This is a genomic window from Rhizobacter sp., from assembly GCA_019635355.1.
GTDB lineage: Bacteria > Pseudomonadota > Gammaproteobacteria > Burkholderiales > Burkholderiaceae_C > Rhizobacter.
Window position 1 is genome coordinate 4,252,072 of record JAHBZQ010000001.1, and the last position, 230,686, is coordinate 4,482,757.

Below are 230,686 nucleotides of genomic sequence, written 5' to 3' on the forward strand. Positions count from 1 at the left end.
GCCACGCCGGTGGCGTGGCTGGTGGTGCCCCTTGAACGCTTCACGTGGCTGGGCGCGCCTCCCTCGACCTTCCGCTCGACGCCGCCCGTGCAGCGCAGCTTTTGCGCCCGCTGCGGCACGCCCATCGCCTACCAGCGCAACGACGCGCTGCATGAGATCGAGCTGACGACCGCCACGCTCGACGAGCCCGAGCGCTTCCCGCCGCGCTACGAGATCTGGCTCGAAGACAAGCTCGCCTGGGCCACGGCCAATCCGCAGCTGCCGCATCACCACCGCGATCCGCCGTGAAGTTCGCGGCGTTTCTGCGCAACGTCAACCTCGGGCGGCCGGGCGCACCCACCCGCGCGCAGCTCGAAGCGGCGATGGAAGCGGCCGGCGCCACCGAGCCGCAATCGTTCCAGACCAACGGCACCGTGGTGTTCAGCGCACGGTCGCACGCCGGTGCCGAGCGGGTGCTGCGCAAGGCGCTGAAGCTGCTGGCCAACGAGTGCGATCTGGCCGAGCCCGGCTGCGTGCGCTCGCTCGACGAGCTTGCGGCACTCGCATCGACGAGCGCCTTCGACGACTACGACCGCGACGAGGTCTACGAGTTCGTCTTTTCCTTCGCCTGCGAGCGCAGCACCACGCTGGAGGGCCCGCTGCCGCTCGACAACGCGGTGGGCAACGTGCGCATCCTCGCGCTCACCGATGGCAACGCGCTCGGCGTGAGCTGGAAGCTCGGTGCGAGCCCCGGCAGTCCCAATCTTTTCCTGGAGAAAACGACCGGCGCGCCGTGGACGAGCCGTGCCATCGGCACGGTGCAGCGCCTCGTGGTGAAGCACGCCAAGCGCTAGCGTCGGTCAGGTCACCGGCGCCGGGTTGAACAGCACCAGCGCGTTGTGCAGCTTCCACTGCTCGGCCCAGGTCTTCTGGCGCCCGCTCGCCACGTCGAGCATCAGCTGGAACAACTCCCAGCCCACGTCTTCGATGCTCGCCTCGCCATCGGCGATGCGCCCGGCGTTCACGTCCATCAGGTCGTGCCAGCGGCGGGCGAGGTCGGTGCGTGTGGCCACCTTGATGACCGGGCATTCGGCCAGGCCGTAGGGCGTGCCGCGGCCGGTGGTGAAGACGTGCAGGTTCATGCCAGCGGCGAGCTGCAGCGTACCGCAGATGAAATCGCTGGCGGGCGTGGCGGCGTAGACCAGGCCCTTCTGCTGCAGCTTCTCGCCGGGCGAGAGCACGCCGCTGATCGGCGCACTGCCGCTCTTGACGATGGAGCCCATCGCCTTCTCGACGATGTTGGACAGGCCGCCTGCCTTGTTGCCTGGTGTGGTGTTGGCGCTGCGGTCGACGCTGCCGCGCTTCAGGTACGCGTCGTACCAGGCCATCTCGCGGATCATCGCGTCGGCCACGTCGGGGGTGGTGGCGCGTGAGGTGAGCTGGGCGATGCCGTCGCGCACCTCGGTGTTCTCGCTGAACATCACCGTGGCACCGGCGCGCACGAGCAAGTCGGTGCAGAAACCGACGGCGGGGTTGGCGGTGACGCCGCTGAAGGCATCGCTGCCGCCGCATTGCACGCCGACCACGAGTTCGCTCGCGGGCACGGTCTCGCGCTTGCGAGCGTTGAGCTTCTGCAAGTGGCGCTCGGCCGTTGCCATGATGTCGTCGATCATCGACATGAAACCGATGTGCGCTTCGTCTTGCAGGCACACCACGTCGAGCGGCTCGGCCTCCGCGCGTTCGTCGACGATGGCGAAGGTGCCGGGCGGGAGCAATCGTTCGGGCTGCAGCTTCTCGCAGCCGAGACTGACGACCATCACCTCGCCGCCAAAGTTCGGGTTGCGGCTGATGTTGCGCAGCGTGCGGATGGGGATCACCGCATCGGGCGCGTCGATCGCCACGCCGCAGCCGTAGGTGTGCTCCAGGCCCACCACGTCATCGACGTGGGGGTACTTCGGCAGCAGTTCGCTCTTGATGCGCTTGACCGCAAAGTCGAGCACGCCGGCCACGCACTGCACGGTGGTGGTGATGGCGAGGATGTTGCGCGTGCCCACCGAGCCGTCGGCGTTGCGGTAGCCCTCGAAGGTGTAGCCGGTGAGCGGCTCGGTGGGTGCGGGCTTCACCGTCGCTTTCGGCAAACCGTCGAGCGAGCGCGCCTCGGGCATCTGCAGCAGGCGCTCGTGCACCCAGCTGCCGGCGGGGATGTCTTTTGCGGCGCGGCCGATGGGCACGTCGTAGCGGCGCACCTCGTCGCCGGCCTTCAGGTCGACGAGAGCCACCTTGTGGCCTTGCGGGACCTTGTCGACGAGCTTCAGGCCGGAGGGCAGCACGGTGCCCGCGGGCAGGCCGCCGTCGTTGGCGACGATGGCCACGTTGTCGTGGCCGTGCATCGAAATGAGGAGCGGCTTCATGAGGGTCTCAATCCAGCTTGACCTTGCCTTCCTTCGCGACGCGCGTCCATTTGGCGATTTCGGCCTTGCTGAACGCGGTGAACTCCGCGGGCGTGTTGGCCGTGTGCACGAGGCCCAGGCCGTCGAGCCGCGCCTTCACATCGGGCATCGAGAGGATCTTCTCGATCTCGCTGTTGAGCTTGTTGACGATGGCCGGCGGCGTGCCGGCGGGCGCGTAGAACGCCTGCCAGCTCGCCACGTCGAAACCGGCCACGCCCGCTTCCTGCAAGGTGGGCGTGTCGGGCAGCGCGGCGCTTCGTTTCGCCGAGGTCACGGCGAGCGCACGCACCTTGCCCGATTGGATGTGCGGCGCCGCCACCGTCACTGTCTCGAAGCTCATCGGCACCTGGCCGCCGATCACGTCTTGGATGGCCGGCGCGCTGCCCTTGTAGGGCACGTGCGTCACGTCAGCGCCCGCCAAGAGCTTGAAGAGCTCGCCCGACATGTGCTGCGAGCTGCCTTGGCCGGCCGAGGCGAAGCTCAGGCTGCCGGGTGACTTCTTCGCGGCGGCGATCACGTCGGCCACGGTCTTGTAGGGCTGCGTGGCACCGACCAGCAGCACGTTGGAGATGCTGCCGAGCAGGATGACCTGCGAGAAATCGCTCAGCGCGTTGTAGGGCATCTTGGGCTGCAGCGCCGGGTTGATGGCGTGGCTCGCGATGGTGCCCAGGAGCAGCGTGTAGCCGTCGGCGGGCGACTTGGCCACCGCGTCGGCGCCGATCACGCCGCCGGCGCCGGCCTTGTTTTCCACCAGCACGGTCTGCTTGAGCGAGGCCTGCAGCTTGTCGCCGATCAGGCGCGCGAGCACGTCGCTCGTGCCGCCGGCCGCGAAGGGCACGACGATGCGGATGGGCTTGGCGGGCCACGCGTCTTGCGCGAAGGCGAGCGGTGCGTGCAGCAGCGCGAGAGTCGAGGCGAGCAGCAGGTGGCGGCGGTGCATGAGAGTCTCCTTGCGAGTGTGGATCTGGGGCTTCGACAGGCTCAGCCCGAACGGTTTGAGTCCGTTCGCACTGAGCTTGTCGAAGTGCCGCATTACCAGGCCATGCGGATGCCCGCCTGGAAGACGCGGTTCTCGGCGATGTAGTCCTTCAGGTCACCCGTGGAGAACGATACGCCGGAGTAGAGGAACGTGCTCTTCGACAGGGTGTACCAGCCCATCAGCGCAGCCTTGCCCAGCGTGGCGTTGGCCCCGGCGGCGTTTTCGTATTTCACGCCCGAGTAGTTGGCACCGAAAGTGAATCGGTCGACCGGCACCTGCACGCCGATGCTGTAGCCGTTGATCTCGTCGGCGGTGAAGCTCGGGCCGGCGTAGGTGACGATCAGGTTGTTGCCGGTGAAGGCGCCGTTGCCGGCGCCGAGCGCCAGGTCCTGGTTCATCTGGATGCCGCCGAGCAGCTTCACCGGGCCGAAGTTGTAGTTGGCGCCGAAGGTGAAGGACTTGTTGGTGTCTTCGCCAGTCGTGCGCGACTTGTTCCACTCGTAGGAGGCGGCGATGTTGAACGGGCCGCTGCCGAAGCCGAGCTTCACGCCGTGGAAGCGGTCGGCCGTGCCTTCGCCCGGCGCCAGCTGCAGCGTGCCGGTGAAGCCGCCGAGGTTGGGTGTGGCGAGCTGGATCACGTTGTTGGCGCGCGGTGCGTTCAGCCAGAAGGGCAGGTTGCGGCCGGCGTTGGTGCTGGCGGTGCCCTGGTTGGCCACCGAGGCATTGCCATACGGGTTGGTGAGGCCCATCACCGAGTCGGAGAGGATGTACTGGCGGCCCATGCGCAGCTCGCCGAGCGAAGCCTGCGAGAGGCCGACGAACACCTGCCGGCCGAAGGCGAGGCCACCCTGGCCCAGCGTGCCGTTGTCGGCGCTGAGGCCGCTCTCCAGCACCGCGTTGGCCTTGAGTCCACCGCCCAGGTCTTCGCTCACCCGCACGCCCCAGCGTGAGCCGTTGAGGCCGTTGACGACGCCATCGTTCAACTTCCACACGTTGCCGGCGCCGGAGGCGCTGCCGGCCTTGTAGTGGTCGACGGCGAGGTCGACCAGGCCATAGAGCACGACGCTCGATTGCGCCTGCGCGCTGCCGCTGGCCAGCAGCGCCGCGGTGGCGAGCAGGCCGATCTTGAAGGTGGGTGTGTTCATCAGGAATCTCCTCGACATGGTGTTGTGAGCGGCCCGTGGGCATGTTTTTGGGCAAAGGTCTGCCCAGCCCGGGCGCTGGAGCCATCGCGCCCAGGGGGTGAAGAAAGCGAAGGGAGGGTGGCGCGGCGGTCAGCCGTGCCGGTTCAGCGCGCGTGCCGCTTGCGGTGCGAGTCGCGTGCGAGGGTGGTGCTTCACGGCCGTGACCTCAGGTGAACGACAGGGCTTCGACCCAGTTGGGGTTGCGGCCGGCGGCATGCTCGGCCGTGAGGGTGAGCGCGCCGGTCGCGGGGTCGATCCGGTACACGCTCAGGCGATGCGACACCTGGCCCGCCGCGATGAGGAAGCGGCCCGAAGGCGTGATGGCAAAACCGCGCGGCTGGGCCTGGGTGGTGGTGTGGCCGAGCAGCGTGAGGCCGCCGCTCGTGGCGTCGACCGCGAAAGCGGCGAGGGTGGATGAACGGCGCTCGCTGGTGAAGAGGAAACGCCCGTCGGGCGTGAAGCGCAGCTCGGCGGCCCAGGGCTCGCCGCTGAAGCCGGGCGGCAGCGTGCTGGCGGTGTGCAGCGGGTGGAGCGTGCCGCGCTCGCGGTCGAGCACCAGCACGTCGAGGCTCGCGTCGAGCTCGTTGAGCAGCATCACGAAGGGCGCGCGCGGGTGGAGCGCCAGATGGCGTGGGCCGGCCTCGGTGCGCATCGCAAGCGGGTAGGGCTCGTTGGGCGAGAGCGCGCCGGTGTCGGCATCGAAGCGGAACTGCAGGATGTGCCCGCCGCCGAGCGAGGTGGCGAGCACGTGGCGATTGCCCGGCAGCACGCGGATGCAGTGTGCCTTGGGAGCGGTGGGGATCTGCTGCGTGGACGGCCGCGGCTTGCCATCGGCACCGATCGGGCTCACCGCGACGATGTTGCCGCCATAGGAGGCGCTGAAGAGCCAGCGGCCGGTCTCGTCGGTCGACAGGTAGGCCATGCTGTCGGGCAGCGGCGCTTCGGCGAGTTTCGTGAGGCGACCGCTCTGGGGGTCGATGCCGAAGGCCACGGCCGCGAGCGGCTCGCTGCGCCGTGCAGCGTAGAGGAAGCGCTGGTCGGGGCTGATGGCGATGGGCATCACCATGCCGCTGACCTCAGCCGTCTGCAGCGTGGTCAGCGTGCCGGCGCTCTCATCGAGCGACAACACCGAGATGTCGCCGCTGTCGGCATTGCTCACATAGACGACGGTGCCCACATGCGCCTCACTTCAGGATCAGGTTGGGCAGCCACATCGCGAAGCCCGGCACGTAGGTCACGAGCATCAGCGCGAAGATCAGCGCGCCGTAGAAGGGCCAGATGGTCTTCATCACCGTGCCCACCGAGACCTCGCCGATGGTGCAGCCCACGAACTGCGTGGTGCCCACCGGCGGTGTGTTGAGGCCGAGCGCGCAGTTGATCAGCATCACGATGCCGAACTGCTCGGTCGTCATGCCGTACTGCTGGCAGATGGGCAGGAAGATCGGCGTGCAGATGAGGATCGTCGCCGCCATGTCGAGGAAGGTGCCCAGCACGAAGAGGATGATGTTCACCCACAGGAAGATCACCCAGGGCGAGCTCGTCATCGAGGCGAGTGCCTTGCCCGTCAGCTCGGCCACGCCGTAGAGGCCGATCAGGTAGCCGAACATCGAGCTGATGCCGATCAGCAGCAGCACGGTGCCGGTGGTCTTCACCGCTTTCGCGGCCGCCTTCAGGAACTGCTCGCGCGTGAGGCGCTTGTAGACGAGCGCCGCAAGGAAGAGCGCCCACACCACCGCGACCGACGCCGACTCGGTGGCGGTGAACGCGCCCGACAAGATGCCCGCGATGATGATCACGACCACCAGCAGGCCCGGCAGCGAGAGCGCGAACGACTGCCCGACGATGGCCCAGCCCGGGAACTTGCCCGCCGGGTAGCCGCGCTTCACGGCCACGAAGTAGGCCGCCGCGAGGTTGCAGACCGTGAGGATGATCGCCGGCACGATGCCCGCGAGGATGAGCGCGGCGATGCTCACCTTGCCGCTGGCCGCGAGCGTGAAGATGATGAGGTTGTGCGAGGTGGGCATCAGCGCGCCCACCAGCGACGCGTGCGTGGTCACGTTGACCGCGTAGTCGGCGTCGTAGCCTTCCTTCTTCATCTGCGGGATCAGCACTGCGCCCATCGCCGACACGTCGGCCACTGGCGAGCCCGACACGCCGCCGAAGAGCGTGCAGGCGAGCACGTTGCTCATGCCGAGGCCGCCACGCACGTGGCCCGCCACGGCTTTCGCGAAGTCGATGATCTTGTCGGCGATGCCGCCGTACATCATGATTTCGCCGGCGAAGATGAAGAACGGGATCGCGAGGAACGAGAACGGGTTCATCCCCGAGATCATTTGCTGGAAGCCGACCGCGAGCGGCAGGCCTTCGTACAGGATGGTCGCGAGCGACGAGAGCCCGATGGAGAACGCCACCGGCACGCCGAGCAGCAGCAGCACCAGGAAGCTCACGCAGAGGATGGTCAGTGCCATGACGGGACCACCTCTTCACCACGCACCAGCGCAATGATGTGCTCGACAGAGAACATCGCCACCAGCACACCCGCCACCGCGGGCGGGGCGTACTTGAAGGCTTCGGAGACACCGAGCGTCGGGATCTTGTAGCCCGACACGCTCTCGGCGAGCAGCCCGCAGTTCCAGGCCATCAAGAGCCCGAAGACCAACACCAGCACGTGGATCAGGAGTTCCATCTTGAGCCGCAGCCACTCGGGGGCGAGCGCGAGAAAACTCTCCAGCCCGATGTGCCCCGCGTCGCGCACACCCACCGCCATGCCGAGCATGGTCACGTAGAGCACCAGCAGCACGGCCGAGCTTTCGGCCCAGGTGGGGGTGTCGTTGAAGATGTAGCGGCCGATCACCTGGTAGAGCACGGCGATGATCAGCAGCACGAGGCCGGCCACGCCCAGGCGCAGGCACAGCCGCGCGATGGCGGCGCAGAGGCGGGTGTACATGGAGAGGGACTTCTTCTCGTCTCGGGTCGGGTCAGAGGGGTGTGGTGAGGCTTACTTGACCTCGCCGATGCGCTTGACCATCGCCTGCAGCTTCGGGTCGGTGAGGAACTTGTCGTACACCGGCTTCATGGCCGACTGGAACGAGGCCTTGTCCACTTCGATGATCTCGGCGCCACCGGCCTTCACCGTGGCGAGCGACTTGGCTTCGCGCTCGTCCCAGAGCTTGCGCATGTAGACCACCGACTCCTTGGCCGCGTCGCGGATGATCTTCTGCTCGTTGGGCGGCAGGGTGTCCCACACACGCTTGGAGAAGAGCAGGATCTCCGGGGCCATCGAGTGCTCGGTTTTGTTGAAGTACTTGGCGACTTCGAAGTGGCGGCTGCTCTCGTAGCTGGGGTAGTTGTTTTCCGCCGCGTCGACCAGGCCGGTCTTGAGCGCGGTGTAGACCTCGCCGAAAGGCATCGGCGTGGCGTTGGCGCCCATCGCGCCCATCAGCGCCACCCACAGGTCGCTCTGCTGCACGCGGATCTTCATGCCCTTGGTGTCGGCGATGCTCTTGACTGGCTTCTTCACCGAGTAGATCGAGCGCGAGCCCGAGTCGTAGAAGGCGAGGCCGATGAAGCCTTGTGCTTCGCAGTCCTTCAGGATCTCGTCGCCGATGGCGCCGTCGAGCACCTTGCGCATGTGCTCGGTGGAGCGGAAGAGGAAGGGCATGGTCGGCACCATGGTGGCCGGGCAGATGTTGTTCATCGGCGCGACGTTCACGCGCGTCATCGCGAGCGCGCCGAGCTTGGTCTGCTCGATGGTGTCTTTCTCGGCGCCGAGGGCCGACTTGGCGAACACCTTCACGCTGTGCTTGCCGTTCGTCGCCTTGGCGATGGTCTCGCCCATGTGGCGCACGGCCAGCACGGTGGGGTAGTCCTCGGGGTGGATGTCGGAGGAGCGGAATTCGGTGGCCTGTGTGGCAAATGGCGCTGTGCCGAGGGCGAGCAAGGCGGCGAGGGCAATCAGTTTTTTCATGTCGTGTCTCCTGGTGGAATGGGTGGGGCTTATTCGAATGGGCCGGTGCGCGTGAACGCGCCGCCCTGGTAGATGACGGCGGGGTCGTTCAAGTCGAGCGTCGGGTGGCGCGCTTCGACGGCGGCGCGGAATGGTTCGGAGCTGTCCTGCGGGCGGTAGCCGATGTGCCGGGCGAGCGTGTTGTCCCACCAGGTGGTGGCGTTGTCGCTCATGCCGTAGATGATGGAATGGCCCACCACCGGCGCGGTGAGGCTCGCCATCACCAGGCGCTCGAGGTCGTCGTAGCTCATCCAGGTGGCCAGCATGCGGCGGTCTTTCGGCTCGGGGAATGAGGAGCCAATGCGCAGGCACACGGTCTCGATGCCGAAGCGGTCCCAGTAGTAGCGCGAGAGGTTCTCGCCGTAGGCCTTCGAGATGCCGTAGTGGCCATCGGGGCGCAGCGGGGCATGGGCGTCGATCACCTCGTCTTGCCGGTAGAAGCCGGTGACGTGGTTGCTGCTCGCGAAGACGATGCGCTTCACGCCCTGCTTGCGCGCGGCTTCGTAGAGGTTGTAGGTGCCGACGATGTTGGCCTGCAGGATCGCATCGAACGGCTGCTCGGTCGACACGCCGCCGAGGTGCACCACCGCATCCACCCCCGCCAGCAGCGCCAGCATGGCCTCGCGGTCTTCGAGTCTGGCGGGGCGCAGCTCTTCGCCAGCGGCGGCGTGGCCGAGATCGGCGATGTCGGACAGGCGCAGCGTGTCGCAATAAGCCTTCAGCCGGCCGCGCAGCTCGCGGCCCAGGCCGCCGGCCGCGCCGGTCATCAACAAGCGGGAGAAGCGCAGGGGCGTGACGGCAGCAGGCATGGCAACGGGCTCAGTCGGGCGTCAGAGAGGGCAGGGAAGCATCGAGGGCAAGGCAGTCGGCAGAACGCCAGACACGCCTCGGGCCGGTGTTGTAGGTTGTCGTACAACAGAGCGATCGTCGTTGATGGCCGGGTGGGCTCATAGCGGGCTAACCCTGATTCTTCGGGATGCCCTGGAGCGCGCAGGGGTCACCTCTTGGCGGCGAGTCGTGATGAAACGCACACTCCGCCGCTCAGTCATACGATGACTGATGACTCAGATCAAACTTCACAGAGGAGACAACCCATGCAACGAAGGATGTTCGTGATGTCCAGCCTGGCGCCGGTGGCGCTGACCGCCTGCGGCGGAGGCGAGGACGCCACCCAGACCGTGGCCACGACCGACGGCGAGCGCGCCGCGGCCCTGCAGGCGCCGGCCACCCCCACGCCGCCGGCCACCGGCACACGCGCCGCGGCGCTCGACGCGATGAAACGCGCCGCGAAGTTCATGAACGAGACCGTGTCGTACCGCGGCGGCTACGTGTGGCAGTACCTGCCCGACTTCTCGACCATCTGGGGCGAGATGGAGGCCAAGCGCACGATGTGCTGGATCCAACCTCCCGGCACGCCGACCGCGGGCCACGCCTTCCTCGACGCCTACCACGCCACCGGCTCGGAGTATTTCTACGACGCGGCCCACCGCACCGCGAAGGCACTCGTCGAAGCGCAACACCCGGCGGGCGGCTGGAACTACATCTACGACTTCGCCGGCGAACGCTCGCTGCGCCAGTGGTACACGACCATCGGCGCCAACGGTTGGCGGCTCGAGGAGTTCCAGCACTACTACGGCAACGCCACCTTCGACGATGCGGGCACGGCGGTGTCGTCGCAGTTCCTGCTGCGCATGTATTTGGAAAAGCGCGACCCGCGTTTCCTCGTGCCGGTGCTCAAGGCGATCAGCTTCGTGCTCTCGGCGCAGTTCAAGGGGGGCGTGGCCGATGGTGGCTGGCCGCAGCGCTGGCCGGTGAACCCGAACGCGATCTCGTCGATGCCGCGGCCCAACCCGCAGCAGCTGCCCGAGGGCTCGTGGGCCGGCATGGAAGACGGCGACTACACCACGATGGTCACCTTCAACGACGACGTGGCCGGCGAGAACATCAAGTTCCTGCTGATGTGCGTGGTGGGCCTGGGCGCGACGCACCTGGTGCCTTACATCCACCGCGCGATGGAGTGCCTGCGCCGCCTGCAGCAGCCCGGCCCGCAAGCCGGCTGGGGCCTGCAGCACCTGGCGACCGACCGCAACGGCCGGCCGGCCGGCGCCCCCGCGGCGGCCCGCAGCTACGAGCCGCGCGGCCTGGCCACGCACACCACGCAGACCAACGTGCAGCAGCTCTTCAACTACTTCCGCCTCACCGGCGACCGCAAGTACCTGGCACGCGTGCCCGAAGCGCTCGACTGGCTGGAGACCTGCAAGCTCACGCCGCAGCAGATCGCCGACAACCCGCTGCTGGCCGGCCGCACGCACCCGACTTACATCGAGCTCGGCACCAACGTCGGCCGCTTCGTGCACCGCTACGGCTCCAACATCTGGAACGGCGCGTACTACTTCAACCACGACCACCGCAACACGCTGAGCCACTACTCGCAAGGCCGCAACATCAACATCACCGGCATGCGCGCGACCTACGAGCAGCTCAACTCGATGACCGATGCGCAAGTGGCCGAGCTGGTTGCACGTTCACCGCTCAACACGAAGAAGCCGCGCGCGCTGCCCAAGTACTTCTCCATCCGCGAGGTCGACTTCCCCGACCTCTACGAGGGCGCGGTCATGACCACCCCCACGGTGACCGAAGCGCAGGCGCAGGCGGTGGTCGACGACCTCGGCAGCAAGAACCACTGGCTCACACGGCTGCCGCAGGTCACCAACGCCTACAAGGGCAACGGCCCGGCCACGCCGCACCTCGGCAACGAGTACATGAGCAAGCACGTGGGCGACGTGTACGACACCTCGCCCTACGACGCGGCCGACCCGCCGCGCATCGACCCCTATGTGGTGAAAGAGCAGCCGCTGGGCATCTCCACCGCGAACTGGGTGTCGAACATGGGGCGGCTGATTGCCTTCGTGTCGCCGGTGACGGCCTCGGCGTGATGGCGTTCTGAGGGTCCGGCCCGGCACCACCGCGTGCCGGGCCGCGCTACATTTCTGTCGTCATACAACCAGCTCCGCCTTCCGAATGAACCTGCCCGCCGCGGCCAGCAAGCGATCCAAACCCCGCAACCTGGCGATGGATCTTGTCGACGCCTTGACCGAGCAGGTGCGCGCGGGTGCGCTCGAGATCGGCGCCAAGCTGCCGACCGAGGCGGCCATCATGGAAGCCTTCGGCGTGAGCCGCACCGTGGTGCGCGAGGCCTTGTCGAAGCTGCAGGCCTCGGGCGTGGTGCAGACCCGCCACGGCATCGGCACCTTCGTGGTCGGCCTCGGCGATGCGAGCGCCTTCCGCATCGGACCCGAGCAGCTCGCCACGCTGCGCGACGTGATCTCGGTGCTGGAGCTGCGCATCGGCGTGGAGACCGAAGCGGCGGCGCTCGCCGCCCAGCGCCGCACCGAAGAGAACCTCGTGGTCATGCGCCAGGCGCTCGACGAGTTCGGCGCCGCGGTGGAGGCGGGGCGCGATGCGGTCGCGGCCGACTTCACCTTCCACTCCGAGCTGGCGAAGGCGACGCAGAACCCGCGCTATGCCGACCTGATCGGCGCGCTCGGCATCACCGCCATCCCGCGCGTGCGCCTGCAGCCCGAACGCTCCGAAGAGGCCGAGCGGCTGGAATACCTGCGGCGCGTGCACCGCGAGCACGAGAGCATCTACGAGGCCATCGCCACGCAAGACGCCGAAGCGGCACGTGCCGCGATGCGCACCCACCTGACCAACAGCCGCGAGCGCCGCCGCCGCGCTGCGGCGATGGCCGCCAACGGCTGAAGCGCGCCGGCCCGGCGCGGGTCGGGCGATCTGCGCACGCCTGCCGGGCCTTGTGGGCACTACGCATTGCGACAAACCGACCCTAGTTGTACGATGACATACAACAAAGGCGGACTTGCCGCCCATCCGAAGGAGACGTCCATGCTCAAGCCCCTCTTGGCCGCCGCGTTGCTCGCGGCCTCGTCCGCTGGCGCACTCGCGCAGGCCTGGCCCGACAAGCCGCTGCGCATCGTGGTGCCCTACCCGCCCGGCGGCTCGTCCGACATCATTGCCCGCGCCATCAGCCAGCCGCTGTCGGACGCGCTCAAGCAGACGGTGATCGTGGAAAACAAGCCCGGCGCCAACGGCAACACCGGCACCGACTTCGTCGCCAAGAGCACCGATGGCCACACGCTGCTGCTGTGCGACGTGGGCGCGCTGGCGATCTCGCCCTCGGTCTACCTGAAGCTGCCCTTCGACCCGTCGAAAGACCTGAAGGGCGTGAGCATGCTGGCCTATTCGCCGCACCTGCTGGTGGTGAACCCGTCGGTGAAGGCGGGCAACCTCAAGGAGCTGGTTGCGCTGTCGCAGAAGGAGAAGATCGACTTCGCCGTCACCGCGATGGGCAGCGCCCCGCACCTCGCCGGCGTGGCCGTCGAGAAGGCGACCCAGGCCAAGTGGGAGTACATCCCGTACAAGGGCGGCTCGCAGGCCGTGGCCGACACCGTGGCCGGCCAGACGCACGTGGTGATGAACGGCATGCTGGCCACGCTGCCCTTCGTGCAGTCGGGCAAGCTGAAGGTGCTGGGCGTGTCGAAGAAGACGCGCGTGCCGCTGCTGCCCAACGTGCCGACGATTGCCGAGCAGGGCGTTGCGGGCTTCGAGTCGGGCACCTGGCAAGGCGTGCTGATGCCGGCGTCCACGCCACCCGCGGTGGTATCGCGCGTGGCCACCGAGTTGGCGCGCATCATCCAGTCGCCCGAGATCCAGCAGCGCCTCGCCTCGCAAGGCGCCGAAGTGGCGGTGATCGCCCCGGCCGACTTCGGCCCCTTCTTCGAGCGCGAGCGCGCCAAATGGGCCAAGGTGGTGGCCGAGGGCAAGGTCACGATCGACTGATCACCACGACGAACACAGAGACAACACAAGGACACCCATGAGAAAGAACCGCCTGCGCACGATGTGGAAGGCCGGTGAAGCGGCCGTCAACGGCTGGCTCGCCATCCCCAACAGCTTCTCCGCCGAGACCATGGCCCACCAGGGCTGGGACACGCTCACCATCGACCTGCAGCACGGCGTGGTCGACTACCAGGCGATGGTCGGCATGCTGCAAGCCATCTCCACCACGCCCACCGTGCCGGTGGTGCGCGTGCCCTGGCTGGAGCCGGGCATCCTGATGAAGACGCTCGATGCGGGCGCCTACGGCGTGATCTGCCCGATGGTGAGCACGCGCGAAGACGCGCAGAAGCTCGTGGCCTACACCAGCTATGCACCCAAGGGCACGCGCAGCTTCGGGCCGATCCGCGCGCTGCTGTACGGCGGCGCCGACTACCCGCAGCACGCCAACGACACCATCGTGCGCTTCGCGATGATCGAAACGGCTCAGGCGCTCGACAACCTCGACGACATCCTGAGCGTGGAAGGTCTCGACGCGATCTACATCGGCCCGTCGGACCTGTCGCTCGCGCTCGGCTGCAAGCCCACCTTCGACGAGGTCGACCCGAAGGCCGCGCAGGCCATCGACCACATCCTCGCGCGGGCCAAGCACCACGGCGTCGTCGCCGGCATCCACAACGGCGGGCCCGAGGCGGCGCTGGCGCGCATTGCCAAGGGTTTCCAGTTCGTGACGGTGGGCTCCGATGCACGGCTGATGGCGGCCGGCGCGCAAGCCGTGGTCGGCAAGATGAAGGCGGGCCGCACGGCTGGCGATGCCGGCTCGGGCTCCTACTGATTTCGATTCGAGGACATCACCATGAAGGTTGGATTCATCGGCCTGGGCATCATGGGCGCGCCCATGTGCGGCCACCTCATCGCGGCGGGCCACGAGCTTTTCGTGCACACGCGCAGCAAGGCGCCGGCCGGGATCGCCGAGAAAGCGATCAGCTGCCCCGATGCGGCGACCGTCGCGCAATCGGCCGAGGTCGTGATCCTGATGCTGCCCGACACGCCCGACGTGGCGAAGGTGCTCTTCGGTGAGAAGGGCGTGGCGGCGGGCCTGTCCAAGGGCAAGGTCGTGGTCGACATGAGTTCGATCTCGCCGATGGACACGAAGGAGTTCGCCAAGAAGATCGAAGCGCTCGGCTGCGACTACGTCGACGCGCCGGTCTCGGGAGGCGAAGTCGGCGCCAAGGCCGCCTCGCTCACCATCATGTGCGGCGGCAAGGAAAGCGCCTTCGAACGTGTGAAGCCGCTCTTCGAGAAGATGGGCAAGAACATCACGCTGGTGGGCGGCGTGGGCGACGGCCAGACCACCAAGGTCGCCAACCAGATCATCGTCGCGCTCAACATCGCGGCCGTGAGCGAAGCGCTCGTCTTCGCGAGCAAGGCCGGCGCCGACCCGGCCAAGGTGCGCCAGGCGCTGATGGGCGGCTTTGCCGCCAGCCGCATCCTCGAAGTGCATGGCGAGCGCATGATCAAGCGCACCTTCAACCCGGGCTTTCGCATCGGGCTGCACCTGAAGGATTTGAACCTCGCGCTGCAGGGTGCCCGCACGCTGGGCGTGTCGCTGCCGCAGACGGCCGGCGCCGCGCAGCTGATGCAGGCCGTGGCCGCCCACGGCGGCGGCGAGCTCGACCACTCGGCGCTCGTGAAGGCGCTGGAGCTGATGGCCGATCACCCGGTGATGCCCGACGCTTGATGAGGTTCAGAATCGCCGCATGAGCCTCGACCCCCGCGCGTTCCTCCGCTCGCTCTTCGACGCGGCCATCGCCGCGGCGCAGCCTGAGCGGGTGATCGCGTCGCACCTGCCGCCACCGCCGAAAGGCCGCACGGTGGTGATCGGGGCGGGCAAGGCGGGTGGTGCGATGGCCGCGGCGGTCGACGCGCTGTGGCCGGCTGACAAACCCATGTCGGGCCTCGTCGTCACCCGCTACGACCATGTGCCGCCGGCCTACAAGGCGCAGCCCGGGCGCATCGAGGTGGTCGAGGCCGCGCACCCGGTGCCCGATGAAGCAGGGGCGCAGGCGGCACGCCGCATCGCCGCGCTCACGCAGGGTCTCACGGCCGACGACCTGGTGCTGTGCCTCATCTCCGGCGGCGGCTCGGCGCTGCTCAGCATGCCGGCCGAGGGGCTGACGCTCGAAGACAAGCAGCGCATCAACCAGGCCCTGCTCAAGAGCGGCGCCAACATCACCGAGATGAACTGCGTGCGCAAGCACCTGTCGGCGATCAAGGGCGGGCGCCTCGCCGCCATGTGCGCGCCGGCGCAGGTGGTCACGCTGCTCATCTCCGACGTACCCGGCGACGACCCGAGCGTGATCGCGAGTGGCCCCACGGTGGCCGACCCCAGTACCTGCCGCGAGGCGCTCGGCATCCTGCAGCGATATCGCATTGACGTGCCGCCCGCGGCGGCGGCCGGCCTGCGCACCGGCGCGTTCGAAACCCCCAAGCCCGGCGATGAGCGGCTCGCGCGCAACACGCTGGCGATGATCGCCACGCCGCAGGCCAGCCTGCACGCCGCGGCGCAGGCTGCCCGCGCGGCCGGCGTTGCCGCGCATGTGCTGAGCGACGAGATCGAGGGCGAATCGCGCGAGGTCGGCAAGGTGCATGCCGCACTCGCCCGCGCGGTGGCGCGGCGAAACGAGCCCTTCGCCAAACCCTGCGTCATCCTGAGTGGCGGCGAGACCACCGTCACGGTGAGCAAGAACGCCCGCGGCCGGGGCGGCCGGGCCACCGAGTTCCTGCTCGGCTGCGCGGTTGCGCTGCAGGGCGAGCCCGGCGTGTGGGTGCTCGCGGGCGACACCGACGGCATCGATGGCGTGGAAAGCAATGCCGGCGCGATCGTCACGCCCGACACGCTGGCGCGGGCGATGGCGCTCGGCCGCAAGCCCGACGAATACCTCGCCTCGCACGATGCGTGGAGCTTCTTCTCCGGCCTGGACGACCTGGTGGTGACGGGCCCGACCTACACCAACGTCAACGACTTCCGCGCGCTGCTGATCCTCTAGTCGGCGCGTGTTTGCAATCGGTCACAAAACCGTTGTGCGCATGTCGATCTCAGTGAACCCAGGCCGCGTTGCGCACTCCATAGCGGGTAGGGTCTTGTGATCGTTGCCCGTGGCTGCCTCGTGGAATGAGTGTGGTCACTAGCGTTGGTCTCGCCGGTGTCGCGTGCGGCAAACGGCGTGCGCAGGCAATGACCCACACATGGCAGGGCATTTGATCGGATCGGTGCTGCCAAGGGCTGCGGCCCTCCCTACACTAGCCAGCGCAGGGAGGTTCACCTAAGAAGCATTTGGAACCTCATGAAAACCAGAGACGTCGTTATCTTTTCGGGCAAGCGCTTCAAAGTGCCCCAGGGCATTCAGCGCATCGATCACCGCGCCACCCACGGCTGGCAACTCCGCTACGGCGGCACCAAGCTCTTCTCAGACGGCACCACCGATGGCAGCGGCGCTGCGGCATCGCTGAAAGCGGCCACCGAGGAGTTGCTCAAGCGCATTGCCAAGCTGCCCGCCCCGTCGAGGCTGCAACGCAAACCGAGCGAAAACAAGACCACCGACCTGCCCGTGGGCATCTCCGGGCCCATCGTGCGGCAACGCCCCGGGGCCAAGGTGCGCGAGTGCAACCTGTCGGTGTCCTTGCCGCGCTACGGCATGGTGCCGCGTCGCAGCACGATCTACATCGGCAACGAGAACACCTACACCGTGCAGCGGTTCGAAGATGCGTTGGCGCGTGCGATCAAGCTGCGTGAAGACGCCGAAGCCACGTATCGCCGCGACGCCACGCGGGCCAAGCGGGCCGACGCCCAGCGGTTGGCGGAGAAGCAGCGCCCACGCCGTTCGGCCTGAGCGAGACCTTCGCAGCTCAGCCCGTGCCGGGCTGCTGCGAGTCTTCGAAACTGGCGCGATAGCCACCGAGCGGCGCGTGGTCGCTCAGGCGTGCCTTCATGGAGTCGATCCAGTCGGGCGGCGTCTGGGGTTCGTCGCGCGCGGCCACCCGCAGCGCCGCGAGGATGCCGGCCGCCGCCAGCAGGTACAGCACCAGCGCGGGCAGCAGCACCTCGGCCATCGAGCGGCTGTGGTTCCAGCTGCGCGCCACGCCGAGGAAGGCGCAGTACAGCCAGAGTGTGTTCGACAGGGCCACCGGCAGCGCCACGCTGAGGTGGTCGCGCCACGTCCAGACCGACACACGGTGCGGCCTGGCCAGGCGCGGGAAGGTGATGCGATGCAGCACGAAGGCATTCACGCACAGCAGCGCCACCAGCAGCATCTTGGCCTGCAGCTTCGGGTTGTCGAAATAGGTGGGTGAGGCCTGGAGGTTCAGCAGGATCGTGCCCGCCCCCGACACGCACAGCACGATGAGCGCGATGGCGATCACCTGCCGCTCGAAACGCCGCGGTGGCCGGATGATGCAGCGGTAGCGCGCCATCTTCGCGAGCAGGCGAAGGTCGGTCGTGAGGATGAGCCCGAGCGCCAGGCAGGTGGCCATCAGGTGTGCATAGCTGAGCAGCAGTTTGTCCATGTGCCTGAAAAGTGCATGCTTGTGCAGATTGGAGTATCCAGCGCACCGAGCTGGGGGTGGAGAGGGCTTACACGGTCTCTCCGGCGGAACGTCAAGCACATGTCATTCCTCTTGTGGCGGGCTCGCAGTTCGCATAGAAACGAGCGCTTTCGATAAAAAGCGAAAAGCAGGCAAGCGCGCATCGCGCGCAAATGCTTTCGTTTTGGCTGCGTTCCCACACTCATGCGCCGCAGAGGCCGTCCACCACAGGAGACATCCCGATGATTCATTCCCGCCGCCACCACCTCATCGCCCTGGCCAGCCTCGGCGCGCTCGGCCTGCCCGGCTGCGGCACGCTCGGCCCGGCCCCCGCGCCGACCTTCACTTTGCCGATGGCCGATGGCACGCCGCTCTTCGTGCGCCGCTGGCTGGCGGTGAGCGGCACGCCCAAGGGGGTGGTGCAGGTCATCCACGGTGCGGCCGAGCACAGTGCCCGCTACGACCGCTTCGCGAAGCACCTCAACCGCGAGGGCTGGCTGGTCTACGCCGACGACCACCGCGGCCATGCCAACACCCGCGTGCGCACCAAGGCGCTGGGCGACGCCGGCCCCGACGCGTGGAACAAGTTCGTCACCGACGAGAAGGCCCTTACCGACCACATCAAGCAGCAGCACCCGGGGCTGAAGGTCTTCCTGCTCGGCCACAGCATGGGCTCGTTCATCGCGCAGGACTACGTGCAGCGCTACGGCAACGCCGTGGCCGGCGTGGTGCTCTCGGGCAGCAACGGTGTGCTGGCGAACGCCGACCAGACGGTGGCCGCGGTGCGCGACTTGGCGAAGAAAGACCCGCTCGGCCCCTCGCCGGTGTTCGCCTCGGTGTTCGAGTCGTTCAACAAGCCCTTCACCGGCAAGGCCGGCTTCGAGTGGCTGAGCCGCGACGCGGCTGAGGTCAAGAAATACACCGACGACCCGACCTGCGGCTTCCCGTTCAGCAACGAGCTCGTCGCCGACTTCTTCACCGGCCTGCGTGACCTCTGGAACCCGGCCAACGAAGCGCGCATCCCGAAGGGCATGCCGATCTACGTGGTCTCGGGCGACCAGGACCCGGTCAGCGGCAACACCGCCGGCCTCAAGATCCTCCTGGCCAACTACCAGCGCTACGGCCTCACCGACGTGCAGCACAAGTTCTACCCCGGCGCGCGGCACGAGATCCTGAACGAGACCAACCGCGAGGAGGTCGAGCGCGACATCATCGCGTGGCTCAACGCCAAACGAGGCTGAGCCGCAAGGCTTGTGTATCGTCGGGCGCATGCAGGAAGACAGACGTTATGCGCCCCCCGCCGCCGCGCTGCGGGACGAGGAGGCCGAGCGCCTCGTGAGCGAACGCCCGGCGCAGGTGCGCTGGGCTTCGGTGCTGCTGTGGCTGAGCTTCACGCTCGGCTGCGCGCTCTCGGTCTACGAACTCGGCACGCGGGGCGACCCGTCGGAGCACGCGCCGGTGGTCGACGCGGTGGTGGCCGGCATCACCTTCGGCGCGCTGGCCCTGGGCGCCTTCCTCAACGTGATGATCTACCGCGGCCACAACTGGGCGCGCATCTTCTACCTCGTGCTCACCCTCGTGTCGCTGGTGCTGCTGCTCGTGCCGGCTGACGAAGGCGCGGTGCTCACGCTCACCGAGAAGATCGCCTATGCGGTGTCGTCGCTGCTCGACGTCAGCGCGATGGTGCTCGTCTTCACCCGGCCGGGCGCGCTCTGGTTCAAGCGAAAGCGCTGAAAGCGGCGGCCTAGAACGGCAGCAGCTTCAGGTTGCCCAGCCGCTCGACCAGCCACACCCCGGCGAGCAGCGCGATGAGCACCGAGCCGCCGAGGAAGATGAGCCGGCGATAGACCCAATGCCGGCGCAGCGCAAACGCCACCGGCAGGAAGAGCGCCACGATCGCGAGCTGCCCCACTTCGACGCCGAGGTTGAAGCCCACGAGGGCGAGCAGCAGCGCGTCGGCCGGCAGGCCGAGGTCCTGCAGCACGCTCGCAAAGCCGAAACCGTGGATGAGCCCGAAGCAGAAGGCCACCAGCCAGCGCCGGCCTTCGACCACCGGCCGCAGGTTGTTGAGCGCGGCCAGCACCACCGAGGCCGCGATCGCCGACTCGACCCAGCGCGAGGGCAGCGTGATCCAGCCGAGCGTGGCGAGCGACAGCGTGATCGAGTGCGCCACGGTGAAGGCGGTGACGATCTTGGCCACGTCCCAGAAGGCGACGCGGAAGCTCTTCGCCGGCTCCCAACGCGGCTTGCGCCACAGCAGCACCGCCGGCAGCAGCAGCGAGACGAGGAAGAGGATGTGGTCGAAGCCGATCCAGATGTGCCACACGCCTTCGCGTGCGTAGTCGATGAACTGCGACCAGCGGGTGATCTTCGCCAGCTCGAAGGTCTGTTGCGGCGCTTCGGGGCCGAACACGGCGCTGCGTGCACCCGCCGCGGTGTGGAGGTTGAGCAGGCCGCGGTGCTGCGGGTCGAGTTCGGCGAAGAGGCGGTAGTCGAGCGTCAGCGTGGTGGGCGACGCGACCGGGCAGCGGATGGCGAGCTGCAGCACACTGTAGGCGCCGTCGGTGTGGTGGTCGACCAATTGCTCCGGCACGTCGATCTGGCAGGGCTGGCCATCGGTCTGCAGCTTCAGGCGCGCCAGCGCATAGGCGGCGATCTCGGGGTGCCGGGCACGCGTTTCGCCCCAGGTGATGCGGCCGTCGCCATCGCCATCGAGGCCGATCGCGAAATCGAGGTCGCGCAGGGCGATGTCCCATTGGCCGCTGATGCTGCCGGGCTCCGCGCGGATCATGAGGTAGCTGTCGGAAGGCTTGTGCGCCTGCACGAGACCGGCAGCGGCCAGCAGGAGCAGGGCGCCGAGCCAGCGCAGGAGGTGCCTCATCGCATGCCCTTCAGCCGTGTGGCCAGCGAGTGCAGCGCGGCACTTTCGATGTGCGAGCTGGCCATCCACTGCAGCACCGGCTCGGCGGCGGCCGGCTCGCGCGCGGCGATGGCCGCTTCGAGCAGGGCGCGTGCGTCGGCCGGCTCGCGCTGCACGGCGTAGTTGCGGCGGGCGAGCTCGAGCGCGCGTTTCGCGTCACCAAGCACGGCCAGCACGAAGCGCGACTCTTCCTTCTCGTGCGTGGCGTCGCCGCGCAGCCGGGCCGCGTCGAAGCGGGCGGCGAGGTCGGCCTGCCACGCCTTGAGCGAGGGGTGTTGCAGCGCCTTGGCCGCCAGCACCAGGCGCAGCAGGAGCAGGTCGGAGCGGCCCTTGCCGTCGAGCAGGGTCAGCACCTCGGCCGGGCGCTTCTGGTCGAGCAGGAAGTCGGCGTAGGCGGCGAGCAGGTAGCCGTCGGTGAGCTGCAGCGCGAGCGCGCGGCGGTAGGCTGCTTCGGCTTCGGCGTGGCGCCCGCGGCGTTCCTCGGTTTCGGCCAGGCGGGTCAGCACCCACAGCTGCTCGTCGGCGGGCGCCGCGGGCTGCGCGGCAAGCGCGTCTTGCAGCGCGCGGGCGGCGGCGTCGGCGCGGCCGCTCAGCGAGTCGACGCTCGCCTTGCAGGCCACGCCGATCAGCGGGGTGACCAGGGCGGCGGCACGCTCGCACGCTGTGCGCGCCGCCGCGTAGTCGGCCCGCACGAGGTGGATGGCGGCCTGCCAGCCCCAGGCCTCGGCGAGGGTGGGGTCTTGGGCCGCGGCGGCCGAGAGGTCGGCCAGGGCGCCGTCGAAGTCGTGGTTGAACTGCCGCAGCACCGCACGCATCACGCGCACGGCGGGCGGCGGCGCGGGCTCCTTCCACCACGGCGCGAGCGCGGCCTGGGCGTAGCCGATGTAGCGAGGGTCGCCTTCGGCGGCCACTTCCTCGTAATAGCGGCGGGCGAGGCGCACGGCGAGCTCGGCGTCGGTCGGGTTGCGTGAAAGGCTGGCGCGCAGCTCACGCATCTCGCGCGCCCGTGGGGCGGTGGTGCGGGTGCTCAGGGTTTCCAGCAGGGTGTCGTCGGAGGCCGGCCGGTAGGGCGCGGCGATGGCCACACTTGCGCAAACCCCCACGAGAGGCGCCAGGAGCCAGGCAGCATGGCGGGCGGTGTCGATCAGTCGCATGGGGGCCACAGAAGGGAGCGCGGATGGTAGCAACCGCGTCACGATTGGTCGCAGAATGCGCGCCGGCCCTGTCAACGAAACCAGGCACCTCCCGTTGTGGCAGGTGTCAGCTTCATCCGGTTCATTGGCGTGGGGCTGATTCCGACACGGCGAGCCCTGGTCGCAGAGGGCCGTTGCGGAATGGCGAGCCAGTGTTCGTTTCAACCACCCAAGGAAATACCCATGAGCAAGCTTCTCTCTTCCCTGATCGTCGCCGCTTTTGCCCTGACCGCCGCGGGCGCCCAGGCCGCTTCCCACGCCGGTGCTGCCCCGATGAAGGCCAGCGAAGCCAAGCCCGCTGCCAGCGGCGCCAAGAAGGCCGAGAAGAAGGCTGAAAAGAAGGCCGAGAAGAAGGAAGAAGCCAAGAAGTAAATCGCTTCGGCTTCAAGCGAAAAGGGCAGGTACCGCACCTGCCCTTTTTTCTTGTCTAACGAAAAATCGGTGGGGCCTTCTCAGGCCTCCCAGCGCCACAGGGCGCGCAGCATGACGCCGATGGGCTGAGGCTTGGCCGGCATGGGGGCCGGCGCGGCCGGTGGCAACGGGGCGCCGCGGTGGACGAACCAAGCTGCGAAGCGCGCGAGCACCCACGCCATCGCCACGAAGAGCCCCATGCCCGCCACCGCAAACATCACCAGCAGCGCGCCGTGCACCCAGTTCTCGCCGAGCGCGCAGAACAGCACCGCCGCCAGCACCGCAATGCCCGCCGCGCGCCGGCTGCCGCGGGCCTCGAGCATGCCGCCCAGCGCCAGCGCGTAGCAGGCCACGAAGGCCCAGGCGCAGACCATCTGCAAGAGGCTCAGCTTGTTCAGCGAGACGGTGATGTCATCCATGGGCGAAAGCATAGACATCTCAGGCGTGTAACGGATGTCAGAAAAAGCCGTGTTGTGCGCTCTTCCACCGAGATGAGGGAGTGCACATGGGTGCTCTTGTGACAGTCGTGAGAAGGGCTGTCCGCCCTCCGTGCAAAACATCTCGTTCGGCTGGACGCAACGCCCGGCTTTGGTGCCGGTGCTAGATTGCCGCCCGACTTCAACCACCACGGGAGACACCCATGAGCACCGAGACTTCTACCGCCGTGCGCGCAACCCTGGGCGCGATCGGCATCGGCGTGCGCGACCTGCAGCGCTCGGCCGATTTCTACCAGCGTGTGCTCGGCATGAAGCAGCTGCAGACCTTCAAGCTGCCCTACATGGACGAGATCGTGCTGGGCCTGGAAGGCGGCCGCGGCTCGGCCATCGTGCTCATGCACTGGACCGACGGCTCCGAGCGCCACTACGGCAGCAACGGCATCAAGCTCGTCTTCTACGTGCCCGACCCCAAGGCCACCGCGCAGCGCTTTCGCGAAGAAGGCCTGGAGGTGGTGCGCGAGCCCGCGCCCGTGCCGGGACTGGGCAATGCGGTGGTCGGGTTCGCGAAAGACCCCGACGGCCACCTGATCGAGCTGCTGCAGGCCACCGGCCGCCCCGCCTGAGCTCGCGCATGGCGCGCCCCTCGGCCGCACCCGCGGCGCCCAAGCCTCGACTCACGGCGCAGGAGCGGCGCACGCAGATCATGGACAGCGCCACCGGCCTGATCCTCGGCCGTGGACTCGCGCACTGTTCGCTCGACGAAGTGGCGGTGGCGGCCGGCATCAGCAAGGCGCTCATCTACCGCCACTTCTCGAGCCGCGACGAGCTGCTCAAGGCGCTGCTCGAGCGCGAGTTCAGCGTGCTGCGCGGCCGCGGCCTCGGGGCCTTCGCGCCCGATGCGCCGTTCGAGCGTGTGCTGCGCCTGTCGACGCGCCAGGCCTTCGAGTACCTGCATGAGCGCGGCGCCATCCTGCGCGAGCTCTTCAGCGATCGTTCCGCGATCGAGCTGCTGCAGGAGCGCGACCGCAACGAGCGCATGGAGAGCACGAAGTTCTTCGTCGAGAAATCGATCCGCACCTACGACGTGCCGCCCGAGGTGGCGCAGGTGATCGCCATCATCACCATCAATGCGCCGGCCGCGGCGGCGCGCGGCTTGCGCCGCTTCGGCTTTGCGCCCGACTTGAGCGCAGATGTCTGGTCGGAGTTCGTGCTCGGGGGGTGGGCTGCGGTGGCACGCCGCTTTGGCAAGGGCAAAGCCGCCGCGAAAGGGAGAACGGGCAAACCCGCGTCGTTGTCCACAAGCGACAGCACCTCACGTGACAAGCCCCGGAAGAACCCGAAGAACGCCGCCGCCACAACGGCGAAGCGAAGCGCTTCTCCCAGGCGCTGAAGCAGCGTCTGCGCGCTTGTTCTGTTTGATGCACTGCAGTGGAGGGATTCCCCTCGCTTGAGCTGCCAGGTCGATTTGTAGACTATTTGTCTACTAAGGTGTCCGCCCAAGATGGCACCGAATGTCCGGGATCACAGAGTGTGGAACGCACCTGTCTTGCATCGCAAAACAGGGAACAAGGACTGGAGACAAAACGTGATGAAGCGATCGGTGGTGGGTCTGGCCGCAGTGGCGGCGTGTTCGAGTGCGATGGCGCAAGTGCCGCCCACGCCGGGCGTGGTGATCTACGGTGGTGTCGACGGCAACGTGACACGCGCCAGCGCCACCGGCAAGGAAGCCATCTGGCAGGTGCGGGACGGCGGCATGTACGTCACCAAGCTCGGCTTCACAGGCCGTGAAGACCTGGGCGGCGGCTACTTCGCGAGCTTCGTGATGGAGTCGCAGGCCAGCAGCGACACGGGCCTTGGCTCCAACACCAACACGACGAATACGCCCGCCGGTAACACTGCGGCCGGCGGCTTCAACTGGAACCGCAAGTCCACCGTGAGCCTGCATTCGCCCCTCGGCGAAGTGCGCTTCGGCCGCGACTACACCACGACCTTCGTGCCCACCACCTACATGGACCCGTTCTTCAGCGCCGGCGTGGCCAGCGCAGTGAACTTCCAGGTGTTCTACACGCAGACCGTGGCACCGCCCCCGCTCGTGCGGGCCAGCAACATGGTCGGCTACTACATTCCCGCAACCTGGGTGCCCGGCCTGTACGCCTACGCGCAGGTGGCCGCCGGTGAAGGCACCGGCGCACGCTTCACCGGCGTGGGCTCGGGCTATCGCCGCGGCCCGCTGCTTGTGAGCGGCGCGTGGGGCAAGACCAAGGGGCCGCTGCAAGGCAGTGCCGGCCTCTCGGCCTCGACGGTCGCCGGCGACAACAACCTCACCGTCTGGTCCGTCGGCGCGTCGTATGCGTTCGGTGGCTTCAAGCCGATGTTCTTCTACCAGCGCCAGGTGATGGACCGTTTCGGCCCCGCCGTCGGCACCACCGAACTCGACCGCACCGTCGACGACTGGCTGGTGGGTTTCTCCTGGGCCATTGGCGCCAACACCATCAAGGCGTCGTATCAAGAGAAGAACGACAAGGGCATTGCCAACGTCGACCCCACGCAGATCGGCCTGGGTTATTCGTATCACCTGTCCAAGCGCACCGCGGTGTATGCCAACGCGGTGCAGATCAAGAACAAGAACGGTGGCTCGTACAGCTTCCTCGCCGGTTACGCGCCGGTGGCCAACGGCACCAGCCGGGCGATCCAGGCGGGCCTGAGCCACAACTTCTGAGTGTTTTCTAGGCGGTGCCGGGGTGAGAGTCCGGCTGCATGCTTGCAATGGGGCTTCGGCCCCATTTTTTTTGCCAGGGTATGCCCCGATGAAGGGGGAGGGTGGTCGAGGCAAAGAATGAGTCTTCATCCGGAGTGACTCATCGCATGAACGCAGTTGTTTCCCCTGTCGACGCCGCCTTGCTGCAGCAAGCGTTGGCGGTGTCCATGACGCGTGGCATGTCGGTGGCCCTGTGGGCCAGGCTCTTGCCGAATGCACCCGCGATCGTGAGCGAGCACGGCTCGCGCAGCTTTGCCGAGCTCAACGCACGCTGCAACCAGCTCGTGCGCGCGCTGCGTGCGCGGGGCCTGCAGGCGGGCGACGGCATCGCGCTCCTGTGCAGCAACCGCGTCGAGTTTGCCGAGGTGTTCTGGGCCTCGCGCCGCGCGGGCCTGCGCATCACACCGGTCAACTGGCACCTCACGGCCGACGAGGCCGCCTACATCGTCAACGACTGCGATGCCAAGGCGCTCTTCTTCGATGCACGCTTCACCGACATCGCGCAGGAGCTGCGCGAGAAGACGCACTGCACACGCTTCGCGATGGGCGGCAGCGTGCCGGGGTATGACGACTACGAGGCCGCCTTGGCCGGCCAGGCCACCGACGACATCGCCGACCCGCAACTCGGCACCTCGATGCTCTATACCTCGGGCACGACCGGCCGCCCCAAGGGCGTGAACCGCGGCGCCGTGGCCGGCAGCCCCACCAGCGAAGCCGCCGCCTACGCCCCCGGTGAGAGCGTGCACCTGTGCACCGGGCCGCTCTATCACGCGGCGCCGCTCACCTTCTCGCTCGCCGTGCCCAACATGTTCGGTGCGGCGGTGGTGATGATGGACGGCTGGGACGCCGAGCGCGCGCTCGCGCTCATCGAGCAGCACCGCGTCACGCACACGCACATGGTGCCCACCATGTTCCACCGCCTGCTCGCGCTGCCCGAGGCCGTGCGCACTCGGCACGACCTGGGCTCGATGCGCTACGTGCTGCACGGTGCCGCGCCGTGCCCCGTCACGGTGAAGCGCCGCCTCATCGAATGGATCGGCCCCATCGTGCACGAGTACTACGCCGCCACCGAAGGCATGGGCTGCCTGGTGGACTCGCACACCTGGCTCGCCAAGCCCGGCACGGTGGGCCAGCCCGAGCCCGGGCACATCCGCATCCTCGGTGAAGACGGCCGCGAGATGCCGGCGGGCGACGTGGGCACCGTGTACCTGCGCGCGCCCGACGAAGGCCGTTTCAGCTACTACAAAGACCCGGCCAAGACCGCCAAGGCCTACGAGGGCTCGCACTACACGCTGGGCGACATGGGCTACCTCGACGACGACGGCTTCCTCTTCCTCACCGACCGCAGCGCCCACCTCATCATCTCGGGCGGCGTGAACATCTACCCCGCCGAGGTCGAGGCCGTGCTGCTCACCCACCCGGCCGTGGCCGACGTTGGCGTGATCGGCGTGCCCAACGAGGAGTGGGGCGAAGAGGTGAAGGCGGTGGCGATGCTGCACGCCGGCCACGCCCCCTCGCCCGCGCTGGCGCAGGCGCTCATCGAGCACTGCCGCAGCCAGCTCGCGCACTTCAAGTGCCCGAAGAGCGTCGATTTCGTCGACGACCTGCCGCGGCTCGACAACGGCAAGCTCTACAAGCAGAAGCTGCGGGAGGCCTACCGCGCCAAGGGCTGAGCGGGCCCGCCGCGTTCTGCCAGCCGGCACCGGCGGCGGGCGCTGAGGCCGCCGTCGCAGCTGGGCGTGCCAATCTCGTCACGCTTTGCGCGGCTTTGCGACCGATGCGGCGGCCATTCGACGTGGTGCCGCTCAAGGCCGCCGCCGGCCGACCCGATATCCCCGTTGAACTCCTACGCGCCCCGCGCCATGTTTCAACGCGTCCATGCCCACTGGCGGGCCCTGCCTGCCACCACCCGCCTCTACGTCACCGCTGCCAGCGTGGCCGGGGCGTTGCTGGCGGCGTTGGGTGGCGGCACCTGGTGGATGCTGGAGCGGGCCTACACCACCAGCGTGCAGCTCGCCTACAGCGAGGTCGATGCCGCCTCGCAGCGCCTGAGCGACCGGGTGCAGCGCCTCTTCGACCAGCTCAACCAGACCGCGTCGCTCGTCAAGCACTACCAGGAAAACAGCGGCGGCGCCGACCTGGTGGCGATGGAGAAGAACGGCCTCCTGGTGCCGGCCGGCCGCCTGTCGATGGCGCTTGCCGACCAGACCGGCCAGGTGCTCGGCATGACCGAATCGCAAGGCGCGGTGCCGGCCGGGGCCAAGCACGTGGCCGACCGCCAGCACTTCCAGGGCTCGTGGACGCGCACCGACCTCGCCATCGCCCAGCCGGTGTATTCCGAGGTGCTCAAGCGCTGGCTCGTGCCGGGCGGCAAGCAGCTGCAGCACCCCAACGGCAAGTTTGCCGGCGCCGTGCTGCTGGCCTTCGATGCCGCGCTGCTGACCGAAGGCTTCACCGTGAACGACAGCCCGGGCAACGCCGTGGGCGTGGTCGGGGCCGACGGCATCTTCCGCTCGCGCCGCAGCGACGACCGCCAGAGCGCCGGTGACCAGGTCGATGGCGACGAGATCGTGCGCGCCGTCAACCGCGCCGACCGCAGCATGGTGCCCACCGCCAGCACCATCGACGGCATCGTGCGCTTCAGGTCCGTCACGCCGATCCCGGGCCATGACCTCTACGCGGTCGTGGCCGTGCCGGCGTCGACGTCGATGGCGGGCTACTACGCGCTGCGAACCAAGACACTCGCCACGGCCGCATTCGGGGCGCTGCTGATCCTCTTCATGACCTGGGTGCTGTCGCGCCAGTCGCTGCGCCTGCGCCGCACCGTGATGCAGAAGGAGCAGGCCGAGCTGCGCGTGTACCACGAGAAGGAAATGCTCGAGGTGACGCTGCGCTCCATCGTCGACGGCGTGGCCACCACCAACCACTTGGGCCGCATCACCTACCTCAACCCCGCCGCCGAGGCGATGACGGGTTGGCCCGCCGCCCAGGCCATCGGCAAACCGGTGTCGGAGGTGATCTGCCTCACCCACACCCACACCCGCGAGCGGCTCGGCCTCGGCCTCAACGAATTCGCCCGCCCGGGCGCGCAGCCGCGCCCCGCGCGTGACTCGGTGCTGGTGCAGCGCGATGGCGCGCACCGCTCCATCGAGGACTCGGCTGCGCCCATCCTTAACCGCAACGGCATGGCGGTCGGCGCGGTGCTGGTGCTGCACGACGTGAGCCCGGCCAAGAAGCTCGCCGCCGAGATGTCGTACCAGGCGAGCCACGACCTGCTCACCGGCCTGCTCAACCGCGCCGCCTTCGAGGTGCGCCTCGACGCCGCCATCACCACCCAAGACCTCGATGAAACCGGCGTGGTCATGTTCCTCGACCTCGACCAGTTCAAGGTGGTGAACGACACCTGCGGCCACGTCGCGGGCGACCAGCTCCTGAAGCAGGTCACCGCCCTCTTGATGCAGGAGATCCGCAAGCAGGATACGCTCGCCCGCCTCGGCGGCGACGAGTTTGCCGTGCTGCTGGAAGCCTGCCCGATGGAGCCCGCGCTGCGCGTGGCCGAAGCCATGCGCCGGCGCATCAGCGAGCTGCAGTTCTCATGGGAAGGCCGCTCCTTCCAGCTCACGGTGAGCGTGGGCGTGGTGCCCTTCAAGGCCCACCAGTACACCCGCTCCGACCTGCTGCGCGTGGCCGACTCGTCGTGCTACGTGGCCAAGGAAGCCGGCCGCAACCGCGTGCACGTCTACGACGAAGCCGACACGGCGGTGGCCACCCGCAACGACGAGCTCGACTGGTACTCGCGCCTGCAGAAGGCGCTCACCGACGACCGCTTCGTGCTCTACGCGCAGCGCATCGCCTCCATCCAGGAAGGTGCCGGTGGCCACGAGAGCGTGGAGGTGCTGATCCGCTTGCGCGACGACGAAGGCAAGATCGTCGCCCCCATCGCCTTCATCCCCGCCGCTGAACGCTACGGCCTCATGCCGCAGATCGACCGCTGGGTGATCTCGAAGGCGTTGGCCATGCACGCCGGCTTCGCGCGCCACTACACGCTGCCGGCGCGTTTCTCGATCAACCTCTCGGGCGCTTCGATGGCCGACCCGACGCTCGTCGACTTCGTGCGCGAGCAGCTGGCCACCCACCGTGTCTCGCCCGAGCTGATCTGCTTCGAGATCACCGAGACCGCGGCCGTTGCCAGCTTCGACGTGGCGGTGCAGATGATCAACCGCCTGCGCGAGCTGGGCTGCCGCTTCGCGCTCGACGACTTCGGCGCGGGCATGTCCTCGTTCACCTACTTGAAGCGCCTGCCGGTCGACTACGTGAAGATCGACGGTGCCTTCGTGAAGGACATGGCCAAGGACGCCGTTGACTTCGCGATGGTCGAGGCCATCCACAACGTCGCCCACCGCATGGGCCTGCGCACGGTGGCCGAGTTCGTGCAGAACGACGTCACCATCGAGATGCTGCGCGGCCTGGGCGTCGACTATGTGCAGGGCTACGGCGTCGAGAAGCCGCGCCCGCTCGATGACGCCACGCGCAGTGAGCCGCCGCCGTCGTTCGTCAAGCCGATGGCGCTGCCCAAGCTGATGGCCGCGTGATCAGGGTCGCCTGATCGGCTGCCGCACCTCGGGTGCCGGCGACACCAGCGCGGCCTGCACCGCCGCATGCACCGCCGCGGTGGCCACCGGCTTCACCAGGTGCGCCACGAACCCCGCCTCGCTCGACTGCTTCATGTCGCCCTGCGTGCCATAGCCGCTGAGCGCGATCACCGGCAGCCGGCCGTGCAGCTGGCGGCCGATCTCGATGCCGCTGCCGTCGGGCAGGCCGAGGTCGGTCACCACCACGTCGAAGCCGTCCTGCGAGTTGGCCAGTGTCATCGCTTCATCGCAGCTGTAGGCGTGCGTCACCCGGTAGCCGAGGTCATGCAGCGACAGGCCGAGCGCATCGGCCGCGTCGCGGTTGTCTTCCACCAGCAGCACGTGCACCGAGGGCGGTGGCCGTGCACTGCCGTCGTGGGCCTCGGGCGCCTCGGCCTGCACGCTGCTCGCCTGCGTGGTGGGCAGGCGCAAGGTGAACACGGCGCCGCGGTCGCGCCCGTCGCTGTGCGCGCTCAATGAGCCGTGGTGCCGCGCCACCAGCCCGTGCGCGATCGCGAGACCGAGCCCCAGGCCACCGAAGCGGCGCGAGACGTCGGCGTCGGCCTGCTCGAACGCGAGGAAGATGCGTGGCAGCGCGTCGGCGTGGATGCCGATGCCGGTGTCGGTGCAGCTCACCTCCAGCTCGCTGCCGACGAGCCGCGAGCGCACCTCCACCCGCCCGCCGCTCGGGGTGAACTTCACCGCATTGCGCACGATGTTCCACAGCACCTGCTGGATGCGCGCCTCGTCGCCCTGCACCACGCTTTCGGGTGCGTCGAGGTGCAGGTCGAGTGTGAGGCCGCTGCGCTGCACGTCGCCTTCCAGCATCTCGGCCACCGCGTGGATCAGCTTGTGCACGTCGACCGGCTGCAGCCGCAGGTTGACCTTGCCGGCGCCGATGGCAGTGAGGTCGAGCAGGTCGTCGATCAGGCGCGCTTCCAGGGCCACGTTGCGCCGGATCATGGGCAAGAGGTGCGCGAGCTTGTCGGGCACGGTCGCGTTGCGCTCCAGCAGCTGCGCCGCCGCGGCAATCGGCGCGAGCGGCGTGCGCAGCTCGTGCGAGAGCACCGCGAGGAAACGGTCTTTCGCGCGGTTGGCGCGCTCGGCTTCCTCTTTCGCTTCGCGCAGCGCCTGCGCGTCGCGCCAGGCCGGCGTGGCGTCGTGCACCAGCATCGAGAAGCCGGTGTGATCGCCCTGCGTGTTGTAGAGCGCGGTGACCACGCCTTCGCCGCGCATGCGGCTGCCGTCGGCCCGCACCAGCCAGCGGTCGTTCTGCGCGTGGCCGAGCGCGAAGGCGGTTTCCAGCTCGCGGCGCCACACGCCGTGTTCGCGGTCTTCGGGGGTGAAGACGAGGTCGATCGAGCGGCCAAGCGTGTCTTCGCGGCGGTGGCCGAAGATGGCCTGCGCGGCGAGGTTCCACGAGCGCACGATGCCCGCGCCATCGAGCAGGATCACCGCGTAGTTGCGCAGCGAGTCCACCACGCGGGCGTAGAGGGCGTCGGCGTCGCGCAGCTGGGCCTCCACCGCTTCGCGCGCCTCGCGCAGGCGCACTTCTTCCAGTGCCCGGTCGATGGCCACCGGCAGGCGCGACAGGCGGTTCTTGATCACGTAGTCGGTCGCGCCGCGCTTGAGCATGTCGACCGCGTTGTCTTCGCCGATCACGCCCGAGACGAAGATGAAGGGGATGTGCGGATCCCGCTGCCGCACCAGATCGAGCGCCTCGCCGCCGGAATACCGCGGCAGCTGGTAGTCGGACAGGATCACGTCGTAGCGGTAGCGGTCGAGCGAGGCCACGAAGTTCGGCTCGTCGTCGACCCAGGTCACGCGCACGTGGGGGTAGGCGCGCTTGAGCCACTCCTGCAGGATCTCGGCGTCGAAGGCCGAGTCTTCCAGCAGCAGCACGCTCAGGCGGCGGTCGTGCGGCGCGGTGGGGTGAGGGTCACTCATTCCGGCGGCCCACCTTGAGCGAGCCTGGTGGCGGTTCATTGAGGACCGCCCAGAACACACCCAGGTCGGCGATGGCGGAGACGAACTGCTTGAACTCCACCGGCTTCACCACATACGCGTTCACACCCAGCTCGTAGCTGCGCAACACGTCGGACTCTTCATGCGAGGAGGTGAGCATCACCACCGGCACGCTGCGCAGTCCCTCGGTGGCGCGCACCGTCTTGAGCACTTCCAGGCCGTTCACCTTGGGCAGCTTGAGGTCGAGCAGGATCACCGCCGGGTTGCCTTCGGAGCGCTCGCGGTGGTGGCCTTCGCGGTTGAGGTAGTCGAGCGCCTCGGCGCCGTCGCGCACCACGATGACCTCGTTGGCCAGCTGGCTGCGTTCGAGGGCCACCAGGGTCAGTTCGAGGTCGCGTGGATCGTCTTCGACGAGGAGGATGGGCTTGAGCATGAAGACCTAACGGGCAGTGGAAGAGGAGAGCAGCACCTCGCGGCGCGGCAGGAGCAGGGTGAAGGTGGCGCCGCGGTCGGGTGCACCTTCGGCGCTGACGGTGCCTCCGTGGCGCTCGACGATGCGGCGCACGCTCGCGAGGCCGATGCCGGTGCCTTCGAACTCCTCGACCTGGTGCAGCCGCTGGAAGACGCCGAAGAGCTTGTTCACGTACTTCATGTCGAAGCCCACGCCGTTGTCGATGACCGCGAGGCCATCGCCTTCCGGGGTGCTCACGGCGCGCAGGGTGATCTCGGGCGCCTCGCGCGTGCGGCTGTACTTGACGGCGTTGCCAACCAGGTTGCGCACGGCCACCTGCATCAGCAGTGCGTCGCCCCAGAGCGTGGCGAAGGGGCCTTCGACGTGCCAGCGGATGCGCCCCGACTGCGGCGCGTCGAATTCGCGCACGAGGTCGCCGACCAGCGCGCCGAGGTTGATGTCGACCCGGCGCAGCGCCGAGCGGCCCATGCGCGAGAACTCGAGCAGCGCGTCGACCAGCTCGCCCGCGTAGGCCGCCGCATCCTTCACATGCGCCAGGTAGCGCTTGGAGCGGTCTCCGAGCTGTTCGCCGTCGAGCACCAGGTCGACGTAACCCGCGATGTGGCGCATCGGCGCGCGCAGGTCGTGCGACACGGTGTACGAGAACGCTTCGAGTTCCTTGTTGACGCGGCCGAGCTCGGTGGCCACTTCGGCCAGCTCTTCCGCTCGGCGCAGCACGATGCCGATCAGCGCCTGCCGCAGCTCGAGCGCGGCACCCAGCTCACCGGGCGTCCAGTCGAGCGAGCGGCCGCGCAGCTCTTCGCGCCAGGTGGCGAAGCTGCGGCGCGGGTGCAGGCGGCCGTCGCCATTCGGGTCGACGTTCTTGCGTGGGTCTCCGGCCCAGTGGATCTCCTGCACCACCTCGGGCCGGAACCACAGGATGTACTGCCGGTGCACCTGCGAGATCGAGAGGGCGAGCAGGCCGGAGGCGATGCGGGTGTGGCCCGCCATCGGCGGGCACAGCGCGGGCAGCCGCGCGGTGTGGAAGGCGTCGGTGGTGCGCGGCCCGAGCCATTCGACGAGCTGTTGCAGGCTGGCGTCGTCGGGCACGTCGCCCACCGTCCAGCACTCGTCGTTGAGCACCACCGCCGCACCGCTCGCGCGCGCGATGCGCAGCAGCAGGCCCGGGTGGTCGACCAGGCGCTGCAGCGTGGCGTCGCTGTCGGCCAGGTGTGCCACCAGCGCAAGCGTGAGCTGGCGCAACTCGGCCTCTTGCGAGATGCGGGCGTTGTCTTCCTTGGCCTCGATCTGCAGCGAGAGCAGCTGGCCCAGGTGCTCGCAGGCCATGCGGGTGGCGTAGTCGAGCTGGCGCGGGTTGTGGTCGTGCACCGAGATCAGCCCCCACAGCTCGCCGCGCACCATGATCGAGACCGAGCTCGACGCGAGCGTGCCCATGTTGCGCATGTATTCCAGGTGCACCGGCGAGACGCTGCGCAGCTGCAGCAGCGACATGTCGAGCGGCTTGTCGGCCCAGGCGGGTGAGACGACCCGCACCGGCACCGGGGTGTAGTTCGCGTCGGCGATGAGGCGGAAGCGGTTGACCTTGTACAGCTCGCGCGCCTGCGGCGGGATGTCGGAGCCGGGAAAGTGGTGGCCGAGGTAGGAGTCGTAGCCGGCGTCGCGCGCCTCGGCCAGCACGGCACCGTGGCCCTCGGCATCGAACGAGTAGACAAGGCAGCGGCCGAAGCCCGTGAGCTGCTTCATCGACATCGCGGCCAGCTGGCACAGCGCCTCGACCGTCTGCGCCTCCTGCATGCGCGGCAGCAGCTGGCGGGTGAGCACATAGATGGGCGCGCGTGCGCCCGGCTCGTCGGCCTGCGCTTCGAGTTCGACGTGGAGCAGGCCGTCGCGCAGATGGGCGCTCGCATGCAAATGGCGCCCGCCCACGCGCATGGAGCCGAGCGATGACGAGCCGTCATTGCGCGAGAGGTCGGCGAGCTCGACGTCCAGGTCGGCGAACACGTCTTCGATGCGGTGGGTGAGGTCGGGCGAGTCACCCAGCAGTTGTGTCCAGTTCTCGCTGTAGGCGACGAGGGCGCGGGAACGCGCATCGAGCGAAACCATCCAGCCGTGTGGCTGGATCGCCCCCGGCACGCGGATCGGCTCACGCGCGCAGTGCGCGAGGTCGAGCGAGGTGATGGACTCGCTCATGCCGGCAGCCCGTCGAACACCTCGCACAAGGCGGCGAAGGTGCGCTGCGCGCTGTGGCAGGCGCTGCGGGCCGCGGCGTCGTCGGCGCCGAGTTCGTGGGCGATGACCTCTCGGAACTCGCGCCACATCGCCGCGGTGGCCGGCCCGTGGCCGTGGAAATAGCGGGCGCCGTGGGAGGGCGTGAGGCCGAGGTGCTGCTTGAGCAGCGGGGTGATGACCTGCCCGCCGAGGGCGGAGCCTTCGATCACGTACATCGAGCCGAGCGCTCCGGCCACATCGGCCATCGGGATGCTGCGCACGGCACGCTCGGCGGCGTGGGCCAGGTGCGGGGTATGCGGCCCGCCGAGCTGGCGCAGGTCGTCGGCGGCAAAGCCACTGCGCTTGCGCTTGGCACACCAGTCGCGCAGATGGGCGGGCAGGGCGGCGGCCACACGCGGCTCCCAGCGCCAGAGGAATTCATGGAAGCCCGCCATGACGCCCGCATAACGGGCTGCGCTCATGGGGTGCGTGAGCCGCAGCACCGACTCGATGCGCGTGTGCTCGGTGCGGGTCTTCTCTCGCAACTCCTTCAACAGCCCTGCTTCAATGCCCAATGAGGCGGCTCCCAATCGAGAACAAAAGTGCGCTGATTCTGGAGGAGCAGCCATGCCCCTGCGCGGCAGTCCAGCTTGCAAAAATTACCGATGGGTAGGTGCTTTCCCACAGCGGAATCGGGTGTTGCAGACTGGCGCGCGCGCAGGCGGGCCTCTTAGCCTTGCGTGCATGGCAACCGCATCGCGATCACTGTGGAAAGGCGCCATCAGCTTCGGGCTGGTGCACATCCCCGTGAGCCTGCATTCGGCGTCCACCGAAAGCGGGGTCGACTTCGACTGGCTCGACAAACGCAGCATGGACCCGGTCGGCTACAAGCGCATCAACAAGCGCACCGGCCGTGAAATCACCAAGGAAAACATCGTCAAGGGCATCGAGTACGAGAACGAGAAGTACGTGCTGCTCAGCGACGAGGAAATCGAGGCGGTGTACCCGCGCTCCACCCAGGCCATCGAGATCGAGGCCTTCGTCTCGATGAGCGAGATCCCGTTCGTTTACCTCGACCGGCCCTATTACCTGGCGCCTGTGGCGAAGGGCCAGAAGGTCTATGCGCTGCTGCGCGAGGCGCTGGTGCGCAGCGAGCGCGTGGGCCTGGCGCGGGTGGTGATCCACACCAAGCAGCACCTGGCAGCGCTCGTGCCGGCCGGGCCGGCGCTGGTGCTCAACCTCTTGCGCTGGAGCGACGAGATCCGCACCTGGGAAGACCTGGCGTTGCCAAAGGAAGGCGCGAAGGCCAACCACCTCACCGAGCGTGAGCTCGAGATGGCCGGCCAGCTGATCGACGACATGACGGTGGCCTTCGACCCTTCGCAGTTCTCCGACCGCTTCAAGGAGCAGGTGATGGCGCTCGTGGAGCGCAAGGTCGAAGCCGGCGAGACGGAGACGGTGCTCGAGCCCGAGGAGCAACCCCTGCCGAAGGATGCCAAGGGCGCCGACGTGGTCGACCTCACGGCCCTGCTGCAGGAGAGCCTGAAGGGCCGTGGCGAGCACAAGCACAAGGCCGCTCCGAGAAAGAAGAAGGCCGCCTGAGGACGCACCATGGGCACCAGCAGCCTCGCCACCTACCAGCGCAAGCGCAACTTCGGCGCCACGCCGGAACCGGCAGGCGAAGTGGTGGCCTCGGGCGACGAGCTCAGCTTCGTCATCCAGAAGCACGCGGCACGACGGCTGCATTACGACTTCCGGCTCGAACTCGATGGCACGCTCAAAAGCTGGGCCGTGCCCAAGGGCCCGAGCCTCGACCCGCATGACAAGCGCATGGCGGTGCAGGTGGAAGACCACCCGCTGTCGTATGGCGGCTTCGAGGGCACGATCCCCGAAGGCCACTACGGCGCCGGCTCGGTGATCGTGTGGGACCGCGGCACCTGGGTGCCGCTTGGCGACCCGCGCAAGGGCTACCGCGAGGGCAAGCTCAAGTTCGAGCTCAAGGGCGAGAAGCTGCACGGTGGCTTCACGCTCGTGCGCATGAAGTCGCGTGAGAACGAGCGACAGGTGCCGTGGCTGCTCATCAAGGAGCACGACGACGAAGCGCGGTCGGCGAGCGAGTTCGACGTGATCGAGGCGCTGCCCGACAGCGTGCTGGCCGGCAGGAAGAAGCGCCCCGTCGCGGCCAAGGCACCGGCGAAGTCGCCCGCCAAAGCTCGGCGCAACGCGAAAGCCGAGCTGCCGCTCTCGCTCACGCCGCAGCTGGCCACGCTGGTCGACGACATCCCGCCCGGCGACGACTGGCTCTACGAGATCAAGTTCGACGGCTACCGCGTCGTCACGCGCATCGATGGCGACGACGTGCGCTGCTTCACCCGCAAAGGGCACGACTGGTCGCACCGATTGCCCACGCTCGTGAAGGCGATCCGTGCGCTTGGCATCGGCTGGGGGTGGCTCGACGGCGAGATCGTCGTCGCAGGCCCCAAGGGCACGCCCGATTTCCAGCTGCTGCAGAACGCGTTCGATGCGCAGCGCACGCAAGACATCCAGTACTACGTGTTCGACCTGCCATTCCACGACGGCGAAGACCTGCGCGAGCGGCCCTTGAGCGAGCGGCGCGAGCGCTTGCAATCGCTGCTGGCAGGACACACGGGCGGCACAGTGCAGTTCAGCGCGTCGTTCGACGCCGACCCGCGCGAGCTGCTCGCCTCGGCTCGCGACGCCGGCCTCGAAGGGCTGATCGGCAAGCGTGCGTCGGCCACCTATCACTCGCGCCGCTCGGCCGACTGGGTCAAGCTCAAGCTCGGCCAGCGGCAGGAGTTCGTGATCGGCGGCTTCACCGACCCCAAGGGTTCGCGCGCGGGCATCGGCGCGTTGCTGATCGGCGTGCACGATGCCGAGGGGAAGCTGCGCTACGCCGGCAACGTGGGCACCGGGTTCGACGACAAGACGCTGCTCGCGCTGCGCCAGCAGCTCGACGAGATCGAGACGACGACGAGCCCCTACACCGATGGGCCCGCACGCGTCGGCACGGTCAAGCTCGTGAAGCCGCATTGGGTGAAGCCCAAGCTCATCGCCGAGGTGGCGTTTGCCGAGTGGACGAAGAGCGGGCATGTGCGCCAGGCGGTCTTCCACGGCCTGCGCAGCGACAAGCCGCCGGAGCGCATCACGAAGGAAGTCGCCAGGCACATGGAGAAAGCACCTGCCAACAAGGCGCTGCCGAAAGACTTCCGCGTGACGCACCCGGAGCGTGTGGTCGACAAGCGCACCGGCGTCACCAAGGGCGAGCTCATCGCGTATTGCGCGCAAGTGGCCGAGCTGATGCTGCCGCACCTGAAGCAGCGGCCGGTCTCGCTGCTGCGCGCGCCCGATGGCGTGGACGGGCAGTTCTTCTTCCAGAAGCACGCCGAGAAGAAGAGCTTTCCGAACATCGAGGTCCTCGACCGGGCGTTGTACCCGTCGCACGACCCGTTGCTCGCGATCGGCACGCCGCTCGCGCTGCTGTCGGCCGCGCAGATGAACGTGCTGGAGTTCCACACCTGGAACGCCACCACGCGCGCAATGGACCGGCCCGACCGCATGGTGTTCGACCTCGACCCCGGCGAGGGCGTGGGCTGGCCGCAGGTGCTGGAAGCTGCGCAGCTGGTGCATGCGCTGCTGGAGGAGATCGGCCTCGTGGGCTTCCTGAAGACGAGCGGCGGCAAGGGCCTGCACGTGGTGGTGCCGCTCGCGCCCAAGTACGACTGGGACACGGTGAAAGACTTCTCGCAGGCCATCGTGGCGCACATGGCCTCGGTGATCCCCGATCGCTTCGTTGCGAAGAGCGGGCCGAAGAATCGCGTCGGCCGCATCTTCATCGACTACCTGCGCAACGGGCTCGGCGCGACCACGGTGTGTGCGTGGTCGGCCCGTGCGCGGCCGGGGCTGGGCGTCTCGGTGCCGGTGACGTGGGATGAGCTCGCGGGCCTGAAGAGCGGCGCGCAGTGGACGGTTGAGAACGTGGCCGAGCGACTGGCCGTCGGCAACACCCCGTGGGCCGACTACGCGAAGACGAAGCAGAGCCTGGTGAAGCCGATGAAGGCGATGGGCTTCGATCCGAAGGCGGTGCGATGAGGGCTGTGGTGAATCCCTTCGAATCCGAGGCACCGCCGGGGCTGCGCTACGTGAGCGACACCATGCCCGGCATACGCCGGCTGCGCGACGGCGACGGCTTCCGCTACCGCGATGCCAAGGGCCGGCTGCTGCGCAACGCAAAGGAGCTGCAGCGCATCCGCAAGCTCGCCATCCCGCCCGCCTACGAAGAGGTGTGGATCTGCCCGCTGCCCGAAGGCCACCTGCAGGCCACCGGCCGCGACGCGCGTGGCCGGAAGCAGTACCGCTACCACCCCGACTGGCGCGAAGCGCGCGACGCACACAAGTTCGAGCGCATGCGCGAGTTCGGCCAGGCGCTGCCGCGCATCCGTGCCAAGGTGAAGCGCGATCTGGCGGCACCGGTGGGCAGCCGCGCATCGGTGCTCGCGGCGCTGGTGCGACTGCTCGACACCACGCTCGTGCGCATCGGCAACGACGAATACGCGCGCGAGAACGGCTCCTTCGGCCTCACCACCTTGCGCAACAAGCACGCGGCGGTGAAAGGCGCGACGCTGCACTTGCGCTTTCGCGGCAAGAGTGGCGTGTGGCACGAGCTCACGCTCGAAGACCCGCAGGTCGCGCGCATCGTGCGCGCCTGCCAGGCGATGCCGGGCCAGGAACTCTTCCAGTACGAAGACGACAAGGGCGAGACACGCTGCGTCGGCTCGGCCGACGTCAACGAATACATCAAGGTCTTGAGCGGCGCCGACTTCACCGCGAAGGACTTCCGCACCTGGCACGCGAGCGTGCATGCGCTCGCGCGGCTGTGCGCTTTGCCGGTCACCGGGCCGGTGAGCCGAAAGCGGGCGAACGAGGTCTTGCGGGAAGTGGCCGGACTGCTGGGCAACACGCTCGCGGTGTGCCGCAAGTCGTATGTGCACCCGGGGGTGATGGCGGTCGCGACGCAGCGCGGCGTCGAGGCCCTGGCGGGTGGGGCGTTGAAACGCTGCCGGGGCCTGACGGTGGCCGAGTGCCGGCTGCTGGCCTTCCTGTCAGCGCAACCGGGGCCCGTGGAGGAGCCCCGGTAGGCCGATCAGGCGGCGGCCGTCGTGGTGGACGAGGAGGAGGGCGACAGCTTGGCGCGTGCCGCTTCTTCGGCCTCCTTGCAGGACGGGGCGCACACATGTTGCGCCTTGCCCAGCAGGCGGCGGGTCTTCAGGGTGTTGCGGGGGCGATGCTTGCCGCACAGGAAGCACGACATGGTCCCGGCCTGGAAGTCACCCGCACTCGCGAACGGCGAGCCGCCTTCCTTGACCTTGTAACGCAGCCCATCGGCCTGGATCTTGGTTTTGACGACGTCTTTTGCCAAAGTAACTTCCTCAATTGGTTGAAAACGCAAACCCTGTATTGTCCTGCGATCTCGGTCGACGCGCACGCCTAGGGTGAAACAAAGCATCCGCGCAGCGCCGAGAAGATTGGATTGTCCAGGCTTGACGCCCAGTATGCAAACGCCAACTCACCGGGAAGGCGAGGCCAGGCACTGGCGATAACCCTTAGATCCACGGCGCCGGCATGGTTCCGCAGGCGGGCCCGCCCGGAGCGCGCCGCCGTCTTTGACGCCCGCAAGGGCCCGTTTGCAGGCGTTTCAGGGGTTCCCTTGGAGAGCCGATTGCCGCTACACCTGGAGCCGAGACGACATGGAGGCGCCATGCAGTACCTCAGGCCCAGGTGCAGGGCTGTTTGCACCCTGTCTGCCCTGTGCGGGCTGCTGAGCACCGCCGCGGCTCAGCAGGCGACCGTCACAGCCGGCCACACGGTGATCGACAACTGCGTGACCACGGCCCGGCTCTCGTTCAAGGCCGGCGTCAACGGCATCGTGCTCGATGAGCGCGACGGCGCCGAGGTGGCGGCGAGCATCGTGCGCCGTTACCCGATGATCGAGCGCGATGGCCTGTACCCCACGGCGGTGGCCCTGTGGCGGCCGCCCAAAGGCGAATGGGTCTACGCCACGCTGTCGCAGAAGGCGCATGCGCCGCACGCGGCCTGCTTCACGGCGAACGTCGATGCCTCGAAGGTCGACGCGACGCCCACGCTGATCCGCAAATACTTCAGCCCGGCGCCTTGATCTGGGCCGCCTGGGCTTCCGCCTGCACCCGACCGCACGCGCGCACGATGCGCCAGTGCGCAAGCGCCACGGCGCCGGCCTTGCCGACGCCCCAGCCGAGCACCCAGCCGAGCGCGACCTCGGCCACCCAGGCACCGAGCGCCGGGATGGACTCGACACCCGCCGGCTCGATGGGGAAGAACATGGCGAGGCCGGTGAAGGCGATCGCCGTCCACAAGGCCGTCCAGCCGCCACTGCGGCCGAGCTGGCGGTTGATGACACGCTCGAAGTGCTCGTTGCGCGCGGAGCGCAGCCCGGGCACGCGCAGCGTCACGCGCAGGCGCGGCAGCTTCCAGCGCTTGTTGATCGACTGACGGAAGGCGTCGAGATCAGCGAGTGAGTCGATCGCCAGCGTGCGGGGCGGCGGGATGCGGCGTACCGCGTGCTTGGTCGCCACCGGTCAGATGGCCGCGCTCGGCGGGCAGAGGATGCCCAGGAAGATCGGCCGCACGTAGAGCTCGGCCACGTTGTCCTGCGTGGCGCTCGGCACCCAGTGCGTGAGGCTGCCGGCCGAGTTGACGAGGCCGCTCGCCACCTGCGCGGCGATCACCGGGTGCAGCGGGCGGATGGAGCCGTCCATCATGCCGTCGACCACCACGTCGGCCAGGCGCTCGGTGAGGCGGCTCATGGTGCGGCGCACGTCGCTGCGACGCTCGGGGTCGGAGAGGGCGCTGGTCGCGCCCAGGCGCAGCAGCGGGCCTTCGGGCGACAGCTGGAAGCGTGCGAGCGACCGCGAGATCGCACAGGCGCGGTCCCAGCCCTTGCCTTCGATGCCGTCGGCCAGGCTCAGCGCGCGGCGGATCACGGCGAAGGTGCGCTGGAAGCAGTCGAAGATCAGGTCTTCCTTGTTGTCGTTGTGGTGGTAGAACGAGCCCTTGGTCACGTTGAGCTTGGCCGAGATCATGTCGACCGAGGCGCCGCGGTAGCCCTGCTCGTTGACGAGGAAGGAGGCGGCGCGCAGGAAGGCTTCGGCGGTGGCGTCGTCGTTGACGGTGAGTCGCCATTCGCGCTCGGCCTGCGACGGGGCCCACACCGAGCCGGCCGCGGCGCTGCCGTGGATCACGATGTCGCTCACGCGCGCGGCGATGTGGGCGTATTCGTCGGTCTCGTAGCGGTCGATCCAGCCGCGCACCCAGTGCGCCACCGACAACACCATGTAGGTGCGCGCGGCCAGGTCGGCCCGGCCGAGCTGCGCCGTCTGCGGCGTGCGCAGCAGCTCGCGCAGGCGGCGGAACATGTCGTTGTAGGCGTCGGAGACCACCTCGAAATGCGGGCTCGGCAGCGCGCGCATGTCGTTGAAGGTCATGAGCGGCGCATGCGCGCCGTGGTCGATGTCGGCGAAGAGGGCGGCTTGCAGGCGGAAGAACTCATGCACCCGCGCCTCGATGCCGCTCTTTTGCGATGCCTGGTCGATGACGTGGCGGATGACCTCGATCGCCCGCAGGAAGCAGGCGGTCGCCAGGTCTTCCTTCTTGCGGTAGTAGTAGGTGACGCTGTTGGTGACCAGCCCCACGCTGGCCGCGATGTCGGCGAGCGTCGCGCCCTTCACGCCGTGCTGGTTGAAGAGGTCGGCAGCGGCACTGAGGATGGCTTCGCGCTTTTCCTGAAAGCGCTGCGTCTGGGCAGGGAGCGTCGCGGACATCGGCGGGTGACGGGAGGGGGGCTTGCGTGCAGCCATGAATTATCCGCCAGCCCCTTCTCCTGTTCTGCCCTGCGCTACGCGTCAGGCAGCAATCTTTCGCGATTCCGGCATCTGCATCACCACGCCGTCGTGCAGGTGGCAGGCCACCGCGCGGCCATTGCCCTTGTCGAGCAGTGCCGGGTCCTTGGTCTTGCAGACGTCCATCGCCTCGGGGCAACGCGGGTGGAAGCGGCAGCCCGAGGGCGGACGCAGGGCGCTGGGCACTTCGCCGGTGACGACGATGCGCGGGCGCGTGGCCTCGATCTCGGGGTCGGCCACCGGCACGGCCGACATCAGCGCGCGGGTGTAGGGGTGCATCGGGCGCTGGTAGAGGTCGTCTTTGGACGCGATCTCGACGATGCGGCCGAGGTACATCACCGCGATGCGGTGGCTGATGTGGCGCACCACCGCGAGGTCGTGCGCGACGAAGAGGTACGACAGGCCCAGGCGCTGCTGCAGCTCGACCAGCACGTTGACCACCTGCGCCTGGATCGACACGTCGAGCGCCGACACCGGCTCGTCGCAGATGATGAGGCTGGGCTCCAGCGCGAGCGCGCGGGCGATCGCGATGCGCTGGCGCTGGCCACCCGAGAACTCGTGCGGGTAGCGGTCGGCCATGTCGGGCAGGAGCCCCACCGTCTTGAGCAGGTGGGCCACACGGTCGCGGCGCTCGGCCTTGGTGCCGACGTTGTAGACCTCCAGCGGCTCGCTCACGATGTCGGCCACCGTCATGCGCGGGTTCAGCGAGCCATACGGGTCTTGATAGACCATCTGCATGCGGCGGCGGAAGCGCCCGGTGCGCTTGTCTTGCGCGGTGATGTCTTCGCCTTCGAAGAACACCTTGCCTTCGGTGATGTCCTGCATGCGCAGGATGGCGAGGCCCGTGGTCGACTTGCCGCAACCCGATTCGCCGACGAGGCCGAGCGTCTCGCCGCGGTTGAGCGTGAACGAGACGCCGTCGACAGCCTTCACCGCGCCGACCTGCTTGCGCAGCACGGCGCCCGCGTGCACGGGGAAGTGGACTTTCAGGCCCTCGACGCGCAGCAGCGGGTCGGACTTGGCGGACAGGGAGGTGGTGCTCATGGGTTCACGGGTTCCGAACGGGCGGGGGACACGGCAGCGGCGTCACGGATGCAGGCCATGATGTGGTCGGTGCCGACCGTGCGCAGCTCAGGGCGGACCTGCCGGCATTCATCGGTGGCCAGCCGGCAACGCGGTGCGAAGGCGCAGCCGGGCGGCAGGCGAGTGAGGTCGGGCGGCGAGCCTTCGATGGGCACGAGGCGCTGAGACGAGTCCCCATCCAGGCGCGGTACCGAAGCCAGCAGGCCGCGCGTGTAGGGGTGGCTCGGGTTCTTGTAGATGTTGCGGGCCGACGACTGCTCGACGATGCGCCCGCCGTACATCACCGCCACACGGTCGGCATAACGCGCAACGACGCCGAGGTCGTGGGTGATGAGGATGAGCGACGCGTTGGTCTCGCGGCACAGCTCCTTCAGCAGGTCGAGCACCTGGGCCTGCACCGTCACGTCGAGCGCGGTGGTGGGCTCGTCGGCAATGATGAGCCGCGGCTTGCAGGCGAGCGCCATCGCGATCATGGCGCGCTGGCGCTGGCCGCCCGAGAACTGGTGCGGGTAGGCGCTGCCCTTCGAGGCCGCATCGGGAATGCGCACCTTCGCCAGCAGCTCGCCCGCGGTCTTCAGCGCCACCTCCCACACGGTGCCGCGGTGCAGGTTCATCGGCTCGGCGATCTGCTTGCCCACCGTGATGGTCGGGTTGAGCGAGGTCATCGGCTCCTGGAAGATCATCGCGATGCGATCACCGCGCACCGCGCGGATCTCCTCATCGCTCATCTTCACCAGGTCCTTGCCTTCGAAGAGGATCTGGCCACTCTCGATGCGCCCCGGCGGGTTGGGAATGAGCCGCAGGATCGAGAGCGCGGTGACGCTCTTGCCCGAGCCCGACTCGCCCACGATGGCGAGCGTCTCGCCGGGGGCGACGTCGAAGGAGACGTTGTCGACCGCGGTCACCTCGCCACGGTCCGTGCGGAAGCGCGTGGTGAGGTTGCGGACTTGGAGCAGGGGTTCGGTCAATTCGATCTCACTTACCCATCTTTTTCTTGAGGTCCTGGTCGATCCAGATGCGTGAATAGATCGGCCAGGGGCGCACCGCGCCTGCGCGCAGCTCGCCGTCGTAGTTCTTCACCCACGGCCACCAGGCCACGTGGTTGTAGGGCGTGGGCAGCCACACGTAGGGCGCCTTCTCGAGGATCTCGCGCGTCATCACCTTCAGCGCAATCTGGCGCTTGCCTTCGTCACGCTCGGCCAGCACCTCGTTCATGCGGCGCTCGAAGGCCGGGTCGTCCCACTGCGAGGGGTTCCAGACCTGGCCCTTGACGAAGTTCTTGCGGATCGATGTCGTCGGGTTGGTGTGGCCGTTGTCCATCAGGTAGAGCGGCGCGTTGGTGCGCGTCGTCATCGCCGACAGGAAGGCCGGGTACTCCATCGGCTGGATCTCGAGCTTGACGCCGATCTTGTCGTAGTAGGCGGCCAGCATCTGCACCAGGTCGGCGTGCGTGCCGTTGACCGAGTTGTATTGCACCTTGAAGGTGAAGCCGTTGGGGTAGCCGGCTTCGGCCAGCAGCTGCTTGGCGCGGGTCGGGTTGTAGGTGAAGAGGTCTTGCACCGCCTTCGGCATGGCCGACAGCGGCTCGAAGTAGCCCACGTAGTCGGGGTGCATCGGGAAGCCGAACACTTCGGCATGCCCGCTGTAGATCGACTTGATGATGGCCTGGCGGTCGACCGCCATGTTCATTGCCTGGCGCACGCGGATGTCGTCGAAGGGCTTGGTGTCGACGCGCATGGCCATGTAGGTGCCGGCCATCGCCAGCGTGCGCGACCACTTGAGCTGCGGCGCCTGCTTCTTCAGGTCTTCCACTTCGCTCGCGCGGATCACTTCGAGGATGTCGAGCTTGCCGGTGCGCAAGAGCGAGTAGCGCGTGGCCTCGTCCTTGATGGTGCGGTAGGTCACCTTGTCGACGAAGGGGAGCTTGTACTCCTGGCCGCCGATCTTTTCCTTGTCCCAGTAGTTGGGGTTCTTGACGTAGGTGTTGGAGTTGCCGGCCTGGAAGTCCTGCAGCAGGAAGGGGCCGGTGCCGTTGACGTTCTTCCAGTTCGACGCGCCGGCCTCGACCACTTCCTTCGGCACGATGGCCGAGTAGTAGCCCCAGCCCCAGCGGTAGTCCCACTCGGCGTTGTAGTGCTTGAAGTTGAAGACGACGGTGTGCTTGTCTTTCGCCGTGACCTTGGCGATGTGGTCGAGGTACTCGGGGATCTTCTTCGGGCTCTTCTGCTGGCGCTCGACCGCGTAGACCACGTCGTCGGCCACGAACTCGCGCGCCTTCATCACGCCCGGCTTCTCGGGGTACATCACGCCCTTGCGCAGCTTCACTTCGAGCGTGAGCGGCTCGGTCCACTTCCAGCTCTCGGCCAGCTCGCCGCGGATCGCATCGCTCGGCAGCCAGGCGTCGGCCACGAAGCGGTGCTTGCCGCCGTTCTTGACCGACTTCGACAGGTCACCCGCCCACAGCACCTCGTACTGCGCGCCGGCATCGTGGTTGATCTTCCAGTTGTAGTCGGCCGGGTCCCACGAGAGGGCGGAGATGCCCACGTAGACGGTGCCCAGCCGCAGCTCGCCGCCATATTGCGGCTTGCCTTGGGCAAGGGCGGCGGCAGGCGCCACGGCGATGGCGGCCGCGAGGGCGCATGCATGCAAGCAACTGCTGAACGTCTTCATGGGCTCGTCTCCTGTTGAGGTTGATCTGTCGCGATGGGGCCTCTGTCAACTACTTCTGAATCACTTCCCCATCTTCTTCTTGAGTTCCTGGTCGACCCAGATGCGGGCGTGGATCGGACCGGGGCGCTCGGCACCGGCGCGCAACTCGCCGCCGTAGTTCTTCACCCAGGGCCACCAGCCGGTGTAGACATAGGGCGAAGGCAGGAAGATCGCCGGCGCCTGCGCGAGGATGATTCGCGTCATCTGGCGCACCTTGACCTGGCGCACGCGCTCATCAGGCTCGGCGAGCACCTCGGCCATCATCTTCTCGATGGTCGGGTCATAGAACTGCGACGGGTTCCACATCTGGCCCTTGACGAAGCTCTTGCGCAGCGCCGTTGTCGGGTTGGTGTGGCCGAGGAACATGAAGTAGCCCGGGGCGTTCTTCTTGGTCGTCATGGCCGAGAGGTACGCGCCATAGTCGAGCGTCTCGATCTCCATCGTCACGCCCACCTTCTGCAGGTAGGACGCGATCATGGCCAGCAGGTCGGCATCGACGCTGCTGCTGGAGGTCTGCACCTTGAAGCTGAAGCCCTTGGGCAGGCCTGCCTCGGCGAGCAGCTGCTTGGCCTTGGTCGGGTTGTAGGTGTAGAGCTCCTTGATCTCGGGCGGCATGCTCTCGAGCGGCTCGTAGTACCCGGTGTAGTTGACGTGCATCGGGTAGTTGAGCATCTCGCCGTTGCCGCCGAAGTAGCCCTTGATGATGGCCTGCTTGTCCACCGCCATGTTCAGGGCGCGGCGCACGCGCACGTCGTCCAGCGGCTTGGTGTCCATGCGCAGCGCAATGAAGTTGCCGCCGTTGGCCAGGTACTTGTTCCACTTGATCTGCGGGGCCGAGCGCTTCAGCTCTTCGACCGCGCTCCAGCGCACGGCTTCGAGCACGTCGATCTTGCCGGTGCGCAGCGCCGTCAGGAACGTCGCTTCATCCTTGATGTAGCGGTAGGTGATCTTGTCGACGAAGGGCAGCTTGTATTCCTGGCCGCCGATCTTTTCCTTGTCCCAGTAGTTCGGGTTTTTCGTGAAGGTGAGCGACGCGCTCTGCGTGTAGCTGTCGAACATGAACGGCCCGGTGCCGTTGAGGTTCTTCCAGTCCTTGGCACCGGCGGCCACCACTTCCTTCGGCACGATGGCCGAGTAGTAGCCCCAGCCGAAGCGGTAGTCCCACTCGGCGTTGTATTCCTTGAAGTGGAAGGTGACGGTGTGCTTGTCGTTCGCCTCGACCTTGGTGAGGTGGTCGAAGTAGCCGGGGATCTTCTTCGGGCTCTTGTTGAGGCGGTCGTAGCTTGCGACCACGTCTTCGGCGGTCAGCTCGCGTGCTTCCATCACGCCAGGCCTCGCCGGGAACATCACGCCCTTGCGCAGCTTGACCACCACGCGCATCGGGTTCTGCTCCATCTTCCAGCTCTCGGCGAGCTCGCCGCGCAGCGCGTCGGGGGGCAGCCAGGCGTCGGCGCTGAAGGTGTACTTGCCGCCGTTGCGCTTGGACTTCGTGAGGTCGGCGGAGAAGAGCTGCTCATAGACGAGGCCGGTGTCCTGGTTGTGCTTCCACGCCCAGTCGACGTGGTCGGACGACAGCGGCGAGACGGTCACGTAGACGTTGCCGATGTTGAGCTGGCCGCCGTATTGCGGCTTTTCGGCCTGGGCGAAGGCCGTCGACGAAATGAGTGAAAGGGCCGCAGGGAGGGCGATGGCGCGCAGCTGCCGCGCCAAGGTCGTGAGTTGCATGGGGTTCCTGTTGAGAGAAGACAAAGACGGAGATCAGCGCGAGCCACGCATGCGCGGGTCGAGCAGGTCGCGCAGGGCATCGCCGAACACGTTGGTCGCGTAGACCATCACGGTCAGGCACAGGCCCGGTGCGAGGGCCAGCCACGGGCCCTGGAACATGTAGGTGCGGCCACTGCCGGAGAGCATGCCGCCCCAGGTGGGTGCCGGCGGCGGCACACCCAGGCCGAGGAAGGCGAGGCCCGATTCGGCGAGGATCACCGTGCCCACGCGGGTGGTGAAGATCACGATCACCACCGGCATCACGTTGGGCAGGATGTGCTTCCACAGGATGCGCAGCGACGAGGCGCCGAGCGACTGCGCGGCGTGCACGTACATGTTCTCGCGCACGGCCACCACCGCGCTGCGCACGATGCGCGAGCCGTCGATGCCCAGCAGCACGCCCAGCGTGATGATGGTCTGCGGCATGCCGGGGCCGAACACCGAGACGACGACGATCAGGATGATGAGGCCGGGGAAGCTCATCCACGCATCGACGAAGCGCTGCATCACCATGTCGAAGCGGCCGCTCCAGTAGCCGCTGGTCACGCCGATGATGATCGAGATGATGGTCGACAGCAGCGCGGCCGAGCAGCCGATGATCACCGACAGGCGCGCGCCGTAGATGCAGCGCGAGAGCACGTCGCGGCCGAGGTTGTCGGTGCCGAACCAGTGTGCCCACGATGGCGCCTGCAGGCGCTCGATCATGTTGATCTCGTTGTAGCCGTAGGGCGCGAAGAACTCGGCGAAGACGCCCACCACCAGCATGAAGAGCAGCACCAGGCCACCGGCCGTGCCGAGCGGCTTCTGCTTGAAGAGGCGCTTGATCAGGCTGCGCGAAGGCGCGCGCGGCGGGGCCGCCTGCGCCACGGGAGTGGTTTCAATGACAGCAGCCATTTAGCGGTACCTCACCTTCGGGTCGAGCAGGCCATAGCTCAGGTCCACGACCAGGTTGATGAGCATCACCGCCACGCCGACCACGAGGAAGACGCCGGTGATGATGGGGTAGTCACGCTGGTTCACCGCATCGAGCAGCAAGAGGCCCATGCCGGGGATCACGAAGATCTGCTCGATGATCACCGCGCCGCCGATCAGCAGCGGGGCCTGCAGGCCGATCAGGGTGACGACCGGGATCAGCGCGTTGCGCAGTGCGTGCCGCATCACGACGAGCGGCTCGGAGAGGCCCTTGGCCCAGGCGGTGCGGATGTAGTCCTGCCGCAGCACCTCGAGCATCATGGTGCGCGTGAGGCGCATGGTGATGGCCGAGAGCGCGGCGCCGAGGATGATCGCCGGGATGATCATCTGCTTGAGGTTCTGCCACGGGTCGGTGAAGAAGGGCACGTACTCCACCTCGGGTGACCAGCCCCACCAGATCGACGGGAAGACCATCACCATGGTGCCGATCCAGAAGCTCGGTACCGCCAGCAGCAGGATGGAGAACGAGCGGCCGATGTAGTCGCCCGCGGTGTCTTGGCGAATGGCCGAGTACACGCCGATCGGGATCGCGATCAAGAGGCCGACGATCAGCGCCAGCAGCCCGAGCTCGAAGGTCACCGGCATGCGCGCCTTGAGGAACTCGGTGACGGGGGAGTTCTGCCACAGCGAGCTGCCGAGATCGCCGCGGAAGACGATGTTCGACACCCAGGTGACGTACTGCTCCCACATCGGCTTGTCGAGGCCGAGGGCCGCGACGACCTGGTCGCGGCTCTTCTTGTCGGCCGCCACGTCGTTCTGGCTCAACATCATGTCGATGATGTCGCCGGGGATCAGCCGCACCGTGATGAACACGATGAGGCTCGCGAAGAAGAGGGTCGGCAGCAGCGACAGCAGGCGCCGGATCACATAGCCGCGCATCAGCTCTGCCCCTCACTCACGATGGCGTTCTGCCACCATACCCAATCTTCTGCATGTCGGAATTCAGTTTGCATTCGCCTGCCTTGAGGTTCTTGCAGCTTTTCGCTGCGAAGCGGGGCGAATCATCCACTGAAGAAGATTCGAAGTCTCGCAGGGCAAACACTTAGCTGCCCTCGGTGTACGGGGTAATGCGGATGCATACCCAAGATTCGAAATCCGGGAAAACGCGAAGAGCTGCGATGGAACTCGCGGTGCTTTGGCGCACTCTGGCGAGTGATTGTTCGGGCGTGCTATTCCGCAGGGCGGGCCGATGCGCGCGCGGGCCAGCCGAAGAGCAGCCCGCGCAGTGCGGTGACGAACGCGAGCGGCTGGTCGACCATCAGGTGATGGCGTGCCGCGGGGATCTCGATGCGTGGTGTGCCAGCGGGTGACAACCCGGCGATGTAGGCCAGGATGTCGGCATCGAACAGCATCGATTGCGCGCCCCACACGATCGCCACCGGGCATTGCAGCGCGTGGAAGTCGGGCAGCGGGTTTTCCATGCGCAGGTCGCGCCACTGGAAGGGGTCGAAGCGCCAGGTCCAGCCTTCGCCGTCACCCATTTCAAGCGGCGCACGCTTCAGCGACGTGCGTGCGATGTGGTCGGCGATGTAGAGGTTCTTGCAGACCTGCGGCGGCGCGAAGCGAAAGCGTGCGAGTGCCGAGGGCAGCGTCTCGTAGACCCGGTTGGGTCGCGGCTCCAGCCCGCCCGGCCCCGGGCCGCGGCGGGCCTTGCGCATCTCGGGCGACATCACCGGGCAGTCGACCAGCACCAGCCCGCCGACCTTCGTGCCGGCGCGCGCGCTGTAGCGCAGCGCAGGAAAGCCGCCGAACGAATGCGCCACGACGACGGGTTTGGTCTTGCTCTCGAACATGCCCGCGGCCTCGGCCACGGCGGCCACTTCTTCCGACAGCAGTTCGATCGAGTAGCTGTCGCGCCAATCGGAGCCGCCCATGCCCGACCACGACATCGCGACCACGCGGAAGTCATCGGCGAAGAAGGGTGCGATGAAGCTGTACCAGTCGGCGTGCGCGCGGTTGCCGTGCAGCAGCACGAGGCCGGGCTTGCCGAGCTCGCCCCAGGTGAGCGTCTCGATGCGTGCACCCTTCACCTCGACGAAGCTGCGCGCGGGCTCGCGTTTCAGGGCCTTGTCGAACCAGCTCGGCGCCTCGGGTTTTTCCCCTTTGAACGGAGCCAGCGGTGACTGAATGTTGAGTTCCTTGGAGCTTTCGGCGGTCATCGGGGTTTGTGCGGTCGGTTGCCGGTCTGGAAAGACAGGTATGTGCTGATACAGTGCGGCGCCTGTCGCAGACGAGACTTGAAACTGCGGTGTCGTCGTCTATAAACGCGCCCATGGGGCGGCGTTCTCCTTGGCGGTACAGATTGGGTTTCGAAAAGTCAGTCTGCCAGAGAATCTCAACTCGTGCCACGGGGCAGCCCCGAGTTCAAAACACACTTTGGAGAGAAGCGAATGAATTTCTCGATGTCGGAACGCCAGATCTACTGGCGCGATCGCGTGGTCGACTTCATGAACAAGTACGTGTACCCCGCGGTGCCGACGTACTACGAGCAAATGAAGGGCTTCGGTGCCAACCGCTGGCAGGTCGTGCCGGTGGTCGAGGAACTCAAGGCCATCGCCAAGAAGGAAGGCCTGTGGAACCTCTTCCTGCCCAAGGATTCGCTGCCCGAAGACAGCCCCTACCGCGGCGCCGGCCTCACCAACCTCGAGTACGCGATGTGCGCGGAAGAGATGGGCAAGGTGGGCTTCGCCTCTGAAGTCTTCAACTGCTCGGCGCCCGACACCGGCAACATGGAAGTGCTGGCGCGCTACGCGAACGATGCGCAGAAGAAGATGTGGATGGAGCCCCTGCTCGACGGCAAGATCCGCTCGGCCTTCCTGATGACCGAGCCGGCGGTGGCCTCGTCGGATGCGACCAACATCGCACTCGAGATCAAGCGCGACGGTGACCACTACGTGCTCAACGGCCGCAAGTGGTGGTCGTCCGGCGTGGGCGACCCGCGCTGCAAGATCGCCATCGTGATGGGCAAGAGCAACCCCGACGCGCCCTCGCACGCGCAGCAGTCGCAGATCCTCGTGCCGATGGACACCCCGGGCATCACCGTGCTGCGCATGCTGCCGGTGTTCGGCTTCGACGACGCACCGCACGGCCACGCCGAGGTCGTCTTCAAGGACGTGCGCGTGCCGCTGGAAAACCTGCTGCTCGGCGAAGGCCGTGGCTTCGAGATCGCCCAAGGCCGCTTGGGCCCGGGCCGCATCCACCACTGCATGCGCACCATCGGCAGCGCCGAAGTCGCGCTCGAGAAGATGATGAAGCGCCTGCAGTCGCGCGTCGCCTTCGGCAAGCGCATCATCGACCAGTCGCTGTGGGAAGAGCGCATCGCCACCGCCCGCATCGACATCGAGATGACGCGCCTCTTGTGCCTGAAGGCCGCCGACATGATGGACAAGGTCGGCAACAAGGTCGCCCGCCTCGAGATCGCGATGATCAAGGTCGCCGCCCCGCGCATGGCGCTCAAGATCATCGACGACGCGATCCAGGCCCACGGCGCCGGTGGCGTGTCGGAAGACTTCGGCCTCGCCAAGCAATACGCCAGCATGCGCACCATGCGCCTGGCCGACGGCCCGGACGAAGTGCACAACCGCGCCATCGCCCGCTGGGAGATGGGCAAGTACCGCGCCCCGAAGTCGGCTTGATGGCCTGAGGCTCGTCGCGCCCGTCTGCCGGCGGGTGTGAACAAGGGCGCAGGGGAGTGCATCCTCTGCGCCCTTTTTGCGCATTCTGTGCGGTGGATCACCCCGCCGATGCGCCTTTGGTGGCATGGTTCGCAGTGTTGGGCGCCGCCGGTGGCGCACCCGGAACAGTTGGGTTGATCGTGTGAAGAAAACGCCGGAGGGTCCGGTTCAGCGACCTGTGGAAGGGCAGGTGCGCGGGGCATTCGAGGCCAGCATGGAAGTGGCGTGGGTGGACCGGGCGTTCTGGATCCTCCCCCGCATGACGGCCCTCAACATCTTCGTGGCCATGGTGCTGATGCCGTGGTTCTGGCCCTTGCTGCCCATGAACGTGCTGGCCGCGTGGCTCGCGGCCCTGGGCGTGTTCGTCGTGTCGCGCGTGCTGGCGATCCGCCACCTGAAGCGCTGGCGCGCCGATCCGCAGCGCAAGGCCGAAGGCTCCTACAACCGCTTCTTCCTGCTCGCCCTGGTGTCGGGTGTGTACTGGGGCATCACCGCCTGGCTGCTGTTCCCCTACGGCGGGGCGAAGGAGCAGATGCTGCTCGGCTTCGTGCTCTACGGGTTGTGCGTGCTCAACTCGTATCACATCTCGATGAAGTACTACGCCTTCGAGGCGCACTTCTTCTGCTCGCTGATGCCGATGGTCGCGCACATTGCCCTGGGCGGTGACGCTTCCAGCATCCTCATCGCCGTGACCTTGCTCGTGATCGTGGGCGGCACGGGCTTCCTGTCGCGTTTCTACCTCATGAACTTCCGCAAGCTCGGCGAGGGCATGATGTGGCAGATGGGCCAGGAGAAGGCCGCGGCCGACGAGGCCCGTCGCGCGGCCGACGTGGCCCGCCACGAGGCCGAGGTGGCCAACCGCGCCAAGACCCAGTTCTTCGCCGCTGCCAGCCATGACCTGCGCCAGCCGCTGCATGCGATGGGCCTCTTGGCCGAGGCCTTGAGCCAGCGCAGCCACGACAAGGAACTCGCCCCGCTCGTGGCCAGCATCAACGGCTCGGTCGACGCGCTCGAAGGCCTTTTCTCCGAGCTGCTCGACATCACCAAGATCGACAGCGGCGCCGTCACCGTGTCACCCGAGCACTTTGCGGCCGGCGAGCTCTTCCGCAAGCTGCGCCTGCACTTCGAGCCGGTGGCGTTCGACAAAGGCCTGTCGTTGCGCTTTCGCGGTGGGGAGCAGGTGCTGCACGCCGACCCGGTGCTCGTCGAGCGCATCCTGCGCAACCTCGTCTCCAACGCCGTGCGCTACACGCATGACGGCAGCGTGCTCGTGAGCTGCCGCCGCCGCGGCGAGCGTGTGCAGCTGCAGGTGTGGGACACCGGCGTCGGCATCCCTGCCGACGAGCGAGAGCGCATCTTCGAAGAGTTCTATCAGGTGGCCGACACCCAGGCGCAGGTGCCGCAGGAGCGCAAGGGCCTGGGCCTCGGCCTCTCGATCGCGCAGCGGCTCGCGGCGCTGATGCAGGCGCCGCTGGGCTTGCGCTCGGAGCCGGGGCGCGGCTCGGTGTTCACGCTGGAGTTGCCGGTGGGCGATGTCTCGCAAGCGCATGCGCTGCACGAGCCGTGCGGCACGGCAGCGTCGGCGCGGGCGCTGGTCGGCCGCACGATCCTGGTGGTGGACGACGACGCCACGATCCGCGCGGGCCTCGAGGCCCTGCTCGGAGGCTGGGGCGCGAAGGTGCTGGCTTTCGGCAGCTTGCAGGCCGTGCGCACCTGGGCCGCACGGGCCGATGCGGTGCGGCCCGACCTGCTGATCGCCGACTACCGGCTCGATGGCCACCACACCGGCGTCGAAGCCATTGCGGCCGTGCGGGGGCGTTTCGAGGGCGGCCTGCCCGCCATCATGATCACCGGCAGCCTGGGGAGTGAGCTCGGTGGCGAGTCCGCCGACCACGGCTTCCAGTTGCTGCTGAAGCCGGTGGCACCGCACAAGCTGCGGGCGCTGGTGAACTTCGCCTTGGCAGACGCAGACGGCGCCCGCAAGGACCCGGCCGCCGCGTGAGCGGCCGGCCGGTGGCGGTCGTCAGCTCGACGCCGCCATCGCCTTGCCCACTTCATTGCGGCCCTGCTCGCTGCCGCTCTGCGGCACCACTTCCTCGTCGCGCGACGAGATGGCCTCGAACTGCGCCGCCACCTGGTCGTCGGCATCGGCGCCGGTGCCGATGTGCGTGCCGAGCGTCATGGTCACGTAGCTGCGGGCAAACGTGCCGGCGCCGGCGTTGAGGATCACGCGCGTCGGCGCGTCTTCGCTCACGAGGTAGAGCAGGCCGGGCGTCACGGCGGCAGGCGCGAGCTTGTCGAGCACCACCTGCGGCATCAGGCCTTCGGTCATCGCGGTGGCCGCGGTCGGGGCCAGGCAGTTGACCTTGACGTTGTCTTTCGCGCCTTCGAGCGAGAGCGTCTGCATCAGGCCGACGAGTGCCATCTTGGCGGCGCCGTAGTTCGACTGGCCGAAGTTGCCGAAGAGGCCCGACGACGAGGTGGTGTTGACGATGCGGCCGTACTTCTGCGCGCGCATGATGTCCCACACGGCCTTGGTGCAGTACACCGCGCCCATCAGGTGCACGTCGACCACGAGCTTGAAGTCGGCCATCTCCATCTTCGAGAAGCTCTTGTCGCGCAGGATGCCGGCGTTGTTGACGAGGATGTCGACACGGCCCCAGGTGTCCATCGTGGTCTTGACCATCGCCTGCACGGCGTCGAAGTCGGTCACCGAGCACGACACCGCGATGGCCTGGCCGCCGGTGGCCTTGATCTCGTCGGCCACGGTCTGTGCGCCAGGGCCCAGGTCGTTCACCACCACCTTCGCGCCACGCTTGGCGAGCGCGAGTGCGTGCTCGCGGCCCAAGCCGCCACCTGCGCCTGTCACGATCGCGACACGGCCGTCAAAGCTAATGCTCATAGTCCTCTTTCCAACAATCTGGTATGTTTTCCGAGGCTCAGAAAAAGGCCCTGTTTCACAGGGCAGATCATCACTCGGAGACAAGGGTTTAGAAAAGTCGGTTGGTCGCCTTGCGCGCCTGCGTGGCCCAACCCTCGAAGCCCCTCCATTTAACCAGCAAGGAAGCTCTCATGTCGTTGTTCGATCTCACAGGCAAGGTCGCCGTCATCACCGGCTCGTCACGCGGCATCGGCAAAGCCATCGCCGAGCGCATGGCCGAACAAGGCGCCAAGGTCGTGATCTCGTCGCGCAAGCCGGAGCCCTGCGCCGAGGTGGCCGCGGCGATCAACAAGGCCCACGGTGCGGGCTCGGCGATCTCGATCCCGGCCAACATCTCGTCGAAGGACGACCTCAAGCACCTGGTCGACGAGACCACGAAGCAGTTCGGCAAGGTCGACATCGTGGTGTGCAACGCCGCGTCGAACCCGTACTACGGCCCGCTCGCCGGCATCGAAGACGACCAGTTCCGCAAGATCCTCGAGAACAACGTGATCGCCAACCACTGGCTGATCAACTTCGCCGCACCGCAGATGATCGAGCGCAAGGACGGCACGATCATCATCGTGTCGAGCATCGGTGGCCTGCGCGGCTCGCCGGTGATCGGCGCGTACAACATCTCCAAGGCAGCGGACTTCCAGCTCGCGCGCAACCTGGCGGTGGAGTACGGCCCGCACAACATCCGCGTGAATTGCATCGCGCCTGGTCTGATCAAGACCGACTTCGCGAAGGCGCTGTGGGACAACCCCGAGACCCTGAAGCGCTCGACTGCCAACGCCCCGCTGCGCCGCATCGGCGAGCCCGACGAGATCGCCGGCGCGGCCGTGTTCCTCGCCTCGAAGGCCGGCTCGTTCATGACGGGCCAGGCGCTCGTCATCGACGGCGGCGTGACCATCTGACCGATCGGAGCAACGCATGACGACTGCGACTGCAGAGAAGCCCGAACTGAAAACCTTCCGCGAAGAAACGCGCGCGTGGCTGGAGCAGAACTGCCCGCCCGAGATGCGCAAGCCCGTCACCAGCGAAGACGACGTCTGCTGGGGCGGCCGCAAGTGGAAGTTCTCGTCCGACGCGCAGAAGGTGTGGCTGGAGCGCATGGCCGCGAAGGGCTGGACAGTGCCGACCTGGCCCAAGGAATACGGCGGCGGCGGCCTCGCTGGCGAGCAGGCCAAGATCCTCGCGCAGGAGATGCGTGCACTGAACTGCCGCGCCCCGGTGCAAAGCTTCGGCATCTGGATGCTGGGCCCGGCGCTCTTGAAGTTCGGCACGCACGAGCAGAAGCTCGAGTTCCTGCCGCCCATCGCGCGTGGCGAGATCCGCTGGTGCCAGGGCTACTCGGAGCCCAATGCCGGCTCCGACCTCGCCTCGCTGCAGACCAAGGCCGAAGACAAGGGCGACCACTTCATCGTCAACGGCCAGAAGATCTGGACGTCATACGCCGACAAGGCCGACTGGATCTTCTGCCTCGTGCGCACCGACCCGCAGGCGAAGAAGCACACCGGCATCAGCTTCGTGCTCTTCGACATGCAGACGCCGGGCGTGACCACCAAGCCCATCCTCCTGATCTCGGGCAAGTCGCCCTTCTGCGAGACCTTCTTCGACAACGTGCGCGTCGAGAAGAAGAACCTCGTGGGCACGCTCAACGCCGGCTGGGACGTGGCCAAGTACCTGCTGACGCACGAGCGCGAAATGATCGGCGGCATCGGCGACCGCGGCGCGGCCAAGCCGCTCGGCGTGTTCGCGCTGGAGCAGGTGGGGGCCGATGCGCAAGGGCGCGTCGCCGACCCGGTGCTGCGTGCACAGATTGCGCAGTTCGAGGTCGATGAAGCGGCCTTCCGCCTGACGATGGAGCGCGCGATGGACATGGCCCGCGCCGGCCAGGGCAACCCGGCCTTCAGCTCGGTGCTCAAGTACTACGGCGCCGAGCTCAACAAGCGCCGCCACGAACTGATGATGCAGGCGGGCGGCAGCGATGCGCTCGATTGGGAGAGCCCGCGCTCGCGCGAAGGTGCGCTGGCGCGTGCGTGGCTGCGCACCAAGGGCAATTCCATCGAAGGCGGCACGAGCGAAGTGCAGCTCAACGTCATCGCCAAACGCATCCTCGATCTCCCTGGAGCCTGAACACCTCATGGCACTCGTACTCACTGAAGAACAAGGGATGCTGCGCGACAGCGCCAAGTCATTCCTCGCCGACAACGCCCCCGTCTCCGAGCTGCGCAAGCTGCGCGACACGCGCAGCGCCGATGGTTTCAACCGCGGCCTGTGGAAGCAGTTCGCCGAGATGGGCTTCATCGGCGTGCTGATCCCTGAAGACCTCGGCGGCATGGGCCTCGGCCTGGTGGAAGCCGGCGTGGTGATGGAAGAGATCGGGCGCAACCTCACGGCCTCGCCCTTCCTCGCGTCCAGCGTCGTGGCGGCGACCGCGCTCCTGAGCGCCGGCACCGCGGCGCAGAAGCAGGCCACCTTGCCGAAGATCGCCTCGGGCGAGTTGATCGCCACGCTGGCGGTCGATGAGCACAGCAAGCACAACCCGCGCAACACCGCGCTCAAGGCCGAAAAGAATGGCAGCGGCTACACGCTCGATGGCGCCAAGACCTTCGTGCTCGATGGCCATGTGGCCGATCTCTTCATCGTCGCGGCCCGCACCAGTGGCGCCAAGGGCGATCTTGCCGGCGTCACGCTCTTCCTCGTCGATGCGAAGACGAGCGGCGTGAAGGTCGAACGCGTGGTGATGGTCGACGCGCACAACGCCGCACGCATCACCTTCGACAAGGTCGCCGTGCCCGAAAGCGCCGTGCTCGGCAAGGTCGGCGAAGGCCTCGTGCCGCTGAACGCCGCGCTGAGCGCCGGCCGCGTGGCCGCCTCGGCCGAGATGCTGGGCATCGCCGACGAGGTGTTCACCCGCACGGTGAATTACCTCAAGGAGCGCCAGCAGTTCGCCAAGATCATCGGCGAGTTCCAGGCGTTGCAGCACCGCGCGGCCCACCTCTATTGCGAGATCGAGTTCACCCGCTCGGCAGTGCTGAAGGCACTGCAGGGGCTGGACGAAGGCACGCCCACGGCCATCGGCCTCGCCTCGGTCGCCAAGTCCAAGGCGGGGGCGACCGTCACGCTCGCGGTGCAGGAAGGCGTGCAGATGCACGGCGGCATCGGCATGACCGACGAATTCGAGATGGGCTTCTTCATGAAGCGTGCGCGTGTGCTGCAAGAACTCTTCGGTGACGCGACCTACCACGCCGACCTGCTGGCCCAGCTGAAGAAGTACTGAGCGATGACGACCTCACCGGATGCGAAACCCTGGCCGGTGATGTCGCTGGCCGAAGCGCATGCCTTGATGACGGCGCCGGGCACGCAGTTCGAGATCGAAGAGATCACGATCCGCGGCGTGCCCACGCGCGTGTGGAAGAACGCCCCGGCGACGCTTCGCGACCTCTTCCTCGCCGGTCGTGCGCATGGGGGCAAGACCTTCCTCGTCTACGAAGACGACCGCGCCACCTTCGAGAGCTTCTCGCGCGCCGCGCTCGCCATCGCGCATGCGCTGCTGCGCGACGGGGTGAAGAAGGGCGACCGCGTGGCCGTGGCCATGCGCAACCTGCCCGAGTGGCCCGCGGCCTTCTTCGGCGCGGCGCTCACGGGGGCCATCGTCACGCCGCTCAACGCCTGGGGGCAGGGCGCCGAACTCGAATACGCCCTCAACGACTCGGGCGCGAGCGTCGTCTTCCTCGACGGCGAGCGGCTCGACCGCCTGGCCGACGGCCACCTCGCGAACTGCAGTGCGCTCCAGCGTGTCTACGTCACCCGCGATGCGAGAACCCATGTTGACGCCCGCGTGCATCGCCTGGAGAGCATCACCGGCACCGTCAACGACTGGGGCCGCCTGCCCGAGCTGCCGCTGCCCGACGTGAACCTCGCGCCCGACGACGACGCGACCATCTTCTACACCTCGGGCACCACCGGCGCGCAGAAGGGCGCGCTCGGCACGCAGCGCTGCACCGGCACCACCGTCTTCGCCGGCCTGTTTTCCGGACAGCGGGTGTTCATCCGCAAAGGCGAGCCGGTGCCCGACCCCGCGGCTCGCACGCTGCAGCGCGCCTCGCTGGTGGCGATCCCGTTCTTCCACACCACCGGCTGCCAGTCGATCCTGGCCGGCGCGCTCTATGGCGGCAGCAAGCTCGTCACCATGCACCGCTGGGACGTGGAGCAGGCGATGGACCTGATCGAGCGCGAGCAGATCACCGTGGCCGGGGGTGTGCCCACCATCGCGTGGCAGATCCTCGAGCACCCGAACCGCGAGCGCTACAACCTTTCGACCCTCGAGAGCGTGGCCTACGGCGGTGCGCCGGCTTCGGCCGAACTCGTGCGGCGCATCAAGCAGGTGTTCCCCACCGCGTCACCCAGCAGCGGCTGGGGCATGACCGAGACCAGCGCCACCTTCACCCACCACAGCGGCGAAGACTACGTGCGCAAGCCCGACAGCGCCGGCCCGTCCATCCCGGTCGGCGAGCTGCGCATCGTGGGCGAGCAGGGCGAGACCCTGCCGGCCGGCGAGGTGGGCGAGCTCTGGGCCAAGGGCCCGCATGTGGTGAAGGGCTACTGGAACAAGCCCGAGGTCAGCGCCGAGACCTTCACCGAAGGCTGGGTGAAGACCGGCGACCTCGCCTACCTCGACGACGAAGGCTGGCTCTACATCGTCGACCGCAAGAAAGACATGCTCATCCGCGGCGGCGAAAACATCTACTGCACCGAAGTCGAAGGCGTGCTCTACGAGCACCCCGCGGTGATGGATGCGAGCGTGGTGGGCCTGCCACACAAGCAGCTCGGCGAAGAGCCCGGTGCGGCCGTCACCCTCAAGGCCGGCGCCGAGGCGAGCGAACAGGAGTTGCGCGCTTTCGTGGCCGAGCGGCTGGCGCGCTTCAAGGTGCCGGTGCGCATCCTCGTGCTCGACGAGACCTTGCCGCGCAACGCCAACGGCAAGATCCTCAAGAAGGAAGTGAAGAGGCTGCTGGGCGTGGCCTGAGCGGCGAGGCGGCGCTCAGCCGTCCACCGGCGCGGCCGGCGTGTCGAGGAGGCGCTGGTAGAAGGCCAGGTCGAGCCAGCGGCCGAACTTGAAGCCTGCCTGGCGGATGGTGCCGGCGTGTTCGAAGCCCAGGCTTTCGTGCAGCGCGATGCTGCCGGCGTTGGCGGCATCGATGCCGCCGATCAGCGTGTGCACCTGGCGCTCGCGTGCCGCCTCGACGATGGCTTGCAGCAGCGTGCGGCCGAGGCCCTTGCCGCGGTGGTCCTTGTGCACGTAGATCGAGTGTTCCACCGAGTACTTGTAGGCCGGCCACGCGCGGAAGGTGCCGTAGCTCGCAAAGCCGAGCAGCGTGCCGGCCTCGTCTTCGCAGCCGATGACCGGGAAGCCGTTGGCACGCTTGGTGGCAAACCAGCCCACCATCGACTCGGGGGCGCGCGGCTTGTAGTCGTAGAGCGCGGTCGAGCTGACGATGGCCTCGTTGAAGATCTCGAGGATGGCGCTGGCGTGGCGGGCTTCGGTGCAGTCGACGAGTGTCATGGGTGATCCTGCGGATGTGCTGTCGGTTATGATCGTAACCGATCCGTTCTCTAAAGGAAACGAGCTGTGGCACTTCCCGGGCTGGCCGAGCCGGCCGACATCGACGCGCTGATCGCCGGTCGCCTGCTGGCCTTGCGCCAGGCGCGGGGCTTGAGCCTCTCGGAGCTGGCCGCGCTCTGTGGTGTGAGCAAGGCCACGGTGTCGAAGGTCGAGCGTGCGCAAAGCAGCCCGAGCGCAGCCATCCTCGGGCGCCTGGCGGCGGGGCTGGGCATCCCGCTCGCCCAGCTGCTGACCGATGACGCGGCTCCACCCACCGAGCGCGTGCGGCGCCGGGCCGAGCAGCCGGTGTGGCGCGACCCGGCGCAGGGTTATCGCCGTCGCCAGGTGGCCGAGCGCGATGCGGTGCACGGCCCGGAGATGGTCGAGATCGAGTTGCCGCGTGGCGCCCAGGTGCACTACCCGCGCTGGAGCGGCAAGCCGTACCGGCAGCGCCTGTGGATGGTCGAGGGCGAGCTGCGCGTGGCTTACGGCGACGAGGTCTACGAGCTCGCGCCGGGCGACTGCCTCGATTTCGGCGTCGACCGCGCCTTGTCGTTCAAGGCGCTCGGTGGGCGCGGCTGCCGCTACCTGCTGGTCGTCGCGGCCGGCTGAACGCTCAAGCCGCGGGCCGCGCGCGCAGGCCGTTCAGCACCATGTCGAGGTACTGCTCCACCACCTGCACCGCGCTGAGCGGGCCGCCCGGCTTGTGCCAGCGCGGGAGGTAGTTCACGCCCGAGAGCAGCAGCCGCGTGGCGAGCGCCGGGTCGATCTCGCGCAGCGCGCCTTGCGCCACGGCGTCGCTCACGCACTGGCGCAGCAGGCGCTCGAAGCGGTCGCGCTCGGGCACCACCGCCTGGCGCTGGGCGGGGTCGAAATTCGACCAGAAGGTGTTCGACGAGCTGATCCAGCCGGCGCGGTCGCGGTCGATGTGGTCGGCGCTGCACAGCAGGAAGACGCGGATCTTCTCCAGCGGGTCGGTGACGCCGGCCACCGCCTCGGTCACACGCTCGACGAGCGCCGCCATGCGCCCGGCCACCACCCGCTGGAAGAGCGCTTCCTTCTCGGGGAACCAGTAGTACAGCGCCGCCTTGGTGATGCCCGCCTGCTCGGCGATGTCGCGCAGCGAGGTGCCTTCGTAGCCCTTCTGGGCGAAGAGGCTGGCGGCGATGGTCACCAGCTGCTCTTCGCGCAGCCCACCCTCGGGGGCGGTCTTGCGGGCGGTGGTGGCGGGGGTCTTCTTGGCGGGCATGGTGCACTCGGGCGGGCCCTGCATCGGGCGCCGGGATCATATCGACAAGCCGGTGCGGCCCCTACAGCACCCGCCGCACCGCCGGCAGGCGCAGCAGCACGCCGGCGAGCCAGTAGCACACGAGGCCGGCGGCGCATCCGGTGACGGCGAACTTCAGGAGCGCGGGCGCCGGCACGCCGCGCCACGCGAGCGCGATGGCCACCACCGGCAGCGGGTGGATCACGTACATCGCATACGCCCGGCGCGAGAGCTTCTGCCACAGCGGCGATGACACGGTGTCGCCGCGTTGCACGCGTGCCAGCAGCCAGAGGATCACGCCCCAGGCGACGAAGGGCTCCCAGAAGGCGTACAGCAGGGCCGGCAGGTTCCAGCCCCCCATCGGGTCGGCCTGGAAGAGCGGCACCGCGTCTTTCAGCAGGCCGAGCGGCGCGAGCAGCGGCACCGTGCACCAGGCGATGCGGCGCCAGCGGCGCACTTGCGGCGCGGGCACCTGACCGAGCCAATCGTGTTGGGCCGCGAGCTTGCCGGCCACGTAGAGGATCACGTAGCCCGCGAAGTAGCCGAGCTGCAGCCCCCACCACGTGCTGCCCACTGGCCACACGAGCCGCAAGGCGAAGGCCGCCGTGCCCCACACGAGCGCTGCCAGCAGCAGCTGCCGGTCGGACGGCGGCGGCCTCGTGCCTCGATGCGGCCAGCCGGCCACGCGGTGCACGAGCAGCGAAGCGAGTGCCATCAGCAGCAAGGCGGTCGCAAACCACAGCGGCCCTTGCTCGAAGACGCCGCGCCGCCACAGCGCAGCGAGCACCTGCGTGAATTCGCGCTCGCGCAGCGTGCTCTGCACCAGGGCGATGGTCACCGGCCCGAGCAGCCAGCCGAACACGAGCAGCGGAATGCCCAGCCGCACGAGCCTGTCGCCCAGGAAGCGAGCCGCGCTCTTGCGCTCCAGGGCCTGCGGCGTGAAGTACCCCGCGATGAGGAAGAAGAGGCCCATGAACCAGGCCTGGTTGATGGCGCAGAAGAAGGTGAGCAGGATCGACGACGGCCTGTCGCCCTGTGTCAGCTCCCGGTAGAACCAGCCCCCCGCGCCGCCGTAGGTGATGGCGGTGTGGTGAAAGATCACCAGCAGGGTGACGCCTGCCTTCAGCCGGTCGAGCCCGTCGTGGCGCCCGGCCGTTCCCATCAGCGGCCCTTGAAGTTCGGCGTGCGCTTCTCGGCCCAGGCGGCCGCGCCTTCCTTCAGGTCGTCGGACTCGGCGGCGCGCGCGATGTCGCGCTGCAGGTCGGTCGCGTCGAGCGTGCCGCGGGCGATGCGGGTGAGGTGCTTCTTCATGCCGAGCAGCGCGAGCGGCGCCATCTGCGCGAGCGTCTGGGTGAGCTGGTCGGCGGTGTGCGTGAGTTCGTAGGCTGGCACGAGGTGCGTGAGGAAGCCGCAGGCGTGCATCTCGCGCGCGCCGATGCGCTCGGCGGTGAGGAAGAGGCGCTTGGCCATGTTGATGCCGAGCCGGCTCACGTAGCGCTCCATGCCGCGCTGGTAGAAGTGCAGGCCGAGCCGCGCGGCGGGCATGAACATGTCGACCGCGTCGCAGCCGATGCGGAAGTCGCAGGCGAGTGCCATGTCGGTGCCGCCGCCGTACACACCGCCTTGCAGCACGGCGATGGTGACGGGGCGCGCGTCTTCGATTGCATCGACCATCTGGTCGAAGCTCACGCCGCGGGCGCTGCCGATCTGGCCGATGTCGTAGCCGCTGCAGAAGTACTTGCCTTCGGCCTGCAGGCGCAGCACCAGCACCGCCTCGTTGGCGTTGATGGCGGCCACATGCTCCGACAGGGCGGCCAGGTCTTCCGGTGCGAGGCGGTTGGCTTGCTGCGGCCGGCGCAGCGTGATGGTGGCGATGTGGTCCTGGATCGAGAGATCGGGTGTCATGTGCCCGATTCTCTATGCCTCCACGCGGCGTGACTAGCGGCCTCTGAACTCCGGCCGGCGCTTTTCCATGAAGGCCTTGCGGCCCTCGATGTAGTCCTCGCTGTTGAAACACTGGTCGATCATCGCGGCCACGTGCGAGGCATCGGTGCGCGAGTAGCGCTCGAAGGTGTTGACCGCCGCCTTGGCGGCGCGGATCGTGAGCGGCGCATTGCGGGCGATGGCGCCGGCGTACTGGCGCACATGCTCTTCGAGGGTGGCCTCGGGCACCACGGTGTTGAGCAGGCCCATGCGCAGCGCTTCGGGCGCGTCGAAGAAGCGGGCGCTGAAGAGGATGTCGCGCGCCGACGAGGGGCCGACGAGGCGCGCCAGCGCCGCCACGCCGCTGTAGTCGTAGCCGAGGCCCAGCTTCGCGGCGGGGATGCCGAAGGTGGAGCCCTCGGCGGCGATGCGCACGTCGGCGCTCAGCGACACCGCCAGGCCGCCGCCGATGCAAAAGCCCTGGATCATCGCGATCAGCGGCTTGTCGAGCTTGTTGAGCCAGATGCGCCCGGCTTCGGCCACCTCGCCGTACTGCTTGCGCTGCTCGGCGTTGGAGCGCTTCTCGCCGAACTCGGAGATGTCGGCCCCCGAGGCGAAGGCCTTGCCACCGGCGCCCTTCATCACCACCACGCGCACGGCGTCGTCGTGCTGGAAGGCTTGCAGCGCGTCACCGAGGCCGGCCCACATCTCCAGCGAGATCGCGTTGCGGCGCTCGGGGTTGTTGAAGGTGAGCCAGCCGATGCCGCCTTCCACCTGGGCGATGAGTTTGTCGGTCTTCAGGGGAACGTTGACGAGGGCGCTCACGCGATGGCTCCTTGTTCTTTCAGGTTGTCGATGGTGTTGGCGTCGAAGCCCAGCTCGGCGAGCAGCTCGCGCGAGTGTTCGCCGGCATCGGGCGCGGCATGGTGGAAGGCCTCGGGGTGCGGGAAGGCCGACAGGTTGATCGGCGTGCGCACGAGATTCACCTCGCCGAGCACCGGGTGACGGGCGGGGCGCGTCATGCGCAGGTGCTTCGTCTGCGGGTCGTTGAAGGCCTGGCCGATGTCGTTGATGGGGCCGCAGGGCACGCCGACGGCGTTGAGCTTCTCCACCAGTTCGGAGGTGGAGAAGCGGCGGGTGAGCGTGTTGACATCGACGTTGAGGCGCTCGCGGTGCTTCACGCGCGAGCGCACGTCCACGTAGTCGGGGTCGTTGAAGAGGTCGTCGGCGTGCAGCACCTTGCACATCGCGGCCCACATCTTCTGCGTGCTCGCGGCCACGTTGACGAGGCCGTCGTTCGCCTCGAACACGCCCATCGGCACGGCGGTCGGGTGGAAGTTGCCCTGCTGGCGCGGCACCTCACCGCTCATGGTGTAGCGCGCGCCCTGGAAGTCGAGCTTGTTGAGCATCGATTCCAGCAGCGAGGTGTGCACCCATTGGCCCTCGCCCGTGTGTTCGCGGTGGAGCAGGGCGAGCAGGATGCCCTGGCCGAGGAACATGCCGGCCGAGGTGTCGCTCACCGCGATGCCGGCGCGCATGGGGCCGTGGCCGGGCTCGCCGGTGATCGACATCAGGCCGGCGAGGCCCTGCACGATCTGGTCGACGCCAGGGCGGTCGCGGTAGGGGCCGTCCTGGCCGAAGCCGGAGATGCTCGCCAGGATGATGCGCGGGTTGATGGCCTTGAGCTGCTCGTAGTCGAGGCCGAGGCGCGTCTTCACGTCGGCGCGGAAGTTCTCCACCACCACGTCGGCTTTCTTCACCAGGTCGTGCAGGAGCGCGATGCCCTTCGGGTGCTTGAGGTCGATGCACAGGCTGCGCTTGTTGCGGTGCAGGTTCTGCTCGTCGGCGTTGCGGCGCAGGGCGCCGGTGATGTTGCCGGTCGACTGCTTGGGCGGCGCTTCGATGCGGATCACGCGCGCGCCCCAATCGGCGAGCAGGCGCACGGCGGTGGGGCCGGCGCGCGCGATGGTGAGGTCCAGCACGGTGTAGCGGGACAGGGGGAGGGCTGCTGTCGTCATGTGTTTTGTTTGTCTGGCGCGCTCTTATCTCGCGCGCTCTTACCTGGCATAGAGCGAACTGCCCGGGTGGAAGGCGGGCACCTGCGCGATGGCTTGGCGCTCTGCACCTCGCGGGTCGTTGACGACGGCGGTGTCGGCCGAGAAGACCATCGTCGCGCGCTCGTTGAGGGAATAGGTGGGCCAGGTCGGCAGCTCGTCGTGCTGCGGGTTGCCGGTGCGGGCGAACTGCGCCCACGCGCGCATCATCTGGCGCTCGAGCTTCGGCAGCTCCGGCCCGTCGCCGGTGAAGGCGTGGGCGAGCGCAACGTTGCCGAACACGAAGGGGATCTCGGCGGTGTGCGGCGACATGAACTTGCCGCCGAGCACCGCGCTCTCCCACGCGAACTCGTAGGCGTAGACCGGGGCGGTGCCCTGCTTCACCTTCTGCTCGGCGCCGGTGATGTTGTTGAGGCGGTAGAGGTAGTCGCTCGCGATGTAGGCGAGCAGCTCGCTGCCGGGGGCGTTCGGGTGCTCGCGCTCGTAGACCGCGAGCACGGCCTCGGCCTGGGCCTCGTCGACGCGCAGGAAGCGCTTGATGCGCTGGCGCGCCTCGTCACCCTCGACGGTGAAGTTCGTCGGGTCGGCCGCGAGGAAGAAGGTCGCTTCGGTGCGTGTGTGGCCGATCATCAGCGGCACGCTCGCCGACACCTCGGGCGCGGTCGGGTGGAACGGGTGGCGCTTCAGCGTGCGGCCGTCGATCACCGGGCGGAAGCTGTCTTGCCCGCCGCTCGCACCCACCACCGATTGCATCGCGTGCAGCAGCGTCGTGGCGGGCACGGCCTGCAGTGCGGCGAAGTCACCCTCGGGCAGCTCGAGCTTCTGGAACAGCTTGCGCGTGGCCGCTTCGCATTCCTCGCGCGGCTGCACGCGAAAGCCCGACGACGAGCTCTGCACGATGGCGCGGTGGAAGAGGCCTTGCGCTTCGGCCATCGCCATCAGGATGGCGACCTTCGCACCACCGCCCGACTGGCCGAAGATCGTCACGCAGCCGGGGTCGCCGCCGAAGCGTGCGATGTTGTCGCGCACCCAGCGCAGCGCGGCCACGAGGTCGAGCATGCCGGCGTTGCCCGCATCGGCGAAACGCGGGTCGCTGTTGGCGAGCGGCGTGAGGTAGCCGAAGAGGTTGAGCCGGTGGTTGACGGTGACGAGCACCACGTCTTCACGCTGCGTGAGCGAGGCGCCGTCGTACACGTGCGAGCTGCCCGAGCCGAGCGCGAACGCGCCGCCGTGCAGGTAGACCATCACCGGGCGCTGGCGCGCATCGGCCGCGGGGGTGTCGACGTTGAGCACCAGGCAGTCTTCGCCGAGCGGTGCATCGCTCGCGAGCCACTGGAAGATGCGTGTGCGCGGTGTGACGATCTGCGGGCAGCTGGAGCCGTAGGCGGTGGCCTCGCGCACGCCGCTCCACGGCGTGGCCGGTTGGGGAGGCAGGAAACGGTGGGCGCCGCCGGTGTCGGCGGCGTAAGGGATGCCGCGGAAGCTGAAGCCGCCGCCTGCACGGGCGCTGCCGCGCACCCGGCCGAGCGTGGTCTCGACGATGGTGGAGTCTGTCATGGCCTTGTTCAGATATATCTGATAAGGCTACAGATATGTACTCCCATCGTCAACGGGCCTTGCCCGGGTACGGGCTCCCGTCAGAGAGCGGCCTTGTAGCGCGCGATCATTTCTTCCTGCGTCTCGACCGGGCCTTCCATGCCGCTCTGGTCGCGAATCATCTCGCCAAGCGTCGGCAGCGCGGAGCGTTTCACCTGCGACGCCGGGTCCCACAGCCGCGATCGCATGAAGGCCTTGGGGCAGTGCAGGTAGATCTCGTCGGTGCTGACGACGATGGCGAGCTTGGGCGCGCGTTTGTCGTCGGGCAGGGCTGCGAGATGCGCCGGGTCGCGCGAGAGGTGAGCCGCGCCGTTGACGCGCAGCGTCTCGTCCACGCCCGGGATCATGAAGATGAGCCCGACCTTTCCGGTCTCGACGATGTTGCGCATCGAGTCGAGGCGGTTGTTGCCGGGCGAGTCGGGGATGAGCAGGGTGTGCTCGTCCCAGGCTTTGATGAAGCCCGGCGCGCCTCCGCGCGGCGACGCATCGGGCATGCCGCTCGCGCCGCTGGTGGCCACCACGACAAAGGGCGTGAGCTCGATGAAGCGCAGGCTGTGCTTCTCGAGCGTCGAGAGCTGCTTGCGCATCGCCCGCGGGCTGGGCTCGCCGTAGAGGCCGGCCAGTTCGTCCAGCGAATCGATGCGCACGTTCAGGCCACGATGTGCGGCTTGGACTCCGCGACATGCTTGTCGCGCAGCTCGCGCTTGAGCACCTTGCCGATCGCGCTGCGCGGCAGCTCGTCGATGAAGTGCACCGCCGAGACCCGCTGCGTCTTGCCGACCTGCTGGGCAAACCAGTCCTGCAAGGCCTGCTCGGTGATGGGCTCGCCTGGCTTCTTCACGACGTAGGCCACCGGCGTCTCGCCCCAGGCTTCGGACGGCACGCCCACCACCGCCACGTCGGCCACGGCGGCATGCTGGCGCATCACGGCTTCGAGGTCGCTCGGGTAGATGTTGAAGCCGCCGCTGATGATCATGTCCTTCTTGCGGTCCATGAGCGTCAGGAAGCCGTCTTCGTCGAAGCGGCCCACGTCGCCGGTGCGGATGAAGCGTTCGCCTTCGAGGCTGTACCACTCGGCGTCGCGCGTCTTGCCGGGCTGCTGGTGGTAGCCGCTCATCATCGAGACGCTCTTGCCCACCACCTCGCCCATCTCGCCTTGCGGCACCACCTTGCCGTGCTCGTCGATGAGGCGGATGTCGTGGCCCTCGGCGGGCTTGCCCACGGTGTGCAGCTTGTTCGGGTAGGCGTGGGCTTCGAGGATGCAGGTGCCGCCGCCTTCGGTCATGCCGTAGAACTCGACCAGGCCACCCGGCCAGCGCTTGAGGATGTCGGCCTTGAGCGCGGCGCCGAACGGCGCGCTGGTGCAGAACTTGAACTTGAAGCTCTTCAGGTCGAACGAGTCGAACTCGGGCACGGCCATGATGCGCGAGTACTGCACCGGCACGAGCATGGTGTGGGTCACGCGGTGCTTCTGCGCGAGCTCGAGGTAGCCCTTGGCGTCGAACTTCGGCATCAGCACCACGGTGCCGCCCCAGGCGATGGTGGGGAAGAAGACGACCAGCGTGGTGTTGGAATACAGCGGCGTGGCCAGGATGGTGGTGCCGCCCGGGCCGTACTGGTAGGCATCGCCGCCGCGGCGCACGTGCGCCCAGCGCATCTTGTGCGGCTGCACGATGCCCTTGGGCGTGCCGGTGGTGCCTGAGGAATAGATGATGTTGAAGGCCCAGTCGGGCTTGGGCTTCACCTCTTTGAAGGTGGTGCCGGCGGGGGCGACCCAGTCCTTGAGCTGCTGGCCGACCGGCGAGCCGTCGAGCGAGACGCGCGGGATGTTCAGGGCCTCGGCGGCCTTCACCGCTTCACCCGTGGCTTCTTCGGTGAAGAGGATCTTCGCGTCGGCGTCGGTCAGCATGCCTTGCAGCTGCTCGGGTGTGGACCCGGGGGCGAGCGGGGCCACCACCACGCCGGCGCGCAGCGCGCCGAGGAAGATGGCTGCGTAGTGCACCGACGAGTAGGCGCAGATCGCAATCGCCTGCTGCGGCTTGATGCCGTCACGCTTCAGCGCAGCGGCCACGCGGTCCATCATCGCGTCGAGCTGGGCGTAGGTGACGCTCGCGGTCTTGTCGACGAGGGCGAGGTGGTTCGGGTCGCGCTTGGCGTGCGCGCGCACCTGGTCGGCGATGACGCCGAAGTCTTTTTCGAAGGGGGCAGCGATCGGGTTCATGATGATTTGCGAAAAGGCCCGTCGACAAGCTCAGGGCGAACGGGAGTGGGGGCTAAACGGTGGCGACGGCGGTGACGGGAGACCCCACCGCGCCGGGCAGGCGCAGCGGTGGCGCCGTGAGCAGGAAACGCGATCGATTGTGGGCGCGCAGCCAGCCGGCGAGGTCCGTGAGGAACCACAGTTCGCCCAGCGGCACGCCCAGCTTGAAGAGGCAGTGCTCGTGCAGCGGCAGCGCGGCGCGCTCGGCGTCGCCTTCGGTGTCGCGTGCGGGGTAGGCCTCGACGGCGTAGTTGTCGGCGATGAGCGCGGCCACGCCGCTGTCGGTCACCCACTGCAGCAGCTTCTCGTCGCGGCCGTCGAGCGTGGCGCACGCGTTGTTGAGCACCTTCATGTCGGGCTCTTTGTTCATCGAGAGGATGACGTCGGCGAAGCCGGTGTAGAAGAGCAACATGTCGCCCTTCTCCACCGTCACCTGGTCGGCCTCCATGATGCGCATCAGCTGGTCGTAGCCCACGCGCTCGCGGGTGTTGCCGATGTGGGCGTGCAGGTTGACGAGTACGCCGCGGCCCTGGATGGCCTTGACGGCGAAGTTCTCGACGCCGAGCTTCAGCGCATACGAATTGCCTTCGCCGCAGCCGCAGGCGGCGAGCTTGAGGTCACCCGGGCCGAGCACGTCTTCATGCGCGCGAAAGCCGTTGTAGTAGACCTTCTCCGGCTCGCCGTCGCCGTCGGTGTCGAACCACGAGCCCACGTGCGCGAAGGTGTCCCACTGCGTGGAGTACTGCAGCGTGATGAGCACCTGGTCGTCGCACACCACGTCGGTGTTGCGCTTGTCGAAGCGTCGCAGCGGCATGTTCATGAACGGGTCGCCGCTCAGGTCGGTGGGGCGCAGGTCGGGCGGCTTGCGGCGCGGGTTGAGCTTGGCGCCGCCGGGGTAGTCGAGCGGGAGCGAGAGGCCGAAGGAGAGGCCCTCCTTCACTTCGGCCACGCCTTGCTTCACCTTCTCGGGCGTGAGCAGGTTCAAGCGGCCCAACTGGTCGTCGGGCCCGAAGTCGCCCCAGGTCGAACCTTCGGGGCGTTTTTTCCAGCGAGGAGAGGTGCTCATTTTTTGACGAGAGGGCAAGCGCTCGACGCGAGCGGCGTGAAGGCCTGGTCGGCCGGCACCGTGCCCTTGAGCGCGTAGTAGTCCCAGGGGTACTTCGACTCGGCCTGCTTCTTCACCTGGAACAGGTACATGTCGTGCACCATGCGGCCGTCTTCGCGGATGCGGCCGTTCTTGGCGAACATGTCGTTGATGGGCGTGGCCTTCATCTTCGCCATCACCGGCTCGGTGGCATCGGTGCCCGCGGCCTTCACCGCGTTGAGGTAGTGCAGCGTGGCCGAGTAGGCGCCGGCCTGGGCCATGTTGGGCATCTTCTTGGTCTTCTCGAAGAAGCGCTTGGCCCAGGCGCGGGTCTCGGGGTTCAGGTCCCAGTACCAGCCGGCGCTGAGCATCATCCCTTGCGTCGCGGCGAGGCCGAGGCTGTGCACGTCGTTGATGAACATCAGCAGGCCGGCGAGCGACTGCTTGCCCGAGGCGGTGAGGCCGAACTCCTTGGCCGCCTTGATCGCATTGATGGTGTCGCCGCCCGCATTCGCGAGGCCGATGATCTTGGCGCCCGAGCCCTGGGCCTTCAGCATGTACGACGAGAAGTCGGCCGCGCTCAGGGGGTGGCGCACCGAGCCCAGCACCTTGCCGCCGCCGGCCCTCACCACGTCGGACGTGTCTTTCTCCAGCACCGAGCCGAAGGCGTAGTCGGCGACGAGGAAGAACCAGGTGTCGCCCCCGTTTTGCACCACCGCCTTGCCGGTCACGTTGGCGAGTGCATAGGTGTCGTAGGTGTAGTGGATGGTGACGGGCGTGCAGGCTTCATTCGTCAGGCGCGAGGCGCCGGGCGAGGTGAAGACAGCGATCTTGTTCTTCTCTTTTGCGACGGTGGCAACCGCCAGCGCCGGCGCACTCGCGGCCACGTCGAGCACCGCGTCGAGTTTCTCGGTGTCGTACCACTCGCGTGCCTTGCTGGCGGCGATGTCGGCCTTGTTCTGGTGGTCGGCGGCCAGCACTTCGATGGGCTTGCCCAGCACCTTGCCGCCGAAGTCGTCGACGGCCATCTTCACCGCGGTCACGAGGTTGGGGCCGGTGATGTCGGAGTAGAGGCCCGACATGTCGAGGATCAGGCCGATCTTCACCTTGTCGTCCGAGATGCCCTGGGCCTGGGCGAGGGACGACACGGCCAGCGCACAGCCGAGGGCGAGGGTCTTCAGCTTCATTCGGTTGTCTCCGTTGTTGTGGTGAGAAGGAAATCAGAACGCGCCGTACACCATGTTGCGGAACACCTCGCGGTAGTACGTGCGCTGGCCGGGCGCCTGCATCATCCAGATGGCGATGAGCTTTTCCTGCGGGTCGATCCAGAAGGCCGTGCCGCCCAGGCCGCCCCAGTTGGACTCGCCCACGCTGCTGGCGCTGGCCGATTCACCCGGCGCCACGCGCACCGCGAAGCCCAGGCCGAAGCCGTAGCCCGGGCCAGGCAGGTAGCCGGTGTTGACACCGGGCACGCGGCTCGCGCGGATCACCTCGTCACCGAGGTGGTCGCTCATCATCGAGGCCACCGTCTTGGGCGAGAGGAGGCGCACGCCGTCGAGCTCGCCGCCGTTCAACATCATCCGGCAGAAGCGCAGGTAGTCGGCCGCGGTCGACACCATGCCGCCACCGCCTGACTCGTAGACCGGCGGCTTGGTGATGTCGATGAGGTTGACGGGTTGCTTGCTGTCGGGGTCGAGCTTGAAAGGCTCGGCGATGCGCGCGTGCTGGTCGGCCGGCACCGAGAAGCCGCTGTCCTTCATGCCGAGCGGCCCGAGGATGCGCTGCTGCAGGTACGCGCCCAGCGTCTGGCCTGACACCCGCTCGATGAGCGCGCCCAGCACGTCGGTGGAGCGGCTGTATTCCCACACCGTGCCCGGCACCGAGGCGAGCGGCAGGGTGCCGATGCGCTTGGAGAACTCGGTGTTGCTGAGGTTCACGCCTTCGACGCCGGCCTTCAGGTACTCGCTCTTGATGAGCGACTTGCCGAACACGCCGTAGGTCAGGCCCGAGGTGTGGCGCAGCAGGTCGTGCACGGTGGGCTGGCGTGGCGAGGGCACGAGTTCGAGCGTGGCGTTGCCGCTCGCGTCTTTCTTCTCGATGCCGAGCTTCTGGCCGGCGAACTCGGGCAGGTAGCGCGAGACGGGCGCACTCAGCTGCACCTTGCCGTCTTCCACCAGCATCATCACGCCCACCGACACGATGGGCTTGCTCATCGAGTAGATGCGGAAGATCGTGTCGCTCGTCATGGGCGACGACCCCGAGGGCGCTTGTGGGTTTCGCACGCCGATGGCCTTGTCGTGCACCACCTTGCCGTCGCGGTAGAGCACGATCACGGCGCCCGGCAGGCGGCCGGCGGCGGCGTCGCGGGTGACGAGGTCATCGAGCTTGCGCAGTGCCGCGGCGTTCATCGTGCCCGGCGTCTTGCCGGTGTCGCCTGCGCCGGGCGTGGCGCAGCCGGCCAGCAGCACGGCACTCGCGGCGAGGGTGGCCAGGAGGGTGCGTCGCAAGGTCGAGTGGGGGATCGTCATCGGCGTTGTCTCCTGTTGTTGTGGGGGTGAGCGTCAGTAGCCGCGTTGTCGGTCGACGGCCAGGGGCTGGGGCAGCCCGTCGCGGGCACGCCGCAGCGCATCGACGCACTGCTGGGCCACGGTGTCGAACGAGGCCTGCGCCGCGATGTGTGGCGTGGCCACCACCTGCGGGTGCGACCAGACCCAGTTGTCGGGCGGGGGTGGCTCGCGTTCGAAGACGTCGAGCGCCGCGCCGGCGAGGTAGCCGCCGTCGAGCAGGGCACGCAGGTCGGGCTCGACGACCTGCTCGCCACGGCCGATGTTCACGAAGAAGGCGCCGCGCGGCAGCTGCGCGAGCGTGTGGTGGTTGAGCAGGCCGCGGGTCTCGTCGGTGAGCGGCAGCGCGCAGACGAGGATGTCGGCCTGCGAGAGGAACTCGGGCAGCTCGTCGAGGCCGGCGAAGGTGGCCACACCGGGCACCTCGCGCGGCGTGCGGCTCCAGCCCCCGACCGGGTAGCCCAGCGGCAGGAAGGCCCGTGCGATGGCCTGGCCCACGGCGCCCAGGCCCATCACCCCGACGCGGCAGCGCACCGCGGTGCGCACCGGGTGGCGCTTCCATTCGGCGCGGGTCTGCTGGTCGGCGTAGAGCTTCAAGTCACGCGTGAACTGCAGCGTGGTCGCGACCACGTACTGCGCGATCTCCACGCCCTGCATCGGGTCGACCACGCGGGTCACGGGCACGTGCTCGGGCAGGTCGTCGACCAGCAGCTTCTCGGCGCCGGCGCCGGTGGAGCACAGCACGCGCAGGTGGGGGTATTGCGGCAGGATGCCCGGCCGCATGCGCCAGGCAAGGATGGCTTCCACCGCTTCGGGCGGTGGGTTGTCTTGTTCGGTCCAGACCGGGATGCCCCCGGAGGCTTGGCGCAGAGCGGCGGCGAACGGTGCCGACGGGAGGGGGTTCGACAGCACCAGGATGGCCATGGACTCTTTCTGCTCCTTTTACGCGTCGCCTTCTTTATGCGTCATAACCCGGGTTGCGGCGATCGAGCCGGCGCAGGAGGCCCGGCCACACCAGGTTGGAGCCCTGGCCACGCGAGGCATCGCGCGCTTGCCGCATGTTGAGCTCGACCACGTCTTGCGGAATGTGCGTGAGCTCCGCGCCACCCGACTGCGCGAGGATCTGGATGCGGCAGGAGGTCTCGAGCGTGTACATCGCCTGGAAGGCCTCGGCCACCGAGCGGCCGCAGGTGAGCAGGCCGTGGTTGCGCAGGATCAGGCAGTTGTTCTTGCCGAGGTCGGCACACAGGCGCGGCTTCTCGTCGTCGCGCAGCGCGATGCCTTCGTAGTCGTGGTACGCGATCTGGTTCAGCGGCAGCGTCGACTGCTGCGAGAGCGGCAGCAAGCCGTGCTTCTGCGCCGACACCGCCACGCCGTGCAGCGTGTGCGTGTGCAGCACGCAGTTGACCTCGGGGCGCGCCTCATGGATCGCACTGTGGATCACGAAGCCGGCCGGGTTGATGTCGAACTTCGAGGGGCTGACCTTCTCGCCGTGGTGATCGACCTTCACCAGGCTGGAGGCGGTGATCTCCTCGAAGAAGAGACCGTAGGGGTTGATCAGGAAGTTGTCGGGCTCGCCGGGCACGCGGGCCGAGATGTGGGTGAAGACGAGGTCGTCCCACCCGAACAAGGCCACCAGCCGGTAGGCGGCGGCCAGGTCCACCCGTGTCTGCCACTCTGCTTCGGAGACCTGGTTCTTGAGTGACGCAAATTCAAGCGGTGCATTCATGTCGTGTCTCCTGTTGAGTGGAACCCAGTTTTATAGCGACAGAGACGGCGCTTGTCGAAGTGGACGCTGGTGCGCTCGCATCGCTTGCTCCGTTCTGTCGCTTTTGTGATTGCGGCCTGGGTGATTGCCGTGTGGCTTAAAGCGCCTTCACCAGCTCGGGCACGGCGGTGAAGAGATCAGCCTCGAGACTGTAGTCAGCGACCGAGAAGATCGGCGCCTCGGGGTCTTTGTTGATGGCCACGATCACCTTGCTGTCCTTCATGCCGGCCAGGTGCTGGATGGCGCCCGAGATGCCGGCGGCGATGTACAGCTGCGGCGCCACGATCTTGCCGGTCTGGCCGACCTGCAGGTCGTTGGGGGCGTAGCCCGCATCCACCGCGGCGCGGCTGGCGCCGATGGCGGCACCCAGCTTGTCGGCCAGCGGCGTCATCACTTCGACGAACTTCTCGCTGGAGCCGAGCGCCCGGCCACCGGAGACGATGATCTTGGCGGCGGTCAGCTCGGGGCGGTCGTTCTTGGCGATCTCGCTGCCCTGGAAGCTGCTCTTGCCGGAGTCGGCGGCTGCAGCGGCGGTTTCGATGGCGGCGCTGCCACCGGTGGCGGCCGCGGCATCGAAGCCGGTGGTGCGCACGGTGATGACCTTGACCTTGTCACCGCTCTGCACCGTGGCAATCGCGTTGCCGGCGTAGATCGGGCGCTCGAAGGTATCAGCGCTCACGACCTTGGTGATGTCGCTGATCTGGCCGACGTCGAGCTTGGCGGCCACGCGGGGAGCGATGTTCTTGCCGGCCGCGGTGGCGGGGAAGAGGATGTGGCTGTAGTTGCCGGCGATGGCCAGCACTTGGGCGGCGACGTTCTCGGCCAGGCCGTGGTCGAGCTGGGCGCCGTCGGCGTGGATCACCTTGGCGACGCCAGCGATGGCGGCAGCGGCCTTGGCGGCTTCACCAGCGGCGTTGCCGGCCACCAGCACGTGCACATCGCCACCAATGGCGGCAGCAGCGGTGACGGTGTTCAGGGTCGCGCCCTTGACGGACTTGTTGTCGTGTTCAGCAATGACGAGAGTGGTCATGTTCTTTTCTCCTGCTTCCCTTAGATGACCTTGGAGACGTTCTTGAGCTTGTCGACCAGCGTGGCGACGTCGGGCACCTTGATGCCGGCGCTGCGCTTCGGGGGCTCGGCGACCTTCAGGGTCTTGATGCGCGGGGCGACGTCGACGCCGAGGGCGTCGGGCTTGACGGTCTCCAGCGGCTTCTTCTTGGCCTTCATGATGTTGGGCAGCGTCACGTAACGCGGCTCGTTCAGGCGCAGGTCGGTGGTGACGACGGCGGGCAGCTTGAGCTTCAGGGTCTCGAGGCCGCCGTCGACTTCACGGGTCACGGTGGCGCTGTCAGCGGCGAGTTCGACCTTGCTGGCGAAGGTGGCTTGCGGCAGGTCGGCCAAGGCCGCCAGCATCTGGCCGGTCTGGTTGCAGTCGTCGTCGATGGCCTGCTTGCCGAGGATGACGAGGCCGGGCTGTTCCTTGTCGACCAGGGCCTTCAAGAGCTTCGCCACGGCCAGCGGCTGCAGCTCGGCATCGGTCTCGACCAGGATGCCGCGGTCGGCCCCGATGGCCATCGCGGTGCGCAGGGTCTCCTGGCACTGGGCCGGGCCGGCCGACACGGCGATCACTTCGGTGACCACGCCTTTTTCCTTCAGACGCACGGCTTCTTCCACCGCAATCTCGTCGAAGGGGTTCATGCTCATCTTGACGTTGGCGATGTCCACACCGCTGCCGTCACTCTTCACACGCACCTTCACGTTGTAGTCCACCACTCGCTTGACGGCTACCAGCACTTTCATGGGAAGTCTCTTTCTGGGTTAAACAAAAACTGAGAGTCCACCCGGCGCGACCTCCCGCGCCGGGTGGGGTGTTGCGGCTTACTTGGCGGCGAGACCGAGGCGGTCGATCAGCAGCTTGTCTTTCGCATAGGTCGCGATCGCCCATGCCTTGTACTGCTCGCCCGTGCGGTACCAGGGGTCCTGGTTGAGGGTGGCCAGCACCTCAGCATGCTTGGGGTCGTCCATCGCCTTCTTGAAGGCGTCGTGCAGCGTCTTCACGACGGCCGGGTCCATGCCCTTGGGGCCGACGAGGCCGTAAGGCGACTGCGACACGATGCCGTAGCCCAGCTCCTTGGCGGTGGGCACGTTGGGCCAGCGCTTGGTGCGGTTCTCGCCGAAGGTCACGAGCAGGCGCATCTGGTTGTTGTCGACGAACTTGTCCCAGCCCGACGCATCGCTCGCGGCCATCACGTGGCCCCCGATCAGCGCCTGCATCAGGTCGGCGTTGCCCTTGAAGGGGATGTGGTTGAGCTGCACGCCGGCCTTGTCGGCCAGCTCTTCCATCAGAAGGTGCGGGCTGGTGCCGATGCCGGTGGAGCCGTAGTCGATCTTGCCCGGCTGCTTGCGCGCGGCTTCGATGTATTCCTTGAAGGTCTTGTGCGGCGAGTCGCTCTTCACGACGAAGCCGAAGGTGTAGCCGGAGACGCCGATGATGAAGGTGAAGTCGTTGATCGGGCTCCACTGCACCTTGTTCATGTGCGGGATGCGCAGCATGCCCATCGGGTACTGCGAGATCGTGTAGCCGTCGGGCTTGGCGGTCATCGCCATCGAGCTGGGGCCGAGCGTGCCGCCGGCACCGGGCTTGTTCTCGATGATGATCTGCTGGCCGAGGTACTTGCTGGCGATCTCGGCGAGCGCGCGGTGGTGGCGGTCGGTCGAGCCGCCGGCCGGCCACGGCACGATCAGCGTGACGGGCTTGGCGCTCGGAAAGGCTTGCGCTTGGGCAGCGCCAAAGGGGGCAGCCAGTGCGGCGCCAGCCGTGGCCAGCACGAGAGCGCGTCGCAGACGTTGCATAGAGGTGGTCATCCTGGATGTCTCCGGGTAGAAGTTGAGGGGACTAACCTTGGGCCGCGTGTCGAGCGGCCTCTTGCTCTTGAAGTTCACGCCACTGCACCTTGCCCGATCCGGACTTGGGCAGCGACTCCACAAATTCCACAATGCGCGGGCTCTTGTAAGCCGCCATGTGGTCGTGCGACCAGGAAATGATCTCCTGTTCGCTCACCTTCCCTTTGTATTCTGGCTTGAGAACGACCAAGGCCTTGACCGTTTCGCCCCGCCGCGCATCGCGCACGCCGATCACGCAGGCCTCGTGGATGGCGGGGTGGTGGTACATCAGCGCTTCCACCTCGGCCGGCCAGACCTTGAAGCCGGCCGCGTTGATCATGCGCTTCAGGCGGTCGACCATGAAGAAATAGCCGTCGGCGTCGACCTGCGCCAGGTCGCCGGTGCGCAGGAAGCGCTTGCCGTCGATCTCGGTGAAGGTCTCCTGCGTGGCCTTGTCGTTGTTCCAGTAGCCGCGCATCACCTGCGGGGCGTGCACCACGATCTCGCCGGTTTCGCCCACGCCCAGCTCGTGCAGGGTCTCGGGGTCGACCACCCGCGCGTCGACATCGAACACGGGGATGCCCAGGCACTGCTTCTTGGGGCGGTGCGGCGGGTTGATGTGGGTGGCGGCCAGGGTTTCGCTCATGCCATAGCCTTCGACGTAATCGAGGCCGGTGAGTTCTTTCAACCGGGCAGCGATGGCTTCGGGCATCGCCGCGCCGCCGCCGCGGATGCCTTGCAGGCTGGACAGGTCGTACTGCGACAGCTTCGGGTTCGACAGGAAGTCGATCATCATGGTCGAGATGACCTGCCACACCGTCACCTTGTAGCGCTGCATCAGCTGGGCGGCGGCATCGCGGTCCCAGCGGGGCAGGATGACGATGGTGGCGCCGATGTACATCGGCCCGTTCATGCTGCCCGACATGCCGGTCACGTGGAAATAGGGCAGCACCGAGAGGAACACCGCGTCCTGCGTGCGGTTGAACCAGTGCACTCCCCCCACCAGCGTGCTCTGGGTGCTGCGGTGGGTGTGCATGCAGCCCTTGGGGTGGCCGGTGGTGCCCGAGGTGTAGGGCATGACGCAGAGGTCGTCGGGGCCGGCGGTGAGCGGACCGGGGCGCAGGTTCTTCGCCAGCACCTCGGTCCAGGCGATGCTGCCGGTCTCGGTGAAGGTCTTGCGCGGCTCGGCCACGAAGGGCGGCACCGTGAGGTCGGTGGGGCGCTTGAGGTAGTCGCTGTAGGTGACGACGATGAGGTGCTTGAGACCACCTTCGCCCACCAAGGGCTGCATCTGCGCATGCAGGTCCTGCGGCACGAAGGCGGTGGTGGCGCCGGTGTCCGTGACGTAGTGCTTCAGCTCCTCCGTCATGTTCATCGGGTTCACCGGCACGACGACCGCGTTCGCCCGCAGGATGCCGTAGAACGCCAGCACCCATTGCGGGCTGTTCTGCATGTAGAGCAGCACCCGGTCGCCGGCCTTCACGCCGCACACCTGCTGCAGGTAGCCGGCGATGCGCTCGGCTTCGTCCTTGAACTCGCCGAAGGTGATCGGCGTGTCGTAGAAGACGATGAAGGGCTTGTTCGGGAAGCGTGCGGCCGAGACCTCGGCGTTGTAGAAGACGCTGGTCTCGGGCAGCGTCAGGTGCTTGGGCAGCCCGGGCGGCCAATGGGCAAGGTGGCGGTCCGACATGGCGGCGCTCTCATCTCAAAAGGGTTCAGCGAGGTTAGCGCGAAGCGTCGATCTCTTGCGCGAGCGCCCACGCCTGCTCCGCCAGCGGGCGGGCACGCTTGCCCGACGCGACGGCATGTTCGCTTGACGCATTGCCCTGCACCGCGCGGTGCGCGATGCCCTGCAGGATGCCGACGAGTCGGAACATGTTGAACACCATGTAGTAGTTCCACTCGGCGGGCGACACGGCCTTCTTGCGGCCGGTGCGCTCCATGTAGAGCTTCACGTATTCGGCTTCGCTCGGGATGCCCAGCGATTGGATGTCGGCACCGGCCATGCCACGGCCGCCCTGGCCACCACCCATGCGCCAGGTCATGCAGTGGTAGGCGAAGTCGACCAGCGGGTGGCCGAGCGTCGACAGCTCCCAGTCGAGCACCGCGAGGATGCGCGGCTCGGTGGGGTGGAAGATCACGTTGTCGAAGCGGTAGTCGCCATGCACGATGGCCACTTCATCGCCTTGCGGGATGTACTTGGGCAGCCACTCGATCAGCTTGTCGGCGGCTTCGATGGTCTCGGTCTCGGCGGCCTTGTACTGCTTGGTCCAGCGGGCGACCTGGCGCTCGATGTAGTTGCCGGGCTTGCCGTAGTCACCCAGCCCGATGGCGTTGGGGTCGACGCTGTGCAGCGCGGCCATCACGCGGTTCAGCTCGCTGTAGAGCTCACCGCGCTGGGCGTTGTTGTAGTCGGGCAGCAGCGGGTCCCAGAGGATGCGGCCTTCCACGCAGTCCATGATGTAGAAGGCCGTGCCGATCACCGACGGGTCTTCGCACAAGGCGTAGGCCTTGGCCACGGGCACATCGGTCTTCGCGAGCGCGCTGATGACCTTGTATTCACGGTCGACCGCGTGGGCCGAAGGCAGCAGCACGCCGGGCGGCTTGCGGCGCATCACATAGCTCTTGCCGCCGGCCGTCAGCTTGAAGGTCGGGTTGGATTGCCCGCCCTTGAACTGCTCGACGTGCAGGTCGCCGCTGAAGCCGGCCACGTGCTGGCGCATGTAGGCATCGAGCTTCTGCACGTCGAACGCGTGCTGCGGGGCGACCGCTTTGGTACCGCTGAACTGGAGGGCCGACGTGTCTTTGCTGGTCATGACAGCACCCCGATCGTCGAGTACGCCGATCGACCCTCCGAGAGGGTCGGGCCTTGCTTGGGGCGGCCCGGCGCGGCGGCCCGGGTGCAGTAAATCGATGGCGTCATGGCTGTCTGTCGTCTTGTCATGTGGCCCTGAACGAGGCGTTCAGGTGATGATGCTGCCGCCATCGACCGGCAATGCGTGCCCGGTGATGTGGCGCGAGGCCTCGCTTGCGAGGAACACGACCGGTCCCTTCAAGTCTTCTTCGCCTCCCAGGCGATGCAGCGGTGCGCGTGCGACGACGCTGTCACCGATCTTGTCGAGCAGGCCGTGGGTCATCTTCGTCGGGAAGAAACCCGGGCACAGCGCGTTGACGTTGATGTTGTACTGGCCCCATTCCGAGGCCAGCGCACGCACCATGTTGACCGAGGCGGCCTTCGAGGTGTTGTACGCGACCATGGTGACGCCGGGGCTGTTGCCCTTCAATCCGGCGACCGAGGCGATGTTGATGACCTTGCCCGACTTGCGCGGGATCATCGCGCGCTTGCCGACCTCACGCGTCAGGAAGAAGGGCGCGTTGACGTTCAGGTTCATCACCTTGTGCCAGGCCTCGTCGGGGTAGTCCTCGGCGGGCGTGGCCCAGTTGGCGCCGGCGTTGTTGACCAGGATGTCGATCTGGCCGTAGGCGGCGAGTGCCTGGTCGACGAGGCCGGGGATCTGGTCGAACTTCGACAGGTCGTTGGCGATGACCTGGGCTTCGATGCCCATTGTCTTCAAGTGCGCCTGCGCTTGCGCGAGTTCATCGGCCTTGCGCGCGGTGAGGATGAGCTTGGCGCCCGCCTCGCCGAGCGCCTCGGCGGCTTGCAGGCCGAGGCCTCGCGAGCCGCCGGTGACCAGCGCGACCTTGCCCTTCAGGCTGAACAGGTCCTGGACCGACATTTAGACGACTTCGAACAGGCCCGCTGCGCCCTGGCCGCCGCCGATGCACATCGTGACCACGACGTACTTGGCACCGCGGCGCTTGCCTTCGATCAGCGCATGGCCGGTCAGGCGCGAGCCGGTCACGCCGTAGGGGTGACCCACGGCGATGGCGCCGCCGTTGACGTTCAGGCGGTCGTCAGGGATGTCCAGCTTGTCGCGGCTGTAGATCACTTGGCAGGCAAAGGCTTCGTTCAGCTCCCACAGGCCGATGTCGTCGATCTTGAGGCCGGTCTGCTTCAGCAGCTTGGGGATGGCGAACACCGGGCCGATGCCCATTTCATCGGGCTCGCAGCCGGCGACCGCGAAGCCGCGGAAGATGCCCATCGGCTTGATGCCGCGCTTCTCGGCGAGCTTGCTGTTCATCAGCACGCAGGCCGACGAGCCGTCGGAGAACTGGCTCGCGTTGCCGGCCGTCACCACGCCACCCGGCAGGGCCGCGCGGATCTTCGCCACGCCTTCCAGCGTGGTGTCGGGGCGGATGCCTTCGTCGGCGGCGATCGTCACTTCCTTCGTCGTCAGGCGGCCGGTGGCCTTGTCGACGACGCCCATGATGGTGGTCATCGGGGCGATCTCGTCCTTGAACTTGCCGGCTTCGAGGGCGGCGGCGGCACGCAGCTGGCTGCGCACGCCGTATTCGTCCTGCGATTCCTTCGAGATGTTGTAGCGCTTGGCCACCATCTCGGCGGTCTGCAGCATGCTCCAGTAGATCTCGGGCTTCTTCTCCAGCATGGCCGGGTCGGCGCGCATGTGGCGGTTGGTCTCGTTCTGCACGCACGAGATCGACTCCACGCCGCCGCCGATGGCGACCTGCACACCGTCGACGATGATGCTGTGAGCTGCCATCGCGATGGCCTGCAGGCCCGACGAGCAGAAGCGGTTGATGGTGACACCCGCGGTGGTGACGGGCAGGCCGGCACGCAGGGCGGCCACGCGGGCGATGTTGCCGCCGGTTGTGCCTTCGGACAGCGAGCCGCCGAGGAACACGTCCTCGATTTCAGCGGGGTCGAGGCCCGAGCGCTTGACGGCGTGCTCGATCGAGTGGGCGGCGAGCGTGGCGCCGTAGGTCATGTTGAAAGCACCCTTCCAGCTCTTGGCGAGGCCAGTACGGGCGGTGGAGACGATGACGGCTTCGGTCATGATGATTCCTTGTCTTGTGTGAGTTCTGGTCGCGGCTTGTTGGCTCAGCTGAAGGTCTTGCCTTCTTCGGCGAGCTTCACCAGCAGCGGGGCCGGTTCCCAGAACTTGGCGTCGGCACCCGGCTCGGCCGCGATGCGGCGCAGAGCACGCACCACGTTGGCCAGGCCCACGGTGTCGGCATAGAGCATCGGGCCGCCGCGGTGCGCGGGGAAGCCGTAGCCGTTGAGGTAGACCACGTCGATGTCGGACGCACGGGCGGCGATGCCTTCCTCGACGATGCGGGCGCCTTCGTTGACCATCGCGTAGATGCAGCGCTCGATGATCTCTTCATCGCTGACCTTGCGCGCGACCATGCCGCGTTCCTTGCGGAAGTCTTCGATGATCTTGTCGACGGCCGGGTCGGGGATCGCGTCGCGCTTGCCCGGCTCGTACTTGTAGAAGCCCGCGCCCGTCTTCTGGCCGAAGCGGCCGGCTTCGGCCAGGCGGTCGGCGACGATGGGGATGTAGGCCTCGGGGTTGGCTTCCTTGCGGCGCTTGCGGCCGGCGTAGCCGATGTCGAGGCCAGCCAGGTCGCCCATGCGGTAGATGCCCATCGCCAGGCCGAACTTCTCGAGCGCCTTGTCGATCTGCTGCGGCGAGGCACCGGCGTTGAGCGCCTCGTTGGCGGCAGCGCCGTAGCGGGCCACGATGCGGTTGCCGATGAAGCCGTCGCACACGCCCGACACGACCGGCATCTTCTTGATCTTCTTCGCGAGTGCCATCGAGGTGGCCAGCACGTCCTTGGCGGTCTTCTCGCCGCGCACCACTTCCAGCAGGCGCATCACGTTGGCCGGGCTGAAGAAGTGCAGGCCCACCACGTCTTGTGGGCGCTTGGTGAACTGGGCGATCTTGTCGAGGTTGAGCGCCGAGGTGTTGGACGCCAGGATCGCGCCGGGCTTGCACACCTCGTCGAGCGTCTTGAAGACCTGCTCCTTGACTTCCATGCTCTCGAACACGGCCTCGATCACGAGGTCGACGTCCTTGAAGCCGTCATACGTGAGCGTCGGCGTGATGAGGGCCATGCGCTCCTCGATCTGTGCGGGCGTGATCTTGCCCTTCTTGGCCGAGTTCTCGTAGTTGGTGCGGATGGTCTTGAGGCCCTTGTCGAGCGCCTCTTGCTTCATCTCGAGCAGCACCACGGGGATGCCAACGTTGATGAAGTTCATGGTGATGCCCACGCCCATCGTGCCGGCGCCGATCATGCCGACCTTCTTGATGTCGCGCAGCTTGGTGTCTTCCGGCACGTCGGGAATCTTGGCTGCGGCGCGCTCGGCGTTGAAGATGTGGCGCAGTGCGCGCGACTCGTTGGTGAGCATCAGCGCCTGGAACAGCTCGCGCTCGTACTTCAGGCCTTCGTCGAAGGGCTTGCTGGTGGCGGCGGCCACGGCTTCCACGCACTTGAGCGGCGCGGGGAAGTTCTTCGAAGTGGCGCCGACGGTGTTGCGGGCGAACTGCAGGAAGGCTTCGGTGCCGGGGGCCACGGGCTTGACCTTCAGGTCGCGGGCGCGCTTGAGCGGCAGCTTGTCGGCCACGGCCTTCTCGGCGAACTTGATGGCGCCGTCGAGCAGGTCGCCGTCGACGATGGCGTCGACCAGCGGCGAACCTTCGAACTTCTTGGCCGGCACCGGAGCGCCGGAGACGATCATGTTCAGCGCGGCTTCGAGGCCGATCAGGCGCGGCAGGCGCTGCGTGCCGCCAGCACCGGGCAAGAGGCCGAGCTTGACTTCGGGCAGGCCGAGGTTGGCGTCGCCCTTGGCGACGCGGAAGTGCGCGCCCATCGCGAGCTCGAGGCCACCGCCGAGGGCCATGCCGCCGATCGCGGCGACCACGGGCTTGGGCGAGTTCTCCAGGGCCTTGATCACGTCGGGCAGGTTGGGCGACTTGCCGGCGTTGGCGGTGCCGAACTCCTTGACGTCAGCGCCACCCGAGAAGGCGCGGTCGCTGCCGATCAGCACGACGGCGCTGACCTTCGGGTCGGCGAGGGCCTTGTCGAGGCCGCTGATGATGCCGCTGCGCAGCGCATACCCCAAGCCGTTGACCGGCGGGTTGTTCAGCGTGACCACGGCCACCGAGCCGCGAACGTCGTACTGGGTGGAGGTCGGTTGATTGCTCATTGGGATTGGCTCCTGAAAGGCACGGGAGGGACAGCGAGGGCCGCACGGCGCTCCCGCCGGGAGAAACCGTGCGGGCAGGTCATGCGTGGTTTGATGTTCCGCAATGCAGAACATTATTTTGCAAAGGCGACCATCGTAGCCGCTGAGGGGCTGCCTGTAAACAAGGTGATTCCCGACCGAAGTTGACCGCGTTACCCGGGGTTGTCGCCCGCGTGACAGGGTTTAGGATGGGTTGCAGGCAATGTCGTTGGTAGAAGTTCCAATTTATACTTCAGCGTTTTGCGATGCAGAATCTGCATCCATTTTCTTGATCATCCGCAATACGGCTCAGCCGCAGGAGACTTTCCATGGATCTCGAATACAGCCCAGAAGAACAGAAATTCCGCGAGGAGGTGCGCAGCTTCATCGCCGAAAACCTGCCGCAGGAGATCCGCAACCGCGGTGCCTCGGGTGAGCGCCACCTGGCCGAAGACATCACCAAGTGGCAGAACATCCTCTACAAGAAGGGCTGGGGCGGCTCGAGCTGGCCGGTCGAGTTCGGTGGCACGGGCTGGAACGCCGTGCAGAAGCACATCTTTGACGAAGAGTGCGCCGAGGCCGGCACGCCGATGCAGCTGGCCTTCAGCATCAAGATGGTCGCGCCGGTGATCATGCGTTTCGGCAATGCGGCGCAGAAGGCCTACTACCTGCCGCGCATCCTGTCGGGCGAAGACTGGTGGTGCCAGGGCTACAGCGAGCCGGGCGCCGGCTCCGACCTGGCCTCGCTCAAGACCCGCGCCGTGCGCGGCACCGATGAAAAGGGCGAGCACTACATCGTCAACGGCCAGAAGACCTGGAACACGCTCGGCCAGTACGCCGACTGGATCTTCTGCCTGGTGCGCACCAGCACCGAAGGCCGCAAGCAGGAAGGCATCAGCTTCCTGCTGATCGACATGAAGACCCCGGGCATCACCGTCAAGCCGATCATCATGCTCGACGGCGGCCACGAGGTGAACGAAGTCTGGTTCGACAACGTGCGCGTGCCGGTCGAAAACCGCATCGGCGAAGAGAACAAGGGCTGGACGTATGCCAAGTTCCTGCTCGGCCACGAGCGCACCGGCATCGCCGGTGTGGGCCGCTCCAAGGTCGCGATCAAGCGCCTCAAGACGCTGGCCCGCAAGGTGCCCGGCGACAACGGCAAGCCGCTGATCGAAGACGTGCGCTTCCGCGACCGCCTCGCGCAAGTCGAGATGGAGCTGATGGCACTCGAGATCACCAACCTCAAGGTCGTGTCGCAAGAAGGCAAGTCGCACGCGCCCGGCCCCGAGGCCTCGATGCTGAAGATCAAGGGCTCCGAGATCCAGCAGATGCTGACCGAACTCTCGATGATGGCGCTCGGCCCCTACGGCGTGCCTTGGCTGCGTGAGCAGCAAGACCTCTCGGGCAACCCGCAGCCGCTGACCGAGTTCTTCGCCGGCCGTGAGACGCTGCTCTCGGGCGCGTACTACAACACCCGCAAGACGACCATCTATGGCGGCTCCAGCGAGGTCCAGAAGAACATCATCAGCCAGATGATCCTGGGCCTGTAATCGAAGCCAGTCACACAGAACACGAAGGAATCACCATGGATTTCAATCTCAGCGAAGAACAAACCGCGATCCAGGACAGCCTGAAGCGCTACCTCGCCAAGGACTACGGCTTCGAGCACCGTCGCGCGCTCACCAAGAGCGAGCTCGGCCACAGCGCCGAAGCCTGGTCGACCTATGCCGAACTCGGCCTGCTGGCCCTGCCGTTCGCCGAAGAAGTGGGTGGCCTGGGCGGCAACGCCATCGATACGATGCTGATCGCCGAGACGCTGGGCACGGCGCTGGCGCTCGAGCCCTTCATCCCGTCGACCGTGATCGCGGGCAGCCTGATCGCCGACATCGGCAACGCGGCGCAGAAAGACACGCTGCTGGGTGGCATCACGCAAGGCACGACGATCGCGACGCTGGCCCACCAGGAGCCGGGCGCGCGCTACAACACGCATCACGTGGCGACGACCGCGAAGAAAGACGGCGACGGCTGGTCGCTGAGCGGCCACAAGGCGGTCGTGCTCGCCGCCGCGTCGGCGAACAAGCTCCTCGTCTCGGCCCGCACCTCGGGCTCGGCCTTCGACGCCAATGGCATCTCGCTCTTCGTCGTCGACGCCAAGGCCGCCGGCCTGACGCTGCGCCCCTACGGCACGCAAGACGGCCAGCGCGCCGCCGACGTGATCCTGAAGGACGTGAAGGTCGGTGCCGACGCACTGGTTGGCCAGGTCAACCAGGCCCTGCCGGCGATCGAATGGGCGCTCGACCGTGGCGTCGCCGCGCTGTGCGCCGAAGCCGTCGGCGTGATGGCCACGCTCAACGCGCAGACGCTCGAGTACCTGAAGAACCGCAAGCAGTTCGACATGCCCATCGGCAAGTTCCAGGTGCTGCAGCACCGCATGGCCGACATGGCGATGGCCGCCGAATACGGCCGCGCGATGGCGCTGCTGGCCGCGGTGAAGGTCGACTCGAAGGATGCGGCCGAGCGCCGCCGCCACGTGTCGGCCGCCAAGGCCTACATCGGCCAGTCGGCCCGCACGGTGGGCCAGGGCGCGGTGCAGATGCACGGCGGCATGGGCGTGACCGACGAGCTGATGGCGGCGCACCTCTTCAAGCGTCTGACGGTCATCAACCAGACCTTCGGCGACGTGGACCACCACCTCGGCAAGTTCAGCGACACGCTGCTCGCAGCCTGACGCGCCACGCTCTCGACCAAGGGCCCGCATGCCTCTCGCTGCGGGCCCTTCTTCAATCAGCTTTTAGAACAACATGACCGCCGAACTCATCCTCAACCGCCGCGACCTCGACTTCCAGATCTTCGAGGTGAACGATGCCGAAGCGCTGACGCAGCGCGAGCGCCACGCCGACCACAGCCGCGAGACCTTCGTCGCCGCGCTCGACGCCGCGATGGCCATCGCCGCCGACAAGTTCTTCACCCACAACCGCGAGAGCGACGAAGAAGAGCCGACCTTCGACGGCAAGAGCGTCACCATCATTCCGCAGGTGAAAGACGCGCTGCAGGCCTACTGCGAAGCCGGCTTCATCGCGCCGACGCAAGACTACGAGCTCGGCGGCATGCAGCTGCCCGTGTTGATGGGCCAGGCCTTCTCGGCCATCTTCAAGAGCGCGAATGCGTCGACCAATTCGTATGTCGGCCTGACGATTGCGAATGCGAACGTCATCAACCGCTTCGGCACCGAATCGCAAAAGAAGAAGTACCTGCCGCACATGCTGGCCGGCCGCTTCTTCGGGACCATGTGCCTCACCGAGCCGCAAGCCGGCTCCAGCCTGTCTGACATCACCACCACCGCCGTGCCGCAGGCCGACGGCAGCTACCGCCTCACCGGCAACAAGATCTTCATCTCGGGCGGCGACCACGAGTTGAGCGAAAACATCATCCACCTCGTGCTCGCACGCCTGCCCGGCGCACCGGCCGGGGTGAAGGGCATCTCGCTCTTCATCGTGCCGAAGTTCATGGTCAACGACGATGGCTCGCTCGGTGCGCGCAACGACGTGGCGCTCGCGGGCCTCATCCACAAGATGGGCTGGCGTGGCACCACCTCCACCATGCTGTCGTTCGGCGAGAAGGGCAACTGCTACGGCGAGCTGATCGGCCAGCCGAACCAGGGCCTCGCCGCGATGTTCCACATGATGAACGAGGCGCGTATCGGTGTCGGCATGGGCGCCGTGATGCTGGGCTACCGCGGCTACCTCGCCTCGCTGCAGTACGCGCGTGAACGCCCGCAAGGCCGACGCGCCGGCAGCAAGGACCCGAACGAACCGCAGATCAAGCTGATCGAGCACGCCGACATCCGCCGCATGCTGATCGCGCAGAAGGCGTATGTGGAAGGTGGCCTCGCGCTGGGCCTCTACGCCGCACGCCTGGTCGACGAGCAGAAGACCGGCCCCGACGAGACCAAGCGCGAGGAGGCCGGCCTGCTGCTGGAGCTGCTCACGCCCATCGTCAAGAGCTGGCCCTCGCAGTGGTGCCTGGAGGCCAACAGCCTCGCGATCCAGATCCACGGCGGCTACGGCTACACGCGCGAATACCCGGTGGAGCAGTTCTACCGCGACAACCGGCTCAACATGATCCATGAGGGCACGCACGCCATCCAGTCGATCGACCTGCTGGGCCGCAAGGTCGTCATGCAGCAAGGCGCCGCGCTGGAGCTGCTGGGCCGCGAGATTGCCGCGACGGTGAAGGACGCCTCCGCATACGAAACCCTCAGCGCCAACGCCGATGCGTTGACCATCGCCTGGTCCAACGTCGTGCAGACGGTGAAGGCGCTGGCGCCGCTGCTGAAGGAGAAGGGCGAGCTGGCACTGGCGAACTCGGTCGTCTTCCTCGAAGCCTTCGGCCACACGGTCGTCGCGTGGCAGTGGCTGCGCCAGGCCCTCGTTGCGACCCGTGCCCTGAAGAACGCCCAGGGTGACGACGAAATCAACTTCTACCGAGGCAAGCTGCACACCAGCGCCTGGTTCTTCGACTGGGAGTTGCCGCGCTGCAAGCCGCAGCACGAGCTGCTGCGCAGCCTCAACGACTCGACCCTCACGATGCAGGACGCGTGGTTCTGATGAGCACCGACGACACCATCCCTGACGGCTTCACCGCGCTGGTCCCTGGCGGCACCTGGCTCACCCACGCCGGCCCGCTGTACCAGAAGGACGCGCCCAACGGCGGCGTGATCATCGGCCTGCGCCTCGCACAGAAGCACACCAACATGCGCGGCATCGCGCACGGCGGCATGCTGGTCACGCTGGCCGACAGCGCGCTCGGCCGCAACATGCACCTCACGCGCAAGCCCTCGGCGCCGATGGTGTCGGTCAACCTGTCGACCGACTTCCTCGGCGCGGCCAAGGTGGGCGACTGGCTGGAAGCCCACGTGCAGGTGCGCAAGCACGGGGCGCGGCTGTCGTTCGCCGAGTGCGAGCTGCGGGTCGGCGAGAAGGTGGTGGTGCGCTGCAGCGGTGTGTTTGCGGTGGTCGAGCCGGTGACTGCCAACAAGGAAGTCCCTGAGGGCTGAGCGCTTGCACGGGGCGTAAAGTGTCCGGCACACGGACACTGCCCCATGACGACGACCCTCCTCCCTGCCGACGCCGACGGCGTGCTCAAGCTCGCCGCGCAGAGCATGTTCGACACGCTGGCGCAGGCCGCGATGGGCATGATGGTGGTCGACCGGCACCACCGCATCGTGTGGATCAGCGAGGGCTACAAGCGCTTCCTGCCCGGCCTCGGCCATGAAGAAAGCGACTTCGTCGGCCGCCTCGTGGAAGAGGTTGTGCCCAACACGCTGATGGCCCACGTGATCGAGACCGGCCAGCCCATGCTGGTGGACCTGCTCACCAACCAGGCCGGCACCTTCCTGGTGAGCCGCATCCCCCTGCGCAGCCCCGAGGGCGAGGTGATCGGCGCGCTCGGCCTGGTGCTGCTCGACCACCCCGAGACGACGATGCAGCCGCTGATGACGAAATTCAGCCGCCTGCAGCGCGAGCTCGACGACGCACGCCAGCAGCTCGCCGCGCAGCGCCGCCCCAAGTACACCATCGCGAGCTTCATCGGCTCGAGCCCGGTCGCGATGGAGACGAAGCGCCAGGCACGCCGCGTGGCGCAGACCGACAGCACCGTGCTGCTGCTTGGCGAGACGGGCACCGGCAAGGAGCTGCTGGCGCATGCCATCCACGCGGCGAGCACCCGTGCCTCGCGTGCCTTCGTCGGCGTCAACATCGCCGCCGTGCCCGACACCCTGCTCGAAGCCGAGTTCTTCGGCGTGGCCCCCGGCGCCTACACCGGCGCCGACCGCAAGGGCCGCGACGGCAAGTTCAAGCTCGCCGACGGCGGCACGCTCTTCCTCGACGAGATCGGCGACATGCCGGTCGCGCTGCAGAGCAAGCTCTTGCGCGTGCTGCAGGAGCAGGAGATCGAGCCGCTCGGCAGCAACAAGGTCGAGCGGGTCGACGTGCGCATCATCGCCGCCACCAGCCGCGACCTGCCCGCGATGGTGGCCGCCGGCAGCTTCCGCGCCGACCTCTACTACCGCCTCAACGTGCTGCCGATCCGGCTGCCGGCGCTGCGCGAGCGCCTGCCCGATCTCGAAGCGCTGGTCGAGGCGCTGGCCGACGACATCGCCCGCCGCAGCGGCCTGCCGCACAAGGGCCTGTCGCCCGATGCGCTGGAACTGCTGTCGCGCCAGCCGTGGCCCGGCAACATCCGCGAGCTGCGCAACGTGCTGGAGCAGGCGACGCTGATGACCGACGACACCGTGCTCACGGCAGCGCATTTCGGCAGCCTGATCGCGGGCGTGCCGCAACTGAGCCCCCCGCCGCCACCCGCCGCCGCTCCCACGCCTCGCATCGCAGTGGCCGCTGGAGCCACCGCCACCATCACGCCGCTGCCGCAGGCGATCGCCGAGCTGGAGCAGCGGGCCATCCGCGAGGCGCTGCAAGCGACCGGCGGCAACAAGCTCGCTGCATCGCGGCTGCTCGGCATCTCGCGCGCCACGCTGTACGAGAAGCTCGGCTCGAGCTGAGCGCCGTTCGGCCTGACGCACCGGCTTTACCTCGCGGCAACGCGGGCTGCGAGCCTTCACCGATGCGGGTGCCGGGCATCCCGTGCATGCTTCGGGGTCTTTCCGGTCGCCGCTTCGCCATGCCTGCCCACGGTCTTCTCGCTCCGCATCACCCCCTCACCCTGATTGCACTCACCGTGGCCGCGGCCGCCGTGCAGGCACAGACGCCAACGCCGCCTGCACCCGCGCCATCGCCTGCACCACAGCAGCTCGAGCGCGTCGAGATCACCGGCACGCGCGACAACGACCAGAGCGAGCGCCGCCAGTCCACCGCCGCCAAGATCGTGATCGGGCGCGAGGAGATCGAGCGCTTCGGCGACAGCACCGTGGGCGAGGTCTTGAAGCGCCTGCCCGGCATCACGCTGCAAGGCGCGCCGGGGCGCGGTGGGGCGATCCGCATGCGTGGGCTCGGCAGCGGCTACACGCAGATCCTCATCGACGGCGAGCGTGTGCCACCGGGCCTCACCATCGACACGCTCACGCCCGAGCAGATCGAGCGCATCGAGATCCTGCGCGCGCCCACCGCCGAGACCGGCGCGCGGGCGATTGCCGGCACCATCAACATCGTCACGCGAGAAGGCTTCAAGAAGCGGCTGAACGATTTGCGCGTGGGCTTCGGGGTGGAGAACGGGCACGTGAACCCCGGCTTCTCCTGGACGCGCAACGACAGCGTCGACAACCTGATCTACAACCTCTCGCTCTCGGCCTATCACGGCGAGCGCGACACCCACAGCACGACCACCACCGTGCGCGACGACAGCACGCCGTTGACGGGCGGCCACAGCGAGAGCGTGGAGACCACGCAGTCGAGCGACAAGCGCACCGGCCTGCATGCAACGGGCCGGCTGCAATGGCGCGGTGACAAGGGCACGTCGCTCGTGCTGATGCCCTTGCTGATCTACAACGAGTCCGACAGCCGGCGCAGCTCGCGTGTCGCCTACAGCAGCACCTTCACCGGCCCGCTGGCCGAGCAGCCTTACGACACCAGCACCGGCCACAACACCGGGCACTACACGCTGCTGCGCCTGAACGGGCAATTCAACCGTGGGCTGGACGGCCTCGGCCGGCTCGAAGTCAAGGGTGGCCTCGGCCAGGGCCGCTGGAGCGGCCGTGCTGAGCGAACTCTGCGCAACGACGACGCTTCGCCCACGCGTGCCCAGCCGAGCGACTTCGATGACGTGAACACCGCCCGCGACACCAACGCCACGCTCGGCACCAAGCTCACCGCCCTGCTGCCCAACGACCACGCGCTGGTGACCGGCGCCGAATTCGAGCACAACCGCCGGGGCGAGCAGCACAGCGAGGCCGACGTCTCGGGTGACGACTTCTCCGCCCGCTCGCTGCGTCTGGCCGCCTACGCACAGGACGAATGGAACCTCACGCCGCAATGGGCCGTGCACGCCGGCCTGCGCTGGGAGGGCATCCGCACGCAAGGCGATGCGAACGGCGCCACGCAGGCATTCGACAACCGCAGCAGCGTGTGGACGCCGCTCCTGCACACCGTGTGGAAGTTCGACCCCAAGAGCCGCGACCAGGTGCGCCTGAGCCTCACCCGCAGCTACCGCTCGCCGACGCTGCAGAACCTGATCCCGTACACCCGCTTGTCGAGCGACAACTCCGAGACCCGCCCCGACCGCGCCGGCAACCCCGACCTGAAGCCCGAGCTGGCCACCGGCCTCGACGTGGCGATCGAGCGCTACCTCCCCGGCAGCGGCATCCTGAGCGCCAATGTTTTCCACCGAGAGATCAGCCAGTACATCCGCACCGTGACGTCGCTGGAGGGCACACGCTACGTGTCGCGCATGCAGAACGTCGGCGACGCCACCACCCAGGGTGTCGAACTCGAAGCCAAGTTCCGCCTCAGCGACCTCGTGGCCGACGCGCCCGGCGTCGAGCTGCGCGCCAATGGCAGCGTCTTCCGCTCGAAGGTGAAGGGCACGCCGGGGCCCGACAACCGCATCGACCAGCAGGCCTCGGGCGTCGTCAACCTGGGCGCCGACTACCGCCTGCGCGGCACCGGCCTCACGCTCGGCGGCAACTTGAGCTGGCAGCCCGGCTACACCACCCGCCTCAGCGAGACGCAGTGGGTCGTGCAGGGCAAGAAGACGGTGGCCGATGCGTTCGTGCTCTACACCCTGCGCCCGGGCATGCAGCTGCGGGTGTCGGGCAGCAACCTCGCGGCACGCGACTACCTCACCGGCAGTCGCTTCGAAGGTGGCAATGTCCGCGAGACCAGCGAGACCGACACCGACTCCTCCATCAGCTGGCAGGTGCGTCTGGAAATGAAGCTCTAGGTTTGCCTGAGTTTCGGGCACTGTCCAAGCGCAAGACACGGTGCTCACCTGGCGTGTCCGGCATTTGGGCGAGAGCCCGGCAACGCGGCACTCAGCGTCCCAGGTAAACCTAGTGTTTGCCCTGATCTGGTGCTTTTGGGCACAGGCTTTGCGCAAGAGAGCCCCGCACGGGCGGCAACTGCGCCGCCTGAGAACCCAGGAGACACCATGCACTTCGCCACCCGCCGCGTTGCCCTCACTGCCGTTGCCACCGCCGCCGCTGCGCTCACGCTGGCCGCGCCGCTCGTCCAGGCCCAATCCAAGAACGAGGTCCGCATCGCCCACGTCTACGGCAAGACCGGCCCGCTCGAGGCCTACGCCAAGCAGACGCACACCGGCCTGATGATGGGCCTCGAATACGCCACTGGTGGCACGATGACGGTGGCCGGCAAGAAGCTCGTGGTGATCGAGAAAGACGACCAGGGCAAGCCCGACGTGGGCAAGAACCTGCTGGCCACCGCCTACGGTGACGACAAGGCCGACATCGCGGTGGGCACCACCGGCTCGGGCGTGGCGCTCGCCATGCTGCCGGTGGCCGAGGAGTACAAGAAGATCCTGCTGGTCGAGCCCGCCGTGGCCGACTCGATCACCGGCGACAAATGGAACAAGTACATCTTCCGCACCGGCCGCAACAGCTCGCAGGACGCCATCGCCAACGCCGTGGCGCTCGACAAGGCCGGCGTGAGCATCGCCACCCTCGCACAGGACTACGCCTTCGGCCGCGACGGTGTGAAGGCCTTCAAGGACGCGCTCAAGACCGCGAAGATCGTCCACGAGGAATACCTGCCCGCCGCCACCACCGACTTCACCGCCGGCGCGCAGCGCATCATCGACAAGCTGAAGGACGCGCCCGGCCGCAAGGTCATCTTCATCATCTGGGCCGGCGCGGGCAACCCGTTCAAGATCGCCGACCTCGACTTGAAGCGCTACAACATCGAGATCGCCACCGGCGGCAACATCCTTCCGGCGATGACCGCCTACAAGCAGTTCCCCGGCATGGAAGGCGCGGCCTACTACTACTTCGGCATCCCGAAGAACCCGGCCAACGAGTGGCTCGTGGCCAACCACTACAAGAAGTTCCAGACGCCACCCGACTTCTTCACCGCGGGCGGCATGAGCGCCGGCATCGCGCTGGTCGAGGCCTTGAAGAAGACCCAGGGCAACACCAACACCGACAAGCTCATCACCACGATGGAAGGCATGAGCTTCGAGACGCCCAAGGGCAAGATGACCTTCCGCAAGGAAGACCACCAGGCCATGCAGTCGATGTACCACTTCAAGATCAAGGTGGACCCGGCCTTCACCTGGGGCGTGCCGGAGCTGGTGCGCGAGATCAAGCCGGAAGAGATGAACGTGCCGATCCGCAACAAGCGCTGAGCGCGCACCGACACGACATGCTCGAGACCCGCAACCTCACGGTCCGCTTCGGCGGACACGTGGCGGTGGACCACGTGAGCTGTGCCTTCCAGCCCGGCACGCTCACGGCCATCGTCGGCCCCAACGGCGCCGGCAAGACCACCTACTTCAACCTGATCTCCGGCCAGCTGCGCGCGACCGAGGGCCAGGTGCTGCTGGGCGGCCACGACATCACCGCCGAGCCGGCGTCGACCCGCACGCACCGCGGCCTCGGCCGCGCGTTCCAGCTCACGCAGCTCTTTCCCAACCTCACGGTGGTGGAGAACGTGCGCCTGGTGGTGCAGTCGCGGCGCCGCGAGGGGCTCAACCTGTGGTCGGTGTGGCTCGACCGCAAGGAGACGCTGGCCCGTGCGCACGAGCTCGTGCGGCAGGTGCAGCTCGGCGACAAGGCCGAGGCCATCGCGAGCAGCCTGCCGCACGGCGACCAGCGCAAGCTCGAGGTGGCGATGCTGATGGCGCTCGACCCGCAGGTCTTCATGTTCGACGAGCCCACGGCGGGCATGAGCGTCGACGAGGTGCCGGTGATCCTCGACCTCATCCGCATGCTGAAGGCGCGGCGCGACGCGACCATCCTGCTCGTCGAGCACAAGATGGACGTGGTGCGCGAGCTGGCCGACCGCATCATCGTGCTGCACAACGGCCAGCTGGTGGCCGACGGCGACCCGGCGACGGTGATCGCCTCGCCCGTCGTGCAGCAGGCCTACCTCGGCATGGCCGCGAAGGAGGCCGCATGACGACGTTGCTCAAGCTCCAAGACGTGCACACGCACATCGGCCAGTACCACATACTCCACGGTGTCGACGTCGAGGTGCCCACCGGCCAGGTGACCATGCTGCTCGGCCGCAACGGCGCCGGCAAGACCACCACGCTGCGCACGATCATGGGCCTGTGGGCCGCCTCGCAAGGCACGATCACCTTCGACGGCCAGGCCATCGCCGGCCGGCCCACGCCCGACATCGCGCAACTCGGCATTGCCTACGTGCCCGAAAACATGGGCATCTTCAGCGACCTCTCGGTGAAGGAGAACCTGCTGCTCGCCGCACGCAGCGCCCGCACCGCCGACCAGATGGACACGCAGCGCCTGGAGTGGCTCTTCAGCCTCTTCCCCGCGGTGAAGAAGTTCTGGCTCTACCCGGCCGGAAAACTCTCCGGCGGGCAGAAGCAGATGCTGGCCATCGCCCGCGCGATGGTCGAGCCGCGCCGCCTGCTTCTCATCGACGAGCCCAGCAAGGGCCTCGCGCCTGCCATCGTGCAGAACCTCATCCAGGCTTTACGCGAACTCAAGCGCACGCAGACCACCGTGCTGCTCGTCGAGCAGAACTTCGCCATGGCCAAGGCGCTCGGCGACCGGGTGGCCGTCATGGACGACGGCCGCGTGGTGCACCACGGCGCGATGCAGGCCCTGGCCGACGACGAAGACCTTCAACACCGGCTGCTCGGCCTCTCGCTGGGAGCCCACCAATGAACACGACGACCACCACCACCGCGGCCCCGCCCGCGCAGGCCGACGCCATCCCGAAGGCCGCGTTCGACTGGATCCCGCTGGCGCTCGTGCCGCTGCTCGCGCTGCTCGCACTGCCGGCCATCGGCTCGCCCTCGTCGTGGCTCACGCTCACGGTCGCGGGCCTCGCAATGGGCATGATCGTCTTCATCATCGCCTCGGGCCTCACGCTCGTCTTCGGCCTGATGGACGTGCTGAACTTCGGCCACGGTGTCTTCATCGCGTTCGGTGCTTTCGTGGCCACCAGCATCTTCGGTGCGATGACCGGCTGGTCGGACGCCGACAGCCTGCTGAAGAACCTCGCGGTCGTCTTCCTCGCCATGCTGGCGGCGATGAGCGTCACCGCGGCCATCGGCTGGGGCTTCGAGCGGGTGATGGTGCGGCCGGTCTACGGCCAGCACCTGAAGCAGATCCTCGTGACGATGGGCGGCATGATCATCGGCGAAGAGCTGATCAAGGTCGTGTGGGGCCCGCAGCAGGTCCCGCTGCCGCTGCCCACCACGCTGCGCGGCTCGTTCATCTTTGGCGACGCGGTGGTCGAGAAGTACCGGCTCGTCGCGGTGGTCATCGGCGCGGGGGTGCTGCTCGCAATGCTCTTCACCCTCAACCGCACCAAGCTCGGCCTGCTCATCCGCGCCGGCGTGCAGGACCGCGAGATGGTCGAGAGCCTGGGCTACCGCATCCGCCGCCTCTTCGTCGGCGTGTTTGTCGCCGGCTCGGCGCTCGCCGGTCTCGGCGGCGTGCTGTGGGGGCTGTACCAGCAGAGCGTGATCCCGCAGATCGGTGCGCAGGTCAACACGCTGATCTTCATCGTGATCATCATCGGCGGCCTCGGCTCCACCTTCGGGTGTTTCGTGGGGGCGCTGCTGGTGGGTCTGCTCGCCAACTACGTGGGCTTCCTCGCGCCCAAGGCGGCGATGTTTTCCAACATCGGCCTCATGGTCGCCATCCTGCTGTGGCGTCCGCAGGGCCTCTATCCGGTGGCGAACCGATGAACCTCCTACAACCGTTCGGGCTGAGCCTGTCGAAGCCCCCTCGCACCGCCACCAGGCCCTTCGACAGGCCCAGGGCGAACGGAGTCTGTGCATGCTGAGCCGTCTCCTCTCCCACGACCTGCCGCGCAACCGCTGGCTCGCGGCCATCCTCATCGTGATCGTGCTGGGCCTCGCGCTCACGCCGTTTCTCTTCCCGAGCACCAAGGCGCTCAACGTGGGCGCGAAGATCCTCGTCTTCATCGTGCTCGTGGCGAGCTTCGACCTGCTGCTGGGCTACACCGGCATCGTGAGCTTCGCGCACACCATGTTCTTCGGCATCGGGGCCTATGGCGTGGCCATTGCAAGCACCCGGCTCGGCCCGGGCTGGGGTGCGCTTGCGCTCGGCGTGGGCGTGGCGCTGGTGGTGGCCCTCGTGCTCTCGCTGGTGATCGGGCTCTTCAGCTTGCGGGTCAAAGCGATCTTCTTCGCGATGATCACGCTCGCCGTGGCGTCGGCATTTCTCTCGCTCGCCTCGCAACTCTCGGAATTCACCGGCGGCGAAGACGGCCTCAACTTCAAGGTGCCCGAGGCCCTGCAGCCCGGTACGCAGTACTTCGAAGAGCCCTTCTTCGGCGCGAGCATCGATGGCCGCTTCCTCAGCTACTACCTGCTCTTCGTCGCCGCGGTGGCGCTGGTGCTCGTGATGCTGCGCATCGTCAACTCGCCCTTCGGCCGCGTGCTGCAGGCCATCCGCGAGAACGACTTCCGCGCCGAGGCCATCGGCTACCGGGTGGTGGTGTACCGCACGCTCAGCAACGTGCTGTCGGCGCTCTTCGCCACGCTGGCCGGCTGCCTGCTCGCGATCTGGCTGCGCTACAACGGGCCCGACACCTCGCTCAGCTTCGAGATCATGCTCGACATCCTGCTCATCGTCGTGATCGGCGGCATGGGCACGGTGTATGGCGCGGTGGTGGGCAGCGTGCTCTTCGTCATCGCGCAGAACTACCTGCAAGACCTGCTCAAGCTCGGCGCGAGCGCGGTCGAGGGTGTGCCCGTCGCGTCGCAACTCGTTTCGCCCGACCGCTGGCTGTTGTGGTTGGGCCTGCTTTTCGTGCTCTCGGTCTACCACTTCCCCACCGGCGTGGTGGGGCGGCTGAGGGCGCTGCGATCCAAGGGCCGTCGACCATGAGCCTCTCTTCTGCATTCACTTCCCGCTACCTCATCTGCGAAGGCCGCGAGCTTCATTACACCGAGTGGGGGGCGGGGCACGACGAGACGGTGATCGCCTGGCACGGCCTCGCGCGCACCGGGCGCGACATGGACGACATCGCCGCGCACCTCTCGCAGCGCTACCGCGTGATCTGCCCCGACACGATCGGGCGTGGCCTCAGCCAGTGGAGCCCGAGCCCCAAGGAAGAGTATTGCCTCGCGTTCTACGCGCGCCTGGCCACCTCGCTCGTCAACCAGCTCGGCGTGGAGCGCTTCCACTGGCTCGGCACCTCGATGGGCGGGGCCATCGGCCTGCGCGTGGCCGCCACCAGCCTGCGCGGCCGGCTGCGGCGCCTGGTGCTCAACGACATGGGGCCCGAGATCACGCGCGTGTCGAGCGAGCGCATCCGCTCGTATGCCGGGTCGCCCTCGGCGTTCGACACCGTGAGCGAACTCGAGGCCTACTTCCGCACCATCTACAAGCCCTATGGCTGGCTGAGCGACGCGCAATGGCGCCGCCTCACCGAAACCTCGGTGCGCCGCCTGCCCGATGGCCGCGTGACCCCGCACTACGACCCCGCGATGGCGAAGCAGTTCGAGCACTACCCCGACGACTACACGCAGTGGGAAGCCTGGGACAGCCTCGACCTCCCCGTGCTGTGCCTGCGCGGCGAAAGCTCCGACCTGCTCTCGGCCGAGGTGGCCGAACAGATGCGCCAGCGCGGACCCCGCGCGGTGGTGGCCACCATCGCCGGCTGCGGGCACGCCCCGGCGCTCAACGTGCCGGAGCAATTCGCGCTGGTCGAGCGTTTCTTCGCGGCCTGATTAGCGTCGGAATCGACCATCGGGGCCGATGATGGAGAGGTCGGCGTAGTCCAGGCCGCTGTGGTCGGTGGGCGAGTAGCTCAGCTCCAGCCCGCCCAGGTCGAAGCGGTTGAAGCCTTCGAGCGCGCGGCGCAGCTTGTCGCGCGTGGGCCCGGCGCCGGCGCGGCGCAGGCCTTCGACCACCACCTTGGCCGACACGAAGCCCTCCAGCGTGATGGGCGAGAGCTCCATGCCCTTCGCCTTGGCGAGCTCCATCGCCTCTTTCACCACGGGTGAGGCGATCGAGCGCTCATAGGGGAAGACCTGGCTCACCACTACGCCGTGCGCGATGGGGCCGAGCTCCTTCACGAAGCCCGTCGAGGCGTTGTTCGACAGGGTGACGAGCTGCGCCTTCGAGCCCGCGGCGCGCAGCGCCTTCATGCCGTCGACGATGGCGGTGCCCGAGCCGATGAGCATCACCGCCTGCGGCTCCCTGGCCACCACGCGCGGCACGATGGCGCTGTAGTCGGGCTTGGCGCGGTCGTACTTCTCCAGGATCAGCGGTTCCTTGTTGACCGACTTCAGGCCCTTGAGCGCGCCCTGCACCGCGTCGGCACCGAAGCTGTCGTCGACCTGCACGATGGCGATGCGGTCGACGCCGATCAGGCTCAGGTGCGAGATCGCGCGCTCGGCCTCGCGCTGGTAGGTGGCGCGCACGTTGAAGAGCCACGGGTGCACCGGCTGGTGCAGCACCATCGCGCCGGTCGACGGGCCGATCAGCGGGATCTTGTGCTCGTTGAGCAGCGGCATGATCGCCTGCGTGTGGGGCGTGCCGCGGTTGAGGAAGAGGGCGACCACGCCCTTGTCGATCAGCTCCTTCGCATTGGCGGCGGCGAGCTTGGGGTCGAACTTGTCGTCGAGCGAGATCAGCTCGATCGGCTGGCCGTTGATGCCACCGCGCGCGTTCACCGCGTCGAAATAGAGCTTGGCGCCGTCGGTGGCTTCCTTCACCGAGGCGGCCACCGCCCCACTGAAGCCGGCCGTCTGGCCGATCCTGATCTGCGCCCACGTCGGCGGGGTGATGCCCAGCGCCGTTACCACCATCCACAAGGCTGTCAGCCACTGTTTGTTCATGTCGGACCCTCCGGTAAGAGAGGAGGGGATGTTAGGCAGCCTGGGGGGGTTATTGACAGTGCAACTACGTACAGGTTGTGGGGTGGACGGGCGTGCACTCCTGCGGAGTGCTGTTGCCGGGATGTGCGCCCGGCGGCGCAGTCCCTTTTCTTTGCTTGCCCAAAGAAAAGGAACCAAAAGAAAGGGCACCCCGTTCGCCGGTCGCCCTAGGGGCGACTGCTCTGCGCTGCTCGGACTTGGGGTGTCGGGCAGAACTCGCTACGCGCTCTGCGAGCGCTGCGCTCAAACAGCTGCCCGAAGTCAGATGACGAAGCGTGCTTCGCACGCCACCCCAAGCCCTGCGCTGCTCGACGGCTCTCAAGGGCCCCGGGATACCGCCGCCCGCTTCGCGGGCATCACACTCTCGGCTCGCTTCGCCTCGTGCTGGGTTTGGGTTTGTGCCCCCACGTCCACCCCCACCCCCACCCCCACCCCCACCGTTCGGGCTGAGCCTGTCGAAGCCAGCGCATGGCACGGCCCTTCGACAAGCTCAGGGCGAACGGAAAAAGGAGGCGATGCGAAGCGAGCCGTATCGCACCGCGTCCCGTGGGTGGCGTCGAGGAGCGCAGGGCTTGAGGGGCGCGCGCGTCAGCGCGCATCAACCACTGACTTCGCGCCGCCTGTCTGAACGTAGCGCCCTGCGGGCGCGAAGTGAGTTCGGCGCGGCCCCTCAAGACCGAGCACCGCAGAGCAGTCCGGCCTCTGGCCGGACCGCCACCGTCGGGTCGCCTTTTCTTGGTTACTTCTTTTGGCGAAGCAAAAGAAGTAACTCGGCCGCCGGGCCGAGACCCGGCAACCCGCCACGCAGTGTCAGCCCACAGCCTGCACAGCCAACCTGCCCTTCGCCTCAGCCAGCGTCTTGCCCAAAAGACCGGCCAGCGCATACACCGCATCAATCGTCGGCGTCGGCGTCCCGGTGATCCGCCCGAGCTCCCGCACGCTGCCCACCAGCGCCTCGAGTTCGAGCGCCCGCCCCGCCTCCACGTCTTGCAGCATCGAGGTCTTGTGCGCACCCACAGCCTCGGCCCCGGCGATGCGCTTGTCGAGCGAGATCTTGAACTCGACCCCGAGCTTCTCGCCGAGCGCCTGCGCCTCGCGCATCATGTTGGCCGCCAGCTCCCGCGTGCCAGCATCGCGGCAGATGTCCTGCAGCGTCGCATGCGTCAGCGCGCTGATCGGGTTGAAGCTCAGGTTGCCCCAGAGCTTCACCCAGATCTCGCCGCGGATGTCCTTGCTGACCGGCGCCTTGAAACCGGCCTTCATCAACGCCTGCGACAGCGCCTCGATGCGCGGGCTGCGGCTGCCGTCGGGCTCGCCGAGGGTGAAGCGGTTGCCCTCGATCACCTTCACCACGCCCGGCGCCACCAGCTCGGCCGCGGGGTAGACCACGCTGCCGATCACCCGCTCGGGCTCGATGTGGCGCGCGATCACGCCGCCCGGGTCGACGCTTTCCAGTTGGCGGCCTTCGTAGGGGCCGGCGAGCTTGTGGAAGTACCACCACGGCAAGCCGTTGATCATGGTGACGACCATCGTCTCGGGCCCGAAGAGCGCGCGCAGCTCGGGCAGCAGGTCTTTCACCTGGTGCGCCTTCACGGTGAGCAGCACCGCATCTTGCGGGCCGGCGTCGGCCATCGCCTGCACGGCGCGCACCTGCATGGCGTGCTGCTCGCTGCCGTCTTCGGTGATCAGCCTGAAGCCGTTGGCATTGATCGCCGCGAGGTTCTTGTTGCGCGCGATGAAGGTGACGTCTTCACCGGCCAGCGAGAGCTTTGCGCCGAGGTAGCCGCCGATGGCGCCGGCGCCGACGATGGCGATCTTCATGCCACGGCCTCCTTGGGCTTGAAGTAGCCGCGCGCCGAGCCGAGCAGCGGCCACAGCAGCAGCGCGACCGCGAGGCCCGCGATGCTGCCGACCAGCGGGTTGGCCCAGAAGATCGACAGGCTGCCTTGCGACAGCAGCATCGCCTGGCGGAAGCTGGCTTCCGCCATGTCGCCGAGCACCAGCGCCAGCACCAGCGGGGCCAGCGGGTATTTGAGTTTCTTGAAGAGATAACCGAGCACGCCGAACACCATCATCATGATCACGTCAAACATGGCACTGTGCACCGTGTAGGCGCCGATCGCGCAGATGACCACGATCACCGGCGCGATGACGGAGAACGGGATGCGCAGGAAGCCGGCCCAGAAGGGCACGGTGGTGAGCACCACCAGCAAGCCGACGATGTTGCCGGTGTACATCGAGGCGATCAGGCCCCAGACGAAGTCCTTGTGCTCGACGAAGAGCATGGGCCCGGGCTGCAGGCCCCAGATCATCAGGCCGCCGAGCAGCACCGCCGCGGTGGGCGAGCCGGGGATGCCGAGCGTGAGCATGGGCAAGAGCGCCGAGGTGCCGGCCGCGTGCGCTGCGGTCTCGGGCGCGATCACGCCTTCGACGTTGCCCTTGCCGAAGCCCTGCGCGTCTTTCGACATGCGCCGCGCCATGCCGTAGCTCATGAACGAGGCCGGCGTGGCGCCGCCCGGCGTGATGCCCATCCAGCAGCCGATGGCCGTGGAGCGCAGGAAGGTCAGCCAGTATCTGGGCAGCGACGCCCAGGTCTCGAACACGACCTTGAGGTTGATGCGCGCCGTCTTGCCCTTGAAGGCGAGGCCTTCTTCCATTGTGAGCAGGATCTCGCCGATGCCGAAGAGGCCGATCACCGCGATGAGGAAGTCGAAGCCCTTGAGCAGCTCGGGCTGGCCGTAGGTCATGCGCAATTGGCCGGTCACGGTGTCCATGCCGACGGCGGCGAGCGCGAAGCCGAGCATCATGGCCGCGATCACTTTCGCGGGTGGCTCCTTGCTCATGCCGACGAAGCTGCAGAAGGTGAGCAGCTGTACCGCGAAGAACTCGGCCGGGCCGAACTTGAGCGCGAACTTCGCGAGCAGCGGCGCGAGGAAGGTGATGAGCAGCACCGCGAAGAGCGCGCCGACGAACGACGAGGTGAAGGCCGCGGTGAGCGCCTGCGCCGCCTGGCCCTTCTGCGCCATCGGGTAGCCGTCGAAGGTGGTGGCCACCGACCAGGGCTCGCCGGGGATGTTGAAGAGGATGGAGGTGATCGCCCCGCCGAAGAGCGCGCCCCAGTAGATGCACGACAGCATGATGATGGCCGACGTGGGGTTCATGCTGAAGGTGAGCGGCAGCAGGATGGCGATGCCGTTGGCACCGCCCAGGCCGGGCAGCACGCCGATCAGTACGCCGAGCGTGATGCCGATCAGCATGTAGCCGAGGTTGGGCACGGTCATCGCGACCGCGAAGCCGTTGAGCAGGTTCGAGATCTCTTCCATCAGAACCCCAACAGGCGTTCGATCGGGCCCTTGGGCAGCGGCACCAGGAACCAGCGTTCGAAGACGAGGAAGAAGGCCAGCGGCACGCCCACCGACACCGCCGCGGTGAGCGGCCAGCCGAACTTGCCGTAGCGGCGCATGAAGTAGGCGATGAGCACCAGCGACGACACGTAGAGCCCGAGGAAGGCGATGCCCCCCACGTACACCACCATCGGGATCAGCATCGCGAACACGGTGGCGAGCTGCGAGCGCTCGGCGAAGAGCGGGTGCGCCTCGCGCCACTTGAGCAGCGTGGTCGCGAACACCCAGCCGCTCGCGCCCAGCAGCAGGAGGCCGATGCGGAACGGGAAGTAGCCCGACTTCGGCCCGTCGTCGCCCCAGCCGATGCCGGTGCGGAGGCTGTCGACGATGACGAAGCCGGCCAGCACCATCAGGAAGCCCGCCAGCGCGAGCTCGGGGCCGCGGGTGCTGGGGCCGGGTTGGTGGTGTTCTGGATCCATGTTCCTTCTCTCCCTTCCGCCCAGGCCGGCTGGCACTTGCGATCAGTTCGTGGCCAGGAACCCGGCTTCCTTCATCAGCACACGGTGCAGCTGCTCGTTCTTGCCCAGCCAGTCGACGAACTCGGGGCCGGACATGACGGTCTGTGTGAACGCGCCCTTTTCCATGAAGGTCTTCCACTCTGGCAGAGCGCGCACCTTCTGGAAGAGGTCGACGTAGTACTTCACCTGGTCGGGCGTGACGCCCGGCGGCATGAACACCCCGCGCAGCATCAGGTAGTCGACCGGCAGGCCGGCCGAGGTGCAGGTGGGCACGTCTTGCCACGACTGGGTGGCGGTCACCTTGGCGGGGTAGGCGAGCGGCTTCTTGTCCATCACGCACAGCGGGCGCAGCGCGCCCGAGCGCCAGTGCGATTCGGCTTCGATGGGGTTGTTGACGGTGGAGTCGATGTGTTTGCCCACGAGCTGCACGGCCACGTCGCCGCCGCCCTTGAGCGGGATGTAGGTCATCTTCTTGCCGGCGGTCTTCTCCATCAGCACGGTGATGATCTGGTCTTCCTGCTTGGAGCCGGTGCCGCCCATCTTGAAGGTCTTGTCGGGCTGCGCCTTCACCGCGGCGAGGTACTCCTTCGGCGTCTTGTAAGGCGACTCGGCGTGGACCCACAGGATGAAGTTGTCGAGTGCCAGCATCGACACCGGCGTGAGGTCGCGCCAGTTGAAGGGCACGCCGGTGGCCAGCGGCGTGGTGAAGAGGTTCGACAGCGTGATGACGATCTTGTGCGCGTTGCCCTTGTCGCCCTTCACGTCGAGAAAGCCTTCGGCCCCCGCGCCACCGGCCTTGTTGACGACGACGATCGGCTGCGCGGTGAGCTTGTTCTTGGCGGCCACGCCCTGGATGAAGCGCGCCATCTGGTCGGCGCCACCGCCGGTGCCGGCGGGCACCACGAATTCGATGGGCTTGGTCGGTTCCCAGGCGTGCGCGGCGTGTGCCGTGAGGGCCAGGGCAGCGGAGGTCAAAACAGACAGGCAAAGTTTCTTCACAGCGTTTCCTCTTCGATGTGTCGTTGCGATATGTCGTCGTCCCGCCCGCGCTTGCGGGCACCTGCTGCGGCTGCCCGCTCTGCGGCGGGCTTGGGCATCAAAGGCCGAGCTTCTGGGCCAGGCCGATCCGTTGCAGCTTGCCGGTCGCCCCCTTGGGAATTTCTTCCATGAAGAGGATCTTCTTCGGCACCTTGAACTCCGCAGCGCGTGTGCCCACGAAGTCCTGCAGTTCACGTTCGGTGGCGGTCTGGCCTTCCTTCAGCACCACCACCGCGGCCACTTCTTCGCCGAGCTTGGGGTGGGGCATGCCGAAGCACACCACCTGGTTGACGGCCGGGTGGTCCATCAGGATCTCGTCGACCTCGCGCGGGCTCACCTTCTCGCCGCCGCGGTTGATGATCTCCTTCAGGCGGCCCGTGAGGCTGATGTAGCCCTCGGCGTCTTTCGTGCCCTGGTCGCCGGTGCGGAACCAGCCATTGAGGTAACCCTCGGCATTCGCCTTGGGGTTGTTCTCGTAGCCGAGCGTCACGTTGGGGCCCTTGATGACGATCTCGCCGATCTCACCCGCGCCGAGCAGCTTCCCGTCTTCACCCATGATCTGCACCTCGGGGCCCGCCGGCAGGCCCACGCTGCCGGGCTTGCGCGGCAGCGGCGGCAGCGGGTTGGAGGCCATCTGGTGCGTGGCCTCGGTCATGCCGTAGGCCTCGATCAGCGGAGCCTTGAAGATCTCTTCCAGCTCCTTGATCACCTGAGGCGGCATCGACGACGAACTCGAGCGCAGGAAGCGCAGCGGGTGGCGCGCGATCACGTCGAGGTTGCCCTTGGCACGGCCGATGATGGCCTGGTGCATGGTGGGCACCGCGGTGTACCAGGTGGGTTTGGCCTCATCCATCCACGCGAAGAACTTGAGCGCGTTGAAGCCCGGTGTGCAGAAGACCTGAGAGCCGGCCGACAGCGGCGCCAGCACCCCGGCGATGAGGCCGTGGATGTGGAAGAGCGGCATGATGTTCAGGCCCACGTCGTTCGGGGTGAACTGCAGCGTGGTGCGGATGTTCTTCGCCGAGGCGCACAGGTTGGCCACCGACAGGGGCACGATCTTCGGCCGCGAGGTGGTGCCCGAGGTGTGCAGCACCATGCCCACGTCTTCCGGCTGGCTGAAGCCGCCGTTCGTGGTGGGCGTGGCCGTGCCGGCCTCGCGTGGCTGCAGCGTGAACTGGCCCGCCGGTGCGCCGGCCGGCACCACCAGGTCGAGCACGCGCACGCCGAGCTTCCTGGCCACGTCGATCGCGGGCGAGGTGCTGCCTTGCTCGACGATCAGGGCGCGGGCGTTCAGGTCGGAGAGGTAGAACTCGAACTCGTCGGCGCGGTAGGCCGGGTTGAGCGGCGCGCTGGTCGTGCCGGAGGCACAGGCCATGTAGCAGGTGGCCATCTCGGGGCCGTTGTTGAGCACGATGCCCACCCGGTCGTTGCGGCCCACGCCGAGGGCGTTGAGGCTCGCGAGCGTCGTCTGCACGAGGGCGCGCAGGTCGCGGTAGCGGAGGGCAGGGCGGCCCGGGGCCGAGATGGCGATGGCGCCATCGGCGCCGGTGGAAAGCAGTTGCTGCAGGGTGTCGGGCATGTTCCGCGGGGCCGCTGGGCACGATGGTTCAAATCGAGCCGTATTGTGGGCGGCGGCGGGTGCCCTGCATCACGCGTCAGGGAAGTGGATTCCCTGATACGCCCGGCCGGCCCCCGTGGGCGCCGGCCGGGCAGACGGTCATCAGAGCGCGAGCGCGTTCTTCAGGCTGTCGTGAGCCGCCTTGTTGAGGCGGATCTGGTACGGGAAGAACACCAGGCGGTCTTCCACGGCCGGTGCCGTCGGGTTGGCGACGTAGTACGTGCCCCCCACGACCGCGCCGTCACGCGTGAGCGCGCCGGTGTAGACGTTGCCGTTCAACTCGAAGTAGATGCGGTACGTGACCGTGGACGTCAGCGTGGCCGCAATCGGGCGCGGCGCGTTCGCCACCCACACCGGCACACCGCCGACCGTGGTCAGCACGCCATCGGTCAGGTAGTAGGTGCGGGCGTCGCTCGTCGACGGCATGCCCGAGGTCAGCGCCGCTTGCAGCGTGGTGCCGCTGATGCAGGGGGTGATGTTGGCCGTCACGGTCGCGGCAGCGCAGTCGAACGCGTCGTAGCGGTCGCCTTCATTGGTGGCGGTGTACTTGGTGTACGTGGCGCCGGCCAGGTATTGCGCGCCGGGGGTCAGGATGGCAGGGTTGGACCAGAACGAGTTGAACCATTGCGCCATCTCGGCCGGCGTGGACGCCACCGCACCGCTCAGCGCCACCTTGGAGAAGTCGCTCAGCATGTACGAGTAGGCGACTGTGCTGCCATCGCTGGCGAGGCTTTCGGTGCGGATGCCGCTGCCCACGTAGGTGTAGCGACGCGCTTCCTGCACACCCGGCACGACCAGCACGACGCCGTCTTTCAGGATGCGCGTCGGGCGTGCATTGACCACCGGCAGGGTGGCGGTCATGTTGAACGGCAGGGTCGGCGTGGCGACCTGCGGCCCGGCGGTGAGGGGCGAGGCGCTGACGTTGCTCTGCTCCGAGTAGGCGAAGTTGACGCCGACGTTCTGCGGGCCGGAGTAGTTGAGGTTCCAGCGGACGCGGTACGACGAATCGTCCGTCGCCAGCAGGGTCTCTTCGAGGATCTGCTGGTCGGCGCTCAGCGTGAGCGTGAGCGAGGCCGCGTTGCTCGACACCGTGCCGTGCTTGCCGGCGACGACCACGCTGTACTGCGTGGCGTTGTCGAGGTAGGTCGCAGGCGGGGTGGTGTAGCTGGCGGCGTTGGCGCCCGCGATCACGGCGCCATTGCGCAGCCATTGGTATTGCAGGTCGGTGCCGGTGGCCGTGACCGTGAAGGTGGCGGTGGCGCCGGTGAGCACCGACTGGTTCTGCGGCTGGGCCGAGATGGTGGTGGCGTTGGGGCCGCCGTTGCCGCCACCGTTGTTGCCGCAACCGCCTGCGGCGTTGCAGGGGCCGTGGCCGTGGCCCTTGCCACCGCCGCCGCAGCCGGCCAGCAGGGCCAGCACCAGCGCCGAGCTGGCGCACGCAATCGTTGACTTGGAAAGTCTCATGGAATCCTCCCTCGATCGAGACATGTTGTGGTGTTGCGGCCCCCTCTGGGCGCGCAGCCGGCCGAGTCTATCGGCGCACCTCCCAGAAGTGCACGGGTGTGCGCCTTGTTCCCCCAAGCGGGGGAGTCCGGTGCTGCTGCCGACCAACTGCCAAAGCCCTGTGGCAGGAGCGTGTGAGCACCGGCTCCTAGAATTTCCGCCCCTCCTCGTCTGCGTGCGCCCGTACCTCCCATGACCTCAGGCCTCATCCGCATCCGTGGCGCCCGCCAGCACAACCTCAAGAACCTCGACCTCGACATCCGCACCGGCGAAATGACGGTGGTGACCGGCCCCAGCGGCTCGGGCAAGTCGAGCCTCGTGTTCGACACGCTGTACGCGGAAGGGCAGCGGCGTTACGTCGAGACCTTCAGCGCCTACGCGCGCCAGTTCCTCGACCGCATGGACCGGCCGGCGGTGGAGCGTGTCGACGGCGTGCCGCCGGCCATCGCCATCGACCAGACCAACCCGGTGCGCACCTCGCGCTCGACGGTGGGCACGATGACGGAGCTGAACGACCACCTGAAGCTGCTGTTCGCACGCGCGTCGGAGCTGTTCGACAGGAAGACGGCGCAGCTGGTGCGGCACGACTCGCCCGAGACGATCTATGCCGAGCTGATGGCGCGCACGCAATCGGATGACCCGCGCCTGGTCGTCACCTTCCCGGTCGAGCTGCCGGCCAACACCACGCCGGCCGAGATCGAGCAATGGCTGGCCGCGAGTGGCTTCACGCGGGTGCAGGCCGAGCGCGAGGTGGCGTCGCCCACGGGGCCGCGCAAGGTGCTCGACGTGGTGGCCGATCGATTCCGCATCCAGGGCGTGGAGAAGGTTCGCGCGATCGAGGCGATCGAGATGGCGCTCAAGCGCGGCAGCGGGCGGGTGAATGTGTATGCGCTCCGAACCGAGCCTCAGCAGGACTCCGTTCACCCTGAGCCTGTCGAAGGGCCGAGTGGCCCGGCGCAAGAAAGGCTTCGACAGGCTCAGCCCGAACGGAAAGAAGAGCTGTGGCGCTACTCCACCGGCCTGCACTGCCCCGACAGCGACATCCGCTACGCCGACCCGCAGCCCGCGCTCTTCTCCTTCAACAGTGCGATGGGCGCCTGCGAGGCCTGCCGCGGCTTCGGCCGCGTGATCGGCGTCGACTGGGGCCTCGTGATCCCCGACCACCGCAAGACCCTGCGCGCCGGTGCGATCAAGACCATCCAGACGCCAGCCTGGAAGGAGTCGCAGGACGACTTGTTGCGCCACGCCGCCGAAGCGGGCATCCCGCGCGACACCGCGTGGTCGCAGCTCACCGAGGCGCAGCGGGACTGGGTCATCAACGGCTCGCCGAATTGGAAGGGCCAGTGGAACAAGCAGTGGTACGGCATCAAGCGCTTCTTCGAGTACCTCGAATCGAAGGCCTACAAGATGCACATCCGCGTGCTCCTGTCGAAGTACCGCAGCTACACCACCTGCCCGACCTGCAACGGCGCGCGCCTGAAGACCGAAGCGCTGCTGTGGCGCATGGGCACCCAGGCCGATGCCGACGGCGTGCTGCCGCCCGCGAAGCGTTTCCTGCCGCAGGGGGTGGACTGGTCGCGCGAGCAGCTCGAAGCGCTGCCCGGCCTCACGGTGCATGACCTGATGCTGATGCCCATCGACCGCATCCGGCGCTTCTTCGACGGCATCTCGTTGCCCAGCAGCATGCTCGACGACGCGCTCAAGCTGCTGCTCGACGAGATCCGCACACGCCTCAAGTACCTCTGCGACGTGGGCCTCGGCTACCTCACGCTCGACCGCCAGAGCCGCACGCTCTCGGGCGGCGAGGTGCAGCGCATCAACCTCACCACCGCGCTCGGCACCTCGCTCGTCAACACCATGTTCGTGCTCGACGAGCCCAGCATCGGCCTGCACCCGCGCGACATGGACCGCATCGTCGAGGCGATGCACCGGCTGCGCAATGCGGGCAACACGCTCGTCGTCGTCGAGCACGACCCGGCGGTGATGCTCGCGGCCGACCGCCTGATCGACATGGGCCCGGGCCCCGGCGAGCGCGGTGGGCAGATCGTCTTCGACGGCACACCGGAAGCGATCCGCGACGCCGACACGCTGACTGGCGCCTACCTCGGCGCGCGCAAGCAGGTGGGCATGGGGCTCAAGCGTCTCGTCACCGACAGCACGCCGCGGCTCATCCTCGAAGGCGCACGCGATCACAACCTGAAGAACGTGACGGTCGAGTTCCCGCTGCAGCGCCTGGTGTGCGTGACGGGCGTGTCCGGCTCCGGCAAGAGCACGCTGATGCAGGACGTGCTCTACCCCGCGCTCGCCCGCCACTTCGGCAAGGCGACCGAAACGCCGGGCGAGCACGACCGCCTGCTCGGTGGCGATTGGCTCAGCGATGCCGTCTTCGTCGACCAGTCACCCATCGGCAAGACGGCGCGGTCGAACCCCGCGAGCTACGTCGGTGCCTTCGACGAGATCCGCAAGCTCTTCGCGCAATCGCCGCTCGCACAGCAGCGCGGCTACACCGCGGCGATGTTCAGCTTCAACGCGGGCGATGGTCGCTGCCCCACCTGCGGCGGCTCGGGCTTCGAGCATGTGGAGATGCAGTTCCTCTCCGACATCTACCTGCGCTGCCCCGACTGCGACGGCACGCGCTACCGCGCCGAGACGCTGGAGGTGAAGATCGACCGCCGCCTGCCGGGCGAGGCGATGCGCGAACTGAGCGTGGCCGACGTGCTGGAGCTCACGGTGAGCGAAGCGGTGCAGCTCTTCGCGCAGGACCGCGAGGTGCTGCGCGTGCTGCAGCCCATCCTCGACGTGGGCCTCGAATACGTGAAGCTCGGCCAGCCGGTGCCCACGCTCTCGGGCGGCGAGGCGCAGCGCCTGAAGCTCGCCGGCTTCCTCGCCGAAGCGGCTCAGAGTTCCACCGCAAGCAAGCAGGCCGTGGCCAAGAAGGGCACGCTCTTCATGTTCGACGAACCGACCACCGGCCTGCACTTCGACGACATCGCGAAGCTGATGCGCGCCTTCCGCAAGCTGCTCGAAGCCGGCCACTCGCTGATCGTCATCGAGCACAACCTCGACGTGATCCGCGCGAGCGACTGGCTGATCGACCTCGGCCCCGAAGGCGGCGAGGCCGGCGGCGAAGTGGTCTGCGTCGGCTCGCCCGACGACGTGAAGCAGCACCCGACCTCGCACACCGGCAAGGCCCTCGCCGCCTACGACCGGGCGCTGGGCCTCAACGGCCAACTGCGTGCGGAAGAAGGCCGCCCATTGCAGACCGTGCTGCGCCAGCCCATCGACGAGTCCATCCGCATCGTCAACGCGCGCGAGCACAACCTGAAGTCGATGGACGTCAGCATCCCCCGCGGCAAGTTCAGCGTGATCACCGGCGTGAGCGGCAGCGGCAAGAGCACGCTCGCCTTCGACATCCTCTTCAACGAAGGCCAGCGGCGCTACCTCGAATCGCTCAACGCCTATGCGCGCAGCATCGTGCAGCCCGCGGGCCGGCCCGAGGTGGATGCGGTCTACGGCATTCCGCCCACCGTCGCCATCGAGCAGCGCCTGAGCCGCGGTGGCCGCAAGAGCACCGTGGCGACGACTACCGAGGTGTGGCACTTCCTGCGCCTCTTGTACGTGAAGCTCGGCATCCAGCATTGCGTGAAAGACGGCTCGCCGGTCAAGCCGCAAAGCGCCGAGAGCATCGCCGCGCAGATCGTGCGCGACCACAAGGGCCAGCACGTGGGCCTGCTGGCGCCGCTGGTCGTCAACCGCAAGGGCGTCTACACCGACCTCGCGAAGTGGGCCAAGCAGCGTGGCCACACGCACCTGCGTGTCGACGGCGAGTTCCTGCCGGTCGACCCGTTCCCGCGCCTCGACCGTTTCAAGGAGCACACGCTGGAGCTGCCGGTTGGCGACCTCGTGGTGAGCGCAAACAACGAAGCCGAACTGCGCGCGCTGCTCACGCAAGCCCTCGACCTTGGCAAAGGCGTCATGCATCTGCTCACGCCGCTCGACGGCCTGAAGGGCGCGCTGATGGCGGGCAGCAGCACCAAGCGCATCGGCAACGTGAAGGTCTTCTCCACCAAGCGCGCCTGCCCGACCTGCGGCGCCAGCTACCCCGAGCTCGACCCGCGCATGTTCAGCTACAACAGCAAGCACGGCTGGTGCCCCGGCTGCGTGGGCACCGGCCTCGCGCTGACCAAGGAGCAACGCAAGGCTTACGACGATTCGGTGATCGAGCGCGACGAGCAGGGCCGCGAGCAGAGCTTCCCGGCCGAAGAGGCGGAGGTGGACGGCGTGGTCGACGAGCCGTGCAGCGTGTGCGCCGGCACGCGCTTGAACCCGGTCTCACGTGCCGTGACCTTCGACGAGCACTCCATCGCGTGGATCGCCCAGTGGTCGGTGAGCCAGTGCCGCGAATGGATCGAATCGCTGAAGCTCACGGGGCGCGATGCCGAGATCGCCCGCGACGTCGTCATCGAGATCAAGAACCGCCTCGAATTCCTCGAAGAGGTGGGCCTCGGCTACCTCACGCTCGACCGCGCCGCGCCCACGCTGAGCGGTGGCGAAGCGCAACGCATCCGCCTCGCCGCGCAGCTCGGCAGCAACCTGCAGGGCGTGTGCTACGTGCTCGACGAGCCCACCATCGGCCTGCACCCGCGCGACAACCAGGTGCTGCTCAACGCCCTGCACAAGCTCGGCGACAAGGGCAACACGCTCGTCGTGGTGGAGCACGACGAAGACACCATCCGCCGTGCCGACCACATCATCGACATCGGCCCCAGCGCCGGCAAACGCGGTGGCCGTCTGGTCGCACAAGGCACCGTGACCGAGCTGGCCTCGCATGCCGACTCGATCACCGGCCGCTTCCTCGCCAAGCCGCTGCTGCACCCGCTGCAGCCGCGCCGCGAGATCGCCGCCGACCAACCGCAGCTGCTGCTGCGCGGCGCGAGCCTGCACAACCTGCAGCAGGTCGACGTGCCGTTCCCGCTGCACCGCCTCGTGGCGGTGACGGGCGTGAGCGGCAGCGGCAAGAGCACGCTCGCGCGCGACGTGCTGCTCGCCAACCTGCAGTTCATCAACACCCGAGGCGCCAAGCCGAAATGGCAAGGCTGCGACGGCATCGACGGCTGGCAGCAGATCGACCGTGTGCTCGAAGTCGACCAGACGCCCATCGGCAAGACCCCGCGCTCCTGCCCCGCGACTTACATCGGCTTCTGGGACGTGATCCGCAAGCTCTTCGCCGACACGCTCGAATCGCGTGCGCGTGGTTACGCGCCCAACCGTTTCAGCTTCAACACTGGCGAAGGCCGCTGCCCGGCCTGCGAGGGGCAGGGCATGCGCACCATCGAGATGAGCTTCCTGCCCGATGTGAAGGTGCCGTGCGACGTGTGCCACGGCGCCCGCTTCAACCCCGAGACGCTGGCCGTCACGTGGCGCGGCAAGAGCATCGGCGACGTGCTGCAGATGGAGATCGACGAAGCTGTGGAGTTCTTCGCGTCGATGCCCAACATCGCGCACCCGCTGCAACTGATGAAAGACGTGGGTCTCGGCTACCTCACGCTCGGCCAGCCGTCACCGACCTTGAGCGGCGGCGAAGCGCAGCGCATCAAGCTCGTCACCGAGCTGACGAAAGTGCGCGACGACGTGACGCGCCGCGGCCAGAAGGCGCCGCACACGCTTTACGTGCTCGACGAGCCGACGGTGGGCCTGCACATGGCCGACGTCGAGAAGCTGATCCGCGTGCTGCACCGCCTGGTCGACGGCGGCCACAGCGTTGTCGTCATCGAGCACGACCTCGACGTCATCGCCGAGGCCGACTGGGTGATCGACATGGGCCCCGAGGGTGGGTCCGCAGGCGGGACGGTGGTAGCGGCGACGGACCCGGCCGCGCTCGTCAAGCTGAAGGCCAGCCACACGGGCGCGGCGCTGCGGCCGGTGCTGGCGAGGTAAGGCGCTGGCTCAAGGCCCCGGCGTGAGCTTCCAGACCTCGCCGTCGTCTTCGTCCGTCACGATGAAGAGCGCGCCGGCTGCGTCTTGCCGCACGTCGCGCACGCGCTTGCCGCGCTCGGCCAGCAGCCACTCTTCGGCCACCACGCGCTGGCCGTCGAGGACGAGGCGCACGAGCTTGCGGTCTTTCATGCCGCCGACGAAGAGGTTGCCCTTCCACGCCGGGAAGGCCTCGCCGGTGTACCACTGCGCGCCCGAAGGCGCGATGACCGGGTCCCAGTAGTAGACGGGTTGTTCGAGGCCCTCGCGCGCAGTGGCACCCGAGCCGATCGAGAGGCCGGAATATTCCTCGCCATAGGCGATGAGCGGCCAGCCGTAGTTCTTGCCCTTCTCGATGCGGTTGAGTTCGTCGCCGCCGCGCGCACCCATCTCGACGACCCAGAAGTGCCCCTGCGGATCGAAGGCCGCGGCCTGCACGTTGCGGTGCCCGAGCGACCAGATCTCGGGCCGTGCGCCGGCGCGGTCGACGAAGGGATTGTCGGGCGGCACGCTGCCGTCGGGCTTGATGCGCAGGATCTTGCCGAGGTGGCTGTCCACTGCCTGCGCTTGCGGGCGCGTGGCGCGGTCGGAGCGTTCGCCCATCGTCACGTAGAGCATGCCGTCGGGGCCGAAGGCGAGGCGCGAGCCGAAATGCTTGTCGCCGTCATAGGTGGGCAGGGTGCGCAGGATCACGCGCACCTGCTCCAGCCGCGTGCGGTCGGCCGACAGCACCCCGCGGGCCACGCTGGTGCCGTTGCCGCCGCTGCGGGGTTCCGAGTAGCTCCAGTAGACGGTGCGGTCGCTGGCGAACGTGGGGCTGAGCGCCACGTCGAGCAGGCCGCCTTGCCCGCGTGCGTCGACGGCGGGCAGGCCCGCGAGGGGCGCGCCGAGTTGGCCGCTGGCCGAGACGATGCGCATGCGGCCGGGCTTTTCGGTGACGAGCAGGTTGCCGTCGGGCAGCGGCTCCACCGCCCAGGGCTTGACCAGCCCGGTGGCCAGCACGGTGACCTTCACCGGCGCGCTGCGCGGCGCGGCGCAGGCGCGGGTCTGCCCGGCGAAGGCCGGGCGCTGCGACGTGGCGTTGGCGCTGCGGGTTTCGAGCGGCGCACAGCCGGCAGGAGCCGCCTGCGCCCAAGCCGAGGCCACGAGGAGCGGGGCCGCCAGCAGCCCCGGGAGCGCGCGCGTCGTCATGCGGGCGCGCCTCGCCCCGGTCAGGCCGAGGCTTCGCGTTGCGCGATGCCCGCGATGGCCCACTCGCGGCTGCCGTCGGTCGGCTTGACGAGGTGCCAGACCTCGTCGAAGGGCTCGGCCGCCTGCTCCGACTCTTCGCGGATCAGGCCGTGGAAACGCACGCTCACGATGTACTGGTCGCGCTCTTCGGCGTAGTCGACCACCTCGGCGTCGAGCTGCACCACGTCGGTCTTCTGTGCGGCGCCCTTGCGGTCTTGCAGCTCGAGGCGGAACACCGCAAACATTTCCGGCGTGGAGAACTGGCGCAGGTCGTCGAGGTTGGCCGCGTCGTTGGCCGCCTGCATGCGGATGAAGATCAGCTTGGCGACGCGCACGAAGGCATCGGCGTCGAACCCGGCCGGCACGCGGCCCGCCACCGGCTGCGGCGTCACCACCGGGCTGGTCGAACCGGCAGCCGAGCCGGAGCCGAACGCGGGCGCGCCGTGGCCGGCGAACTGCATGCCGCCCGGCGTGGCGAGAGCCGGCGTGCGCGCCGGGGCCGGCCCGAAGCGGCGCATCAGCACGCGGATGAGGAAGAAGGCCGCGACCGCCAGCAAGGCGATCATGAGGAAGTTGGCCATCTCGGCGCCGAGGCCGAGGTGGCTGAAGAGCGCGGCCAGGCCGAGGCCGGCGGCCAGCCCGGCGATCGGGCCCATCCACGAGCGCTTGGGGGCGGCAGCAGCGGCGGCGGCCGGGCCTGCCGCAGCGGCCGGTGCGGTGGCGTTGGGCGTGGCAGCGGGTGTGGCGGGTGTGGCGGGTGTCGCGGGGTTCGGCTGCTGCGGAGGGGGCGTCTGCCGCTTGAAGCCGGAGGTCGAGCCGCCGCCCAGCCGCTTGGCCTCGACACCTTCGGCCACGAGGCCGAGGCCCGACACCGCGATCAACGTGCTCAGCAGGAAATGTTTCATGGGGGTTCTCATGGTGGTGGGGTGAACGGACGAAGTGCCGAAGCGTGACACGTTTCAGACGGAAAACCCGAAAGCGAGTTCCGCCCGGCCCGCCAAAACCGCTGCCTTCAACAGTTGCGATACTCCGCGGTCATCACAACGACCCGAGACATTTCCATGCGTAACCTCAAATCCGGCCTCCTGCTGATCGGCGCCGCTTCCCTGCTGGCGCTCGGCGCCTGCAACGCCGGCAAGGACGACAAGCCCGCTGCCGCCAACACCGGCCCGGCCGAAGCCACCGTCAACGGCGTCGCCATCTCGCAAGGGCAGGTCGACCAGGTCATCAAGCAGCGCGCCAACGGCCAGCCCGTGCCGCCCGAAGCCCGCAAGGCGCTGGTCGACAGCCTCGTGCTGCAGGCCGTGGTGGCGCAAGAGGCGGTGAAGCAGGGCCTCGACAAATCGCCCGAGTACCTGAACCAGATGGAAACCGTGCGCCAGTCGGCCCTGGCCAACGCCTACGTCGAAGACTGGATCAAGAAGAACCCCGTCACCGACGAAGCCCTGAAGGCCGAGTACGACCGCCTCAAGGCCTCGGCCGCCGGCACCGAATACAAGGCACGCCACATCCTGGTCGAGAAGGAGGCCGATGCCAAGGCCATCATCGCCACGCTCAAGAAGACGCCCGCCGCTTTCGAGAAGCTCGCCAAGGAGAAGAGCAAGGACACCGGCTCCAAGGCCACCGGCGGTGACCTCGGCTGGTTCAACGCGCAGCAGATGGTGCCCGAGTTCAGCGCCGCGCTGGCCAAGCTCGAGAAGGGCAAGATCACGGAAGAGCCGGTGAAGACGCAGTTCGGCTACCACGTGATCCAGCTCGACGACTCGCGTGCCATCGCGCCGCCTGCGCTCGAGACGGTCAAGCCCCAGCTCAGCCAGCAGCTTCAGCAGCAGAACATGCGCAAGCAGATCGACGCGCTCAAGGCCGCAGCCAAGATCGAGCTGGCCTCTGCGGCGTCGGCTCCGGCCGCTGCGGCACCTGCAGCCTCTGCCGCCTCGAAGTAAAAACCGACGGCGCACGATGGGCCTTCCCGAGCTCTTCGCCCTGGGCGAACGCATCGGCGACCGGCTCATCGCCCGCGGCGAGACCATCGCCATCGCCGAGTCGTCGGCGGGTGGGCTCATCTCCGCGGCGCTGCTGTCGCGGGCCGGTGCCTCCGGCTACTACCTCGGCGGCGCGGTGGTCTACACGCGCCGCGCCTTCCGCCGCTTCACCACGCTGACGGCGGACGACATGGCCGGGCTGCGCTCATCCACCGTGCCCTACGCCAAACTCATGGCGCACCACCAGCGCGAGCGCTTCCGCGCCAGCTGGGGCCTCGCCGAAACCGGCGCGGCCGGCCCCGAGGGCAACCCCTACGGCGACCCGGCCGGCCACAGCTGCCTGGCCGTCGATGGCCCGGTCCCCCTCGACCGGCTGCTGCGCACCGGCAGCGACGCACGCGCCGCCAACATGCTGAGCTTTGCGATGGCCGCGCTCGAGTTGCTCGACGAAGCCCTGGCCGCCGCCGCGCCCAGCCCCTGAGCGGGCCCTGCGCCGCTCACTGCTTCGACGGTGGTGGCGCGCTGGCCTCCGGTGTCACCGGCACCTCGCACAGCGAAGGTGGCGGTGCACCGAAGCGCTGGTCGAACGCCTCGGCACTCACCGGCCGGTAGGTACTCGGCTGCTTGAGGCCGGCCCATTCCTCGCACGTGTAGCGCCGCCCGCCCGTCTCGGCCAGGCCTTCGCCGCAACGCAGCAGGCCGCGCCGGTTGGCGACGAGCACCGTGGGGCAGGCGCTGCGCGATTCGACGCCGCACACCGCCACCTGCGTGAGCAGGTTGCCCTGCACCACGCCGCGGATGTGGCCGTGCTTGCGCGGCCCGTTGCCGGTGGCAGGCGCTTCCGTCAGCGAGCCGCAGACGCGTGTGCCGTCCTGCGCCAGGCGGTAGCCATAGCAGGTGCCGGGGAAGCTCGTGCAGTCTTCCCACAGGCCGGCAAAACGGGCGGGCGGCTCGGCCGCCGTGGCCGTGCCCGCGAGCATGGCCAGAAGACCGGTGAGCAGGAATTGGTGAAAGCGGGTGGGCTGCATGGCGCGCAAGCCTACACCGGCCGCTTATCCTTCCCGCCGCGTCGCGCCGTGTGAGTGGCCGGCGTGTTTCCACATACCAACAGAGTCATCCAAGAGGGAGAAATCATGTTGTTCAAGACCATCGGCCGCTGGGTCGTGGTGGCGTCGCTGCTCGCCATCGCCTCAGGCTGCGCCACCGTCAACCAGGGCATTCCGGAAAAGCTCGAACCCACGGCCGGCGCCGTCGTGCTCAAGCTGCAGAGCGTGCAACGCCTGGGCGCGACCAACGGCAAGTGGACGCGCATGACCGTCGTCGAGCAGAAGTCTGGCCTCGCGACGGAGCTCGTCGACACCGCACCCATCGATGCCCAGCACTCGCTCTTCGCGCAGCCGCTGCCAGCCGGCACCTACACCGTCAAGTCGCTCGATGCGCCCGGCGTTGCACCCGCGACCTTCGGCATCCTCGGTGCCGTGATCATCCAGGCGATGACGTCTGACCAGCACGGCCCCAACCAGGGCCTGGGCAGCTTCACCGTCGAACCCGGCAGCGTGACCAACCTCGGCCTGATCGTCGCCGCGCCGCCGCGTGACAACGAGAAGCAGATGCCCATGGCGGTGGTGGCCGACGAGCGCGCGCAATCGGCGGTGAGCGCCGACCTCGACGCCGCCTCGCGCCGCAACACCCAGGCGCTGCGCACCCGCAGCTGGGACAAGGCGCCCGACCCGAAGCAGCTCGACCTGGCGCTGGAGATCGTGCGCACGCGGGCGAGCTACGTGTCGCCGCTCGACGTCACGGCCGACGGGCGTGTGCTGCTCGGCACCGCGATGGGCCTGCTGCACGTGCGCGACACCGCGGGCCGCTGGAGCACGCTGTCGACCGGCAGCTTCGACACCCTGGGCTACGTGCGCGAGCTGCCCGACGGGCGCATCGTGGCCGGCACGCAGAGCGGCCGTTATCACCTCTTCGACCCGGCCACGCGCAGCTGGTCGTCGCGCCGCGTGGCCGACGAAGGCCGCATCCTGCAGATCGAGCCGATGGGCGCGGGCGGCTTTGCGCTGCTGCTCGGCAACGGCGTGCAGCTCGGCGCGCAGTCGAAGCTGCGCGTGCTTTTCGTGCGCGACCTCGCCGCCGCCGAGCCTGCGCCGCGCGAAGTGCTGGTGCTCGAAGGCTTCCCGGCGATGGGCGCGGTGCCCATGTTCTTCGACGGCAAGGACCTCGTCGTCGTCTTCAACCACGTGGGCATCACCCGCACCGCCGACCTCTACCGCATCGACCCCGTCGCTGCGCAGCCGCGTGTGGAGAAACAGTCGCACTGGACGAGCCGCTTCTACCGCGTGCCCGACAACGTGCTGCTGCGCGACCGCATGAACGGCATGTCGCTCTACAGCGATGCGTCGACCGACAACGGCGCCACCTGGCAGCTCACCGAGCATGCCAACGGCTCGATGGCGAAGTTCGCCACGCGCAGCACCGGCTACGGCCTGTCGTTCAAGTCGATGGGCATGAAGTCTTCGACCTTCAGCCTCAGCAAGACCACCGACGGCGGCAAGACCTGGGTCGACGTGGGCAAGCCCTTCGACTCCGGCGGCAACGGCACGCCGATGCAGCTCGCCCTGACGGCCGACAAGCGCCCGCTCGTCTACACCGGCGCGCAGCTGCTCAGCACCTCCGACGAAGGTGCCACCTGGACGGTGGAGTGGCCGCTGGCCACCCGCTGATGGCGCGGTGCCCCTATCGGGGCCATTGGCAGCTTCCCTATTGAAGCCATTGCCGGCCTCAAATTGACCGGCTGCGGCGGTGAGCGCGACCATGAGCGCCTCACCCCCGCAGTCGTCGTCACACAGGAGGCCAGCATGTCCACCGAAGCCAAATGCCCGTTCTCGGGCGCTCCACAACAGCCACCGCAACGCAAGCACACCGCCGCCGGTGCCAAGGGCAACCGCGACTGGTGGCCCGACCAGCTCAACCTCGCCATCCTTCACCTGCACTCGGCGAAGGCCAACCCGATGGGCGAGCAGTTCAAGTACGCCGAGGCATTCAAGACCCTCGACCTCGACGCCGTCGTCCAGGACCTCCACGCCCTGATGACCGACTCGCAGGACTGGTGGCCCGCCGACTACGGCCACTACGGCCCCTTCTTCATCCGCATGGCCTGGCACTCGGCCGGCACCTACCGCGTGCAAGACGGCCGCGGCGGCGCCGGCACCGGCGCGCAGCGCTTCGCGCCGCTCAACAGCTGGCCCGACAACGGCAACCTCGACAAGGCCCGCCGCCTGCTGTGGCCCATCAAGCAGAAGTACGGCAAGAAACTCTCGTGGGCCGACCTGATGATCCTCGCCGGCAACGTGGCGCTGGAGTCGATGGGCTTCAAGACCTTCGGCTTCGCCGGCGGCCGCGCCGACATCTGGGAGCCCGAGACCGACATCTACTGGGGCCCCGAGACCACCTGGCTCGGTGACGAGCGCTACGCCGGCGACCGCGATCTCGCCAACCCGCTGGCCGCCGTGCAGATGGGCCTCATCTACGTCAACCCCGAAGGCCCCAACGGCAAGCCCGACCCGCTCGCGTCGGCGCGCGACATCCGCGAGACCTTCAAACGCATGGCGATGAACGACGAAGAGACCGTCGCCCTCGTGGCTGGCGGCCACACCTTCGGCAAGGCCCACGGCGCGGGCGACGCCAAGCACGTGGGCTGCGACCCCGAAGGCGGCGCCGTCGAAGACCAGGGCCTCGGCTGGAAGAACACTTTCGGCAACGGCATGGGCGTCTACACCATCACGAGCGGCATCGAAGGCGCGTGGACGCCCACGCCCACCAAGTGGGACAACAGCTACTTCGAGACCCTCTTCGGCTACGAGTGGGAGCTGACCAAGAGCCCTGCCGGTGCCCACCAGTGGCGCCCCAAGGGCGGCGCCGGGGCTGGCACCGTGCCCGATGCGCACGACCCCAGCAAGCGCCACGCGCCGATGATGACCACCGCCGACCTCGCGCTGCGCGTCGACCCCGCCTACGAGAAGATCTCGCGTCGCTTCTTGCAGCACCCCGACCAGCTCGCCGACGCCTTCGCCCGCGCCTGGTACAAGCTCACCCACCGCGACATGGGCCCGCGCTCGCGCTACCTCGGCAAGCTCGTGCCGAAGGAAGTGCTGTTGTGGCAAGACCCGGTGCCCGAGGTCGACCACCCGCTGGTCGACGACCAGGACGTGGCCGCCCTCAAGGCCCAGGTGCTCGCCTCGGGCCTGAGCGTCTCGCAGCTCGTGACGACCGCCTGGGCCTCGGCCTCCACCTTCCGCGGCGGCGACAAGCGCGGCGGTGCCAACGGTGCGCGCATCCGCCTCGCGCCGCAGAAGGAGTGGGAGGCGAACCAGCCCGCCGAACTCGGCGAGGTGCTCGCCAAGCTCGAAGCCGTGCGCAAGGCGTTCAACGATTCTCAGAAAGGCGGCAAGAAGATCTCGCTCGCCGACCTCATCGTGCTCGCCGGCACCGCGGCCGTCGAAGCCGCCGCGAAGAAGGCCGGTGTCGACATCACCGTGCCCTTCACACCCGGCCGCACCGATGCGTCGCAAGAGCAGACCGACGTCGACTCGATGCAGTACCTCGAGCCCATCGCCGATGGCTTTCGCAACTACGTGAAGAAGGGCCATGGCCTCGAAGCCTCGGTGGCCGAGCTGCTGATCGACAAGGCCCAGCTGCTCACCCTGAGCGCCCCCGAGATGACGGCGCTCGTGGGTGGGCTGCGCATGCTCGGGGCCAACCACGGGCAGTCGAAGCACGGCGTCTTCACTGCCCAGGCCGACACCTTGAGCAACGACTTCTTCGTCAACCTGCTCGACATGCGCACCCAGTGGGCGCGCGCCGAGGGCAGCGAGGGCGTGCTCGAAGGCCGCGACCGCAAGACCGGCCAGCTCAAGTGGACGGCCACCGCCGTCGACCTCGTGTTCGGCTCCAACGCGCAGCTGCGCGCGCTGTCGGAGGTCTACGCGTCGGCCGACGACGGCCAGCAGGTGCTGGTGCGCGATTTCGCGCGCGCCTGGGTCAAGGTGATGAACCTCGACCGCTACGACCTGCTGTGAGGCGCAGCCGCACGCTCACAGCGTGGTGATGACCATCCGGTCGCCCTCGGTCTGGAGCGTCGACTGCGGGATGTGCAGGAAGATCTTGCGCCCGGCCACCGCATACACCCGTTGCGTGTTGCCGCTGCGCAGGACCAGCGTCTTGATGCCCTCGCTGCTGCCCGCGCCGCCGGCGACCGTCCACTTGATCGGCCCGAAGCCGTTGCTCCACTTCAGCTTCACGTCACCGCTGGAGATGTCGACCGCCAGCAGCAGCCCGGCGAACTCGACGTGCGTGGTCGTCTTGAGCGTGCGGCCGTCTTCCGACGGGGCGCGGTGATGCAGCTCGCGCGCCAGGGCGAAGTCTGCCGCGCGGATGGCGGCCAGCCGGGCCTCCACCGCTTGCAGGTCTTGCGCCGTGAAGCCGCCCGACTGCTGAGACAGCGCCAGCGGGCGGTACAGGCCGACGAAGTCGCGCACCGCGTCGCGCAGCGTGGCCATGCTGTCGGGGTAGAGCAGCTGAGGAGTGCCCTTGGCCTGCGCCTCGCGCACCGCCTTGATCAGGAAGCCGGCGGTGTCGCTCAGCTTCTGCGTGCGCTGCTGTTCGAGGCGAGTCGATTCGTCGGCCTTCTCGCGTGAGCGCACGGCAAGGGCCTTGGCGCTCTGCGCCAGCGCGTCGGCCTCGGCGTGGCGCCCCCACGCTCTCGCCAGGCTCGCCTTCTGCTGCGTGGCGGCCAGCTCCGACTCGAGGTGGCGCGCCACCGCCCGCGCTTCCGCGGCGCCCCGCGCTTGCTTCTCGACCGTGCGGCTCGTGCTGACCAGAAAACCGAGCGGCTTCTGGATGGTTTGCGTCACCCCCAGCTCTTCGGCCGTCAGCCGCCGCTCCGACACACCTTCCAGCTCCGACCCGCCGCAGCCGGCGAGGGTGGCTGAAAAAGCACACAACAGAATGAACCTGGCGATGTTGCGTCCCATTTGGGGCCTCCGCGTAGTGAATGAACTCGTGCGTTGAGGCTCATTTCACGGGGAGATGGCCGGCACACCATTCGTACTTCCCACAGCAGCCTGGCGGGGCCGACAACGCAGAGAATGCGAAGCTAACCCGTCAGCGGTTGGGTGCCGGGCCGGCAGATGTGTCGCATCAAGCTTCTACCGAGGGAGCCGCTGGTCGATGGTCAGCGCCCAGGGGCACACCGTGGCGCGCGGTGGCAGCAGGTCGGGCTGCGCCGCATTCTTGAGGCGGCCACTCGGGTACTGGCGGTTACGGCCGCGGGGCCGCCGTCGAGACGCAGCCGAGGGTGCGCTCAGAAGACCAGCGTGCCCAGCAAGACCCCGAAGATCAGCACGATCAGGAAGATCACCAGCGCGATCGCGAAGAGCACCTTCGCGATCTTGCGCGAGCCCGACGCGACGCCCGTGAAGCCGAAGAGGCCGGCGACGAGGGAGATGATGAAGAAGATGATGGCCCACTTGAGCATGTGTGACTCCTGGTTGTAGAACTCGGCGAGCAAACGGCGTTCCGCCCGAGCAGTTTTGCGCAGCAGCTTAGGATTCGCCCCCGCGAGCCCCTCTTCCCGACGATCTGCTCTCCATGGCCATCAAGAAATCCGAGCTGTACTCTTCCCTTTGGGCCTCTTGCGACGAGCTGCGTGGCGGCATGGACGCCAGCCAGTACAAGGATTACGTGCTGGCCCTGCTGTTCATCAAGTACATCAGCGACAAGTACGCCCACGCGCCCATCTCGCCCATCACCATCCCCAAGGGCGCGAGCTTCAACGACATGGTGGCCCTGAAAGGCCGCCCCGACATCGGCGACCTGATCAACAAGCAGATCGTCCAGCCGCTGGAGACGGAGAACCGCATCCGCATCAAGGCCAACTTCAACGACCCGGCCCTGCTTGGCCAGGGCAAGGAGATGGTCGAACGGCTGGGCAACCTGATTGCCATTTTCGAGAACCCGGCGCTCGACTTCAGCAAGAACCGTGCGGAGGGTGACGACATCTTGGGTGATGCGTATGAGTACCTCATGCGCCACTTCGCCACCGAGAGCGGCAAGAGCAAAGGGCAGTTCTACACGCCAGCCGAAGTGAGCCGCGTGGTGGCCAGCGTGTTGGGCATCGCAGGCGCCAACACCACCAACAAAACCACCGTCTACGACCCGACCTGTGGCTCGGGGTCGCTCTTGCTCAAGGTGGGTGAGGCGGCCAGCGCCAACGTCACGCTCTACGGCCAAGAGAAAGACGAAGCCACCAGCGGCCTGGCGCAGATGAACATGGTCTTGCACAACAAGCCCGGCGCCAGGATCGAGCAAGGCAACACCCTCACCGACCCCAAGTTCCTCGACGGTGAGGGCCTCAAGACCTTCGACTACGTGGTGGCCAACCCGCCGTTTTCAGACAAGCGCTGGAGCACCGGCATCACCGATCCGCTCACCGAGCGTTTCGAGCGCTTCACGACCTACGGTGTACCGCCCGCCAAGCAGGGCGACTACGCCTACCTGCTGCACATCGTGCGCTCGCTCAAAAGCAGCGGCACGGCGGCCTGCATCCTGCCGCACGGCGTGCTGTTCCGCGGCAACGCCGAGGCCGACATCCGCCGGAACCTCGTGCGCCGTGGGCTCATCAAGGGCCTGATCGGCCTGCCGGCCAACCTTTTCTACGGCACCGGCATCCCGGCCGTCATCGTCGTCATCGACAAGAGCGCTGCGGCCTCGCGACGCGCCATCTTCATGATCGACGCCAGCCAGGGCTACCTCAAGGACGGCCCCAAGAACCGCCTGCGCGAGCGCGACATCCACCGCATCGTCGACACCTTCGCCCGGCAGGACGAGAGCGACCCGCGCTACGCCCGCCTGGTGGGCTTCGACGAGATCGAGCGCCACGATTTCAACCTCAACCTGCCGCGCTACATCGACAGCGCCCAGGCCGAGGACCGGCAAGACATCGAAGGCCACCTGCGCGGCGGCATTCCCGTGGCGGATGTGGAGGCCCTCGGTCGCTACTGGGCCGTGTGCCCGCAGCTCCGGGCCACGCTCTTCCGCCCCAACCGCGAGGGTTATGTCGACCTCGCCGTGGCGCCGGCCGCCATCAAGCCGACCATCCACGAGCACCCGGAGTTCAAGGCCTTCATCGCGCAGATGAACACCCACTTTGCCGCGTGGCGCGATCAGACCGCGGCCGTGCTCAAGACGCTGCAGCCCGGCTTTCACCCCAAGGAGCTGATCGTGCGCATGTCGGAAAGCGCGCTCAGCTGCTACTGGGACCGGCCGCTGATCGACCCCTATGCCGTCTACCAGCACGTGATGGACCACTGGGCCGAGACCATGCAGGACGACTGCTACCTCATCGCCGCCGAGGGCTGGCGCGCCGAGACGCACCGCGTGATCGAGGTGAAGAAGGGCAAGGATGGCAAGCCCGGCAAGCAGATCGACAAGGGCTGGGCCTGTGACCTCGTGCCCAAGCGCTACCTCGTGGCGCGCTACTTCGCGGCCGAGCAGGCCGCCATCGATGGCCTGAGCGCCGAGCTGGAAGCGGTGCTTGCGCAGATCACCGAGCTGGAAGAAGAGCACGGTGGTGAGGAGGCGGTGTTTTCAAGCTTCGACAAGGTCAACGCCGCCAGCGTGAAAGAGCGGTTGCGCGAGATCGGCGATGACGCTGACGCTGCCGAGGAGGTGCGTGTGCTCGCCGAATGGCAGCGGCTGGCGGCGCGGGCGGCGAAGCTGAAGAAGCAACTGGCCGAGCGTGAGACGGCACTGGATGACGCGGTCTATGCGCGCTACCCGACGCTCAGCGAAGCCGAGGTGAAGGTGCTGGTGGTGGATGACAAATGGATGGCGGCGCTCGATGCGGCGGTGCATGGCGAGATGGATCGGGTGAGTCAGGCGCTGACGCAGCGTGTCAAGGAGCTGGCGGATCGGTATGGCACGGCGTTGCCGCAGATGGTGGAGCGTGTGGACGAGTTCGACGCCAAAGTGGCGAAGCACTTGGCGGCGATGGGGTTCTCATGGAAGTGAGGGAGCCGAGTGTGCGGTGCCGCGCGCTGCCCAAGCTGCGCCAGACGGAGTTGGGTGTTTTTCCAGATGACTGGGCCATCGTTCCGCTGACGGAGTTTTATCGTTTCCAGAACGGGGTCAATGCGGATCGAACTGCGTATGGAAAGGGCGTTCCTTTTGTGAATGTTCTCGAAGTCATCACGCATGGAAGACTGCTGGATTCCCGTATCCCAGGGCGTGTTGAATTGCCAGAGTCTGTTCTGGCCAACTTTGCCTTGCGCTTCGGCGATGTGCTATTCAACCGCACTTCCGAGACTCAAGAAGAAGTAGGTCTGGCTTCAGTTTTTGCAGGGGATGCTGCGACTGTGTTTGGTGGCTTCGTGATTCGAGGCATTCCTCGCAACAGCCGTCTGAAGCCAAACTTTGCGTCTTACGTCCTCAGATCACCCGCAGTAAGGGCGCAGATCATCGCGCGTGGGCAAGGTGCAGTGCGAGCGAATGTTGGGCAAGCTGATCTCGCAACAATCAAGGTGCCACTCCCGGATCCTGATGAGCAAGAAGCCATCGCCAAAGCCCTGAGCGATGCCGACGTCCTGATCGAATCACTGGAGCAACTGATCGCCAAGAAGCGCCAGATCAAGCAAGGTGCGATGCAGGAATTGTTTGCTCCTTACCGCGGCGGCAAGTGGCCTGTGGTGCCGCTTCGCGAGAACTTATTTGCTGCTCCCGACTACGGTATCAATGCACCTGCCGTGCCCTTCTCAGATCGGCTACCGACTTATTTGCGAATTACAGACATCACCGAGGATGGAAGGTTCGCGGCGTGGTCTCGTGTGTCCGTTCAACGTGTGAATGCTGAGCGCTATTACCTCGGTGACGGGGATGCTGTTTTTGCACGGACTGGTGCCAGTGTTGGAAAGTCGTATCTCTATCGGGAGTCGGACGGTCCTCTCGTGTTTGCTGGCTTTCTGATTCGTGTGCGAGTCGATCCAACGAAACTTGTGCCGGCTTTCTTTTTGTATTTCGCGCAAACGGGGCCGTACTGGGATTGGATACGCCTTATGTCGATGCGTAGTGGGCAACCCGGCGTCAATGGCCAGCAGTTTTCCGAAATGCCTGTGCCGATGCCTTGCCTGCGAGAACAAGCCGCCATCGCCCAAACCCTCTCCGACATGGACGCCGAACTCACCGCCCTCGAAGCCCGCCTCGCCAAGGCCCGCGCGCTCAAGCAGGGCATGGCCCAGGCGCTGCTGACCGGGCGCATCCGGCTGGTGTGAGCCGTGCGGCGGCCCACTATTGCTTTTTATCTGCAAACAGATAAATTATCTGAATTCAGATAATTTCCGATAAACCCATGTTCGCCCACCCCCGCACCGCCTTGGCCGATGAACTGGTGGTGGCCCTGCAGGGCCGGGCCACCTTCGGCGACGCACACAACGGTCTCTTCCTCGCCGCCCCGCGCCGCACGGGCAAGACGACCTTCTTGCGCGGCGACCTGAGCCCGGCGCTGGAGCGTGCGGGAGCCGTGGTCGTGTACGTGGACCTGTGGGCCCACATGGCGCGCGACCCGGCGGCGCTGATCGCCGAGGCCATCGCCCGCGCCTTGCAGCCCCACCTGGGCCTGCTGGCCAAGACGGCCAAGAAGGCCGCGCTCGACAAGCTGGGCTTGGGCAACTGGCTGCAGATCGACGTCACCAAGATCGGCCGTGTCGATGGCCTCACCCTGGCCGATGCCTTGCGCGTATTGCATGAGGCTGCAGGCAAGCCGGTGGCGCTGATCATCGACGAGGCGCAGCACGCCCTCACCAGCGAGGCCGGTGAAAACGCGATGTCGGCGCTCAAGTCGGCACGCGACCAGCTCAACCGGCCGGGGGAGGTGAACCTGATGCTGGTGATGTCGGGCTCCGATCGCGACAAGCTGCTGCGCCTGGTCAACACCAGCGGTTCGCCTTTCTATGGTTCGCAGATCCAGCGCATGCCGCCGCTCGATGCCGACTTCATCGCCCACATCGTGCAATTGATCGAAGCCCAGCGGCCCGACCTGCGGCCGGTGGATGCGCAGATGCTGCTCGCGGCGTTTGAGGGCTTCGGCAACCGCCCGCAGTTCTTCATGGAGGCGCTGGGCCAGAAGCTGAGCCCGCTGGCCGTGTTGCCGGGCCGCTTTGAGCCGGCCATGCTGGAGGCCGCCAAGCAGCGCCAGCATGACGACGAAGCGCAGATGGAGTCTGACTACGTGGGCTTGAAGCCCACCGAGCAGGCGGTGCTGTGGCGCATGCTGGAGCAGGGCCCGCGCTTTCGCCCGTATGACGCAGAGGCGCTGAAGTTCTACCGCGAGAAGGTGGGCCGTGCGGTGAGCGTGGCGCAGGCACAGAAGGCACTCGAAGCCTTGCGGCAGCGCACCCCCGCACTGGTCTGGAAATCGGCCCGTGGCGAATACGCGGTGGAAGATGCCGCCATGCACCGCTGGCACGAAACCCTGGCCGAAGCCGGGCAGTGGCCGCCCAGTGCCCCGCAGGGCGCGCTGCAGCTCGAAGACGAATAGGCACACCGACAGTCGCACCCACGGGAGGGAGGCCCATGAGCAGTGTCAGCAAACCCGAGCGGGCCACACAAGACCGGGTGGCCGCGCTTTTGCGCGACGAGCTGGGCTACCGGGCGCTGGGCGACTGGACGGATCGCAGCGGCAACAGCCACATCGAAGAGGCGCTGCTCACCCAGCACCTCACGGGCCGCGGCTACAGCGCCGCGCAGATGGCGATGGCGCTGCACAAGCTGCGCACCGAAGCCCGTCACCCCAGCCGCTTGCTCTACGCCAACAACCAGGCGGTGCATGGCCTGCTGCGCTACGGCGTGCCGGTGCAGGCCGAGGCGGGCAAGCCGCACGAGACGGTGCACCTGGTGAACTGGGCCGAGCCCGAGAAGAACGACTTCGCGTTTGCCGAAGAAGTGACGCTGCACGGCGGCCACGAGCGCCGGCCCGACATCGTGCTTTACCTCAACGGCATCGCCATCGGCGTGCTGGAGCTGAAGAACAGCCGCGTCGACATCGGCGAGGGTATCCGCCAGAGCCTCTCGAACCAGCGGCCCGAGTTCAACGCATGGTTTTTCAGCACGGTGCAGCTGGTGATGGCGGGCAACGACTCGGAAGGCCTGCGCTACGGCACGGTGGGCACGCCAGACAAGTACTTCCTGACCTGGAAGGAAGACGAAGCTGACAACAGCCGCTACAAGCTCGACAAGTACCTGCTCAAGCTGTGCGAGAAGCGGCGCCTGCTGGAGCTGGTGCACGACTTCGTGCTGTTCGATGGCGGCGTGAAGAAGCTGCCGCGGGTGCACCAGTACTTCGGCATCAAGGCGGCGCAGGAGCATGTGCGCAGGCGCCAGGGCGGCATCATCTGGCACACCCAAGGCGCAGGCAAAAGCATCTTGATGGTGTTGCTGGCGCGCTGGATTCTGGAGAACAACCCGCGTGCGCGGGTGGCCATCGTGACCGACCGCGACGAACTCGACAAACAGATCGAGCGTGTGTTCAGCGATGCGGGCGAAACCATCTACCGCACCGGCAGCGGGCGCGACCTGATGCAGCAGCTGGCCCAGCCCAGCCCACGCCTGCTGTGTTCGCTGGTGCACAAGTTCGGCCTCGCGGGCCGTGGCAAGGACGACGCGGCGTTCGACAAGTTCATCGAGGAGCTGCGCGCCGCCCCCAGCCCCACGGTGGGCGAGGTTTTCGTGTTCGTCGACGAATGTCACCGCACGCAGAACGGCCGCCTCAACCGCACCATGAAGGCGATGATGCCCAACGCGGTGTTCATCGGCTTTACCGGCACGCCGCTCCTGAAGCAAGACAAGGCGACCAGCCTGGAGGTGTTTGGCGACTACATCCACACCTACAAGTTCAGCGAGGCGGTGGAAGACGGTGTGGTGCTCGACCTGGTGTACGAGGCGCGCGACATCGACCAGAAGCTCGGCCCTTCGGCGCAGATCGACCAGTGGTTCGAGGTCAAGACCCGCGGCTTGAACGAGTGGCAGCGCGACGAGCTGAAGAAGCACTGGGGCACGATGCAGAACGTGCTCAGCTCGCGCTCGCGCATGGAGAGGGTGGTGGCCGACATCGTGTTCGACTTCGCCACCAAGCCACGACTGTCGAACGAGCGTGGCAACGCCATCCTGGTGGCGGCGAGCATCTACGAAGCCTGCAAGTACTTCACGCTGTTCCAGAAGACGCCGTTCAAGGGCCGCTGTGCGGTGGTGACCTCCTACAACCCGCAGGCCCGCGACGTGACGCTCGAAGAGACTGGCGCCAACACCGAGACCGACAAGCAGTTCATCTACAACACCTACACCGAGCTGCTGAAGGAGGTGGAGGCCCAGCCCGGCCGCAGCAAGACCGAGACCTACGAAGACCAGGCCAAGGCCTTGTTCATCAAGGCGCCGGCCCAGATGAAGCTGCTGGTGGTGGTGGACAAGCTGCTGACCGGCTTCGACGCACCGCCTTGCACCTACCTCTACATCGACAAGTCGATGCAGGACCACGGCCTGTTCCAGGCCATCTGCCGCACCAACCGGCTTGATGGTGACGACAAGGATTTCGGCTACATCGTCGATTACAAAGACCTGTTCAAGAAGGTCGAGAAGGCGATTGCCGTCTACACCGCCGAGCTGGACCACAGCGCGGGCAGGGCCGACCCGCAGGTGCTGATGCACGACCGCCTGAGCCTGGCGCGTGAGCGCCTCGACGGTGCACTCGAAGCGCTGGCGCTGCTGTGCGAGCCCGTGCCGCTGCCCCGGAGCGACCTCGATTACCTGCACTACTTCTGCGGCAACACCGAGATCGCCACCGACCTGAAGGAACATGAGCCGCAGCGCGTGGCGCTCTACAAGGGGGTGGTGGCGTTGTTGAGGGCTTATGCCAACGTGGCTGACGACCTGGCGGCGGCGGGCTACAGCCCGGCCGACATCACGCGCCTCCAGCAGCAGCTCAAGCACTACACCGACTTGCGCGAATGGGTCCGCAAGGCTGCGGTCGAGACGCTGGACCTGAAGCCCTTCGAGGCCGACATGCGCCACTTGATCGACACCTACATCGAGGCGTCGGCACCGCGCAAGATTTCGCCGTTTGACGGCGTGGGCCTGCTGGAACTGATCGTCAAGACCGGCATCGCCGAAGCGATTGCGCACGAGTTCGGCAACCGCCAGGGCAACCGTGAAGCGGTGGCCGAGAGCATCGAGAACAACGTGCGCAGCAAGATCCTGAAGGAGCACCTCACGGACCCGGCCTACTTCGAGAAGATGTCGGCCCTGCTGGACGAGATCATCCACCTGCGCAAGCAGAAGGCCATCGAGTACGAGGAGTACCTGCGCCGCATCGCCGATCTGGCGCGGCGGGTGCAGGTGGGCCGAGACGACACCGTACCGGCTGCCCTGGACACCAAGGGTCGTCTGGCGCTTTACAACGATCTGAAGAAACATCGGCCCGAAAACCAGGCAGCCGAGCCCGACGCGCCGTATGGCGAAGCCGATCCGCTGGTGGCGCTCGCGCTGCGGCTCGACGCCGCCATCCGGCGCGACTGCCCCGACGACTGGCGTGGAGAGCGGGCCAAGGAGCAACTCGTCAAGATGGCGATGTATGGCGTGCTGCACGACATCAACGAAGTGGAGCGTCTGTTCCCGATCGTGTTTGCGCAGAAGGAGTATTGATGGCCGTTGCGCAGCTCGACCTCGGTGGCATGCCTGTCGAGGTGGTACGCAAGGACATCAAGCATGTGCACCTGAGCGTCTTGCCGCCGCAGGGCAGAGTGCGTGTGGCCGCGCCGCAGCACATGAAGCTCGACACCATCCGTGTGTTCGTGGTCTCTCGGCTGGTGTGGATCAAGTCGCAGCAGCGCAAGATGCAGGCGCAAGAGCGCGAGACGCCGCGGCTCTACCTCACCCGCGAAACCCATCACGTCTGGGGGCGCCGCTGCCTGATGGACCGGGTGGAGAAAGACGAGGCACCGCGCGTGGTGCTGAAGCGCAATCGGCTGTTGCTGCAGGTGCGCCCCGGTACTGCCGAGACGCGGTGCGCTGCCTTGTTGGATGCGTGGTACCGCGAGCAGGTGCGCGAGGCTGTCCCCCGACTCGTGGCCAAGTGGGAGCCGGTGATGGGGGTGAAGGTTGGGCCGGTCTATGTGCAGCGCATGAAGACGAAGTGGGGCAGTTGCAACCCGGCGAGTCGATCCATGCGCCTGAATACCGACCTGGCGAAGAAGCCGCCCGAGTGCCTGGAGTACATCGTCGTGCACGAGATGGCCCACTTGATCGAGCCGACGCACAACGCGCGATTCACATCCCTGATGGATCTCTTCTTGCCGAACTGGCAGCACCTGCGGGCAGCGCTCAACCGTCTGCCCGTTCGGCATGAGGATTGGGACTACTGATCGGGGAAACGTCACGCTCGGGAAGACCCGCCAACCCGCTGCGGGGCCATACGGAGTAACATGCGGGCTCGACGCGCCCAGGCACCTCCCCCCAAGAGTTCTCTGGGCAGCGCTGAGATCCGAGTGATCTCCCTCCTTGGCCAGACCGATTGCCCAGCGCAATCTCGGCTCCTCTGGCAGCCCTGGTTCGCAGCATCTACCCCTGCCAACCACCCGCGGGATCGAGTTCACCCGCCGCTGGCGTGCCTGGCACGCTCCCCTCCACTACCGGCCGTCCTCGCTTCGAGGGCATGCCACTCCCCCGATGCACCGCGGCGGCAACGCCCGTGGTGCGACCACTTCGAAACCTTGCACAGGGAATACATGGCCAAGGAAGAACTGATTGAAATGAATGGCACCGTCAACGAGATCCTCCCGGACTCGCGGTTCCGCGTGACGCTCGAAAACGGGCACCAACTCATCGCCTACACCGGCGGCAAGATGCGCAAGCATCACATCCGCATCCTCGCGGGCGACAGCGTGTCGCTGGAAATGTCGCCTTATGACCTGAGCAAGGGCCGCATCACGTTCCGGCACCTCGACCGTCGGGGCGCACCCCCTCCCGGCGCTGGCGCTGGCGCAGCCCGCTTCGGGCGCCGCTGATCGGGCTGAATGACGACTCAAGAATTCAGCGCCCAGATCCAGACTCTGCTCTCGCGCACCAGCACCAGCTGGCGCCTCTTTTCTCCCCCATTGAAGGAATACGACATGACCACCGAAACCGGCACCGTGAAATGGTTCAACGAAAGCAAGGGCTTTGGCTTCATCGCCCCCGACAACGGCGGCAAAGACCTCTTTGCCCACTTCAAGGAAATCCAGGGCACCGGCTTCAAGACGCTGCTGGAGAACCAGCGCGTTGAGTTCGAAGTGACCCAAGGCCAGAAGGGCCCGCAAGCCTCGCGCATCCGCGGCATCTGACCCTGCCCACCCCCGCCCCGCCGACCGGACGCCATCGTGGACGCTCCTCGTGCGCTGCCCTCGCCCTCACGCCGTGAAGCCCTGAGAGACACCTTGCCCGCCACCGTGGACCTGCTGCGCAGGTGCCGGGCGGCCGAGGTGCCCGACGGCGACATCGAAGACTATGTCGCCTTGAACTGGCTGGAGTGGAATGGCGGCAGCCTCCGCTTGACGGAGGTGGGGCTCAACATGTGCAAACAGTTGGCGGCGGGGATGGACTGACCACCCCCGCGGCGCACGCTCAGTGCGTCGTCAGGCGGGCCAGCACGTCGGCGTACCACGCCGAGTTCAACCCGAGCGACTCATCGTCGCTGACGCTGCGGGCCGACATGTCGAGCCGCGCAGCGTGAATTCCCAACAGCTTCCAGTTCCCGTGCTGGTGACTCAACACTGGCGCACCACTGGTGCCCCGGTGCGTTCGTGCGTCCGTCAGGAAGTAACCCTGCCCCTGGAAGCGCAAGCCGAACGATGACGCGACCTGCCCCTGGCGGATCACCGGCAGGTGGTGCAGCGTGTCGTGAAAGCCGAGCGGGAACCCCATCACCACGAGCGAAGCGCCCACCGGCACGTTCGACGGCTTGGCCTCGATGTGCGCCGGCGTCCAGGCCTGCAGCACACAGTTGGCCGGCAGCGTGCTCGGGTCGATCTCGAGCACCGCCACGTCGACCATGCCGGCGCTGTCGTGCGTTTCGCGCCAGGTGGCGGTGCCGTTGCGGTAGAGCGGCATCGAGAGCTGCGCCACCTGCGTGAGGTTCGAGCGGTCGGTGTGCAACTCGATCTCCAGGCGGTCGGGGTGGTGGCCGCTGGCCGCGTCGATGAAGACGTGCCGGCAGGTCACGAGGTAGAGGCGGCCGGCCGCTTCGAAGAAGAAGCCGGTGGCGGCTGTCAGCGGCCTGGCGCCTTCGAAGGTGTGCACACGTGCCACGGTGAGCAGCACCGTGTCGCAGCCGGCCGGCGAGTCGGCATGCGCTGCGGCCTCGGTGCGGTCGATGAAGCGCCCGGTGCGGCCCACGTCGGCCTCGAAGGCGGTGATCGAGTGCTCCGAGATCGGCACGTGCAGCAGCACGGTGCGCGCGACCTCCGCATGCTGCTCGAACACACCCTTGAGCTCTTCCTGCGCCTCGGGCGGCATGACCTTCATCATGGCCGTCACCAGGGCTTCGAGTGCGACCAGGTTGCCCTTGAGTTCGCAGATCTTCTCGCTTGCTTCTTGCATGTTCTTCATTGGGGCCCCCAGAAGAAAAAAACCGCGGACCCAGGCCGCGGTTGTCGGTGCTCAACGAACAAGCGTCGTCAGGACGGTCAGGACTTCACATCACGTGCCGACCCATCGTACAGGCATCGCCCATCCGCCGGGGGCCCGAATGGCTTTGCGCCGGAACGTCATGCGAGGGCCGCATAGCGCTCCAGGTGGTGGTCGACATCGCCGAAGCGCTGCGAGGCCATCGTGAGCCGGCGGAAGGTGTGCGACACCTTCAGCTCCTCGGTCATGCCCATGCCGCCGTGCAGCTGCACAGATTCCTCGCGCACCAGCTTCGCGGCTTCGGCGATCTTCACCTTGGCCGATGACACCGCGCGGGCACGCTCGGTCGGCGTGAGGCCGCCGTCGTCGACCTTCGCCGCCGCGAGGATGGCCATCGAGCGGGCTTCTTCGGTGGCCACCACCATGTCGACCATGCGGTGCTGCAAGGCCTGGAACGAGCCGATCGCCACGCCGAACTGCTTGCGCGTCTTGAGGTACTCGAGCGTGGCGTCGCAGGCGAACTGCATCGCGCCGACGGCCTCGGCGCAGAGCAGGGCGGTCGCGAAGTCGACCGCTTCCTCGATCAGCGGCAGGGCTTCGCCGGCCGTGCCGAGCAGTGCGTCGGCGCCCAGCTTCACGTGGCTGAAGCTCACGTCGGCAGCGCGCATGCCGTCGACCGTGCGATAGGCCTTGAGCGAAACGCCTGCGGCCTTCGGGTCGACGAGGAAGAGGCTCGCGCCATTGCCATTGCTCGCCGACACGATGAGGCGCGTGGCCGTCGGTGCGCCGATCACCACGGTCTTCTCGCCGTTGAGCAGCCAGCCGTCGGCGTTGCTCGTGGCGGTGGTGGTCTGCGGCGCCAGCTCGTAGCGGTGGCCGGGCTCGCTGCTCGCGAAGGCGAGCTGCACCGAGCCATCGGCCAGGCCCGGCAGCCAGGCGCTGCGCTGTGCGTCGTTGCCGGCGCGGGCGAGCAGGCGGCCGGCGAGGCCGATGTTGTCGAGCAGGGGCTCGACCACCAGCGCTTCGCCGCAGGCCTGCATCACGGCCATCAGGTCGACGGCACCGCCGCCGAAGCCGCCGTCGGCCTCGGGCAGCGTCATCGCGGTGAGGCCGAGTTCGGCGAAGGTGGCCCACACCTTCTCATTCACGCCGGTGGGGGAGTTGAGGATGGCCTTGCGCTTCTCGAAGTCGTAGGCGTTGGTGAGGTACTTGCGCAGCGAGTCGGCGAGCTGCTGTTGTTCGTCGGTAAGTTCGAAGTTCATGTCTTGCTCCAGGGCTTCGACAGGCTCAGCCCGAACGGTGATGGGGCTCGGCCCGAACGGCAGAAGGTCACAGGCCCAGCGTGGCCTTGGCGATGATGTTGCGTTGCACTTCGTTCGAGCCGGCGTAGATGCTGACCTTGCGGTAGTTGAAGTAGCGCGGTGTGACGCTGGTCGCGATGGGGTCGAGTTCCTCGCCGTCGATCGCGCGGAACGGCTGCGCGTTGGGGCCCAGCGCTTCGGAGGTGAGCAGCGTGATGGCCTGCGCGATCTCGGTGCCGCGGATCTTCAGCATCGACACATCGGCCCCCGGCGGCTGGCCGCTGCGGCGCATCTTGTCGAGAAAGCGCATCGAGGTGAGTTCCAGCGCCTGGATGTCGATCTCGATGCGGCTCAGCTTGTCGCGGAAGCGCAGGTCGTCGAGGAGGGGCTTGCCGTTCTTGAGTTCGGTCTTCGCGATCTCCTTCAGCTCGGCCAGCATGCGCTTGCTGCCGCCCACGTTGCCCGAGCCCATGCGCTCGTGGCCCAGCAGGTATTTCGCGACCGTCCAGCCCTTGTTCTCTTCGAAGACGAGGTTTTCGACCGGCACCTTCACCTCGTCGAAGAAGACTTCGTTCACCTCGTGGCCGCCGTCCATCAGGATCAGCGGGCGCACGGTGATGCCCGGCGTCTTCATGTCGATCAGCAGGAAGCTGATGCCTTCTTGGCGCTTCTCGGCGGTGGGGTCGGTGCGCACCAGGCAGAAGATCCAGTCGCCCCAGTGGCCGAGCGTCGTCCAGATCTTCTGGCCGTTGACGACGTAGTGGTCGCCCTTGCGTTCGGCGCGGGTCTTCACGGCGGCGAGGTCGGAGCCGGCGCCGGGCTCGGAATAGCCCTGCACCCAGAAGTCGACGCCATCGCGGATGCGCGGCAGGAAGTGATCCTTCTGCCCGGGCGTGCCGAAGCGCATCAGCACCGAGGCGCACATGTTGGGGCCGAAGGCCGGCAGGCCGGGCGCGCCCGAGAGGCCGAACTGCTCTTGATAGAGGTAGCGCTGGGTGATGTTCCAGCCGGTGCCGCCCCATTCTTCGGGCCAGTGCGGCACCGACCAGCCCTTCTTCGCGAGGATGCGGTGCCAGCGCATGACGTCGTCCTTGCTCAGCTCGCGGTGCTCGCGCACCTTGGTGCGGATGTCTTCGGGCAGGTTGGTGTCGAGCCAGCTGCGCACTTCGTCGCGGAAGGCCAGCTCTTCGGGGGAATAGCTCAGGTCCATGTGCTTGTCTCCTGGTGTTCTCAGTTCGTGCGCACGAATTTCTTGCCTTCGGCGGCCATTTTTTCGAGCAGCGGCGAAATCTTGAAATTGGCGCCCATGCGCGGGCCGTATTCCTTCAGCTTCGCGACCACGGTGTCGAGCCCGACGGTGTCGGCATAGAACATCGGGCCACCTCGGTACACCGGCCAACCATAGCCGTTGAGCCACACCACGTCGATGTCGGAAGCCCGAAGCGCAATGCCTTCTTCCAGGATCTTGGCGCCCTCGTTGACCATCGCGTAGATGCAGCGTTCGAGGATCTCCGCCTTGCCGATCTCGCGCGGCGTGCGGCCTTCCTTCGCCATGAAGTCGAGGATGACCCTCTTCGTGATCTCGCTGGGTTTGGCGTTGCGGTTTTCGTCGTAGTCGTAGTAGCCGGCGCCGGTCTTCTGGCCGCGGCGGTCCATCTCGCACAGCACTTCGCGGATGGTGGAGCTCTTGCTCTTTTCCTTGTTCCAGCCGAGGTCGAGGCCGGCCAGGTCGCTCATCGCATACGGGCCCATCGGCATGCCGAAGTCGTAGAGCACCTGGTCGATGTCCCACGGCATCGCGCCTTCCATCAGCATGGCGTGTGCCTGCGCGCCGCGCGCACCGAGGATGCGGTTGCCGATGAAGCCGGGGCACACGCCGGAGATCGCGGCCACCTTGCCGATCTTCTTGCCCACCTGCATCGCAGTGGCGAGCGCCGTGTCGGAGGTCTTGGCGCCGCGCACCACTTCCAGCAGCTTCATCACGTTGGCCGGCGAGAAGAAGTGCATGCCGACCACCGCCTCAGGCCGCGAGGTGGCTGCCGAGGCGATCTCGTTGACGTCGAGTGCCGAGGTGTTGGTGGCGAGCACCGCACCCTGCTTCACGATGCGGTCGAGCTTGCCGAAGATCTCTTTCTTCACCGCCATGTTCTCAAACACGGCTTCGATCACCAGGTCGCAGTCGGCGAGCTTCTCCATGTCGAGCGTGCCGGTGATGAGCGCCATGCGCTTCTCCACCTCGTCTTGCGTGAAGCGGCCCTTCTTGGCCGAGTTCTCGTAGTTCTTGCGGATGACGCCCAAGCCCCGGTCGAGCGCGGCCTGCGCGGTTTCGACGAGGGTGATCTTGATGCCGACGTTCGCAAAGTTCATCGCGATGCCGCCGCCCATCGTGCCGGCGCCGATGATGCCCACGTGCTTCACGTCGACGATCGGCGTGTCGGCCGCGATGCCGGGAATCTTCGCCGCCTCGCGCTGCGCGAAGAAGGCGTAGCGCTGCGCGATCGATTCGGTGCCGGCCACGAGCTGCTGGAAGAGACGCCGTTCGGTGGCGAGGCCATCCTCGAAGGAGCCGTTGACGGCCGCTTCCACACACTGGATGCAGGCCTCCGGCGCCGGTAGCCCGCGGAACTTCTTCGCGTTGGCCTTGCGCACCGCCGCGAAGATCTCGGGCTTGCCACGCGCGGCGGCGATCCTGTCGTCGAGGTCGCGCACCTTGCGCAGCGGGCGCTTCTCGTCGATCACCTTGCGGGCGAACGCAATGGCGCTCGCCCGCAGCTCACCTTCGGGCACCAGCGCGTCGAGCAGGCCCATCTCGAAGCACTCTTTCGCCGGCACGTGCGTGCCGTTGACGATCATGTCGAGGCCTTTCTCCACGCCCACGATGCGCGGCAGGCGTTGCGTGCCACCGGCGCCCGGCAGCACGCCGATCAGCACCTCGGGCAGGCCGCATTTCGCGCTGGGCACGGCCACGCGGTAGTGGCAGCACATCGCCACTTCGAGCCCACCGCCGAGTGCGGTGCCGTGGATGGCGGCGATCACCGGCTTGGGCGAGTTCTCGATGAGGTCTTGCGCCTCGCGCAGGCCAGGGGCCTTCGGCGGCTTGCCGAACTCGGTGATGTCGGCACCGGCGAGGAAGGTGCGGCCGGCGCAGATCAGCACCACGGCCTTCACGTCGGGGTGGGCCGCTGCGGCCTGCATGCCGGCGACGATGCCTTGCCGCGTGGCCTGCGAGAGCGCGTTCACCGGTGGGTAGTCGATGGTGAGGATGCCGATGTCGCCTTCGACGGTGAAGGTGCCGGCGCCGCTGGTCTCGCTGACGGCGCCGTTGTTGGTGATCGTCATTTGTCTTGTCTCCTGTGGAAATAAAACTCCGTTCGCCCTGAGCTTGTCGAAGGGCGCGTGTGGCACTGCGCTGGCTTCGACAGGCTCAGCCCGAACGGACGCGGGGGAGCCCCTTCGCTCAGAACACTTCGAACAGCCCCGCGCCGCCCATGCCGCCGCCGATGCACATCGACACCACCACGTGCTTTGCACCACGGCGCTTGCCTTCCATCAGCACATGGCCGGTGAGGCGCGCACCCGTCATGCCGAAGGGGTGGCCGATGGCGATGGAGCCGCCGTTGACGTTGTAGATGTCGGGGTTGATGCCGAGCTTGTCGCGGCTGTAGAGGCACTGGCTCGCGAAGGCTTCGTTCAGCTCCCAGAGGTCGATGTCCTGGATCTTCAGGCCGTGGCGCTCCAGCAGGCGCGGGATGGCGAAGACCGGGCCGATGCCCATCTCGTCGGGCTCGCAGCCGGCGACGGCCCAACCCTTGAAGGCGCCCAGCGGCTGCAGGCCGCGCTTCTCGGCTTCCTTCGCTTCCATCAGCACCACCGCCGCGGCGCCGTCGCTGAGCTGGCTCGCATTGCCCGCGGTGACGAACTTGCCGGGCCCGCGCACCGGCTCCAGCTTGGCCAGGCCTTCGAGCGTGGTGTCGGGGCGGTTGCACTCGTCGCGGTCGACCACGGCATCGACGATGGTCTCGGCCTTGGTGACCTTGTCGACGAGCTTCATCTTCGTTTTCACCGAGATGATCTCGTCCTTGAACTTGCCGGCCTTCTGCGCGGCGGCCATCAGCTGCTGCGAGCGCAGCGAATACTCGTCTTGATACTCACGGCTGATGCCGTAGCGCTGCGCCACGATGTCGGCGGTGTCGATCATCGGCATCCAGATCGCGGGGTGCAGGTCGGTGAGCGTCGGGTCTTGCCCGCCACCACCGCCGCCCTGGTGGCTGATCGAGTCCACGCCGCCGGCGACCATGATGTTGGCGCCGTCGTTGAGGATGTAGTTGGCCGCCACCGCAATCGCGTTCAAGCCCGACGAGCAGGCGCGGTTGAGCGTCATGCCGCTGGTGGTGACCGGCAGGCCGGCGAGCAGGCCCGCGCTGCGCGCCACGTTGCCCGAGGCGGCCACCTGGCCGGCGATCACGTCTTCCACTTCCTTGGGGTCGACCTTCGAGCGGTCGACCGCATGCTTGATCGCGTGGCCCAGCATCGTCATGCTTGGCGTGATGTTGAAGCCGCCGCGTGCGGCCTTCGCAAGGCCCGTGCGGGCATAGGAGACGATGACGGCCTGTCGGTTCGAAGAAGTCATGGGTGTTGCCTCTGGCAGAACGTTGATGAAGGGGCCAAACCCATGATGACCACAAATGCCCTGGGCCGCTGTCGCGCAGTGAACAGCCGAGTGCGCCTGCCGGAATCCGGCCCATGAAAAAAGGGCGCCGAAGCGCCCTCGTGGAGAAAGTGGGTTTGGACTCAGTGGCCGTCGCGGTCCGAGTCGCCCGGGATCACGTTTTCCACCGTGTTGCTGAGGCGGTGCCAGGCGTCGCGCGAGGCGTGCTTGGCGTTGTCCCATTCCAGGCCCGAGCTGCCGCGGCGGGCGCTCCAGCCGCGGCTGAGTTCGGGCTCCACTTCGTCGAAGGTGCGGCCCGGGTAGCGGCTGTACGCGTCGACGCCGTAGCCGTAGGCCGGCTGGTAGTCGTCGTAGCCCAGGGCACGGTCGACGTAGGGGCGGTCGGCGTAGTTGTCGCGCCAGTAGGTGTCTTCGGCGGCCGGGTCGACGGCACGTGCAACGGCCTTGCCCGAGAGCGCGCCCACCACGGCGCCGGCAGCGGCACCCACGGCCGCGCCCACCGGGCCGGTCATGCCGCCGATCGCGGCACCGGCGGCTGCACCGCCGGCCACACCACCGGCCACGCCGCCGATCACCGCGCCAGTGCCGGTCGCGGCGGGATGGGACTTCTTATCAGGGGTGTTCGAGTTCAACATGGGACATCTCCTTCAGTGCATTGAACGAGCCACAAGGTTAGGAGTGCAGGTGTCGGCGCTCCATCGCCGTGGGGCCCGTCGTCGTGAAGGGCATGCGGACTCGTGCCTGTCAGCCTTCGCCCACACGGGGCGGCTCAGCCGTTCTTGAAGAGCCCGCGTTCCTTCATGCGCATCAGGCGCGAGCGGGTGGCCGGCTTGTGCGACAAGGCGGTGACGTGCAGCGTGGCATCGGGGAGCGGCGCACTGTCGTCGTGGGCATCGTCGTCGTCCGAGGAGGAAAGGTCGTCGGGATAGGCGTTCATCGCGGCCCAGGGCGCGGGCTCGTCGTGAGGATCCAGGTGGTGCGGCTCGTCGTCGTGCGGCGAGGGCAGGGGCATCACGTCGGCCACCACGTCCATCAGTACCGGCAGTTCGCGCATCACCTGCTCCATGTCTGCACGGCTGGGCCGCTTGCGGCGGCGCTCGGTGGGGCGCGGCGCGGGCTCTGGCGGCGCGAGCGGCTTGACGTCGGCGCGCGTCACGATGTCGGCGCGTGTGTCCCCCGCAGGGGCGGCCATCGCGGCGCTGCCGTGCAGCCGCACCTTCTCCCCCACCAGCCCGGTGGCGGCCAGCTGGCGCAGTCGCTCCGCGCGGGCGCGGGTGCTCTTGAGGGCGGAGAGGGCGGCGTGGAGCTCGGGGTAGACCTCGCTGTCGATGTCGATGTCCAGTCGCATGGGCCGGCTCAGCTCTCGGCGAGCGCTTCACCGATCATCTGGAAGCCACGCACGTTGGCCGCCATCGGCTCGGGCATCACGAACACCGGGATCGCCGGGAAGCGCTTCTGCAGCACGTCGCGGTAACGCTCGGGGTGGCCGCCCACGAGCACCACGAGGTCGATGATCTCGTGCGCATCGCGCAGCCCGTCGACCATGCGGTTGATGGAGTCTTCCACCACGCTCATCACCACCGGCTCGAAGCGGTCGAGCGCGTGCGCGGTGCCCGAGAGCTTGACGGGCTTGCCGGCGCGCAGCGCGTCGTTGATGCGCGGCATCACCGCGGGCCCGAGCGGGCGGCCCACGTCGGCGGCGAGCGACTCCTGCACCGCGCGCACCACGCGGTGCCGGCCGGCGTCGGACGCGGCGCCGCTCGCCCGCGGGTTGATCGAGCCCTGCTGGATCAGCAGCCAGTCGAGCGTGTGCTCGCCGGGGTCGACCATCAGCACCGAGAGGTCGTCGAGGTCGTCAGCGCTTGCGAGCGGCTCGAGCGCGCCGCCGGTCTGCTGGATGACGGCGTTGAGCTCGTCGAGTTCTTCGCCGATGGCGGCGTAGCCTCCCATCGGTTGGGCCTGCACGATCACCTTGTCCACCGTGACCTTCTTGCCGCCGCCCACGTCAAGCTCGCCCTCGTAGTGCGCGCGCAGGTAGTCGCGGCGGTTGGCGTCGTTGTATTGGTTGACGGGCAGGCCGAGCACGAGCAGGTCAATATGGGTGTCGCCCGCATCGGCCATGTAGCGCAACGCGCCCTTGGTGAGCGCTTCGTAGATGGTGCCGCGGTAGAACTCGTCGGTCACGTCGCGGCCGAAGCTGCCACCGGCCTGCGCGAGGCCCACGTCGCGGCCCACTTCGTAGAGCGCGCCGTTGACCGGCACGTCGAAGGTGTCGCGGCGGCGCGTGCCGAGGCTGCGCACGGCGCTCGCGTCGGCCGGGATGGCCATCGACGGGAAGTGGATGATGTTCACGCCATCGTCGTCGTTCACCGTGAGCTTCACCAGCCCGAAGCCCACGTCGATGGCGCGCACGACGGGTGACGAGGGCGCGTGCGGCGCGGTGACTTGCCGCAGCTTGGACGATGCGGAAGGTGTGGGCATGACGGTCTCCGAAGTGATGGGGCCGGTTGTTTATAGCCCGCGGGTCCAGCTCGACCCAGCCATGCCTATGCGCGCGTCGTGGAACGCCGATTGCCCTCGTGGCAACCTTTCGCTGCGGGCCGTGTAAGGCGCGTGCCGCCGCCACGACAAACGAGGTCCGCTCCGGCACAAAAGGAACACGCCATGGCCCCTCGACTCTCTCGCCGCCACCTGCTCCACACGCTGGCCGCGGCGGCGCTGCCGGTGCGCGCCGGGGTCTCGTCGCAGCAGCTGCCCGACTTCGGCGCTGCGCCCGAGTTCAGGGGCATCGAGCGCTGGCTCAATTCGGAGCCCCTCACCCTGGGCGGCTTGCGGGGGCGTGTGGTGATGGTCGACTTCTGGACCTTCGGCTGCATCAATTGCCAGCGCACCATGCCCTACGTGAACGCGTGGGCCGAGCGCTACACCCCGCAGGGCCTGACCGTCGTCGGCGTGCACACGCCCGAGTTCCCCCTCGAGCGCTCGGTCGACAACCTGGTCTCGGCGATGAAGCGCCAGGGCATCCGCCACCCGGTGGCGCAAGACAACGACTGGGCCACCTGGAAGGCCTATGGCAACCAGTACTGGCCGGCCTTCTATCTCGTCGATGCGCAGGGGCGCATCCGCTACAAGCGCTTCGGCGAGGGCGAATACGAGCGCACGGAAAGCGTCATCCGCGCGCTGCTGGCGCAGCGCTGATCGGCCCTCAGGCCGGCGTGCGGGCGCGCTCGATCAGCTGGTCGGCCAGCTGCTGCGCGAGCGCGGCGTGGCCGCTGCCATCGAGGTCGGCAAAGCAGCCATAGCTCTCGAAGTAGATGTTCTCGGCGGTGGTCTGCAGCGTGGGCAGCTGCGGCAGCGCGAACTCGCTCATGCGGACTTCACCCAGCTCGCGTTCGACGATCGTGCGGGCCGTGCGCGCGGCCCACAGGTAGCGCCAGGCGTTCATCTCGACGTGGTGGCCGTCGGCGACTTCCAGGAACACGATCTGGTCACGAAGTCGGGTTTGTTCGCGGAACACTGCACATCTCCGGTGGTCTGCGGGGCGGGGAACCCCGTGCTGTGCATCTTCACGCGCCGGCTGCGGCACGATGCGCGGAATAGCGGGCCATCTGCACCGCTTCACGCCCGACCTCAGAATGCGTCAGGCGCGAGATTTGCTGCACACGATTCAGGAGGTGGACCCATGCAGACACTGGACGAGATGTTGGCCCTGCACCTGCTCACGGCCGACCAGCACGCCGAGATCAGCGCCTGGGTGGCGCAGGCCAAGACGCCCGAAGCCATCATGCAGATGCGCCCGGCGCTGTGGCGCCGGCTCGAGCTGGCCAGCGTGCTGATGAACTTCGACGCCGACCTGATGCAGCCGCCGATGCAGGTCTGAGGCGCTAATTCCAGGGGGCTATTTCCAAGCAAACAGCGGCTGCTCGAAATGCGCCACCCGCGTGGCGCGGCCTTCCAGGCACACCTCGCGGAACTGGTAGAGCAGCGCGGCCGTGGGCGCGGCGATCCAGTCGTCGCCCACTGGCATGCGCAGCACGGCGTGCTCGCTCTCTTCGATGCGGTCGAGCAAGGGCGCATCGGCCCGCAGGAACTCGGCCGCCGCGATGCGGTGCACGCTCGCCACCTCGGCCGGGTTGGGCTCCAGCTCGCGCGCCGCACCGGCCCACACCACCACCGGCGTGATCACGAAGCCCGAGCGGGTGACGAAGTCGTCGAGCCGGCCCAGCACGGCACTCTCGTCAAGCGCCAGGTTCACCTCTTCGGCCATCTCGCGCAGCGCGGCCTGCTCGGGGGTTTCGCCCGGGTCGAGCCGGCCGCCGGGCAGCGCCCACTGGCCGGCGTGGCGGCGCAGCTGGGCCGAGCGGCGGGTGAGCAAGAGGGCGGCCTGCGTGCTCCACGCGGCGGGCTTGCGCAGGCCGCGCAGGTCGGCGCCGAGCCCTTCGTCGACGATGGCGAGCGCCACCGCCGCGGTGGGCAGCGTGCCGCCCGTCGGCGCTGCCTGCACCTCGAAGGCGCGCAAATGGCGTTCGATGCGGGCGCGCAGCGCGTCATCGCGCGGCAGGTCGGGAGGCACGGTCGGGTTCATGGTGAGAGCATCGACGATGCCGCAGTTCCGGTTCTGCTGCAATCGAGCTTGTCCTGCCACCCGTTCCGCACCATGCACTACCTGAGCTTCGACATCAGCGACAACGACGAGGGCGTCACCACGCTCGAAGCGCTGGCCTCGACCGCGCCCGCGCAGCACGCCGCCGTGATGGCCGAGGTGCAGCAGGTGCTCGACTGGGCATGGCGCGAGTTCCCGCACACGCACGGCGCGGCCGACGACGGCATGGACTGGGACCACGACCTGCAGGTGCAGGTGGAGCCCGGCCGCGAGGGCAGTGCGTGGCACAGCGTGACGCTCACGCTGACCGGCTCGCCGCGTTTCGTGGAAGCGTTCGTGGCGGCCTTCGGCGACCCGGCCGCGTGATCGTCCCGATCAGGCGGCGCGGCCCCACAGCCGCGGCTGCCAGTGCCAGCCCGAGCGGGTGACGAGCGCGCACAGCACGGTGAGCATACCTTCGCCGTCGAGCGTGGCCGCGTGGCGGCGTGGCAGCTCGGCGTGCTGCGCATGCAGCATCAGCGGCACGGCGCCCAAGCGCTGCGGTTCGATCAGGGTGGCCTGCCAGGTCGACGTCCACACGTACTGCGCGTCGGGGCCGGTGGCGCTGTGCCACCCGCCCGCAGCGCCGCCGATGGGGGCCATGCGGGCTTCGTCGTCGTCGCGTGGTGCGTCGCCGTTCACGCGCAGTTTCTCGTGCACATGCACGCAGCCGCGGGTGGCGTCGAGCCGCAGGGTGATCTCGTGCGTGCGGTGGGGGTCGGGCGAGGCGTCGACCCGCAGCGCCGGGGCACCCTCGGCCACCGTCACGTCGTGGATCTCGAACGGCCCGCCGGGGCGGCCGAGCGAGAGCAGGCGGGCCTGCAGCTGCTCCAAGGTGGCCACCGCCGCGCCGCGCTGGGCGGGCACGCGGGTGGTGTGCACGCTGCCCCAGGCGACGAGCATGAGGAACACGAGCGCGTGTGCCGTTGCCATCGCGGTGAAGAAGGGCCAGCGCGGCGCGGGCTCGGCGGGTGTGGGGGTGTGATGGAGGCTGGGGGCGGGCACCTGCTGCGCCGCCAGGCGGGCCAGGCCGCTCGCCACGTCGCGCGAGCGCAGGTCCAGCAGGTCGGGGCCGTGCAGTTCGAGCATCACGAAGGTGCCGCCGGTGCCCACGAGGCGCCGGCCGCGGCGGCCGGCATCGGCGAAGGGCTCGGTGGGCATGGCGTGCGTGAGCATCGAGAGGTGGCGTGCGGCGGCGTCGGCGTTGCCGAAGCGGGTGAGGCGCAGCTCGGTGCCATCGTGGAAACGCGCCGAGCGCATGAGCACGATGCCGGCGGCCGGGAGCGGCGTGTCCTGCACGTCGGCGGCGCCGCGCACAAGCCGCTGGGCATCGAGCACCGGGCGCTCGGGCCGCGGGGCCTCGGGGTGGGGGTCGAGCGAGCCGGCCCAGAAGAGCAGCACGATGGGGCCGGCCAGCGTGGCCGCGAGCATGTGCAGGGTGTAGCGGCGGGCGTCGTGGAGGTCGCGCCACAGCAGCGCGAGGCCGGCCAGCGGCACGAGCGCGCAGGCGCCGAGGGCTTCGGCATCGAGGCGCGTGCCGGTGAATGCACGCCACGCCAACACGGCGCCGGCGAAGAGCGTGAGGTAGGCGCAGCACACCAGGCCCAGTCGGCGCACGGGCAGCGTTGGCGAAAGGGAAGCAGACATGCCCGGCAGTCTCGGCCGCAGCGGTTTCGTCGCCGTTTCGCGGCCGGGTGCGGTGTGTTTCGTTTGTAGGCCGGCTTTGTCAACAGGCGCTTCCCCGGGGGCCGCGCATCGCCTCGGCGACAGCGGGCACGCGGGCTTGCTGCAAGCATGCCCCGGCCTGCATCCAGCCAACCACCACGGGAGACAACTTGAAGCTCTACAACGCCCCCATCCCCGCCCCCAACCCGCGCCGCGTGCGCATCTTCCTCGCCGAGAAGGGCGTGAGCGTGCCGCTCGAAGACGTGTCGCTCCGCGACCGCGCGCACAAGGCGCCCGAGTTCAAGCAGAAGAACAGCCTCGGCCAGCTGCCGGTGCTGGCGCTCGACGATGGCACGCACCTGAGCGAGAGCGTGGCGATCTGCCGCTACCTGGAAGAGCTGCACCCCACGCCCCCACTCTTCGGCCGCACGGCGCTCGAGCGGGCGAACGTCGACATGTGGATCCGCCGCATCGAGATGACGGTGATGACGCCGGTGGGCGCCGTCTGGGTGCACACGCACCCCCTCACCTCGCGCCTGGGCACGCAGTACAAGGACTACGGCGAGTCGAACCGCGAGCGCTATGCGAAGGCGCTGCAGTGGTTCGACCGCGAACTCGAAGGCCGCGAGTTCGTGGTGGGCGGCAGCTACACGATGGCCGACATCATCGGCCTCGTGACCGTCGACTTCGCGAAGTTCATCGGCCTCGACATGCCGGCCGACACGCCGCACCTGCACGCGTGGCATGCGCGGGTGTCGGCGCGGCCGAGTGCCCGCGCGTAGCCGCTCCCACTTTCCTCCCGGAGATACGCAACCTTGAGGATGCCGCCCGCCGGCATGGCGGAGACGATGCCTGCTCGTTGAAGCGGGGCGCTCTGCCCCCGCACGTTCAGGGAGAGCGTCGATGCACCAGCGCACGGGGGCGAGGAACCTGCGGTATCGAGGTGCTGCGTTGGCAGCGTTGTGCGCCGGCCTCGCGCTGCCAGTCCTTGCAGACAACGGCCAGGTCGTCAGCGAGAAGGAACAGAAGCGGCGCGACCAACTGGCCCTGTCGATCGCCTGCGTCCGCATCGACGACGGCCGGCAATGGGACTGGCTCGATGATGAAGACGCCCTCAAGAGGCGCGAGTCGCATGCCAAGGCCGCGGTCGAGCTACTCAAGGCTTGCGAGGACGGGGCCCAGACTTCGGCGGTGCTGACCGGCGCCGGCGCCGTGACGGTCTTCGTCAGCCAGGGCTCGTACCGCGTTGCGAGCGAAGCCGCGCGGGCCGACGGCCAGGAGCTTCGGCTAAACCTCAACGGCTTCGACCTCGGGGCCGATGGCGCGCTGGTCAGCTGGGAGCCGGTGCGAGACGACCGCATCGCGCTGCGCTTTCGCGTGCGGCGCGGGGCTGAGGACAAGAACCTCTGGACGGCGCTCTACGAGACCCAGGGCCTGATGGCAGAAGCGCCGCTGCGCGTGGCGCTGGGCTGGTCATCGGAGCGTGCCGTCTCCGGCCAGGCGCCGGCGTATCTCGCGCGGCTCTACACCATCCGCATCAGCGACACCGGCTCGGTGCTCGTGGCGGTAGCCTGGATCGCGGTGCTGCTGCTGGGCTCGCTGTGGACGCTGCTGCGGACCGACACCTTCCGCGATGCGCGGGCCGCGCCGTTCTGGAGGGACGCATTGCAGCTGCGGCGCCGGCTGCGCTGGGAGCTGTTCGTCAACCGGCGCCATGGCGCTCGTGAGCGTGCGACCGACCAGGAGATCGTTGAGCGCACCCTGCGGGCCTCTGCCTTTGGCAGCGTGTTCAAACCGGAAGAGGTGGCTTCGGGCCGCTACCGGGAGGCGGCGGAGCGGGCGCTCGATGGCAACGTGTTGACCCCGGATGAGACGACTCACGCGGTGCTGGGCCTGGCGCTGCTTCGCCGCCGCTGGCGGCCCGTGCGGGCGACCTACAGCCTGGGCCGCGTACAGGTGGGCGCGTGGTTTCTCTTTGCGGTGGCCACGGCCGTGTTCCTGCGGATCGTCTACGGCGCGCTGCCTGAGTTGCCGGCCAGCATGGTGGGGCTGGTGACGCTGAGTGCGGCCACGGCCCTGGCGTCGTATGCGGTCGACACGTCGATGGGGATGGGTCGTTACGCCCCGTCGCAAGGCTTGATGCACGACATCCTGACCGGGCCCGATGACAAGCAGCAGCTGCACCGCTTCCAGGCGGTCGTGGTCAACGTGCTTCTGCTGAGCGTGGGGCTGGCGGAGGTGGTCCACGAGTTGCGCTACCCGCAGTTCGAGGCCAGCTGGCTCGCGTTTCTCGGCGTCAGCGGTGCGGCGCTGACCATGGGCAAGCAGATGACCGAGGGCGCCGTGGCGCAGGAACTCTCTTCACGGGAGGCCGCTTCGCCGCCCGGCAGTGGGGTGCCCGACGTGGCACGTAAGCCAGGCCTTCCGGCGTCGCCGGTTGCGCAAGGCGGCGACGTTCCCGCGGGCCGCGGTCTCGGCTGATCGACGGCGTGCACGGCCTTTTCTCAACACCTCCGAAGGAGCATCCCATGTCCATTCCCGATCCTGACAAGCGCATTGCGTTCAAGGAGACCATCAAGCTCCGCGGCTCGGCTGCGATCGTGAGCGCTGCCGTCTTCGGCGGGCCGATCATCCGCCTGCAGGTTGGCGTGTTCGACGACGAAGATCGCTTGCTCACCGGCATCGGCACCCACGGCCTGGGGCAGCCGCTCACCTCTGAAAACGGCGGGGTGGCCGATTGGCTCTTCACGGTGCCGGCGGGGGCCGCCTACATCAAGTGGGGCGTACAGGCCGCGGTGAGCGCGGCCGGTCTGCGCGCCTACAGCGTCACCGGCAAGGTCCGCGACGAGAACGGCAACGAGCTGGTGGCCGGCCGCTTCGGGGCGGAGATCCCCGAAGGCAAGTCGTTCGACGATTTCATCTTCGACGGCGTGAACGTCATCGTCGAGAAGCAGCCGGCCTCGATGCCGGTGGGGGCTCGGGCGTGAACGCCGTCATGCGCCGTGTGGCGCCTGTGCTGTGGTGCGCCGCCGCAGCCACGCAGTTCCCGTGTGCGGTGGCCGCCGAGAAGACCGCGGAGGAGAAACAGGCCGAGGCGCTGAAACAACAGGCCGAGGCGGTGGAAAAAAAGAAGACCGACGTGTTCGCCGTGCTGCGCGAGCGCAGTGCCATCGACCTGGCCGTGCCCGGCAGCCCGGCGTTTGCCGTGCTCGGCATCTCGCCGTCCGACGTGCAGCGGCCCGGCACCGTGCGTGCGCTGGCGGCCTCATTGCTGCGCGGGGTGGACGAGAACGGTCGGGCCAAGGCCGGGCTGGCCGTCGATTTCGCGCCGCTGCCCTTGGCCGCGCCGCAGCTCATCCGGGGAGGCGACAGCTACGAGCGCAACCTCTTCCTGCAGGCCGCGACCCGCACCACGGTGTCCATCGCCAGCACGCCCGACGAGAAGGGCGGCGACGCGTCCAAGTTCGCGTGGGGCATACGCACGGGTGTCATCGACTTGGGTGACCCGGGCCGCGACTATGACGGCCTCGTGAAGTGCCTCAAGGCCACGAAGCCGGCCGACCTCCCAGGTGGCCGCAATCTCGATCCGCCGTCCGACGCCGCCACCAAGGCTGCCGACGCCGAGCTCGAGGCTTGCCGGAAGGACTTGCCGGTGAAGCCGCTGTGGACGCAGCCGGCCCTCTACGTGGGCTACGGCCGCGCGTGGTACTCGAAGAGCGGCAAGCTGACCGACACCGCGCCGGCCATGACCATGTGGTGGGCGACCTACTCGCAGGGGTGGGACCGCGGCGCCGGCTCCCTCAAGCTGCTGTTCCAGCTGCACGCCAGCCGCAAGACCGATGACCGCGTCGAAGACCCGAACAACTCCGCGCTGCTCGTGCGCCAGGATGCGACGCTGGCCCTGGGGCGACTCAAGGCCGGGCGCGACGATTGGCGCGCGTACCTCGACCTCGGGCAGCGTCGGCTTGAACTCGCGCAAACCACCAAGGAGAGGCTGAAGCAGTTCGGGCTCGGCGCCGAGTTCAAGCTCAAGGGCATGGGCGACCATGCCTGGCTGCAGATCGGCAGCGTGCGCGAGACGGGCTATGCCGACGGCAAGTCGCTCAACAAGGCGACGGTGTCGATCCGGTTTGGCTCCGAGCCCGTGTTCGAGCTACCGGGATCCTAGGGCGTCACCGGCCGCGCCTCCTGGCCCGACGCCGTGGCCGAAGCTGTAGAAGGCCGGCCAACGCCGTGCCCGTAGACTCTGCGACCTGTCGTCAAACACCGGGGGTCGAGCGTGCTGAAGTGGATGAAATGGGTGGGGGCGTGTGTGCTGCTGGCGCTGGCCGGCTGTGGCGGTGGCGATGGTGGGTCGAGTGGCGGCCCCGGCTTCGGCGACCCTCGCAACGGCACCTACCAGGCCTATGCCACCAACGGGCGGGTGTATGAGTTCAGCGTCAACTTCGACAGCGGCACCTACCGCATGCAGGGCAACGGGCTCGACGTGCAGGGCATCTTCACCGGCGGTGCGAGTGGCACCTACGCCATCACCGGCAATGTGCGCTTCCGCACCGCTGCCGACCTGGTGGTGGGCGGCTTCAACTTCGGCAATGGCATCACGAGCTTCGTGGCGGCGCGGCGCTTCGTCACTTCGGTGGCCGAACTCACGCACACCTTCAACGGCTTCGGCGTCAACCTCAGCAGCACCCAGCCCAACGCCACGCCGAATGCGTCGCGCATCTTCTCGTCTCGCTTCTCGTCGGGCAGCCTGCAGACCTGCACCGACAGCTTCATCTACACCATCGCCACCTGTCCCACGGCCTCGGTGTACACCTACACGCTGAGCCTCAATGGCAGCGAGTTCACCGGCGTGGACGCGGCCCACAGCGACACCATCCGCTTCCGCGTGGCGCGCTCGGGCAACCTGCTCATCTACCTGCGCGCCGAAACGCCCACGGGTGGCGTGCCCAGCTTCCGCATCGGCCTGCCCGAGACCAACGGCCTGGCCGGTGGCACCTTCATCGGCGCGAGCACGCTGGGCAACTGGGCGACGACGACGCTGATCGACACGAGCTACGACATCGCCGGCCTGCGCGCCAACGGCAACAACTTCGCCGACTTCGCCGCCTTGTCCGCCCTCGGTGCGAACCAGCCGGCCGGCATCCGCGCCGGCGTGCGGATCAGCGACAACGGCGCCCTGTTCGTCATGCAAGCGAACCCGCTGGCCGTGGTGGTGGGCGCGAACTCGGCACCCGCGGCGGGCTACCTCGAGATCACGCTGCAGTAACTAGAGCATCGCGAGCGCGCTCGGCCCCGCGGGCGGCGGGAAGAGCGCGTCGAGCTCGTGCAGCTCGTCGGCCGTGAGCGGCTTGTCGAGCGCGGCGGCGTTCTCCTGCACCCGCGCCGCGTGGCCGGTCTTGGGGATCACGATCGCGTCTCGCGCCAGCAGCCACGCGAGCGCCACCTGCGCCGGCGTGCGGCCGGTGCGCAGCGCAAACGCGGCAAGCCCCGGGTCGCGCAAGAGCCGGCCCTGATCGGTGGGCGAGTAGGCCATCACCGGAATGTGGCGCTCGCGCTGCCAGGGTGCGAGCGCCCATTCGATGCCGCGCTCGCCCAGGTGGTAGAGCACCTGGTTGGTCTGCACCGCCGCGCCGCCGGCGAGCGCGTGCAGCGCTTGCATCTTCTTCGTGTCGAAGTTGCTCACGCCCCAGTGGCGGATCTTGCCCTCGCGTTGCAGCGCCTCGAAGGCCTGCACCGTCTCGGCCAGCGGCACGCTGCCGGGCCAATGCAGCAGGTAGAGGTCGAGCCGGTCGGTGCCCAGGCGCTTGAGGCTCGCGTCGCACGAGGCGTGCATCGCCCACTTCGAGGCGTTGTGCGGGTAGACCTTGCTCACGACGAAGACCTCGTCGCGCCGGCCGCGGATGGCCTCGCCGACGAGGCTTTCGGAGCGGCCGTCGCCATACATCTCGGCGGTGTCGATCAACGAGAGGCCCAGGTCGAGCCCGCGGCGCAGGCTGTCGATCTCGTCTCGCCGGTGCTTGGGGTCGTCGCCGAGGTTCCAAGTGCCCTGGCCGAGGGCCGCGACGGTCTCGCCGCAGGGCAAGGTGATGCGTTTCATGCCGGCTCCGAAGGCTTGCAAGTTAGGGGGTTGGGGCGTCGCGTCCTACCGCTTGCGGATGCAGGCGAAGGGGGGCCTTCGCACAGTGTCGCTCTCATCGTTCAACCCTGGAGACCGCGATGCAAGCTTCCCCTCCCACCAACCACGGCTACAGCACCGCACCGGCCACCCCGGTGCGCAGCAACCTCGTCAAGCCCGGGCGCTTCGGCCTGCTGTTCCCCGAGCTGGCGAGCACGCCCTGGACGACCGGCAGCGCCGCCACCGATGCGCAGGTGGCCGACGAGCTGGCCACCGCCATGCACGCCGGCCCGCAGAACGCCGGCAACATCCCGGCCGGCTTCACCTACTTCGGCCAGTTCGTCGACCACGACATCACCTTCGACCCCACCAGCATGGGCGAGAACGCGGTCGACGTGGACGACCTCGTCAACTTCCGCACCCCGGCGCTCGACCTCGATTCGCTCTACGGCTCGGGGCCGCGCGACCAGCCCTTCCTGTACCGGCGCAACCCCGGCACCGCGGCGGCGCAGTTCCTGATCGGCCCCGTGGTGCAGCCGGGCGCTGCGGCGCCGGGTGGCAACGACCCCACAGTCGCGGGCTTCGACGGCGCGACTTACGACCTGCCGCGCGCCGCCAGCGGCACCGACGAACGCACCGCGCTGCTCGGTGACAGCCGCAACGACGAGAACCTCATCGTCGCGCAGCTGCACCGCACGATGCTGCACTTCCACAACGCGATCTGCCTGCACCACCCGGAGAAATCGTTCGCCGACGTGCGCAAACTCGTGATTCACCACTACCAGCGGGTTGTGCTCAACGAGTTCCTGCCCGCGGTGGCCGGGCCGGCGGCCGTGAGCGATGCACTGGCCGAGCTCAAGCACTACCGCATCGGCCCCGGCGAGCTGGCGACCGACCCCTTCCTGCCCCTCGAGTTCTCGGGCGCGGCCTATCGTTTCGGGCACAGCATGGTGCGGTCCAAGTACCACTTCAACCGCGTGTTCCCGCCGGGCACGACCTTCTCGTTTGCGTTCACCTTCACCGGAAACGGCGGCTTCTTCGGCCTGCCGCGCTACCCGAGCAACTGGCTGCTCGACTGGCGCCAGTTCTTCGCCGGCCTGGGGGCCACGCCGCAGATGGCGATGGCGATCGACGCCTCGCTGGCACCCGAGCTCGTGATCCCGCCCGCGGGCACGCCGCTCGCCAAGCTCAACCTGCTGCGCGGCAGCCTGCACTACCGGCTGCCCTCGGGCCAGGCCATTGCGCGGCGCATGGGCGTCACGCCGCTCAGCGCCGCGCAGCTGCAGGAGGGCACGGGCGGCGACGTGGTGAAGAAGTTCAACATCGGCACCGAGACGCCGCTCTGGTACTACCTGCTGCGCGAAGCCGAGATCGAGACGGGCGGCCGGCACCTGGGCACGGTGGGCGGCAGCATCGTGGCCGAGGTCATCGTGGGCCTGCTGCGGGCCGACCCGGAATCGGTGCTGAGCGCGCCGACGGCCGAGTTCTCCTCGGCCGACGGCAGCTTCAAGATGGCCGACATCTTCAACTTCATCGAAGCGAAGAAGGGCCAGGGCAACATCCCCGCGGCCGGCGTCATCAACCCGCTGGGCTGATGGCAGCGGCGGCGCGAGGCCGGCTCACTCGAGCGAGACGGCCTCGCGCTGGATGACCGCTCCCCAGGAGGCCACTTCGCGCTCGATGCGCTTGCCGAAGGTGGCGGGGTCCGACATCAGCGGGTCGCCGCTCGCGGCCAGCACCGCCATCGCCTTCTCGTCTTTCAGCACCGCCTGCGCGATGGCGTGCACCTTCTTCACGATCTGCGGCGGCGTGCCGGCAGGGGCCAGCATGCCGGTCCAGAAGGTGACCACCACGTCGGCATAACCGGCTTCCACCACGGTGGGCACCTCGGGCAGCTGCGCCATGCGCTTGGTGGCGGTGACCGCCAGGGGCTTGAGCTTGCCGGCCTTGACGTGGGGCACGCCCGCCCAGGTGTCGAAGAGCACGTCGATCTCGCCGCTCATCGTGGCCAGCTGTGCTGCCGCCGCGCTCTTGTAGGGAATGTGCGTCGTCTTCACATCCGCCTTGTTGGAGAGCATGGCCATCGACAGGTGGCCGATGTTGCCGGGGCCTGCCGAGCCGTAGCTGAGCTTGCCGGGGTTCTTCTTGGCGTAGGCCACCACGTCCTTCAGCGACTGCACGCCGTTCTTCTGGGCCCACTCGGGGTTGGTCATGACGATGAAGGGCGCGTCGAGCACCATCGTCACCGGCGTGAAGTCGCTGGTCTTGTACGAGATCTTCTTGTAGATCTGCGGGTTGATGGTGATGCTGCTGGAGTTGGTGATGACGAAGGTGTAGCCATCGCCCGGCAGGCGCGCGGCAGTCGACAGGCCCAGCACGCCATTGGCGCCGGCCAGGTTCTCCACGATCACCGTCTGGTTGGTGGCCTTGCCCATGTGGTCGGAGATCACGCGCGCCACCGTGTCGGTGAACGAGCCCGCGGGGAAGGGCACGATGATCTTGATCGGCTTGCTGGGCCACGGGGCCTCCTGCGCCAGGGCGGGCGCCGCGACGCAGGCGCCCAGCGCGAGCGACAGGGCGAGGGCGGCACGGCGGGTGGTGTTGCGGGAAAGGGAAGTGGTTTGTCTCATCTCTGTTCCTTCTCGGGTCGGGGGGTGGAAGACTTCGGTCTGGCGGCGGTGCCGCTGATGCCTTGTTGTTCGAGTGCGTTGATCTGCTCGCCGGTGAGGCCGAGCGTGCGGCCCAACACCTCGCGCGTGTGCTCGCCGAGCGTGGGCGACACGCGGCGCAGCGGGGTGGGCCCCAGGCCCTGGCGGAAGTAGGGCGTGGTGGCGAGGTACTCGCCGACCCAGTCGCGCTGCACCGGCTGGAAGAAGCCGCGCGCGCGCAGGTGCGGGTCGTGCAGCACCTCGGCCATCGGCTTCACGACACCGGCACACACACCGGCGTGCTGCAGCGTGTGCATCGCATCGTCGGCGTCGCGGGTGCGTGTCCAGGCGGCGAGGGCCTCGTCGAGCGCGGCGTGGTGTTCACGGCGACCAGCCACGTGATCGAAGCGGGCATCGGCCGCGAGGTCGGCGCGCGCGAGGGCACGGCACAGGGCCTGCCATTGCGCATCGCTCGTCACGCTCACCAGCAGCCAGGCGTCGTCGCCCGCGCAGCGGTACACGCCGTGCGGGGCGTGCACCGGGTGGCGGTTGCCCGCACGCGGCGCCACGCGGCCGGTGGCCGACTGCTCCAGCAGGAAGGGCGCGGTGTTGGGCAGCATGGCCTCCACCTGCGAGAGGTTGAGGTGCCGGCCCTGGCCGGTGCGCTGCTGTGCATACAGCGCGAGCAGCAGCGCCGCGCCGGCGTTGAAGCCGCCGGTCGGGTCGCCGTAGGCATAGGACGTCATCGCGGGCGGGCCGTCGGGGTGGCCGGTGTAGAGCGGCAGGCCGCTCGCCTGTTCCAGCGTGCCGCCGTAGGCGCGGGTGTCGCTCCAGTCGTTGTGCAAACCGAAGGCGGGCATCGACACCATCACCAGGCGCTCGTTCACCTGCTTCAGTGCGGCGTAGTCGAGCCCGAGCTTGGGCAGCACTTCGGCCGAGTAGTTCTCGATCACTGCGTCGGCACCCGCCACGAGCTGCAGCAGCAGCGACTTGCCCTGAGGCTGCGTCAAGTCGAGCGTGATGCCGAGCTTGTTGCGGTTCATCAGGTTGAAGTTCGAGTTCTTCTCGTACAGGCGCTCGCGGTAGAACTCCTCGGTGAAGTTGGCGCCGCGCCACCAGTCGGGGTAGCCGGTGCTTTCGACCTTGATCACTTCGGCGCCGAGGTCGGCCGCGGTGCGCGAGGCGAGCGGGCCGGCCCAGCCCATCGTGAGGTCGACGATGCGGATGCCGTCGAGCGGCAGGCGGTGTTTCGGGGCGGGGCGCAGCGTTTCGGTCGGTGCGCGTGGGTCGTCGCGGTAGTGCGCGGTGTGTTCGCCGAGCGATGGCGCACGGCCGCCGGGCAGCGGGCCGGCGCTGTCGAGCCGCAGTGGCACGACCGGGCCTTCCACCGTGCGCTCGCCGATCTGCACCGGCACGAAGGCTCCGCGTTCGCGGTGCACCGCCTGCTGGAGCAGCTCTTCCATCGTCGGCACGAAGACGGCCGGGAACTTCTGCGCGCCGAGCACCTGGAACCAGTGCGCCGAGGTCTGGGTGCGGAAGGCTTCGACCAGCCAGGCGTCGATCTCGTCGGCCCGTGCCATGCGCAGCTGGCCGTTGGCGAAGCGCGGGTCGCACGCCCACTCGGGGCGGCCGAGCGTCTCGCAGAGCGTGGCCCACTGCGGCAGCGTGTGGCTGAAGATGCCGATCCAGCCGTCGGCTGTCTCGAAGATGCCGGTGGGGTGGGTGGCGCAGAAGCGGTTCACGCCCAGGCGGCCGGGGTGGCGCTTGTCTTGCACGATGCCGGCTTCCATCTCCACCGTGCCGAAAGCGGCTTCATGCAGGCTCACGGCATAGCGGCGGCTGCCGTCCTTCGCGCCGAGGAGCGCGCCCACGGCAGCCGAGAAGGCGATGAGCCCGCCCACGAGGCCGGTCTGCACGTCGTGCGGCAGGTGGGGTGGGCCTTCGAGCGGGCCGCTCGCGTGCGCCGCACCCGAGAGGGCGCGGCACACGGCTTCGCTGCCGTGCAGGTGGGCATAGGGGCCACTCTCGCCGAACCAGGTGATGTCGACCGAGACCGGCGTGTGCTCGCCGGGCACCGCAGCCCACACCGGCTGCGCGAGCACGCCCACGCCCTCGGCGAGCGCGCGCGCATCGAGCACCACGTCGCAGCCGCGGGCGAGCCGCGCGAGCCAGGCGCCGTCGATGGCGCTCGGGCGGCACACGATGCTGCGCTTGTTCGTGTTGAGCCAGGCGAAGAGCGCGCTTTCGCCGCCCACCCGCGGTGGCATCTGCCGCCAGGCGTCGCCTTCGGGGGCTTCGGCCTTGATCACCTCGGCGCCGAAATCGGCAAAGAGCTTGCCGGCGTAGGCGAGCGCGGGGCCGGTGCCGACCTCGAGCACGCGCAGGCCGTGCAAGGCGAGTTGTTGCAGGTCGGGGCGCGTCATCACCAGGCGTCCACGAAGCCGCGGCGCGGCCGTTGCGCGCGCAAGGCGCTGGCGGTGATGCCCTGGGCGATCCACTGGCGCGTCTGCGCCGGGTCGATCACCGCGTCGACCTCGGCCGCATGGCCCACGCTGATGGCGTGGCCGCGTTGGTACGACTCGGCGACGAGCTTGTCGTACAGCGCGCGCCGCTCGGGGCCGTCTGGCAGCGCCTCGAGTTCCTTCTTGAAGCCCAGCCGCACCGCGCCTTCCAGCCCCATCGGGCCGAATTCGCCCGTGGGCCATGAGATGCTGAAGTCGGCCGAGCGGAAGCCGCCGCCGGCCATCGCCATCGCGCCCAGGCCGTAGCCCTTGCGCAGCGCCACCGCGTGCAGCGACACACGCAGCTTGGCGCCGGCGAGGAACATGCGCGAGACGTGCCGCACCTGCGCCTTCGCTTCGACCTCGGGGCCGACCATGAAGCCCGGGGTGTCGATCAGCGAGACGATGGGCAGCGCATGCGCATCGCACAGCTGCATGAAGCGGGCGGCCTTGTCGGCCGCATCGGCATCGATGGCGCCGCCGAGGTGGTGCGGGTTGTTGGCCATGATGCCCACCGGCCGGCCTTCGATGCGCGCGAGCGCGGTGTGGATGCCGGCGCCGAAGCCGCCGCGCAGCATGAGCACGCTGCCGACGTCGGCAATGCCTTCGATGGCTTTGCGGGTGTCGTACACACGCAGCCGGTTCTCGGGCACCACGTGGCGCAGCGCGCGCACGTCGGGCGCCGTCCACTCGCTCACCGGGCCCTGGAACATCGACAGGTAGTGCTTGGCGGCCTGCACCGCCTGCGCCTCGTTGTCGACCAGGATGTCGATCACGCCGTTGGCGTACTGCACCGCCGCCGGGCCCACGTCTTCGGGGCGGAAGACGCCGAGCCCGCCGCCTTCGATCATCGCGGGGCCGGCCATGCCGATGTTGCTGCTCTTGTCGGAAATGATCACGTCGCAGCAGCCGAGGAAGGCCGCGTTGCCGGCGAAGCAGCGGCCCGAGACGATGCCCACCACCGGCACCTCGCCGCTCAATTCGGCGAAGGCCGCGAACGAGGGCTGGATCAGGCCCGAGATCGACGGGATGTCGACATCGCCCGGCCGCCCACCCCCGCCTTCGGCGAAGAGCACCAGCGGCAGCTCGTCGCGCAGCGCCACGTCGACGATGCGGTCAGTCTTCACATGGTTGCGCTTGCCCTGCGTGCCGGCGAGCACGGTCGCGTCGTAGGCCATCACGGCGCTGCGCGCCTGCGCCTTGCCGACGAGCGCGCCGTTGATGTCGCCGATGCCGGTCACGAGGCCGTCGGCGGGCGTGTTGGCGATCAGGTCGTCGAGGCTGCGGCGGCTGGCCTGCGCGGCGATGGCGAGGCCGCCGTATTCGACGAAGGTGCCGGCGTCGCACAGGTCGGCCACGTTCTCGCGTGCGGTGCGCTGGCCACGCGCATGGCGGCGTGCCACGGCGTCGGGCCGGTTCTCGTCGTAGAGGTACGCCTGGCGGTCGAGCACGCGCTGCAGGTCGGGGCGGATCGCGTCGGGGTCGTGCGACTGCGCGGCGCTCTGCGTGGCGGCGTCGCCGTCGGCCGGCTCGAGCACGATGAGGATCTGGTTCTCCTGCACCTGCTCGCCGGCCGCGAGGCGCAGGTCGATGACCCGCCCGCCTTGTTCGGCGGAGATGGTGTGCTCCATCTTCATCGAGTCGAGCACGGCGATCGTCTGGCCGGGCTGCACCAGGTCGTCGACCTGCACCGAGAGTTCGACCAGCCGGCCGGCGAGCGGCGTGCGCACGGCCACCGCGCCTTCGCCCACCGTCTCGTCGAGGTCGGCCGCACGCGGGGCCTGCGGCACCGAGTGGCGCACCGAGTCGCCGAGCAGGGCGTCGCGGGCGTGTTCGGCGGCGCCGATCTCGGCCGCGGCCGCCACGAGCGCCGGCACGATGGTCTCGAAGTGGCGGGTGTGCACGTCTTGTACCGCGAAGTCGTCACGCTGCACGAGGGCGCGCAGCACATCGAGGTTGGTCGGCACGCCGACGATGCGGAACTCGGCGAGCGCACGCTGCAGCCGGCGCACCGCATCGCCGAAGCGCGGCGTGGTGCTGGTGACGATCAGCTTGGCGAGCAGGGTGTCGAAGTTGGGCGAGGGGGCGTAGCCGGTGTAGCCGTGGGTGTCGACCCGCACGTCGGGGCCGGTGGGCGGGTCGAAGCGTTCGAGGCGGCCGTGCGCGGGGCGGGCGAGGCCGCTCGCATCCATCGACTCACCGTTGATGCGCAACTGGATCGCAAAGCCGCGCACGGGTGGCGGCCAGGCCGGGTCGAGGCCGAGGTCTTGCAGGTCGCGGCCGGTGGCCAGGCCGAGTTGCAGCGCCACGAGGTCGACGCCCGTCACCTGCTCGGTGATGGTGTGCTCGACCTGCAGGCGCGGGTTGGCTTCGATGAAGACGAAGTCCTTCTGCTCGCCGCTGGCGGTTTCTTCGACGAGGAATTCGAAGGTGCCGAGACTCTGGTAGTGGACCTTCTGCGCCAGCTTGCGGGCGCTCGCGATGATGCGGTCGCGCAGATCGGTGCTGAGCAGCGGGCTGGGCGCGATCTCCACCAGCTTCTGGAAACGGCGCTGCAGCGTGCAGTCGCGTTCGCCCAGCGCGATGACGTGCTGGCCGTCGCCGGCGATCTGCACTTCGATGTGGCGGGCGCGGGCGACCAGGCGCTCGGCGTACACCGCATCCACGCCGAAGGCGCTCGCCGCCTCGGAGCGGCAACGCGCATAGGCCTCGGCGAGGTCACTGCGCTGGCGCACCACGCGCATGCCGCGGCCGCCACCGCCGCCGACCGCCTTGATGACGATGCCGGCCTCGCCTTGCTCATCGAAGAAGCGCGTGATCGTGTCGAGCGAGGCTTCGCCCGGCGTCGACGGCATCACCGGCACCTGGCACTCGATCGCGAGCTTGAGCGCACGGCCCTTGTCGCCGAAGAGCGCGAGCTGCTCGACCGTCGGGCCGACGAAGGTGATGCCCGCCTCGGCGCAGGCCTGCGCGAAATCGGCGCGCTCGCTCAGGAAGCCATAGCCGGGGTGCACCGCGTCGCAGCCGGTGGCTTTTGCGGCGGCGATCACGGCGGCGATGTCGATGTAGGCGGCGGGGCCGCTCGCATCGAGCGCGTGGGCTTCGTCGGCGAGCAGGCGGTGGCGCGAGTTCGCGTCGTCTTGCGAATACACCGCGACGGTGGCGATGCCGAGGTCGCGGGCCGCCCGCTGCACACGCAGGGCGATCTCGCCTCGGTTGGCGATCAACAGCTTCTTCAAGAGATGTCTCCGGTGTCGTCGTGTCGGCTCACGATGGAGCCGGCGATGGGGCTTGTCTGTCGCCCTTGGGTCATGGGTTCTCCCTCGCGATCAGCTTGAACACGCCGCGCGCCACCGCCACCACGGTGCCGTCGGGCTTCACGATCTCGCCTTCGCAGAAGGCCATCGACTTGCCCCGCTTGGTGCAGCGGCCGATCACCGTGAGCTCGCTGCGCGAGGCTTCGAGGAAATGCGTGGTGAGGTCGACGGTGATCGCGCCCACGCGCAGCGGGTCGTGGGCCCGTGCGGCGGCGCTCAGCGTGAAGTCGAAGGCACTCATGAGCGTGCCGCCGTGGATGTCGCCGCGGCTGTTCACGAGCTGCGGGTTCCACGCGAGCTGCGTCTTGCAGCAGGTCTCGTCCAGCGACAGCGGCTTGAGGCCGATGTGTTCCATGAACGGCACGTCGATGCCGAAGTAGGGGCCGAGGCCGGGTGGGAGGGCGGTGCTCATGGCCGGTGTTAGTGCACCGACCGTGCCAAGCGAATTGCCGGGCGGCGGGCCTCCATTTGTTGCCGGTGACTACACTCGGTGTCTTTGGGGCTGTCGTTGTGTATGTCTGAACAACACTTTGCGGGGCTGGATGGGCCTTTGGGTGTGCTGGCCCGCCGTGGCGGCGAGGTGGTGGCCGCCCTCGGGCTCGCTGCCGACGAGGCGGCGCGCGAGGCCCTGGTGTCGGCCCTGCACCTCGCGCCGGATCGCAGCCTCTTCGAAGCGCATCTGCCCACCGGCCCGGTGGTCGGCGTGGCGATCCACGCGCAAGACACCGAGATCGCGGTCGTGCGGCCCGTGGGCACCGAAGGCAGCACGCTGCTCGACTTCGTGGTCGCCGTGCCCTTCGCCTTCGACATCCTCGAACAGATCCTCAACGACCCGTACCAGGGCATCACGGTGGCCGACCACCACGGCACCATCCGCTACATCAGCCCGGTGCACGAGAAATTCCTCGGGCTCTCGTATGGCGGCGGCATCGGCAAGCCGGCGGAAGAGGCGATCCCGAATTCGCGGTTGCGCGCGGTGATCGAGTCGGGCAAGGCCGAGATCGGCAAGCCGCAAAGCTTTGGCGAAGGCGTGACCCGCGTGGTGAACCGAAGGCCCATCCGCAAGGACGGGCGCATCGTCGGCGCGGTGGGGCAGGTGATGTTTCGCGACGCCGAGGCGGTGTCGAAGATGGCCGCCGAGATGAACCAGCTGCGCTCGCAGCTGGAGTTCTATCGCCGCGAGCTCGACGGCCTGCGCGAGACGCGCGAGGCCACGGCTGAACTCGTGGGCGACAGCCAGGCCATGCAGCGCCTGCGGCATGAAGTGGCCACCGTGGCAAGGCTCGACGTGCCGGTGCTCATCCTCGGCGAGAGCGGCACCGGCAAGGAGCTCGTCGCACGCGCGATCCACAAGCTCGGCCGCGGTGCGCACGAGATGGTGAGCCTGAACCTCGCGGCGCTGCCGTCGAGCCTCATCGAGTCGGAACTCTTCGGCCACACCGCCGGCGCCTTCACCGGCAGCGCCAAGCAGGGCCGCGCCGGCAAGTTCGAGATGGCCAACGACGGCACGCTTTTCCTCGACGAGGTGGGCGACATCCCGATGGACGTGCAGATCAAGCTCCTGCGCGTGCTCGAAGAGCGGGTGGTCGAACGCCTCGGCAGCCACGCCGGCAAGCGCATGACCTTCCGTCTCGTCTCGGCCACGCACCGCGACATCGACGAGCTGATCGCAAGCGGCGCCTTCCGCCACGACCTCTTCTACCGCATCAGCGGCGTGACGCTGCGCGTGCCGCCGTTGCGCCAGCGGCTCGAAGACATCCCCGCGCTGCTGGCGCATTTCGTCAAGGCCTTCTGCAACCGCAACGGTCTGCCGGTGCCGAAGGTGGAGCCGGGTGTGGCGCGCTACCTCGCCGACCAGCCCTGGCCCGGCAACCTGCGGCAGCTGCGCCACCGCATCGAAGAAGCGCTGGTGTTCTCGTCGCACGAGTTGCTGACGCTCGACGCCTTCACCCGCAACGATGCGGCCCGCGGCGAGGTGCACCTGCCGGTGCGCACGTCTCCCAAGCCCCTGCAGGCCCCGCCCGAGGCACCGCGCCTCAAGGACCACGAACGCGCCGCCGCCCGTCGGGTGCTCGACGAATGCGGCGGCAACAAGAAGCGCGCGGCCGAGCAGCTCGGCATCTCTCGCTCCTATCTCTACAAGCTGCTGGGCTGAGCCCTTACGCGACCGCGAGCCGCGCGACCAGCGTGGGCCTCCGTTCGGCGCCTGCTTGCAGCAGCAGCCCTTCGCCGGAGGCCACGCCGCCACCGACCAGCGCCGTCAACACGAACTGGTGCGTCACCCATACCTCGAAGCGGCCGCGTTGCTGCGCCACTGTCGCCAGCGCCGCACGCAACTCGCCGAGCGCTGCGTCGTTGACCGACTCGCTGCCCGCGCGGGGCGAGCCGAGCGCGGGCCAGGCCTCGGCCCTGTCGAAGGCGAGGCGTGCGGTGTCGACGCAGCGGCACCACGGGCTGCTGCGCACTGCTGCCGGGGCGAGCTTGCGTTGGCGGAACCAGGCGCCGATGCGCTGCGCGTGTGCGCGGCCTTCGTCGCTGAGGTTGCGCTGCGTGCTGCAGTCGTCGAGGCGAAAGCCCGGCGGGTCGAAGGTGCCGGGCGCGAGCGCGTGGCGGAAGGCGATCACCACGCCGCCGGCCGCCAGCCGCGCCGCGACCGCGTCGTCGGCGTGCGCGGCCCAGGGCCAGGCGCTGGTGGCGATCAGGAGTGCTCGTCGTTGCATCGGTCGTTCCTGCAGCCGGCACGGGTGCCTGCCGGAGCGCAGGGTATCGGCGCTGTCGCGTCCGATGCCGCACCGGGGTCTTGTCTGCGTGCGATGCTCGCCGCATGACCGTGCCCCAACCCCTGAGCGTCGAGGTGCCCGACAGCGGCAAGGTGGCCGCCCTGTGCACGACGCCGGCCGATGCGATCGCCGGCTACGTGTTCGCGCATGGCGCGGGGGCCGGCATGGACCACCCCTTCATGTCGGCCCTGTCCGGCGAGCTGGCGCAGCGCCGGGTCGCCAACCTGCGCTTCCAGTTCCCGTACATGGAGCAGGGCAGCAAGCGGCCCGACAGCCCCGCCGTGGCGCAGGCCGCGGTGCGCGCGGCCGTGGCCGAAGCGCGCCGTCTGTGGCCGTCGCTGCCGCTCTTCGCGGGTGGCAAATCCTTCGGGGGCCGCATGACGTCGCAGACCCAGGCCGCATCGCCGCTGCCGGACGTGCGCGGCCTCATCTTCGTTGGCTTCCCGCTGCACCTCGCCGGCAAGCCGGGCGTGACGCGTGCCGCGCACCTGGTGCAGGTGCAGGTGCCGATGCTCTTCCTGCAGGGCACGCGCGATGCGCTGGCCGACCTCGCGCTGCTGCGCGAGGTGCTGGCGCCGCTGCAGCACACGACGCTGGCGCTGGAAGACGATGCCGACCACGCCTTCCATGTGCGCTTGCGCAGCGGCCGCACCGATGCGCAGGTGCTGGCCTCGCTCGCCGACACGGTGGCGGCGTGGTGTGCCGGGAAGCGTTGACACCGGCCCGGTGCCCCTCGGGCCGATGGGCGTCGAAAACTCTGATAGCGTCTCGGGCTCCCGTCACCCGCCCGCCGTCGTCGCTTGAGCATTCGCACGTTTCTCCTGTTGTTGGTGCTCGCGGTCTGGTTGCCGGCGGTGGCGGGCTTCGCCCTGCTCGCACGCTCCACCTACCTGCGCGAGGCGGAAGACGTGCGCCAGGACATCGAGCGTTTCGCCCAGAGCCTCAATTCGCTGGTGGAAGGCCAGCTCGACAAGCGCGTGGCCATCGCCACCACGCTGAGCGCCTCGCGCACGCTGCAGGACGACCAGCTCGCGCGTTTCCACGACGAGGCGAGCGCCGCCGTCCAGGGCAGCGGCAACTGGGTGGTGCTGGTCGACCGCCAGCGGCAGCGCCTCAACACGCGTGCGCCGTTCCAGGGTTTCGAGCCGCGCACGCGGGCCGAGGCGCCGTTCGTGACCGGGGCGCCGAAGGTGTTCTTCTCGCCGCGCGGCCTCGTGACGCAGGAGCCGGTGTTGGTGGCGTATGCACCGTCATTGGAAGGCTCGCCGGCCCGCTACAACGTGGGCGTGTCGTTCTCGCCCGAGGTGGTGCAGAACCTGATCGAGAAGGCCACGCCGCTCAACAGCCTCGCCTCGGTCATCAACGACCAGCACCTCATCATCGCGCGCAACCGCGACCCGCTGAAGTGGCTGGGGCGCCAGGCCGGCGAGGAGATCCAGCGCCGCGCGCAGGCGGGTGTGGGCAGCTTCGGCGAAACGGTCACGCTCGACGGCGTGCCCTCGCTCACCTATGTGTCGCCCGCCAACCGCCACGGCTGGAACGTGGTGCTCGCGCTGCCGCAGGAGGCCCTCACGCAGTCGGCCCGTCGCCTCACCGTGCAGACGCTGGCCGCCGCCGGGGCGCTGTTGCTCATCGGCCTGGGCCTGGCGATCGTCGTGGCGCGCAAGATCGGCCAGCCCATCGTCACGCTGCGCGAGTCGGCCGTGCAACTCGGGCGCGACGAAGTGCCGCCCGCGCTCTCCACCGGCGTGATCGAGCTCGACGAGGTGAGCCGCGCGCTCGAACTCGCCGGCCGGCGCTCGCACGAGGCCACGCTCACGCTGCAGAAGGAAGTGCAGCTGGCGGTGAACGACGCGCGCGCCGCCCAGGCCGCGCTGCTCGAAGGCCAGAAGCGCGAGGCGATTGGCCGCCTCACCGGCGGTCTGGCGCACGATTTCAACAACCTGCTGCAGACCATCAGCACCGGCCTGCACGTCGTCGACCGCCAGACCGCGGCCGATGTGCCGCACCGCCGTTTCCTGGAAGCGGCGATGCGCGCCACCGGCAAGGCGGCCGATCTCGTGAAGCAGATGATGACCTTCGGGCGGGCGCAGCCGCTCAAGCCGCGGCCGGTGAGCCTGCCCGATTTCGTGCTGCAGACGCAGGAGCTCACGCGCAAGGCGGTGGGTGAGCGGGTGCAGCTCACGGCCGAGATCGAGCCAGGGCTGCCGACCGTGCTGGTCGACCCGGCGCAGCTCGAGCTGGCCCTGCTCAACCTCATCTTCAACGCCCGCGATGCGATGCCCGAGGGCGGCGCCATCCGCATCACCGCGCGTGTGGCCACGCCCGAGGAAAGCGCTCCGCTTGGCGGTGACCAGCACGTATGCCTGCAGGTCAGCGACAACGGCGCCGGCATGAGCCCCGAGACGCTCGAGCGCGCCTTCGACCCCTACTTCACCACCAAACCGGTCGGGGCCGGCACCGGCCTCGGGCTCGCGCAGGTGCTGGCCTTCGCACGCCAGTCGAATGGCGACGCCCGCCTGGAGAGCACCGCCGGCGTGGGCACGCGTGTGACGCTGCTGCTGCCGGTCACGCACCTCGCCGAAGTGGCCGCCGAGCCTCCACGGGGGCAGGCCGAGGCCGGGCGCGGGCTGCGCATCTTGATGATCGAAGACGACTCGCTGGTGTCGTCGGTGGTGGTGCCCGCGTTGCGCGAGGGCGGACACGAGGTCACGCACTGCGCGTCGGCCGACCAGGCGAAAGAAGTGCTGGGCACCCGCACCGATTTCGACGTGCTCTTCACCGACGTCGTCATGCCCGGCACGCTCTCGGGCCTCGACCTCGTGGACTGGTGCCGCGCCCATGTGCCGGCGATGGCGGCCGTGGTCGCCACCGGCTACAACTCGCGCCAGACGCGCGCCGACGTGCAGGAGCTGCGCAAGCCCTATGGCCTCGATGACCTGCTCGACGCGCTGCAGCGCGCCGTGCAGGAGCGCGCGCCTCGCCCGTCTGCCTGACGGCCCCGGGCGTGACGCTTGCCCGTGCCCCGCGTGCAAGAGATGCAGGACGACGGCGCGCCCCACCCGGTGACGACAGACACGCTGCTGGCGTGGATGGCCGCGCGCGGCTGGGTGCCGTTCGACTTCCAGCGTGAGGTGTGGCGCGCGGTGGCGGCTGGCGAGTCGGGCCTGCTCCACGCCACCACGGGGGCCGGTAAAACTTACGCGGTGTGGCTCGGGGCGCTGATGGCGTACCTGCGGCCATCGAAGAAGGCCGAGCCGCTGACGGTGCTGTGGATCACGCCGATGCGCGCGCTGGCGGCCGACACGCTGCGCTCGCTGGCGCAGCCGCTGGCCGCGCTCGGCGAGATCGCGCCGTGGACCGTCGGCGCCCGCAGCGGCGACACCTCGGCCGGCGAGCGCAGCGCGCAGAACCGGCGCCTGCCCACCGCGCTCGTCACCACGCCCGAGAGCCTCTCGCTGCTGCTCGCGCGCGCCGATGCGCGTGACGTGCTCGGCAGCGTGCGCATGGTGGTGGTCGACGAGTGGCACGAGCTGCTCGGCAACAAGCGCGGTGTGCAGGTGCAGCTCGCGCTCGCGCGCCTGAGGCGGTGGTCACCCGGCTTGAGCGTGTGGGGCATGTCGGCCACGCTCGGCAACCTGGGCGAGGCGATGCACACGCTGCTCGGACATGGGCAGGGCCGGCTCGTGCAGGGCCGAGTCGACAAGCCGCTCGCCATCGACTCGCTGCTGCCGCCGCGTGCCGACCGCTTCCCCTGGGCCGGGCACCTCGGCCTCACGATGCTGCCGCAAGTGGTTGACGAGATCGCGGCCAGCGGCAGCACGCTCGTCTTCACCAACACCCGCTCGCAGGCCGAGATCTGGTACCACGCGATCCTGGAGGCGCGGCCCGAGTGGGCTGGTCTCATCGCGCTGCACCACGGCTCGCTCGACCGCGAGGTGCGCGATTGGGTCGAGCTGGGCCTGAAGAACGGCGAGCTGCGTGCGGTGGTGTGCACCGCGAGCCTCGACCTCGGCGTGGACTTCCTGCCGGTCGAGCGGGTGCTGCAGATCGGCTCGCCGAAAGGCGTGGCGCGGCTGCTGCAGCGTGCCGGCCGCTCGGGCCATGCGCCGGGGCGGGCCTCGCGGGTGACGCTCGTGCCCACGCACAGCATCGAGCTGGTGGAGGGTGCTGCCGCACGCGCGGCGGTGGCGGCCGGGCACATCGAGGCGCGCCACTCGCCGCAGCAGCCGCTCGACGTGCTGGTGCAGCACCTCGTGACGGTGGCGCTCGGCGGGGGCTTCGTTGCCGACGAGCTGTACGCCGAAGTGCGCAGCACCGCGGCCTACGCGCAGCTCTCGCCCGAGAGCTGGGCCTGGTGCCTCGCCTTCGTGCAGCAGGGCGGGCCGTCGCTCACCGCCTATCCCGATTACCGTCGTGCGGTGCCCGATGACGAAGGCGTCTGGCGCGTGCCCGATGCGCGCCTCGCGCGGCGCCACCGCGCCAACATCGGCACCATCGTCAGCGACGCCAGCATGACGGTGCAGTACCTCGGCGGCGCCAAGCTCGGCAGTGTGGAAGAGAGCTTCGTCGCACGTCTCAAACCCGGCGATGTGTTCCTCTTCGCCGGCCGCCAGCTCGAGCTCGTGCGCACCCACGAGATGACCGCCTTCGTGCGCCGCGCCACCGGCCGAAAGCCGGCGGTGCCGCGCTGGAACGGTGGCCGCATGCCACTCTCGACCACGCTCGCCGACGCGGTGGTGCAGCAACTCGCGCTCGCCGACGCCGGCCGTTTCGACAGCCCCGAGCTGCAATGCGCGAAACCGCTGCTCGATCTGCAACACGCCTGGTCGGCGCTGCCCACGCCGGCCACGCTGCTGGCCGAGCGCATTGCCACGCGCGAAGGCACGCACCTCTTCCTCTACCCCTTCGCCGGTCGGCATGTGCACCTGGGCCTGGCGAGCCTCATCGCCTGGCGCGTGGCGCAGCACCACCCGCGCACCTTCTCGATGGCGTTCAACGACTACGGGCTTGAGCTGCTGTGCGCCGACGAAGTGGCGTGGGACACCTTGCTGCCCCAGGTGCTGCGGCCCGCCGATGACGACGCGGCTCTGCTGCACGAGGTGCTGGCGAGCCTCAACGCCAGCGAACTCGCGCGCCGCCGCTTCCGCGAGATCGCGCGGGTGTCGGGCCTCATCTACCAGAGCTACCCCGGCGAGAAGCGCAGCGCCAAGCAGCTGCAGGCCTCGTCGTCGCTCTTCTGGGAGGTGTTCCGCAAGTACGACCCGGCCAACCGGCTGCTGCAGCAGGCCGAGGCCGAGGTGCTGGCGCAGGAACTGGAGATCGGCCGCCTCGGCGCGAGCCTCGCGCGCATGGCCACGCAGCGGCTGGTGTTGAAGCACCCGGCGCGGCCCACGCCGTTTGCCTTTCCGCTGATGGTGGAGCGCTTTCGCGAGCAGCTGTCGAACGAGAGCGTGGCCGACCGCATCTCGCGCATGGTGGCGCAGCTGGAGAAGGCGGCCGGCGGGGCCGAGGCGGCGCCGGCCGACGAGGTGCGCGAGCGCTTGGCCTTCGGCGCGGCGGCCCCCGAGAAGGCGGCGCCCCGGGCGCGTCGGCGGGGGCGGCGATGAGCTCGCACCTGAGCCTCGAGTGCGCGGGCGAAACGCTCTGGCTGCTGCCCGAGCGCGCGCTGTGGTGGCCCGCGCGGCGCACGCTCTTCATCGCCGACCTGCACCTCGGCAAGGCTGCCACCTTCCGCGCCCACGGCCACCCGGTGCCGGCCGGCACGACGCAGGGCAACCTCGACCGGCTCAGCGGGCTGCTGAACCGGCACGAGCCCGACGCGCTGGTGGTGCTCGGTGACTTCCTCCACGCAACCGAGGCACTGACACCGTCGGTGCAGTCCGCACTCGCCGCCTGGTGCGCCGAGTTCCCCACGTTGCGCCTCACGCTCGTGCGCGGCAACCACGACCGCCGTGCCGGTGACCCGCCCGCCGCGGCCGGCATCGTGGCGGTCGACGAGCCCTGGCCGCTCGGCCCACTGGCCGCCTGCCACCACCCGCAGCCAGTGCCCGGGGCGCTGGCGCTGGCCGGTCACCTGCACCCGGTCGTGCGCCTTCACGGCCGGGGCCGCGACCGGCTGCGCCTGCCGTGCTTCGTGCTCGACGCGCAGCAGTTGCTGCTGCCGGCCTTCGGCGAGTTCACCGGCGGCTGGGAGGTGGGGCGTGCTGACGGGCAGCAGGTGTTCGTCGTCGCCGACGGCGGTGTGTGGAAATTGCCCTGATCCGCGCGCCCGGTGTGGAACTCGCCTGCGGCCGGCGATGTCCGATCGCTGCCCGGGTTTTCGTCGCCGTGACACCATCTCGCCATGCCTGCACGTTTCTCCTTCCGCCGCGGGGCCGCCCTGGCTTCGGTCGTGCTCCTCGCCCTCGGCCTGCAGATGGGCTGCGCCACGCTCGATGAGCGCCAGCGCGGCTGGATCTTCCAGCCGAGCGAGCGCACCTGGGCCGGTGGCCTGGCGGCGGCCGAGGGCATGCACGACGTGTGGATCTCGTTCAACGCCAAGGTCGACGACGCGGGCCAGCCGGTCAAGCTGCACGGCCTGTGGCTGCCGCAAGACGATGCCAATGCCCCCGTGCTGCTCTACTTGCACGGCGCCCGCTACGACGTGCGTGGCAGCGCCCCGCGCATGCGCCGCATGCACGAACTCGGCTTCTCGGTGCTGGGGGTCGACTACCGCGGCTTCGGCCGCAGCAGCCCAGGCCTGCCGTCGGAAGAGAAGGCCGCCGAAGACGCGCGGGCCGCGTGGGACTGGCTCGCCCGGCAGCACCCGCAGGCGCGCCGCTTCATCTTCGGCCACTCGCTGGGCGGTGCGATCGGCGTGCAGCTCGCGGCCGAGGTGCACGACGAAGCCGGTCTCATCGTCGAAGGCAGCTTCACCTCCATCGCCGACGTGGTGAGCACCTTCCGCTGGGGCTGGCTGCCGGTGTCGCCCTTCATCACGCAGCGCTTCGATTCGGCCGCGCGGGTGGCCGAGGTGGGCTCGCCGCTGCTCGTCGTGCATGGCAGCCAGGATTCGCTGATCCCGTCGAAGCTCGGCCAGACCCTCTACGACAAGGCGCGCGAGCCCAAGCGCTTCGTGCTGGTGGAAGGCGGCTCGCACCACAACACCAACGCGGTGGGGCAGGCGCAGTACCGGCAGGCGATGGCCGAGCTGTTCGGCTTTGCCGGCGGCGCGCAGTGAAGGCCGGGCAGCCGCCAAGGTGACAAAAGGGGCTCCTGCGTTCCTCTAGAGTGCGCGCAACCCTTCAGGAGCCGCGCATGACGATCGCCTTCTCTCACCACCAGATCAACGGCATCCGCATGCGCGTGGCCGAAAAGGGCAGCGGGCCGCTGGTGGTCTTCACCCACGGCTGGCCGGAGAGCTGGTACTCGTGGCGCCACCAGATCGAGGCGCTGGCGGCCGCGGGCTTTCGCGCCGTGGCGCCCGACATGCGCGGCTATGGCGACACCGAAGCGCCAGCGGAGGTTGACCAGTACACCATCCACCACCTGGTGGGCGACATCACCGAGCTGGTGCTGGCCCTCGGCGAGAAGCAGGCGGTGGTCGTCGGCCACGACTGGGGCGCGGTGGTGGCGTGGCACTGCGCGCTGCTGCGGCCCGACATGTTCCGCGCGGTGGCGGCGATGAGCGTGCCCTACGCACCGCCCGGCCGCACCGACCTCCTGACCTCCCTCGACAAGGGCGGCATCAAGACTTTCTACATGCAGTATTTCCAGGCGCCCGGTGTGGCCGAAGCCGAGCTGGAGCGCGACGTGCGCGACTCGCTGCGCCGCGTGTACTACAGCGCCTCGGGCGACGGCCCCGAGGGCAAGGGCTTCTCGGTGCTCGCGCCGGGCAAGGGCCTGCTCGACAACACCGTGCCGCCCGATGCGCCGCTGCCCTGGCTCACCGAGGCCGACCTCGACCACTACACCGCCGAGTTCACCCGCGCCGGTTTTCGCGGTGGCCTCAACTGGTACCGCAACCTGCGCCGCAACTGGGAGCTGACCATGCCCTGGCGCGGCTGCCCCATCCGCCAGCCTTCGCTCTTCATCGCGGGCGAGCGCGACGGCGTGCTGCGCTTCCCGGCGTCGAAGGCCCAGGTCGAGGCCTACCCGAAGACGCTGCCCGGCCTGCGCGGCTGCCACATCCTGCCCGGCGCCGGGCACTGGATCCAGCGCGAGCGCGCCCACGAGGTCAACGCCTTGCTGCTCGACTTCCTGCGCGGGCTGCCGGTGCCGGGTTAACCCGGGCCAAGGCGACCATTCCATACAAGACCGAGCGGCCGGGCTGTCGAATCATCGGCAACCCTTTGCCTGATTCGCCGGTCTGTTGCAGGCCGCCCCGCATCCATGGACTTGCAGTTCGAGCCCCATGCCGGGCGCCCACCCTCGTCTCCGTCGACCGCCTCCTCCTACGGCCGCATGCACATGCAGCGCGAGGGCTTCCTCTACGCGGGCATGGTGGCCGAGATCCCGAGCCAGCGGCATTCGGTGCTGCTGTACGTCGCCCTGAGCGACACGCCCTTCACCCTTGAAGCCGCCGGCCAGTCGGTGAGCCTCACCGCGGCGCTGCTTGGCCCCGGCGTGCGCAAGCGTGTGCTGGGCCGGCCCGACGTGGCCTGCGTCGACATCTCACCGGTGCACCCGAGCTACCCCGCCTTCGCCCAGGCGAACGCCTCGGTGCAGGTGTGGCCGCGCGAGCACTTCGCGCCGCTGATGCCGGCGCTGCAGGCGTTCCGCGCCGGCCGCATGAGCCCGGCCGAGGCCGACCGGCTCTACGCGAAGGCGGTGGCGCTGGCCGAGCAGCGGCTGCCGCCCACCAAGCCGGTCGACCCGCGGGTGCGCCAGGTGATGGCGCTGCTGCACGAGAACCGCCGCCGCTCGCTCGACGAGCTGGCCGCGTCGGTCTGCTTGTCGAAAGACTGGCTGGTGCATCTCTTCCAGCGCGAGGCCGGCATCTCGCTGCGCAAGTACGAGCAGACGGTCAAGCTGCACGCCGCCGCGGCGTTCGTGAACCGCGGCGTGAGCATGACGCAGGTGGCGGCCATCGCCGGCTTCGCCGACTCGGCGCACTTCTCGAAGATGTGGAAGCAGCACTACGGGCTGCCGCCCAACCGCATGTTCTCGGGCCACGAGTATGTGACGGTCGACCCGATGCCCGCACGGCCGCTGCACGCCTGACGGCGGGCGCGTGAGCGCTGCGGCATCGGGGTCTTGTACCGATTGCCTAGCGACTATCCCGGCAAACGCGCAGATGGGCGCAACAGGGTCGGGACCTGCGTCCTAGACTATTTCGAACGCGTGTGCACAAGCGCTGCCGCCACCGCGAAAAGCGTGTGGCGGGCCTCCCGCCTTCGATCTCAAAAACCCAAGGAGACTCTCATGACCCACCTCACCCAAGCCCCGGGTGCGCGGCGCGCATTCGCGCTCGCCCGGCACCTGAAGTCGGCCGCGACCGCGGCCTTGCTCGCGATCGGCGCCGTTGCGGCGTGGGCCGCCGTGCCGCAGGCCGCCATCCAGGCCGCGCCCATCGGCGGCCACTTCCTCGACCGCAGCGCGCAGATCTCGGCGGCCGGCTACACCGACCGCGAGTTCTTCATCTCGGGCCTGGCGCGCACCTACCGCGCGTCGAGCACGCTGCGCTCCGACGGCAAGTGGAGCGCCTACGTCTACTCCAGCAACACGCCGTACAACACGCCGCTCCTGGTGCGCCGCCCGGCCGACCCGTCGAAGTTCAACGGCGTCGTGATCGTCGAGTGGCTCAACGTCAGCTCGGGCTACGTGCTCGACATCGACTGGATCATGGCCAAGGAGGAATTCCTGCGCCAGGGCTACGCCTACGTCGGCCTCACCAACCAGAAGACCGGCCTTGAAGGTTCGAAGGAGAAGAACCCCACGCGCTACGCCGCGGGCAACCTGCCCAACGACGACATCTCCTACGACATCCTCTCGCAGACCGCCAAGGCCGTGCGCGACCAGTACCAGGTGCTGCTCGGTGGCCTGGTGCCGCAGAAGATCGTGGCTACCGGCCACTCGCAATCGGCGCTGCGGCTCACCACGTATGTCAACGCCATCCAGCCGCTGGAGCGGGTGTTCGACGGCTTCGTGATCCACGGCCGCGGCAACTCGGGCCTCAAGCTCTCGTCGGGTGACCTGCGCGGCACGCCGTCGAGCACGGTGATCCGCTCCGATGCCTCGCACCCGGTGTTCCAGCTGCAGTCGGAGATGGACGTGAACTCGCAGTCCGACACCTCCAAGGCCACCGACAGCGCCAAGATCCGCTACTGGGAAGTGGCCGGCTCGTCGCACTCCGACCAGTACATGCTCGAAGGTGTGTACTCGGTGAGCACGCGCCCGCCCGCCTCGTGCGAGAAGCCGGCCAACCGCATGCCCTTCTACCGCGTGCAGAACGCCGTCTACAGCCATCTGGTGAAGTGGATGAAGCAGGGCACGCTGCCGCCCACCGCGCCGCGCATCACGCGCAGCTCGCTGCTCAACCGCATCCAGCGCGACAGCTACGGCAATGCCCTCGGCGGCCTGCGCCTGCCCGAGATCGACGTGCCCATCGCCACCTACGGCATCGACAACTCGACCACCGGCTCCTGGGAGTTCCTCGACCTCTTCGCCTGCACCACCTCGGGCAGCACCACGCCCTTCACCGCCTCGCGGCTGAGCACGCTCTACCCGACGAACGCCGACTACTACAACAAGTACAAGGCCGCGGCTGACCGCGCGCTGGCGGCGGGCTACCTGCTGCCGGCCGACCACGCGAAGGCCTTGCAGCAGGCGAGCACGGCGCCCATCCCGCGTTGATCGTGCAGCGCCTCGCCCCGACGCAGGGCGGGGCGCTTTTTCTTCAAAAAAAACAGACATCTTTCCGGACGACCCGATGACTTCCTTCCCGCTTCGACGAACCCGCGGCCACTGGCCGCTTGCCCTGCTCATGTCGCTCGCCGGTGCCGCCTGCGGCTCTGGCAACGACGAGCCTGCGCCACCGCCCGACTTCGTCGACACGCTCGTGGCCACGGTCGGCGGCCTGAGCGCCACGGCCGCGGCCGAACCGGCGATGAACAACCGCCTCGTGCTGCTGCAGACGCTCGATGCCGATGGCGACCTCAACAACGGCATCCAGATCACCGCCGCGATCCGCAGCACGGTGATCGCGCAGGCGGCGTCGATCAACTTCGACCAGAGCACCACCACCTTCCGCACGAGCCTGGCCCCGCTCCTGGCCGCGCTGAACGGGGCCAATGCGTTCACCGACCTCGACCCGCGCCCGCGCACGGCCCGCAGCGCGACCGCGGCGCTCGAACACCACGTCCGCTGGACGCGGCCGCGCCACGTCGTCACCACCACCGGCGGCCAGCTGAGCGGCTACGAGGCCAGCGCGAACGTGTGGCAGTACCTCGGCATCCCCTACGCCCGGCCGCCGGTCGGTGACCTGCGCTGGCGCCCGCCGCAGGCGCCGCAGCCGTGGAGCGGTGTGCGCCACGCCGTCGCCTGGGCCGACCAGGCCGCGCAGACGACCGCGCTCGAGCGCTTCGGCGAAGGTGGCATGAGCGAAGACTGCCTCTACCTCAACGTCACCGCGCCGAAGGCGGCGAGCAACCTGCCGGTGATGGTGTGGTTCCACGGGGGTGGCTTCACCTCGCTCACCAGCAACACCAAGCCCTTCAACAATGCGCAGGCCCTGGTCACCAAGGGCGTGGTGCAGGTCTCGGTCAACCACCGGCTCGGCCCCTTCGGCTACATCGCGCACCCAGCGCTCAGCGCCGAGAGCGGCTACGGCGGCTCGGGCAACTACGGCCAGATGGACCTGATCGCCGCGCTGCAATGGGTGCGCGACAACATCGCGCAATTCGGCGGCGACCCGAACAACGTGACGATCTTCGGCGAGTCGGGCGGCGGGCGGAAGGTGCTGTCGCTGATGGCGTCGCCCCAGGCGCGCGGCCTCTTCCACAAGGCCATCAGCCAGAGCGGCACGCTCTACCCCGACACACGCAGCCTCGCCTCGGCCGAGGCCATCGGCACGCAGCTGGCCACCAACCTCAATGCCCCGACGCTGGCCGAGATGCGCGCCCGCCCGTGGACGGAGGTGGTCACCGCCGCGGCGGCGCTCACGCCGTACACCAACGTCGATAACCGCTACCTGCCCACCACCGAGCGGGTGAGCTTCGAGTCGCGGCAGCACAACGACGTGCCGTTTCTCATCGTCGTCAACGCCAACGACACCGTCGACCCGATCCAGACGGTGAAGACGGTCTTCCCCTGGATGAAGACGCACAGCGACGCGAACCACTACGCCGCACTCTTCACCCACATGCCCGCCGGCTGGCGCGCACGGGGCGTGACGACCTACCACGGCGGCGAGCTCACCTATGTCTTCAACGCGCCCGAGAGCGTGGTCACGCATTTCCTGCTCAACCTGGTGATCGACCCGGCCACCGGCGTGCGGCTGGTGGTGGGTGACCTGAACGGCAATGGCGTGACCGGCACCGCCGGCGACGGCGCCGACGTCTTCGCCTCGGCTGGCTTCGACGCCACCGACGCCACCGTCATCGACACCACGATGACGATGTGGGCCAACTTCGCCCGCACCGGCAACCCGAGCACGGCCGCCTTCGCCTGGCCGGCGTACACGACCGCGAACGACAGCTTCGCCGAGCTCGCCGCCACGCCCGTGGTGCGCAGCGGCTTGTCCACCGTATTCCCCTGAGAGAACACACGAGGAGATGAACATGTTCAGCAAACGCACGCTCGCCGCCACGGTGGTGACGATGATGTCGATGGCGGCCTGCGGCTCCGGCGACGACGGCACCCCCACCCAGACCGGCACCTTCGTCGACAGCCCGGTGGCCGGCCTCAACGTGCAGGGCTCCGCGCTCGGCGCGCGCAGCACCGATGCGCAAGGCCGCTTCAGCTACCAGGCGGGCGAGACGCTCAGCTTCTCGATCGGCAACCTCGCGCTCGGCTCGGCGACCGGTGCGGCCACGCTCACGCCACTGTCCATCACGAGCGGGGCCACGGCCGCCACCGACCGGCGCGTGGCCAACAAGCTCATCCTCCTGCAGACGCTCGATGCCGACGGCGACCTGAACAACGGCATCCAGATCACCGACGCGATCCGCAGCGTGGTGTCGGCCCAGGCCGCGTCGATCAACTTCGACCAGGCGAGCACCACCTTCCGCACGAGCCTCGCGCCGCTGCTCACCGCGCTCAACGGCGCCAACGTCTTCACCGACCTCGACCCGCGCCCGCGCACCGCGCGCACCACCACCGCCGCGCTCGAGCACTTCACCCGCTCCACCAGCGCGCGCCACGTGGTCACGACCACCGGCGGCCAGTTGAGCGGCTTCGAGGCGAATGCCAACACCTGGCAGTACCTCGGCATCCCCTACGCCCGCCCGCCGGTGGGTGACTTGCGCTGGCGCCCGCCGCAGGCGGCACAGCCCTGGAGCGGCGTGCGCGACGCCACCGCCTGGCGCGACCAGTCGGCGCAAGACCTGCGGCTCGAATCCATCGGCGAAGGCGGCATGAGCGAAGACTCGCTCTACCTCAACATCACCGCACCGAAGAACGCGGCCAACCTGCCGGTGATGGTGTGGTTCCACGGCGGGGCGTTTGCCATCCTCACCGGCAACTCCAAGCAGTACAACAACCCCGACAGCCTCACCACCAAGGGCGTGGTGCTGGTGACGGTGAACCACCGCCTCGGCGCCTTCGGCTACCTGTCGCACCCGCTGCTCACCGCCGAGAGCGGCTACAACGGCTCGGGCAACTACGGCCAGATGGACCTGGTGATGGCGCTGCAATGGGTGCGCGACAACATCGCGGCATTCGGCGGCAACCCGGGCAACGTGACGATCTTTGGGCAATCCGGCGGCGGCGGGAAGACCTACTCGCTGATGAACTCGCCGATGGCCACCGGCCTCTTCCACAAGGCGGTGGTGCAGAGCGGCGCCTCGCCGATTCCGGCCACCGGCACCCCGGCCTCGTCGCTCGCCGCGAACGAAGCCATCGGCACCGCGCTCTTCGCACGCAACAACGTCACCACGCTGGAGCAGGCGCGTGCGCTGCCCTGGCAGGCGATCGTGCAGGCCGACATCGACAACGGCATCCCGCGCGAGATCTATCGCCCCAACGTCGACTACCGCTACCTGACCAAGACCTACGCGCAGAACGTGGCCGACGGCCTGCCGAGCGAAGTGCCGCTGATGGTGGGCGTGACCTCGGGCGACTACACCACCTTGCGGGGCGCGCTGCCGCTCTTCCTCACGCAGCGCCCGAACTACAGCGCGCCGCAGTACGTCTACAAGTTCAGCCGCGTGCCCGATGGCTGGAGCGCGATGGGGCTCTTCAGCGCGCACGGCGGCGAGTTGCCCTACCTCTTCAACTTCCCGATGGGCCACGTGAGCAACTACAGCCTGAACCTCGTGCTGCTGCCCGACGGCACCAAGCCGCCCATCGGCGACCTGAACGGCAACGGCATCACGGGCACCGCCGGCGATGCGGCGGACGTCTACACCTCGATGCAGTGGGGCGCGGCCGACACGACGACCGTCGACTTGCTGATGACGATGTGGACCAACTTCGCCCGCACCGGCAACCCCAGCACCACCGGCCTCACCTGGCCGGCGTACACGGTGGCCAACGACACCTTCGTCGAAGTGGGCCCGACGCCGACGGCCACCGTGCGCACCGGCGTGGCCGCAGCCGTCCAATAAGGGCGGATCAGGGCAGCGCTTCCACCACCGGCAACGCGGCCCGGCCCTCCAGCAGAGCCGGCGAGGGCTGGTAAGCGCGCAACGTGAGGCGGAAGGGCCCGGCCGGCGCAGGCAGCCAGTTGGCCTTTTGCATCGCGTCTTCGGGCGCCTGCTGCTGCACGAAGAGGTCGAGCGAGCCGTCGGCGTTCTTCACGAGGCCGGGCGTTCGGTTGCCCACCGCGTAGCGCCGGATCGGGTTGTCGATGAAGAAGAGCCGGCCGTCGGGCTCGACCTGGTACATCGACATCGACCAGAAGGCCTGCGCGTCGATGCCTTGTGCCGGCACACGCACGCGGTAGCGCTGGCTGCCGTGCAAGGGCTTGCCGGTGTGGTCGCCGAGCGCGCCGAGGTAGATCGCCTCGCTCGGCGGCAGGGCGCCCAGGCCGACCAGGGCCACGGTGGCGCGCAGCGCGAAGTCGTCGCCAAAGGTGCCGACCGCCGGGTTCGGGTAGGTCCAGCGCTGCACTTGCCGGGCGGCCATCGCGCGCGGTGCGCCGGTGCGCAAGGTGGCGTTGAGTTCGGGCAGCGCTGCGGTCAGCGCGGCGCCTTGCTCGGCGCTCGCGGTGCTGGTGGCGAAGCCGAAGGCCGACCAGCGCTTGAGCTTCTCGCGGTCGGCCGCGGGCACGCCACTGCGTTGCAGCATGTCGTTGACCACCGCGAGGTAGTTGGCGCCGTCGGTGGGCGAGCCACGTGGTGCGCTTGGCGCCACCGGGCCGGCCGGCGTCGCGCCGGCCTTCACCGGGCGCAGCGCCATGCCGTCTTGCAGCGCCTGCACCGCGGGCAGGTCGTGCGGGCCGTCGACGACGATGCGGCCGAGCATCCAGGCGTCGCGCGTGGCCAGGCGCAGCACGCGCACGCCAGCCGGGGCGTCGATCGTGTCGCCGTCGCGGGCGATCCACAGCGTGAAGCCGCCTTCGCCCTCGCTGCGCGAGCCCAGCAGCGCCACGGTGCTGGTGCTCGCGTCCATGAACTGGATCGACCAGTAGCGGCCCGCAGGCATGCGGGGCACCGTGAGTTCGAGCGGCCCGGCTGACAGGTCGAGCCAGGCGCTTGAGTAGAGCGTGTCGTTGTTGGGCGTGGTCACCGCGCGGGCGGTGTGGTCCGCCAGGGCGCGCCGGTGGTTCAGCGTGTTGACCGGCAGGCGCGGCAGGTCGGTGGTGACGTGGCGCGTGCGCGCCATCTCGTAGTAGGGGAAGGTGTAGACATAGGCGGCTTGCAGGTCCGCATCGATGGCTGGCATGGCGTGGCTCCCCCTTTGTCGTGATGAAAGCCGCACTATAGGGAGCGAGGGCTTGCGTAGCATTCGCCCATGCGACGTTTCCTCCTCCTGGCGCTGTGCGCGCTGCCGACCCTGGCCCAGGCCCGCCTCGAAGCCTGCGATCTCAACGGCGAATCCGTCAACCCGAGCAACGGCCACACCACCGCCGGCAAGACCGGCCTCATGCGTTGCCGCGACCGCGACACCGGCCTGCTGGTGCGCGAGGAGGAGCTTCGCAATGGCAAGTTCGAAGGCCTCGTGCGCTTCTACGACGACAAGGGCGAGCTCCGGCGCGAGCACCGTCTCAACGAGCGCGGCAACCGCGATGGCGTGGTGCGCGAGTACGACGGCACACAGCTCGTGCTGGAAGAGAACCTGCGCAACGGCAGCAACGCCGGCCTCTCGCGCCGCTGGGATGCAAAAGGCACGCTGCTGCGCGTGACCTTCTACGGCGACGACGGCCGCGAGCAGGCCTACGCCGAGTTCACCTCGCGTGGCTTGCTGAGCCAGCTGCGCTGCGCCGCGGAGCCGAGACTGGCACCGTATGCCGACGACGCCACGTGGTGTGGCCACAAGGGCGGCCCCGGCACCGTGACGCTCCACGCCGACGATGGCCGCGTGGTCGGCAGCCGGGTGTACGAGCGCGGAGAGTTTCGGCGCATGGAAGACCTCGGGCCCAGCGGCAAGCCGGTCTCGCAGATGGAAGTCACCGGAGACGGGGGCGTGGAGCGCAGCTTCTACGCGAGCGGCGTGCTTCGGCGCGAGCGCCACTGGGGGCTGCAGGAAAAGCGCAGCGTCACCGCGCTGGAGCGCGAGTACCACGAGAGCGGCGCGCTCACGCGCGAGCGGCAATGGAAGCTGAGTGGCCGCAACAACGACCTCGTGCTGGAGCAGCACTGGTACCTCAATGGCCAGCCGCGCTCGAAGCACGCCTACGAGCGCAGTGGCGAGCGGCTGGTGCGCCACGACACCAGCTTCCACGACAACGGGCAGGTCTCGTCCGAGGGGCGCTGGCTCATCGCCGGCCGCTATGACGAGCGGCCCCAAGGTGTGCACAAGAGCTTCGACGCGGCGGGCAAGCTGCGCGCGGAGCGCTTCTACGACGAGCGAGGCCGCATCAACCGCGAGCGCGAGCTCGACGCGAACGGCCAGGTGGAGCGTGACGACGCCGTGTTCGAAGACGGCTCGCGCAAGGCCTACGCACGTTGACCGCCCCACGCTGATGCTGCAGTTCTTTCGCCAGACCTTCCAGCGCGCCCGCAAGGAGCGCCTGCCGCAGATCGCCGGAAGCCTCACCTTCACCACGGTGCTGTCGGTGGTGCCCTTCCTCGCCGTCTGCTTTGCGCTCTTCACCCGCTACCCGTCGCTCTTGCGGCCCTTCCAGCAGGCGATCGATGCGCTGCTGCTGAAAAACCTGCTGCCGGCCGACCTCGCGCAGCCGGTGCTGCGCCACCTGCACCAGTTTGCCGCCAACGCGGGCGGCCTCACCTGGGTGGGCTCGCTCTTCCTGCTGGGCACCTCGCTCGCGCTGATGCTCACGGTGGAAAACGCGCTCAACCAGATCTGGGGCGTGAAGCGCAACCGGCCGTTCTTCAAGCGGCTGGGCCTCTACCTCGTGATGCTGGCCATCGGGCCGCCGGTGCTGGGCGTGAGCCTGTGGGCCTCGTCGACCCTGCTCGCCCTGTCGATGGGCTGGATCGCCACGCTGCCGCCGGCGGTGCACGTGCTGGTGAACTTCACGCCGGCGGTGCTGGGTGCTCTGGCGCTGGCCGTGCTGTTCCGCATCGTGCCCAACACCCGGGTGGGATGGGTGCAGGCGCTGGTGGGCGGGGTGCTCGGCAGCGCCGCCATCGAGCTGGCCAAGCGTGGCTTCGCCGCCTACCTGCTCAAGCTGCCCACCTACAAGGCGGTGTACGGCGCCTTCGCGGTGCTGCCGGCGTTCCTGCTGTGGGTGTACGTGTCGTGGCTCGTCACGCTGGCGGCGGCGCTCGTCGCCGCGAACCTGGGCCGTGCGTCGGGCAAGGGAAGCCGCGCCTGACGCGTCGGGCGGGGTTCACCCGCCCACCACCAGCGCACGCTCGGCGACCCACTGCGTCGCCGCGCCGGCCGGGGCGCGCGCCAGCCGCAGCTCGACGTCGGCGCGCTCGGCGTCCGACAGGCGGCGGTAGAGGAAGTCGCGCGCATTGGCCGGCTCGCCCGCAAGGAAGAGCTGCGAGGTCAGCTCGCCGAAGCTGCGGTGGCGCAGCCGCACATGGATGTGCGGCGTGCGGCCGGGGTAGGGCACCGGCTTGATGGTGCGGAAGCGGTAGAGCCCACGTGCATCGCTGCGGGTGCTGCCGAAGCCCTGGAAGGCTTCGTCGACCTTGTCGCCAGCGCCATGCGGGTGGCGGTAGCTGCCGTGCACGTCGCACTGCCAGATCTCGACCTCGGCGCCGTCGAGGGGCCGGCCTTTCGTGTCGACCACGGCGCCACCGAAGTCGAGCCACTCGCCCGCGGCGCGCGGCGCGTCGGCCGAAGTCGAGCGGGTGACGCGGGTGAGGTCGGCGTCCCAGTCGAGCTGGCGTGCACGCCATGCGGCCGAGGGGTAGAAGGGGCCTTCGGTCATCGGCGGCAGCGCGGCCAGTGCGAGCGACGGCAGAGCCAGGGCGCTCGCGGCGCCGGTGAGCTGGCGCAGGCAGCGGCGGCGGGTGAGGTGCGGGGTGGTGGCCATGTGCATCGGAGTGTCCTCGCGGGCACGAGGTTCCGGCCAGGCCATGACAATGCCCCGCCATGAAGACCATCCGCGACCTGAACGCCCCGCCGCACGTCGAAGGCCGCATCGAAGCCATCGTCGTGCGCGGCCACCCGCGGGCGCCGGCACGCCGCATCGAGGCGACGCAGGCGCTGGCCGGCATCGGCCTCGCCGACGACCGCCTGGGCCAGCGTGGCGAGGCCGAGCTCTCCACGCGGCAGGTCACGCTGATCCAGCAGGAGCACCTGCCGGTGATCGCGCAGCTGGCGCGCGTGGCCGAGGTCGACCCGGTGACGCCGCGCCGCAACCTCGTGGTCTCGGGCATCAACCTGCTCGCGCTCAAGAACGCGAGGCTGCAGGTGGGCGAGGCGGTGCTGCAGATCGTCGGGCCGTGCGCGCCGTGTTCGCGCATGGAAGAGGAAGTGGGCCCCGGCGCCTATGCCGCGATGCGCGGGCACGGCGGCATGACGGCGCGCGTCCTCACCGGCGGTGCGATCCGCGTGGGCGATGCGGTGAGGGCGCTGCCCGCGGCCTGAGCCGCCTCGTGTCAGCCAAGCCGGCGCCAGCGCATCAGCCACGCCGGGCCGTCGGGCGTCATCACCTCGCCGACGTCGCTGAAGCCCGCGGCGCGGTAGCAGCGGATGGCGCGCAGGTTGTGCGGCGCCGGGTCGGTCTGCACCACGGTCACGGCCGGGTCGGCGAAGAGCTGCCCGACGAAGGCGCGGATCATGCGGCGGCCGAGGCCCTGGCCGAGGCGCGCTTCGTCGGCGAGGAACTGGTCGATGCCGCGTGCGCCGGGGTCGGTCTCGTCTTCCCACCAGCCGCCGCCCGAGCCCATCACGACGTAGCTCTGGATGAAGCCGACAGGCTCGTCGCCCTCGTGGGCGAGGTAGGCGCGCGTTGCGTTCGGCTCGGCTGGCGGCGCGATGTAGTCGGCGTGCAGCTCGTCGACGCTGGGCGTGGGCTGCCACCACTGCGCGGCATGCGGTCGTGCGAGCCAGGTGTGCAGCAGCGGCAGGTGCTCGGCCTGCAGGGGCACGAAGTGCATCGTCATCCCTTGCTCAGCACCACATGCAACGCATGCGGTGCGGTCACCTGCTCGGTGCAGCGAAAGCCCAGCTTCAGCAGGTCAATGCCGGCGAAGAAAGCTTCGCCGCGGCCGAGCAGCGTGGGCGAGATCGCGAGGTGCATCTCGTCGATCAGGCCGGCTTCCAGGTACTGTCGCACGGTGGAGACACCGCCGCCGATGCGCACGTCTTGACCCTGCGCGGCGTCGCGGGCGCGGGCGAGCGCTTCGTGGATGCCGCCGGTCACGAAGTGGAAGGTGGTGCCGCCTTCCATCACCAGCGGCTCGCGCGCGTGGTGCGTGAGCACGAAGGTGGGCACGTGGTACGGCGGGTTGTCGCCCCACCAGCCTTTCCAGTTGCCATCGGGCCAGGGGCCGCGCACCGGGCCGAACATGTTGCGGCCGAGCACCCAGGCGCCCACGTTCTCGAAGCTGCGGGTGGCGAAGCGGTCGTTGAGGTCTTCGACGACCTCGCCCTGGCCCGTCATCTCCGTGAAGACACGGGTGCGGTGGAACCACTGGTGCAGCGATTCGCCGCCCTCGCCGAGGGGGTGTTCGAGGCTCTGCCGCGGGCCGGCACCGAAGCCGTCGACGGACAAGGTGAACGCGGCAACTCTGACCTTGGACATGCGGGTCTCCATGAAAGGGAAGTGGCGGACCCTGTCATGACGAACGGGCCGGCCCCGGATCGACATGCTGCCGAAAAATTCGGTGCTGCCGATCCGGGCCGGCCCGCGGCCCCAACGACGCCGTGTGTTTACGGGAACGAGAAGCCGATCACCACCGGCGCGCTGGCCGAGACGGTGACGGGCGCGGCCGTCGTCTTCGTCATGCTGCCGAGCGTGGCCTGCAGCGTGTAGCGGGCGGCCGAGCCGCTGGCCGGTGTGGCGGGTGGCAGCGGCACGGCGTAGCTCGTCACCAGCGGGGCGGCGGTCGGCAGCGTCAGGCTGTAGAGACCGGTGCTCTCGTCGGCCAGGGTGCTGGCCACTTCGACGGTGGTGGTACCGGCGGCCTGCAGGGCACGCACGTTGGCATCGAGCGGGCCGGCCGGGGTGACGGTGATGGCGCCGCTCGCCACGCCGTTGGGCGAGCTGGCCGAGGCCAGGGCCGCCACCGCGGTGTCGAGGTTGAGCACCGTGTCGGCGGTGACGGGCACGCCGGTGATGACGGTGGTGGTGCGGCCGGGCGCGCTCAGCACCAGGTCGTAGGTGCCGGGGGCGACGGGTTGCAGCAGGAAGCGGCCGGTGGCATCGGGCACGGTCGAGCGGATCACCACGCCGCCCTGTTGCAGCGAGACCGTGGTGCCGGGGCCGACCAGCGCCAGCTCCACATGGCCCAGCACGCCCGAGACGTAGCGCGGGATCACGCGGATCACCGGCTTGAGCAGCCAGCGGCCCGAGTTGCCGGCGCGCACGATGGACTTGCAGGCGTCGAAGTCGAGCACCGCGTCGACCATCTGGTTGGCCGCCACGTCGATGTTGACGTTCATCTTCAGGCCGCTCTGCTGGCCGCTCGGGGTGACGAGCGGGGTGTCGTCCGTGTCGCCCGTGAGGCGGATGGCGTTGGCGATCGGCGCGGCGTTGCCATGGCCGTTGGGCGCGAGCACGAGGCGCAGCTGGGTGTAGCGGCCGGCGGGCAGGGGCGTCTGGCCGAGTTCGTCGAGCACGCCGTTGGTGAGGCTCAGCAGGTCGATGCGGCGCGGCGTGGGCAGCACGACTTCGGCCCAGCCGGCATCGGCGTCGGAAGCGGTGCTGCTCTGGTGCACGCGCACGCGGTCGACGGTGACGTACACATGGTCGTAGCCGCAGGCGGGCGCGTCGGTCAGCGCCACGCGCAGGGTGCCGCTGCCGGCGCCGGTGCCGCCGCTGTCGCTGCCGCCACCACAGGCGCCGATGACGGTGGCCGCCACCGCCAGCGCGGCGATGCGGAAATGTCGGGTCCAAGTTTTCATGGGTACTCCTGGCTGTCTGTTCTATAAATGTGCATTCTGCACATTTAGCGTGACTTTACCCATTTCAACCCTGCCCGCATCGGGGCAAGGGTTACCGTTTGCGAACCGGCGGGCGAGGGTTGATCGTGGGGATGTCGGCCCCAGTTGCAACGTTTGGAGAACCCCGTCATGCCCAGCATCACCCGCCCCGCTGCCGTCGCCGGCAGCTTCTACCCCGGCGACCCGGCGACGCTGCGCGCGGCGCTGGCCGAGCACCTTCGCCAGGCGCGCAAGCCCGTGTCGGCACGCCCGCCCAAGCTGCTCGTGGTGCCGCATGCCGGCTATGTGTATTCGGGCGATGTGGCGGCGCTCGGCTATGCCGAAGTCGCGCCCTGGCGCGAGCGGATCCAGCGGGTGGTGCTGCTCGGGCCGGTGCACCGGGTGCCGGTGCGCGGCCTGGCGGCGCCGAGCGTCGACGCGTTCGACACGCCTCTCGGCCGCGTGCCGCTCGACCGCGAGGCCATCGCCTCGCTGCGCGAGCTGCCCCAGGTGGTGTTGGCCGACCGGCCGCATGCGATGGAGCATTCGCTCGAAGTGCAGCTGCCCTTCCTGCAGCAGGTGCTGGGCGAGGGCTTCCGCCTGGTGCCGCTGGCGGTGGGCGACGCGAGCCCGGCCGAGGTGGCGCAGGTGCTCGAGCGCCTGTGGGGCGGCGACGAGACGCTCATCGTCATCAGCTCCGACCTGTCGCACTACCTGCCGTATGCGCAGGCCCAGGCGCGCGACGGCGCCACGGTCGATCGCATCCTGCATTTCGCCACCGACCTCGAAGGCGACGAAGCCTGCGGTGCTGCGCCGCTCAACGGCGCCTTGCGGCTCGCGCGCGCCAAGGGCCTGGTGCCGCGCCTGCTGGGCGTGCGCAACTCGGGCGATGCCAAGGCGGGCCTGGCCGGGCGTGATCGGGTGGTCGGCTACGGCGCCGTGGCGTTCGACCTGCCGGAGGCGCATGTCGATCCGCTGGGGCCGGCGCTGCTGGCGCACGCGCGCCGTGCCATCGCCGAGGCGCTGGGCGTCGAGCTGCCCGCATCGCCCCTGCCCGACCTCGCCGCGCTTGCCCAGCCGGGTGCGACCTTCGTGACCCTGCATGACCGTGACGGCGAACTGCGCGGCTGCATCGGCCGGCTCGAAGCGGTGCGACCGCTGCTCGACGACGTGCGCGCCAACGCCGTCGCCGCCGCGTTCCACGACCCGCGCTTCCCGCCCTTGCGCGCCGAAGAATGGCCCGGCCTGCAGGTCGAGGTCTCATTGCTCGAACGGCCCGAGCCGATCGACGTGCACACCGAAGCCGAAGCGCTTGCCGCCCTCAAGCCCGGCGACGACGGCGTGATCTTCGAGTGGCAAGGCCACCGCGCCACCTACCTGCCGCAGGTGTGGGAGCAGCTGCCCGATGCACGCAGCTTCCTCGCCTCGCTCAAGCGAAAAGCGGGTCTCGCCGCCGATTTCTGGGCGCCCGACGTGAAGCTGTCGCGCTACCGCGTGCGCAAGTTCGAGGAGACCCGATGAACGCCCCGATGAACGACCCCAGCAACGTGCCTGGCCGCTGGTGGCATGCGCTCGCAGACGGCCGCATCCAGTGCGACCTCTGCCCGCGCGACTGCAAGCTGCACGAAGGCCAGCGCGGCCTGTGCTTCGTGCGCCAGCGCGAGGGCGACGAGATGCGCCTCACCACCTATGGCCGCAGCTCCGGCTTCTGTATCGACCCGATCGAGAAGAAACCGCTCAACCATTTCTACCCCGGCTCGAGCGTGCTCTCGTTCGGCACCGCGGGCTGCAACCTCGCCTGCAAGTTCTGCCAGAACTGGGACATCTCCAAGAGCCGCGAGATGGACCGCCTGATGGACGAAGCCTCGCCCGAGCGCATCGCCGCCGCGGCGAAAGACAGCGGCGCGCAGAGCGTGGCCTTCACCTACAACGACCCGGTGATCTTTGCCGAGTACGCGATGGACACCGCCGACGCCTGCCACGCGCAAGGCGTGAAGACGGTGGCGGTGACGGCGGGCTACATGCACGCCGAGCCGCGCCGCGAGTTCTACGCCAAGATGGACGCGGCCAACGTCGACCTGAAGGCGTTCACCGAAACCTTCTACCAGCAGCAGACCGGCTCGCATCTCGCGCCGGTGCTCGACACGCTGCAGCACATCCACCACGAGACCGATTGTTGGCTGGAGATCACCACGCTGCTGATCCCCGGCCTCAACGACAGCCCGCAAGAGATCGAGCAGATGACGCGCTGGATCGGCGAGCACCTCGGGCCCGACGTGCCGCTGCACTTCACCGCCTTCCACCCCGACTACAAGATGGGCGACATCGGCCCCACGCCGAAGGCGACGCTGACCCGCTCGCGCGAGATTGCACTCGCCAACGGCCTGCACCACGTCTACACCGGCAACGTGCACGATGCCGAGGGTGGCACCACGCGCTGCCCGACCTGCGAGGCCGCGCTGATCGAGCGCGACTGGCATGCGATCACGCGTTACGAGCTCACACCTGAGGGCACCTGCCCCCACTGCGCCACCGCCATCGCAGGCCGTTTTGCGGGGCGCTTCGAGCGAGGCTTCGGTCGTCGGCGCATCCCGGTGCGCATGGCGCTCAGCTGAGTCCCGTCAACGACGGCAACGGCCAGGTGGGCGACTGCTGCGTGTGCCGTGCGGCGCCTGCGCGCCAGGCTGCAAGCCAGTCGTGCACCGTGTGCGGTGCGTCGGCCTGCAGCCCGCGCACGACACAGCCGGCCTGCGCGCCACACGCCGCCGCGTCAGCCAGCTGCTCCGGCGCGAGGATGCCGCCGATCGCCACCACCGGCGCCGGTGACATGGCCGCCCACCACGCGAGGTTGTGCAGCCCCTGCGGGCGCCACGGCATCGCCTTGGTGAGCGTGGGCCAGACCGGACCGCAGGCGATGTAGTCGGGCTGCCACGCCGTGGCGCGGGCCAGCTCCCACAGGCTGTGTGAGCTGAGGCCCAGGCGCAGGCCGTTGGCGCGGGCGCGTGCCAGCTGCTCGCGTGCTTCGGCGCCGAGGGCGAGCAGGTCTTCCTGGCCGAGGTGCACGAAGTCGACGCCGAGCGCGGCCGCCTGTTGCCAGTGGTCGTTGACGATGAGGGTGGCGCCGTGCTCTTGAGCGGCGGCGCGTGAGCGGCTGATCTGGTCGAGCAGGCGGGCCTGCCAGGGCGCCTCGGCCTCGCCGTTGGCGCGCTTGAGGCGCAGCTGCACCGTGCGCACGCCGTGTTCGGCCAATGCGCGCAGATGCACCGCGTCGTCGGTGATGGCATAGAGACCCTGCACGGGCGGTGCGCTGCTCGGCGCGAGTGTCGGCAACTCGCCGTCGTCGAGCGTGGGCAAGAGCGTGCGGTCGGTGATGAAGCCGTGGCGCGGGCGCACCGGGCCGGCGCCGCGGCCGGGGTTCGACGCATCGGCGTGCAGGCCCGAGGTGGTGAGCATCTTGGCGATGACGGCGGCATCGGCCGGCACGAAGCCACGCGCAAGCGCGGCGGCGAGCGCGGTGGCGAAGGTGCAGCCGGTGCCGTGGGTGTTGACAGCGACGCGGCGGGGCAGGGCGAGCCAGCCGGTCGCGTGCGTGCTGTGCCAGTGGTCGCGGGCGGTGGACTCGTCCGCATCGCCGCCGGTGATGCACACGGCTTCGGTGCCGAGGGCACGCAGCGCACGCGCCTGGTCGGGCACGTCGTGGTCGTGGCGGAGCAGCAGCCGTGCGGCTTCGCGCCGGTTGGGCGTCACGACCGTGGCGCGTGGCAGCAGCTCACGGCGGTAGGCCTCGACGAGCGCGACGTTGGCAAAACTCTCGCCCGTGCTCGCCCGCAGCACCGGGTCGACGACGAGTGCGAGCGGGCCGCGCTGGCGCAGGCGGTCGACCCACTGCGAGACCACGCGCACATTGGCCACGCTGCCGAGCAGGCCGGTCTTGATGGCACGCGGCGTCAGGTCGTTGGCCATCGCTTCGAGCTGCGCATGCAGCTGCTCGGGCGGCACCGGGTGCACGCTCTCGACGGCCACGCTGCTCTGCGCGGTGAGCGCCGCGACGACGGGACACAGGTGCACCTCGGAGGCATCGGCGGCGCGCTGGTCGGCGCTCAAGCCGGCGCCGCCGCCGCTGTCTTGGCCCGAGATGCTCCAGACGATGGGTGTTGTCATGAAGGCTCAGTCGATCAGGAAGGGCCGACCGGTGACAGGGGTCGTGGCCACGGCCATCGCTTGGGTCGCCATCGCGCCGGCTTCGCGCGCGAGGCGACCGGCCTGCACCGCGTGGGCGAAGGCCGCGGCCATGCGCACCGGGTCGCCCGATTGCGACACGGCCGAGTTGAGCAGCACACCGTCGAGGCCGAGTTCGAGCGCGAGCACCGCGTGCGACGGCGTGCCGAGGCCGGCGTCGACGATCAGCGGCACCTCGGGCAGCCGCTCGCGCAGCGTGCGCAGCGCCTGCGGGTTGAGCAGGCCCTGGCCCGAGCCGATGGGCGCGCCCCAGGGCATCAGCACGCGGCAGCCGGCGTCGAGCAGGCGGCGGCAGCTCACGAGGTCGTCGGTGCAGTAGGGGAACACGCAGAAGCCTTCCTTGGCCAGCACCTCGGCGGCGTGCAGCAGCTCCCACGGGTCGGGCTGCAGCGTGTGCTCGTCGCCCACCACTTCGAGCTTGATCCACGGGGTGTCGTAGAGCTCACGCGCCATGCGGGCGAGGTGGATCGCTTCGTGCGCGGTGCGGCAGCCGGCGGTGTTGGGCAACAGGTGGCCGCCGCGTTCGCGCAGGGCGGAGACGATTTCGGCGACGAAGCCGTTGTCGCCGCCCCCTCCGCTGACATTGGCGAGTGTTCGGCGCAGGCCGACGGTCACGACCTGCGTGCCCGAGGCCTCGATGCACTGGCGCAACACGGCCGGCGAGGGGTAGCCGGAGGAGCCGAGAAAAAAGCGGCTGGTGAGTGGGGTGTCGTAGACCGACCAGGGCTTTGTGTTCATCGCATCAGCCTCCGACGATGGCGGTGAAGACGGTCACCTGATCGCCCGGCTGCAGCAGCGTGTGCGCGCGCAGCGTCTGCGGCACGAACTCGCCGTTGAGCGCCGTGGCGACCTTGCGCGTCTCCGCGGCTGGTTCGGCCTTCAACAGCGCGAGCAGGTTGAGCCCGGGTTGCCAGGGCTTGGGATCGCCGTTGAGGTACACGAGATCAGGCATGCGCGGGCTCCGGCAGCACCTGCTGCAAGGCATCGTCGACCAGTGCGGGCGCGAGCAGCCAGCCGTGGCGGTAGAGGCCGGTGATGCGCAGGAGGCCGGGTGACGCCTCGATGCGCGGCTGGTGATCGGGCCAGGCGGGGCGCAGGTTGGTGTCGAGGTGCACGATGCGCGCTTCTGCGAGGCCGGGCAGGACGCTGTGCGCCGCGGCCATCAGCTCGACCGCGCTGCGAAGGCTGACGGGAGAGCGGTCTTCGCTCTCGATCTCGCTCGCCCCGACCACGATGTGCTGGCCGGCGCGCGGCACGATGTAGACGCGGTGTCGCGGGTGCAGCAGACGCACCGGGTGCCGCAGGTGCACGCCGGGGGCGTGCAGCCAGACGAGTTCGCCACGCACGCCGCGCAGGCCCGGCACGTCGTCGCGTGCGCCGAGGCCGCGCGTGTCGATGGCGAGGTCGCAGGCGATGTGTTGGCCGTCGTCGAGTTGCAGGCTGCCCGCGTGCACATGCGCCACCCGCTGGCCCCAGTGCCATTGCACGCCGGTCGCCTGGGCGGCCAGCGCGTCGAGCAGCAGGCGCGGTTCGAGCTGGCCTTCGCCGGGGAGCCACCACGCACTCAGGCCCGGCAGCAGCTCGGGCTCCATCACGCGCAGCTCGCTCGCCGGCACGATCTCGGGCGCGGGCCAGGCGCTGGGGTCGGCCTCGCATGCGCTGCGCAGCTTCACCATCACACGCAGCGCCGAGCCCATGTCGGCGTTGTGCGCGACGAGCAGGCTGCCCTGCACCCGCAGCAGCGTTTGCGGGGCGTGGGGGGCGAGGGCCGAAGCCACGTCGCGCCACATCACGATGGAACGCCAGCCGAGGGCGGCGAGTTCGGGCTCGGCGTGGTCGAGTTCGGCCAGCGGGCTGAGCAAGCCGGCGGCGGTGTAGCCCGCCGCCACCGGCTGCGACAGCGTCGCACCGAGGGCAGGTGCGTTCGGCCCTGCGGCCGGGTCGACCACCTGCACGGTGTGGCCCATGCGTGCGAGCCGCCACGCGAGCAGGCGGCCGAGCACGCCCGCGCCGGCGATGGCGATGCGCAGGCTGCTCATACGGGGTGCACCGGGATGTAGATCTCGCCGCCACGGGCCTTGAACTCGGCCGACTTCTCGGCCAGGCCTTGCGTGAGCGCGGCGCTGTCATCGAGGCCGCGCGCCGCGGCGTAGTCGCGCACGTCCTGCGTGATCTTCATCGAGCAGAACTTCGGCCCGCACATGGAGCAGAAGTGCGCGTGCTTCGAAGAGTCCTTCGGCAGCGTCTCGTCGTGGTACTCGCGGGCGGTGTCGGGGTCGAGGCCGAGCGCAAACTGGTCGTTCCAGCGGAATTCGAAACGGGCCTTGCTCATCGCGTCGTCGCGTGCGCGGGCACCCGGGTGGCCCTTGGCCACGTCGGCCGCGTGGGCGGCGATCTTGTAGGCCATGAGGCCTTGCTTCACGTCGTCGCGGTCGGGCAGGCCGAGGTGCTCCTTCGGCGTCACGTAGCAGAGCATCGAAGTGCCCATCCAGCCGATCATCGCGGCGCCGATGGCACTCGCGATGTGGTCGTAGCCGGGCGCGATGTCGATGGTGAGCGGGCCCAGCGTGTAGAAGGGCGCTTCCGCACAGTGCTTCAACTGCTCGTCCATGTTGGCCTGGATGAGGTGCATCGGCACATGGCCCGGGCCTTCGATCATGGTCTGCACGTCGTGCTTCCAGGCGACCTGTGTCAGTTCGCCGAGCGTGCGCAGCTCGGCGAACTGAGCTTCGTCGTTCGCATCGGCACCGCTGCCGGGGCGCAGGCCGTCGCCGAGCGAGAAGCTCACGTCGTAGGCCTTCATGATTTCGCAGATCTCGTCGAAGTGCGTGTAGAGGAAGTTTTCCTGGTGGTGCGTGATGCACCACTTGGCGAGGATGGAACCGCCGCGCGAGACGATGCCGGTGCGCCGTTTCGTCGTGAGGTGGATGAAGGGCAGGCGCAGGCCGGCGTGGATGGTGAAGTAGTCGACGCCTTGCTCGGCCTGCTCGATGAGCGTGTCGCGGAAGATGGCCCACGACAGTTCTTCGGCCACGCCGCCCACTTTCTCGAGCGCCTGGTACAGCGGCACGGTGCCGATGGGCACCGGCGAGTTGCGCAGGATCCAGTCGCGCGTGGTGTGGATGTTCTTCCCCGTGGAGAGATCCATCACCGTGTCGGCACCCCAGCGGGTCGACCACACGAGTTTTTCCACTTCCTCTTCGATGCTCGAGGTGACGGCCGAGTTGCCGATGTTGGCGTTGACCTTGACCTTGAAGTGGCGGCCGAGGATGGTCGGCTCCAGCTCGGGGTGGTTGATGTTGGCGGGGATGATGGCGCGGCCGCGGGCCACTTCGTCGCGCACGAACTCGGGCGTGATCTCGGCCGGCATGCGGGTGCCGAGGGCGTTGCCCATCAGGCGGTGTTCTCTTGCGTCATCCGCGAGGTATTCGCGCGTCCACTCGCGGCGGTCGTTCTCGCGGATGGCGACGAACTCCATCTCGGGCGTCACGATGCCATGCCGCGCGTAGTGCATCTGCGTGACGTTGGCGCCGCTTTTGGCGCGGCGCGGTGTGCGCTGCAGGCCGGCGGCTTCGGCGTGCAGGCGGGCAAGTTGCGGGTCGGCGTGACCCTGGCGCTGGCCGTCGTCGCGGGCGGAGTACGAGCGGCCGTCGTAGGGCTCGGTGTCGCCGCGCGATTCGATCCACGCGGTGCGCAGCGCGGGCAGGCCCTGGCGCACGTCGTAGGGAATGGTCGGGTCGGTGCAGGGGCCGGAGGTGTCGTGCACGATCACCCGCTCGCCGTTGCTGAGCGCGATTTCGCGCATGGGCACGCGCACGCCGGTGAGCGGGCCTTCGAGGTGCACCTTGCGCGAGCTGGCAAACGGCTCACGCGCGAGCGCGAGTCTCGCGTGAAGGTCGGTGGGGGGCGTGGTGGTCATCGCGGTCTCTCCGGTGGCAGCAGCAACAAAAAACGTCGTGCTCCGGAGGGTCCGCGGGCGGCCGGGTGCGATGGGGGCGGCCGCTCGGGCCTGCGCGCCCATCGCGGGCCGCTCGTCTACGCTCTTCTTACGCCGGTATGAACCGGATCAAGTTCTCGGGTTTGGCTTTCCATCTCAGCGCCTTCGGCCTTGCGGCCCGGCACACCCCGGAGCGGGGCGGATTGTGGGCGCATCGTGTCGGCGGCGTCAACCCGCCCGATGTTCACGTCGAGGGCTTCGGCCCTGCGCCGCGATGCGACTTGTTGAAGTCGTACACATGGCCATCGGGCAGCTTGCCGCCTTCGACCGAGTTCACGCCACCCTGGCCCACGCTGTCGGGCAGGGCGGTGGAGATGCACACGTGGCGCTTGCCTTCCCGGCGGCGCGCTTCGCTGTGCTTGAGGGCGGCGAGCAGGTCGTTGGCGGGGAATTCCTGGTGCGCCGGTCGGCCATCGGGTTCGAGCCAGAAGACGACGATGCTCATCGTGTGCACTCCACGGCCGCAAGCTGCGGCGATGGGGCATTGTCACTGGATCGTCTTGGGCGGGTCGATCACCGGCGATTGCTGGCCGGGCGCGGGCGGGTCGATCACGGGCGGGTCGGCCAGTGGTGGAGGCGGCGGTGGGGGTGGCGCGACGGGCGGGTCGGGCGGCACGTCGTGCGCGAGCAAGGGGGCGCGCATGGTGCTCACAGGTCGGGGTTGCGGAACACGGCGTGTAGGCTGGGGGGCGTTTCGCCCTCGCTCTGGCTCGCGAGCAGCAAGGCCTGCTCCCACAGCGCCTGCGCCATGAGGTAGGGGTCGACGGTGCGGGCCCAGTCTTCTTCCCACAGGCTCTCGGCGAGGGCCGAGGTGTCTTGCGAATTCAGTTCGGGGTCGAGGCCGCGGATGGCGGCGGCGCAGGCTTCGACCCACGCTTCGCGGCGGCCCGGCATGCGCAGGCGGCCTTCGGCGCGCGCCTGCGCACATTCCTCCGGCTCACGATGCCGTTGGTAGTACCAGAAGGTCTCGGCGATCTCGGGCAGCTGCCCCGTCTGCACCGTTGGCTCGAGCACCAGCAGGCGCATCGCGAAGCGCTGGATCCAGAGAGATTTTTCATGCGGCATGGAAAGCTCCTGAAGTTGGAATCCATGCTCGGCGTCGTGGCGTGCAGCGTTAAGCGGGCGAATGCTTCTTTGCGGGCAGGCGCTCTCCGACACGCGTGTCAGACAATGGCTGCATGACACGAATCGCGATCGTCGGTGCCATGCACGAGGAACTCCGGGCCTTGCTCGATGCGATGCCCGACGAGCAGCCGGTGCTGCGCGCGGGCCGCGAGTTCTGGGTCGGGCACCTGGCGGGCCATGAGGTGGTGGTGGTGCTCTCGCGCATCGGCAAGGTGGCGGCGGCCACCACGGCCACGCTGCTGCTGAGCGAGTTCGCGGTGTCGCGCCTCGTCTTCACCGGCACGGCCGGTGGGCTTGCGCCGGGCGTGAACGTGGGCGACGTGGTGGTGGCCGACACGCTGCTCCAGCACGACATGGACGCCTCGCCGCTCTTCCCGCGCCACGAGGTGCCACTGTACGGGCGCGCGCGTTTCGAGACCGATGCCGCCATGTCGCACCAACTCGCCGAAGCCTCGCGCGCGGCGCTCGATGGCCTTGGCGCCGCAAAGGCCCGGGTGCACCGGGGCCTCGTCGTGAGCGGCGACCGCTTCGTCTCCGAGCGCGCCGAGAACGACGCGCTGTGTGCCCGCCTGCCCGACGCGCTCGCCGTCGAGATGGAAGGGGCTGCGCTCGCGCAGGTGTGCCACGACTTCGGCGTGCCCTTCGCCGTGGTGCGCACCGTGTCGGACCGGGCCGACGACAGCGCGCACGTGGACTTCAACCGCTTCGTGGCCGAGGTGGCGAGCCGCTACACGCTCGCCCTCGTGACCCGCTGGCTCACGAGTCTGCGCAGCTGAAGTTGGCGGCGTCTTCGAGGCTGCCGCTGCCGCTGTACTTGGCGAACTTCGGATACGGGCACAGCGGGCGGGTGCGGTTGGGGAAGTAGGCGTTGGTCGCGGCGGCGCGTGCAGCGATCGACTCGGGCGCGACGCCGTTCTCCACCCAGTTGACCATCGGCGTGAGCACGTCGAACTGGTCGGTGGCGCGGCCGCCGGCGCAGTGGTTCTCGCCCGGCACCGGGAAGAAGCGCGAGAACGACTGCACGCCGGTGAGGCCACCGTGGTTGGCGGCGAGCCGCTCGAAGTAGTCGGCCGTGTCGTGCGCGCTGAAGATCGGGTCGGCCAGGCCGTGTACGAACATCAGCTTGCCGCCGCGTGCCTGGTAGGCGGTGAGGCGGTCGTCGGCGTAGGTGTCGTAGATCGACGAGAAGGCCGCCATGCGCAGCGGGTCGGTGTCGATGTTGAAGTTGAGCGCGACGAAGGTCGGGTCCGACGGGGTGAAGAACTCCCAGCGCAGCGCGTCGGCCATCAGCGTGTTGTAGGCCGAGTTGGGCACGGCAGTGGTCGAGCTGCCGAGCGTCCAGGCGCGCCAGCCGGGCTGGTCGACCGCGGGGTCGGCCACCTGGCCGGCGTAGAGCTTCACGTTGGCGCTGTTGCGCGGGCCGTCGAAGAGGCGCTGCAGCGCCGTCACCTGCGGGGCCGAGAGGCAGGTGGCGTCTTTCGCGCCCGGGCATTGCAGCACTGTGGGGTTGAAGTTGCAGGCCTTCCAATTGGCGACCATGCCGTCGGCGGCGTCGTCGAGTGCATCGCACTGCGCGAGGATGGCGTTCGACACCAGCGCCATGTCGGCCGAGCTGAAGGCCTTGCTGAGGATGGGCGAGCCGCCTTCGATGGGGGCGATGGCGGTGAGCTGCTGGTTGTTCCACATCGCGGCGACGGTGGCGCCGCTCGACACGCGCATCGCCGGTGCATGCACCACCACGCCGTCGAAGTAGCTCGGGAAGCGCTGCGTGAACATCATCCCCTGCCGGCCGCCGCCGGAGCAGCCGACGAAGTACGACTTGTCGGGGGTGCGGCCGTAGCGCGCGGCGATCAGCGCCTTGGCGTTGACGGCGGTCTTGTCGAAGGCGTTGTAGGCGTGGTCGATCTTGGCCAGCGGGTCGGTGGCGAAGTCGGCCGCCGAGCCGCCGGTGTGGCCGCCGTCGGTGTTGACCACCGCGTAGCCGCGGGCGAGGGCCGGGCGCAGGTCGTTCAGCGGGCCGACGTTGGTGCCGGTGGCCGCGCCGATGGAGCCGTCGTTGCCGCCGCCGCCCATGAAGAGGAAGCGGCCGTTCCAGTCGTCGGGCAGGGTGAGGCGGTAGCCGATCGCGTAGTTCTTGCCGTCGACGCCGACGCGCGCGTTGGTGCTGCCCGTGACCACGCAGTGCGCCGGCAGCCCGATGCTGCCGGCCGACGCGGCACCGCTCACGCGATAGGCCGTGGTGAGGGTGGTGGCGGTGAGCGCGGTGCGGCCGACGGCGTCGCAACGCTCCTGCGCGGTTGGGACGGGGTCGTCACCGCCGCCACCGCAGGCGGCGAGCACGGCAATGGCGACCGGCAGGACGAAGGGCAGCGCGAGCGACGCCCGCGAACTTGAATGACGGTGTGGGTACACGGCGAGTCTCCTGTGACGCTTGTGAGGACCCCTGCGCATGCTCGGCAGGGTGAAACCCATGCTAGGCCGCGCCTTCGCATTCGCTTGTCCATCGTGAGGATGACAAGCGCGATCACAATGCCGCCATTCGCACACTGCACAGGGACCCACTCATGCACTCTTCGACCCGATCGCCTGGCGAGCAGCGCCGCCGCGAAGTGATGGGCGACGCGTTCGTCGACCGCGCGCTCTCGCAGGCTTCCGCCTTCACGCGGCCGCTGCAAGACCACGTCAACGACCAGGCCTGGGGCTCGACCTGGCTGCGCGACGGCCTCACGCTCAAGGAGCGCAGCCTCTGCACCGTGGCCATGCTCGCCGCGCTCGGCCACACGCATGAACTCAAGGGCCACCTGCGCGGCGCGTTGAACAACGGCGCCACGCTCGCCGAGCTGCGCGAGGTGCTGCTGCACGTGGCGCCGTATGCCGGCGTGCCGGTGACGTCGGCCGCGTTTCGTGCCGCCGAGGAATGGATGGCGGCCGAGGGCCTGCAGTTCAAGGAGCAGGGATGAGCCTGATGCTGCGTTTTGTCTTGTTGCCCACGCGCGGCTTCACGACCGATGAGCCGCACAACACCGCGGCCATCGAGACCTTCCTCACCACGATGGCCGAGCACGGGCCACGGCGCCTCGAGGTGCCACCGCCGCCGAGGGTGGCCCGCTTCACGGTGCTCGATTCGATCCACGCCAATGGCGCGAAGCTGGTGGCGATGTCCGACGTGGCGCTGATGCGCCTGAAGCGCGAGCAGCCCGGGCTGCGTGTGGTGCCCGAGGTGTTCTACCGCAAGGCGCGCGCGCCACGGCCGCGCATCATCGAGAGCATCCAGATGTTCGGCACGCGCACGGTGCTGGAGCGGCACACGCTCAAGGTCGTGCTGAAGGAGACCGGGCAGGCGCTGCGCGACGTCGACGTGATCGCCTTCAGCGACTTCGCGGCCGGCAGGGGCGGGCAGGGCACGACCACTGCGCGGGGGCAGGTGAACCTGGAGTTCCCGCGCTCGGTGAAGGTGCTGGAGCGTGTCTACGTGTACCCGGCCCACAGCGCTTGGCCGGTGCTGCTGCGCAACTGGCCGCTGCGCGCCGGCACGATCGAGGTGCCGGCCATCGCGCTCGACTTCATCGACTCTCGGGCCAAGGCCTACCCCCGGCGCGCGCCGGCCGATGGCCGTGGCGTGACGGTGGGCGTGATCGACACGGGCGTCGGCCCGCATGCCTCGCTCACGGTGGCGGGCGGCATGAACGCGGTGACGGGCGAGGACCCGGCCGACTGGTCCGACAGCCATGTGCACGGCACGCACGTGGCCGGGATCATCGCGGCCAACGGCAACGCGGGCGGCTTTCTCGGCGTGTCGCCCGCGGTCACGCTGCGGGCGTACCGGGTGTTCGGCAAGGGTGCCGAGGGCGCGTCGAGCTTCGCCATCGCCAAGGCCATCGACCGCGCGGTGGCTGATGGCTGCGACCTGCTCAACCTGAGCCTGGGTGGCGGCCCCGACGACCCGACCACGAGCGAGGCGATCAAGGCGGCGCGCGCCAAGGGCGTGGTCTGCGTGATCGCCTCGGGCAACGAGGGCGGGCCGGTGGCCTGGCCGGCGCGGCACCCGCTGGCGGTGTCGATCTCGGCGCTCGGCTTCAAGGGCGCCTGGCCGGCCGGCGCGATGCAGGTGCAGACCGTCACCGAGCCCATCGGCAAGGAGCAGAGCTTCATCGCCGACTTCTCCAACACCGGTCCCGAGATCGACCTCGCCGGGCCGGGCGTGGGCGTGATCTCGTGCATCCCGCATGACCGCTTCGGCGTGATGGACGGCACCTCGATGGCCTGCCCGGCGGTGACGGGAGCGCTCGCTCGCCGGCTGGCCGCCGATGCAGCGACGCTGGCGATGCCGCGCGATGCCGACCGGGCGGACGCGATCGTCAAGCTGGCCCTGGCCGCGGCGCGCGACATGGGCTTGCCGCCGCTCGCGCAGGGGGCGGGGCTTGCGCAATAGTCGACGCGCCGCCTTGCCCTGCGTCATGCTGCGGAAAGGGCCGGCGCGTATCATGAGCACGCTGTTTTCTTTCGTCCCCACGCCCCCATCTCCACCCCCATGAGCCGCTACGTCTTGCGTTACGCCGGCACCACGCCTCGCCATGCCGAGTCGGGGGTGGACACGGCCGAGGTGGTGGTGCGCGCCGGGGCCAAGGTGATCGACGACGCGCCCGACATGCTGCTGGTGGAAGCCAGTGCCCGCGTGGCGCGCAGCCTCGAGCACCTGCTGCCCGAGTGGCAGATGAACGCCGAGGCGATGACGCCGCTGCCCGCGGTGCCACGGCCGAGCGTGCGGGCCGCCGCCCGCGGCCGCCGCCGCTGATCTCCCCGATTTCGTACCCGGCCTGAAACCGGCCGGGGCGCATACTGCGCGCCGTCGCGAACACAGACGGAGACCGGCGCATGAAGAAAGTCCAATGGGGTGTGCTCAGCACGGCACGCATCGGCACCGCCAAGGTGATCCCCGGCCTTCAGAAAAGCGAGTGGTGCGAGGTGCGCGCCATTGCCTCGCGCAGCGACGCCACGGCGCGCGCGGCGGCCAACGAGCTGGGCATCCCGCTCGCTTATGGCCGCTACGAAGCGCTGCTCGAAGACCCGTCGATCGAGGCCGTCTACAACCCCTTGCCCAACCACCTGCACGTGCCGCTCACGCTGGCCGCGGCGCGGGCCGGCAAGCACGTGCTGTGCGAGAAGCCCATCGCCATCACCGCCGACGAGGCCGCGCAGCTGCGCGAGGTGGCGGGGCGTGTGCACGTGATGGAAGCCTTCATGGTGCGCTTCCACCTGCAGTGGCTGCGGGCGCGCGAGATCGTGAGGAGCGGCCTGCTGGGCGAGCTGCGCTCGGTGCAGGGCGCGTTCTCGTACTTCAACGAAGACCCGGCCAACATCCGCAACCTGCCCGACATCGGCGGCGGTGCGCTGCTCGACATCGGCTGCTACCCGATCGTGGCGGGGCGCTTCTTCTTCGAGGCCGAGCCGGTGCGTGTGATGGCGCTCGTCGACCGCGATCCGCGCTTCGGCGTCGACCGCAGCGTGAGCGCGCTGGCCGACTTCGGCGCGGGGCGCCAGCTCAGCTTCTCGGTCTCGACGCAGAGCGTGCCCTTCCAGCGCCTGCAGCTCTTCGGCTCGAAGAAGCGCCTGGAGCTGCGCATCCCGTTCAACGCGCCACAAGGCGAGCCGGTGCAGATCTTCCTCGACGACGGCAGCCGGCTCGCCGACGCCTCGGCACAGGCCGAGACGCTGCCGCCCTGCGACCAGTACGCGCTGCAGGGCGATGCGTTCTCGAAGGTGATCCGCGGTGAGTTGGCGCTGCCCTATGGCGTGGACGATGCGGTGCAGAACATGCGCATCATCGATGCGATGTTCCGCTCGGAAAAATCCGGCGCCTGGGAAGGCGTCTGAGGCGGCGCCTCAGGCCAGCGACCGCGGCAGCTCCATGCTCACGACCAGCCCGCCCTCGGGCCGGTTGCGCAGCTCGATGCGCCCGTGGTGCGCTGCGACCACCGCCTTGACGATCGCCAGGCCCAGGCCGATGCCACCCGTGCTGCGCTGCCGAGACGACTCCAGCCGGTACAGCGGCAGGAAGACCTTCTCCATCTCGTCCTCGGGAATGCCGGGGCCGGCGTCGTGCACTGCGATGCGCACCGCGTCGCCGCCGGCGTCGAGCTGCACGTCGGCGCGGTGGCCGTACTTGAGCGCGTTGTCGATCAGGTTGCACAGCGCACGCCGCAGCGCGTTGGGCCGGCAGCTCTGGCGCACCTTGCGCGCGTGCTGGAACACGTGCGTCTGCTGGGTCGATGCGAAGAGCGTGGGCACGCCATGGAAGGTGAGCGGCGGCGGCTCGGAGAAGGTGACCGGCCGCCCGAGGTCGGCATAGTCGTCGCACACCGATTGCAGCAGCGCGGTGAGGTCGACCGATTTCACCGCCTCCTCGCGCACCTCGTGCGACAGGAACTCCAGCACCTCGGTGAGCATCTCGTCCATCTCGTCGAGGTCGCGCAGCAGCGCCTCGCGCAGCTCGCCCTCGGCCACCAGCTCGGCGCGCAGGCGCAGACGGGTGCTGGGCGTGCGCAAGTCGTGCGAGACGGCCGCGAGCATGCGCGTCTGGTCGGCCAGCACCGAAGCCAGGCGCGTGCGCAGGCGGTTGTCGGCACGTGCCATCGCGCGCGCTTCCACCGGGCCCGTCTCGGGCAGCGGCGGCACCTGCACCTCTTCGCCACGCGCGTCGATGGAGCTTGCGAGCGTGTGGATGGGCTGCGCCAGCGCGCGCGAAGCCACGCCGAGTGCGACGAACACCGCGCCAAGCGCCGCCAGCGCGCTCAGCAGCACGCTCACCGGCGGCATGCGGTCGCGCCACAGCGAGGGGCTCTCGAAGCGCAGGGTCGACACCTCGCGGCGCAGCACGCCCGGGCCTTGCGGGAGCGTCACCACGAGCTGGCTCTCGCGGTTGAGCGCGGCCAGCTCGCGCGAGAGCAGCGTGAAGTAGGTGCGTGCGGTGGGCGCTGCTTCGAGCGCCGCGTGCGTGCGTTCGGCGAGGCCGCCGGCCTGGAGCCACAGCGTCACCTCGCTCGGCACGAGCGTGGCCGGTGGCGAGGGCGGCGCCGGCAGGCGCTGCTGCACCGTGAAGCCGGCGGGCAACGGGCCGGGGCCGTGCCGCACCACCACCGTGGAGCTGCCGAATTCGCCCGAGGGCGCGCGGCCGTCGAGGGCCTGCATCATCGCGTCGTGCACCGCCCAGCCGGCGAGGTCGGCGCGTGCGGCATCGCGTTCGCGCTCGCTCCATTCGGCGGCGCACAGCGCGCCCACGCCGAGGATCGTCGCCGCGCCGGCGAGCTGCAGCGCGAGGATGCGCCCGCCCAGTGAGCTGGGCAGCAGATCAGCCCAGCGCCGTGTCGGGTTGGCCATGGCGGTGGTGGCGCTGCACCTCGGCGCAGAGCTGGTAGCCCTCGCCGCGCACGGTCTTGATGAGCGTGGGCTCCTTGCCGCCGTCTTCCACCTTGCGGCGCAGGCGCGAAACGAGGATGTCGATGCTGCGGTCGAAGGGGCCGCTGTCGCGGCCAGCCACCAGGTCGGCCAGCTGCTCGCGGCTCAGCGGGCGCTGCGGGTGCTCGACGAAGGTGGTGAGGAGTGCGAACTCGCGCGTGGACAGCGGCACCACCGTGCCATCGCGCGATTGCAGCTCGCGCTCGACCATGTTGAGGCGCCAGCCGGCGAAGCTGTAGGCGACGATGGCCGCGTCGGCGTGGTTGGCGCTCTTGCCGGGGCTTTGTGTGCGGCGCAGAACGGCCTTGATGCGCGCCATCAGCTCGCGCGGGCCGAAGGGCTTGACGAGGTAGTCGTCGGCCCCGAGCTCGAGGCCGATCACACGGTCGGCCTCGTCGCGCAGCGCCGTCACCATGATCACCGGCAGCTGCGTGGTGGTGCGCAGCTCGCGGCAGAGCGCGAAGCCGTCCTGCCCGGGCATGAGCACGTCCAGCACGACGAGGTCGATGCGCCATTCCTTCAGCGCCTTGAACATCTCGCGCCCGTTGCCCGCCACCGTGACGAGGAAGCCGAACTCCTGCAGGTGCCGCTTGGTGAGCTTCTGGATCTCGACGTCGTCGTCGACGACCAGGATGTGGGGCGTGCGCTCCATCGGGCTTGTCTCGTCTCGTCGTGGTTTTGTAACGCTGGGTAGCAACGCGGGCCGGAGCGCCGGTGGCGTTACATCGCCACCCTCACACCGCCGCCATGCGAATGCACCATCGGCGCCGCGCACATTAAGTCCAGGCACTGGACGCGTCAACAAGCGCGAGGAGACAACACGATGAGGCAAGCAAGCAATCTGCTCAGGGGTGCGGCGTGCGCCGTGGGCCTGTGCCTGAGCGGCACCGCCGTATCGGCCGCGCCCACGGTGGAGGTGCTGCACTGGATGACCTCCGGCGGCCAGGCCAAGGCGATGAAGTCGCTCAAGGACGACATGGAATCGCAGGGCGGCAAATGGATCGACACGCCGGTGGGCGGCGGCAGCAGCGAAGAGGCGCTCACCAAGCTGCGTGCGCGTGTGCTCGGTGGCGACGCGCCGTCGTCGGTGCAGCTCAAGGGCCCGCTGATCCAGGAGTGGGGCGCGCTCGGTGTGCTGCAGCCCATCGACGACGTGGCCGCCGCCGGCAAGTGGGAGCAGGCGCTGCCGAAATCGGTGGCCGCGACCATGAAGTACAAGGGCCAGTGGGTGGCCGCGCCGGTCAACGTGCACCGGCTCGACTGGATGTACGCCAACCCGGCGGTGCTGAAGAAGGTGGGCATCACGATGCCCGCCACCTGGGAGCAGTTCGACACCGCCGCGGCCAAGCTCAAGGCGGCGGGCATCACGCCGCTCGCCCACGGCGGGCAGGCCTGGCAGGACGCCTCGCTCTGGGAGGTGATCGTCATCAGCGTAGGCGGGCCGGCCTTCCACCAGAAGGCGCTGGTCGAGCTCGACCCGAAGGCGCTCGGCGGCGAGACGATGCAGAAGGTGTTCGACCGCATGCGCAAGCTGCGTGGCTACGTCGACCCCAACTTCTCGGGCCGCGACTGGAACCTCGCCACCGCGATGATCATGAACGGCAGCGCCGGGTTCCAGATCATGGGCGACTGGGTGAAAGGCGACATGAGCGCGGCGGGCAAGCAGGCGGGCCGCGACTACGTCTGCGCCAACCCGCCGGGCACCGACAACGCGTTCCTCTTCATCGTCGACAGCTTCGCGATGTTCAAGAGCAAGGACGCCGACCGCCTGGCCGGGCAGAAGCTCTTCGCCAAGCTCCTGATGGAGCCGCGCTTCCAGGAGAACTTCAACCTCGCCAAGGGTTCGATCCCGGTGCGCACTGACATGAAGCTCGACAAGTTCGACAGCTGCGCGCTCGCGGCCAGCGAACACATGGCCAAGACGGTGAAGTCGGGCGGCTTCGCGCCCTCGGCCATCCACGACATGGCGGTGCCGATGGCGGTGAAGGGCGCGATGACCGACGTGGTCACCAAGCACTTCAACTCCGACATGAGTTCGGCTGAAGCGGCGAAGCGACTGGCCGATGCGGTCAAGCTGGCGCGGGAGTGATACGCGCCGTGTCGACACCCCCGTGGAGCGTGAGCCGGCACCGGCCCCTGGCTGCGGGCGGCGCTCGGCAGCGGCCCGCAGCGGCCACCGCCCGCCGCTGGCTGCAGCACAACCTGTCGGCGCTGATCATGGCGCCCACCGCCGCGGTGACGCTCGTCTTCGTCTACGGCTTCATCGCGTGGACGGTCTACATGTCCTTCACCGGCTCGCGCATGATGCCGGTCTACGAGCTGATCGGCTTCGATGCCTACACGCGGCTGTGGCAGATGGAGCGCTGGGGCGTCTCGATCCGCAACCTGCTGGTCTTCGGCGGGCTCTTCATGGTGCTCAACCTGGCGCTCGGCCTCTTGCTCGCGGTGCTGCTCGACCAGCGCATCCGCTTCGAGGGCACGCTGCGCGCGATCTTCCTGTACCCGATGGCGCTGAGTTTCATCGTCACCGGCACGGTGTGGAAGTGGATGCTCAACCCGGGCCTCGGGCTCGAGCGCTCGGTGCACCTGCTGGGCTTCACGGGCTTCAAGTTCGACTGGATCATCGACCCCGACTACGCGATCTACACCATCGTGATCGCCGGCGTGTGGCAGACCTCGGGGCTCATCATGGCGATGTTCCTCGCGGCGCTGCGCGGCGTCGACCAGGACGTGGTGAAGGCCGCCTACATGGACGGCGCCTCCATGCCGCAGATCTACTGGGGGATCATCATCCCGTCGATCCGGCCGGCGTTCTTCTCGGCCATCGTGGTGCTCGCCCACTTGGCGGTGAAGAGCTTCGACCTCGTGATCGCCATGACCAACGGTGGCCCGGGCTATGCGACCGACCTGCCGTCGATCTTCATGTACGCGATGAGTTTCCAGCGCAACAACATCGCGGTGGGCTCGGCCACGGCCGTGATGATGCTGTGCACGGTGATGGCGATCGTGGTGCCCTACCTCTACTCGGAGCTGCGGCCGGGGAGGCGACATGACTGAGTTCCGCTCGGCGTACTCGGCGACACCGGGCGCGCGTCTGGGGCGCTACGGCCTCTATGCGTTGCTGCTGCTCTTCGCCGCCTACTACCTGGCGCCGCTCTACGTGATGCTCGCCACCTCGTTCAAGCCGCCCGACGAAATGCGCGAGAGCTCGCTCTTCGCGTTGCCTCGCTTCCTGAGCTGGGACACCTGGCGCATGACCTGGAGCGAGGTCTGCATCAGCGTCAATTGCGGCGGCATGAAGCCCTACTTCGCCAACTCGCTCGCGGTGGTGCTGCCGGCGGTGGTGATCTCCACGCTCATCGGTGCCATCAACGGCTATGCGCTCACCATGTGGCCGTTCCGTGGCGCCAACCTGCTCTTCGGCCTCTTGCTCTTCAGCTGCTTCATTCCGTTCCAGGCGGTGATCCTGCCGCTGGCGCAACTGCTGGGCGCGCTGGGCATGGGCAGCAGCACCGGCTGGGGCGTGATGACGGCCTACATCGTCTACGGCCTCGGCTTCACCACGCTCTTCTTCCGCAACTACTACGTGACGCTGCCACGCGAGCTGGTGAAGGCCGCCACCATCGACGGCGCGGGCTTCTTCGGTGTGTTCTGGCACATCCTGCTGCCGATCTCGGCGCCCATCTTCGTGGTGACGGTGATCTGGCAGTTCACGCAGATCTGGAACGACTTCCTCTTCGCCGCCACGCTGACCGACGGGCCGGGCCAGACCATCACCGTCGCCCTCAACAACCTCGTGAAGACCTCGCAGGCCACCAAGCGATACGACGTCGACATGGCCGCGGCGGTCATCACCGGGCTGCCGACGCTGGTGGTCTATTTCCTGGCTGGCAAGTATTTCGTCCGCGGCCTGACCGCGGGCGCCGTGAAGGGTTGAACGTGGCTTCTCTGGAACTCGTGAACGTGTCGAAGTCCTTCGGGCGCCAGCCCATCGTGAAGGACGTGTCGCTCTCCGTCGAGGATGGCGAATTCCTCGTGCTGGTCGGCCCCTCGGGCTGCGGCAAGTCGACGCTGCTCAACCTCATCGCCGGCCTCGAGCCCATCACCGAAGGCGAGATCCGCATCGACCGCAAGAGCGTCAACGACGTGCACCCGAAGGACCGCGACATCGCGATGGTGTTCCAGTCGTATGCGCTCTACCCGAACATGACGGTCGAGCGCAACATCACCTTCGGCTTGAAGATGCGCGGCGCCGCGAAAGCCGAGCGCGATGCGGCCTTGAAACGCGTGGCCTCGCTGCTGCAGATCGAGCAGCTGCTCGACCGCAAGCCCGGCCAGCTCTCGGGCGGCCAGCGCCAGCGCGTGGCGATGGGCCGCGCGATGGTGCGCGACCCGTCGATCTTCCTCTTCGACGAGCCGCTGTCGAACCTCGACGCCAAGCTGCGCCTGGAGATGCGCACCGAGATCAAGCGCCTGCACCAGCGCCTGGGCACCTCGGCGGTGTACGTCACGCACGACCAGATCGAGGCGATGACGCTCGCGAGCCGCATCGCGGTGATGCGCGACGGCGTGCTGCAGCAGTGTGCCGATCCGAAGACGGTGTACGACACGCCAGCCAACATGTTCGTGGCCGACTTCATCGGCTCGCCGGCCATGAACTTCCTGCCGGCCACGCTCATCCAGCAGGGCGACGTGCTGGGCGTGCACGTGGGCGAGCAGGGCGGCGAGCGGGCCTTCTTCCCACTGCCGCGTGCCAACGGCCGCCATGCCGACCGGCTGGGTGGCGAGGTGGTGCTGGGCCTGCGGCCCGAGCACCTGGCGCCCGCCGAGGCCGGGCAAGGCGATGCGGCGCAGTTCGCGTGCCGCGTCGACGTGGTCGAGCCCACCGGCACCGACACCATGCTCTTCTTCGACTGGGCCGGCGTGCGCATGGTGGCGCGCACACACCCCAACTCGCCGGTGTTGCCGGGCGACACGGTGCGCATGGTGGTCGACACCGCGCGGGCGAGCGTGTTTGACCCCGTGACCGGCGACAGGATCTGAGCCATGACACACACCGAATCTCTTCTGCTCGTCACTGGCGCGGCCGGCAAGGTCGGCCAGGCCTTCATCGCGCGCCTGCTGGCCGACCCGGGCTTCACGCACTTTCGCGTGCGCGCCTTGTGCCACAAGCGCACGCTGCCGCCGAAGCCCCGGCTGGAGGTGGTGAAAGGCGCGATGCAGGACCGCGCGGACGTCGACCGCGCGATGGAGGGCGTGACCCACGTGCTGCACCTCGCCACCTCGAAGGAAACACCCGACGAGGTGATGGACGTGGCGGTGAAGGGCATGTTCTGGCTGCTGGAGGCGGCGCGGACGAGTGCGAGCCTGAAGCAGTTCGTGCTGGTGGGTGGCGATGCGGCCATCGGCCACTTCTTCTACCCCCGCAGCGCCCCCGTCACCGAGGAGATACCGCACAGCGCCTACCCCGGCTGTTATGCGCTTTCGAAAGTGCTGGAGGAGGTGATGCTCGAGCAGTACCAGATCCAGTACGGGCTCAACGGCTGCTGCCTGCGTGCGCCGTGGATCATGGAGAAGGACGACTTCAAGTGCCAGCTCTCCTTTGGCGACGACGTGTTCGGCGGGCCGCGCTGGTGTGATCTCGTGAGCAAGGAAGAAGCCGAGCGCCACCGGCAGACCGGCGCGGTGCCGGTGATGCTCGACGCCGAAGGCCGGCCGGTGAAGCGCAACTTCGTGCACGTGGACGATCTGGTGTCGGCCCTGCTGCTCGCGCTCGACAACCCGCGCGTGCACCAGCAGCTCCTGCATGTGTGCATGGACGAACCCGTCGACTACGGCGAGCTCGGTGACTACCTGGCGCGCACGCGCGGCCTGCCGCTCGTGCCCATCCGCACGCCCTACCACTCGACCTGGCTCGACAACCGCAAGGCGCGGCTGCTGCTCGACTGGCGGCCGCGATATGACCTCGCGCGCATGGTCGAGGCGGCCTGGTCGTATGAACGTTCACCCGACGACCCGCGCGTGGTGTGGTACCCCGGATGAGGTGTTCATCCCCAAGACGACAGAAGGAGACTGGAATGGAGACATTGAAACCGAATCGCCGCACGCTGCTGGCGATGGCGGCCACCCTGGCCCTGGGCGCGCATGGCGTGTCGCTCGCGGCCAAGAAACTCGTGATCGGCTTTGCGCAGACCGGCGCCGAAAGCGAGTGGCGCACGGCCAACACCGAGTCCATCAAGCAGGCGGCCAAGGACGCTGGCGTGGAGCTCAAGTTCTCGGATGCGCAGCAGAAGCAGGAGAACCAGATCAAGGCCATCCGAAGCTTCATTGCGCAGAAGGTCGACGTGATCATCCTCGCGCCGCTCGTGACCACCGGCTGGGACACGGTGCTGATGGAAGCGAAGCGCGCCAAGATCCCGGTGATCCTGGAAAGCCGCAACGTGGAGGTGAAGGACACCTCGACCTGGACCACCTTCGTCGGCTCCGACTTCGTGGAGGAAGGGCGGCGTGCGGCGCGCTGGCTGCTCGATCACACCAAGTCGACGCAGGGCGACGTCAACATCGTCGAGCTGCAGGGCACGGTGGGCTCCGACCCGGCCAACGACCGCAAGAAGGGCTTCGAGGAGGTCATCAAGACCAACCCGCGCTACAAGATCATCCGCTCGCAGACCGGCGACTTCACCCGTGCCAAGGGCAAGGAGGTGATGGAAGCCTTCCTCAAGGCCGACGCGAAGAAGATCAACGTGCTCTACGCGCACAACGACGACATGGCCATCGGCGCCATCCAGGCCATCGAGGAAGCCGGGCTCAAGCCGGGCAAGGACATCCTCGTCATCGGCGTCGATGCAGTGAAGGGTGCCTTCGAAGCCATGATCGCCGGCAAGATGAACGTGAGCGTGGAGTGCAGTCCGCTGCTCGGGCCGCAGCTCATGGACGCATCGAAGAAGGCCGCGGCCGGCGAACCGCTGCCGCGCTGGATCAAGACGATCGAGGGAGTCTTCCCCGCCGAGGTGGCGGCCAAGGAATTCCCGAACCGGAAGTACTGAGCAAGCGAGAGAGGTGCGCGGTTGCGGGCTGGCGCGCGGTCAGCCCGCTTTTTTGCGCCTCAACGCGTGCACGACGCGCCAGCCGAGCAGCAGCGCGATGACCACTGCGTAGACGCCGACCTCGGCCAGGTTGTTCTTCGACGCACGCATCCAGAAGAAGTGCAGGAGCCCGAGCAGCACGACGGCATAGACGAGCTTGTGCAGCATCTGCCAGCGTTTCGCGCCCAGCGCCTTGATCGCGCGGTTGAACGAGGTGGCGGCCAGCGGCACCATCAGCAGCAGCGCGAGGAAGCCGACGAGCGCAAACGGGCGCTTGGGAATGTCGCGCACGATGGCGTCGAGGTCGAAGCCCATGTCGAGCCAGCCATACGACAGGAAGTGCAGCACCGCGTAGAAGAAGGCGAAGAGCCCGAGCATGCGGCGAAAGCGTGCGAGCGCCGGCTGCTTCGTCATCACGCGCAAAGGCGTGACGGCGAGCGTGATGCACAGGAAGCGCAGCGTCCAGTCGCCGGTGCCGCGGATCAGCGCCTCGGCCGGGTTGGGGCCCAGCGTGTCGGCGAACGCGCCATAGAGCAACCACGCGAAGGGCAGGGCGCAAACGACGAACAGCAGCGGCTTGGCTGCAGGGTGCAGCCAGGGGGAACGACCTGGTGGCATGCGTGGGTCAGTAGTTCTTGACCAGGTTCATGCCGGCGTAGAGCTGCCCCACCTGCGGCTCGTAGCCGTTGAACATCAGCGTGGGCCGCTTCTTCGCGAAGACACCGTCTTCGCCGATGCGCCGCTCGGTGGCCTGGCTCCAGCGCGGGTGGTCGACCTTTGGGTTGACGTTGGAATAGAAACCGTACTCCTGCGCCGCAGCCAAGTTCCACGAGGTGTTGGGCTGCTTCTCGGTGAAGCGGATCTTGACGATCGACTTGCCGCTCTTGAAGCCGTATTTCCAGGGCACGGCGATGCGCAGCGGCGCGCCGTTCTGGCTGGGCAGCACCTCGCCGTAGAGGCCGAAGGCCATCAGCGTGAGCGGGTTCATCGCCTCATCCAGGCGCAGGCCTTCCACATACGGCCAGTCGAGCACGCGCGAGCCGACGCCGGGCATCTGCCGGTCGTCGGCGAGCGTCGTGAACTCGACGAACTTGGCGTTGCCGGTGGGCTCCACGCGCTTGATGAGCTCCGACAGCGAATAGCCCACCCAAGGGATCACCATCGACCAGCCTTCGACGCAGCGCAGGCGGTAGATGCGCTCTTCCATCGGCGCGAGCTTGAGCAGCTCGTCGATGTCGTAGACCTTGGGCTTCTTCACCTCGCCTTCGACGGCCACCGTCCACGGGCGGGTCTTGAGCTTGCCGGCGTTTTGCACCGGGTCGCCTTTGCCGGTGCCGAATTCGTAGAAGTTGTTGTAGCTGATGACGTCGCTGTAGGGCGTGAGCTTGTCCATCGTCACGCCGCCGGCGATTCCGCTGCGCGTGGCGGGCAGGGCGGCCAGCTTGCCGGGGCGGGCGGTCTGGGCATGGGCGTCGCGCGCGGCCCAGGCGGCGAGCGCCATGCCGCCACCGCCGACGGCGATCAGCTTGAGCAGTTCGCGGCGGCGCTCGTAGACCTCGCGAGGGGTGATCTCGGAGGCGACCTTGTGGTGAAAGCCTCGGTCGGGGTGGAAATGCATGACAGCTCCTGTGCAGATACCGCTCGGTCGCTTTTGGAGCGGCGGAGCTTACAACTGGTTCACATCAGGTGCTGGCGAGCGGGCTTGCTCAGAGATCGCTGAAGTTGGTGTCGTCGATGACGGTGCCGAACTGGGTGTCGGAGAAGAGCCGCAGCGAGTTGCGCGACACCCGCTCGCGGAAGCTCTTGCGGGCGAAGAGCTTGGCCTGGGCTTCGCCCGGCAGGTCGGTGATGTTGATGATGTTCTTGACGATGAGCGTGTCGATCACGTCTTCGATCACGCGCACGAAGTCGGCGTCGAGCCGGCCGAACTCGCTGTTGGTCTGCATGTTGTGCCCCACGAAAGCCATCAGGTCGCTGTGGCCTTCGGGCAGGAACTCCATGCCGCCGTGGTCGTGGCGGTGCAGGCTTTCGATGGAACCGTCGGGGCCGCGGCGGATGTAGGGCATGGCGCAGACAGGAGTGTCGGTGGCCACACTATAGGCACAGGTGCTGCGGCGCGGCAAACAAAAAGGCCGGTCAGTGACCGGCCTCGTATTTGTGCGGTTGCGGCGTTCAGCGCATGCCGGCGATGTAGTCCGACACGGCCTTCAGCTCCTTGTCGTTCATCTTGGCGACCACGCCGGTCATCTGCGGGCTGTTCTTGCGGCCACCGTCGCGGAAGGCCTTGAGCTGGGCTTCGGTGTAGTCGGCATGCTGGCCGCGCAGGCGCGGGTACTGCGAGGGCAAGCCCGAGCCCGTGGGGCCGTGGCAGCCCGAACAGGCCGGCACGTTGCGCTCGGCGATGCCACCGCGGTAGATCTTCTCGCCCAGGGCGACGGTGTCCTTGCTCTTGGCAAAGCCGGGCTTGGGCTGCACGCCGGCGTAGAAGGCGGCCACGTTCTTCATGTCGGCGTCGGAGAGCGGCGCGGCCATGCCTTGCATGACCGGGTTGGCGCGCTTGCCTTCCTTGAACTCGGCCAACTGCTTGACGATGTATTCGGGGTGCTGGCCCTGGAGGATGGGGTTGGCGGGAGCGCCGCGCGAGCCGTCGGCGGTGTGGCAGGCGCCACAGACCTTGGTGGACAGCTCCTGGCCCTTGGCGGGATCGGGCTTGGCGGGGGCGGCCGGGGTGGCGGCCATCGCAGGTGCGAAGAAGGCACCCGCAGCACAAGCAATCAGCAAGGAGGACAAGGTGGCGAAGGGCTTCATGGGCTCGGTCTTTTGATGCAAAACCCGGGGATTTTACAATGCCGGGCTTTGGGCCTCTCCATGACCGAACAAAACAATTCCAACCCTTCGGTCGACGCACCCGAGGACGCCGAGCGCGCCGCCCTGGCCTGGACGCACACCGCGCGCTTCCTCACCACCGCAAGCCAGCTGCACCAGCTGCCCGCCACCGAGCTGCCCGAGATCGCTTTCGTCGGCCGCTCGAACGCCGGCAAATCGACGGCGATCAACACGCTCACGCAGCAGAAACGGCTCGCCTTCGCCTCCAAGACGCCGGGCCGCACGCAGCACATCAACCTCTTCGAGCTCGGCCCGAAAACGGCGCCCGACGCCTTGTTCGCCGACCTGCCGGGCTACGGTTACGCAGCCGTGGCCAAGGACGCCAAGCGGCGCTGGCAAAAGGTCATGGCCGACTACCTGGAGCTGCGCCGCAGCCTCACCGGCGTGGTGCTGATGGTCGATTCGCGCCTGGGTTTCACCGACCTCGACCGCCAGCTGCTGGAGTTCGTGGCCTCGCGGGTGGGCAACGGCTCGGTCAAGTTGCTGGTGCTCCTGACCAAGGCCGACAAGCTCAATCGAAGCGAGGCGAACGAGGCCCTGGAAGCGGCGCAGGCAGTGCTGGGCGAGGTGTCGACCGACGAGGCCGACGTGAGCATGTCGCTCTTCTCGGCGCTCAAGAAATCGGGCGTGGGCGATGCGGCCTGCGTTCTGCACGACTGGGTGCACGCCGCCTGAACCTCACCCGACCGGCCGCGCGAGGTTGAGCAGCAGGCCGTCGACCGCGCGCTGGATCAGCGGCTGCTCGTGCAGCGGCTTCAGCAGCTTCTCGGCACGCAGCCGCTCCAGCGCCCGCAGGCTCACCGAATGCGTCTGCTGCGGCAGCTCACCGGCGAAGAGGAAGAAGTGCCCCTGGTCGCTGCGCCACAGCAGCTGCACGCAGGCCCACGCGCCGTGCAGGAAGATCCGGTAGCGCTCGCCCGGCGCCATGCGCTGCACCCACTGCTTGGCTTCGTCGGCGGATGAACCGGGCTCGGCGCTGTCCATCAGGGCGGCGGGCACGGTCTCCATCGAGGCGAGGTCGATCAGCGAATCGCTGAAGGCCGAACCGTCGAGCGGGTCGGGCTCGGGCAGGGCCTCTGGGTGCTCTTCGTCGCGCATGCGCTGCACGATCTCTTCCGGCGTGAGCTGGTCGTCGGGCTTGCGGTCGACCGCCGCGATGCGCGCCCCCGGCCGCAGGGCGTCGGAGTGCACCTTCATCAGCTCGTCGAACACCGCCTGCTGCTCGGCCGGCGGCAGCTGCACCAGGGCCATGCCGTCGCGCAGGCGCTGCAGCAGGCCGGGCAGCAGCTCCAGCAGGCGCTGGCGGCTCTTGGGATGGTCGGGCAGCTTCAGGCTCCACAGCAGCTCGTCGACGGTCTTGAGGTAGCCGGTGGTCTGCTCGCTCTGGTCGCCATGCTGCTGCACCGATTGCGTGAGCACGTGAGACCAGGTGCCGGTGATGAAGCGGCGCAGCAGCGGGCTGGCCGGCACGTGGGCCATCTGCTCGACCAGACGCCCGGCGAGCGTGCGCTGCAGCGCTTCGGCCTGCTCGGCACGCACCAGGGTCTCGACGCTGGGCTCGGCCTCGCGCTGCTGGCGGCGCAGCTGGTCGGCGAGGAAGGCATCGAGCCGGCCGAGGCTGTGGCGGTAGAGGGCGCTGTCTTGCTGCGGCGCGGCGCTCATCTGCTGCACGAGCTTGTCGCAGAACTCCTGCAACGCGATCAGGCGGGTGTCGTAGGGGTGCGGGTAGGCGCTCGCGGCGGTGACGATGCGGTCGAGCAGTTGCCACACCGGGTGGTCGTAGGCGTCGAGCATGCTCGGGTCGAGCAGCGCGATGCGCAGGGCCGACACCTGCAGGCGCGCGATCACGCCCTGTAGCGGCGTGGAGAGGCTGCGGTCGGAGAGGATGGTCTCGAACAGGCGCGACAGCAGCTCGATGATCTGCCGGTCGACCGTCTCGCCCGCGGTGGCCATCAGCGCGGCGCGGTGGTGGGCTAGGCGCAGGGGCGGCGGTGTTGCGGCAGCCGCGGCGGCGTCGCCGGTGGGCATGCGGCGCAGCAGTTCTTCGACGCGCGCCAGGGCCTGCTCGAGCGCCGGGGTGGTGGTGGGCAAGGAGCGCCGCTTGGTTTCACCGCCGGTCGTGGGGCCGCTGCCGGTGTCGGCGCCGCCACCGGGCATGCTGCGCATCAGGCCATCGAGCGCGCCGGGGCGTGTCACGTCCATCTCGGGCGGGGCATCGCGGCCGGCGCCGGGGGCGATCACCACGGTGCGGTAGATGCCGGGCTCGATGCCTTGCGATTCGAGCCGGGTGCTGGCCGCGGCGAAGGCGGTGCGCAGCAACCCGCCGATCACCGTGGCCGACACCCGCAGCAGGATGGCCTGCTGCACCGCGGTGATGGGCAGGGCCGTGCCGGCCTCCCACAGGGCTCGCGCGAACGATTGCGGTCGCAGCGGGTTGGACTCGGCCGTCACGTGGCCTTGCCCGCGCAGTGTGGAGGTGAAGGTCTGCAATTCGCGCAGCTCCCACTCGGCCGCGTTGTCGATCTGCTGGATGGCGCGCGAGATCTCGATGTCGGACTCGACCCGGGTCTCGTCCATCAGCTGCAGCCCGCTGATGCGGAAGCTGCCCGCGCCGGCCTGCGCGGCCGGGGCCATCTCGGCGAGCACCAGGCGGCGCAGGGCCTCGACAAACGCCTTCTGGTAGACGCCCTGCTGTTGCTGCAACACCTGCACCAGCTCGAAATAGTGCTGCCGCTCGCTGCTGGTGAGCAGGTGGTCGCGCGGCTGGCGCAGCTGCTCCAGCGTGGCGCTGCAGGTTCTGGAGATGAGGTCCGCAGAGCGGTGGAGTTCGTCGTCGACGAAGCGCTGGAGAAGCGGGGGGACGGACATGGCTCATTTTGCGGCCCGGGGGGGGCTTGTCAAACCGGGCTGTTCCCCGGGACCCGGATTCAGGATGTTTCAGGCCGCTTCAAGGACACGCCCGTGCGGTGCCCGGAACATGGCGGTGGCCCGGGGCGCGGCCCGGGTCATCAGCCCACTTCAGGAGGACTCGCACATGGCCATCACCATGCAAGGCAGCTGGACGGTGCAGGTGCGTGCCCGCAACGCGGCCTATGCGCAGCGTGTCGTCATCGACGGCGCGGACGAGGGCAACGGCGTGCACGACGGCCTCGTGGGCCAGCGCTTGTATGTGAAGGGCGCGCACTGGACGCTGCACGTGCAGCACCGGCCGACGCGTCAGGCGTGGCGCGACTCGACATTGCGGCTGGGCCTGCCCAGTGTGGAATCGGGGCTGCTGCGGGTGGAGATCGGCTCCAACGATGGCGGGCTCGACGAGGCGTATGACGACCTCGTGCTCGACTGCTCCCTGCCCATCGCCCGCTGCGAGCACGTGGTGTACGGCGAAGTGACGGCCCATGACGCGGCCACCCCCTTCAACCCGCGCCGCGACGACTACCTGGTGATCGACGCGCCGGTCGACGTGCCGGCGGTGTGTGCGCGTCACCCGGCGCTGGAGGCGGTGCTCGGCAAGCTCTACCCCCAGCGCTGGCGGACGACGGCGGGGATGCACGGCGACCTCACCCCGCTGGTGTTGCCCAACGGGCTGCCCACAGCCGCAGTGGGCTTGCGCTTCGAGTCCCGGCTCGACGAAGCCGATGGCTGTGGCGCCGATCAGGACACGGCGGTCCGGATGCTGCAGGCGTCGGTCGGACGCGTGCCCTTCCAGGCCCATGCGATGGAAGCGGGCGCGACCATCCTGACGCAGGCCGAGTTCGGTGCCATCGCCCACTTGCGCGACCAGCTGATGCGGCAGCCGTGCGACACCGTCCCTGCCGCGTCGTTGATGCTGCGGTTCGAGCGCTACCACCGCAGCGCGAGCGAAGCGGCCGGGGGCGCCTATCGGGGCACGGGGCTGCGCGAGCAACTGGGCCACGCGATCACCGACGGGCAGGGGCGCTATCTCTTCCGCTTCCGGCAGTCGCGTGGCGGAGTCTCGCCGGATCTGCTGGTGCAAGCCAGTGCGCCGGGCTGTGCGCCCTGCTTCGAAACCGCGCCCTACGACCGGGTGGCCAACCTGCGCCGCATCGACCTGTGTGTGCCGCTGGAAGCCTGCGCGATGCCCGCGCTGCGCCCGCGCTTGCAGCCCGTGCCGGCACCCGAGCGCGAACAAAAAAGGGCTGCCGAAGCAGCCCTTTGCAGGAGGCGTTGCTCTTGATCAGAGCAGCAGCCGAGCCTGGACGTCTTACATGTCCATGCCCATGCCGCCCATGCCACCCATGCCGCCCATGCCACCACCGGCGGCCGGAGCGTCGTCCTTCGGGGACTCGGCGACCATGCACTCGGTGGTCAGCATCAGCGAAGCGACCGACGCGGCGTTTTGCAGCGCGGTGCGGGTCACCTTGGTCGGGTCGAGAATGCCCATCTCGATCATGTCGCCGTAGGTGTCGTTGGCGGCGTTGAAGCCGTAGTTGCCCTTGCCGTTCAGCACGGCGTTGATCACCACGCTTGGCTCGCCACCGGCGTTGGCGACGATCTCGCGCAGCGGGGCTTCGATGGCCTTCAGGATCAGCTTGACGCCGGCTTCCTGGTCGGCGTTGTCACCCTTGATGGTGCCGGCCGCTTGGCGAGCACGCAGCAGGGCCACGCCACCACCGGCGACGATGCCTTCTTCCACCGCAGCGCGCGTGGCGTGCAGGGCGTCTTCCACGCGGGCCTTCTTTTCCTTCATCTCGACTTCGGTGGCAGCACCAACCTTGATGACGGCCACACCGCCGGCCAGCTTGGCCACGCGCTCTTGCAGCTTCTCGCGGTCGTAGTCGCTGGTGGCTTCTTCGATCTGCACGCGGATCTGCTTGACGCGGGCTTCGATGTCGCCAGCGGCACCGGCGCCGTCGATGATGGTGGTGTTTTCCTTGCCCACTTCGACGCGCTTGGCTTGGCCGAGGTCGGCCAGCGTGACCTTCTCGAGCGTCAGGCCCACTTCTTCGGCGATGACCTTGCCGCCGGTCAGGATGGCGATGTCTTCCAGCATGGCCTTGCGGCGGTCGCCGAAGCCAGGGGCCTTCACGGCCACGACCTTCAGGATGCCGCGGATGGTGTTGACCACGAGGGTGGCCAGCGCTTCGCCTTCGACTTCTTCCGCAATGATCAGCAGCGGACGGCCAGCCTTGGCAACTTGCTCCAGCGTGGGCAGCAGGTCACGGATGTTGCTGACCTTCTTGTCGTAGAGCAGGACGAAGGGGTTGTCGAGCAGTGCAGCCTGCTTCTCGGGGTTGTTGATGAAGTAGGGCGACAGGTAGCCGCGGTCGAACTGCATGCCTTCGACGACTTCGAGTTCGCTGTCGAGCGACTTGCCGTCTTCGACGGTGATCACGCCTTCCTTGCCGACCTTGTCCATCGCGTCGGCAATGATCTTGCCGATCGACTCGTCGCTGTTGGCCGAGATCGAGCCGACTTGTGCGATTTCCTTGCTGGTGGTGGTGGCCTTCGACGCCTTCTTCAGCTGCTCGACCAGGGCGGTGACCGCCTTGTCGATGCCACGCTTCAGGTCCATCGGGTTCATGCCGGCCGCCACGTACTTCATGCCTTCGCGCACGATGGCCTGGGCCAGCACGGTGGCGGTGGTGGTGCCGTCACCGGCGTTGTCGCTGGTCTTGGAAGCGACTTCCTTGACCATCTGCGCGCCCATGTTCTGGAGCTTGTCCTTGAGCTCGATCTCCTTGGCGACCGAGACACCGTCCTTGGTCACGGTGGGGGCGCCGAACGAGCGCTCGAGCACCACGTTGCGGCCCTTGGGGCCCAGGGTCACCTTGACGGCGTTGGCGAGGATGTTCACGCCTTCGACCATGCGGGCACGGGCTTCACCGCCGAAGACCACGTCTTTTGCTGCCATGTTTGTATCTCTCCGAATTCAGTTGGGTTGGAAGGTGCGGGGAGAAGGATTACTTCTCGACCACGGCGAAGAGGTCTTCTTCGCGCATCACCAGGAGCTCGTCGCCGTCGACCTTGACGGTCTGGCCGCTGTACTTGCCGAACAGGACGCGGTCGCCCACCTTGATGTTCAGGGCCACGAAGTCGCCCTTCTCGTTGCGCTTGCCGGGGCCGACGGCCAGCACTTCGCCCTGGTCGGGCTTCTCGGCGGCGTTGTCGGGGATCACGATGCCCGAGGCGGTCTTGGTTTCGTTTTCCAGGCGCTTGACGATCACGCGATCGTGCAACGGACGAAGTTTCATAGCATCTCCTTGAGGACTCAAAGCCGAGTTCTGAATGGGATGAGCACGCAAGTTTGTGCTCATGTACTTTGCCGAAAGCCATGCCGCGAACGGGCCGGCAATCTGGTTAGCACTCAGCGCCGCCGAGTGCTAGCAGCGGAATTATAGGGGTGCGCCAAGCGCTTTCAAGAGGGTGGCGCCGCCTTCAGTGCCCGTCGTCCGACGCGTCGCCGGCCGATTCACCCGGCGCGGGCGGCTTGGCAGGTACGCGGTAGCTTTCGCTGGCCCAGGCGCCGAAGTCGACGTTCTTGCAGCGCTCGCTGCAAAACGGCCTGAAGGCGTTCTCGGGGGCATAAACACTTTCGCCGCCGCAGGTCGGGCAGGTCACGATGCGGCGTTTTGCCGGAGAGGGCGTCGGGGCAGAACTCATCTCGAAGCTCAGGAGCAAAGGGTGAGTTCGAAACTGGTGTCGACCCCGGCGGGCTTCAAGCGGCCTTCGGCGTCTTGCCGCATCAGGCGCACCAGCACCATCAGGCGATGGCCACTGATCTCGGGAATCAGCTGGGGTGCCGGATCGATGCGCAGGCGCAGCAGGTTGAACACGCGTCCCGCCGGGAGGCTTTGCTGGAACTGGCCGCCTTGCGTCACCACCTTGTGCGGCGTGCCTGCGTCGCGTAACAGGCTCAGCAGCACCTTGAGGGCTTCCGCGAGCGGCATCAACGTCGTGACCCATTGCTTGAGGTCGGCGCGGCGCCGGGCCGGTTCCTGCTGCTGCCAGGCGTAATAAGCGGGCAGATCGAACTCGCAGGTGCCACCGGGAATGCTGATGCGGCTGCGCACGCTCATCAACCACTCGTTGCTGGTCAGCGCGTGGCCGGCCTTGCCGGGCAACTGGTTGAGGCCGTTGAAGGCGTGGTCGATGGTGGCGATGACCTGGTCGAGCGTGGCGTCGGACACCGACGGATTGCCGCGGAAGCTGTTGAGCTGGCTCTTCTGGCGCTCGAGGTCCTTCAGCAGATCGGACTTGAGATCGGCGCGCGAGGCGACGTCCATGATCTCGAACAGCGTGGCCAGCGCGTAGTGGTGGTCGACGGTCTCGTCACGCGGCATCAGGCGACCGAGGCGGTCGAACAGGTGTTCGAGCCGCAGCATGGTGCGGATGCTTTCGTTGAAGGGGTACTCGTAGAGGATCAAGTTGGACGTGCTCCGCTTGACCCGCGGGATTGTTCCACAGGGCTCCACTGCGCCAGCAGCAAGTCCACTTGCGTGGCAAGCTCGTCGAGGGTGAGGCCGTCGTTGTGGATGACCGCATCGGCGCAGGCTCGGCGCCGTTCGCGGCTGGCCTGCTGGGCGATGACAGCGAGCACCGCGTCGCGTGACCAGCCGGAGCGGGTCATGACACGCATGACCTGCGTTTCAACCGCGCAGTCGACGACCAGCACACGGTCGACACGGGTGCGCCAGTGCGATGACTCGACGAGGAGGGGGACGTCGAACACGGTGGTTTTCCCTGCGGCGGCTAGGGCCTGACGATTGCACTCCAGGCCGATCATCGGGTGCAGGATGGCTTCGAGGCGGCCCTTGGCTTGGGCATCGGCGAAGACCCGCTCTCGCATGCGGGCGCGGTCGAGTCCACCGGATGCATCGATCGCGCTGGCGCCGAACTCGGCGCGAATGGCCTCGATGGCGGCACCCCCTGGCGACGCCAGCGAGCGTGCGATGGCGTCGGTGTCGATCAGCACGGCGCCGCGCTCCACGAGCGCTCGGGCGACGGTGCTCTTGCCGCTGCCGATGCCGCCCGTCAGGCCGATGTGCAAGCCGCGCCCGGTCCGCATCGCTCGTGTCTGCCGTGGGCCGGGAGGGTCACGCCCACCCCAGCCATCCGAGCACCCGCTGCGGGCCGGCCAGCATCACCGCGATGCCGCCACCCGCCAGAAAGGGCCCGAACGGCACATAGCGCCCCTCGCGCAGGCCGCTCGAGAGTTTCATCCCGATGCCGACGATGGCGCCTATGACCGAAGCGCTGAGCACGATGGGCAGGATCATCTGCCAACCCAGCCAGGCTCCCAGGGCCGCAAGCAGTTTGAAATCCCCGTAGCCCATGCCTTCCTTGCCGGTGGTGAGCTTGAAGAGCCAGTAGACGGACCACAGCGAGAGGTAGCCCACGATGGCACCCCACACGGCATGCGGCAGCGGGACGGTCAGGCCCAGCAGGCTGCACAGCAGCCCGGCCCACAACAGAGGGTAGGTGAGGACGTCGGGCAGCAGCGTCGTGTCCCAGTCGATGCCGGACAAGGCGACGAGCACCGCCACCGCAGCACACCACGCGAGGGCTGTGAGCGTCGGGCCGAATCGCCAGGCGACCGCCGCGAAGAGCGCTGCGGTGAGGCATTCGACGAAGGGATAGCGTGGGGAGATGCTCGTCTTGCAGGCGGCGCAGCGGCCTTTCAAGGCGAGGTAGCTCAGGACGGGCAGGTTCTCGTACCAGGCGATCTGATGACTGCATGCCGGGCAACGGGAGCGGGGGTGGGTCAGCTTGAGGGCCGGCTGGGCTGCAAGCGCCTCGGTCAGTGACTTGCCGAGATGTTCGTTTTCACGGCGAGGCTTCGTTCCAAAGACCCTGCTGTAGGCCTCCGTGTCGACGAGCTGGTCGGCGATGTCGCGCCACCAGCTTCGATCCAGCATGATCGGCAGCCGGTGGATGACGACGTTCAAAAAGCTGCCGATGCAAAGGCCCAGGAGCCCGAGCACCCACGGCGACAGCCAAATTTCGGAGTCGAAGGCTGCGGTCACCTCGTCAGACCACTGCACCCAGCTTGAAGATCGGCAGGTACATGGACACCACGATCCCGCCGATCAGGACGCCCAGAATGACGATGATGAACGGCTCCATCAGCGACGACAGGCCCTTGACAGCTTCATCGACTTCGTCTTCGTAGAACTCGGCAGCTTTGCCCAGCATGGCGTCGAGCGAGCCGGATTCCTCGCCGATGGCGCACATCTGGATCACCATCGTGGGAAATACGCCGGTGGTTTGCATGGATGCCGTCAGGCTGGCGCCGGTCGACACATCTTTCTGGATCTGGTCTGTAGCATCCTTGAAGACGGCATTGCCGGAGGCCCCGCCCACGGAATCCAGCGCCTCGACCAGCGGAACACCCGCCGCGAACATCGTGGACAGCGTTCGGGTCCAACGGGCCACGGATGATTTATTGACCAGGTCGCCGAACACCGGCACCTTGAGCAGCAAACGATCCATGGTGCGTTGCATGTTTTCGGAACGCTTCCAGGACTCCAGGAAGAAATAGATGCCGCCGCCCAGGAAGCCGAAGATGGCCCACCAGTACTTGGTGAATATCTCCGACATGCCGATCACAAACAGCGTCGGAGCGGGAAGATCTGCGCCAAAGGACTTGAAGACGTCCTTGAACACCGGAATCACGAACAGCATGATGATTGCCAGCACCACGAACGCCACGACCATCACGGCCACGGGGTAGATCAAGGCGGACTTGATCTTGTTCTTGATGGCCATCGTCTTTTCTTGGTAAATGGCCAGACGATCCAGCAAGGTATCGAGAATACCGCCCGCCTCACCCGCTTCGACCAGGTTGCAATAGAGCGCGTCGAAATAGAGGGGGTGCTTGCGGAACGCCGACGAGAGGCTCGTGCCGGTCTCGACGTCGCTTCGGATGTCGATGAGCAGCTTGGTCAACTTCGCGTTGGTGCTGCCCCGGGCGACGATGTCAAATGCCTGCAGCAGCGGCACACCCGCGCGCATCATGGTCGACAACTGGCGCGTGAAGATGGCGATGTCTTTCTGCTTGATCGCCTTGCCGCCGGTGGTGCGACGCTTCTTGACCTTGGTGATCAGGATGCCCTGCCGGCGCAGGCTCGCGCTGACCATGGCCTCGCCGCCCGCGCGGATCTCCCCGCGGACCACTTTGCCGTTTTTGTCCTTGCCTTCCCATTCGAAGACAAATTCCTTGACGTTGCGTGCCGCGGTTGCTGCTGCAGTTGCCATGGTTCTTGCGAGGAGACTTCCGTCCTCGTCCCTTTGATAAGTGATCGGTTGCCGAAAGCGTGGCGCGTGCGGCTTATTCGTTGGTCACCGAGATGACCTCTTCGAGTGTCGTGAAGCCTGCGCGCACCTTGACGAGGCCGGACTGTCGCAGATCGCGAACGCCGTCACTCGCGGCCTGTTGCGCAATGTCCATCGCGGTTCCTTCGGACAGGATGATGCGCTGAATTTCCTCGCTGACCGGCATCACTTGGTAAATACCGACCCGACCCTTGTAGCCGTTGCTACAGGCTGAACATCCCACGGCGCGATACGGCCGCCAAGTGCCGTCCAACGCATCTTCGGTGTAGCCAGCCTTCAGCAATGCTTCGCGTGGGTACTCGGCCGGTGCCTTGCAAGCCTCGCACAGGCGTCTCGCCAGGCGCTGCGCGGTGATCAAAAGCACGCTGGACGCAATGTTGAACGGCGCCACACCCATATTCAGCAAACGGGTCAGGGTGGTCGGGGCATCGTTGGTGTGCAGCGTCGACATCACCATGTGGCCGGTCTGTGCAGCCTTGATGGCGATGTCGGCAGTCTCGAGGTCGCGGATCTCACCGACCATGATGATGTCCGGATCCTGGCGCAGGAAGGACTTCAGGGCCGCCGAGAAGGTCAAGCCGGCCTTGTCGTTGACGTTCACCTGGTTGATGCCAGGCAGGTTGATTTCCGCGGGATCTTCGACGGTCGAAATATTGACGCCGGGCTGATTCAGGATGTTCAGGCAGGTATAGAGCGAAACGGTCTTGCCGCTGCCCGTCGGTCCCGTCACAAGAATCATTCCGTAAGGGCGCGCAATGCACGCCAACAGCCGTTCCTTCTCGATCTTTTCGTAACCCAGGGCTTCGATGCCCAGCTTCGCGCTGGACGGGTCCAGGATACGGATGACGATCTTCTCGCCAAACAGGGTGGGCAAGGTGCTGACGCGAAAGTCGATCGCCTTGTTGCCGAATTTCAGTTTCATGCGCCCGTCTTGGGGGACGCGCTTTTCTGCAATGTCGAGCCTCGAGATCACCTTGATGCGAGACGCCAACTTGTCCTTGATGGCGATCGGGGGTTGGGTGATTTCACGCAGCTCGCCGTCGATCCGAAAACGAACGCGGTAGTGGTACTCGTAGGGCTCGAAATGAAGGTCTGACGCACGGGCGTTGATCGCATCGATCAGCATCTTCTGCAAGAAGCGCACAACAGGTGCGTCTTCGACATCCGCCGTGACCTCTTGTGTTTCGGTGCTTGCAGTGGTGTCGTCGTCGGATACGTCAAACTCGAAGTCGCCACCGACGATGTTGTCGAGGGATTCTGCGGCGCTGACCCCTGCGCTTTCCAGGATCTTCGAAAGCTTGTCGTGCTCGACGATGACCCACTCAGGCGACAGTTGGGTGGCGAATTTGATGCGCTCACCGGCCTCTTGATCCGTTGGGTCGGCGCCGCCAATGAAGAGGCGGTTGCCGCGCTTTCCCAGGACCACGATCTGATACTGGGCCGCCAACTTTGCGTCGATGATCGCGCGCGGAAGTCGCTGTGGGTCAACGGCATTGAGATCCAATAGCGGCAGTGCCAGTGCGCTGGAAAGGGTGTGTGCCAGCTCAGCGGGGGTCAGCGCACCTGCAGCCAAGACGGCTGACAGGAAGCTGGACTTTTTCTCTTTGGAAGACTTGACGAGGTCTTCGGCTGCCTTGGCATTCAGCTTGCCCGCATGCACAAGAACCCGCGCGACGCCAGACAGTGCGGATTGAGGGGCTTCGGCAAGGGTGTCCACAGGTAGAGGTGTGCGTTACGTCACGACGGCAACATCAATTGATGATCGCCGATCTACCTGGGGCTGTAAACCTGAGTGCTACGAAGCAGCGGCAAGAAGTCACGAGTCGCGCGATGAGCGCTGCAACAATTTGCTTCCGAGTCTAGGAATCTGGTCGGGGTGAGAGGATTCGAACCTCCGGCCTCTACGTCCCGAACGTAGCGCTCTACCAGGCTAAGCTACACCCCGAAGAAAAGGGGCCTCGAGAAGGCCCGCTTGGTTCGATCGGATCAAGACGAACGCTCAACCGACCGAGCGCAAAATTCTAGCAGAGCTTCTCGATAGTTCGTTCGTGGGAGTGACGCCAAGTTGAGGCGCGCTTTTTCTGCTTCTGAACGTGCGGCATCGCGCGTCGCGTCGAGTGCGCCTGTTGAGCGAACGATGGCCACGATGTCCTGCAAGCGGCTGACCTCTCCTTGCTCGATGGAGTGGCGGATCATCAGTCGGTCTGAATCAGAGGCGCGCTCCATGGCAATCAGCAGCGGGAGCGTCGGCTTGCCTTCGCGCAGGTCGTCGCCCACGTTTTTGCCAAGTTCGCTGGTGGATCCCTCGTAGTCGAGCAGATCGTCCACCAATTGGAATGCAGTGCCGAGATGGCGCCCATACGCGGCGCAGGCTTCTTCGGTCACCTGATCTGCGTCTGCGAGCACGGCTCCCAGCCGCGCACTGGCCTCGAACAACTTGGCCGTCTTGAAGCGAATCACCTTGAGGTAGTCATCCACTGCAAGATCGGGGTCGTGCATGTTCATCAGTTGCAGCACTTCTCCCTCTGCAATGACGTTGGTGGCGTCTGCCAGGACATCCAGGACGCGCAGGCGATCGACCGACACCATCATCTGGAACGCTCTCGAGTACAAGAAGTCGCCGACCAGCACGCTGGCAGCGTTGCCGAACAATGCGTTGGCGGTTGCGCGCCCCCGGCGAAGGGCGGACTCGTCGACCACATCGTCATGCAACAGGGTCGCGGTGTGGATGAATTCCACAACTGCCGCCAGCTCAAACCGCTCCCTTCCTCCAAACCCCAATGCGTTGGCAAAGAGCAACACGAGCATGGGGCGGATGCGCTTTCCGCCGGCGCTGACGATGTAGTGCGAGATCTGGTTGACGAGCACAACGTCCGAGGCCAGCCGGCGCTGGATGACCGCATCGACCTCCTTCATCTCGGGCGCCATCAGGCGGATGGGATCGGTGTCCGGAGTCGAGGCAGTTAAAAGATTGGGTTGCACAGCGGCGCTCAGAATGTGGCGGCAATTATAGAAAGAGCGCTTTGTCGCTCTGCGGCACGCTTGCGAGCCGCTGCCTCACCAACCTCCGGCTTGCGTTGGTTCGACGGCACCCGGCGCGCGTGGTATACTGACGGGCTTCACGTTTTGCGTGGGGTGTCTGGCGCTTCTTGCTGGGCAATTCATGAAAGGGCTGATATGTACGCGGTCATAAAAACCGGCGGCAAACAATACAAGGTTGCTGCTGGCGAAAAGATCAAGGTAGAACAGATTGCTGCGGATGTTGGCCAAGAGATCACGATCGACCAAGTTCTGGCAGTCGGCAGCGGCGCAGATCTGAAGGTCGGGACTCCCTTGGTTTCCGGCGCGAGCGTCAAGGCCACCGTTGTGGCACAAGGCAAGCACGACAAGGTGCGCATCTTCAAGATGCGTCGCCGCAAGCACTATCAAAAGCGGCAAGGTCATCGCCAGACCTTTACCGAGCTTGAGATCAGTGCAGTGAACGCCTGAAAGGAGTCAAACCATGGCACAGAAAAAAGGCGGTGGTTCCACCCGGAACGGCCGTGATTCCCAACCAAAGATGCTTGGCGTGAAGGTGTTCGGCGGCCAGGCAGTTCCGGCCGGCTCCATCATCGTGCGCCAGCGCGGCACCAAGTTCCACGCGGGTGCCAACGTTGGCACCGGCAAGGACCACACGCTCTTCGCGCTGGTCGATGGTGAGGTCAGCTTCGCCGTCAAGGGCCCGCGCAACCGCCAGACGGTGAGCGTGAAAGAGCTGGGCTGAAGCCTCTTCGTCAGGTTAGGCTCACATGAGCCCCGGTTCGCCGGGGCTTTTGTTTTTGCGCACCTTTGCGCCCGTCGCAGCGCTCCGTTACCTTAGGCGCCTGTGTAAGACCGAGATCGTTCAGTCATGAAATTCGTTGACGAAGCCACCATCGATGTGGCGGCCGGCAATGGCGGCAATGGCTGCATGAGCTTCCGCCGGGAAAAGTTTTTGCCCTTCGGCGGGCCCAATGGCGGTGACGGCGGGCGGGGCGGCAGCGTGTTCGCTGTCGGTGATCGCAATCTCAATACGCTGATCGATTTTCGCTACGCGCGCCGGCATGAGGCTCGCAACGGCGAAAACGGTCGTGGATCCGACCAATACGGTGCCGCAGCCGACGACATCGTGTTGCGCATGCCGATGGGCACCATCATCACCGACCTCGACACCGGGAACGTTATCGCCGAGCTGCTGGTGCCCGACGAAAAGGTGTTGTTGGCCAAGGGCGGCGACGGCGGGTTTGGCAATCTTCACTTCAAGACGAGCACCAACCGCGCGCCGCGACAAAAGACGCCGGGCTGGCCCGGCGAGCATCGCAAGCTCAAGCTGGAGCTGCGGGTGTTGGCCGACGTGGGCCTCCTGGGTATGCCAAATGCCGGCAAGTCGACGCTGATTGCGGCGGTCTCCAACGCACGGCCCAAGATCGCGGACTACCCGTTCACAACCCTGCACCCGAATCTCGGCGTCGTGCGGGTGGCTGCCGAGCAGAGCTTCGTGGTGGCCGACGTACCGGGGCTGATCGAAGGGGCCTCGGAAGGCGCGGGTCTCGGCCATCTGTTCCTGCGCCATCTGCAGCGCACACACCTGCTGCTGCACGTGGTCGACATGGCACCGTTTGACGACAACATCGACCCGGTGGCGCAGGCCAAGAGCATCGTGGCCGAACTCAAGAAGTACGACCAGGCGCTCTACGAGAAGCCGCGCTGGCTGGTGCTCAACAAGCTCGACATGGTGCCGACCGAGGAGCGCGAGCAGCGGGTGAAAGACTTCGTGAAGCGCTTCAAGTGGAAGGGCCCGGTGTTCCAGATCTCCGCATTGACGCGGGAAGGTTGTGAGCACCTGGTGCAGGCCGTCTATCAGCATGTGTCCAAGCTGAAGAACGTGGTGCCCGACGATCCCGATCCACGCTTTGCCGATCCCACGCGTGACCTCGAGCCCTTGCCATGACAGACGCCCTGAAGAATGCCAAACGCATCGTCATCAAGGTTGGCTCCAGCCTGGTGACCAATGA

The 230,686-nt window shown here is 68.1% G+C and carries 203 protein-coding genes, 1 tRNA gene and 1 riboswitch (2 of these 205 running past the window's edge); of the genes, 95 read left to right on the top strand and 109 right to left on the bottom strand.

Going from position 1 to position 230,686, the window contains the following annotated elements; all coding sequences use genetic code 11:
* Positions 1–288, top strand: partial view of a GFA family protein gene (locus KF892_19840; protein MBX3627270.1) — the 3' portion only. It extends 117 nt beyond the left edge of the window; 288 of the gene's 405 nt are visible here — the last part of the coding sequence; the start codon falls outside the window, past its left edge; the stop codon is at positions 286–288.
* Positions 285–833, top strand: coding sequence for a DUF1697 domain-containing protein (locus KF892_19845; protein ID MBX3627271.1), 549 nt, complete (start codon positions 285–287; stop codon positions 831–833). Before KF892_19840 ends, KF892_19845 begins: the two co-directional genes overlap by 4 nt.
* A gap of 6 nt (positions 834–839) precedes the next feature.
* Here the strand turns inward: KF892_19845 and garD are convergent, their stop codons facing one another.
* The 8 genes from garD to KF892_19885 all read right to left on the bottom strand — a co-directional run bounded on the left by garD (position 840) and on the right by KF892_19885 (position 9,407).
* The gene (gene garD, locus KF892_19850; protein MBX3627272.1) at positions 840–2,390 is read right to left on the bottom strand and encodes a galactarate dehydratase; all 1,551 of its coding nucleotides are present in this window, start codon (positions 2,388–2,390) and stop codon (positions 840–842) included.
* Between the two features lie 7 nt (positions 2,391–2,397).
* Positions 2,398–3,369 carry a tripartite tricarboxylate transporter substrate binding protein gene (locus tag KF892_19855; protein ID MBX3627273.1) on the bottom strand — a complete coding sequence of 324 codons (972 nt, stop codon included), beginning with the start codon at positions 3,367–3,369 and terminating at the stop codon, positions 2,398–2,400.
* A gap of 92 nt (positions 3,370–3,461) precedes the next feature.
* Positions 3,462–4,553 carry a porin gene (locus KF892_19860; GenBank protein ID MBX3627274.1) on the bottom strand — a complete coding sequence of 364 codons (1,092 nt, stop codon included), beginning with the start codon at positions 4,551–4,553 and terminating at the stop codon, positions 3,462–3,464.
* A 205-nt stretch (positions 4,554–4,758) separates the two neighbouring features.
* Positions 4,759–5,769, bottom strand: coding sequence for a beta-propeller fold lactonase family protein (locus KF892_19865; GenBank protein ID MBX3627275.1), 1,011 nt, complete (start codon positions 5,767–5,769; stop codon positions 4,759–4,761).
* 7 nt (positions 5,770–5,776) lie between these two features.
* On the bottom strand, positions 5,777–7,060 hold the full coding sequence (locus tag KF892_19870) for a TRAP transporter large permease (GenBank protein ID MBX3627276.1): 1,284 nt from the start codon (positions 7,058–7,060) through the stop codon (positions 5,777–5,779).
* Positions 7,051–7,539 (bottom strand): TRAP transporter small permease, encoded by a 489-nt coding sequence (locus tag KF892_19875; protein MBX3627277.1) that lies wholly within the window; start codon positions 7,537–7,539, stop codon positions 7,051–7,053. The genes KF892_19870 and KF892_19875 overlap by 10 nt, the downstream gene beginning before the upstream one ends.
* A gap of 51 nt (positions 7,540–7,590) precedes the next feature.
* Positions 7,591–8,559 (bottom strand): TRAP transporter substrate-binding protein, encoded by a 969-nt coding sequence (locus tag KF892_19880; GenBank protein ID MBX3627278.1) that lies wholly within the window; start codon positions 8,557–8,559, stop codon positions 7,591–7,593.
* Positions 8,560–8,588: 29 nt separating this feature from the next.
* Positions 8,589–9,407, bottom strand: coding sequence for an NAD(P)-dependent oxidoreductase (locus tag KF892_19885; protein MBX3627279.1), 819 nt, complete (start codon positions 9,405–9,407; stop codon positions 8,589–8,591).
* Between the two features lie 285 nt (positions 9,408–9,692).
* Between KF892_19885 and KF892_19890 the strand changes: the two genes are divergently transcribed.
* The 7 genes from KF892_19890 (at position 9,693) to KF892_19920 (ending at position 17,345) form a co-directional block, all read left to right on the top strand.
* Positions 9,693–11,534 carry a pectate lyase gene (locus KF892_19890; GenBank protein MBX3627280.1) on the top strand — a complete coding sequence of 614 codons (1,842 nt, stop codon included), beginning with the start codon at positions 9,693–9,695 and terminating at the stop codon, positions 11,532–11,534.
* An 85-nt stretch (positions 11,535–11,619) separates the two neighbouring features.
* The gene (locus tag KF892_19895) at positions 11,620–12,360 is read left to right on the top strand and encodes a FadR family transcriptional regulator (GenBank protein ID MBX3627281.1); all 741 of its coding nucleotides are present in this window, start codon (positions 11,620–11,622) and stop codon (positions 12,358–12,360) included.
* Between the two features lie 141 nt (positions 12,361–12,501).
* On the top strand, positions 12,502–13,455 hold the full coding sequence (locus tag KF892_19900) for a tripartite tricarboxylate transporter substrate binding protein (GenBank protein MBX3627282.1): 954 nt from the start codon (positions 12,502–12,504) through the stop codon (positions 13,453–13,455).
* Between the two features lie 37 nt (positions 13,456–13,492).
* Entirely contained in the window at positions 13,493–14,287 is a 795-nt protein-coding gene (locus KF892_19905) for a 2,4-dihydroxyhept-2-ene-1,7-dioic acid aldolase (protein MBX3627283.1), read from the top strand.
* A gap of 21 nt (positions 14,288–14,308) precedes the next feature.
* On the top strand, positions 14,309–15,193 hold the full coding sequence (locus tag KF892_19910) for a 2-hydroxy-3-oxopropionate reductase (protein MBX3627284.1): 885 nt from the start codon (positions 14,309–14,311) through the stop codon (positions 15,191–15,193).
* Positions 15,194–15,212: 19 nt separating this feature from the next.
* On the top strand, positions 15,213–16,502 hold the full coding sequence (locus tag KF892_19915) for a glycerate kinase (GenBank protein MBX3627285.1): 1,290 nt from the start codon (positions 15,213–15,215) through the stop codon (positions 16,500–16,502).
* A 297-nt stretch (positions 16,503–16,799) separates the two neighbouring features.
* On the top strand, positions 16,800–17,345 hold the full coding sequence (locus tag KF892_19920; GenBank protein ID MBX3627286.1) for a hypothetical protein: 546 nt from the start codon (positions 16,800–16,802) through the stop codon (positions 17,343–17,345).
* A 16-nt stretch (positions 17,346–17,361) separates the two neighbouring features.
* On the opposite strand, the gene KF892_19925 is transcribed toward KF892_19920, so the two are convergent.
* A complete protein-coding gene (locus tag KF892_19925) occupies positions 17,362–18,018 on the bottom strand; it encodes a hypothetical protein (protein ID MBX3627287.1) in 657 nt (218 codons plus the stop codon).
* A 260-nt stretch (positions 18,019–18,278) separates the two neighbouring features.
* On the opposite strand from KF892_19925, the gene KF892_19930 reads away from it, so the two are divergent.
* Positions 18,279–19,277, top strand: coding sequence for an alpha/beta hydrolase (locus KF892_19930; GenBank protein ID MBX3627288.1), 999 nt, complete (start codon positions 18,279–18,281; stop codon positions 19,275–19,277).
* A gap of 28 nt (positions 19,278–19,305) precedes the next feature.
* Entirely contained in the window at positions 19,306–19,770 is a 465-nt protein-coding gene (locus tag KF892_19935; protein ID MBX3627289.1) for a hypothetical protein, read from the top strand.
* A 10-nt stretch (positions 19,771–19,780) separates the two neighbouring features.
* Here the strand turns inward: KF892_19935 and KF892_19940 are convergent, their stop codons facing one another.
* Both KF892_19940 and KF892_19945 read right to left on the bottom strand, forming a co-directional pair.
* Positions 19,781–20,917 (bottom strand): HupE/UreJ family protein, encoded by a 1,137-nt coding sequence (locus KF892_19940; protein ID MBX3627290.1) that lies wholly within the window; start codon positions 20,915–20,917, stop codon positions 19,781–19,783.
* Positions 20,914–22,110, bottom strand: coding sequence for a hypothetical protein (locus KF892_19945; protein MBX3627291.1), 1,197 nt, complete (start codon positions 22,108–22,110; stop codon positions 20,914–20,916). The genes KF892_19940 and KF892_19945 overlap by 4 nt, the downstream gene beginning before the upstream one ends.
* A gap of 222 nt (positions 22,111–22,332) precedes the next feature.
* Between KF892_19945 and KF892_19950 the strand changes: the two genes are divergently transcribed.
* Positions 22,333–22,521 (top strand): hypothetical protein, encoded by a 189-nt coding sequence (locus KF892_19950; GenBank protein MBX3627292.1) that lies wholly within the window; start codon positions 22,333–22,335, stop codon positions 22,519–22,521.
* An 80-nt stretch (positions 22,522–22,601) separates the two neighbouring features.
* On the opposite strand, the gene KF892_19955 is transcribed toward KF892_19950, so the two are convergent.
* Entirely contained in the window at positions 22,602–22,979 is a 378-nt protein-coding gene (locus tag KF892_19955) for a hypothetical protein (protein MBX3627293.1), read from the bottom strand.
* A gap of 221 nt (positions 22,980–23,200) precedes the next feature.
* Here KF892_19955 and KF892_19960 point away from each other — a divergent pair, with 221 nt between their 5' ends.
* The 5 genes from KF892_19960 (at position 23,201) to KF892_19980 (ending at position 30,347) form a co-directional block, all read left to right on the top strand.
* The gene (locus KF892_19960; GenBank protein ID MBX3627294.1) at positions 23,201–23,620 is read left to right on the top strand and encodes a VOC family protein; all 420 of its coding nucleotides are present in this window, start codon (positions 23,201–23,203) and stop codon (positions 23,618–23,620) included.
* An 8-nt stretch (positions 23,621–23,628) separates the two neighbouring features.
* A complete protein-coding gene (locus tag KF892_19965) occupies positions 23,629–24,387 on the top strand; it encodes a TetR/AcrR family transcriptional regulator (GenBank protein MBX3627295.1) in 759 nt (252 codons plus the stop codon).
* 195 nt (positions 24,388–24,582) lie between these two features.
* Positions 24,583–25,716, top strand: coding sequence for a porin (locus KF892_19970; protein MBX3627296.1), 1,134 nt, complete (start codon positions 24,583–24,585; stop codon positions 25,714–25,716).
* A 218-nt stretch (positions 25,717–25,934) separates the two neighbouring features.
* Positions 25,935–27,428 carry an acyl-CoA synthetase gene (locus KF892_19975; protein ID MBX3627297.1) on the top strand — a complete coding sequence of 498 codons (1,494 nt, stop codon included), beginning with the start codon at positions 25,935–25,937 and terminating at the stop codon, positions 27,426–27,428.
* A 189-nt stretch (positions 27,429–27,617) separates the two neighbouring features.
* Positions 27,618–30,347 (top strand): EAL domain-containing protein, encoded by a 2,730-nt coding sequence (locus KF892_19980; GenBank protein ID MBX3627298.1) that lies wholly within the window; start codon positions 27,618–27,620, stop codon positions 30,345–30,347.
* On the opposite strand, the gene KF892_19985 is transcribed toward KF892_19980, so the two are convergent.
* Genes KF892_19985 through KF892_20000 form a run of 4 tightly spaced genes read right to left on the bottom strand, consistent with a single transcriptional unit; the run spans position 30,348 to position 35,585 of the window.
* Entirely contained in the window at positions 30,348–32,333 is a 1,986-nt protein-coding gene (locus tag KF892_19985; protein ID MBX3627299.1) for a response regulator, read from the bottom strand.
* Entirely contained in the window at positions 32,326–32,784 is a 459-nt protein-coding gene (locus KF892_19990; protein ID MBX3627300.1) for a response regulator, read from the bottom strand. The genes KF892_19985 and KF892_19990 overlap by 8 nt, the downstream gene beginning before the upstream one ends.
* A 6-nt stretch (positions 32,785–32,790) precedes the next feature.
* Entirely contained in the window at positions 32,791–35,013 is a 2,223-nt protein-coding gene (locus tag KF892_19995) for a GAF domain-containing protein (protein MBX3627301.1), read from the bottom strand.
* Entirely contained in the window at positions 35,010–35,585 is a 576-nt protein-coding gene (locus KF892_20000; protein MBX3627302.1) for a biliverdin-producing heme oxygenase, read from the bottom strand. The genes KF892_19995 and KF892_20000 overlap by 4 nt, the downstream gene beginning before the upstream one ends.
* 190 nt (positions 35,586–35,775) lie before the next feature.
* On the opposite strand from KF892_20000, the gene KF892_20005 reads away from it, so the two are divergent.
* The 3 genes from KF892_20005 to KF892_20015 are packed head-to-tail and all read left to right on the top strand — an operon-like array spanning position 35,776 to position 40,187.
* Positions 35,776–36,633: a Ku protein gene (locus KF892_20005; GenBank protein MBX3627303.1), complete on the top strand. Its 858-nt coding sequence runs from the start codon at positions 35,776–35,778 to the stop codon at positions 36,631–36,633.
* Positions 36,634–36,642: 9 nt separating this feature from the next.
* On the top strand, positions 36,643–39,141 hold the full coding sequence (ligD, locus tag KF892_20010; GenBank protein ID MBX3627304.1) for a DNA ligase D: 2,499 nt from the start codon (positions 36,643–36,645) through the stop codon (positions 39,139–39,141).
* Entirely contained in the window at positions 39,138–40,187 is a 1,050-nt protein-coding gene (locus KF892_20015; protein ID MBX3627305.1) for a DNA topoisomerase IB, read from the top strand. The genes ligD and KF892_20015 overlap by 4 nt, the downstream gene beginning before the upstream one ends.
* A 5-nt stretch (positions 40,188–40,192) precedes the next feature.
* On the opposite strand, the gene KF892_20020 is transcribed toward KF892_20015, so the two are convergent.
* Positions 40,193–40,468, bottom strand: a complete 276-nt coding sequence (locus KF892_20020) for a hypothetical protein (GenBank protein MBX3627306.1) — start codon at positions 40,466–40,468, stop codon at positions 40,193–40,195.
* Positions 40,469–40,807: 339 nt separating this feature from the next.
* On the opposite strand from KF892_20020, the gene KF892_20025 reads away from it, so the two are divergent.
* Positions 40,808–41,224 (top strand): hypothetical protein, encoded by a 417-nt coding sequence (locus KF892_20025; GenBank protein MBX3627307.1) that lies wholly within the window; start codon positions 40,808–40,810, stop codon positions 41,222–41,224.
* Here the strand turns inward: KF892_20025 and KF892_20030 are convergent.
* From KF892_20030 to KF892_20070, 9 genes are all read right to left on the bottom strand, one after another.
* Positions 41,208–41,660 (bottom strand): hypothetical protein, encoded by a 453-nt coding sequence (locus tag KF892_20030; protein ID MBX3627308.1) that lies wholly within the window; start codon positions 41,658–41,660, stop codon positions 41,208–41,210. The two genes, KF892_20025 and KF892_20030, sit on opposite strands and share 17 nt — an antisense overlap.
* 3 nt (positions 41,661–41,663) lie before the next feature.
* On the bottom strand, positions 41,664–42,905 hold the full coding sequence (locus KF892_20035) for a TetR/AcrR family transcriptional regulator (GenBank protein ID MBX3627309.1): 1,242 nt from the start codon (positions 42,903–42,905) through the stop codon (positions 41,664–41,666).
* Positions 42,906–42,986: 81 nt separating this feature from the next.
* Positions 42,987–44,027, bottom strand: a complete 1,041-nt coding sequence (locus KF892_20040) for a dipeptide ABC transporter ATP-binding protein (GenBank protein MBX3627310.1) — start codon at positions 44,025–44,027, stop codon at positions 42,987–42,989.
* The gene (locus KF892_20045) at positions 44,024–45,034 is read right to left on the bottom strand and encodes an ABC transporter ATP-binding protein (GenBank protein ID MBX3627311.1); all 1,011 of its coding nucleotides are present in this window, start codon (positions 45,032–45,034) and stop codon (positions 44,024–44,026) included. Before KF892_20045 ends, KF892_20040 begins: the two co-directional genes overlap by 4 nt.
* A gap of 7 nt (positions 45,035–45,041) precedes the next feature.
* On the bottom strand, positions 45,042–46,736 hold the full coding sequence (locus KF892_20050; GenBank protein ID MBX3627312.1) for an ABC transporter substrate-binding protein: 1,695 nt from the start codon (positions 46,734–46,736) through the stop codon (positions 45,042–45,044).
* A gap of 60 nt (positions 46,737–46,796) precedes the next feature.
* Positions 46,797–48,500 carry an ABC transporter substrate-binding protein gene (locus KF892_20055; GenBank protein MBX3627313.1) on the bottom strand — a complete coding sequence of 568 codons (1,704 nt, stop codon included), beginning with the start codon at positions 48,498–48,500 and terminating at the stop codon, positions 46,797–46,799.
* Positions 48,501–48,533: 33 nt separating this feature from the next.
* Positions 48,534–49,433 (bottom strand): ABC transporter permease, encoded by a 900-nt coding sequence (locus KF892_20060; GenBank protein MBX3627314.1) that lies wholly within the window; start codon positions 49,431–49,433, stop codon positions 48,534–48,536.
* Complete coding sequence (locus KF892_20065) at positions 49,434–50,390, bottom strand: ABC transporter permease (protein ID MBX3627315.1); 957 nt, start codon at positions 50,388–50,390, stop codon at positions 49,434–49,436. It lies immediately after the preceding gene.
* Between the two features lie 290 nt (positions 50,391–50,680).
* Entirely contained in the window at positions 50,681–51,670 is a 990-nt protein-coding gene (locus KF892_20070) for an alpha/beta hydrolase (protein ID MBX3627316.1), read from the bottom strand.
* Between the two features lie 231 nt (positions 51,671–51,901).
* Here KF892_20070 and KF892_20075 point away from each other — a divergent pair, with 231 nt between their 5' ends.
* Both KF892_20075 and KF892_20080 read left to right on the top strand, forming a co-directional pair.
* Entirely contained in the window at positions 51,902–53,146 is a 1,245-nt protein-coding gene (locus KF892_20075) for an acyl-CoA dehydrogenase family protein (GenBank protein MBX3627317.1), read from the top strand.
* Positions 53,147–53,375: 229 nt separating this feature from the next.
* Positions 53,376–55,187 (top strand): hybrid sensor histidine kinase/response regulator, encoded by a 1,812-nt coding sequence (locus tag KF892_20080; protein MBX3627318.1) that lies wholly within the window; start codon positions 53,376–53,378, stop codon positions 55,185–55,187.
* 21 nt (positions 55,188–55,208) lie between these two features.
* Here KF892_20080 and KF892_20085 read toward each other — a convergent pair whose 3' ends face one another.
* A complete protein-coding gene (locus KF892_20085) occupies positions 55,209–56,087 on the bottom strand; it encodes an SDR family NAD(P)-dependent oxidoreductase (protein ID MBX3627319.1) in 879 nt (292 codons plus the stop codon).
* A 170-nt stretch (positions 56,088–56,257) separates the two neighbouring features.
* Here KF892_20085 and KF892_20090 point away from each other — a divergent pair, with 170 nt between their 5' ends.
* From KF892_20090 to KF892_20105, 4 genes are read left to right on the top strand one after another with little or no spacing between them, the layout of a single operon-like run.
* Positions 56,258–57,022 (top strand): SDR family oxidoreductase, encoded by a 765-nt coding sequence (locus KF892_20090; GenBank protein ID MBX3627320.1) that lies wholly within the window; start codon positions 56,258–56,260, stop codon positions 57,020–57,022.
* A gap of 16 nt (positions 57,023–57,038) precedes the next feature.
* Positions 57,039–58,244, top strand: coding sequence for an acyl-CoA dehydrogenase family protein (locus KF892_20095; protein ID MBX3627321.1), 1,206 nt, complete (start codon positions 57,039–57,041; stop codon positions 58,242–58,244).
* A gap of 7 nt (positions 58,245–58,251) precedes the next feature.
* Entirely contained in the window at positions 58,252–59,391 is a 1,140-nt protein-coding gene (locus KF892_20100; protein ID MBX3627322.1) for an acyl-CoA/acyl-ACP dehydrogenase, read from the top strand.
* Positions 59,392–59,394: 3 nt separating this feature from the next.
* Positions 59,395–61,140 carry an acyl--CoA ligase gene (locus KF892_20105; GenBank protein MBX3627323.1) on the top strand — a complete coding sequence of 582 codons (1,746 nt, stop codon included), beginning with the start codon at positions 59,395–59,397 and terminating at the stop codon, positions 61,138–61,140.
* A gap of 15 nt (positions 61,141–61,155) precedes the next feature.
* On the opposite strand, the gene KF892_20110 is transcribed toward KF892_20105, so the two are convergent.
* The gene (locus tag KF892_20110) at positions 61,156–61,677 is read right to left on the bottom strand and encodes an N-acetyltransferase (GenBank protein MBX3627324.1); all 522 of its coding nucleotides are present in this window, start codon (positions 61,675–61,677) and stop codon (positions 61,156–61,158) included.
* A 66-nt stretch (positions 61,678–61,743) separates the two neighbouring features.
* On the opposite strand from KF892_20110, the gene KF892_20115 reads away from it, so the two are divergent.
* Positions 61,744–62,328 carry a helix-turn-helix domain-containing protein gene (locus KF892_20115; protein ID MBX3627325.1) on the top strand — a complete coding sequence of 195 codons (585 nt, stop codon included), beginning with the start codon at positions 61,744–61,746 and terminating at the stop codon, positions 62,326–62,328.
* Positions 62,329–62,332: 4 nt separating this feature from the next.
* Here KF892_20115 and KF892_20120 read toward each other — a convergent pair whose 3' ends face one another.
* From KF892_20120 to KF892_20220, 21 genes are all read right to left on the bottom strand, one after another.
* Complete coding sequence (locus KF892_20120; GenBank protein ID MBX3627326.1) at positions 62,333–62,965, bottom strand: TetR family transcriptional regulator; 633 nt, start codon at positions 62,963–62,965, stop codon at positions 62,333–62,335.
* Between the two features lie 61 nt (positions 62,966–63,026).
* Positions 63,027–64,145 (bottom strand): acyltransferase family protein, encoded by a 1,119-nt coding sequence (locus KF892_20125; protein ID MBX3627327.1) that lies wholly within the window; start codon positions 64,143–64,145, stop codon positions 63,027–63,029.
* Positions 64,145–64,888: an enoyl-CoA hydratase/isomerase family protein gene (locus KF892_20130; protein MBX3627328.1), complete on the bottom strand. Its 744-nt coding sequence runs from the start codon at positions 64,886–64,888 to the stop codon at positions 64,145–64,147. Before KF892_20130 ends, KF892_20125 begins: the two co-directional genes overlap by 1 nt.
* A 33-nt stretch (positions 64,889–64,921) precedes the next feature.
* Complete coding sequence (locus KF892_20135; GenBank protein ID MBX3627329.1) at positions 64,922–65,731, bottom strand: enoyl-CoA hydratase/isomerase family protein; 810 nt, start codon at positions 65,729–65,731, stop codon at positions 64,922–64,924.
* Positions 65,728–66,924: a CoA transferase gene (locus KF892_20140; protein MBX3627330.1), complete on the bottom strand. Its 1,197-nt coding sequence runs from the start codon at positions 66,922–66,924 to the stop codon at positions 65,728–65,730. The genes KF892_20135 and KF892_20140 overlap by 4 nt, the downstream gene beginning before the upstream one ends.
* 39 nt (positions 66,925–66,963) lie before the next feature.
* Positions 66,964–68,517: a carboxylesterase/lipase family protein gene (locus KF892_20145; protein ID MBX3627331.1), complete on the bottom strand. Its 1,554-nt coding sequence runs from the start codon at positions 68,515–68,517 to the stop codon at positions 66,964–66,966.
* Between the two features lie 80 nt (positions 68,518–68,597).
* Positions 68,598–69,143, bottom strand: a complete 546-nt coding sequence (locus KF892_20150) for a pyridoxamine 5'-phosphate oxidase family protein (protein ID MBX3627332.1) — start codon at positions 69,141–69,143, stop codon at positions 68,598–68,600.
* 62 nt (positions 69,144–69,205) lie between these two features.
* Positions 69,206–70,777: an acyl--CoA ligase gene (locus tag KF892_20155; GenBank protein ID MBX3627333.1), complete on the bottom strand. Its 1,572-nt coding sequence runs from the start codon at positions 70,775–70,777 to the stop codon at positions 69,206–69,208.
* 52 nt (positions 70,778–70,829) lie between these two features.
* Positions 70,830–71,882 (bottom strand): cyclase family protein, encoded by a 1,053-nt coding sequence (locus tag KF892_20160; protein ID MBX3627334.1) that lies wholly within the window; start codon positions 71,880–71,882, stop codon positions 70,830–70,832.
* On the bottom strand, positions 71,879–73,087 hold the full coding sequence (locus KF892_20165) for an ABC transporter substrate-binding protein (protein MBX3627335.1): 1,209 nt from the start codon (positions 73,085–73,087) through the stop codon (positions 71,879–71,881). Before KF892_20165 ends, KF892_20160 begins: the two co-directional genes overlap by 4 nt.
* A 33-nt stretch (positions 73,088–73,120) precedes the next feature.
* Complete coding sequence (locus tag KF892_20170) at positions 73,121–74,308, bottom strand: beta-lactamase family protein (GenBank protein MBX3627336.1); 1,188 nt, start codon at positions 74,306–74,308, stop codon at positions 73,121–73,123.
* A 153-nt stretch (positions 74,309–74,461) separates the two neighbouring features.
* Complete coding sequence (locus tag KF892_20175) at positions 74,462–75,388, bottom strand: glyoxylate/hydroxypyruvate reductase A (GenBank protein MBX3627337.1); 927 nt, start codon at positions 75,386–75,388, stop codon at positions 74,462–74,464.
* A 34-nt stretch (positions 75,389–75,422) separates the two neighbouring features.
* Positions 75,423–76,193, bottom strand: coding sequence for a class II aldolase/adducin family protein (locus tag KF892_20180; protein MBX3627338.1), 771 nt, complete (start codon positions 76,191–76,193; stop codon positions 75,423–75,425).
* A 136-nt stretch (positions 76,194–76,329) separates the two neighbouring features.
* Positions 76,330–77,262, bottom strand: coding sequence for an FAD-binding protein (locus KF892_20185; GenBank protein ID MBX3627339.1), 933 nt, complete (start codon positions 77,260–77,262; stop codon positions 76,330–76,332).
* A gap of 20 nt (positions 77,263–77,282) precedes the next feature.
* Positions 77,283–78,032, bottom strand: a complete 750-nt coding sequence (locus KF892_20190) for an electron transfer flavoprotein subunit beta/FixA family protein (protein ID MBX3627340.1) — start codon at positions 78,030–78,032, stop codon at positions 77,283–77,285.
* 78 nt (positions 78,033–78,110) lie between these two features.
* Positions 78,111–79,097, bottom strand: coding sequence for a tripartite tricarboxylate transporter substrate binding protein (locus tag KF892_20195; GenBank protein MBX3627341.1), 987 nt, complete (start codon positions 79,095–79,097; stop codon positions 78,111–78,113).
* A 31-nt stretch (positions 79,098–79,128) separates the two neighbouring features.
* Complete coding sequence (locus KF892_20200; protein ID MBX3627342.1) at positions 79,129–80,805, bottom strand: long-chain fatty acid--CoA ligase; 1,677 nt, start codon at positions 80,803–80,805, stop codon at positions 79,129–79,131.
* A 34-nt stretch (positions 80,806–80,839) separates the two neighbouring features.
* Positions 80,840–81,931: a phosphotransferase gene (locus KF892_20205; protein MBX3627343.1), complete on the bottom strand. Its 1,092-nt coding sequence runs from the start codon at positions 81,929–81,931 to the stop codon at positions 80,840–80,842.
* 147 nt (positions 81,932–82,078) lie between these two features.
* Positions 82,079–82,852 (bottom strand): SDR family oxidoreductase, encoded by a 774-nt coding sequence (locus tag KF892_20210; GenBank protein ID MBX3627344.1) that lies wholly within the window; start codon positions 82,850–82,852, stop codon positions 82,079–82,081.
* The gene (locus tag KF892_20215; GenBank protein MBX3627345.1) at positions 82,853–84,031 is read right to left on the bottom strand and encodes an acetyl-CoA C-acyltransferase; all 1,179 of its coding nucleotides are present in this window, start codon (positions 84,029–84,031) and stop codon (positions 82,853–82,855) included.
* A 44-nt stretch (positions 84,032–84,075) separates the two neighbouring features.
* Positions 84,076–86,184, bottom strand: a complete 2,109-nt coding sequence (locus tag KF892_20220) for an enoyl-CoA hydratase/isomerase family protein (GenBank protein ID MBX3627346.1) — start codon at positions 86,182–86,184, stop codon at positions 84,076–84,078.
* 347 nt (positions 86,185–86,531) lie between these two features.
* Between KF892_20220 and KF892_20225 the strand changes: the two genes are divergently transcribed.
* From KF892_20225 to KF892_20280, 12 genes are all read left to right on the top strand, one after another.
* Positions 86,532–87,752 (top strand): acyl-CoA dehydrogenase family protein, encoded by a 1,221-nt coding sequence (locus tag KF892_20225; GenBank protein ID MBX3627347.1) that lies wholly within the window; start codon positions 86,532–86,534, stop codon positions 87,750–87,752.
* Positions 87,753–87,787: 35 nt separating this feature from the next.
* Positions 87,788–88,930 carry an acyl-CoA dehydrogenase family protein gene (locus tag KF892_20230; protein MBX3627348.1) on the top strand — a complete coding sequence of 381 codons (1,143 nt, stop codon included), beginning with the start codon at positions 87,788–87,790 and terminating at the stop codon, positions 88,928–88,930.
* Positions 88,931–89,003: 73 nt separating this feature from the next.
* On the top strand, positions 89,004–90,809 hold the full coding sequence (locus KF892_20235; GenBank protein MBX3627349.1) for an acyl-CoA dehydrogenase: 1,806 nt from the start codon (positions 89,004–89,006) through the stop codon (positions 90,807–90,809).
* Positions 90,809–91,258, top strand: coding sequence for a PaaI family thioesterase (locus tag KF892_20240; protein ID MBX3627350.1), 450 nt, complete (start codon positions 90,809–90,811; stop codon positions 91,256–91,258). Before KF892_20235 ends, KF892_20240 begins: the two co-directional genes overlap by 1 nt.
* A 45-nt stretch (positions 91,259–91,303) precedes the next feature.
* On the top strand, positions 91,304–92,761 hold the full coding sequence (locus KF892_20245; GenBank protein MBX3627351.1) for a sigma 54-interacting transcriptional regulator: 1,458 nt from the start codon (positions 91,304–91,306) through the stop codon (positions 92,759–92,761).
* 119 nt (positions 92,762–92,880) lie between these two features.
* A complete protein-coding gene (locus tag KF892_20250) occupies positions 92,881–95,094 on the top strand; it encodes a TonB-dependent receptor (GenBank protein MBX3627352.1) in 2,214 nt (737 codons plus the stop codon).
* A gap of 207 nt (positions 95,095–95,301) precedes the next feature.
* The gene (locus KF892_20255; GenBank protein MBX3627353.1) at positions 95,302–96,510 is read left to right on the top strand and encodes a substrate-binding domain-containing protein; all 1,209 of its coding nucleotides are present in this window, start codon (positions 95,302–95,304) and stop codon (positions 96,508–96,510) included.
* A 17-nt stretch (positions 96,511–96,527) separates the two neighbouring features.
* On the top strand, positions 96,528–97,283 hold the full coding sequence (locus KF892_20260; protein MBX3627354.1) for an ABC transporter ATP-binding protein: 756 nt from the start codon (positions 96,528–96,530) through the stop codon (positions 97,281–97,283).
* Positions 97,280–98,014, top strand: a complete 735-nt coding sequence (locus tag KF892_20265) for an ABC transporter ATP-binding protein (GenBank protein MBX3627355.1) — start codon at positions 97,280–97,282, stop codon at positions 98,012–98,014. The genes KF892_20260 and KF892_20265 overlap by 4 nt, the downstream gene beginning before the upstream one ends.
* On the top strand, positions 98,011–99,045 hold the full coding sequence (locus KF892_20270) for a branched-chain amino acid ABC transporter permease (protein MBX3627356.1): 1,035 nt from the start codon (positions 98,011–98,013) through the stop codon (positions 99,043–99,045). Before KF892_20265 ends, KF892_20270 begins: the two co-directional genes overlap by 4 nt.
* A 91-nt stretch (positions 99,046–99,136) precedes the next feature.
* Positions 99,137–100,213 carry a branched-chain amino acid ABC transporter permease gene (locus KF892_20275; GenBank protein ID MBX3627357.1) on the top strand — a complete coding sequence of 359 codons (1,077 nt, stop codon included), beginning with the start codon at positions 99,137–99,139 and terminating at the stop codon, positions 100,211–100,213.
* Positions 100,210–101,058 (top strand): alpha/beta hydrolase, encoded by an 849-nt coding sequence (locus KF892_20280; GenBank protein ID MBX3627358.1) that lies wholly within the window; start codon positions 100,210–100,212, stop codon positions 101,056–101,058. The genes KF892_20275 and KF892_20280 overlap by 4 nt, the downstream gene beginning before the upstream one ends.
* Here the strand turns inward: KF892_20280 and KF892_20285 are convergent, their stop codons facing one another.
* From KF892_20285 to KF892_20315, 7 genes are all read right to left on the bottom strand, one after another.
* Complete coding sequence (locus KF892_20285) at positions 101,059–102,171, bottom strand: ABC transporter substrate-binding protein (GenBank protein ID MBX3627359.1); 1,113 nt, start codon at positions 102,169–102,171, stop codon at positions 101,059–101,061.
* 849 nt (positions 102,172–103,020) lie between these two features.
* Positions 103,021–104,031, bottom strand: a complete 1,011-nt coding sequence (locus KF892_20290) for a 2-dehydropantoate 2-reductase (GenBank protein MBX3627360.1) — start codon at positions 104,029–104,031, stop codon at positions 103,021–103,023.
* Positions 104,028–105,533 carry a tripartite tricarboxylate transporter permease gene (locus KF892_20295; protein MBX3627361.1) on the bottom strand — a complete coding sequence of 502 codons (1,506 nt, stop codon included), beginning with the start codon at positions 105,531–105,533 and terminating at the stop codon, positions 104,028–104,030. The genes KF892_20290 and KF892_20295 overlap by 4 nt, the downstream gene beginning before the upstream one ends.
* On the bottom strand, positions 105,533–106,033 hold the full coding sequence (locus KF892_20300; protein ID MBX3627362.1) for a tripartite tricarboxylate transporter TctB family protein: 501 nt from the start codon (positions 106,031–106,033) through the stop codon (positions 105,533–105,535). Before KF892_20300 ends, KF892_20295 begins: the two co-directional genes overlap by 1 nt.
* A 42-nt stretch (positions 106,034–106,075) precedes the next feature.
* A complete protein-coding gene (locus KF892_20305; GenBank protein ID MBX3627363.1) occupies positions 106,076–107,101 on the bottom strand; it encodes a tripartite tricarboxylate transporter substrate binding protein in 1,026 nt (341 codons plus the stop codon).
* A gap of 67 nt (positions 107,102–107,168) precedes the next feature.
* Positions 107,169–108,689, bottom strand: a complete 1,521-nt coding sequence (locus KF892_20310) for an AMP-binding protein (protein MBX3627364.1) — start codon at positions 108,687–108,689, stop codon at positions 107,169–107,171.
* Positions 108,690–108,830: 141 nt separating this feature from the next.
* Positions 108,831–110,192 (bottom strand): hypothetical protein, encoded by a 1,362-nt coding sequence (locus tag KF892_20315; GenBank protein MBX3627365.1) that lies wholly within the window; start codon positions 110,190–110,192, stop codon positions 108,831–108,833.
* Between the two features lie 231 nt (positions 110,193–110,423).
* Here KF892_20315 and uvrA point away from each other — a divergent pair, with 231 nt between their 5' ends.
* Complete coding sequence (gene uvrA, locus KF892_20320) at positions 110,424–116,168, top strand: excinuclease ABC subunit UvrA (GenBank protein MBX3627366.1); 5,745 nt, start codon at positions 110,424–110,426, stop codon at positions 116,166–116,168.
* Between the two features lie 9 nt (positions 116,169–116,177).
* Here the strand turns inward: uvrA and KF892_20325 are convergent, their stop codons facing one another.
* Both KF892_20325 and KF892_20330 read right to left on the bottom strand, forming a co-directional pair.
* Positions 116,178–117,395 carry a PQQ-dependent sugar dehydrogenase gene (locus tag KF892_20325; GenBank protein MBX3627367.1) on the bottom strand — a complete coding sequence of 406 codons (1,218 nt, stop codon included), beginning with the start codon at positions 117,393–117,395 and terminating at the stop codon, positions 116,178–116,180.
* Positions 117,396–117,415: 20 nt separating this feature from the next.
* Entirely contained in the window at positions 117,416–118,339 is a 924-nt protein-coding gene (locus KF892_20330) for a Tim44 domain-containing protein (protein MBX3627368.1), read from the bottom strand.
* Positions 118,340–118,495: 156 nt separating this feature from the next.
* Here KF892_20330 and KF892_20335 point away from each other — a divergent pair, with 156 nt between their 5' ends.
* A complete protein-coding gene (locus tag KF892_20335) occupies positions 118,496–119,377 on the top strand; it encodes a peptidylprolyl isomerase (GenBank protein ID MBX3627369.1) in 882 nt (293 codons plus the stop codon).
* Positions 119,378–119,393: 16 nt separating this feature from the next.
* The gene (locus KF892_20340; GenBank protein MBX3627370.1) at positions 119,394–119,897 is read left to right on the top strand and encodes a CinA family protein; all 504 of its coding nucleotides are present in this window, start codon (positions 119,394–119,396) and stop codon (positions 119,895–119,897) included.
* Between the two features lie 16 nt (positions 119,898–119,913).
* Here KF892_20340 and KF892_20345 read toward each other — a convergent pair whose 3' ends face one another.
* Positions 119,914–120,444 (bottom strand): hypothetical protein, encoded by a 531-nt coding sequence (locus tag KF892_20345; protein MBX3627371.1) that lies wholly within the window; start codon positions 120,442–120,444, stop codon positions 119,914–119,916.
* A gap of 105 nt (positions 120,445–120,549) precedes the next feature.
* Here KF892_20345 and KF892_20350 point away from each other — a divergent pair, with 105 nt between their 5' ends.
* Both KF892_20350 and katG read left to right on the top strand, forming a co-directional pair.
* The gene (locus KF892_20350; protein MBX3627372.1) at positions 120,550–122,142 is read left to right on the top strand and encodes a hypothetical protein; all 1,593 of its coding nucleotides are present in this window, start codon (positions 120,550–120,552) and stop codon (positions 122,140–122,142) included.
* A 135-nt stretch (positions 122,143–122,277) separates the two neighbouring features.
* On the top strand, positions 122,278–124,497 hold the full coding sequence (gene katG / locus KF892_20355) for a catalase/peroxidase HPI (GenBank protein ID MBX3627373.1): 2,220 nt from the start codon (positions 122,278–122,280) through the stop codon (positions 124,495–124,497).
* A 15-nt stretch (positions 124,498–124,512) separates the two neighbouring features.
* Here katG and KF892_20360 read toward each other — a convergent pair whose 3' ends face one another.
* Positions 124,513–125,451 carry a hypothetical protein gene (locus tag KF892_20360; protein ID MBX3627374.1) on the bottom strand — a complete coding sequence of 313 codons (939 nt, stop codon included), beginning with the start codon at positions 125,449–125,451 and terminating at the stop codon, positions 124,513–124,515.
* Between the two features lie 329 nt (positions 125,452–125,780).
* On the bottom strand, positions 125,781–125,954 hold the full coding sequence (locus KF892_20365; protein ID MBX3627375.1) for a DUF1328 domain-containing protein: 174 nt from the start codon (positions 125,952–125,954) through the stop codon (positions 125,781–125,783).
* 113 nt (positions 125,955–126,067) lie between these two features.
* Between KF892_20365 and KF892_20370 the strand changes: the two genes are divergently transcribed.
* The 8 genes from KF892_20370 (at position 126,068) to KF892_20405 (ending at position 136,101) form a co-directional block, all read left to right on the top strand.
* The gene (locus KF892_20370) at positions 126,068–128,488 is read left to right on the top strand and encodes an N-6 DNA methylase (GenBank protein ID MBX3627376.1); all 2,421 of its coding nucleotides are present in this window, start codon (positions 126,068–126,070) and stop codon (positions 128,486–128,488) included.
* Complete coding sequence (locus KF892_20375; protein MBX3627377.1) at positions 128,479–129,744, top strand: restriction endonuclease subunit S; 1,266 nt, start codon at positions 128,479–128,481, stop codon at positions 129,742–129,744. Before KF892_20370 ends, KF892_20375 begins: the two co-directional genes overlap by 10 nt.
* A gap of 77 nt (positions 129,745–129,821) precedes the next feature.
* Positions 129,822–131,009 carry an ATP-binding protein gene (locus KF892_20380; GenBank protein MBX3627378.1) on the top strand — a complete coding sequence of 396 codons (1,188 nt, stop codon included), beginning with the start codon at positions 129,822–129,824 and terminating at the stop codon, positions 131,007–131,009.
* A gap of 35 nt (positions 131,010–131,044) precedes the next feature.
* Positions 131,045–134,164 carry an HsdR family type I site-specific deoxyribonuclease gene (locus KF892_20385; GenBank protein MBX3627379.1) on the top strand — a complete coding sequence of 1,040 codons (3,120 nt, stop codon included), beginning with the start codon at positions 131,045–131,047 and terminating at the stop codon, positions 134,162–134,164.
* Positions 134,164–134,883, top strand: coding sequence for a M48 family metallopeptidase (locus KF892_20390; GenBank protein ID MBX3627380.1), 720 nt, complete (start codon positions 134,164–134,166; stop codon positions 134,881–134,883). Before KF892_20385 ends, KF892_20390 begins: the two co-directional genes overlap by 1 nt.
* A gap of 363 nt (positions 134,884–135,246) precedes the next feature.
* Positions 135,247–135,525: a translation initiation factor IF-1 gene (gene infA, locus KF892_20395; GenBank protein MBX3627381.1), complete on the top strand. Its 279-nt coding sequence runs from the start codon at positions 135,247–135,249 to the stop codon at positions 135,523–135,525.
* Positions 135,526–135,630: 105 nt separating this feature from the next.
* On the top strand, positions 135,631–135,840 hold the full coding sequence (locus tag KF892_20400; GenBank protein ID MBX3627382.1) for a cold-shock protein: 210 nt from the start codon (positions 135,631–135,633) through the stop codon (positions 135,838–135,840).
* Between the two features lie 54 nt (positions 135,841–135,894).
* Entirely contained in the window at positions 135,895–136,101 is a 207-nt protein-coding gene (locus KF892_20405) for a hypothetical protein (GenBank protein MBX3627383.1), read from the top strand.
* Between the two features lie 19 nt (positions 136,102–136,120).
* Here KF892_20405 and KF892_20410 read toward each other — a convergent pair whose 3' ends face one another.
* From KF892_20410 to KF892_20445, 8 genes are all read right to left on the bottom strand, one after another.
* Positions 136,121–137,104, bottom strand: a complete 984-nt coding sequence (locus KF892_20410; protein ID MBX3627384.1) for a trypsin-like peptidase domain-containing protein — start codon at positions 137,102–137,104, stop codon at positions 136,121–136,123.
* 158 nt (positions 137,105–137,262) lie between these two features.
* Positions 137,263–138,384: an acyl-CoA dehydrogenase family protein gene (locus KF892_20415; protein ID MBX3627385.1), complete on the bottom strand. Its 1,122-nt coding sequence runs from the start codon at positions 138,382–138,384 to the stop codon at positions 137,263–137,265.
* A gap of 67 nt (positions 138,385–138,451) precedes the next feature.
* Positions 138,452–139,633: an acyl-CoA dehydrogenase family protein gene (locus KF892_20420; protein ID MBX3627386.1), complete on the bottom strand. Its 1,182-nt coding sequence runs from the start codon at positions 139,631–139,633 to the stop codon at positions 138,452–138,454.
* Positions 139,634–139,653: 20 nt separating this feature from the next.
* The gene (locus KF892_20425) at positions 139,654–141,762 is read right to left on the bottom strand and encodes an enoyl-CoA hydratase/isomerase family protein (GenBank protein ID MBX3627387.1); all 2,109 of its coding nucleotides are present in this window, start codon (positions 141,760–141,762) and stop codon (positions 139,654–139,656) included.
* Between the two features lie 118 nt (positions 141,763–141,880).
* The gene (locus KF892_20430) at positions 141,881–143,053 is read right to left on the bottom strand and encodes an acetyl-CoA C-acyltransferase (protein MBX3627388.1); all 1,173 of its coding nucleotides are present in this window, start codon (positions 143,051–143,053) and stop codon (positions 141,881–141,883) included.
* A 161-nt stretch (positions 143,054–143,214) separates the two neighbouring features.
* Positions 143,215–143,727: a hypothetical protein gene (locus KF892_20435; GenBank protein ID MBX3627389.1), complete on the bottom strand. Its 513-nt coding sequence runs from the start codon at positions 143,725–143,727 to the stop codon at positions 143,215–143,217.
* Positions 143,728–143,861: 134 nt separating this feature from the next.
* Complete coding sequence (locus KF892_20440; protein MBX3627390.1) at positions 143,862–144,440, bottom strand: hypothetical protein; 579 nt, start codon at positions 144,438–144,440, stop codon at positions 143,862–143,864.
* An 8-nt stretch (positions 144,441–144,448) separates the two neighbouring features.
* Positions 144,449–145,573 (bottom strand): hypothetical protein, encoded by a 1,125-nt coding sequence (locus KF892_20445; protein MBX3627391.1) that lies wholly within the window; start codon positions 145,571–145,573, stop codon positions 144,449–144,451.
* A 183-nt stretch (positions 145,574–145,756) separates the two neighbouring features.
* On the opposite strand from KF892_20445, the gene KF892_20450 reads away from it, so the two are divergent.
* Positions 145,757–146,290, top strand: coding sequence for a thioredoxin family protein (locus KF892_20450; GenBank protein MBX3627392.1), 534 nt, complete (start codon positions 145,757–145,759; stop codon positions 146,288–146,290).
* A gap of 7 nt (positions 146,291–146,297) precedes the next feature.
* Here KF892_20450 and KF892_20455 read toward each other — a convergent pair whose 3' ends face one another.
* The gene (locus tag KF892_20455; protein ID MBX3627393.1) at positions 146,298–146,609 is read right to left on the bottom strand and encodes a hypothetical protein; all 312 of its coding nucleotides are present in this window, start codon (positions 146,607–146,609) and stop codon (positions 146,298–146,300) included.
* Between the two features lie 165 nt (positions 146,610–146,774).
* Between KF892_20455 and KF892_20460 the strand changes: the two genes are divergently transcribed.
* Entirely contained in the window at positions 146,775–146,972 is a 198-nt protein-coding gene (locus KF892_20460; GenBank protein ID MBX3627394.1) for a hypothetical protein, read from the top strand.
* 18 nt (positions 146,973–146,990) lie between these two features.
* Here KF892_20460 and KF892_20465 read toward each other — a convergent pair whose 3' ends face one another.
* A complete protein-coding gene (locus KF892_20465) occupies positions 146,991–147,677 on the bottom strand; it encodes a CoA pyrophosphatase (protein MBX3627395.1) in 687 nt (228 codons plus the stop codon).
* A gap of 72 nt (positions 147,678–147,749) precedes the next feature.
* On the opposite strand from KF892_20465, the gene KF892_20470 reads away from it, so the two are divergent.
* On the top strand, positions 147,750–148,061 hold the full coding sequence (locus KF892_20470) for a hypothetical protein (protein MBX3627396.1): 312 nt from the start codon (positions 147,750–147,752) through the stop codon (positions 148,059–148,061).
* Positions 148,062–148,070: 9 nt separating this feature from the next.
* Here the strand turns inward: KF892_20470 and KF892_20475 are convergent, their stop codons facing one another.
* Positions 148,071–149,381: a hypothetical protein gene (locus KF892_20475; protein MBX3627397.1), complete on the bottom strand. Its 1,311-nt coding sequence runs from the start codon at positions 149,379–149,381 to the stop codon at positions 148,071–148,073.
* Between the two features lie 188 nt (positions 149,382–149,569).
* Between KF892_20475 and KF892_20480 the strand changes: the two genes are divergently transcribed.
* The 5 genes from KF892_20480 (at position 149,570) to KF892_20500 (ending at position 154,668) form a co-directional block, all read left to right on the top strand.
* Positions 149,570–150,181 carry a glutathione S-transferase family protein gene (locus KF892_20480; protein MBX3627398.1) on the top strand — a complete coding sequence of 204 codons (612 nt, stop codon included), beginning with the start codon at positions 149,570–149,572 and terminating at the stop codon, positions 150,179–150,181.
* A gap of 121 nt (positions 150,182–150,302) precedes the next feature.
* Positions 150,303–151,880, top strand: a complete 1,578-nt coding sequence (locus KF892_20485; GenBank protein MBX3627399.1) for a hypothetical protein — start codon at positions 150,303–150,305, stop codon at positions 151,878–151,880.
* 47 nt (positions 151,881–151,927) lie between these two features.
* Entirely contained in the window at positions 151,928–152,386 is a 459-nt protein-coding gene (locus tag KF892_20490) for a hypothetical protein (GenBank protein ID MBX3627400.1), read from the top strand.
* Entirely contained in the window at positions 152,383–153,567 is a 1,185-nt protein-coding gene (locus KF892_20495) for a hypothetical protein (protein MBX3627401.1), read from the top strand. The genes KF892_20490 and KF892_20495 overlap by 4 nt, the downstream gene beginning before the upstream one ends.
* Positions 153,568–153,690: 123 nt before the next feature.
* A complete protein-coding gene (locus KF892_20500) occupies positions 153,691–154,668 on the top strand; it encodes a hypothetical protein (GenBank protein MBX3627402.1) in 978 nt (325 codons plus the stop codon).
* On the opposite strand, the gene KF892_20505 is transcribed toward KF892_20500, so the two are convergent.
* A complete protein-coding gene (locus tag KF892_20505; protein MBX3627403.1) occupies positions 154,669–155,499 on the bottom strand; it encodes an aldo/keto reductase in 831 nt (276 codons plus the stop codon).
* Positions 155,500–155,618: 119 nt separating this feature from the next.
* Between KF892_20505 and KF892_20510 the strand changes: the two genes are divergently transcribed.
* Positions 155,619–157,112 (top strand): hypothetical protein, encoded by a 1,494-nt coding sequence (locus KF892_20510; protein MBX3627404.1) that lies wholly within the window; start codon positions 155,619–155,621, stop codon positions 157,110–157,112.
* 24 nt (positions 157,113–157,136) lie between these two features.
* On the opposite strand, the gene KF892_20515 is transcribed toward KF892_20510, so the two are convergent.
* From KF892_20515 to KF892_20530, 4 genes are all read right to left on the bottom strand, one after another.
* Positions 157,137–158,147, bottom strand: coding sequence for a tripartite tricarboxylate transporter substrate binding protein (locus KF892_20515; GenBank protein ID MBX3627405.1), 1,011 nt, complete (start codon positions 158,145–158,147; stop codon positions 157,137–157,139).
* Positions 158,144–160,588, bottom strand: a complete 2,445-nt coding sequence (locus KF892_20520; GenBank protein ID MBX3627406.1) for a CoA transferase — start codon at positions 160,586–160,588, stop codon at positions 158,144–158,146. Before KF892_20520 ends, KF892_20515 begins: the two co-directional genes overlap by 4 nt.
* The gene (locus KF892_20525) at positions 160,588–163,905 is read right to left on the bottom strand and encodes a biotin/lipoyl-binding protein (GenBank protein MBX3627407.1); all 3,318 of its coding nucleotides are present in this window, start codon (positions 163,903–163,905) and stop codon (positions 160,588–160,590) included. The genes KF892_20520 and KF892_20525 overlap by 1 nt, the downstream gene beginning before the upstream one ends.
* A 70-nt stretch (positions 163,906–163,975) precedes the next feature.
* Positions 163,976–164,338 (bottom strand): PaaI family thioesterase, encoded by a 363-nt coding sequence (locus KF892_20530; protein ID MBX3627408.1) that lies wholly within the window; start codon positions 164,336–164,338, stop codon positions 163,976–163,978.
* Positions 164,339–164,497: 159 nt separating this feature from the next.
* Between KF892_20530 and KF892_20535 the strand changes: the two genes are divergently transcribed.
* Positions 164,498–166,138: a sigma 54-interacting transcriptional regulator gene (locus KF892_20535; protein ID MBX3627409.1), complete on the top strand. Its 1,641-nt coding sequence runs from the start codon at positions 164,498–164,500 to the stop codon at positions 166,136–166,138.
* Positions 166,139–166,142: 4 nt separating this feature from the next.
* Here the strand turns inward: KF892_20535 and KF892_20540 are convergent, their stop codons facing one another.
* Complete coding sequence (locus tag KF892_20540) at positions 166,143–166,703, bottom strand: histidine phosphatase family protein (protein MBX3627410.1); 561 nt, start codon at positions 166,701–166,703, stop codon at positions 166,143–166,145.
* Positions 166,704–166,807: 104 nt separating this feature from the next.
* On the opposite strand from KF892_20540, the gene KF892_20545 reads away from it, so the two are divergent.
* The 10 genes from KF892_20545 to KF892_20590 all read left to right on the top strand — a co-directional run bounded on the left by KF892_20545 (position 166,808) and on the right by KF892_20590 (position 181,510).
* The gene (locus KF892_20545; GenBank protein MBX3627411.1) at positions 166,808–167,479 is read left to right on the top strand and encodes an alpha/beta hydrolase; all 672 of its coding nucleotides are present in this window, start codon (positions 166,808–166,810) and stop codon (positions 167,477–167,479) included.
* A gap of 84 nt (positions 167,480–167,563) precedes the next feature.
* Positions 167,564–169,759, top strand: a complete 2,196-nt coding sequence (locus tag KF892_20550; protein MBX3627412.1) for a response regulator — start codon at positions 167,564–167,566, stop codon at positions 169,757–169,759.
* Between the two features lie 42 nt (positions 169,760–169,801).
* Positions 169,802–172,372: a ligase-associated DNA damage response DEXH box helicase gene (locus KF892_20555; GenBank protein ID MBX3627413.1), complete on the top strand. Its 2,571-nt coding sequence runs from the start codon at positions 169,802–169,804 to the stop codon at positions 172,370–172,372.
* Positions 172,369–173,025: a ligase-associated DNA damage response endonuclease PdeM gene (gene pdeM / locus KF892_20560; protein MBX3627414.1), complete on the top strand. Its 657-nt coding sequence runs from the start codon at positions 172,369–172,371 to the stop codon at positions 173,023–173,025. Before KF892_20555 ends, pdeM begins: the two co-directional genes overlap by 4 nt.
* A gap of 84 nt (positions 173,026–173,109) precedes the next feature.
* Entirely contained in the window at positions 173,110–173,985 is an 876-nt protein-coding gene (locus tag KF892_20565) for an alpha/beta fold hydrolase (protein MBX3627415.1), read from the top strand.
* Between the two features lie 77 nt (positions 173,986–174,062).
* Positions 174,063–175,031: an alpha/beta hydrolase gene (locus tag KF892_20570; GenBank protein ID MBX3627416.1), complete on the top strand. Its 969-nt coding sequence runs from the start codon at positions 174,063–174,065 to the stop codon at positions 175,029–175,031.
* 105 nt (positions 175,032–175,136) lie between these two features.
* Positions 175,137–175,967 carry a helix-turn-helix transcriptional regulator gene (locus KF892_20575; GenBank protein MBX3627417.1) on the top strand — a complete coding sequence of 277 codons (831 nt, stop codon included), beginning with the start codon at positions 175,137–175,139 and terminating at the stop codon, positions 175,965–175,967.
* A 201-nt stretch (positions 175,968–176,168) separates the two neighbouring features.
* Positions 176,169–177,599, top strand: coding sequence for a hypothetical protein (locus KF892_20580; protein ID MBX3627418.1), 1,431 nt, complete (start codon positions 176,169–176,171; stop codon positions 177,597–177,599).
* A 76-nt stretch (positions 177,600–177,675) separates the two neighbouring features.
* Positions 177,676–179,502 (top strand): carboxylesterase family protein, encoded by a 1,827-nt coding sequence (locus tag KF892_20585; GenBank protein ID MBX3627419.1) that lies wholly within the window; start codon positions 177,676–177,678, stop codon positions 179,500–179,502.
* Positions 179,503–179,524: 22 nt separating this feature from the next.
* Positions 179,525–181,510 carry a carboxylesterase family protein gene (locus KF892_20590; GenBank protein MBX3627420.1) on the top strand — a complete coding sequence of 662 codons (1,986 nt, stop codon included), beginning with the start codon at positions 179,525–179,527 and terminating at the stop codon, positions 181,508–181,510.
* 7 nt (positions 181,511–181,517) lie between these two features.
* Here the strand turns inward: KF892_20590 and KF892_20595 are convergent, their stop codons facing one another.
* Positions 181,518–182,789: a DUF1254 domain-containing protein gene (locus KF892_20595; GenBank protein ID MBX3627421.1), complete on the bottom strand. Its 1,272-nt coding sequence runs from the start codon at positions 182,787–182,789 to the stop codon at positions 181,518–181,520.
* 69 nt (positions 182,790–182,858) lie between these two features.
* Between KF892_20595 and KF892_20600 the strand changes: the two genes are divergently transcribed.
* Positions 182,859–184,016, top strand: a complete 1,158-nt coding sequence (locus KF892_20600) for a hypothetical protein (GenBank protein MBX3627422.1) — start codon at positions 182,859–182,861, stop codon at positions 184,014–184,016.
* Positions 184,017–184,029: 13 nt separating this feature from the next.
* The gene (locus KF892_20605; protein MBX3627423.1) at positions 184,030–184,845 is read left to right on the top strand and encodes a YihY family inner membrane protein; all 816 of its coding nucleotides are present in this window, start codon (positions 184,030–184,032) and stop codon (positions 184,843–184,845) included.
* A 15-nt stretch (positions 184,846–184,860) separates the two neighbouring features.
* On the opposite strand, the gene KF892_20610 is transcribed toward KF892_20605, so the two are convergent.
* A complete protein-coding gene (locus KF892_20610; protein ID MBX3627424.1) occupies positions 184,861–185,517 on the bottom strand; it encodes an intradiol ring-cleavage dioxygenase in 657 nt (218 codons plus the stop codon).
* A 59-nt stretch (positions 185,518–185,576) separates the two neighbouring features.
* On the opposite strand from KF892_20610, the gene KF892_20615 reads away from it, so the two are divergent.
* Positions 185,577–186,074 carry an MOSC domain-containing protein gene (locus KF892_20615; protein MBX3627425.1) on the top strand — a complete coding sequence of 166 codons (498 nt, stop codon included), beginning with the start codon at positions 185,577–185,579 and terminating at the stop codon, positions 186,072–186,074.
* Positions 186,075–186,085: 11 nt separating this feature from the next.
* Here the strand turns inward: KF892_20615 and KF892_20620 are convergent, their stop codons facing one another.
* From KF892_20620 to KF892_20630, 3 genes are all read right to left on the bottom strand, one after another.
* The gene (locus KF892_20620) at positions 186,086–186,592 is read right to left on the bottom strand and encodes a GNAT family N-acetyltransferase (GenBank protein ID MBX3627426.1); all 507 of its coding nucleotides are present in this window, start codon (positions 186,590–186,592) and stop codon (positions 186,086–186,088) included.
* A complete protein-coding gene (locus tag KF892_20625) occupies positions 186,589–187,233 on the bottom strand; it encodes a dihydrofolate reductase (protein ID MBX3627427.1) in 645 nt (214 codons plus the stop codon). The genes KF892_20620 and KF892_20625 overlap by 4 nt, the downstream gene beginning before the upstream one ends.
* Before the next feature lie 128 nt (positions 187,234–187,361).
* Entirely contained in the window at positions 187,362–188,555 is a 1,194-nt protein-coding gene (locus tag KF892_20630) for a DUF4382 domain-containing protein (GenBank protein MBX3627428.1), read from the bottom strand.
* Between the two features lie 168 nt (positions 188,556–188,723).
* On the opposite strand from KF892_20630, the gene amrB reads away from it, so the two are divergent.
* Together amrB and amrS are read left to right on the top strand one after the other, a co-directional pair.
* Positions 188,724–190,094, top strand: a complete 1,371-nt coding sequence (gene amrB, locus KF892_20635; GenBank protein ID MBX3627429.1) for an AmmeMemoRadiSam system protein B — start codon at positions 188,724–188,726, stop codon at positions 190,092–190,094.
* An 8-nt stretch (positions 190,095–190,102) separates the two neighbouring features.
* A complete protein-coding gene (gene amrS, locus KF892_20640) occupies positions 190,103–191,188 on the top strand; it encodes an AmmeMemoRadiSam system radical SAM enzyme (protein MBX3627430.1) in 1,086 nt (361 codons plus the stop codon).
* Here the strand turns inward: amrS and KF892_20645 are convergent.
* The 8 genes from KF892_20645 to KF892_20680 all read right to left on the bottom strand — a co-directional run bounded on the left by KF892_20645 (position 191,181) and on the right by KF892_20680 (position 197,874).
* A complete protein-coding gene (locus KF892_20645; protein ID MBX3627431.1) occupies positions 191,181–192,734 on the bottom strand; it encodes a bifunctional hydroxymethylpyrimidine kinase/phosphomethylpyrimidine kinase in 1,554 nt (517 codons plus the stop codon). The genes amrS and KF892_20645 overlap by 8 nt on opposite strands.
* Before the next feature lie 6 nt (positions 192,735–192,740).
* Positions 192,741–193,550 carry a thiazole synthase gene (locus KF892_20650; protein ID MBX3627432.1) on the bottom strand — a complete coding sequence of 270 codons (810 nt, stop codon included), beginning with the start codon at positions 193,548–193,550 and terminating at the stop codon, positions 192,741–192,743.
* Positions 193,551–193,554: 4 nt separating this feature from the next.
* Positions 193,555–193,764 (bottom strand): sulfur carrier protein ThiS, encoded by a 210-nt coding sequence (gene thiS, locus KF892_20655; protein MBX3627433.1) that lies wholly within the window; start codon positions 193,762–193,764, stop codon positions 193,555–193,557.
* A complete protein-coding gene (locus tag KF892_20660) occupies positions 193,757–194,851 on the bottom strand; it encodes an FAD-dependent oxidoreductase (protein MBX3627434.1) in 1,095 nt (364 codons plus the stop codon). The genes thiS and KF892_20660 overlap by 8 nt, the downstream gene beginning before the upstream one ends.
* Positions 194,848–196,731 carry a phosphomethylpyrimidine synthase ThiC gene (gene thiC / locus KF892_20665; protein MBX3627435.1) on the bottom strand — a complete coding sequence of 628 codons (1,884 nt, stop codon included), beginning with the start codon at positions 196,729–196,731 and terminating at the stop codon, positions 194,848–194,850. Before thiC ends, KF892_20660 begins: the two co-directional genes overlap by 4 nt.
* A 107-nt stretch (positions 196,732–196,838) precedes the next feature.
* Positions 196,839–196,950, bottom strand: a riboswitch (TPP riboswitch).
* A 43-nt stretch (positions 196,951–196,993) separates the two neighbouring features.
* Positions 196,994–197,254, bottom strand: a complete 261-nt coding sequence (locus tag KF892_20670) for a hypothetical protein (GenBank protein ID MBX3627436.1) — start codon at positions 197,252–197,254, stop codon at positions 196,994–196,996.
* Between the two features lie 42 nt (positions 197,255–197,296).
* Positions 197,297–197,452 carry a hypothetical protein gene (locus KF892_20675; protein MBX3627437.1) on the bottom strand — a complete coding sequence of 52 codons (156 nt, stop codon included), beginning with the start codon at positions 197,450–197,452 and terminating at the stop codon, positions 197,297–197,299.
* Positions 197,453–197,457: 5 nt separating this feature from the next.
* Positions 197,458–197,874: a hypothetical protein gene (locus KF892_20680; GenBank protein ID MBX3627438.1), complete on the bottom strand. Its 417-nt coding sequence runs from the start codon at positions 197,872–197,874 to the stop codon at positions 197,458–197,460.
* A 113-nt stretch (positions 197,875–197,987) separates the two neighbouring features.
* Here KF892_20680 and KF892_20685 point away from each other — a divergent pair, with 113 nt between their 5' ends.
* Positions 197,988–198,710, top strand: coding sequence for a 5'-methylthioadenosine/adenosylhomocysteine nucleosidase (locus tag KF892_20685; protein MBX3627439.1), 723 nt, complete (start codon positions 197,988–197,990; stop codon positions 198,708–198,710).
* On the opposite strand, the gene KF892_20690 is transcribed toward KF892_20685, so the two are convergent.
* Positions 198,691–200,385: a tannase/feruloyl esterase family alpha/beta hydrolase gene (locus tag KF892_20690; protein MBX3627440.1), complete on the bottom strand. Its 1,695-nt coding sequence runs from the start codon at positions 200,383–200,385 to the stop codon at positions 198,691–198,693. The genes KF892_20685 and KF892_20690 overlap by 20 nt on opposite strands.
* A gap of 113 nt (positions 200,386–200,498) precedes the next feature.
* On the opposite strand from KF892_20690, the gene KF892_20695 reads away from it, so the two are divergent.
* The 4 genes from KF892_20695 to KF892_20710 all read left to right on the top strand — a co-directional run bounded on the left by KF892_20695 (position 200,499) and on the right by KF892_20710 (position 203,808).
* Entirely contained in the window at positions 200,499–200,894 is a 396-nt protein-coding gene (locus KF892_20695) for a carboxymuconolactone decarboxylase family protein (GenBank protein ID MBX3627441.1), read from the top strand.
* Positions 200,891–202,366, top strand: coding sequence for a S8 family serine peptidase (locus KF892_20700; protein MBX3627442.1), 1,476 nt, complete (start codon positions 200,891–200,893; stop codon positions 202,364–202,366). Before KF892_20695 ends, KF892_20700 begins: the two co-directional genes overlap by 4 nt.
* Before the next feature lie 99 nt (positions 202,367–202,465).
* Positions 202,466–202,729 carry a hypothetical protein gene (locus tag KF892_20705; GenBank protein ID MBX3627443.1) on the top strand — a complete coding sequence of 88 codons (264 nt, stop codon included), beginning with the start codon at positions 202,466–202,468 and terminating at the stop codon, positions 202,727–202,729.
* An 80-nt stretch (positions 202,730–202,809) separates the two neighbouring features.
* The gene (locus tag KF892_20710; GenBank protein MBX3627444.1) at positions 202,810–203,808 is read left to right on the top strand and encodes a Gfo/Idh/MocA family oxidoreductase; all 999 of its coding nucleotides are present in this window, start codon (positions 202,810–202,812) and stop codon (positions 203,806–203,808) included.
* A gap of 9 nt (positions 203,809–203,817) precedes the next feature.
* On the opposite strand, the gene KF892_20715 is transcribed toward KF892_20710, so the two are convergent.
* Both KF892_20715 and KF892_20720 read right to left on the bottom strand, forming a co-directional pair.
* Complete coding sequence (locus tag KF892_20715) at positions 203,818–205,311, bottom strand: hypothetical protein (protein ID MBX3627445.1); 1,494 nt, start codon at positions 205,309–205,311, stop codon at positions 203,818–203,820.
* A complete protein-coding gene (locus KF892_20720; GenBank protein ID MBX3627446.1) occupies positions 205,283–206,041 on the bottom strand; it encodes a response regulator in 759 nt (252 codons plus the stop codon). The genes KF892_20715 and KF892_20720 overlap by 29 nt, the downstream gene beginning before the upstream one ends.
* 171 nt (positions 206,042–206,212) lie before the next feature.
* Between KF892_20720 and KF892_20725 the strand changes: the two genes are divergently transcribed.
* The 6 genes from KF892_20725 to KF892_20750 all read left to right on the top strand — a co-directional run bounded on the left by KF892_20725 (position 206,213) and on the right by KF892_20750 (position 212,435).
* Entirely contained in the window at positions 206,213–207,478 is a 1,266-nt protein-coding gene (locus tag KF892_20725; GenBank protein MBX3627447.1) for a carbohydrate ABC transporter substrate-binding protein, read from the top strand.
* Between the two features lie 128 nt (positions 207,479–207,606).
* A complete protein-coding gene (locus KF892_20730) occupies positions 207,607–208,446 on the top strand; it encodes a sugar ABC transporter permease (GenBank protein MBX3627448.1) in 840 nt (279 codons plus the stop codon).
* Entirely contained in the window at positions 208,439–209,326 is an 888-nt protein-coding gene (locus tag KF892_20735) for a carbohydrate ABC transporter permease (protein ID MBX3627449.1), read from the top strand. The genes KF892_20730 and KF892_20735 overlap by 8 nt, the downstream gene beginning before the upstream one ends.
* A 2-nt stretch (positions 209,327–209,328) precedes the next feature.
* Positions 209,329–210,432: an ABC transporter ATP-binding protein gene (locus KF892_20740; GenBank protein MBX3627450.1), complete on the top strand. Its 1,104-nt coding sequence runs from the start codon at positions 209,329–209,331 to the stop codon at positions 210,430–210,432.
* Between the two features lie 3 nt (positions 210,433–210,435).
* Positions 210,436–211,431, top strand: coding sequence for an NAD(P)-dependent oxidoreductase (locus tag KF892_20745; protein ID MBX3627451.1), 996 nt, complete (start codon positions 210,436–210,438; stop codon positions 211,429–211,431).
* A 44-nt stretch (positions 211,432–211,475) separates the two neighbouring features.
* Positions 211,476–212,435, top strand: coding sequence for an ABC transporter substrate-binding protein (locus KF892_20750; GenBank protein ID MBX3627452.1), 960 nt, complete (start codon positions 211,476–211,478; stop codon positions 212,433–212,435).
* Positions 212,436–212,474: 39 nt separating this feature from the next.
* On the opposite strand, the gene KF892_20755 is transcribed toward KF892_20750, so the two are convergent.
* The 4 genes from KF892_20755 to KF892_20770 form a co-directional block, all read right to left on the bottom strand.
* Positions 212,475–213,092 (bottom strand): sulfoxide reductase heme-binding subunit YedZ, encoded by a 618-nt coding sequence (locus tag KF892_20755; protein MBX3627453.1) that lies wholly within the window; start codon positions 213,090–213,092, stop codon positions 212,475–212,477.
* 7 nt (positions 213,093–213,099) lie between these two features.
* Positions 213,100–214,092, bottom strand: coding sequence for a protein-methionine-sulfoxide reductase catalytic subunit MsrP (gene msrP / locus KF892_20760; protein ID MBX3627454.1), 993 nt, complete (start codon positions 214,090–214,092; stop codon positions 213,100–213,102).
* 88 nt (positions 214,093–214,180) lie between these two features.
* The gene (locus KF892_20765; GenBank protein MBX3627455.1) at positions 214,181–214,420 is read right to left on the bottom strand and encodes a hypothetical protein; all 240 of its coding nucleotides are present in this window, start codon (positions 214,418–214,420) and stop codon (positions 214,181–214,183) included.
* A 226-nt stretch (positions 214,421–214,646) separates the two neighbouring features.
* Positions 214,647–215,282: a cytochrome c4 gene (locus KF892_20770; protein MBX3627456.1), complete on the bottom strand. Its 636-nt coding sequence runs from the start codon at positions 215,280–215,282 to the stop codon at positions 214,647–214,649.
* Positions 215,283–215,342: 60 nt separating this feature from the next.
* Here KF892_20770 and yihA point away from each other — a divergent pair, with 60 nt between their 5' ends.
* Positions 215,343–216,035, top strand: coding sequence for a ribosome biogenesis GTP-binding protein YihA/YsxC (gene yihA / locus KF892_20775; GenBank protein ID MBX3627457.1), 693 nt, complete (start codon positions 215,343–215,345; stop codon positions 216,033–216,035).
* A gap of 3 nt (positions 216,036–216,038) precedes the next feature.
* On the opposite strand, the gene KF892_20780 is transcribed toward yihA, so the two are convergent.
* Positions 216,039–218,228 (bottom strand): DUF1631 family protein, encoded by a 2,190-nt coding sequence (locus KF892_20780; protein ID MBX3627458.1) that lies wholly within the window; start codon positions 218,226–218,228, stop codon positions 216,039–216,041.
* Between the two features lie 166 nt (positions 218,229–218,394).
* Here KF892_20780 and KF892_20785 point away from each other — a divergent pair, with 166 nt between their 5' ends.
* A complete protein-coding gene (locus tag KF892_20785; protein MBX3627459.1) occupies positions 218,395–219,555 on the top strand; it encodes a hypothetical protein in 1,161 nt (386 codons plus the stop codon).
* Positions 219,556–219,582: 27 nt separating this feature from the next.
* On the opposite strand, the gene groL is transcribed toward KF892_20785, so the two are convergent.
* The 10 genes from groL to ispB all read right to left on the bottom strand — a co-directional run bounded on the left by groL (position 219,583) and on the right by ispB (position 228,581).
* Positions 219,583–221,232 (bottom strand): chaperonin GroEL, encoded by a 1,650-nt coding sequence (groL, locus tag KF892_20790; protein MBX3627460.1) that lies wholly within the window; start codon positions 221,230–221,232, stop codon positions 219,583–219,585.
* 49 nt (positions 221,233–221,281) lie between these two features.
* Positions 221,282–221,572 (bottom strand): co-chaperone GroES, encoded by a 291-nt coding sequence (gene groES / locus KF892_20795; GenBank protein ID MBX3627461.1) that lies wholly within the window; start codon positions 221,570–221,572, stop codon positions 221,282–221,284.
* A gap of 184 nt (positions 221,573–221,756) precedes the next feature.
* The gene (locus KF892_20800; protein MBX3627462.1) at positions 221,757–221,981 is read right to left on the bottom strand and encodes a DNA gyrase inhibitor YacG; all 225 of its coding nucleotides are present in this window, start codon (positions 221,979–221,981) and stop codon (positions 221,757–221,759) included.
* 8 nt (positions 221,982–221,989) lie between these two features.
* Positions 221,990–222,745, bottom strand: coding sequence for a cell division protein ZapD (gene zapD, locus KF892_20805; protein ID MBX3627463.1), 756 nt, complete (start codon positions 222,743–222,745; stop codon positions 221,990–221,992).
* A complete protein-coding gene (gene coaE / locus KF892_20810) occupies positions 222,742–223,386 on the bottom strand; it encodes a dephospho-CoA kinase (GenBank protein MBX3627464.1) in 645 nt (214 codons plus the stop codon). Before coaE ends, zapD begins: the two co-directional genes overlap by 4 nt.
* A gap of 28 nt (positions 223,387–223,414) precedes the next feature.
* Positions 223,415–224,362, bottom strand: coding sequence for a prepilin peptidase (locus KF892_20815; protein MBX3627465.1), 948 nt, complete (start codon positions 224,360–224,362; stop codon positions 223,415–223,417).
* Positions 224,349–225,575 (bottom strand): type II secretion system F family protein, encoded by a 1,227-nt coding sequence (locus KF892_20820; GenBank protein ID MBX3627466.1) that lies wholly within the window; start codon positions 225,573–225,575, stop codon positions 224,349–224,351. Before KF892_20820 ends, KF892_20815 begins: the two co-directional genes overlap by 14 nt.
* Before the next feature lie 73 nt (positions 225,576–225,648).
* Positions 225,649–227,370, bottom strand: coding sequence for a type IV-A pilus assembly ATPase PilB (gene pilB / locus KF892_20825; protein MBX3627467.1), 1,722 nt, complete (start codon positions 227,368–227,370; stop codon positions 225,649–225,651).
* Between the two features lie 151 nt (positions 227,371–227,521).
* Positions 227,522–227,598 (bottom strand) — tRNA-Pro (locus KF892_20830).
* 41 nt (positions 227,599–227,639) lie between these two features.
* Positions 227,640–228,581, bottom strand: a complete 942-nt coding sequence (ispB, locus tag KF892_20835; GenBank protein ID MBX3627468.1) for an octaprenyl diphosphate synthase — start codon at positions 228,579–228,581, stop codon at positions 227,640–227,642.
* Positions 228,582–228,830: 249 nt separating this feature from the next.
* Here ispB and rplU point away from each other — a divergent pair, with 249 nt between their 5' ends.
* The 4 genes from rplU to KF892_20855 form a co-directional block, all read left to right on the top strand.
* Positions 228,831–229,142 carry a 50S ribosomal protein L21 gene (gene rplU / locus KF892_20840; GenBank protein ID MBX3627469.1) on the top strand — a complete coding sequence of 104 codons (312 nt, stop codon included), beginning with the start codon at positions 228,831–228,833 and terminating at the stop codon, positions 229,140–229,142.
* 13 nt (positions 229,143–229,155) lie between these two features.
* Positions 229,156–229,416 (top strand): 50S ribosomal protein L27, encoded by a 261-nt coding sequence (gene rpmA / locus KF892_20845; GenBank protein ID MBX3627470.1) that lies wholly within the window; start codon positions 229,156–229,158, stop codon positions 229,414–229,416.
* Positions 229,417–229,542: 126 nt separating this feature from the next.
* Positions 229,543–230,622: a GTPase ObgE gene (gene obgE / locus KF892_20850; GenBank protein ID MBX3627471.1), complete on the top strand. Its 1,080-nt coding sequence runs from the start codon at positions 229,543–229,545 to the stop codon at positions 230,620–230,622.
* Positions 230,619–230,686, top strand: partial view of a glutamate 5-kinase gene (locus KF892_20855; GenBank protein ID MBX3627472.1) — the 5' portion only. 1,051 nt of this gene lie beyond the right edge of the window; only the first 68 of its 1,119 coding nucleotides appear in the window; it begins with the start codon at positions 230,619–230,621; its stop codon lies beyond the right edge, outside the window. Before obgE ends, KF892_20855 begins: the two co-directional genes overlap by 4 nt.

Coding starts and splice junctions, on each gene's coding strand:
- KF892_20555 (MBX3627413.1), top strand. CDS start 169,802: ATGCAGGACGACGGCGCGCCCCACCCGGTGACGACAGACACGCTGCTG.
- KF892_20765 (MBX3627455.1), bottom strand. CDS start 214,420: ATGCAGACCAACAGCGAGTTCGGCCGGCTCGACGCCGACTTCGTGCGC.
- KF892_20680 (MBX3627438.1), bottom strand. CDS start 197,874: ATGCCGCATGAAAAATCTCTCTGGATCCAGCGCTTCGCGATGCGCCTG.
- KF892_19900 (MBX3627282.1), top strand. CDS start 12,502: ATGCTCAAGCCCCTCTTGGCCGCCGCGTTGCTCGCGGCCTCGTCCGCT.
- uvrA (MBX3627366.1), top strand. CDS start 110,424: ATGACCTCAGGCCTCATCCGCATCCGTGGCGCCCGCCAGCACAACCTC.
- KF892_20725 (MBX3627447.1), top strand. CDS start 206,213: ATGAGGCAAGCAAGCAATCTGCTCAGGGGTGCGGCGTGCGCCGTGGGC.
- KF892_20335 (MBX3627369.1), top strand. CDS start 118,496: ATGCGTAACCTCAAATCCGGCCTCCTGCTGATCGGCGCCGCTTCCCTG.
- KF892_20310 (MBX3627364.1), bottom strand. CDS start 108,689: ATGCCCGACACCCTGCAGCAACTGCTTTCCACCGGCGCCGATGGCGCC.
- KF892_20175 (MBX3627337.1), bottom strand. CDS start 75,388: ATGGCCATCCTGGTGCTGTCGAACCCCCTCCCGTCGGCACCGTTCGCC.
- KF892_20300 (MBX3627362.1), bottom strand. CDS start 106,033: ATGGATCCAGAACACCACCAACCCGGCCCCAGCACCCGCGGCCCCGAG.
- KF892_20130 (MBX3627328.1), bottom strand. CDS start 64,888: ATGACACCCGATCTCTCGATCCAGGACCACATCGCCACCATCACGCTG.
- KF892_20645 (MBX3627431.1), bottom strand. CDS start 192,734: ATGACAACACCCATCGTCTGGAGCATCTCGGGCCAAGACAGCGGCGGC.
- msrP (MBX3627454.1), bottom strand. CDS start 214,092: ATGCATTTCCACCCCGACCGAGGCTTTCACCACAAGGTCGCCTCCGAG.
- KF892_20240 (MBX3627350.1), top strand. CDS start 90,809: ATGAGCACCGACGACACCATCCCTGACGGCTTCACCGCGCTGGTCCCT.
- KF892_20440 (MBX3627390.1), bottom strand. CDS start 144,440: ATGCGACTGGACATCGACATCGACAGCGAGGTCTACCCCGAGCTCCAC.
- KF892_19855 (MBX3627273.1), bottom strand. CDS start 3,369: ATGCACCGCCGCCACCTGCTGCTCGCCTCGACTCTCGCGCTGCTGCAC.
- KF892_20105 (MBX3627323.1), top strand. CDS start 59,395: ATGACGACCTCACCGGATGCGAAACCCTGGCCGGTGATGTCGCTGGCC.
- KF892_20195 (MBX3627341.1), bottom strand. CDS start 79,097: ATGACCACCTCTATGCAACGTCTGCGACGCGCTCTCGTGCTGGCCACG.
- KF892_20615 (MBX3627425.1), top strand. CDS start 185,577: ATGAAGACCATCCGCGACCTGAACGCCCCGCCGCACGTCGAAGGCCGC.
- KF892_20050 (MBX3627312.1), bottom strand. CDS start 46,736: ATGAAGACGTTCAGCAGTTGCTTGCATGCATGCGCCCTCGCGGCCGCC.
- yihA (MBX3627457.1), top strand. CDS start 215,343: ATGACCGAACAAAACAATTCCAACCCTTCGGTCGACGCACCCGAGGAC.
- KF892_20365 (MBX3627375.1), bottom strand. CDS start 125,954: ATGCTCAAGTGGGCCATCATCTTCTTCATCATCTCCCTCGTCGCCGGC.
- KF892_20425 (MBX3627387.1), bottom strand. CDS start 141,762: ATGACGATCACCAACAACGGCGCCGTCAGCGAGACCAGCGGCGCCGGC.
- KF892_20400 (MBX3627382.1), top strand. CDS start 135,631: ATGACCACCGAAACCGGCACCGTGAAATGGTTCAACGAAAGCAAGGGC.
- KF892_20165 (MBX3627335.1), bottom strand. CDS start 73,087: ATGAAGCTGAAGACCCTCGCCCTCGGCTGTGCGCTGGCCGTGTCGTCC.
- KF892_20675 (MBX3627437.1), bottom strand. CDS start 197,452: ATGCGCGCCCCCTTGCTCGCGCACGACGTGCCGCCCGACCCGCCCGTC.
- KF892_20155 (MBX3627333.1), bottom strand. CDS start 70,777: ATGAACCCGATCGCTGCCCCCTTCGAAAAAGACTTCGGCGTCATCGCC.
- KF892_20475 (MBX3627397.1), bottom strand. CDS start 149,381: ATGTCTGCTTCCCTTTCGCCAACGCTGCCCGTGCGCCGACTGGGCCTG.
- KF892_20110 (MBX3627324.1), bottom strand. CDS start 61,677: ATGACACTCGTCGACTGCACCGAAGCCCGCCACGCCAGCGCCATCCTC.
- KF892_19910 (MBX3627284.1), top strand. CDS start 14,309: ATGAAGGTTGGATTCATCGGCCTGGGCATCATGGGCGCGCCCATGTGC.
- KF892_20580 (MBX3627418.1), top strand. CDS start 176,169: ATGACCCACCTCACCCAAGCCCCGGGTGCGCGGCGCGCATTCGCGCTC.
- KF892_19960 (MBX3627294.1), top strand. CDS start 23,201: ATGAGCACCGAGACTTCTACCGCCGTGCGCGCAACCCTGGGCGCGATC.
- KF892_20255 (MBX3627353.1), top strand. CDS start 95,302: ATGCACTTCGCCACCCGCCGCGTTGCCCTCACTGCCGTTGCCACCGCC.
- KF892_20090 (MBX3627320.1), top strand. CDS start 56,258: ATGTCGTTGTTCGATCTCACAGGCAAGGTCGCCGTCATCACCGGCTCG.
- KF892_20265 (MBX3627355.1), top strand. CDS start 97,280: ATGACGACGTTGCTCAAGCTCCAAGACGTGCACACGCACATCGGCCAG.
- KF892_20420 (MBX3627386.1), bottom strand. CDS start 139,633: ATGGACCTGAGCTATTCCCCCGAAGAGCTGGCCTTCCGCGACGAAGTG.
- KF892_19965 (MBX3627295.1), top strand. CDS start 23,629: ATGGCGCGCCCCTCGGCCGCACCCGCGGCGCCCAAGCCTCGACTCACG.
- KF892_20820 (MBX3627466.1), bottom strand. CDS start 225,575: ATGGCAACTGCAGCAGCAACCGCGGCACGCAACGTCAAGGAATTTGTC.
- KF892_20590 (MBX3627420.1), top strand. CDS start 179,525: ATGTTCAGCAAACGCACGCTCGCCGCCACGGTGGTGACGATGATGTCG.
- KF892_20145 (MBX3627331.1), bottom strand. CDS start 68,517: ATGACAGACTCCACCATCGTCGAGACCACGCTCGGCCGGGTGCGCGGC.
- KF892_20340 (MBX3627370.1), top strand. CDS start 119,394: ATGGGCCTTCCCGAGCTCTTCGCCCTGGGCGAACGCATCGGCGACCGG.
- KF892_20625 (MBX3627427.1), bottom strand. CDS start 187,233: ATGTCCAAGGTCAGAGTTGCCGCGTTCACCTTGTCCGTCGACGGCTTC.
- KF892_20370 (MBX3627376.1), top strand. CDS start 126,068: ATGGCCATCAAGAAATCCGAGCTGTACTCTTCCCTTTGGGCCTCTTGC.
- KF892_20275 (MBX3627357.1), top strand. CDS start 99,137: ATGCTGAGCCGTCTCCTCTCCCACGACCTGCCGCGCAACCGCTGGCTC.
- KF892_20185 (MBX3627339.1), bottom strand. CDS start 77,262: ATGACCACTCTCGTCATTGCTGAACACGACAACAAGTCCGTCAAGGGC.
- KF892_20120 (MBX3627326.1), bottom strand. CDS start 62,965: ATGCCCGCCAAGAAGACCCCCGCCACCACCGCCCGCAAGACCGCCCCC.
- KF892_20630 (MBX3627428.1), bottom strand. CDS start 188,555: ATGAAAACTTGGACCCGACATTTCCGCATCGCCGCGCTGGCGGTGGCG.
- KF892_20700 (MBX3627442.1), top strand. CDS start 200,891: ATGAGCCTGATGCTGCGTTTTGTCTTGTTGCCCACGCGCGGCTTCACG.
- KF892_20620 (MBX3627426.1), bottom strand. CDS start 186,592: ATGACGATGCACTTCGTGCCCCTGCAGGCCGAGCACCTGCCGCTGCTG.
- KF892_20800 (MBX3627462.1), bottom strand. CDS start 221,981: ATGAGTTCTGCCCCGACGCCCTCTCCGGCAAAACGCCGCATCGTGACC.
- KF892_20785 (MBX3627459.1), top strand. CDS start 218,395: ATGGCCATCACCATGCAAGGCAGCTGGACGGTGCAGGTGCGTGCCCGC.
- KF892_20450 (MBX3627392.1), top strand. CDS start 145,757: ATGGCCCCTCGACTCTCTCGCCGCCACCTGCTCCACACGCTGGCCGCG.
- KF892_19920 (MBX3627286.1), top strand. CDS start 16,800: ATGAAAACCAGAGACGTCGTTATCTTTTCGGGCAAGCGCTTCAAAGTG.
- groL (MBX3627460.1), bottom strand. CDS start 221,232: ATGGCAGCAAAAGACGTGGTCTTCGGCGGTGAAGCCCGTGCCCGCATG.
- KF892_20295 (MBX3627361.1), bottom strand. CDS start 105,533: ATGGAAGAGATCTCGAACCTGCTCAACGGCTTCGCGGTCGCGATGACC.
- KF892_20660 (MBX3627434.1), bottom strand. CDS start 194,851: ATGAGCAGCCTGCGCATCGCCATCGCCGGCGCGGGCGTGCTCGGCCGC.
- KF892_20490 (MBX3627400.1), top strand. CDS start 151,928: ATGTCCATTCCCGATCCTGACAAGCGCATTGCGTTCAAGGAGACCATC.
- KF892_19990 (MBX3627300.1), bottom strand. CDS start 32,784: ATGCTCAAGCCCATCCTCCTCGTCGAAGACGATCCACGCGACCTCGAA.
- KF892_20065 (MBX3627315.1), bottom strand. CDS start 50,390: ATGCGCGGCTATGTGATCCGGCGCCTGCTGTCGCTGCTGCCGACCCTC.
- KF892_20330 (MBX3627368.1), bottom strand. CDS start 118,339: ATGAAACATTTCCTGCTGAGCACGTTGATCGCGGTGTCGGGCCTCGGC.
- KF892_20170 (MBX3627336.1), bottom strand. CDS start 74,308: ATGAACGCCGCGGCACTGCGCAAGCTCGATGACCTCGTCACCCGCGAC.
- obgE (MBX3627471.1), top strand. CDS start 229,543: ATGAAATTCGTTGACGAAGCCACCATCGATGTGGCGGCCGGCAATGGC.
- KF892_20075 (MBX3627317.1), top strand. CDS start 51,902: ATGAATTTCTCGATGTCGGAACGCCAGATCTACTGGCGCGATCGCGTG.
- KF892_20565 (MBX3627415.1), top strand. CDS start 173,110: ATGCCTGCACGTTTCTCCTTCCGCCGCGGGGCCGCCCTGGCTTCGGTC.
- KF892_20345 (MBX3627371.1), bottom strand. CDS start 120,444: ATGCAGCCCACCCGCTTTCACCAATTCCTGCTCACCGGTCTTCTGGCC.
- KF892_19930 (MBX3627288.1), top strand. CDS start 18,279: ATGATTCATTCCCGCCGCCACCACCTCATCGCCCTGGCCAGCCTCGGC.
- KF892_20070 (MBX3627316.1), bottom strand. CDS start 51,670: ATGACCGCCGAAAGCTCCAAGGAACTCAACATTCAGTCACCGCTGGCT.
- KF892_20245 (MBX3627351.1), top strand. CDS start 91,304: ATGACGACGACCCTCCTCCCTGCCGACGCCGACGGCGTGCTCAAGCTC.
- katG (MBX3627373.1), top strand. CDS start 122,278: ATGTCCACCGAAGCCAAATGCCCGTTCTCGGGCGCTCCACAACAGCCA.
- KF892_20375 (MBX3627377.1), top strand. CDS start 128,479: ATGGAAGTGAGGGAGCCGAGTGTGCGGTGCCGCGCGCTGCCCAAGCTG.
- KF892_20350 (MBX3627372.1), top strand. CDS start 120,550: ATGTTGTTCAAGACCATCGGCCGCTGGGTCGTGGTGGCGTCGCTGCTC.
- KF892_20730 (MBX3627448.1), top strand. CDS start 207,607: ATGGCGCCCACCGCCGCGGTGACGCTCGTCTTCGTCTACGGCTTCATC.
- coaE (MBX3627464.1), bottom strand. CDS start 223,386: ATGCGGACCGGGCGCGGCTTGCACATCGGCCTGACGGGCGGCATCGGC.
- KF892_20100 (MBX3627322.1), top strand. CDS start 58,252: ATGGCACTCGTACTCACTGAAGAACAAGGGATGCTGCGCGACAGCGCC.
- KF892_20410 (MBX3627384.1), bottom strand. CDS start 137,104: ATGAAGAACATGCAAGAAGCAAGCGAGAAGATCTGCGAACTCAAGGGC.
- KF892_19860 (MBX3627274.1), bottom strand. CDS start 4,553: ATGAACACACCCACCTTCAAGATCGGCCTGCTCGCCACCGCGGCGCTG.
- KF892_20715 (MBX3627445.1), bottom strand. CDS start 205,311: ATGGCCAACCCGACACGGCGCTGGGCTGATCTGCTGCCCAGCTCACTG.
- KF892_19935 (MBX3627289.1), top strand. CDS start 19,306: ATGCAGGAAGACAGACGTTATGCGCCCCCCGCCGCCGCGCTGCGGGAC.
- KF892_19940 (MBX3627290.1), bottom strand. CDS start 20,917: ATGAGGCACCTCCTGCGCTGGCTCGGCGCCCTGCTCCTGCTGGCCGCT.
- garD (MBX3627272.1), bottom strand. CDS start 2,390: ATGAAGCCGCTCCTCATTTCGATGCACGGCCACGACAACGTGGCCATC.
- KF892_20140 (MBX3627330.1), bottom strand. CDS start 66,924: ATGACGACAGCAGCCCTCCCCCTGTCCCGCTACACCGTGCTGGACCTC.
- KF892_20585 (MBX3627419.1), top strand. CDS start 177,676: ATGACTTCCTTCCCGCTTCGACGAACCCGCGGCCACTGGCCGCTTGCC.
- KF892_19895 (MBX3627281.1), top strand. CDS start 11,620: ATGAACCTGCCCGCCGCGGCCAGCAAGCGATCCAAACCCCGCAACCTG.
- pdeM (MBX3627414.1), top strand. CDS start 172,369: ATGAGCTCGCACCTGAGCCTCGAGTGCGCGGGCGAAACGCTCTGGCTG.
- KF892_20735 (MBX3627449.1), top strand. CDS start 208,439: ATGACTGAGTTCCGCTCGGCGTACTCGGCGACACCGGGCGCGCGTCTG.
- KF892_20595 (MBX3627421.1), bottom strand. CDS start 182,789: ATGCCAGCCATCGATGCGGACCTGCAAGCCGCCTATGTCTACACCTTC.
- KF892_20505 (MBX3627403.1), bottom strand. CDS start 155,499: ATGAAACGCATCACCTTGCCCTGCGGCGAGACCGTCGCGGCCCTCGGC.
- KF892_20470 (MBX3627396.1), top strand. CDS start 147,750: ATGCACTACCTGAGCTTCGACATCAGCGACAACGACGAGGGCGTCACC.
- KF892_20325 (MBX3627367.1), bottom strand. CDS start 117,395: ATGACGACGCGCGCGCTCCCGGGGCTGCTGGCGGCCCCGCTCCTCGTG.
- amrS (MBX3627430.1), top strand. CDS start 190,103: ATGAACGACCCCAGCAACGTGCCTGGCCGCTGGTGGCATGCGCTCGCA.
- KF892_20005 (MBX3627303.1), top strand. CDS start 35,776: ATGGCAACCGCATCGCGATCACTGTGGAAAGGCGCCATCAGCTTCGGG.
- KF892_20290 (MBX3627360.1), bottom strand. CDS start 104,031: ATGAAGATCGCCATCGTCGGCGCCGGCGCCATCGGCGGCTACCTCGGC.
- KF892_19880 (MBX3627278.1), bottom strand. CDS start 8,559: ATGAAAAAACTGATTGCCCTCGCCGCCTTGCTCGCCCTCGGCACAGCG.
- KF892_20150 (MBX3627332.1), bottom strand. CDS start 69,143: ATGCGCAAGCAGCTCTCGACGCTCGAGAAGCACAGCCTGCGCTTCATC.
- KF892_20520 (MBX3627406.1), bottom strand. CDS start 160,588: ATGACGCGCCCCGACCTGCAACAACTCGCCTTGCACGGCCTGCGCGTG.
- infA (MBX3627381.1), top strand. CDS start 135,247: ATGGCCAAGGAAGAACTGATTGAAATGAATGGCACCGTCAACGAGATC.
- KF892_20415 (MBX3627385.1), bottom strand. CDS start 138,384: ATGAACTTCGAACTTACCGACGAACAACAGCAGCTCGCCGACTCGCTG.
- KF892_20780 (MBX3627458.1), bottom strand. CDS start 218,228: ATGTCCGTCCCCCCGCTTCTCCAGCGCTTCGTCGACGACGAACTCCAC.
- KF892_20180 (MBX3627338.1), bottom strand. CDS start 76,193: ATGAATGCACCGCTTGAATTTGCGTCACTCAAGAACCAGGTCTCCGAA.
- amrB (MBX3627429.1), top strand. CDS start 188,724: ATGCCCAGCATCACCCGCCCCGCTGCCGTCGCCGGCAGCTTCTACCCC.
- KF892_20605 (MBX3627423.1), top strand. CDS start 184,030: ATGCTGCAGTTCTTTCGCCAGACCTTCCAGCGCGCCCGCAAGGAGCGC.
- KF892_20125 (MBX3627327.1), bottom strand. CDS start 64,145: ATGGGAACGGCCGGGCGCCACGACGGGCTCGACCGGCTGAAGGCAGGC.
- KF892_20160 (MBX3627334.1), bottom strand. CDS start 71,882: ATGAGCACCTCTCCTCGCTGGAAAAAACGCCCCGAAGGTTCGACCTGG.
- thiS (MBX3627433.1), bottom strand. CDS start 193,764: ATGCCTGATCTCGTGTACCTCAACGGCGATCCCAAGCCCTGGCAACCC.
- KF892_19980 (MBX3627298.1), top strand. CDS start 27,618: ATGTTTCAACGCGTCCATGCCCACTGGCGGGCCCTGCCTGCCACCACC.
- KF892_20200 (MBX3627342.1), bottom strand. CDS start 80,805: ATGTCGGACCGCCACCTTGCCCATTGGCCGCCCGGGCTGCCCAAGCAC.
- KF892_20685 (MBX3627439.1), top strand. CDS start 197,988: ATGACACGAATCGCGATCGTCGGTGCCATGCACGAGGAACTCCGGGCC.
- rplU (MBX3627469.1), top strand. CDS start 228,831: ATGTACGCGGTCATAAAAACCGGCGGCAAACAATACAAGGTTGCTGCT.
- KF892_20445 (MBX3627391.1), bottom strand. CDS start 145,573: ATGCCCACACCTTCCGCATCGTCCAAGCTGCGGCAAGTCACCGCGCCG.
- KF892_20530 (MBX3627408.1), bottom strand. CDS start 164,338: ATGGAACACATCGGCCTCAAGCCGCTGTCGCTGGACGAGACCTGCTGC.
- rpmA (MBX3627470.1), top strand. CDS start 229,156: ATGGCACAGAAAAAAGGCGGTGGTTCCACCCGGAACGGCCGTGATTCC.
- KF892_20085 (MBX3627319.1), bottom strand. CDS start 56,087: ATGAGCATTAGCTTTGACGGCCGTGTCGCGATCGTGACAGGCGCAGGT.
- KF892_20575 (MBX3627417.1), top strand. CDS start 175,137: ATGGACTTGCAGTTCGAGCCCCATGCCGGGCGCCCACCCTCGTCTCCG.
- groES (MBX3627461.1), bottom strand. CDS start 221,572: ATGAAACTTCGTCCGTTGCACGATCGCGTGATCGTCAAGCGCCTGGAA.
- KF892_20720 (MBX3627446.1), bottom strand. CDS start 206,041: ATGGAGCGCACGCCCCACATCCTGGTCGTCGACGACGACGTCGAGATC.
- KF892_19975 (MBX3627297.1), top strand. CDS start 25,935: ATGTCGGTGGCCCTGTGGGCCAGGCTCTTGCCGAATGCACCCGCGATC.
- ligD (MBX3627304.1), top strand. CDS start 36,643: ATGGGCACCAGCAGCCTCGCCACCTACCAGCGCAAGCGCAACTTCGGC.
- KF892_20745 (MBX3627451.1), top strand. CDS start 210,436: ATGACACACACCGAATCTCTTCTGCTCGTCACTGGCGCGGCCGGCAAG.
- KF892_20315 (MBX3627365.1), bottom strand. CDS start 110,192: ATGAGACTTTCCAAGTCAACGATTGCGTGCGCCAGCTCGGCGCTGGTG.
- KF892_20230 (MBX3627348.1), top strand. CDS start 87,788: ATGGATTTCAATCTCAGCGAAGAACAAACCGCGATCCAGGACAGCCTG.
- KF892_19890 (MBX3627280.1), top strand. CDS start 9,693: ATGCAACGAAGGATGTTCGTGATGTCCAGCCTGGCGCCGGTGGCGCTG.
- thiC (MBX3627435.1), bottom strand. CDS start 196,731: ATGACCACCACGCCCCCCACCGACCTTCACGCGAGACTCGCGCTCGCG.
- KF892_20540 (MBX3627410.1), bottom strand. CDS start 166,703: ATGCAACGACGAGCACTCCTGATCGCCACCAGCGCCTGGCCCTGGGCC.
- KF892_20280 (MBX3627358.1), top strand. CDS start 100,210: ATGAGCCTCTCTTCTGCATTCACTTCCCGCTACCTCATCTGCGAAGGC.
- KF892_20670 (MBX3627436.1), bottom strand. CDS start 197,254: ATGAGCATCGTCGTCTTCTGGCTCGAACCCGATGGCCGACCGGCGCAC.
- KF892_20545 (MBX3627411.1), top strand. CDS start 166,808: ATGACCGTGCCCCAACCCCTGAGCGTCGAGGTGCCCGACAGCGGCAAG.
- KF892_20025 (MBX3627307.1), top strand. CDS start 40,808: ATGCAGTACCTCAGGCCCAGGTGCAGGGCTGTTTGCACCCTGTCTGCC.
- KF892_20235 (MBX3627349.1), top strand. CDS start 89,004: ATGACCGCCGAACTCATCCTCAACCGCCGCGACCTCGACTTCCAGATC.
- KF892_19955 (MBX3627293.1), bottom strand. CDS start 22,979: ATGGATGACATCACCGTCTCGCTGAACAAGCTGAGCCTCTTGCAGATG.
- KF892_20360 (MBX3627374.1), bottom strand. CDS start 125,451: ATGGGACGCAACATCGCCAGGTTCATTCTGTTGTGTGCTTTTTCAGCC.
- KF892_20435 (MBX3627389.1), bottom strand. CDS start 143,727: ATGTTGAACTCGAACACCCCTGATAAGAAGTCCCATCCCGCCGCGACC.
- KF892_20390 (MBX3627380.1), top strand. CDS start 134,164: ATGGCCGTTGCGCAGCTCGACCTCGGTGGCATGCCTGTCGAGGTGGTA.
- KF892_19995 (MBX3627301.1), bottom strand. CDS start 35,013: ATGAGCGAGTCCATCACCTCGCTCGACCTCGCGCACTGCGCGCGTGAG.
- KF892_20430 (MBX3627388.1), bottom strand. CDS start 143,053: ATGACTTCTTCGAACCGACAGGCCGTCATCGTCTCCTATGCCCGCACG.
- KF892_20610 (MBX3627424.1), bottom strand. CDS start 185,517: ATGGCCACCACCCCGCACCTCACCCGCCGCCGCTGCCTGCGCCAGCTC.
- KF892_20705 (MBX3627443.1), top strand. CDS start 202,466: ATGAGCCGCTACGTCTTGCGTTACGCCGGCACCACGCCTCGCCATGCC.
- KF892_20755 (MBX3627453.1), bottom strand. CDS start 213,092: ATGCCACCAGGTCGTTCCCCCTGGCTGCACCCTGCAGCCAAGCCGCTG.
- KF892_20060 (MBX3627314.1), bottom strand. CDS start 49,433: ATGGCTGCTGTCATTGAAACCACTCCCGTGGCGCAGGCGGCCCCGCCG.
- KF892_19915 (MBX3627285.1), top strand. CDS start 15,213: ATGAGCCTCGACCCCCGCGCGTTCCTCCGCTCGCTCTTCGACGCGGCC.
- KF892_20500 (MBX3627402.1), top strand. CDS start 153,691: ATGAAATGGGTGGGGGCGTGTGTGCTGCTGGCGCTGGCCGGCTGTGGC.
- KF892_19875 (MBX3627277.1), bottom strand. CDS start 7,539: ATGTACACCCGCCTCTGCGCCGCCATCGCGCGGCTGTGCCTGCGCCTG.
- KF892_20385 (MBX3627379.1), top strand. CDS start 131,045: ATGAGCAGTGTCAGCAAACCCGAGCGGGCCACACAAGACCGGGTGGCC.
- KF892_20035 (MBX3627309.1), bottom strand. CDS start 42,905: ATGTCCGCGACGCTCCCTGCCCAGACGCAGCGCTTTCAGGAAAAGCGC.
- KF892_19945 (MBX3627291.1), bottom strand. CDS start 22,110: ATGCGACTGATCGACACCGCCCGCCATGCTGCCTGGCTCCTGGCGCCT.
- KF892_20515 (MBX3627405.1), bottom strand. CDS start 158,147: ATGAGACAAACCACTTCCCTTTCCCGCAACACCACCCGCCGTGCCGCC.
- KF892_20250 (MBX3627352.1), top strand. CDS start 92,881: ATGCCTGCCCACGGTCTTCTCGCTCCGCATCACCCCCTCACCCTGATT.
- KF892_20015 (MBX3627305.1), top strand. CDS start 39,138: ATGAGGGCTGTGGTGAATCCCTTCGAATCCGAGGCACCGCCGGGGCTG.
- KF892_20460 (MBX3627394.1), top strand. CDS start 146,775: ATGCAGACACTGGACGAGATGTTGGCCCTGCACCTGCTCACGGCCGAC.
- KF892_19950 (MBX3627292.1), top strand. CDS start 22,333: ATGAGCAAGCTTCTCTCTTCCCTGATCGTCGCCGCTTTTGCCCTGACC.
- KF892_20600 (MBX3627422.1), top strand. CDS start 182,859: ATGCGACGTTTCCTCCTCCTGGCGCTGTGCGCGCTGCCGACCCTGGCC.
- KF892_20205 (MBX3627343.1), bottom strand. CDS start 81,931: ATGACCAGCAAAGACACGTCGGCCCTCCAGTTCAGCGGTACCAAAGCG.
- KF892_20770 (MBX3627456.1), bottom strand. CDS start 215,282: ATGAAGCCCTTCGCCACCTTGTCCTCCTTGCTGATTGCTTGTGCTGCG.
- KF892_20225 (MBX3627347.1), top strand. CDS start 86,532: ATGGATCTCGAATACAGCCCAGAAGAACAGAAATTCCGCGAGGAGGTG.
- KF892_19870 (MBX3627276.1), bottom strand. CDS start 7,060: ATGGCACTGACCATCCTCTGCGTGAGCTTCCTGGTGCTGCTGCTGCTC.
- KF892_20510 (MBX3627404.1), top strand. CDS start 155,619: ATGCAAGCTTCCCCTCCCACCAACCACGGCTACAGCACCGCACCGGCC.
- KF892_20535 (MBX3627409.1), top strand. CDS start 164,498: ATGTCTGAACAACACTTTGCGGGGCTGGATGGGCCTTTGGGTGTGCTG.
- KF892_20210 (MBX3627344.1), bottom strand. CDS start 82,852: ATGTCGGTCCAGGACCTGTTCAGCCTGAAGGGCAAGGTCGCGCTGGTC.
- KF892_20215 (MBX3627345.1), bottom strand. CDS start 84,031: ATGACCGAAGCCGTCATCGTCTCCACCGCCCGTACTGGCCTCGCCAAG.
- KF892_20055 (MBX3627313.1), bottom strand. CDS start 48,500: ATGCAACTCACGACCTTGGCGCGGCAGCTGCGCGCCATCGCCCTCCCT.
- KF892_20220 (MBX3627346.1), bottom strand. CDS start 86,184: ATGAGCAATCAACCGACCTCCACCCAGTACGACGTTCGCGGCTCGGTG.
- KF892_20650 (MBX3627432.1), bottom strand. CDS start 193,550: ATGAACACAAAGCCCTGGTCGGTCTACGACACCCCACTCACCAGCCGC.
- KF892_20465 (MBX3627395.1), bottom strand. CDS start 147,677: ATGAACCCGACCGTGCCTCCCGACCTGCCGCGCGATGACGCGCTGCGC.
- KF892_19905 (MBX3627283.1), top strand. CDS start 13,493: ATGAGAAAGAACCGCCTGCGCACGATGTGGAAGGCCGGTGAAGCGGCC.
- KF892_20190 (MBX3627340.1), bottom strand. CDS start 78,032: ATGAAAGTGCTGGTAGCCGTCAAGCGAGTGGTGGACTACAACGTGAAG.
- KF892_20095 (MBX3627321.1), top strand. CDS start 57,039: ATGACGACTGCGACTGCAGAGAAGCCCGAACTGAAAACCTTCCGCGAA.
- KF892_20040 (MBX3627310.1), bottom strand. CDS start 44,027: ATGAGCACCACCTCCCTGTCCGCCAAGTCCGACCCGCTGCTGCGCGTC.
- ispB (MBX3627468.1), bottom strand. CDS start 228,581: ATGGCGCCCGAGATGAAGGAGGTCGATGCGGTCATCCAGCGCCGGCTG.
- KF892_19985 (MBX3627299.1), bottom strand. CDS start 32,333: ATGAGTGACCCTCACCCCACCGCGCCGCACGACCGCCGCCTGAGCGTG.
- KF892_20690 (MBX3627440.1), bottom strand. CDS start 200,385: ATGCGCAGGGGTCCTCACAAGCGTCACAGGAGACTCGCCGTGTACCCA.
- KF892_20485 (MBX3627399.1), top strand. CDS start 150,303: ATGCACCAGCGCACGGGGGCGAGGAACCTGCGGTATCGAGGTGCTGCG.
- KF892_20695 (MBX3627441.1), top strand. CDS start 200,499: ATGCACTCTTCGACCCGATCGCCTGGCGAGCAGCGCCGCCGCGAAGTG.
- KF892_20270 (MBX3627356.1), top strand. CDS start 98,011: ATGAACACGACGACCACCACCACCGCGGCCCCGCCCGCGCAGGCCGAC.
- KF892_20710 (MBX3627444.1), top strand. CDS start 202,810: ATGAAGAAAGTCCAATGGGGTGTGCTCAGCACGGCACGCATCGGCACC.
- KF892_19885 (MBX3627279.1), bottom strand. CDS start 9,407: ATGCCTGCTGCCGTCACGCCCCTGCGCTTCTCCCGCTTGTTGATGACC.
- KF892_20380 (MBX3627378.1), top strand. CDS start 129,822: ATGTTCGCCCACCCCCGCACCGCCTTGGCCGATGAACTGGTGGTGGCC.
- KF892_20570 (MBX3627416.1), top strand. CDS start 174,063: ATGACGATCGCCTTCTCTCACCACCAGATCAACGGCATCCGCATGCGC.
- KF892_20260 (MBX3627354.1), top strand. CDS start 96,528: ATGCTCGAGACCCGCAACCTCACGGTCCGCTTCGGCGGACACGTGGCG.
- KF892_20285 (MBX3627359.1), bottom strand. CDS start 102,171: ATGAACAAACAGTGGCTGACAGCCTTGTGGATGGTGGTAACGGCGCTG.
- KF892_19925 (MBX3627287.1), bottom strand. CDS start 18,018: ATGGACAAACTGCTGCTCAGCTATGCACACCTGATGGCCACCTGCCTG.